Annotated in this window: 225 protein-coding genes, 2 tRNA genes, 1 pseudogene and 1 riboswitch (2 of these 229 only partly in view); of the genes and pseudogenes, 106 read left to right on the plus strand and 122 right to left on the minus strand. The window is 61.5% G+C overall.

Going from position 1 to position 220,057, the window contains the following annotated elements:
- Nucleotides 1-168: the end of an NUDIX hydrolase gene (locus tag ACNQ62_RS10515; RefSeq protein WP_009825059.1), read on the plus strand. 528 nt of this gene lie to the left of the window's left edge; 168 of the gene's 696 nt are visible here — the last part of the coding sequence; its start codon lies beyond the left edge, outside the window; the stop codon is at nucleotides 166-168.
- On the opposite strand, the gene ACNQ62_RS10520 is transcribed toward ACNQ62_RS10515, so the two are convergent.
- From ACNQ62_RS10520 to ACNQ62_RS10530, 3 genes are all read right to left on the minus strand, one after another.
- A complete protein-coding gene (locus ACNQ62_RS10520; RefSeq protein ID WP_418094843.1) occupies nucleotides 165-1,082 on the minus strand; it encodes an EamA/RhaT family transporter in 918 nt (305 codons plus the stop codon). The genes ACNQ62_RS10515 and ACNQ62_RS10520 overlap by 4 nt on opposite strands.
- Before the next feature lie 68 nt (nucleotides 1,083-1,150).
- Nucleotides 1,151-1,648 carry a lipocalin family protein gene (locus ACNQ62_RS10525; protein WP_418094844.1) on the minus strand — a complete coding sequence of 166 codons (498 nt, stop codon included), beginning with the start codon at nucleotides 1,646-1,648 and terminating at the stop codon, nucleotides 1,151-1,153.
- A gap of 158 nt (nucleotides 1,649-1,806) precedes the next feature.
- Nucleotides 1,807-2,847 carry an aldo/keto reductase gene (locus tag ACNQ62_RS10530; protein WP_418094845.1) on the minus strand — a complete coding sequence of 347 codons (1,041 nt, stop codon included), beginning with the start codon at nucleotides 2,845-2,847 and terminating at the stop codon, nucleotides 1,807-1,809.
- Nucleotides 2,848-3,013: 166 nt separating this feature from the next.
- On the opposite strand from ACNQ62_RS10530, the gene ACNQ62_RS10535 reads away from it, so the two are divergent.
- Both ACNQ62_RS10535 and metG read left to right on the plus strand, forming a co-directional pair.
- Nucleotides 3,014-4,243 (plus strand): MFS transporter, encoded by a 1,230-nt coding sequence (locus ACNQ62_RS10535; protein WP_005849273.1) that lies wholly within the window; start codon nucleotides 3,014-3,016, stop codon nucleotides 4,241-4,243.
- 55 nt (nucleotides 4,244-4,298) lie between these two features.
- A complete protein-coding gene (metG, locus tag ACNQ62_RS10540) occupies nucleotides 4,299-6,011 on the plus strand; it encodes a methionine--tRNA ligase (RefSeq protein ID WP_180827941.1) in 1,713 nt (570 codons plus the stop codon).
- A gap of 100 nt (nucleotides 6,012-6,111) precedes the next feature.
- On the opposite strand, the gene ACNQ62_RS10545 is transcribed toward metG, so the two are convergent.
- The 3 genes from ACNQ62_RS10545 to ACNQ62_RS10555 all read right to left on the minus strand — a co-directional run bounded on the left by ACNQ62_RS10545 (nucleotide 6,112) and on the right by ACNQ62_RS10555 (nucleotide 8,104).
- Nucleotides 6,112-7,347 (minus strand): GAF domain-containing sensor histidine kinase, encoded by a 1,236-nt coding sequence (locus ACNQ62_RS10545; protein WP_180827942.1) that lies wholly within the window; start codon nucleotides 7,345-7,347, stop codon nucleotides 6,112-6,114.
- 117 nt (nucleotides 7,348-7,464) lie between these two features.
- Nucleotides 7,465-7,551: transfer RNA gene (locus ACNQ62_RS10550), tRNA-Leu, on the minus strand.
- A gap of 97 nt (nucleotides 7,552-7,648) precedes the next feature.
- Nucleotides 7,649-8,104, minus strand: coding sequence for an Lrp/AsnC family transcriptional regulator (locus ACNQ62_RS10555; RefSeq protein WP_005849280.1), 456 nt, complete (start codon nucleotides 8,102-8,104; stop codon nucleotides 7,649-7,651).
- 128 nt (nucleotides 8,105-8,232) lie between these two features.
- Between ACNQ62_RS10555 and putA the strand changes: the two genes are divergently transcribed.
- From putA to ACNQ62_RS10570, 3 genes are all read left to right on the plus strand, one after another.
- Complete coding sequence (putA, locus tag ACNQ62_RS10560) at nucleotides 8,233-11,652, plus strand: bifunctional proline dehydrogenase/L-glutamate gamma-semialdehyde dehydrogenase PutA (RefSeq protein ID WP_353627972.1); 3,420 nt, start codon at nucleotides 8,233-8,235, stop codon at nucleotides 11,650-11,652.
- A gap of 69 nt (nucleotides 11,653-11,721) precedes the next feature.
- The gene (locus ACNQ62_RS10565; RefSeq protein WP_289081221.1) at nucleotides 11,722-12,465 is read left to right on the plus strand and encodes a rhomboid family intramembrane serine protease; all 744 of its coding nucleotides are present in this window, start codon (nucleotides 11,722-11,724) and stop codon (nucleotides 12,463-12,465) included.
- Entirely contained in the window at nucleotides 12,462-12,833 is a 372-nt protein-coding gene (locus tag ACNQ62_RS10570) for a GFA family protein (protein WP_005849286.1), read from the plus strand. Before ACNQ62_RS10565 ends, ACNQ62_RS10570 begins: the two co-directional genes overlap by 4 nt.
- Nucleotides 12,834-12,895: 62 nt before the next feature.
- Here the strand turns inward: ACNQ62_RS10570 and ACNQ62_RS10575 are convergent, their stop codons facing one another.
- Nucleotides 12,896-13,681: an inositol monophosphatase family protein gene (locus ACNQ62_RS10575; RefSeq protein WP_005849287.1), complete on the minus strand. Its 786-nt coding sequence runs from the start codon at nucleotides 13,679-13,681 to the stop codon at nucleotides 12,896-12,898.
- Between the two features lie 160 nt (nucleotides 13,682-13,841).
- Here ACNQ62_RS10575 and ACNQ62_RS10580 point away from each other — a divergent pair, with 160 nt between their 5' ends.
- The 3 genes from ACNQ62_RS10580 (at nucleotide 13,842) to ACNQ62_RS10590 (ending at nucleotide 16,011) form a co-directional block, all read left to right on the plus strand.
- Entirely contained in the window at nucleotides 13,842-14,882 is a 1,041-nt protein-coding gene (locus ACNQ62_RS10580; protein WP_340244114.1) for an NADP-dependent oxidoreductase, read from the plus strand.
- Nucleotides 14,883-15,010: 128 nt separating this feature from the next.
- Entirely contained in the window at nucleotides 15,011-15,517 is a 507-nt protein-coding gene (locus ACNQ62_RS10585; protein ID WP_005849294.1) for an antitoxin Xre/MbcA/ParS toxin-binding domain-containing protein, read from the plus strand.
- The gene (locus ACNQ62_RS10590) at nucleotides 15,514-16,011 is read left to right on the plus strand and encodes an RES family NAD+ phosphorylase (RefSeq protein ID WP_005849296.1); all 498 of its coding nucleotides are present in this window, start codon (nucleotides 15,514-15,516) and stop codon (nucleotides 16,009-16,011) included. Before ACNQ62_RS10585 ends, ACNQ62_RS10590 begins: the two co-directional genes overlap by 4 nt.
- Nucleotides 16,012-16,023: 12 nt before the next feature.
- On the opposite strand, the gene ACNQ62_RS10595 is transcribed toward ACNQ62_RS10590, so the two are convergent.
- On the minus strand, nucleotides 16,024-16,929 hold the full coding sequence (locus ACNQ62_RS10595; protein ID WP_037963802.1) for a LysR family transcriptional regulator: 906 nt from the start codon (nucleotides 16,927-16,929) through the stop codon (nucleotides 16,024-16,026).
- A gap of 96 nt (nucleotides 16,930-17,025) precedes the next feature.
- On the opposite strand from ACNQ62_RS10595, the gene metF reads away from it, so the two are divergent.
- Together metF and ACNQ62_RS10605 are read left to right on the plus strand one after the other, a co-directional pair.
- Nucleotides 17,026-17,892 (plus strand): methylenetetrahydrofolate reductase [NAD(P)H], encoded by an 867-nt coding sequence (gene metF / locus ACNQ62_RS10600; RefSeq protein WP_005849299.1) that lies wholly within the window; start codon nucleotides 17,026-17,028, stop codon nucleotides 17,890-17,892.
- A gap of 73 nt (nucleotides 17,893-17,965) precedes the next feature.
- On the plus strand, nucleotides 17,966-18,451 hold the full coding sequence (locus ACNQ62_RS10605; RefSeq protein ID WP_418094846.1) for a PaaI family thioesterase: 486 nt from the start codon (nucleotides 17,966-17,968) through the stop codon (nucleotides 18,449-18,451).
- Nucleotides 18,452-18,495: 44 nt separating this feature from the next.
- Here the strand turns inward: ACNQ62_RS10605 and ACNQ62_RS10610 are convergent, their stop codons facing one another.
- Nucleotides 18,496-20,793 (minus strand): xanthine dehydrogenase family protein molybdopterin-binding subunit, encoded by a 2,298-nt coding sequence (locus tag ACNQ62_RS10610; protein ID WP_418094847.1) that lies wholly within the window; start codon nucleotides 20,791-20,793, stop codon nucleotides 18,496-18,498.
- 194 nt (nucleotides 20,794-20,987) lie between these two features.
- Between ACNQ62_RS10610 and ACNQ62_RS10615 the strand changes: the two genes are divergently transcribed.
- A complete protein-coding gene (locus ACNQ62_RS10615) occupies nucleotides 20,988-23,924 on the plus strand; it encodes a valine--tRNA ligase (protein WP_418094848.1) in 2,937 nt (978 codons plus the stop codon).
- Nucleotides 23,925-24,132: 208 nt separating this feature from the next.
- On the opposite strand, the gene ACNQ62_RS10620 is transcribed toward ACNQ62_RS10615, so the two are convergent.
- On the minus strand, nucleotides 24,133-24,924 hold the full coding sequence (locus ACNQ62_RS10620; protein ID WP_418094849.1) for a crotonase/enoyl-CoA hydratase family protein: 792 nt from the start codon (nucleotides 24,922-24,924) through the stop codon (nucleotides 24,133-24,135).
- Between the two features lie 137 nt (nucleotides 24,925-25,061).
- On the opposite strand from ACNQ62_RS10620, the gene ACNQ62_RS10625 reads away from it, so the two are divergent.
- Complete coding sequence (locus tag ACNQ62_RS10625; protein ID WP_418094850.1) at nucleotides 25,062-26,165, plus strand: pyridoxal phosphate-dependent aminotransferase; 1,104 nt, start codon at nucleotides 25,062-25,064, stop codon at nucleotides 26,163-26,165.
- Between the two features lie 53 nt (nucleotides 26,166-26,218).
- The gene (locus ACNQ62_RS10630; RefSeq protein ID WP_418094851.1) at nucleotides 26,219-26,401 is read left to right on the plus strand and encodes a hypothetical protein; all 183 of its coding nucleotides are present in this window, start codon (nucleotides 26,219-26,221) and stop codon (nucleotides 26,399-26,401) included.
- Here ACNQ62_RS10630 and ACNQ62_RS10635 read toward each other — a convergent pair.
- Nucleotides 26,398-27,606 (minus strand): pyridoxal-phosphate-dependent aminotransferase family protein, encoded by a 1,209-nt coding sequence (locus ACNQ62_RS10635; RefSeq protein WP_418094852.1) that lies wholly within the window; start codon nucleotides 27,604-27,606, stop codon nucleotides 26,398-26,400. The genes ACNQ62_RS10630 and ACNQ62_RS10635 overlap by 4 nt on opposite strands.
- Nucleotides 27,607-27,755: 149 nt before the next feature.
- Between ACNQ62_RS10635 and ACNQ62_RS10640 the strand changes: the two genes are divergently transcribed.
- On the plus strand, nucleotides 27,756-29,615 hold the full coding sequence (locus tag ACNQ62_RS10640) for an ABC transporter ATP-binding protein (RefSeq protein WP_418094853.1): 1,860 nt from the start codon (nucleotides 27,756-27,758) through the stop codon (nucleotides 29,613-29,615).
- A 20-nt stretch (nucleotides 29,616-29,635) separates the two neighbouring features.
- Here the strand turns inward: ACNQ62_RS10640 and ACNQ62_RS10645 are convergent, their stop codons facing one another.
- The gene (locus ACNQ62_RS10645) at nucleotides 29,636-30,310 is read right to left on the minus strand and encodes a TIGR04283 family arsenosugar biosynthesis glycosyltransferase (RefSeq protein ID WP_418094854.1); all 675 of its coding nucleotides are present in this window, start codon (nucleotides 30,308-30,310) and stop codon (nucleotides 29,636-29,638) included.
- A 66-nt stretch (nucleotides 30,311-30,376) separates the two neighbouring features.
- Between ACNQ62_RS10645 and ACNQ62_RS10650 the strand changes: the two genes are divergently transcribed.
- Nucleotides 30,377-31,120, plus strand: a complete 744-nt coding sequence (locus ACNQ62_RS10650; RefSeq protein WP_064217069.1) for a YgfZ/GcvT domain-containing protein — start codon at nucleotides 30,377-30,379, stop codon at nucleotides 31,118-31,120.
- A gap of 215 nt (nucleotides 31,121-31,335) precedes the next feature.
- Here ACNQ62_RS10650 and efp read toward each other — a convergent pair whose 3' ends face one another.
- On the minus strand, nucleotides 31,336-31,899 hold the full coding sequence (gene efp, locus ACNQ62_RS10655) for an elongation factor P (RefSeq protein ID WP_009825091.1): 564 nt from the start codon (nucleotides 31,897-31,899) through the stop codon (nucleotides 31,336-31,338).
- 220 nt (nucleotides 31,900-32,119) lie between these two features.
- Here efp and ACNQ62_RS10660 point away from each other — a divergent pair, with 220 nt between their 5' ends.
- Nucleotides 32,120-32,440: a DUF6280 family protein gene (locus ACNQ62_RS10660; RefSeq protein WP_005849321.1), complete on the plus strand. Its 321-nt coding sequence runs from the start codon at nucleotides 32,120-32,122 to the stop codon at nucleotides 32,438-32,440.
- A gap of 298 nt (nucleotides 32,441-32,738) precedes the next feature.
- On the opposite strand, the gene ACNQ62_RS10665 is transcribed toward ACNQ62_RS10660, so the two are convergent.
- The 12 genes from ACNQ62_RS10665 to ACNQ62_RS10720 all read right to left on the minus strand — a co-directional run bounded on the left by ACNQ62_RS10665 (nucleotide 32,739) and on the right by ACNQ62_RS10720 (nucleotide 44,909).
- Nucleotides 32,739-33,074, minus strand: a complete 336-nt coding sequence (locus tag ACNQ62_RS10665) for a DUF1992 domain-containing protein (protein WP_039912143.1) — start codon at nucleotides 33,072-33,074, stop codon at nucleotides 32,739-32,741.
- A 159-nt stretch (nucleotides 33,075-33,233) separates the two neighbouring features.
- Entirely contained in the window at nucleotides 33,234-34,283 is a 1,050-nt protein-coding gene (locus tag ACNQ62_RS10670) for a hypothetical protein (RefSeq protein WP_418094855.1), read from the minus strand.
- Between the two features lie 74 nt (nucleotides 34,284-34,357).
- On the minus strand, nucleotides 34,358-35,797 hold the full coding sequence (locus ACNQ62_RS10675) for a TolC family outer membrane protein (protein WP_418094856.1): 1,440 nt from the start codon (nucleotides 35,795-35,797) through the stop codon (nucleotides 34,358-34,360).
- A 57-nt stretch (nucleotides 35,798-35,854) separates the two neighbouring features.
- Nucleotides 35,855-36,508, minus strand: a complete 654-nt coding sequence (locus ACNQ62_RS10680; protein WP_289080035.1) for a protein-L-isoaspartate O-methyltransferase family protein — start codon at nucleotides 36,506-36,508, stop codon at nucleotides 35,855-35,857.
- A 198-nt stretch (nucleotides 36,509-36,706) separates the two neighbouring features.
- Nucleotides 36,707-36,780 (minus strand) — tRNA-Cys (locus tag ACNQ62_RS10685).
- Nucleotides 36,781-36,917: 137 nt separating this feature from the next.
- On the minus strand, nucleotides 36,918-38,078 hold the full coding sequence (gene proB, locus ACNQ62_RS10690) for a glutamate 5-kinase (protein WP_005849359.1): 1,161 nt from the start codon (nucleotides 38,076-38,078) through the stop codon (nucleotides 36,918-36,920).
- Between the two features lie 157 nt (nucleotides 38,079-38,235).
- Entirely contained in the window at nucleotides 38,236-38,679 is a 444-nt protein-coding gene (locus tag ACNQ62_RS10695; RefSeq protein ID WP_037966265.1) for an acyl-CoA thioesterase, read from the minus strand.
- Nucleotides 38,679-39,839, minus strand: coding sequence for an iron-containing alcohol dehydrogenase (locus ACNQ62_RS10700; RefSeq protein ID WP_418094857.1), 1,161 nt, complete (start codon nucleotides 39,837-39,839; stop codon nucleotides 38,679-38,681). Before ACNQ62_RS10700 ends, ACNQ62_RS10695 begins: the two co-directional genes overlap by 1 nt.
- Before the next feature lie 257 nt (nucleotides 39,840-40,096).
- Complete coding sequence (gene ptsP / locus ACNQ62_RS10705; protein ID WP_418094858.1) at nucleotides 40,097-42,358, minus strand: phosphoenolpyruvate--protein phosphotransferase; 2,262 nt, start codon at nucleotides 42,356-42,358, stop codon at nucleotides 40,097-40,099.
- A 161-nt stretch (nucleotides 42,359-42,519) separates the two neighbouring features.
- Nucleotides 42,520-43,758 carry an aspartate kinase gene (locus ACNQ62_RS10710; RefSeq protein ID WP_005849367.1) on the minus strand — a complete coding sequence of 413 codons (1,239 nt, stop codon included), beginning with the start codon at nucleotides 43,756-43,758 and terminating at the stop codon, nucleotides 42,520-42,522.
- A 161-nt stretch (nucleotides 43,759-43,919) separates the two neighbouring features.
- Nucleotides 43,920-44,393 carry a DUF1178 family protein gene (locus ACNQ62_RS10715; RefSeq protein ID WP_418094859.1) on the minus strand — a complete coding sequence of 158 codons (474 nt, stop codon included), beginning with the start codon at nucleotides 44,391-44,393 and terminating at the stop codon, nucleotides 43,920-43,922.
- A gap of 57 nt (nucleotides 44,394-44,450) precedes the next feature.
- The gene (locus ACNQ62_RS10720) at nucleotides 44,451-44,909 is read right to left on the minus strand and encodes an NUDIX hydrolase (protein ID WP_005849371.1); all 459 of its coding nucleotides are present in this window, start codon (nucleotides 44,907-44,909) and stop codon (nucleotides 44,451-44,453) included.
- Between the two features lie 108 nt (nucleotides 44,910-45,017).
- On the opposite strand from ACNQ62_RS10720, the gene modA reads away from it, so the two are divergent.
- Genes modA through modC form a run of 3 tightly spaced genes read left to right on the plus strand, consistent with a single transcriptional unit; the run spans nucleotide 45,018 to nucleotide 47,517 of the window.
- Nucleotides 45,018-45,746, plus strand: coding sequence for a molybdate ABC transporter substrate-binding protein (modA, locus tag ACNQ62_RS10725; RefSeq protein WP_418094860.1), 729 nt, complete (start codon nucleotides 45,018-45,020; stop codon nucleotides 45,744-45,746).
- Nucleotides 45,743-46,432: a molybdate ABC transporter permease subunit gene (gene modB, locus ACNQ62_RS10730; RefSeq protein ID WP_418094861.1), complete on the plus strand. Its 690-nt coding sequence runs from the start codon at nucleotides 45,743-45,745 to the stop codon at nucleotides 46,430-46,432. The genes modA and modB overlap by 4 nt, the downstream gene beginning before the upstream one ends.
- Nucleotides 46,429-47,517 (plus strand): molybdenum ABC transporter ATP-binding protein, encoded by a 1,089-nt coding sequence (gene modC, locus ACNQ62_RS10735; RefSeq protein ID WP_386168280.1) that lies wholly within the window; start codon nucleotides 46,429-46,431, stop codon nucleotides 47,515-47,517. Before modB ends, modC begins: the two co-directional genes overlap by 4 nt.
- Here the strand turns inward: modC and ACNQ62_RS10740 are convergent.
- Nucleotides 47,514-48,278: an EcsC family protein gene (locus tag ACNQ62_RS10740; RefSeq protein ID WP_005849379.1), complete on the minus strand. Its 765-nt coding sequence runs from the start codon at nucleotides 48,276-48,278 to the stop codon at nucleotides 47,514-47,516. The genes modC and ACNQ62_RS10740 overlap by 4 nt on opposite strands.
- A gap of 53 nt (nucleotides 48,279-48,331) precedes the next feature.
- Nucleotides 48,332-48,865, minus strand: a complete 534-nt coding sequence (locus ACNQ62_RS10745; protein WP_009825105.1) for a GNAT family N-acetyltransferase — start codon at nucleotides 48,863-48,865, stop codon at nucleotides 48,332-48,334.
- Between the two features lie 37 nt (nucleotides 48,866-48,902).
- Here ACNQ62_RS10745 and ACNQ62_RS10750 point away from each other — a divergent pair, with 37 nt between their 5' ends.
- Entirely contained in the window at nucleotides 48,903-49,508 is a 606-nt protein-coding gene (locus ACNQ62_RS10750) for a flavin reductase family protein (protein WP_418094862.1), read from the plus strand.
- Between the two features lie 78 nt (nucleotides 49,509-49,586).
- On the opposite strand, the gene ACNQ62_RS10755 is transcribed toward ACNQ62_RS10750, so the two are convergent.
- The gene (locus ACNQ62_RS10755) at nucleotides 49,587-51,248 is read right to left on the minus strand and encodes a SulP family inorganic anion transporter (protein ID WP_005849385.1); all 1,662 of its coding nucleotides are present in this window, start codon (nucleotides 51,246-51,248) and stop codon (nucleotides 49,587-49,589) included.
- 168 nt (nucleotides 51,249-51,416) lie between these two features.
- On the opposite strand from ACNQ62_RS10755, the gene ACNQ62_RS10760 reads away from it, so the two are divergent.
- Complete coding sequence (locus tag ACNQ62_RS10760; protein WP_005849388.1) at nucleotides 51,417-52,289, plus strand: S-methyl-5'-thioadenosine phosphorylase; 873 nt, start codon at nucleotides 51,417-51,419, stop codon at nucleotides 52,287-52,289.
- Between the two features lie 214 nt (nucleotides 52,290-52,503).
- Entirely contained in the window at nucleotides 52,504-53,034 is a 531-nt protein-coding gene (locus ACNQ62_RS10765) for an adenine phosphoribosyltransferase (RefSeq protein WP_005849390.1), read from the plus strand.
- Between the two features lie 17 nt (nucleotides 53,035-53,051).
- Here ACNQ62_RS10765 and ACNQ62_RS10770 read toward each other — a convergent pair whose 3' ends face one another.
- The 3 genes from ACNQ62_RS10770 to ACNQ62_RS10780 are packed head-to-tail and all read right to left on the minus strand — an operon-like array spanning nucleotide 53,052 to nucleotide 55,890.
- A complete protein-coding gene (locus ACNQ62_RS10770) occupies nucleotides 53,052-54,473 on the minus strand; it encodes an FAD-binding oxidoreductase (protein ID WP_418094863.1) in 1,422 nt (473 codons plus the stop codon).
- A gap of 51 nt (nucleotides 54,474-54,524) precedes the next feature.
- Nucleotides 54,525-55,310, minus strand: a complete 786-nt coding sequence (locus ACNQ62_RS10775) for an SseB family protein (protein ID WP_005849394.1) — start codon at nucleotides 55,308-55,310, stop codon at nucleotides 54,525-54,527.
- Nucleotides 55,303-55,890, minus strand: coding sequence for a uracil-DNA glycosylase family protein (locus ACNQ62_RS10780; RefSeq protein ID WP_180827972.1), 588 nt, complete (start codon nucleotides 55,888-55,890; stop codon nucleotides 55,303-55,305). The genes ACNQ62_RS10775 and ACNQ62_RS10780 overlap by 8 nt, the downstream gene beginning before the upstream one ends.
- Nucleotides 55,891-56,016: 126 nt before the next feature.
- Here ACNQ62_RS10780 and ACNQ62_RS10785 point away from each other — a divergent pair, with 126 nt between their 5' ends.
- The 5 genes from ACNQ62_RS10785 (at nucleotide 56,017) to kdsA (ending at nucleotide 60,667) form a co-directional block, all read left to right on the plus strand.
- Nucleotides 56,017-56,361 (plus strand): ArsR/SmtB family transcription factor, encoded by a 345-nt coding sequence (locus ACNQ62_RS10785; RefSeq protein WP_304951706.1) that lies wholly within the window; start codon nucleotides 56,017-56,019, stop codon nucleotides 56,359-56,361.
- Between the two features lie 24 nt (nucleotides 56,362-56,385).
- Nucleotides 56,386-57,288 carry a cation diffusion facilitator family transporter gene (locus ACNQ62_RS10790; protein ID WP_418094864.1) on the plus strand — a complete coding sequence of 301 codons (903 nt, stop codon included), beginning with the start codon at nucleotides 56,386-56,388 and terminating at the stop codon, nucleotides 57,286-57,288.
- 202 nt (nucleotides 57,289-57,490) lie between these two features.
- Nucleotides 57,491-58,150 carry an ABC transporter ATP-binding protein gene (locus ACNQ62_RS10795; RefSeq protein ID WP_005849402.1) on the plus strand — a complete coding sequence of 220 codons (660 nt, stop codon included), beginning with the start codon at nucleotides 57,491-57,493 and terminating at the stop codon, nucleotides 58,148-58,150.
- Complete coding sequence (locus ACNQ62_RS10800; RefSeq protein WP_418094865.1) at nucleotides 58,128-59,837, plus strand: capsule biosynthesis protein; 1,710 nt, start codon at nucleotides 58,128-58,130, stop codon at nucleotides 59,835-59,837. Before ACNQ62_RS10795 ends, ACNQ62_RS10800 begins: the two co-directional genes overlap by 23 nt.
- Entirely contained in the window at nucleotides 59,834-60,667 is an 834-nt protein-coding gene (kdsA, locus tag ACNQ62_RS10805; protein ID WP_418094866.1) for a 3-deoxy-8-phosphooctulonate synthase, read from the plus strand. The genes ACNQ62_RS10800 and kdsA overlap by 4 nt, the downstream gene beginning before the upstream one ends.
- Before the next feature lie 18 nt (nucleotides 60,668-60,685).
- Here kdsA and ACNQ62_RS10810 read toward each other — a convergent pair whose 3' ends face one another.
- The 8 genes from ACNQ62_RS10810 to trmB form a co-directional block, all read right to left on the minus strand.
- Nucleotides 60,686-61,330 (minus strand): phosphoribosylanthranilate isomerase, encoded by a 645-nt coding sequence (locus tag ACNQ62_RS10810; protein WP_037966242.1) that lies wholly within the window; start codon nucleotides 61,328-61,330, stop codon nucleotides 60,686-60,688.
- Nucleotides 61,331-61,364: 34 nt separating this feature from the next.
- The gene (locus ACNQ62_RS10815) at nucleotides 61,365-61,715 is read right to left on the minus strand and encodes a LapA family protein (protein ID WP_289081202.1); all 351 of its coding nucleotides are present in this window, start codon (nucleotides 61,713-61,715) and stop codon (nucleotides 61,365-61,367) included.
- Nucleotides 61,715-61,999, minus strand: a complete 285-nt coding sequence (gene ihfB, locus ACNQ62_RS10820) for an integration host factor subunit beta (RefSeq protein ID WP_005849411.1) — start codon at nucleotides 61,997-61,999, stop codon at nucleotides 61,715-61,717. The genes ACNQ62_RS10815 and ihfB overlap by 1 nt, the downstream gene beginning before the upstream one ends.
- Nucleotides 62,000-62,274: 275 nt before the next feature.
- Nucleotides 62,275-63,951 (minus strand): 30S ribosomal protein S1, encoded by a 1,677-nt coding sequence (rpsA, locus tag ACNQ62_RS10825; RefSeq protein ID WP_235183804.1) that lies wholly within the window; start codon nucleotides 63,949-63,951, stop codon nucleotides 62,275-62,277.
- 305 nt (nucleotides 63,952-64,256) lie between these two features.
- Nucleotides 64,257-64,634: a rhodanese-like domain-containing protein gene (locus ACNQ62_RS10830; protein WP_418094867.1), complete on the minus strand. Its 378-nt coding sequence runs from the start codon at nucleotides 64,632-64,634 to the stop codon at nucleotides 64,257-64,259.
- Between the two features lie 92 nt (nucleotides 64,635-64,726).
- Nucleotides 64,727-65,341: a (d)CMP kinase gene (locus ACNQ62_RS10835; protein WP_037944691.1), complete on the minus strand. Its 615-nt coding sequence runs from the start codon at nucleotides 65,339-65,341 to the stop codon at nucleotides 64,727-64,729.
- A complete protein-coding gene (aroA, locus tag ACNQ62_RS10840) occupies nucleotides 65,341-66,693 on the minus strand; it encodes a 3-phosphoshikimate 1-carboxyvinyltransferase (RefSeq protein ID WP_418094868.1) in 1,353 nt (450 codons plus the stop codon). The genes ACNQ62_RS10835 and aroA overlap by 1 nt, the downstream gene beginning before the upstream one ends.
- Nucleotides 66,694-66,785: 92 nt before the next feature.
- Nucleotides 66,786-67,487, minus strand: a complete 702-nt coding sequence (gene trmB, locus ACNQ62_RS10845) for a tRNA (guanosine(46)-N7)-methyltransferase TrmB (RefSeq protein ID WP_235183805.1) — start codon at nucleotides 67,485-67,487, stop codon at nucleotides 66,786-66,788.
- Between trmB and ACNQ62_RS10850 the strand changes: the two genes are divergently transcribed.
- Nucleotides 67,486-67,632, plus strand: a complete 147-nt coding sequence (locus ACNQ62_RS10850) for a hypothetical protein (protein WP_340287813.1) — start codon at nucleotides 67,486-67,488, stop codon at nucleotides 67,630-67,632. The genes trmB and ACNQ62_RS10850 overlap by 2 nt on opposite strands.
- Before the next feature lie 55 nt (nucleotides 67,633-67,687).
- Nucleotides 67,688-69,298, plus strand: coding sequence for a BCCT family transporter (locus ACNQ62_RS10855; protein WP_418094869.1), 1,611 nt, complete (start codon nucleotides 67,688-67,690; stop codon nucleotides 69,296-69,298).
- Nucleotides 69,299-69,362: 64 nt separating this feature from the next.
- Here the strand turns inward: ACNQ62_RS10855 and metK are convergent, their stop codons facing one another.
- From metK to miaB, 8 genes are all read right to left on the minus strand, one after another.
- Nucleotides 69,363-70,547, minus strand: coding sequence for a methionine adenosyltransferase (metK, locus tag ACNQ62_RS10860; protein WP_005849425.1), 1,185 nt, complete (start codon nucleotides 70,545-70,547; stop codon nucleotides 69,363-69,365).
- Nucleotides 70,548-70,551: 4 nt separating this feature from the next.
- Nucleotides 70,552-70,599, minus strand: a riboswitch (SAM-SAH riboswitch).
- A gap of 8 nt (nucleotides 70,600-70,607) precedes the next feature.
- Entirely contained in the window at nucleotides 70,608-72,125 is a 1,518-nt protein-coding gene (lnt, locus tag ACNQ62_RS10865; RefSeq protein ID WP_418094870.1) for an apolipoprotein N-acyltransferase, read from the minus strand.
- Nucleotides 72,125-73,033 (minus strand): hemolysin family protein, encoded by a 909-nt coding sequence (locus ACNQ62_RS10870; RefSeq protein ID WP_064217086.1) that lies wholly within the window; start codon nucleotides 73,031-73,033, stop codon nucleotides 72,125-72,127. Before ACNQ62_RS10870 ends, lnt begins: the two co-directional genes overlap by 1 nt.
- A 20-nt stretch (nucleotides 73,034-73,053) precedes the next feature.
- Nucleotides 73,054-73,578: an rRNA maturation RNase YbeY gene (ybeY, locus tag ACNQ62_RS10875; RefSeq protein ID WP_005849428.1), complete on the minus strand. Its 525-nt coding sequence runs from the start codon at nucleotides 73,576-73,578 to the stop codon at nucleotides 73,054-73,056.
- Nucleotides 73,579-73,645: 67 nt separating this feature from the next.
- Complete coding sequence (locus ACNQ62_RS10880; protein ID WP_005849429.1) at nucleotides 73,646-74,635, minus strand: PhoH family protein; 990 nt, start codon at nucleotides 74,633-74,635, stop codon at nucleotides 73,646-73,648.
- A 154-nt stretch (nucleotides 74,636-74,789) separates the two neighbouring features.
- On the minus strand, nucleotides 74,790-75,101 hold the full coding sequence (locus tag ACNQ62_RS10885; protein ID WP_005849430.1) for a hypothetical protein: 312 nt from the start codon (nucleotides 75,099-75,101) through the stop codon (nucleotides 74,790-74,792).
- A gap of 15 nt (nucleotides 75,102-75,116) precedes the next feature.
- Nucleotides 75,117-75,692, minus strand: coding sequence for an OmpA family protein (locus ACNQ62_RS10890; RefSeq protein ID WP_005849431.1), 576 nt, complete (start codon nucleotides 75,690-75,692; stop codon nucleotides 75,117-75,119).
- 220 nt (nucleotides 75,693-75,912) lie between these two features.
- Nucleotides 75,913-77,232, minus strand: coding sequence for a tRNA (N6-isopentenyl adenosine(37)-C2)-methylthiotransferase MiaB (gene miaB, locus ACNQ62_RS10895; RefSeq protein WP_005849432.1), 1,320 nt, complete (start codon nucleotides 77,230-77,232; stop codon nucleotides 75,913-75,915).
- A gap of 114 nt (nucleotides 77,233-77,346) precedes the next feature.
- On the opposite strand from miaB, the gene ACNQ62_RS10900 reads away from it, so the two are divergent.
- Nucleotides 77,347-78,222, plus strand: a complete 876-nt coding sequence (locus ACNQ62_RS10900; protein WP_180827982.1) for a glycosyltransferase family 2 protein — start codon at nucleotides 77,347-77,349, stop codon at nucleotides 78,220-78,222.
- 42 nt (nucleotides 78,223-78,264) lie between these two features.
- On the opposite strand, the gene irrA is transcribed toward ACNQ62_RS10900, so the two are convergent.
- A complete protein-coding gene (gene irrA / locus ACNQ62_RS10905; protein ID WP_005849434.1) occupies nucleotides 78,265-78,684 on the minus strand; it encodes an iron response transcriptional regulator IrrA in 420 nt (139 codons plus the stop codon).
- A 193-nt stretch (nucleotides 78,685-78,877) separates the two neighbouring features.
- Here irrA and fabA point away from each other — a divergent pair, with 193 nt between their 5' ends.
- The 3 genes from fabA to ACNQ62_RS10920 all read left to right on the plus strand — a co-directional run bounded on the left by fabA (nucleotide 78,878) and on the right by ACNQ62_RS10920 (nucleotide 81,595).
- Nucleotides 78,878-79,387 (plus strand): bifunctional 3-hydroxydecanoyl-ACP dehydratase/trans-2-decenoyl-ACP isomerase, encoded by a 510-nt coding sequence (gene fabA, locus ACNQ62_RS10910; RefSeq protein ID WP_005849435.1) that lies wholly within the window; start codon nucleotides 78,878-78,880, stop codon nucleotides 79,385-79,387.
- 177 nt (nucleotides 79,388-79,564) lie between these two features.
- Nucleotides 79,565-80,794, plus strand: a complete 1,230-nt coding sequence (gene fabB / locus ACNQ62_RS10915; RefSeq protein WP_005849436.1) for a beta-ketoacyl-ACP synthase I — start codon at nucleotides 79,565-79,567, stop codon at nucleotides 80,792-80,794.
- Between the two features lie 9 nt (nucleotides 80,795-80,803).
- A complete protein-coding gene (locus tag ACNQ62_RS10920) occupies nucleotides 80,804-81,595 on the plus strand; it encodes an enoyl-ACP reductase FabI (protein WP_418094871.1) in 792 nt (263 codons plus the stop codon).
- A 116-nt stretch (nucleotides 81,596-81,711) separates the two neighbouring features.
- Here the strand turns inward: ACNQ62_RS10920 and ACNQ62_RS10925 are convergent, their stop codons facing one another.
- Together ACNQ62_RS10925 and ACNQ62_RS10930 are read right to left on the minus strand one after the other, a co-directional pair.
- Nucleotides 81,712-82,824 carry a THUMP domain-containing class I SAM-dependent RNA methyltransferase gene (locus ACNQ62_RS10925; protein WP_418094872.1) on the minus strand — a complete coding sequence of 371 codons (1,113 nt, stop codon included), beginning with the start codon at nucleotides 82,822-82,824 and terminating at the stop codon, nucleotides 81,712-81,714.
- Between the two features lie 96 nt (nucleotides 82,825-82,920).
- Nucleotides 82,921-83,349: an FKBP-type peptidyl-prolyl cis-trans isomerase gene (locus tag ACNQ62_RS10930; RefSeq protein WP_005849439.1), complete on the minus strand. Its 429-nt coding sequence runs from the start codon at nucleotides 83,347-83,349 to the stop codon at nucleotides 82,921-82,923.
- A gap of 183 nt (nucleotides 83,350-83,532) precedes the next feature.
- Here ACNQ62_RS10930 and ACNQ62_RS10935 point away from each other — a divergent pair, with 183 nt between their 5' ends.
- The 9 genes from ACNQ62_RS10935 to ACNQ62_RS10975 all read left to right on the plus strand — a co-directional run bounded on the left by ACNQ62_RS10935 (nucleotide 83,533) and on the right by ACNQ62_RS10975 (nucleotide 92,573).
- On the plus strand, nucleotides 83,533-84,219 hold the full coding sequence (locus ACNQ62_RS10935; protein WP_418094873.1) for a haloacid dehalogenase type II: 687 nt from the start codon (nucleotides 83,533-83,535) through the stop codon (nucleotides 84,217-84,219).
- On the plus strand, nucleotides 84,219-85,043 hold the full coding sequence (locus ACNQ62_RS10940; protein WP_418094874.1) for an alpha/beta fold hydrolase: 825 nt from the start codon (nucleotides 84,219-84,221) through the stop codon (nucleotides 85,041-85,043). The genes ACNQ62_RS10935 and ACNQ62_RS10940 overlap by 1 nt, the downstream gene beginning before the upstream one ends.
- A complete protein-coding gene (locus tag ACNQ62_RS10945; protein ID WP_418094875.1) occupies nucleotides 85,040-86,011 on the plus strand; it encodes a threonine ammonia-lyase in 972 nt (323 codons plus the stop codon). The genes ACNQ62_RS10940 and ACNQ62_RS10945 overlap by 4 nt, the downstream gene beginning before the upstream one ends.
- Nucleotides 86,012-86,032: 21 nt before the next feature.
- The gene (pcaD, locus tag ACNQ62_RS10950) at nucleotides 86,033-86,821 is read left to right on the plus strand and encodes a 3-oxoadipate enol-lactonase (RefSeq protein WP_289091129.1); all 789 of its coding nucleotides are present in this window, start codon (nucleotides 86,033-86,035) and stop codon (nucleotides 86,819-86,821) included.
- Nucleotides 86,814-87,524, plus strand: coding sequence for an alpha/beta fold hydrolase (locus ACNQ62_RS10955; RefSeq protein ID WP_418094876.1), 711 nt, complete (start codon nucleotides 86,814-86,816; stop codon nucleotides 87,522-87,524). The genes pcaD and ACNQ62_RS10955 overlap by 8 nt, the downstream gene beginning before the upstream one ends.
- Nucleotides 87,525-87,527: 3 nt before the next feature.
- The gene (locus ACNQ62_RS10960; RefSeq protein WP_418094877.1) at nucleotides 87,528-88,853 is read left to right on the plus strand and encodes a lyase family protein; all 1,326 of its coding nucleotides are present in this window, start codon (nucleotides 87,528-87,530) and stop codon (nucleotides 88,851-88,853) included.
- 25 nt (nucleotides 88,854-88,878) lie between these two features.
- Nucleotides 88,879-90,087: a TCR/Tet family MFS transporter gene (locus ACNQ62_RS10965; protein ID WP_418094878.1), complete on the plus strand. Its 1,209-nt coding sequence runs from the start codon at nucleotides 88,879-88,881 to the stop codon at nucleotides 90,085-90,087.
- 98 nt (nucleotides 90,088-90,185) lie between these two features.
- Nucleotides 90,186-91,277, plus strand: a complete 1,092-nt coding sequence (locus tag ACNQ62_RS10970) for a zinc-binding dehydrogenase (RefSeq protein ID WP_418094879.1) — start codon at nucleotides 90,186-90,188, stop codon at nucleotides 91,275-91,277.
- 63 nt (nucleotides 91,278-91,340) lie between these two features.
- Nucleotides 91,341-92,573, plus strand: coding sequence for a mandelate racemase/muconate lactonizing enzyme family protein (locus ACNQ62_RS10975; RefSeq protein WP_418094880.1), 1,233 nt, complete (start codon nucleotides 91,341-91,343; stop codon nucleotides 92,571-92,573).
- A gap of 45 nt (nucleotides 92,574-92,618) precedes the next feature.
- On the opposite strand, the gene ACNQ62_RS10980 is transcribed toward ACNQ62_RS10975, so the two are convergent.
- Nucleotides 92,619-93,842: an acyl-CoA dehydrogenase gene (locus tag ACNQ62_RS10980; RefSeq protein ID WP_005849449.1), complete on the minus strand. Its 1,224-nt coding sequence runs from the start codon at nucleotides 93,840-93,842 to the stop codon at nucleotides 92,619-92,621.
- Nucleotides 93,843-93,940: 98 nt separating this feature from the next.
- Here ACNQ62_RS10980 and ACNQ62_RS10985 point away from each other — a divergent pair, with 98 nt between their 5' ends.
- On the plus strand, nucleotides 93,941-94,834 hold the full coding sequence (locus ACNQ62_RS10985; protein WP_418094881.1) for a LysR substrate-binding domain-containing protein: 894 nt from the start codon (nucleotides 93,941-93,943) through the stop codon (nucleotides 94,832-94,834).
- Between the two features lie 109 nt (nucleotides 94,835-94,943).
- Entirely contained in the window at nucleotides 94,944-95,300 is a 357-nt protein-coding gene (locus ACNQ62_RS10990) for a cupredoxin domain-containing protein (protein ID WP_005849451.1), read from the plus strand.
- A 98-nt stretch (nucleotides 95,301-95,398) separates the two neighbouring features.
- On the opposite strand, the gene ACNQ62_RS10995 is transcribed toward ACNQ62_RS10990, so the two are convergent.
- Nucleotides 95,399-96,955 carry a bifunctional metallophosphatase/5'-nucleotidase gene (locus ACNQ62_RS10995; protein WP_037944716.1) on the minus strand — a complete coding sequence of 519 codons (1,557 nt, stop codon included), beginning with the start codon at nucleotides 96,953-96,955 and terminating at the stop codon, nucleotides 95,399-95,401.
- 168 nt (nucleotides 96,956-97,123) lie between these two features.
- Between ACNQ62_RS10995 and ACNQ62_RS11000 the strand changes: the two genes are divergently transcribed.
- The 3 genes from ACNQ62_RS11000 to ACNQ62_RS11010 are packed head-to-tail and all read left to right on the plus strand — an operon-like array spanning nucleotide 97,124 to nucleotide 98,942.
- Complete coding sequence (locus ACNQ62_RS11000; RefSeq protein WP_418094882.1) at nucleotides 97,124-97,471, plus strand: DUF952 domain-containing protein; 348 nt, start codon at nucleotides 97,124-97,126, stop codon at nucleotides 97,469-97,471.
- On the plus strand, nucleotides 97,471-97,902 hold the full coding sequence (locus ACNQ62_RS11005) for a DUF1330 domain-containing protein (RefSeq protein ID WP_418095012.1): 432 nt from the start codon (nucleotides 97,471-97,473) through the stop codon (nucleotides 97,900-97,902). Before ACNQ62_RS11000 ends, ACNQ62_RS11005 begins: the two co-directional genes overlap by 1 nt.
- Nucleotides 97,899-98,942 (plus strand): quinone-dependent dihydroorotate dehydrogenase, encoded by a 1,044-nt coding sequence (locus ACNQ62_RS11010; protein WP_418094883.1) that lies wholly within the window; start codon nucleotides 97,899-97,901, stop codon nucleotides 98,940-98,942. Before ACNQ62_RS11005 ends, ACNQ62_RS11010 begins: the two co-directional genes overlap by 4 nt.
- Before the next feature lie 67 nt (nucleotides 98,943-99,009).
- Here ACNQ62_RS11010 and ACNQ62_RS11015 read toward each other — a convergent pair whose 3' ends face one another.
- From ACNQ62_RS11015 to ACNQ62_RS11025, 3 genes are read right to left on the minus strand one after another with little or no spacing between them, the layout of a single operon-like run.
- Entirely contained in the window at nucleotides 99,010-100,374 is a 1,365-nt protein-coding gene (locus tag ACNQ62_RS11015; RefSeq protein WP_260003519.1) for an MATE family efflux transporter, read from the minus strand.
- Nucleotides 100,367-100,879, minus strand: a complete 513-nt coding sequence (locus ACNQ62_RS11020; protein ID WP_064217103.1) for a PaaI family thioesterase — start codon at nucleotides 100,877-100,879, stop codon at nucleotides 100,367-100,369. The genes ACNQ62_RS11015 and ACNQ62_RS11020 overlap by 8 nt, the downstream gene beginning before the upstream one ends.
- Complete coding sequence (locus ACNQ62_RS11025) at nucleotides 100,876-101,298, minus strand: PaaI family thioesterase (protein ID WP_005849458.1); 423 nt, start codon at nucleotides 101,296-101,298, stop codon at nucleotides 100,876-100,878. Before ACNQ62_RS11025 ends, ACNQ62_RS11020 begins: the two co-directional genes overlap by 4 nt.
- Before the next feature lie 114 nt (nucleotides 101,299-101,412).
- Here ACNQ62_RS11025 and ACNQ62_RS11030 point away from each other — a divergent pair, with 114 nt between their 5' ends.
- Nucleotides 101,413-101,790, plus strand: coding sequence for a MerR family transcriptional regulator (locus tag ACNQ62_RS11030; protein ID WP_005849459.1), 378 nt, complete (start codon nucleotides 101,413-101,415; stop codon nucleotides 101,788-101,790).
- A gap of 119 nt (nucleotides 101,791-101,909) precedes the next feature.
- Here the strand turns inward: ACNQ62_RS11030 and ACNQ62_RS11035 are convergent, their stop codons facing one another.
- Complete coding sequence (locus ACNQ62_RS11035; RefSeq protein ID WP_005849460.1) at nucleotides 101,910-102,155, minus strand: hypothetical protein; 246 nt, start codon at nucleotides 102,153-102,155, stop codon at nucleotides 101,910-101,912.
- A 98-nt stretch (nucleotides 102,156-102,253) separates the two neighbouring features.
- Nucleotides 102,254-103,000, minus strand: coding sequence for a helix-turn-helix transcriptional regulator (locus ACNQ62_RS11040; protein WP_418094884.1), 747 nt, complete (start codon nucleotides 102,998-103,000; stop codon nucleotides 102,254-102,256).
- Nucleotides 103,001-103,230: 230 nt separating this feature from the next.
- Between ACNQ62_RS11040 and ACNQ62_RS11045 the strand changes: the two genes are divergently transcribed.
- The 7 genes from ACNQ62_RS11045 (at nucleotide 103,231) to ACNQ62_RS11075 (ending at nucleotide 110,467) form a co-directional block, all read left to right on the plus strand.
- On the plus strand, nucleotides 103,231-103,632 hold the full coding sequence (locus tag ACNQ62_RS11045; protein WP_037944722.1) for a MerR family transcriptional regulator: 402 nt from the start codon (nucleotides 103,231-103,233) through the stop codon (nucleotides 103,630-103,632).
- 88 nt (nucleotides 103,633-103,720) lie between these two features.
- Nucleotides 103,721-105,502, plus strand: coding sequence for an acyl-CoA dehydrogenase C-terminal domain-containing protein (locus ACNQ62_RS11050; RefSeq protein ID WP_418094885.1), 1,782 nt, complete (start codon nucleotides 103,721-103,723; stop codon nucleotides 105,500-105,502).
- A gap of 54 nt (nucleotides 105,503-105,556) precedes the next feature.
- Nucleotides 105,557-105,769 (plus strand): hypothetical protein, encoded by a 213-nt coding sequence (locus ACNQ62_RS11055; RefSeq protein WP_005849464.1) that lies wholly within the window; start codon nucleotides 105,557-105,559, stop codon nucleotides 105,767-105,769.
- Between the two features lie 301 nt (nucleotides 105,770-106,070).
- Nucleotides 106,071-106,709, plus strand: a complete 639-nt coding sequence (locus tag ACNQ62_RS11060) for a glutathione S-transferase family protein (RefSeq protein ID WP_074634677.1) — start codon at nucleotides 106,071-106,073, stop codon at nucleotides 106,707-106,709.
- Between the two features lie 18 nt (nucleotides 106,710-106,727).
- A complete protein-coding gene (locus ACNQ62_RS11065; protein WP_353627989.1) occupies nucleotides 106,728-107,939 on the plus strand; it encodes an acetyl-CoA C-acetyltransferase in 1,212 nt (403 codons plus the stop codon).
- A complete protein-coding gene (locus ACNQ62_RS11070; RefSeq protein ID WP_317938505.1) occupies nucleotides 107,939-108,238 on the plus strand; it encodes an acetyl-CoA acetyltransferase in 300 nt (99 codons plus the stop codon). The genes ACNQ62_RS11065 and ACNQ62_RS11070 overlap by 1 nt, the downstream gene beginning before the upstream one ends.
- Before the next feature lie 27 nt (nucleotides 108,239-108,265).
- Nucleotides 108,266-110,467: a 3-hydroxyacyl-CoA dehydrogenase NAD-binding domain-containing protein gene (locus ACNQ62_RS11075; RefSeq protein WP_418094886.1), complete on the plus strand. Its 2,202-nt coding sequence runs from the start codon at nucleotides 108,266-108,268 to the stop codon at nucleotides 110,465-110,467.
- An 87-nt stretch (nucleotides 110,468-110,554) separates the two neighbouring features.
- Here ACNQ62_RS11075 and ACNQ62_RS11080 read toward each other — a convergent pair whose 3' ends face one another.
- Nucleotides 110,555-111,205, minus strand: coding sequence for a sulfotransferase family 2 domain-containing protein (locus tag ACNQ62_RS11080; protein ID WP_418094887.1), 651 nt, complete (start codon nucleotides 111,203-111,205; stop codon nucleotides 110,555-110,557).
- A gap of 140 nt (nucleotides 111,206-111,345) precedes the next feature.
- Between ACNQ62_RS11080 and ACNQ62_RS11085 the strand changes: the two genes are divergently transcribed.
- Nucleotides 111,346-112,971 carry an AMP-binding protein gene (locus tag ACNQ62_RS11085; RefSeq protein WP_418094888.1) on the plus strand — a complete coding sequence of 542 codons (1,626 nt, stop codon included), beginning with the start codon at nucleotides 111,346-111,348 and terminating at the stop codon, nucleotides 112,969-112,971.
- 6 nt (nucleotides 112,972-112,977) lie between these two features.
- Here ACNQ62_RS11085 and ACNQ62_RS11090 read toward each other — a convergent pair whose 3' ends face one another.
- Nucleotides 112,978-113,502, minus strand: a complete 525-nt coding sequence (locus ACNQ62_RS11090; RefSeq protein ID WP_243250610.1) for a GNAT family N-acetyltransferase — start codon at nucleotides 113,500-113,502, stop codon at nucleotides 112,978-112,980.
- A 105-nt stretch (nucleotides 113,503-113,607) separates the two neighbouring features.
- Between ACNQ62_RS11090 and ACNQ62_RS11095 the strand changes: the two genes are divergently transcribed.
- Complete coding sequence (locus ACNQ62_RS11095) at nucleotides 113,608-114,621, plus strand: hypothetical protein (protein ID WP_037966171.1); 1,014 nt, start codon at nucleotides 113,608-113,610, stop codon at nucleotides 114,619-114,621.
- An 87-nt stretch (nucleotides 114,622-114,708) separates the two neighbouring features.
- On the opposite strand, the gene ACNQ62_RS11100 is transcribed toward ACNQ62_RS11095, so the two are convergent.
- From ACNQ62_RS11100 to ACNQ62_RS11120, 5 genes are all read right to left on the minus strand, one after another.
- Nucleotides 114,709-116,034: an SPOR domain-containing protein gene (locus tag ACNQ62_RS11100; RefSeq protein WP_418094889.1), complete on the minus strand. Its 1,326-nt coding sequence runs from the start codon at nucleotides 116,032-116,034 to the stop codon at nucleotides 114,709-114,711.
- A gap of 90 nt (nucleotides 116,035-116,124) precedes the next feature.
- Nucleotides 116,125-116,766: a uracil phosphoribosyltransferase gene (upp, locus tag ACNQ62_RS11105; RefSeq protein ID WP_418094890.1), complete on the minus strand. Its 642-nt coding sequence runs from the start codon at nucleotides 116,764-116,766 to the stop codon at nucleotides 116,125-116,127.
- A 166-nt stretch (nucleotides 116,767-116,932) separates the two neighbouring features.
- Nucleotides 116,933-118,126, minus strand: a complete 1,194-nt coding sequence (locus ACNQ62_RS11110) for a phosphopentomutase (RefSeq protein WP_418094891.1) — start codon at nucleotides 118,124-118,126, stop codon at nucleotides 116,933-116,935.
- Nucleotides 118,126-119,430, minus strand: coding sequence for a thymidine phosphorylase (locus tag ACNQ62_RS11115; protein WP_037966163.1), 1,305 nt, complete (start codon nucleotides 119,428-119,430; stop codon nucleotides 118,126-118,128). Before ACNQ62_RS11115 ends, ACNQ62_RS11110 begins: the two co-directional genes overlap by 1 nt.
- A 3-nt stretch (nucleotides 119,431-119,433) precedes the next feature.
- Nucleotides 119,434-119,829 (minus strand): cytidine deaminase, encoded by a 396-nt coding sequence (locus ACNQ62_RS11120; protein ID WP_005849478.1) that lies wholly within the window; start codon nucleotides 119,827-119,829, stop codon nucleotides 119,434-119,436.
- A gap of 252 nt (nucleotides 119,830-120,081) precedes the next feature.
- Here ACNQ62_RS11120 and ACNQ62_RS11125 point away from each other — a divergent pair, with 252 nt between their 5' ends.
- Complete coding sequence (locus tag ACNQ62_RS11125; RefSeq protein ID WP_037944737.1) at nucleotides 120,082-122,355, plus strand: NADP-dependent malic enzyme; 2,274 nt, start codon at nucleotides 120,082-120,084, stop codon at nucleotides 122,353-122,355.
- Nucleotides 122,356-122,415: 60 nt separating this feature from the next.
- Here the strand turns inward: ACNQ62_RS11125 and ACNQ62_RS11130 are convergent, their stop codons facing one another.
- Nucleotides 122,416-122,544, minus strand: coding sequence for a hypothetical protein (locus ACNQ62_RS11130; RefSeq protein ID WP_005849481.1), 129 nt, complete (start codon nucleotides 122,542-122,544; stop codon nucleotides 122,416-122,418).
- Nucleotides 122,545-122,848: 304 nt separating this feature from the next.
- On the opposite strand from ACNQ62_RS11130, the gene ACNQ62_RS11135 reads away from it, so the two are divergent.
- A complete protein-coding gene (locus ACNQ62_RS11135) occupies nucleotides 122,849-124,744 on the plus strand; it encodes a propionyl-CoA synthetase (RefSeq protein ID WP_005849483.1) in 1,896 nt (631 codons plus the stop codon).
- Between the two features lie 71 nt (nucleotides 124,745-124,815).
- Here ACNQ62_RS11135 and ACNQ62_RS11140 read toward each other — a convergent pair whose 3' ends face one another.
- Both ACNQ62_RS11140 and ACNQ62_RS11145 read right to left on the minus strand, forming a co-directional pair.
- Nucleotides 124,816-125,013 carry a CsbD family protein gene (locus ACNQ62_RS11140; RefSeq protein WP_005849485.1) on the minus strand — a complete coding sequence of 66 codons (198 nt, stop codon included), beginning with the start codon at nucleotides 125,011-125,013 and terminating at the stop codon, nucleotides 124,816-124,818.
- Nucleotides 125,014-125,124: 111 nt separating this feature from the next.
- Nucleotides 125,125-125,880 (minus strand): NAD kinase, encoded by a 756-nt coding sequence (locus ACNQ62_RS11145; RefSeq protein WP_005849487.1) that lies wholly within the window; start codon nucleotides 125,878-125,880, stop codon nucleotides 125,125-125,127.
- A gap of 171 nt (nucleotides 125,881-126,051) precedes the next feature.
- Between ACNQ62_RS11145 and glyA the strand changes: the two genes are divergently transcribed.
- Complete coding sequence (gene glyA / locus ACNQ62_RS11150; protein ID WP_132997743.1) at nucleotides 126,052-127,329, plus strand: serine hydroxymethyltransferase; 1,278 nt, start codon at nucleotides 126,052-126,054, stop codon at nucleotides 127,327-127,329.
- A gap of 163 nt (nucleotides 127,330-127,492) precedes the next feature.
- On the opposite strand, the gene ACNQ62_RS11155 is transcribed toward glyA, so the two are convergent.
- Nucleotides 127,493-127,867: a hypothetical protein gene (locus tag ACNQ62_RS11155; protein ID WP_418094892.1), complete on the minus strand. Its 375-nt coding sequence runs from the start codon at nucleotides 127,865-127,867 to the stop codon at nucleotides 127,493-127,495.
- 54 nt (nucleotides 127,868-127,921) lie between these two features.
- On the opposite strand from ACNQ62_RS11155, the gene ACNQ62_RS11160 reads away from it, so the two are divergent.
- From ACNQ62_RS11160 to ACNQ62_RS11175, 4 genes are all read left to right on the plus strand, one after another.
- Nucleotides 127,922-128,686, plus strand: coding sequence for an alpha/beta fold hydrolase (locus ACNQ62_RS11160; protein ID WP_418095013.1), 765 nt, complete (start codon nucleotides 127,922-127,924; stop codon nucleotides 128,684-128,686).
- 148 nt (nucleotides 128,687-128,834) lie between these two features.
- Nucleotides 128,835-132,194, plus strand: a complete 3,360-nt coding sequence (carB, locus tag ACNQ62_RS11165; RefSeq protein WP_064217119.1) for a carbamoyl-phosphate synthase large subunit — start codon at nucleotides 128,835-128,837, stop codon at nucleotides 132,192-132,194.
- A gap of 161 nt (nucleotides 132,195-132,355) precedes the next feature.
- Nucleotides 132,356-133,480, plus strand: a complete 1,125-nt coding sequence (locus tag ACNQ62_RS11170; RefSeq protein WP_418094893.1) for a beta-ketoacyl-ACP synthase III — start codon at nucleotides 132,356-132,358, stop codon at nucleotides 133,478-133,480.
- Nucleotides 133,481-133,600: 120 nt separating this feature from the next.
- A complete protein-coding gene (locus tag ACNQ62_RS11175; protein WP_005849498.1) occupies nucleotides 133,601-134,179 on the plus strand; it encodes a thymidine kinase in 579 nt (192 codons plus the stop codon).
- On the opposite strand, the gene ACNQ62_RS11180 is transcribed toward ACNQ62_RS11175, so the two are convergent.
- The 5 genes from ACNQ62_RS11180 to ACNQ62_RS11200 all read right to left on the minus strand — a co-directional run bounded on the left by ACNQ62_RS11180 (nucleotide 134,176) and on the right by ACNQ62_RS11200 (nucleotide 137,378).
- The gene (locus ACNQ62_RS11180; RefSeq protein ID WP_260003562.1) at nucleotides 134,176-135,126 is read right to left on the minus strand and encodes a 2-hydroxyacid dehydrogenase; all 951 of its coding nucleotides are present in this window, start codon (nucleotides 135,124-135,126) and stop codon (nucleotides 134,176-134,178) included. The two genes, ACNQ62_RS11175 and ACNQ62_RS11180, sit on opposite strands and share 4 nt — an antisense overlap.
- Nucleotides 135,123-135,461 (minus strand): tRNA-binding protein, encoded by a 339-nt coding sequence (locus tag ACNQ62_RS11185; RefSeq protein WP_005849502.1) that lies wholly within the window; start codon nucleotides 135,459-135,461, stop codon nucleotides 135,123-135,125. Before ACNQ62_RS11185 ends, ACNQ62_RS11180 begins: the two co-directional genes overlap by 4 nt.
- The gene (gene proC, locus ACNQ62_RS11190) at nucleotides 135,454-136,269 is read right to left on the minus strand and encodes a pyrroline-5-carboxylate reductase (RefSeq protein WP_418094894.1); all 816 of its coding nucleotides are present in this window, start codon (nucleotides 136,267-136,269) and stop codon (nucleotides 135,454-135,456) included. Before proC ends, ACNQ62_RS11185 begins: the two co-directional genes overlap by 8 nt.
- A 34-nt stretch (nucleotides 136,270-136,303) precedes the next feature.
- Nucleotides 136,304-136,804: a YbjN domain-containing protein gene (locus ACNQ62_RS11195; protein WP_418094895.1), complete on the minus strand. Its 501-nt coding sequence runs from the start codon at nucleotides 136,802-136,804 to the stop codon at nucleotides 136,304-136,306.
- 331 nt (nucleotides 136,805-137,135) lie between these two features.
- Nucleotides 137,136-137,378 (minus strand): accessory factor UbiK family protein, encoded by a 243-nt coding sequence (locus ACNQ62_RS11200; protein ID WP_005849508.1) that lies wholly within the window; start codon nucleotides 137,376-137,378, stop codon nucleotides 137,136-137,138.
- A 96-nt stretch (nucleotides 137,379-137,474) separates the two neighbouring features.
- Here ACNQ62_RS11200 and lgt point away from each other — a divergent pair, with 96 nt between their 5' ends.
- The 5 genes from lgt (at nucleotide 137,475) to ACNQ62_RS11225 (ending at nucleotide 141,566) form a co-directional block, all read left to right on the plus strand.
- Entirely contained in the window at nucleotides 137,475-138,359 is an 885-nt protein-coding gene (gene lgt / locus ACNQ62_RS11205) for a prolipoprotein diacylglyceryl transferase (protein WP_418094896.1), read from the plus strand.
- Entirely contained in the window at nucleotides 138,356-139,420 is a 1,065-nt protein-coding gene (locus tag ACNQ62_RS11210) for a class I SAM-dependent methyltransferase (RefSeq protein WP_418094897.1), read from the plus strand. The genes lgt and ACNQ62_RS11210 overlap by 4 nt, the downstream gene beginning before the upstream one ends.
- Entirely contained in the window at nucleotides 139,417-140,172 is a 756-nt protein-coding gene (pgeF, locus tag ACNQ62_RS11215; protein WP_289080891.1) for a peptidoglycan editing factor PgeF, read from the plus strand. Before ACNQ62_RS11210 ends, pgeF begins: the two co-directional genes overlap by 4 nt.
- 267 nt (nucleotides 140,173-140,439) lie before the next feature.
- A complete protein-coding gene (locus ACNQ62_RS11220; RefSeq protein ID WP_005849514.1) occupies nucleotides 140,440-140,583 on the plus strand; it encodes a hypothetical protein in 144 nt (47 codons plus the stop codon).
- A 200-nt stretch (nucleotides 140,584-140,783) separates the two neighbouring features.
- Complete coding sequence (locus tag ACNQ62_RS11225; protein WP_418094898.1) at nucleotides 140,784-141,566, plus strand: Hint domain-containing protein; 783 nt, start codon at nucleotides 140,784-140,786, stop codon at nucleotides 141,564-141,566.
- Between the two features lie 3 nt (nucleotides 141,567-141,569).
- Here ACNQ62_RS11225 and ACNQ62_RS11230 read toward each other — a convergent pair whose 3' ends face one another.
- Nucleotides 141,570-142,070 carry an Lrp/AsnC family transcriptional regulator gene (locus ACNQ62_RS11230; protein ID WP_005849518.1) on the minus strand — a complete coding sequence of 167 codons (501 nt, stop codon included), beginning with the start codon at nucleotides 142,068-142,070 and terminating at the stop codon, nucleotides 141,570-141,572.
- A gap of 219 nt (nucleotides 142,071-142,289) precedes the next feature.
- Between ACNQ62_RS11230 and trxB the strand changes: the two genes are divergently transcribed.
- Nucleotides 142,290-143,294 carry a thioredoxin-disulfide reductase gene (gene trxB, locus ACNQ62_RS11235; protein ID WP_005849520.1) on the plus strand — a complete coding sequence of 335 codons (1,005 nt, stop codon included), beginning with the start codon at nucleotides 142,290-142,292 and terminating at the stop codon, nucleotides 143,292-143,294.
- A gap of 167 nt (nucleotides 143,295-143,461) precedes the next feature.
- Nucleotides 143,462-145,174, plus strand: a complete 1,713-nt coding sequence (locus ACNQ62_RS11240; protein WP_418094899.1) for a bifunctional sulfate adenylyltransferase/adenylylsulfate kinase — start codon at nucleotides 143,462-143,464, stop codon at nucleotides 145,172-145,174.
- Between the two features lie 133 nt (nucleotides 145,175-145,307).
- Here the strand turns inward: ACNQ62_RS11240 and ACNQ62_RS11245 are convergent, their stop codons facing one another.
- Entirely contained in the window at nucleotides 145,308-145,526 is a 219-nt protein-coding gene (locus ACNQ62_RS11245) for a DUF1150 family protein (RefSeq protein ID WP_009825186.1), read from the minus strand.
- 1 nt (nucleotide 145,527) lies between these two features.
- Nucleotides 145,528-145,944 carry an Hsp20 family protein gene (locus ACNQ62_RS11250; protein WP_005849527.1) on the minus strand — a complete coding sequence of 139 codons (417 nt, stop codon included), beginning with the start codon at nucleotides 145,942-145,944 and terminating at the stop codon, nucleotides 145,528-145,530.
- A 161-nt stretch (nucleotides 145,945-146,105) separates the two neighbouring features.
- Here ACNQ62_RS11250 and ACNQ62_RS11255 point away from each other — a divergent pair, with 161 nt between their 5' ends.
- The 3 genes from ACNQ62_RS11255 (at nucleotide 146,106) to ACNQ62_RS11265 (ending at nucleotide 147,967) form a co-directional block, all read left to right on the plus strand.
- Complete coding sequence (locus ACNQ62_RS11255; protein ID WP_005849528.1) at nucleotides 146,106-146,330, plus strand: YdcH family protein; 225 nt, start codon at nucleotides 146,106-146,108, stop codon at nucleotides 146,328-146,330.
- An 82-nt stretch (nucleotides 146,331-146,412) separates the two neighbouring features.
- Nucleotides 146,413-146,901 (plus strand): 5-(carboxyamino)imidazole ribonucleotide mutase, encoded by a 489-nt coding sequence (gene purE / locus ACNQ62_RS11260; protein ID WP_064217128.1) that lies wholly within the window; start codon nucleotides 146,413-146,415, stop codon nucleotides 146,899-146,901.
- The gene (locus ACNQ62_RS11265; protein WP_237279753.1) at nucleotides 146,894-147,967 is read left to right on the plus strand and encodes a 5-(carboxyamino)imidazole ribonucleotide synthase; all 1,074 of its coding nucleotides are present in this window, start codon (nucleotides 146,894-146,896) and stop codon (nucleotides 147,965-147,967) included. Before purE ends, ACNQ62_RS11265 begins: the two co-directional genes overlap by 8 nt.
- Before the next feature lie 18 nt (nucleotides 147,968-147,985).
- On the opposite strand, the gene ACNQ62_RS11270 is transcribed toward ACNQ62_RS11265, so the two are convergent.
- Together ACNQ62_RS11270 and ACNQ62_RS11275 are read right to left on the minus strand one after the other, a co-directional pair.
- Nucleotides 147,986-149,128 (minus strand): alpha-D-ribose 1-methylphosphonate 5-triphosphate diphosphatase, encoded by a 1,143-nt coding sequence (locus tag ACNQ62_RS11270; protein WP_418094900.1) that lies wholly within the window; start codon nucleotides 149,126-149,128, stop codon nucleotides 147,986-147,988.
- A complete protein-coding gene (locus ACNQ62_RS11275) occupies nucleotides 149,115-149,924 on the minus strand; it encodes an esterase/lipase family protein (RefSeq protein WP_418094901.1) in 810 nt (269 codons plus the stop codon). The genes ACNQ62_RS11270 and ACNQ62_RS11275 overlap by 14 nt, the downstream gene beginning before the upstream one ends.
- A gap of 49 nt (nucleotides 149,925-149,973) precedes the next feature.
- On the opposite strand from ACNQ62_RS11275, the gene ACNQ62_RS11280 reads away from it, so the two are divergent.
- A complete protein-coding gene (locus ACNQ62_RS11280) occupies nucleotides 149,974-150,450 on the plus strand; it encodes an NUDIX domain-containing protein (protein ID WP_418094902.1) in 477 nt (158 codons plus the stop codon).
- Here the strand turns inward: ACNQ62_RS11280 and ACNQ62_RS11285 are convergent.
- From ACNQ62_RS11285 to ACNQ62_RS11300, 4 genes are all read right to left on the minus strand, one after another.
- Nucleotides 150,416-151,264 (minus strand): DMT family transporter, encoded by an 849-nt coding sequence (locus tag ACNQ62_RS11285; protein ID WP_418094903.1) that lies wholly within the window; start codon nucleotides 151,262-151,264, stop codon nucleotides 150,416-150,418. The two genes, ACNQ62_RS11280 and ACNQ62_RS11285, sit on opposite strands and share 35 nt — an antisense overlap.
- Nucleotides 151,265-151,374: 110 nt before the next feature.
- Nucleotides 151,375-153,024 (minus strand): chaperonin GroEL, encoded by a 1,650-nt coding sequence (groL, locus tag ACNQ62_RS11290; RefSeq protein ID WP_005849541.1) that lies wholly within the window; start codon nucleotides 153,022-153,024, stop codon nucleotides 151,375-151,377.
- A gap of 73 nt (nucleotides 153,025-153,097) precedes the next feature.
- Complete coding sequence (locus ACNQ62_RS11295) at nucleotides 153,098-153,385, minus strand: co-chaperone GroES (protein ID WP_005849542.1); 288 nt, start codon at nucleotides 153,383-153,385, stop codon at nucleotides 153,098-153,100.
- Between the two features lie 178 nt (nucleotides 153,386-153,563).
- Nucleotides 153,564-154,244, minus strand: coding sequence for a DUF2161 domain-containing phosphodiesterase (locus ACNQ62_RS11300; protein ID WP_037944755.1), 681 nt, complete (start codon nucleotides 154,242-154,244; stop codon nucleotides 153,564-153,566).
- 132 nt (nucleotides 154,245-154,376) lie between these two features.
- On the opposite strand from ACNQ62_RS11300, the gene ACNQ62_RS11305 reads away from it, so the two are divergent.
- Nucleotides 154,377-155,297, plus strand: coding sequence for a manganese-dependent inorganic pyrophosphatase (locus ACNQ62_RS11305; RefSeq protein WP_418094904.1), 921 nt, complete (start codon nucleotides 154,377-154,379; stop codon nucleotides 155,295-155,297).
- Between the two features lie 104 nt (nucleotides 155,298-155,401).
- On the opposite strand, the gene ACNQ62_RS11310 is transcribed toward ACNQ62_RS11305, so the two are convergent.
- Complete coding sequence (locus ACNQ62_RS11310; RefSeq protein ID WP_005849548.1) at nucleotides 155,402-155,968, minus strand: carboxymuconolactone decarboxylase family protein; 567 nt, start codon at nucleotides 155,966-155,968, stop codon at nucleotides 155,402-155,404.
- Between the two features lie 99 nt (nucleotides 155,969-156,067).
- Here ACNQ62_RS11310 and ACNQ62_RS11315 point away from each other — a divergent pair, with 99 nt between their 5' ends.
- The 6 genes from ACNQ62_RS11315 (at nucleotide 156,068) to ACNQ62_RS11340 (ending at nucleotide 160,687) form a co-directional block, all read left to right on the plus strand.
- Nucleotides 156,068-156,640, plus strand: coding sequence for a TetR/AcrR family transcriptional regulator (locus ACNQ62_RS11315; protein WP_037944757.1), 573 nt, complete (start codon nucleotides 156,068-156,070; stop codon nucleotides 156,638-156,640).
- A gap of 98 nt (nucleotides 156,641-156,738) precedes the next feature.
- Nucleotides 156,739-157,611, plus strand: a complete 873-nt coding sequence (locus tag ACNQ62_RS11320; protein WP_418094905.1) for a TIGR01459 family HAD-type hydrolase — start codon at nucleotides 156,739-156,741, stop codon at nucleotides 157,609-157,611.
- A gap of 90 nt (nucleotides 157,612-157,701) precedes the next feature.
- A complete protein-coding gene (locus ACNQ62_RS11325; RefSeq protein WP_005849555.1) occupies nucleotides 157,702-158,145 on the plus strand; it encodes a MaoC family dehydratase in 444 nt (147 codons plus the stop codon).
- Between the two features lie 105 nt (nucleotides 158,146-158,250).
- A complete protein-coding gene (locus ACNQ62_RS11330) occupies nucleotides 158,251-159,183 on the plus strand; it encodes a bifunctional riboflavin kinase/FAD synthetase (protein WP_037944760.1) in 933 nt (310 codons plus the stop codon).
- The gene (locus ACNQ62_RS11335; protein ID WP_037944761.1) at nucleotides 159,180-159,650 is read left to right on the plus strand and encodes a YcgN family cysteine cluster protein; all 471 of its coding nucleotides are present in this window, start codon (nucleotides 159,180-159,182) and stop codon (nucleotides 159,648-159,650) included. The genes ACNQ62_RS11330 and ACNQ62_RS11335 overlap by 4 nt, the downstream gene beginning before the upstream one ends.
- The gene (locus tag ACNQ62_RS11340; RefSeq protein WP_418094906.1) at nucleotides 159,650-160,687 is read left to right on the plus strand and encodes a threonine aldolase family protein; all 1,038 of its coding nucleotides are present in this window, start codon (nucleotides 159,650-159,652) and stop codon (nucleotides 160,685-160,687) included. Before ACNQ62_RS11335 ends, ACNQ62_RS11340 begins: the two co-directional genes overlap by 1 nt.
- 3 nt (nucleotides 160,688-160,690) lie before the next feature.
- Here ACNQ62_RS11340 and ACNQ62_RS11345 read toward each other — a convergent pair whose 3' ends face one another.
- Both ACNQ62_RS11345 and ACNQ62_RS11350 read right to left on the minus strand, forming a co-directional pair.
- Nucleotides 160,691-161,479, minus strand: coding sequence for an alpha/beta fold hydrolase (locus ACNQ62_RS11345; RefSeq protein ID WP_418094907.1), 789 nt, complete (start codon nucleotides 161,477-161,479; stop codon nucleotides 160,691-160,693).
- On the minus strand, nucleotides 161,476-162,072 hold the full coding sequence (locus tag ACNQ62_RS11350; RefSeq protein WP_037966107.1) for a 2-hydroxychromene-2-carboxylate isomerase: 597 nt from the start codon (nucleotides 162,070-162,072) through the stop codon (nucleotides 161,476-161,478). The genes ACNQ62_RS11345 and ACNQ62_RS11350 overlap by 4 nt, the downstream gene beginning before the upstream one ends.
- Before the next feature lie 109 nt (nucleotides 162,073-162,181).
- On the opposite strand from ACNQ62_RS11350, the gene ACNQ62_RS11355 reads away from it, so the two are divergent.
- Nucleotides 162,182-163,201, plus strand: a complete 1,020-nt coding sequence (locus ACNQ62_RS11355; RefSeq protein WP_005849565.1) for a ribose-phosphate pyrophosphokinase — start codon at nucleotides 162,182-162,184, stop codon at nucleotides 163,199-163,201.
- Nucleotides 163,202-163,232: 31 nt separating this feature from the next.
- Here ACNQ62_RS11355 and ACNQ62_RS11360 read toward each other — a convergent pair whose 3' ends face one another.
- The 7 genes from ACNQ62_RS11360 to ACNQ62_RS11390 all read right to left on the minus strand — a co-directional run bounded on the left by ACNQ62_RS11360 (nucleotide 163,233) and on the right by ACNQ62_RS11390 (nucleotide 169,634).
- Nucleotides 163,233-163,571, minus strand: a complete 339-nt coding sequence (locus ACNQ62_RS11360) for an H-type lectin domain-containing protein (RefSeq protein WP_081858800.1) — start codon at nucleotides 163,569-163,571, stop codon at nucleotides 163,233-163,235.
- 127 nt (nucleotides 163,572-163,698) lie between these two features.
- Nucleotides 163,699-164,136 carry a F0F1 ATP synthase subunit epsilon gene (locus ACNQ62_RS11365; protein WP_005849569.1) on the minus strand — a complete coding sequence of 146 codons (438 nt, stop codon included), beginning with the start codon at nucleotides 164,134-164,136 and terminating at the stop codon, nucleotides 163,699-163,701.
- A gap of 12 nt (nucleotides 164,137-164,148) precedes the next feature.
- The gene (gene atpD / locus ACNQ62_RS11370; RefSeq protein WP_064217141.1) at nucleotides 164,149-165,573 is read right to left on the minus strand and encodes a F0F1 ATP synthase subunit beta; all 1,425 of its coding nucleotides are present in this window, start codon (nucleotides 165,571-165,573) and stop codon (nucleotides 164,149-164,151) included.
- Nucleotides 165,574-165,592: 19 nt separating this feature from the next.
- Nucleotides 165,593-166,471, minus strand: coding sequence for a F0F1 ATP synthase subunit gamma (locus ACNQ62_RS11375; RefSeq protein ID WP_009825207.1), 879 nt, complete (start codon nucleotides 166,469-166,471; stop codon nucleotides 165,593-165,595).
- 14 nt (nucleotides 166,472-166,485) lie between these two features.
- Nucleotides 166,486-168,024: a F0F1 ATP synthase subunit alpha gene (atpA, locus tag ACNQ62_RS11380; RefSeq protein ID WP_005849573.1), complete on the minus strand. Its 1,539-nt coding sequence runs from the start codon at nucleotides 168,022-168,024 to the stop codon at nucleotides 166,486-166,488.
- Nucleotides 168,025-168,585: a F0F1 ATP synthase subunit delta gene (locus ACNQ62_RS11385; RefSeq protein WP_174226613.1), complete on the minus strand. Its 561-nt coding sequence runs from the start codon at nucleotides 168,583-168,585 to the stop codon at nucleotides 168,025-168,027.
- 278 nt (nucleotides 168,586-168,863) lie between these two features.
- The gene (locus ACNQ62_RS11390) at nucleotides 168,864-169,634 is read right to left on the minus strand and encodes a methyltransferase domain-containing protein (protein WP_005849577.1); all 771 of its coding nucleotides are present in this window, start codon (nucleotides 169,632-169,634) and stop codon (nucleotides 168,864-168,866) included.
- A gap of 150 nt (nucleotides 169,635-169,784) precedes the next feature.
- Between ACNQ62_RS11390 and gloB the strand changes: the two genes are divergently transcribed.
- From gloB to ACNQ62_RS11405, 3 genes are all read left to right on the plus strand, one after another.
- Nucleotides 169,785-170,552 (plus strand): hydroxyacylglutathione hydrolase, encoded by a 768-nt coding sequence (gene gloB, locus ACNQ62_RS11395; protein ID WP_418094908.1) that lies wholly within the window; start codon nucleotides 169,785-169,787, stop codon nucleotides 170,550-170,552.
- Nucleotides 170,553-170,727: 175 nt separating this feature from the next.
- Nucleotides 170,728-173,049, plus strand: coding sequence for an ATP-dependent Clp protease ATP-binding subunit ClpA (clpA, locus tag ACNQ62_RS11400; RefSeq protein ID WP_005849580.1), 2,322 nt, complete (start codon nucleotides 170,728-170,730; stop codon nucleotides 173,047-173,049).
- Nucleotides 173,046-174,014: a M23 family metallopeptidase gene (locus tag ACNQ62_RS11405; RefSeq protein ID WP_418094909.1), complete on the plus strand. Its 969-nt coding sequence runs from the start codon at nucleotides 173,046-173,048 to the stop codon at nucleotides 174,012-174,014. Before clpA ends, ACNQ62_RS11405 begins: the two co-directional genes overlap by 4 nt.
- A 2-nt stretch (nucleotides 174,015-174,016) precedes the next feature.
- Here the strand turns inward: ACNQ62_RS11405 and ACNQ62_RS11410 are convergent, their stop codons facing one another.
- The 3 genes from ACNQ62_RS11410 to ACNQ62_RS11420 all read right to left on the minus strand — a co-directional run bounded on the left by ACNQ62_RS11410 (nucleotide 174,017) and on the right by ACNQ62_RS11420 (nucleotide 177,575).
- Nucleotides 174,017-175,765 (minus strand): peptidoglycan -binding protein, encoded by a 1,749-nt coding sequence (locus tag ACNQ62_RS11410; protein ID WP_418094910.1) that lies wholly within the window; start codon nucleotides 175,763-175,765, stop codon nucleotides 174,017-174,019.
- A gap of 2 nt (nucleotides 175,766-175,767) precedes the next feature.
- Nucleotides 175,768-176,970, minus strand: a complete 1,203-nt coding sequence (locus tag ACNQ62_RS11415) for a hypothetical protein (RefSeq protein ID WP_005849585.1) — start codon at nucleotides 176,968-176,970, stop codon at nucleotides 175,768-175,770.
- A gap of 74 nt (nucleotides 176,971-177,044) precedes the next feature.
- Nucleotides 177,045-177,575: a gamma-glutamylcyclotransferase gene (locus tag ACNQ62_RS11420; protein ID WP_005849587.1), complete on the minus strand. Its 531-nt coding sequence runs from the start codon at nucleotides 177,573-177,575 to the stop codon at nucleotides 177,045-177,047.
- 70 nt (nucleotides 177,576-177,645) lie between these two features.
- Here ACNQ62_RS11420 and ACNQ62_RS11425 point away from each other — a divergent pair, with 70 nt between their 5' ends.
- The gene (locus ACNQ62_RS11425; protein WP_418094911.1) at nucleotides 177,646-178,668 is read left to right on the plus strand and encodes a DUF2125 domain-containing protein; all 1,023 of its coding nucleotides are present in this window, start codon (nucleotides 177,646-177,648) and stop codon (nucleotides 178,666-178,668) included.
- An 11-nt stretch (nucleotides 178,669-178,679) separates the two neighbouring features.
- Here ACNQ62_RS11425 and ACNQ62_RS11430 read toward each other — a convergent pair whose 3' ends face one another.
- The 4 genes from ACNQ62_RS11430 to rpsD form a co-directional block, all read right to left on the minus strand.
- Complete coding sequence (locus ACNQ62_RS11430) at nucleotides 178,680-179,453, minus strand: extensin family protein (RefSeq protein ID WP_418094912.1); 774 nt, start codon at nucleotides 179,451-179,453, stop codon at nucleotides 178,680-178,682.
- Complete coding sequence (locus tag ACNQ62_RS11435; RefSeq protein WP_005849593.1) at nucleotides 179,450-180,370, minus strand: prephenate/arogenate dehydrogenase family protein; 921 nt, start codon at nucleotides 180,368-180,370, stop codon at nucleotides 179,450-179,452. Before ACNQ62_RS11435 ends, ACNQ62_RS11430 begins: the two co-directional genes overlap by 4 nt.
- A 1-nt stretch (nucleotide 180,371) precedes the next feature.
- Nucleotides 180,372-181,454: a histidinol-phosphate transaminase gene (gene hisC, locus ACNQ62_RS11440; RefSeq protein ID WP_005849595.1), complete on the minus strand. Its 1,083-nt coding sequence runs from the start codon at nucleotides 181,452-181,454 to the stop codon at nucleotides 180,372-180,374.
- Between the two features lie 167 nt (nucleotides 181,455-181,621).
- Complete coding sequence (gene rpsD, locus ACNQ62_RS11445) at nucleotides 181,622-182,242, minus strand: 30S ribosomal protein S4 (RefSeq protein WP_005849596.1); 621 nt, start codon at nucleotides 182,240-182,242, stop codon at nucleotides 181,622-181,624.
- 486 nt (nucleotides 182,243-182,728) lie between these two features.
- Between rpsD and ACNQ62_RS11450 the strand changes: the two genes are divergently transcribed.
- Nucleotides 182,729-183,652: a response regulator gene (locus ACNQ62_RS11450; RefSeq protein ID WP_418094913.1), complete on the plus strand. Its 924-nt coding sequence runs from the start codon at nucleotides 182,729-182,731 to the stop codon at nucleotides 183,650-183,652.
- 15 nt (nucleotides 183,653-183,667) lie between these two features.
- On the opposite strand, the gene ACNQ62_RS11455 is transcribed toward ACNQ62_RS11450, so the two are convergent.
- A complete protein-coding gene (locus ACNQ62_RS11455) occupies nucleotides 183,668-184,255 on the minus strand; it encodes a DNA-3-methyladenine glycosylase I (protein ID WP_418094914.1) in 588 nt (195 codons plus the stop codon).
- A 126-nt stretch (nucleotides 184,256-184,381) separates the two neighbouring features.
- Here ACNQ62_RS11455 and ACNQ62_RS11460 point away from each other — a divergent pair, with 126 nt between their 5' ends.
- The 3 genes from ACNQ62_RS11460 to phbB all read left to right on the plus strand — a co-directional run bounded on the left by ACNQ62_RS11460 (nucleotide 184,382) and on the right by phbB (nucleotide 187,427).
- Entirely contained in the window at nucleotides 184,382-185,224 is an 843-nt protein-coding gene (locus ACNQ62_RS11460; RefSeq protein ID WP_418094915.1) for an EAL domain-containing protein, read from the plus strand.
- A gap of 121 nt (nucleotides 185,225-185,345) precedes the next feature.
- A complete protein-coding gene (locus ACNQ62_RS11465; RefSeq protein WP_005849602.1) occupies nucleotides 185,346-186,521 on the plus strand; it encodes an acetyl-CoA C-acetyltransferase in 1,176 nt (391 codons plus the stop codon).
- Nucleotides 186,522-186,704: 183 nt separating this feature from the next.
- Complete coding sequence (phbB, locus tag ACNQ62_RS11470; RefSeq protein WP_005849603.1) at nucleotides 186,705-187,427, plus strand: acetoacetyl-CoA reductase; 723 nt, start codon at nucleotides 186,705-186,707, stop codon at nucleotides 187,425-187,427.
- A 92-nt stretch (nucleotides 187,428-187,519) separates the two neighbouring features.
- On the opposite strand, the gene ACNQ62_RS11475 is transcribed toward phbB, so the two are convergent.
- The 3 genes from ACNQ62_RS11475 to ACNQ62_RS11485 form a co-directional block, all read right to left on the minus strand.
- Nucleotides 187,520-187,684, minus strand: coding sequence for a YdcH family protein (locus tag ACNQ62_RS11475; protein ID WP_005849604.1), 165 nt, complete (start codon nucleotides 187,682-187,684; stop codon nucleotides 187,520-187,522).
- A 112-nt stretch (nucleotides 187,685-187,796) separates the two neighbouring features.
- The gene (locus tag ACNQ62_RS11480) at nucleotides 187,797-188,546 is read right to left on the minus strand and encodes a tRNA1(Val) (adenine(37)-N6)-methyltransferase (protein WP_009825220.1); all 750 of its coding nucleotides are present in this window, start codon (nucleotides 188,544-188,546) and stop codon (nucleotides 187,797-187,799) included.
- A 5-nt stretch (nucleotides 188,547-188,551) separates the two neighbouring features.
- Entirely contained in the window at nucleotides 188,552-188,773 is a 222-nt protein-coding gene (locus tag ACNQ62_RS11485; RefSeq protein ID WP_037944781.1) for a DUF2007 domain-containing protein, read from the minus strand.
- 59 nt (nucleotides 188,774-188,832) lie between these two features.
- Between ACNQ62_RS11485 and ACNQ62_RS11490 the strand changes: the two genes are divergently transcribed.
- A complete protein-coding gene (locus ACNQ62_RS11490) occupies nucleotides 188,833-189,831 on the plus strand; it encodes a polyprenyl synthetase family protein (protein ID WP_418094916.1) in 999 nt (332 codons plus the stop codon).
- Between the two features lie 28 nt (nucleotides 189,832-189,859).
- Here ACNQ62_RS11490 and ACNQ62_RS11495 read toward each other — a convergent pair whose 3' ends face one another.
- The 4 genes from ACNQ62_RS11495 to soxR form a co-directional block, all read right to left on the minus strand.
- Nucleotides 189,860-190,717 (minus strand): 4-(cytidine 5'-diphospho)-2-C-methyl-D-erythritol kinase, encoded by an 858-nt coding sequence (locus ACNQ62_RS11495; RefSeq protein WP_418094917.1) that lies wholly within the window; start codon nucleotides 190,715-190,717, stop codon nucleotides 189,860-189,862.
- Nucleotides 190,714-192,432 (minus strand): tetratricopeptide repeat protein, encoded by a 1,719-nt coding sequence (locus ACNQ62_RS11500; protein WP_037944784.1) that lies wholly within the window; start codon nucleotides 192,430-192,432, stop codon nucleotides 190,714-190,716. The genes ACNQ62_RS11495 and ACNQ62_RS11500 overlap by 4 nt, the downstream gene beginning before the upstream one ends.
- A gap of 217 nt (nucleotides 192,433-192,649) precedes the next feature.
- Complete coding sequence (locus tag ACNQ62_RS11505; protein WP_005849615.1) at nucleotides 192,650-194,299, minus strand: electron transfer flavoprotein-ubiquinone oxidoreductase; 1,650 nt, start codon at nucleotides 194,297-194,299, stop codon at nucleotides 192,650-192,652.
- Nucleotides 194,300-194,451: 152 nt separating this feature from the next.
- Nucleotides 194,452-194,904: a redox-sensitive transcriptional activator SoxR gene (gene soxR, locus ACNQ62_RS11510; protein WP_418095014.1), complete on the minus strand. Its 453-nt coding sequence runs from the start codon at nucleotides 194,902-194,904 to the stop codon at nucleotides 194,452-194,454.
- Nucleotides 194,905-194,997: 93 nt separating this feature from the next.
- On the opposite strand from soxR, the gene ACNQ62_RS11515 reads away from it, so the two are divergent.
- From ACNQ62_RS11515 to ACNQ62_RS11525, 3 genes are all read left to right on the plus strand, one after another.
- Nucleotides 194,998-195,381: a VOC family protein gene (locus ACNQ62_RS11515; protein WP_009825226.1), complete on the plus strand. Its 384-nt coding sequence runs from the start codon at nucleotides 194,998-195,000 to the stop codon at nucleotides 195,379-195,381.
- 138 nt (nucleotides 195,382-195,519) lie between these two features.
- Entirely contained in the window at nucleotides 195,520-195,990 is a 471-nt protein-coding gene (greA, locus tag ACNQ62_RS11520) for a transcription elongation factor GreA (RefSeq protein ID WP_005849618.1), read from the plus strand.
- A gap of 15 nt (nucleotides 195,991-196,005) precedes the next feature.
- Nucleotides 196,006-197,040, plus strand: coding sequence for a hypothetical protein (locus ACNQ62_RS11525; protein WP_005849620.1), 1,035 nt, complete (start codon nucleotides 196,006-196,008; stop codon nucleotides 197,038-197,040).
- A gap of 3 nt (nucleotides 197,041-197,043) precedes the next feature.
- On the opposite strand, the gene glp is transcribed toward ACNQ62_RS11525, so the two are convergent.
- From glp to ACNQ62_RS11545, 4 genes are read right to left on the minus strand one after another with little or no spacing between them, the layout of a single operon-like run.
- A complete protein-coding gene (glp, locus tag ACNQ62_RS11530; protein ID WP_418094918.1) occupies nucleotides 197,044-199,119 on the minus strand; it encodes a gephyrin-like molybdotransferase Glp in 2,076 nt (691 codons plus the stop codon).
- A complete protein-coding gene (mobB, locus tag ACNQ62_RS11535; protein ID WP_407473905.1) occupies nucleotides 199,116-199,607 on the minus strand; it encodes a molybdopterin-guanine dinucleotide biosynthesis protein B in 492 nt (163 codons plus the stop codon). The genes glp and mobB overlap by 4 nt, the downstream gene beginning before the upstream one ends.
- Nucleotides 199,604-200,206, minus strand: coding sequence for a molybdenum cofactor guanylyltransferase MobA (gene mobA / locus ACNQ62_RS11540; protein WP_386175535.1), 603 nt, complete (start codon nucleotides 200,204-200,206; stop codon nucleotides 199,604-199,606). The genes mobB and mobA overlap by 4 nt, the downstream gene beginning before the upstream one ends.
- Nucleotides 200,203-201,090, minus strand: a complete 888-nt coding sequence (locus tag ACNQ62_RS11545; RefSeq protein WP_418094919.1) for a formate dehydrogenase accessory sulfurtransferase FdhD — start codon at nucleotides 201,088-201,090, stop codon at nucleotides 200,203-200,205. The genes mobA and ACNQ62_RS11545 overlap by 4 nt, the downstream gene beginning before the upstream one ends.
- Before the next feature lie 48 nt (nucleotides 201,091-201,138).
- On the opposite strand from ACNQ62_RS11545, the gene ACNQ62_RS11550 reads away from it, so the two are divergent.
- Entirely contained in the window at nucleotides 201,139-201,873 is a 735-nt protein-coding gene (locus tag ACNQ62_RS11550; protein ID WP_260003649.1) for an AzlC family ABC transporter permease, read from the plus strand.
- Complete coding sequence (locus tag ACNQ62_RS11555; protein ID WP_005849632.1) at nucleotides 201,873-202,205, plus strand: AzlD domain-containing protein; 333 nt, start codon at nucleotides 201,873-201,875, stop codon at nucleotides 202,203-202,205. Before ACNQ62_RS11550 ends, ACNQ62_RS11555 begins: the two co-directional genes overlap by 1 nt.
- Here the strand turns inward: ACNQ62_RS11555 and ACNQ62_RS11560 are convergent.
- The 5 genes and pseudogenes from ACNQ62_RS11560 to ACNQ62_RS11580 form a co-directional block, all read right to left on the minus strand.
- Nucleotides 202,194-202,796 carry a hypothetical protein gene (locus ACNQ62_RS11560; RefSeq protein ID WP_037966046.1) on the minus strand — a complete coding sequence of 201 codons (603 nt, stop codon included), beginning with the start codon at nucleotides 202,794-202,796 and terminating at the stop codon, nucleotides 202,194-202,196. The genes ACNQ62_RS11555 and ACNQ62_RS11560 overlap by 12 nt on opposite strands.
- 31 nt (nucleotides 202,797-202,827) lie before the next feature.
- Nucleotides 202,828-202,962, minus strand: a complete 135-nt coding sequence (locus tag ACNQ62_RS11565; protein WP_005849635.1) for an aa3-type cytochrome c oxidase subunit IV — start codon at nucleotides 202,960-202,962, stop codon at nucleotides 202,828-202,830.
- An 89-nt stretch (nucleotides 202,963-203,051) separates the two neighbouring features.
- A pseudogene (locus ACNQ62_RS11570) lies at nucleotides 203,052-203,536 on the minus strand (DUF6173 family protein).
- A gap of 3 nt (nucleotides 203,537-203,539) precedes the next feature.
- Nucleotides 203,540-204,589 (minus strand): MBL fold metallo-hydrolase, encoded by a 1,050-nt coding sequence (locus tag ACNQ62_RS11575; protein ID WP_005849639.1) that lies wholly within the window; start codon nucleotides 204,587-204,589, stop codon nucleotides 203,540-203,542.
- On the minus strand, nucleotides 204,589-206,304 hold the full coding sequence (locus ACNQ62_RS11580) for an acyl-CoA dehydrogenase (RefSeq protein ID WP_005849641.1): 1,716 nt from the start codon (nucleotides 206,302-206,304) through the stop codon (nucleotides 204,589-204,591). Before ACNQ62_RS11580 ends, ACNQ62_RS11575 begins: the two co-directional genes overlap by 1 nt.
- A gap of 152 nt (nucleotides 206,305-206,456) precedes the next feature.
- Between ACNQ62_RS11580 and ACNQ62_RS11585 the strand changes: the two genes are divergently transcribed.
- Nucleotides 206,457-207,401, plus strand: coding sequence for an L-threonylcarbamoyladenylate synthase (locus ACNQ62_RS11585; protein WP_418094920.1), 945 nt, complete (start codon nucleotides 206,457-206,459; stop codon nucleotides 207,399-207,401).
- Nucleotides 207,402-207,428: 27 nt separating this feature from the next.
- Here ACNQ62_RS11585 and ACNQ62_RS11590 read toward each other — a convergent pair whose 3' ends face one another.
- Complete coding sequence (locus ACNQ62_RS11590) at nucleotides 207,429-207,989, minus strand: YqgE/AlgH family protein (protein ID WP_005849645.1); 561 nt, start codon at nucleotides 207,987-207,989, stop codon at nucleotides 207,429-207,431.
- A gap of 129 nt (nucleotides 207,990-208,118) precedes the next feature.
- Between ACNQ62_RS11590 and ACNQ62_RS11595 the strand changes: the two genes are divergently transcribed.
- Nucleotides 208,119-208,916 (plus strand): protein-disulfide reductase DsbD domain-containing protein, encoded by a 798-nt coding sequence (locus ACNQ62_RS11595; RefSeq protein WP_235183808.1) that lies wholly within the window; start codon nucleotides 208,119-208,121, stop codon nucleotides 208,914-208,916.
- Here ACNQ62_RS11595 and ACNQ62_RS11600 read toward each other — a convergent pair whose 3' ends face one another.
- From ACNQ62_RS11600 to ACNQ62_RS11620, 5 genes are all read right to left on the minus strand, one after another.
- A complete protein-coding gene (locus ACNQ62_RS11600; RefSeq protein ID WP_418094921.1) occupies nucleotides 208,917-212,318 on the minus strand; it encodes an efflux RND transporter permease subunit in 3,402 nt (1,133 codons plus the stop codon).
- Between the two features lie 4 nt (nucleotides 212,319-212,322).
- The gene (locus tag ACNQ62_RS11605; RefSeq protein WP_418094922.1) at nucleotides 212,323-213,783 is read right to left on the minus strand and encodes an efflux RND transporter periplasmic adaptor subunit; all 1,461 of its coding nucleotides are present in this window, start codon (nucleotides 213,781-213,783) and stop codon (nucleotides 212,323-212,325) included.
- 142 nt (nucleotides 213,784-213,925) lie between these two features.
- The gene (gene moaB, locus ACNQ62_RS11610) at nucleotides 213,926-214,468 is read right to left on the minus strand and encodes a molybdenum cofactor biosynthesis protein B (protein ID WP_418094923.1); all 543 of its coding nucleotides are present in this window, start codon (nucleotides 214,466-214,468) and stop codon (nucleotides 213,926-213,928) included.
- Complete coding sequence (locus tag ACNQ62_RS11615; RefSeq protein ID WP_418094924.1) at nucleotides 214,465-215,073, minus strand: LysE family translocator; 609 nt, start codon at nucleotides 215,071-215,073, stop codon at nucleotides 214,465-214,467. The genes moaB and ACNQ62_RS11615 overlap by 4 nt, the downstream gene beginning before the upstream one ends.
- Complete coding sequence (locus ACNQ62_RS11620) at nucleotides 215,066-215,839, minus strand: uracil-DNA glycosylase (protein WP_005849657.1); 774 nt, start codon at nucleotides 215,837-215,839, stop codon at nucleotides 215,066-215,068. Before ACNQ62_RS11620 ends, ACNQ62_RS11615 begins: the two co-directional genes overlap by 8 nt.
- A gap of 156 nt (nucleotides 215,840-215,995) precedes the next feature.
- Here ACNQ62_RS11620 and ACNQ62_RS11625 point away from each other — a divergent pair, with 156 nt between their 5' ends.
- The 6 genes from ACNQ62_RS11625 to plsY form a co-directional block, all read left to right on the plus strand.
- A complete protein-coding gene (locus ACNQ62_RS11625) occupies nucleotides 215,996-216,943 on the plus strand; it encodes an aspartate carbamoyltransferase catalytic subunit (RefSeq protein WP_009825243.1) in 948 nt (315 codons plus the stop codon).
- On the plus strand, nucleotides 216,940-217,380 hold the full coding sequence (locus tag ACNQ62_RS11630) for a hypothetical protein (protein WP_278375137.1): 441 nt from the start codon (nucleotides 216,940-216,942) through the stop codon (nucleotides 217,378-217,380). The genes ACNQ62_RS11625 and ACNQ62_RS11630 overlap by 4 nt, the downstream gene beginning before the upstream one ends.
- Nucleotides 217,377-217,892 carry a hypothetical protein gene (locus ACNQ62_RS11635; protein WP_418094925.1) on the plus strand — a complete coding sequence of 172 codons (516 nt, stop codon included), beginning with the start codon at nucleotides 217,377-217,379 and terminating at the stop codon, nucleotides 217,890-217,892. Before ACNQ62_RS11630 ends, ACNQ62_RS11635 begins: the two co-directional genes overlap by 4 nt.
- Entirely contained in the window at nucleotides 217,889-218,425 is a 537-nt protein-coding gene (locus ACNQ62_RS11640) for a hypothetical protein (RefSeq protein WP_037944808.1), read from the plus strand. Before ACNQ62_RS11635 ends, ACNQ62_RS11640 begins: the two co-directional genes overlap by 4 nt.
- Nucleotides 218,426-218,580: 155 nt before the next feature.
- The gene (gene pyrC, locus ACNQ62_RS11645; RefSeq protein WP_243250664.1) at nucleotides 218,581-219,861 is read left to right on the plus strand and encodes a dihydroorotase; all 1,281 of its coding nucleotides are present in this window, start codon (nucleotides 218,581-218,583) and stop codon (nucleotides 219,859-219,861) included.
- Between the two features lie 2 nt (nucleotides 219,862-219,863).
- Nucleotides 219,864-220,057 carry the 5' portion of a glycerol-3-phosphate 1-O-acyltransferase PlsY gene (gene plsY / locus ACNQ62_RS11650; RefSeq protein ID WP_005849669.1) on the plus strand. 418 nt of this gene lie beyond the right edge of the window, so only the first 194 of its 612 coding nucleotides appear in the window; the start codon lies at nucleotides 219,864-219,866; the stop codon falls past the right edge of the window.

The following is a 220,057-nucleotide window of genomic DNA, read 5'->3' on the forward strand; positions in this document are numbered from 1 at the left end:
CTGTCGGACGCGCGCAAATTCGACATGCCCTTCATCACCGAGGTGGTGCTGGCCGAAGTCGAGGCCCGCGCGCGGCAGCTTGACCCGCCCGCCTCGGTCCCGTTTTTCAAGAATAACGACGAAGAAAGCCTGTTCCTGCGTTTGCGCGGGCGCCCGATGCCAAGCTAGGCGACCATCACCAGCATCAGGATCGACGCGATCAGCACCGCCATGCCTGCCGCCTCTCGGGGGCTGATTTTCTCGCGGAAGAACAGGGTGGAGGCCGCGACGCTCAGGATCAGCTCTACCTGACCAAGGGCTTTGACATAGGCTGCGTTCTGCAAGGTGAAGGCGATGAACCAGCACAGCGATCCGCCCATCGAGGTCAGCCCGATCCAGACCGCGACCCGGCGCGCGCGCCAGACATCGCGGATCTGCCCCGGTTCGCGCAGCCGCAGGTACACCGCCATGATCAGCGATTGCATCGTCACCACCGCCGCAAGGGTCACGCCTGCGCGCAGCACCGGCAGATCGGTCTGCACCGCCAGCGACGCCCCGCGGTAGGACACGGCCGACACCGCGAAAAGCGCGCCTGACGCGATCCCCAGCCCCGCCGCGCGATTGCGCAGGTCGCGCAGGTGAAACCCCTTGGCCTCTGCCCCGCCGGACAGCAGAAACAACCCTACCACGCCAAGGGCAATCGCGGCGAAACCGGTGGCGCTGACGCCTTCGCCCAGAATGATCCAACCCACCAGCACCGTCAGGATGACTTCGGTCTTCTTGAAGGTGATGCCCACGGCAAAGTTGCGCTGTTTGAACAGTAGCACCACACAGACCGTCGCAAGTATCTGCGCCGTGCCGCCGACCAACCCATGCGCCCAGAACCCCGACCCAAGCGGCGGCAGTGGTGTCGCGCTGAGCGCCAGATAGGCCGCGAGCCCCAGTAGGATGAAGGGCGCGGAATACAGAAACCGCGAGAACGTCGCCCCCGCCGCCGACAGGGTCGCCGTGGCGAGGTATTTTTGCAGCATGAACCGCCCGGTCTGAAAGACCGCCGCGGCCAGCGTCACGAGGATCCACAGGTCCGGCAGCGTGTCAGCCATGGGCGCGGACCCCGATCACCGTGGCGCGCCCATCATGCGGTTCGATAACGTGACTTCTAAGTGCTTGGTCATTGTCGTATCCTCAGCTGGTCCGTGTCATAGCCGTTAAAGTCCAATATCTCGCGCGCTGCCGCGATCCGGTCCGCGCCGCCGCTGGCGCTGCGGTCAAGGATCCAGCCAAAGTCGCCAGCGGGATTGCCGACCACCGCGGTGCGGAACCCTTCGTCGACCCAAAGCACCCAAAGCGTGCGCGTGCTGCCATCGGGGCGCGACAGCGCATAGCGCCCCTGCCCCTGCTGCTGCGCCAGCCACAGCGTCCCGCCGTCGCCACAGCCGACCTGTGTGCACAGCTGGAACGCGGGGCCCTTCGTCGTCTCGACCAAGGCCACCTGCGCCACGCCGTCGCCAAAGCTGTCGCGGACCAGCCACGCCCCTTTGAAGCGCGCCGCGTCATAGCGGCTGGTCGCGCCAATCAGCGCTTTGCTATCCCGCAGGCCTTGTGCCGTTTCGGGTGCGGGTCCGGCGCATCCAGCCAAGACCGCCAGCCAAAATAGCGCGCGCTTCATGCCGCATCCCGTTTAGTCAAGACACACTGTGCTGGGGCGATGACCTGTGCGCCTATATTGCCGATTATCGTGACCGCACAGGTGATGAATACGTCCTTGTTCATGGTGAGAGGCATCAGAATCTCCTTGGGGTCAGGGCCGGCGTGGCGTTTGAAGGGTCAGAACGGCATCGGATGCGCTTTATGCGCGGCATCCAGATCTGCCATCACCTCGTCATCCAGATGCAGGTCGATCCCGCCGAGGATCACCTCGAGCTGGTCAAGCGAGGTCGCGCCGAAGATCACCGAGGTCATGAAGGGCCGCTGGCGCGTGAAGGCCAGGGACATCTGCACCGGATCCAGCCCGTGTTTCTGCGCGATCTGCAGATAGGCGTCCACCGCATCAAACACGCGGTCCGTCTTGCGCCCGCCCAGATCCTCGTTGATCGCCATGCGCGATCCTTCGGGTAACACGCCGTTCTGGTATTTGCCGGTCAGCAGCCCCGTAGCAAGCGGAGAATACGACAGCATCCCGATATCTTCGTTGTGGCATGTTTCGGCCACGTCGGTATCAGCGATGCGTGCCAGCAGCGAATATTCGTTCTGGACCGAAACGGCACGCGGGCCGCCCGTGCGTTCGGCGGCATTCACCCATTGGGTCAGCCCCCAAGCGCTTTCGTTGCTCAACCCGAAGGCACGGATGGTGCCGCGAGTCACCTCGTCTTGCAGCGCGCCAAGGCAGTCTTCCATATGCGCCATCGTCTCGGCACGGTTCTGCGACGAGGGGTCATACTCCCAGTTCTTGCGGAACATGTAGCTGCCGCGATTGGGCCAGTGGAACTGGTAGAGATCGACGTAATCGGTGTTGAGCCGCTTCAGCGATCCTTCAAGCGTGCTGCGGATCGTATCGGGCGAAATCCCCGCGCCGTCACGCACCGGAGCCCCGGCGCCTGAGTGCTTCGTCGCCAGCACAAAATCATCGCGCCGTCCGGTCTTGGCGATCCACTGACCGATGATCTCTTCAGTGCGGCCAATGGTTTCCGCCTTGATCGGGTTAACCGGATACATCTCGGCGGTGTCGATAAAGTTGATCCCCGCATCAAGGGCGCGTTCAATCTGCGCATGGCCTTCCTCTGGGGTGTTTTGCGTGCCCCAAGTCATTGAACCCAGACAGAAATCAGTCACTTCGATACCTGTGTGACCCAGCGTGTTCTTTTGCATTGGAATTCCTCGTTTAGATTTGCGCCTACCCTTTCTGTTCCGCCACGTCACCGCAAGCGCATTTTCCGGGCCGCCCCGCCGTGCAAAAGCCGAAGGGTGAAAATTTTCGCGTGACTGTCGCTTTGGCCATTGGTCTTGTCCGAAAATGGGCACAGAGTACCACGATATGCGCCTTCTCATTTCCTTCGCCGCCCTGTTTCTTTCCGTCATTCTGCTGCAACTGTCGTCAGGCGGTGTGGGGCCGTTGGACGTGCTGTCGGGCACGCAACTGGGGTTCACCAACCAGCAGATCGGTCTTTTGGGCTCGGCGCATTTCGTCGGCTTTTTTCTGGGCTGCTGGGGCGCGCCGCGCCTTTTGGGCACTGTCGGGCACAGCCGCGCCTTCGCCGCCTTTACCGCTGCGGGCGCGATTGGGCTGCTGTCGCATATGATGGTGCTGGACCCCTATGCCTGGGCGCTCATGCGGGTCGCGTCCGGGTTCTGCGTCGCCGGATGCTATACTGTGGTCGAAGCATGGTTGCAGGCCAAGGTCACGAACGAGACGCGGGGCCGCACCATGGGGGCCTACCGTGTGGTGGATACCAGCGGGTCATTGGCAGCGCAGATGATCATTGGCGTGCTCGCGCCTGCGTCCTACGTGTCCTACAACCTGTTGGCGATCCTGTGCTGTGCCGCGCTGATCCCGCTGGTGCTGACCCGCCTGCCCCAACCCGAAACCCCCGAAAAAGGGCGGCTGCGCCCCAAGCTCGCGATTGATAGATCCCCGCTGGCCGTCGCCGCCGTGGTTGTCGCGGCACTGTCCAGCGCGTCCTTCCGGATGGTCGGGCCGATCTATGGGCAAGAGGTCGGGCTGACCGCCGGTCAGATCGCATGGTTCCTGTCGGCTTTCGTACTGGGGGGCGCGCTGGCGCAGTTCCCCGTCGGCTGGCTGGCCGATAAATTCGACCGCCGCTGGGTGCTGATCTGGCTGTCGGCTGCATCAATGCTTAGCTGTGCGGTCACCGTGATGTCGGCGGGCATGGGTACGCAGGCGATCTTTCTTGCCGCGACCTTCTTTGGCCTCACGACCTTTCCGATCTATTCCGTCGCGGCGTCCCACGCCCATGACTTTGCCAGCAGCTCGGAACGGGTAGAGCTTTCGGCGGCGCTGATGTTCTGGTTCGCGGTCGGGGCGATCTTTGCCCCCTACATCGCCTCGGTGCTGATCGAAGGCTTTGGCCCCGCGGCGCTGTTTACCATGATCTCGGTCGGGCACGGGGTGCTGGTGCTTTTTGGACTAACGCGGATGCGCGCCCGCCCTACGGCTACAAAACGCACCCCCTATGTCTATGCGCCGCGCACATCCTTTACCATCGGTCGCCTGATGCGCCGCAGCCGCGAACGCGACGCCCCCTAGCCCTTGCCCCGCCGCTGCGCTAGAGACGTGCAAAAGCAGTTTCGGGGTCCAAGTCATGACGCGCCACCTTATCACCTCCGCCATTCCGTACATCAACGGGATCAAACATCTGGGCAACCTTGTTGGCAGCCAGCTGCCCGCCGATCTATACGCCCGCTATCAGCGCGGGCGCGGCCAGGAGGTGTTGTTTCTCTGCGCGACGGATGAACATGGTACGCCCGCTGAACTGGCTGCTGCCAAAGCAGGTAAACCGGTGGCGGAATACTGCGCCGAGATGCACGAGGTTCAGGCCCGCATCGCAGAAGGCTTCGGCCTGTCCTTCGATCACTTTGGCCGGTCCTCAAGTGCGCAGAACAAGGCGCTGACCCAACATTTTGCCGCAGCACTTTATGATCAGGGCCTGATCGAGGAAGTCGAACAGCGCCAGATCTATTCCGAGACCGACGGGCGGTTCCTGCCCGACCGCTATGTCGAAGGCACCTGCCCCAACTGCGGGTTCGAGGATGCCCGCGGCGACCAATGTGACAACTGCACCAAACAGCTAGACCCCGAAGACCTGATCAACCCGCGATCAACTGTTTCCGGTGCCACCGACCTCGAGATGCGCGCCACCAAGCATCTGTTCCTGCGTCAATCGCAGATGAAGGACAAGCTGGACGAATGGATCAACAGCAAGGCCGACTGGCCCGTGCTGACCACCTCTATCGCGAAGAAATGGCTGCATGACGGTGACGGGCTGCAGGACCGTGGTATCACGCGCGATCTGGACTGGGGTGTGCCTGTCAAACGCGGCGACGCCGATTGGCCGGGGATGGAGGGCAAGGTCTTTTATGTCTGGTTCGATGCCCCCATCGAATACATCGCCTGCGCGCAGGAATGGGTCGATGCGGGCAAAGGGTCGGATTGGGAAAGCTGGTGGCGCACCGACAAAGGCGCCGACGACGTGCGCTATACCCAGTTCATGGGCAAGGACAACGTCCCCTTCCACACGCTCAGCTTCCCTGCAACGATCATGGGTTCGCAAGAGCCGTGGAAGTTGGTCGATTACATCAAATCGTTCAACTATCTGAACTATGACGGCGGCCAGTTCTCGACCTCGCGCGGGCGTGGGGTGTTCATGGATCAGGCGCTGGAAATCCTGCCGGCGGACTACTGGCGCTGGTGGCTACTGTCCCATGCGCCCGAAACCTCGGATGCGGAGTTCACGTGGGAAAATTTCCAGTCCTCCGTGAACAAGGATCTGGCAGATGTCTTGGGCAACTTTATCAGCCGCATCACAAAATTCTGCCGCTCGAAATTCAGCGAAGACGTGCCAGCGGCGGGCGAATACGGGCCTGAAGAACACGCGCTGATCGCGGATCTGACTGAACGCGTAGCCCGCTATCAAACCGCGATGGAGGCGATGGAAGTCCGCAAATCCGCCGCCGAGCTGCGGGCGATCTGGGCTGCGGGGAACGAATACCTGCAAGCACAGGCCCCTTGGACGACCTTCAAGACAGACCCCGACAAAGCCGCGGCGCAGGTGCGTTTGGCGCTGAACCTGATCCCGCTTTACGCGGTCTTGTCTGCGCCATTCATCCCGACGGCCGCCGCCAGCATGCTTGACAGTATGAAGGTTGAAAACGCCGCATGGCCGGATGATGTGCCTGCCGCCTTGGCCCAACTGGCCCCCGGTCACACCTTCGAGGTGCCAGAGGTGCTGTTCGCGAAAATCACCGATGACCAGCGCGACGAATGGGCCGAAAAATTCGCAGGCGGGCGCAGCTGATCTGCCAAGGCTCCGCCGTCTGACCACACCGAAAACGATCAAAGGCCAGCGCACCGCGCTGGCCTTTGATTTAGCCCCACTAGATAACCCTGAACGGCGTTCAGGCCGCCAGCAACGGCAAACGGAACGCAAATGTGGTAAGACCGTCATCGCAGGTCACATCGATCTGACCGCTATGCGCCACCGCGATGGAAGATGCGATATGCAGGCCAAGCCCCAGCCCCTCGCCCTTGGTCTGGTCGCCACGTTGGTAGGGTTGGAACAGTTTCTGCTTCAGGCTCTCGGGAATTGGCGTGCCGCGGTTGGCGACTGAGATCACGGCCTCCGCCCCGCTGACGCGCCCGCGTACTGCGACCTCGCTGCCGTCATCGGCATAGCGCACCGCGTTCGATAACAGATTCGACACCGCTTGTGCCACGCGCGCGGCATCGCAGCTGACGGGGCGGTCAAAGTCCAGATCGACGGTGATCTTGTGATCGGGTGCTGCGGCGCGCACCTCTTCGACCACGTGGTTCAACGCATCCTCCAGCCCCGCGTCCGGCGTGGCCGAGATGCGGATACCGCCGCCCAACCGCGATTTAGCGTGCAGCATGATATTGTCGATAAGCTCGCTCATCCGGTGGATAGAGGTCCCCATCAGCGGCAGAATTTTCCGCGCCTTATCTGACAGCGGCTCCTTGTCGAGCTGGCGCACACCTGCGTTCAGCGCGGCGACCGAATTGCGCAGGTCGTGACCCAAGACGGCAACGAACTCCTCTTGCACCGCGGCCATCTGGCGTTCGTGCTCTACCAGTCGCTCCTGCGCCTCAAGCCGCTCTTCGGTTTCCAGACTGCGCCCGATGATATCGGCAAACATCTCGAGCATGGCCACAACGCGGGGGTGTTTGACGTCGCGCGGTTCGGTATCAATCGCGCAGAGGGTGCCAAAGAACGACCCGTTGCTGCGGAAGATCGGGATGGAGGCATAGCTGACGATGCCGAATTGAGCGGCAATCGGATGGTTCCGATAGACATCATCCGTGGCGACATCGTTGAACATCACCTTCTCGGAGGTCTCGCGCACCGATTGGCAGAAAGTCTGGTCGATCCCGATCTCGTCACCTTCAGACAAGCCAAAGTTCACCTCGTCCACCGTGCGACAGGCGACCCAGCGATCGGTCGTCACCCGCGCCACAGCAGCAAAGCGCATATCCGTGGCCAGCATTACCGTTTCCAGCAACGTCCCCACAGTTTCGCTTGCCGCGAGCATTTCGATATCTGACTGGAAATCATGCGCACCGGCCAGATAGGCCTCATGATCCTGAATGATCGCGCGCATATTTGTTTCGTCGTCCACCCGATATCCCCCATTTGTTTCGCATCCGCTACCATATGCACAGCCAAGAGCAACGACAATGCCGTGATTATCGCCCTGTCACGCTTTTCGGAGACTGAATTTAAGTGGAGGGATGAGTGGTGCGGGCGGTGGGACTCGAACCCACACGGGCACAAGGCCCAACAGATTTTAAGTCTGGTATGTCTACCATTCCATCACGCCCGCAGTGCCGCGCACAATAGCTAGGTTGCGGGCGGTGTAAATGGTCAGATGCAGGGCAGCCGGCATCAAAATCACGATTGGCCCCGCGCGCCTTCGCGGCTTACGCCATGTCCGCGAGCATGATTTCCTTGACCGCTTCCATCGCCACATAGGTAGAGGTGTTGGCGACATAAGGCAGCGTGGTCACCGTTTCGCCCAGAAAACGACGGTAGGCGGCCATGTCACGGGTGCGCACCTTAAGCAGGTAATCAAAGTTCCCTGCGATCATATGGGCCTGTTCAATTTCTGGCACACGGGACACGGCCTCGTTAAAGGCGCGCAGAGCGACCTCGCGGGTGTCTTCCAAACGGACCTCTACGAAAGCCACGTGATCCAGCCCCAGACGGATCGGGTCCAACAGGGCGCGATAGCCCAGAATGACGCCGCTATCCTCAAGCCGTCTTAGCCGCGCTTGGGTGGGGGATTTGGACAGCCCGATCCGTTTGGCGAGGTCAGTGATGCTGATGCGCCCGTCTTCGGCCAGTACCGTCAGAATCGCCGCATCGAAGCGGTCCATTTTAAAGTCGTCGTTTGTCACGCAAGAGGCCCAATAATAAAGCGGTTTACCCACCAAACTGGCCGGAATCAGGAACTAATACTACTATTCCCGAGCTATTCTAGCGCAATTATCAGTTGGAGTACCTCATGGCACGCGATTCTTCCCCTATTTTGCGCCACCAGATTGACGCAGGCACCTACACCGACCAAGACAACGTCTTGCGTGAACTGGTGCGCAATGCGCATCTGTCGCCAGAGGAACGGGTCAAGATCACGCAAGACGCGGCACAGATCGTGCGCGATATCCGCGGCCATACCTCCCCCGGTATCATGGAAGTGTTTCTGGCCGAATACGGTCTGTCCACCGACGAAGGTGTCGCGCTGATGTGCCTTGCCGAAGCGCTGCTGCGTGTGCCCGACGCCGAGACCATCGACGCGCTGATCGAGGACAAGATCGCGCCCTCTGACTGGGGCCGCCATATGGGGCACTCCACCTCGCCGTTGGTGAACGCGTCGACATGGGCTCTGATGCTGACCGGTCGCGTGTTGGACGATGACCAACCCGGCCCCGTGCGCCACCTGCGCGCAGCCATCAAACGTCTGGGCGAACCGGTGATCCGCACCGCCGTCAGCCGCGCGATGAAGGAAATGGGCCGCCAGTTTGTTCTGGGCGAGAACATCAACGCCGCGATGGAACGCGCCAAGGGCATGGAGAAGAAGGGCTATACCTATAGCTATGACATGCTGGGCGAAGCCGCGCGCACCGAAAGCGACGCCAAACGCTATCACCTGAGCTACAGCCGCGCGATCTCTGCCATCGCGACGGCCTGCGTGCACAAGGACAGCCGCAAGAACCCCGGCATCTCGGTCAAGCTGTCGGCCCTGCATCCGCGTTATGAGGTCGCGCAAGAAGCATCCGTCATGCGTGATCTGGTGCCGCGTCTGCGGGCGCTTGCCTTGCTGGCGAAATCCGCCGGCATGGGGCTGAACGTCGACGCCGAGGAAGCCGACCGTCTGGGCCTGTCGTTGGATGTGATCGAAAAAGTGCTCTCCGAACCTGCGCTGTCCGGTTGGGATGGTTTCGGCATCGTGGTGCAGGCCTATGGCCCCCGCGCTGGTGTGGTGATCGATGCGCTGTATGACATGGCGATCCGTCATGATCGCAAGATAATGGTCCGCTTGGTGAAAGGCGCCTACTGGGACACCGAGATCAAACGCGCACAGGTCAAAGGTGTCGAAGGTTTCCCCGTCTTCACCCAAAAAGCCGCGACCGATGTGTCCTATATCGCCAACGCGCGCAAACTGCTGAACATGACCGACCGGATCTATCCGCAGTTCGCCACACATAACGCGCATACGGTCGCCGCCGTACTGCATATGGCCGAGGATAAAGAGAAGTTCGAATTCCAACGTCTGCACGGCATGGGCGAAACTCTTCATAACATCGTGATGGACAAGCATGGCACCCATTGTCGCGTCTACGCCCCCGTGGGCGCACATGCCGATCTGCTGGCCTATCTTGTGCGACGCCTGTTGGAAAACGGCGCAAACTCAAGCTTTGTGAACCAGATCGTCGACGAAGACGTCGCCCCCGAGGTCGTCGCTGCCGACCCCTTCGACAGCCTCGCGGAAAGCGGTTTGCACATCCCCACCGGGCCCGAGCTTTATGCCCCTGCGCGCGTGAACTCGATGGGATTCGATCTGATGCATACGCCGACGCTGGACGTGATCGAATCCGCCCGCGCGCCGTGGAAAGCCCACCGTTGGGCCGCCGTGCCCCTGTTGAACGGCGAGGCAAAGCCCAAGAAATCGGCACGCCTGATGAACCCTGCTGCCTCTGGCCGCAGCCCCGGCACCGTGCGCAACGCGTCCGAGGCTGACGTCGCCAAAGCGTTGGACAATGCCGCCGTCTGGGACGCCCCGCTAGAGGAACGCCGCGAGGTCCTGTTGCGCGCAGCCGATATGCTGGAATCGCACTACGGCGAGATTTTCGCCCTGCTGTCGCGCGAGGCCGGCAAAGGCCTGCCCGACTGCGTCGCAGAACTGCGCGAGGCGGTGGATTTCCTGCGCTACTACGCACAGCAGGCGACCAACACGCCCCCCGCCGGCATTTTCACCTGCATCTCGCCGTGGAACTTCCCGCTGGCGATTTTCTGCGGGCAGGTTAGCGCGGCACTGGCTGCGGGCAATGCGGTGCTGGCCAAGCCGGCGGAACAGACCCCGCTGATCGCTTTCCTTGCCGTGACCTTGCTGCATGATGCCGGCGTGCCCCGTCACGCCTTGCAACTGCTGCCCGGCGGTGGCGAGGTCGGCGCGGCGCTGACCTCGGACAAACGGATCAACGGTGTGGCCTTCACCGGATCTACCGCCACAGCGCTGCGCATCCGGTCCGCGATGGCTGAACATTGTGACCCCGGTGCGATCCTGATCGCGGAAACGGGGGGGCTGAACGCCATGATCGTCGACAGCACCGCCCTGCCCGAACAGGCCGTGCAATCGGTTGTCGAAAGCGCGTTCCAATCTGCCGGGCAACGCTGCTCTGCCCTGCGCTGCCTCTATATCCAGGAAGACATCGCCGAAGATGTGATCGAGATGCTGGAAGGCGCGATGGACGCGCTGGTCATGGGCAACCCTTGGGACATCTCGACCGACGTGGGCCCCGTGATCGACGAGACCGCGCAAAAAGGCATCGCCGAGCATATCGAGACCGCCCGCGCCGAGGGCCGGATCATCGCCGAGCTGACCGCCCCCACCGTCGGCACTTTCATCGCGCCGACAATGATCCGCGTGAACGGGATCGCGGATCTGGAGCGCGAGATTTTCGGCCCCGTCCTACACATCGCCACGTTCAAGGCGACCGAGCTCGACAAGGTCATCGACGCGATCAATGCCACGGGCTACGGGCTGACCTTCGGGCTGCACACCCGCATCGATGACCGGGTGCAGCATGTCTCTGAACGGATCGAGGCGGGCAATATATACGTCAACCGCAACCAGATCGGCGCGATCGTCGGCAGCCAGCCCTTCGGCGGCGAAGGCCTGTCAGGTACAGGTCCGAAAGCGGGCGGTCCGAACTACCTCCCCCGTTTCAGCGCGCCTGACCTCAAGGTGGTGGAGGACACATGGGACAGCACGCAGAAAGACCTGCCCAAGCTGCCCGGCCACAGTGGGGCCTTCCTTGAAACCATCACGCTGCCGGGGCCTACGGGCGAATCCAACCGGCTCAGCACCCTGCCGCGTCCGGCGCTCTTGTGCATGGGGCCGGGCAAGGACACCGCAGCCGAGCAAGCCCGCGCGGTCACGGCCCTTGGCGGGAATGCGGTGGAGCTGTCGGGCAGCATCGACGCGACCGCGCTGACCGATGGGCCAGCCTATGGTGGTGTGCTCTGGTGGGGTGACGAGGCGACCGCGCGCAAACTGGAACAAGCCCTGTCTGAACGCGACGGGCCGATCATCCCGCTGCTGCGCGGGCTTCCAGATACCGCCCGCGTCCGCGCCGAACGCCATGTCTGCGTCGACACCACCGCCTCTGGCGGGAACGCGCAGCTGTTGGGGGCTGCCGGCTGATCTGCCACATGGGCGGGCGTTCCGACGCCCGCCCTTGACCACACCCGCGCAATGGCTAAGGGTCAGCCCATGTTCCCCATTCGCGATCACAACCCGTCCGGCCGCACGCCCTATGTCACCTATCTGCTGATGGCGGTGAACATCGGCGTTTTCCTCAGCTATGTCGGGCTTTTCAGCGACGACCGCGCGCTCAATATCTTCTTCTTCGACTGGGCGCTCATCCCCGGCCGCGTCACCACGGGGGATGGCTATACCGGCATCCTCACCTCGATGTTCCTGCATGGCGGCTGGATGCATCTCGCGGGTAACATGCTGTTTCTCTACATCTTTGGCGACAATATAGAGGACGAGATGGGCCACGGCTGCTATCTGCTGTTCTATCTCGCCTGCGGGCTGCTCTCGGCGCTCGCCCATGTGATCTCTGCCCCCTATTCGCCGGTCCCGACAGTCGGGGCATCGGGCGCGATTGCGGGGGTGATGGGCGGCTATCTGTTGCTTTATCCCAAAGCCAAGGTCGACATCCTGATCATCTTTATCGTGTTCTTCCGCATCTTCCCGATCCCCGCATGGATCATGCTGGGCTTGTGGCTGGGGATGCAGTTTATCGGTGGCGTCGGGGCGGACCCGACCGTGGGCGGTGTCGCCTATTGGGCGCACGCGGGCGGGTTTATCGTGGGGATGGTGCTGACCATTCCACTGTGGTTGCGCTTGGGCGGGCCGCGCTTCTGGTCGGCCACGGACGGCCACCCGCCGCACCCGCAAGCGACCTACCCCACCTCCGCCAGCCGGATCCCGAAAGTGAAACGAAAATGACCGCCAGCACCCATAGCGCGACCTGTCACTGCGGCAGCGTCACCTTGACCGCCACCCTGCCGGAAGGGCTCTCCTCTGCCACACGCTGCACCTGTTCCTTTTGCCGCCGCCGCGCGGCACCGGCGGTGACGGCGCTCACCAGCACGCTCAAGGTGACCAAAGGGGCCGAGCATCTGACGCTCTACACCTGGGGCACCCATACGGCCAAACATTATTTCTGCAAGATCTGTGGCATCTACATGTACCACCAGCGTCGTTCAGACCCCGCGCAATGCGGCGTCAATCTGGGGTGTATCGACGGGGCCGCGCCCTGGACGCAGGAACCGATCCCCTACACCGACGGTATCAACCACCCGTCAGACAAATAGCCGACGGGCGCTTCCAAATGGTTTAAATCCTCGCCGAAGGCATCCCGCCCTCGGCCACAGGATCACCCGCGTGCGATTTTTGAAAATCCGCTGAACAACGCCTCATTGGCGCAGACGATCTCACCATCGTCCAGGATGTTGCCTTCGGGGTTCAGTGGCTCGACCATGCCGCCTGCTTCGCGCACGATCAACATGCCCGCCGCCAGATCCCATTTGTTCAACCGGCGCTCCCAGTAGCCATCATAGCGACCGGCGGCCACATAGGCCAGATCCAGCGCGGCAGAGCCCCAGCGGCGCACACCGGCGCAGACCGGCAGGATGCGGCCCAGATCACGCAGGGTGTCCGGCAAATCTCCGCGACCGCCAAAGGGCAGACCGGTGGCAAAAACCGATTCAATCATCCGCGAACGGCCCGAGACACGCAAACGGCCTTCGTTCATCCAGGCACCGGTGCCTTTTTCGGCAAAGAACATCTCGTCCTTGGCGGGGTCAAAGACGACTCCCGCAACGATCTGGCCTTTATGCTCCAGCGCGATGGAAACCGCCCAATGGGGCAGACCGTGCAAAAAGTTCGTTGTCCCGTCCAGCGGATCGACGATCCAGCGGCGTGTGGGGTCTTGGCCCTCTTCCTCGCCACCCTCTTCGGCCAGCCAGCCATAGGTCGGGCGTGCGCCCATCAGCTCGGCCTTGAGCGTCTTTTCCGCCTGAATATCGGCGCGGCTGACAAAGTCGCCGGCCCCCTTCATGGACACCTGAAGGTTCTCGACCTCACGGAAATCCTTGACCAACCCGCGCCCCGCCCGGCGGGCCGCCTTGATCATGATGTTTAGATTTGCACTGCCAACCATATTTCCGTGTCCTTTGATGGATCAGGCCGTGCGTATAAGCCCCCATGCCGCATTTGCCAAGGGGGCAGCGGCATCTGACGCAACGTGGCGCGCGCGGTTGCCTTGCTTGCCTTCGATTTCCATATAACGTGCCAGAAACATTGCTAAGGAGGAAAGCAAAATGTCCGACCAGATGAAACGAATTGTGCTTGCGTCGCGCCCTGACGGGGCCCCGACCGCCGATAACTTCCGCCTTGAAGAAGGGCCCGTGCCCACCCCTGGCGACGGCGAAGTGCTGGTCCGCGTGAAATACATGTCGCTTGACCCCTATATGCGTGGCCGCATGGACGACGCGAAATCCTATGCGGCCCCGGTGCCTGTCGGCGGCACGATGGAGGGCGGTTCGGTCGGGGAGGTCATCGCCTCCAACAGCCCCGACTTCAAACCCGGCGATCATGCCTTCGGGATGTTGGGCTGGGCCACACATGGCGTGCTGCCAGCGAACCAACTGCGCAAGGTCGATCCGGATCAGGTGTCGATCACCACGTCGCTTGGTGTTCTGGGCATGCCCGGATTTACCGGCTGGCAAGGTTTGATGGAATATGGTCGCCCGAAGGAGGGTGAAACACTCGTCGTCGCAGCGGCAACGGGTCCGGTCGGGTCGATGGTCGGCCAGATCGCCAAGTCGCACGGGTTGCGCGTCGTGGGCATTGCGGGCGGCACGGACAAATGCGCCATGGCCAAGGACCACTTTGGCTTTGACGAATGCATCGACCACCGCGCTTATGACGACGCGAAATCCCTGCGCGCCGCGTTGAAAGACGCCTGCCCCAAGGGGATCGACATTTATTTTGAAAACGTCGGTGGCAAAGTGCTTGAGGCCGTTATCCCGATGATGAACCCGCATGGGCGTATCCCGATCTGCGGTATGATCGCGTGGTATAACGCCGGTGGTCTGGGCGCTGGTGCCGCCGAAGAGGCGCTGACTGCGCCGAAATTGTGGCGCACGATCCTTGTGAACTTCCTTAGCGTGAACGGCTTCATCATCTCGAACCACTGGAACAACTTCCCCAAGTTCCTCAAGGAAGTCGCCCCCAAGGTCGCCGACGGCACCATTGCGGTGAAAGAGGACATTACCGAGGGTCTGGAAAACGCGCCACAAGCGTTCATGGACCTGCTGACCGGTGGCAACCAAGGCAAGGCCATCGTCAAGGTTGGCTAACACCCTACCGGCGGGGGCGTCCGCGCCCCTGCCCTTCATCGCATGAATGCGAGCCCCCCCCGCCCCCTTGAAAAACACCGCGACACGTGTCATATATTTTACGACACATGACGAAAAGGAGTTCAGCCATGGGTGCGACGGCCTTTCAATCCGACAGCAGTGCAATCCCCCTGATCGACGTGGATGCAGATGACGCCGTGCGTGCCTTTCATCTGCTGGGCGGGCGCAAGGTGATCAACCAGACGGTGCGCAACTCGCTTGATGCGCATGATGTGATCGTCAAAGGCATCTCCTCCAAAGCGCTGCTGCATCTGGTCGATACCGTGTCGGTGTTGTCCTCGGGCGATGCGCTGAACAAGGCGATCGGGATGAGCCTGCGCACGCTTCAGCGCAAGAAAGCCGACAAGGGCAAGGACCGTCTGTCCCCCGAACAAAGCAGCCGCGCGTGGCGCTTTGCCGAGCTGCTGGCGCAGGCGACGGACGTCTTGGGCGATCAGGACGCGGCAGAGGCATGGATGCTGGCCCCTGCCATCGGCCTTGATAACCGCCGCCCGATTGACCTGCTGTCGTCGGCAGCGGGGGCGGAAGCCGTTGAAAACGCGCTCACCCGGATGGAGTACGGGGTCTACGCTTGACCCCTTTGCCCCCGCCGCTTGGGACGGGCGAGCTGCGTTTTTGGCGGCTGGATCAAAGGCAGCATGCGCCCACATGGCACAGCGGCGAAGGGGCTTACCGCGTCGGTGGACGCTGGAACAGCAGCGGTGTGCGGGCGGTCTATACCGCGCTCGACCCTGCCACCGCGATCCTCGAGGTTGCGGTGCACAAGGGGTTCAAGGCGCTGGACACCGCGCATCACGTGCTGACATCGGGCCGTGTGATCGACCCGACGACGGTGCATATGGTGCAAGCCGCGGATGTCCCCAACCCGAACTGGCTGGTGCCCGGTGCCCATGGTGCGGGGCAAAAGGGGTTTGGCGACGCGCTGCTGCGCGATCACCTGTTTGTGCTGATCCCGTCAACGGTATCGCGGCACAGCTGGAACCTGATCTTTGACGCCCAAAAGGCAGCCGATCACTACGACGATGTGGTACAGGAAGACTTCGCGCTCGACCCGCGGCTGCACCGCTAAGGGCATCAGCGATCAGGCCCGCTGCAGTTTGCGCGCCTCTTCCCCTGCCAACCCCAAGAGCTTGGTCATAAACGGTTTCTCCAGATCATCCTCGCGCACCGCCGCATAAAGCCTGCGGGTGATGCCGTTCTCGGTCAGCGGACGGGTGACGTAATCATTGCTGTATTTCACCTCGCGCACGACCCAATCGGGCAGCACCGACACGCCCCTGTTCGACGCGACCAGCAGCAGGATCACCGCCGTCAGCTCCACCTGCCGGATCGCAAGCGGTTCGACCTTGGCGGGGATCAAGAGCTGACTGAACACATCCAGACGGGTCCGTTCCACCGGATAGGTGATCAGCGTCTCGCCCCGGAAATCCGCCGCTTCAACAAAGGGCTTCTGCGCCAAAGGATGCGTGCTGGAGGCGACAAAGACCGCCTTGTAATCAAACAGCTCGACGAATTTCACGCCCGGCAGCTCTTCGGGGTCGGAAGACACCACCAGATCGACCTCTTCGCGCAGCAAGGCAGGCAAGGCGTCGAACGCGAGACCGGGGCGGATATCCACATCCACATCGGGCCAGCTTTTGCGGAATTGTTCGAGCACGGGGAACAGCCATTCGAAACAGGCGTGACATTCGATCGCGATATGCATGCGCCCTGTGCTGCCCGCGCGCAGACCCATGAATTCGGCCTGCGCTGCTTCAAGCTGCGGCAAGACCTGCTGCGCCAGCTTGAGCAGCCGCAAGCCTGCGGGCGACAGCTTCAGCGGTTTGGACCGGCGCACGAACAGTTCCACGCCAGCCTGATCCTCCAACCCCTTTACCTGATGGGACAGGGCTGATTGGGTGATGTTCATCGTCTCTGCCGCGCGGGCCAGCCCGCCTGCTTCGTGAATCGCCTGAATGGTGCGCAGGTGACGGAACTCGATATGCATATGAGGCGTTCCTCATGTTGAAAATGAAAGTTATGAGTTTGTTTCACAACCGCATCTGTGCGACAAGAGATGAAAGCTAAAAACAGGATCGTAAAAATGACCAGTCCCGCCGTTTCATTCGAAGTCTTTCCGCCCAAATCCGTGGACGCGTCGTTCCGTCTTTGGGACACGGCGCAGGCCCTGGCACCGCTGGCCCCACGTTTCTTTTCCGTGACCTACGGCGCGGGCGGGTCTACCCGCGACCTGACCCATGATTCTGCCCATGTGCTGCGCCGCACCTCTGGCCTGCCCGTTGCCGCGCATCTGACCTGCGTGGGGGCCAGCAAGGCCGAGACGCTTGAGGTCGCCGACAGCTTTGCCGAGATCGGCGTGACCGATATTGTCGCCCTGCGCGGGGATCCCGAAAACGGTGCACCGACCTTCACGCCCCACGCGGACGGCTTTGCCGACAGTGTCGAGCTGATCGAGGCGCTGGCAAAGACCGGCAAGTTCACCCTGCGCGTCGGGGCCTACCCCGAACCGCACCCCGAATCCCATGATCAGGCGCAGAACGTCGAATGGCTGAAGCGCAAATTCGACGCTGGCGCGGACGAGGCGATCACCCAGTTCTTCTTCGAGACCGAAACATTCCTGCGCTTCCGCGACGCCTGTGCCGCGGCGGGGATCACCAAGACGATCACCCCGGGCATCATGCCGGTGACAAACTGGAAATCGGCGCGCAACTTTGCCACCCGCTGTGGGGCCAGCGTGCCAGCAGCACTGGACGAAGCCTATGCCGCCGCGATCCGCGATGACCGCCACGATCTGCTGTCCACCGCGCTCTGCACCGAAATGTGCAGCGAACTGGTGTCGGAAGGTGTCGAGAACCTGCACTTCTACACGCTCAACCGGCCCGAGCTGACCCGCGCCGTCTGTCGTGCCCTTGGGGTGACGGCGCAAACATCGCTGTCCGACGTGGCGTAAAACCACCGCACAACTTGCCCTTGGGTCAAGAACAGAACAGTCTTCTCCGGCATTCAACTGCCGGAGATTTTTTATGCCACGCCTCGCCGAAACACCCGAAGATTTGCTGAGCCAATCCGAAGCGCTCTCTCTCAGCGGGTTGGAATTCATGCAGAAGATCCTGGACGGCACCAACCCCGGCCCGCCCATTGGCGGCACCTTGGGCTATGCGCTGCATGACGTGGCCGAGGGCCGCGCGGTATTTCGCGGCACGCCCGAGTTCAACGTGACCAACCCGATGGGGACTGTCCATGGGGGCTGGTACGGCACCTTGCTCGATTCCGCGATGGCCTGCGCCGTGATGACCAAAGTCCCGCGCGGGTCGGTTTATACGACCCTGGAATACAAGATTAACATTCTGCGTTCGATCCCCTTGGGCATGCAGATCGACTGCATCGGCACGACCGATCACGTGGGTCGTTCTACCGGTGTCGCACATGGCGAGATTCGCGGGGTCGAGGATGGCAAGCTGTATGCCACCGGCTCAACCACCTGCATCGTGATGAAGATCACGGGCTAAACCGCAGTCTCGGGGCGGGTGATGCGCCCCGAGACAAGCCAAGCTCACTCTGCCGCGATGGCGCTGTCGTTCAGCAAGGCCCAGACTTTATGCGGTGTGAACGGCATGTCGGCCTGACGCACGCCACGCTCCCACAGGGCATCCTGTACCGCGTTCGACACGGCCGCCAATGCACCCACGGTCCCCGCCTCGCCACAGCCCTTCATCCCCATCAGGTTCGCCGTAGATGGCACGGGTTCGGAGTTGAAGGACACGAACGGCACATCCGCCGCGCGCGGGATCGCGTAATCCATGAAAGAGGCCGTCAGCAGTTGGCCGTCTTCGTCATAGACCACATGCTCCTGAATAGCTTGGCCGATGCCCTGCACCACCCCGCCATGCACCTGACCTTCGGCCAGCATCGGGTTGATCAGATTTCCAAAATCATCCACCACCGTATAGCGGTCAACGGTCACAACGCCTGTTTCGGGGTCGATCACCACCTCGGACACATGCGCCCCGTTGGGATAGCTGCGCCCCGGCAAGGTCGCCCGTTCGTGGTGCACCAGCAGATCGTCGCGGCCTTTCTGGCGGGCCATCTCGGCGACCTCCAGCATGGTGGGGGTCATGTTCGACCCATCCGCGCGGAAGCGTTCGTCGTCAAAGCTGATCTGCGCCGCGGGCACGCCCATTTCGTCGGACAGAAAGGCGGTGAACGCTTCGGTCATCTTGGCCACCGTCGCCAGCGTTGCCGTGCTTTGCGTGGTGACAGAGCGCGAGCCGCCAGTCCCGCCGCCCTGTTTGATCAGATCGCTATCGCCTTGAATGACGTGGATCAGTTCAGCCGGTATCCCGGTCTGATCCGACAGGAATTGCGCATAGACGGTTTCATGCCCCTGTCCGTTCGATTGAGTGCCAACATAGATGAACACGGTGCCGTCTTCGTTGAACTCGACCTTGGCCCCCTCTGCCGGATCGCCAAGGATGCTTTCGATGTAATAGCAAAGCCCCTGCCCGCGCAGCAGCCCCTTGGCCGCATCCGCCGCCTTGCGCGCTGCAAAGCCATCATGATCCGCCTCGACGGCGACGCGGGACAGCAAGCGGTTGAATTCGCCCACATCGTAAAGCTCGCCCGTGGCAGAGGTATAGGGAAACTGCTCGGGCTTGATAAAGTTGATCCGGCGCAGTTCCCACGGGTCGACGCCCAACTCGCGCGCGGCGCGGTCCATCAAGCGCTCCAGCACATAGATCGCCTCGGGTCGGCCGGCACCACGATAGGCATCGGTCTGCACCGTGTTGGTGTAGTAGCCTTCGACCTGCAGCCATGTGGTCTGCACATCATAGACACCCATCAAGACCTTGCTGAACAGCAGCGCCTGAATGGGCTGGCCGAACTGGCTGTTATAGGCCCCGAGGTTGCATTTGGTGCGGACGCGGTAGGCCGTGATCTTGTTGTTTTCGTCAAAGGCGAATTCCGCAAGCGACGTCAGATCGCGCCCGCCATTGTCGCTGAGCATGGCTTCGGTCCGGTCCGACATCCAGCGCACCGGACGCCCCAGGGCCCGCGCCGCCTGCGCGACCGAGAAATATTCGGGATAGGCCGCTGCCTTCATGCCGAAACCGCCGCCTGTGTCGGGGTTTGTGACCTGCACATGGTCATCATCCAGCCCGAAAACGCGCTTGAGGTTGCCCTTGTGCACCCAGACGCCCTGCCCGTTGTTCGCAAGATGCACCTTGCCGTCGTTCCATTCCGCATAGCAGCCGCGCGGCTCCATCGCGTTGACGATGATACGGTTGTCGCCCACGTTCAGGCTGACGGTTTTCTCAGCGGCATCAAATGCCTTTTGCGTCGCCGCCTCGTCGCCCATGCCCCAGTCAAAAGCCATGTTGTCCGGCGCTTCGGGGTGCAGCATCTCTCCGCCCCGTTCCAACGTCATATGGGTGGGCAGATCGTCAACGTCGAATGCGATCAGCTCCGCCGCGTCGCGCGCCTGGTTCAATGTCTCGGCAATCACCACCGCGACGGGCTCCCCTACGAAGCGCACGCGCCCCTTGGCGAGCATCGGGCGCAAGGGCTTGGCCCCTTCCGTGCCATCGCGGTTCTGCAACACGGTCGCCGCCATAGAGATATCCATCCCCGCCGCTTCCAGATCCTCGATCGTGAGCACCGCATGCACGCCCTCTGCCTCGGCCGCATCTGTGACATCCAGCGTCGTGATCACCCCATGTGCGACGGGCGAGCGGAAGAAATAGGCATGCAGCGCGTCGGTTGGCGCGATGTCATCCACATAGCGCCCCTCGCCGGTCAGAAACCGCACATCCTCGACCCGTTTGACCGGTTGGCTTTTCCCGAATTTTTCCATCTGGCGGCATCCTTTGATCATCATCTTGGTGTTGCGCCCGACCTTAAGCGCCAAACCGGCGATGTCCATACGACGCGGGGCGAAAGCTGGGGCTGCTACGCCAAGTTTTCGGCCCCCCAGCCTTCCCCTTTACGCCCCGCTCGGCTAGATCATCCCAAAGCTCAAAGCGCTACGTGAATAGAAGGACGCTGATCATGGCCCTCGACAAGAATTTTGACGCCGCCCAGGCCGAAGCCCGCCTCTATGCCGCATGGGAAGAGTCCGGTGCCTTCAAAGCCGGTGCCAATGCCTCGCGCAAGGAAACCTTTTCGGTCATGATCCCGCCGCCCAACGTGACAGGATCGCTGCACATGGGCCACGCGTTCAACAATACATTGCAGGATATTCTGGTGCGTTGGCACCGGATGCGCGGCTTTGACACGCTCTGGCAGCCCGGTCAGGACCACGCCGGTATCGCAACGCAAATGGTGGTGGAACGCGAACTTGCCAAAGACGGCAAACGCCGCACCGATTTCACCCGCGAGGATTTCACCGCCAAAGTGTGGGAGCAAAAGCAGAAGTCCGGCGGCACGATCATCGGCCAGCTCAAACGTCTGGGCACCTCGCTTGATTGGTCACGCAACGCCTTCACCATGTCCGGTGCCCCCGGTGCCCCCGCGGGCGAGGAAGGCAACTTCCACGACGCCGTGATCAAGGTCTTCGTGGATATGTATAACAAGGGCCTGATCTATCGCGGCAAGCGTCTGGTCAACTGGGACCCGCATTTCGAGACCGCGATTTCCGACCTCGAAGTCGAATCCACCGAAGTCGACGGCCACATGTGGCACTTCAAATACCCGCTGGCCGATGGCGCGACCTACACGTACGTCGAGAAAGACGAAGACGGTAACGTGACGCTTTCCGAGGAACGCGACTATATCTCTATCGCGACGACCCGCCCCGAAACGATGCTGGGCGATGGCGCGGTCGCGGTTCACACCTCTGACGAGCGCTATGCGCCGATCGTTGGCAAGCTGTGTGAAATCCCCGTCGGCCCCAAGGCGCAGCGCCGCCGCATCCCGATCATCACCGACGAATACCCCGACAAGAATTTCGGCTCGGGCGCGGTCAAGATCACCGGCGCGCATGACTTCAACGACTACGGCGTCGCCAAACGTAATAATATCCCGCTCTACGCGCTGATGGACACCCGCGGTGCCATGCGCGCCGACGGCCTGCCCTATGACGCCGCCGCCGCACGCGCGGCCGCCATCGCTGAAGGCCGCGAAGACGCGCCCGCGGACGCGACAGAAATCAACCTCGTCCCCGAAGAATACCGCGGCCTCGACCGGTTCGAGGCGCGCACCAAGGTCATTGCCGACATCACCGCCGAAGGATTGGCCGTCATGGTGCCGCCAACCGATCCACGCCTTGGCAAACCCGTCAAAGCCCCCCTCGCCCCCGAAGAAGGCGGCGAAGAGCGGGACGAGACGCTGGTCCCACTGGTCGAGCCCAAAAAGATCATGCAACCTTTCGGCGACCGGTCGAAAGTGGTGATCGAACCGATGCTGACCGATCAATGGTTTGTCGAGACCTCGAAGATCGTGCAACCCGCCATCGACGCCGTGCGCAACGGCGAGGTACAGATCCTGCCCGAACAGGACCGCAAGGTGTATTTCAACTGGCTGGAAAACATCGAACCCTGGTGCATCTCGCGCCAATTGTGGTGGGGGCACCAGATCCCTGTGTGGTTCGACGACGAGGGCAAGGAATACTGCGCGGCGACCGAAGCCGACGCACAGGCAATGGCCCCAGGCAAGACGCTCACCCGCGACCCTGATGTTCTCGACACGTGGTTCTCCTCGGGCCTCTGGCCCATCGGCACGCTCGGCTGGCCCGAACAGACGGATGAGCTGGCGAAATACTTCCCCACCTCGGTGCTGATCACCGGCTTTGACATCATCTTTTTCTGGGTCGCCCGGATGATGATGATGCAATACGCCGTGGTCGATCAAAAGCCGTTTGATACCGTCTATGTCCACGCGCTGGTGCGCGACGAGAAGGGCAAGAAGATGTCCAAATCGCTTGGCAACGTGCTGGACCCACTGGACCTGATCGACGAATACGGCGCGGATGCGGTGCGCTTTACCCTGACGGCGATGGCCGCCATGGGGCGCGACCTGAAACTGTCCACCGCACGCATCGCGGGCTACCGCAACTTCGGCACCAAACTGTGGAACGCCCACCGTTTCGCCGAGATGAACGGCGTGTTCGAGGACAGCGTCGAGACAGTGACCTACACCAGCCACACCCAGGTCGATCACACGCTGAACAAATGGATCATCGGCGAAACCGCCCGCGTCCGCGAAGAGGTCGACGCCGCACTGGACAACTACCGTTTCAACGACGCGGCCAATGCGCTCTATGCCTTTGTCTGGGGCAAGGTCTGCGACTGGTACGTTGAACTCTCCAAACCCCTGCTGCAAGACGACGCGCCAGAGGCCGCCGAGACTCGCCAGACGCTGAAATGGGTGCTGGATCAATGCCTTGTACTGCTCCACCCGATCATGCCCTACATCACCGAGGAACTGTGGCAGACCACGGCGACCCGTCCCAAGATGCTGGTGCATGGCGACTGGCCGACCTACAGCACCGCCGAGATGCTGGACGCCGACGCCGACCGCGAACTCAACTGGGTGATCGGCCTGATCGAATCCATCCGTTCGGCGCGCGCACAGATGCATGTGCCTGCGGGGCTCAAAGTGCCCATGCTCTATACCGATATGGACGACGCCGGCCAAACCGCATGGGACCGCAACGAGGCGATGATCAAACGTCTGGCGCGGGTCGAAACCCTTGAGAAGACAGAGAGCTTCCCCAAAGGCACCGTCTCCATCGCCGCACCGGGCGCGAGCTTTGGCCTCCCGCTTGCGGGACTGATCGACATCGACGCGGAAAAAGCCCGTCTGCAAAAGTCGCTCGACAAGCTGGGTAAAGAAATCGGTGGTCTGAAGGGGCGTCTGAACAACCCCAAATTCGCCGCCTCCGCCCCGGCGGAGGTCGTCGCAGAAGCCCAAAGCAACCTTGATGCGCGTCAGGAAGAAGCAGACCAGCTTCAGGCCGCTCTGAACCGTTTGGCCGAGCTGGGATAATCAGCACCGCTTCCAAATGGCATTAAATCCTCGCCGAAGGCAAAAATCTCTTTTGACGCTCCAAAAGATGCCTTCGGCGAGGATTTTTTTTACCATTTGGAAACGAATACCGGTGCAAGATACGCCTGCGGTCCTCGCTGGGAAGCAAAGATCGTCCATTTGGAAGGCCCCGTCTGAGCGATCAGGCGGGGCTGACTTTTTTGCGGCGCTAGTCTTTGAAGACCGCGGGGCGTTTGCCGAACTCGGCGGCGATGACTTCCATTTGGTGCGGGCGTCCCAGCAGCGCCGCCTGTTCACGGGATTCCGCGCGCAAAACCTCTGTTGCGGTTCCCGTCTCTGCCAAGGCGGTCAGACGTTTGGCGGCCTTGATCGCGCTTGGACTTTTGCCCGCGATGGTGGTGGCAAGCGCCATCGCGGCGGCCAGCGGGTCTTCGGCGATCTGGGTGATGAGCCCCCAGCGTTCGGCTTGCTCTGCCCCGATGGGTTGCGCGGTATAGGTCATCAGGCGCAGCACGTCGCCGCGCACCAGTTTGGGCAGCAGGACCATGCCGCCCATGTCCGGGACGATGCCCCATTTCATCTCCATTACCGCCATTTCGGTATCAGGGGCCGCGATGCGGATATCGGCCCCGAGCGCGACTTGCAGGCCCGCGCCGTAGGTCTTGCCATGCAGCGCCGCGATCACCGGCACGCCGACGCGGGTCCAGACCATCGCGACCTCTTGCCACTGGTTGGTGGTGCCGTCGCCATGGGTGCGCGTCATCATCCGTTCCGTCGGGTCGCCGCCCGCCAGCGCCCCCATATTGCCGATGTCGATGCCTGCGCAGAACGCCCGGCCCTCGCCCGAGATCACGACGGCACGCGCGTTCGATGTAGCGACCTCGTTCCCGGCGGCGATGACGGCGTCGATCATATCCTGATCAACGGCATTCATTTTATCGGCGCGGGTCAGGCGCACATGGGCGATGTGATTGTCATAGGTAACGGAAACGCGGCTCATTGGGTCCTCCTTGAATTTTCGTGAGTTTGGGCATGAAGCCTGCGTGTTGCAAAGCGAAACGCTACGGCACCCAAAACCACACGCGGGCATGCTGATGTCACTTGCCCGAAGCATGGCAGATGCAGTAGCTGATCCCCATGACACAGTATCGCCTCACCCCGCTTGCCGACGCCCTGCCCTCTACCGTGCCCTTTGTCGGCCCCGAAACGCAGGAGCGCGCCATGGGGCGCGCCTTTGATGCGCGGTTGGGGGCGAACGAGAACGTCTTTGGCCCCTCTCCCCGCGCGATAGAGGCGATGGCGCAGGCCCAGCAGTGGATGTACGGCGATCCGGAAAGCCACGACCTGCGCGCAGCACTTGCGGCGCATCATGGTATCTCGCCCGCCAACATCATCGTGGGCGAAGGGATCGACGGGTTGCTGGGCTATCTGGTGCGGCTCATGGTGACGGAGGGGGACGCGGTCGTGACCTCGGACGGGGCCTATCCGACATTCAATTATCACGTGGCAGGCTTTGGCGGTGTGCTGCATAAGGTGCCCTATGCCGGTGATCACGAGGATCCTGCGGCCCTATTTGCCAAAGCTGCCGAGGTAGATGCCAAGCTGGTCTATCTGGCGAATCCCGACAACCCTATGGGCAGCTGGCATGAAGGGCCCGTCATTTCCAGCGCGCTAGAGGCATTGCCGAAGGGCTGTCTGCTGGTGCTGGACGAGGCCTATATCGATTGCGCCCCCGAGGGCACCGCCCCCGATCTTGTCGCCGATGACCCGCGTCTGATCCGGATGAGGACCTTCTCCAAGGCCCATGGTCTGGCGGGGGCGCGGGTTGGCTATGCCATCGGTGCACCGGATCTGATCACAGCCTTTGGGAAGGTGCGCAACCATTTCGGGATGAACCGCGCGGCACAGGCCGGGGCGCTTGCGGCCTTGCAGGACAGCGACTGGCTGGCCCATGTGCAGGCTCGAATCGCTGAGGCGCGGGACCGGATTGCGCAGATCGCTGCGGATAACGGGTTGGTTGCCCTTCCCTCTGCCGCGAATTTCGTGGCGATTGATTGCGGAGCGGACGGCCGCTTTGCCAAGGCGGTGCTGGACGGTTTGGTGGCGCGCGGCGTCTTTGTGCGCATGCCCTTTGCGGCGCCGCAGAACCGCTGTATTCGGGTCAGCTGCGGCACGCCAGAAAACCTTGATGCCTTTGCCGCGGCGTTGCCGGGTGCCCTTGAGGATGCGAAAAAAGGCTGACGTAGCGCATATCCCGCCTATGCTGAGCCATGATCCAGTTGCGAGGTGGCATCATGCGCTCTTCCGACCGCGGCCAATCGGCCCCTAACTATACCAGCGCCTGCGTCGTGATGTTCGGCGTCAATATCCTGTGGCTATTCGTTGTGATCTGGGCGCTGTGGGGCTTGCTGGCGGTGGCGCTGTCGGGCTGGGCCGTCAATGCCATGATCGATCGTATAGCCGCGCGACAGGGCTAGGCCCCGCCGATCACCTTCGCCGCGGCCTCTAGCGCGCCGGAGCCGCGTTTGATCCCGAGTGCGGACATCCCGGCCTCTATCCCGCCGAGCATCCCCATGATCATCTGTCCGTTCACGTGCCCCATGTGGCCCAGACGGAAGAAACCGTGGCTTTCGGGGCTGCCCTTGGGGGCCATGCCCAGACCGATGCCGAGGGTCAGGCCGATGTTGCCTTCGACCCAGTCGCGCAGCTCTGTCGCTTGGGGGGCCTTGAGCCGTAGCGCTGTCACCGCATGGCTGCGCAAAGCGCGATCGGCGATGTTCAGGGAAAGGTCGCCATCTGCCCCCCACGCGTCACAGGCCGCCCACACCGCGCGCGCCAAGGTCTCGTGACGCTGCCAGACGGCTTCCAGCCCCTCGCCGTGGATCATATCCAGCGCCGCGCGCAGGCCGTAGATATGGTGCGTGGGGGCTGTGCCGCAGTGGTACTGGTAGAACTCCTCGGGATTGGCGCGCGGGGTCCAATCCCAGAAACGGCTGACCCGTGGCATCGCATCGCGCACCGCAGCCGCACGGTCGTTGAAAAAGACGAAGCTCACCCCGGGCGGGACCATCAGCCCCTTCTGGCAGGCGGTGACCATGACATCAGCCCCCCAATTGTCCATCTCGAAGCGGTCGCACGCGAAGGACGCGATACAGTCCACCATCAGCAGCGCGGGGTGATCTGCCGCATCCAGTGCCGCGCGCAGACCGGCGATGTCATTGACCACCGAGGTCGAGGTATCCACATGCACGGCCAGCACGGCTTTGATCTCGTGGTTGGTGTCCGCCTCAAGACGATCGGCGATCTGGTCGATGTCCATAGTGGATTGCAGGCCGAAATCCATCACCTCGACGTCTGCCCCGATGCCTGTGGCGGCATCGCCCCAGCCGTGACCGAACCGCCCTGTCGCGGGCACCAGCACCTTGTCACCGGGGGCTACGACATTGCTAAGCGATGCCTCCCAGGCGGCGTGGCCGTTGCCAATATACATCGCCACATGATGCTGCGTGACCGCGATACGGCGCAGATCTTCCATCAACGGCGGCATCATATCGACGATCTCACCGGCATAGATATTGGGGGCCGGACGGTGCATCGCGTTCAACACAGCCTCGGGCATGACCGACGGACCGGGGATCGCGAGGTAGCCGCGCCCTTGGGACAGGTTGGAAAGTTTCGGCATGACACGGGGGCCCTTCAGCAGGAAAAATCTCTTGCAACTTATCCGCAGCCAGCGCCGCGTCAATCACACAAAGCGCGCAGGCAGCTTGCCCTGCCCCTAAGGGCTGCGTAAACCCGTAACTGTATATGCCCAAAGGAACCGGCCTTTATATGAGTGATGTGACCTATACCTCGCGCGAACTGCTGACCTGGCTTTGGCGCGACTATCTGAAAAAGCATATGTGGGTGCTGCTTGTCGCGATCATCTTCATGTCGATCGAGGCCTCGACCATGGGCGGGTTGGCAAAGCTGATGCAGCCGATGTTCGATCAGGTGTTCGTTGCTGGTGAGAAAGGCGCATTGCTGTGGGTTGGTCTGATGCTGGTGGGCATTTTCGTCCTGCGCGCCGTGTCGGGTGTGGTGCAAAAGGTGCTGCTGACACGCATCAAGCAGAAGTCGGCGGCTGATATGCGGATCGATCTGCTGGACCGGATGATGGTGCAGGACGGGGCCTTTCACCAACAGAACCCCCCGGGTTTTCTGATCCAGCGCGTGCAATCGGATGTGAATGCCATCGGGTCGGTCTGGCAGGCGGTGATCACCGGTGCCGGTCGCGACTTGATCGGGCTCATCGTGTTGCTCGGCGTCGCGATCTCTATCGACCCGGTCTGGGCGCTACTGGCCTGCATCGGCTTGCCGCTGATGGTGATGCCCGCAGCATTGGCGCAGCGCTTCGTGCGCGCGCGGTCGCGCGAGGCACGGGATCTGGGCGCGACCCTGTCGACACGGCTGGACGAGGTTTTCCACGGCATCGTGCAAATCAAGCTCAACGCGCTCGAGAAGTATCAGGCCAAGCAATACCGCGACCTGACCAGAACTTATATCCGCACCGAGGTACGTGCCTCTTTCGGGAACTCGGCCATTCCGGGGATGATCGACATCATCTCGGGCCTCGGGTTCATGGCCGTGATCCTTTATGGCGGCAACGAAATCATCGAGGGCGAGAAAACCATCGGTCAGTTCATGACCTTCTTTACCGCGATGGGGTTCACCTTTAACCCGCTGCGCCGGCTGGGGGCGATCAGCGGGTTGTGGCAGACGGCTGCTGCCGCGCTGGAACGTCTGAAAGAGCTGATGGACGAGCCGGTACACCTCACCTCGCCCGCCAAACCCACGCCTGTGCCCACCACCCCACCGCATATCGCGCTGGAAGGGGTGAGCCTGTCTTACGGGGATGCCAAGGTGCTGGACAATCTCACGCTGCATGCGGCGGCAGGCGAGACGACGGCGCTCGTCGGCGCATCTGGCGCGGGGAAATCGACGATATTCAACCTGCTGACCCGTCTGATCGACCCGCAAGAGGGCAACGTCAGCATCGCGGGCGTCCCCCTGACAGAGATGGACATCCCCGCGCTGCGCGGCTTGTTCTCTGTCGTGACGCAAGAGGCGCTTTTGTTTGATGAAACCCTGCGCGAGAATATCGTATTGGGCCGCGAGAATGTATCTGACGAAGAGCTGCAGCGCGCGCTGGATGCGGCGCATGTGTCGGACTTTTTGCCCAAACTTGAACACGGGCTTGAAACCCGCGTCGGCCCGCGCGGCTCTGCCCTGTCGGGGGGGCAGCGCCAACGTGTCGTGATCGCCCGCGCCCTGCTGCGCAACACGCCGATCCTGCTGTTGGACGAAGCCACCAGCGCGCTGGACGCGCAGTCAGAAAAAGTCGTGCAGCAAGCGCTGGACCGTCTCTCGCAGGGGCGCACCACCTTGGTCATCGCCCACCGTCTGTCTACCATCCGCGGCGCGGATAAGATCGTTGTGATGGACCGTGGCCGCGTCATGGACGAAGGCAAACACGAAGACCTTCTGGCCCGTGGCGGCATCTATGCCGATCTCTATCGGCTTCAGTTCGAGGATGGAAAAACCGTCAGCGACGGGCGCAATCTAGCGGCGATGCGGCGCATGGAACGCGGCCTCAAACCTGTCGAGCCGAACCTGCTGCAACGTATCGGGCTCCGGCTGTTCGGCAACTAGGCCACCCCCCGGCACGCGGGTCACTTGGCATAGCCCTCGGCCAGCTTGGCCGGGGCGACCCCCGCGAAATAGCGGATCAATGTCCATAGGTTACGCGCCCCGCGACGCAACCAGCCCTGCCGCGCGTATTTGTCGGCGGACGTCACCGCGGTGACCTCCAGCCCCAGCAGATGGCCACGCAGGGCACGGGCCAGCGCCACATCCTCCATCAGCGGCTGATCAGGATACCCACCAACCGATTGATAAAGCGCACGTGGCAGCAGCAGCCCCTGATCCCCATAGGGAAGCCCCAAACGGCTACGCAGGTTCGCCCAAGCGGCCACCGCTTTGCCGGCCATGCCGCCCTGATCGAATTGAAGCTGGCACCAGCCCGCTTTATGCCCCCGCAGATGCGCGGTGACGGGCCCCGTCCACCCCGGTGCCAGCCGCGTATCGGCGTGTAACACCAGCAGCCAGTCGGATTGCGCTTTCGCACAGCCGCGCCGCAACTGTCCGCCCCGCGATGCCGGACCGCTGACGATCTCTGCGCCCCACGCTTCTGCCATTGTCAGGGTCATGTCGGTTGATCCCCCGTCGCTGATGATCAGCTCGCGGATCAGCTCCGCCTCCAGCCCCTCCATCAGGGCGGTCAGGCAGCCGGTCAGGGGCGCTTCGGCATTCAAGGTCGGAATGACAACAGATATAGGCGCGCGCATGGTTGCCCCTTTCAGCTTCGAACTGCGCTGCTATATGTCATGTTAACCATTGAAAGGACAAGCGATATGACCAGCCGCCGCATCCTGAGACTGTCAGGCCCCGACACCCGCGAGTTTCTGCAGGGCCTTGTGACCAACGATATCCGCAAGCTGGATCAGGCCCCGATCTATGCCGCGATCCTGACGCCCCAAGGCAAATTCATCACCGATTTCTTCCTGTCCGCCGACGGGGACAGCGTTTTGCTGGACGTGGCCGAGGCAGATGCCGACGCGCTGGTGCAACGTCTGACCATGTACAAGCTGCGGGCTGATGTCACCATAGACGCGACCGGCCTGCATCTGCACCGCGGGCTAGAGAACGCACCGGATGATGCCTATAGCGACCCCCGCGATGCCCGCATGGGCTGGCGCGCCTATCGCGACACACCGCAAACCGATGACACCACGGATTGGGACGCGCTGCGGGTGACCTATATGATCCCTGAAACCGGGGCAGAGCTTACCTCGGACAGCTTTATCCTCGAAATGGGGTTCGAGCGGCTGAACGGCGTGGATTTTCGCAAGGGCTGCTATGTCGGACAAGAGGTAACGGCCCGCATGAAACACAAGACCGAGCTGCGCAAAGGCTTGGCCCAGGTCGAGATCAGCGCGCCGGTAGAACCCGGCACGGACATCACCGCCGAGGGCAAACCTGCTGGTACGATCTTTACCCGCACCGGCACCCACGCGCTGGCCTATCTGCGGTATGACCGCGCCAAGGCGGCGATGCAGGCGGGGGATGCCACGGTGACGATGGTGACGGACGGCTAAGGCCCCGCAACGGCCCTGCGCAAATATTAGGCAGGCCAAGATGACAGCGTGCGCAGCCCGCCGGAAAAGTTGCATATAAGCAACAAACACCCGCGATTGGGGAGATCCGAGGCTCCCAAATCCAATACCCCGCCTGCCCCGCAACGCAAAAGAGCCCCGGCATTCACCGGGGCTCTGCACTGCAGCGAAGCTATGACGTAGCGTCACACCACAGCTTACGCGCGTTCGGAATATTCCATCGTTTCGGTGTTCACGATGATCTCTTCATCCTGTCCGACGAAGGGCGGCACCATCACTTTGACGCCGTTATCAAGCACCGCTGGCTTGAAGGAATTCGCCGCTGTCTGGCCTTTGACGACCGGTTCAGTTTCGACAATTTTACAGGTTACTTTTTGTGGCAAGGACGCGTTCAGCGCCTCTTCCTCGTGATACTCGACCACGACCATCATACCGTCCTGCAAGAAGGGGCGACGCTCTCCCAGAAGCTCGGCTGAAAGCTGCACTTGCTCGTATGTTTCGGTGTCCATCAGAACCAGCATACCTGCGTCTTCATACAGGAATTGTTGGTCTTTTTGCTCTAGCCGGACCTTTTCAACCTTGTCGGCGCTGCGGAAGCGTTCGTTCAGTTTCGACCCGTTGCGCAGGTTGCGCATTTCGACCTGAGCAAAGGCACCGCCCTTGCCCGGTTTGACATGATCGACCTTGACCGCTGCCCAGAGACCACCGTTATGCTCGAGCACATTTCCTGGCCGAATTTCGTTCCCGTTAATCTTTGGCATGTATCAGCACCATAGCAATGAAGTTGAAGAGAGATTGGACCGACCTATATATATCAACGTCGACCCCCGCAAGACAGCGCACCCGATGCTGCAACCGCGAAAGCCATGCAGTAAATGCATGAGTGTTATGCAATAAAGGTGTATCCGAATCGAGCTCTTTCGGTCATAAGGAACCCCACGCCTAAATGACAAGAGCAAGAATAATAGAAAGGACGACGAGATGAAAGATTTCGTTGATGGCACTGCCTTTAACAATGAACAAGGTAACCGTGCCCGCAAACTTTTCGCAGCTGTGGTACTGGCTGCATTGGACGATGCGATTGCCGATGACAAGAAATACGGCAACGGTCCTGAACAGATTGCCCGTTGGGCTCGCTCCCGCGATGGCCGCGAAGTATTGAGCTGCGCGGGCATCGACCCCAACGAGCGTGTTGTCGAAGGTCTGATGGACTTCGTTGGCAAGGGTGTCCGTACCTCTGTCGCCCTGTCCCGCGAAGAGTCCGAGCGTCGCCACGCTGCACAACAGGCTGAAGCTGCCTGAAGACTGCCAAAAGTTTGAACAAAAAGACGCGGCTCACGGGCCGCGTTTTTTTTGGCTAAATGCGATTGTGCTATGCCGGAAAGCGTCGCGCCCGCCTGATGCGCAAAAGGGCAAGGTGTGACGCCCTGCCGCTTACCTGATGCGTTGCGCCGAAACGGTAAAGCCCCGATAGTGGCGGATTTCTGCGAGAGCGCTGGGGTCTTGAATCTAGGCTGTACGGACGAAGCTGGCGTTCGCTGAGGCAGCGCGATCAGGAAAAGTGCTCGCGCTGCTTTCCGAAAAAGATGGGGAGTAGAATTTATCTGCGCATGAACTTCTGGCGAGCTTCACGAGCGATATTGTATCGCAGTTCAAGGCGAGCGAGTTCAGCCATCGCTTCCTTCCGTTCAGGCCCGTTCGCAAGCGTGGCAAGATGGCTCTGATGCGCAGCCATCTTCTTTTTGAGTTCGATTTCTTCGGGCACGACACCGGCTTGAGCCATAATCCGGAACCCCGCAGCTTCTCCCGCATCCACAAAAGCATCCGCTGAGCGATCAGGCAGTGGTTTGCCCTCGCCTTCAAGACCTTCAAGCTGACCTTGTAGCTTCGCCTTCTGTATCTGGCGCTCGATGAGTCTCTGAAGATTTCGGATCATGCTGACCAATAGCACAGTGTTAAGGTAACGGATACTACGGGCTCGAAGCGGACGTTGCGGCGGCGGCGTCTTGGCCTGAGCTGCAAAACATCTGGCAAGGGGCTTGCGTGACGCCCTGCCCCTTTATCCACTAAGATGCGCCTTCGCGCTAAAGGTTCTTTATTCCAGATCTTGCGACGTCAGGGCGCGGTGAATTTCACGGCGCACCAGTTTGCGGACGTTGCGGGTGATCCGTTCACCCAAGGCCCCCTGCAGCTCTGTGCGGACGATTTCGGACACCAGATCACGCAACATCTCTTCGTCCAGATATTCATCCGGCCCGAAACCGTGCGTCGCATCATCATCCTGCGCCGTTTCGACCTGCGCGTCGGTGGTATCGGTCACAGTCGCATCTGCTGCGGTCACACGGGTGGCAAAGGGGCCGTCCACAACACGATCTTGGGGTTCGGTACGCTCTTGGGATGCATGGGGCTCGACAGCATCGTGCCACCCCATATCCTTGTCCAGCAGAGCCTCTTCCGCATCCTTTGGGGCGACATCGGACACAGGCGCGCCGGTGGCGTCGAATTCGACGTCGTCTTCCCAGGCCATCGCGGGGTCTTCGCTGCCGGAATAATCGCTTTTGCCGGGCTCGTCAGGTTCCCAGTTTTCGGGAATGCGGCTGATCGCTGTTTCGAGGGCAGCGATTTTCGCGCTCAACCGGTCCGGCGTCGGTGGCACGTCATCGACCAGCTCGGATGAGCCAAGGTTGAGCATATCGGTGGAGTATGCCGCGGCACGTGGCGCGCTAAAGGCCAACTTGCGCGGCGGCTCGGCCGTATCCTGCGGCTTGCCATCCCCTGCGGGCGTGGCGAACTGGGCGCGAAAACGCGGTTCGCGGCCGGAAATAAACTTAAAATCTTCGGCAACTTGATTGCGATCCGAGGCGGACAAATCCGCCGCCTCGTCCGCCTCAACGTCCGCATCCATGTCCTGCATCGCATCCTGATAGGACGCCGACCGGGGCTGAACCGCCTCTGGCTTCGCCTCTTTCCGAGGGGCGGCCACAGGCGCGTCATTGGACACGCGCAAAGACGGCGTCAGCACAAGTTTCTCTTCAATCGCGGGCGCTTCCGACGGCTTCTGCGCCGGTTTGCGATCTTCTGAGACCAGACGGCGGATCGAAGACAGCACGTCTTCGACCTCTGCATTTGTGACGGTTTCGGACATATTTAATCACCACTCGTTCTTCGCGAATAGTCTAACCCGAAGGTTGGCTTCTCACAATGGGGGTGGTGAAAATGTCAGTCTTTTTGCAGCGCCTTCAGCACACGATCCAACTGCTTCCCCTCTTTGGAGTATTTTGTCGGGCCGTCCTTAACCATATTATAATAGGCGGATGGATCATAGATTTGCACCGGCAGTTTCAGGTCCTGCGCGGTCAGCTGACCCGTCGCGGAGAGCACGGAATAGGCCGCAACATAAAGCTGCGATTGCGCTGATACACGGGCAGAACGGGCGTCGAGCAAGGATTGCTCTGCGTCCAGCACATCAAGTGTGGTGCGCGCGCCCAAGCTGGCTTCCTCGCGGATACCGTCAAAGGCGATCTGTGCGGCGCGGACCTGACGCTGGGAGGCTTCGATCTGCGCCCGGGCAGAGGCAAGCCCCGCATAGGCATCGCTGACCGCACGTTCCACGTCTTTTACCACCACATGCAGATTGCCGCGCTGTGCGTCGCGCTGCGCCTGGCTCTTGCGAACACCGGCCGACAAGGCACCGCCTTGATAGATCGTTTGCCCGACCTGAAAGCCGATCGACCCGCTGCGTGTCGAGGCTTGGGAATCAAACGTTTCGGTCAGACCGTAAGACCCCTGCACCGAGACATTGGGCTTCAGCGCGGTTTCGTTGCTGCGTACCAGCAGATCGGCAGCCGCGACCTGGTGCTGGACGGTCAGGATATCGGGGTGCTGACGCACCGCCAGCGCCTTGGCCGTCGCGATGCTGTTGGACAGTTTCGGCAGGCTTGGTGGCGGGCTTAGACGACCGGGCTCGCGCCCCACGGCTACCTTGTAATAGGCTTTCGCGCTGATGAAATCGCCCTGCGCACCGGCAAGATTGCTGCGTGCGGCGGCCAGCTCTGCTTCAGCCAGCGATACGTCGGTGCGGGTCACCTCCCCCACTTCGAAACGGTCACGGGCAGCCCGCAATTCCTGCGTCAGAACCCGCACGTTATTCTCGGCCAGAGAGACAAGCTGCTGCGTCTGGATCACGGTCATATAGGCATCAACCGCGCGCAGCAGAATCTGCTGTTCGGCGCTGACCAGCGTTTCGCGCGTGGCAAGCACGGTTTCTTTTGCCGCCTCGATCGAATAGCGCGACGACCCGAAGTCATAGACCAGCAGCGACGCCACAAGGTTCACCGATGTCGTCAGTGAATCGGTAGAGCTTCTGAAACCCGCCGGGATATTGCTGGTGCCCCCGCTAACCGACCGGTTATAGGATTGTGTCAGGTTTCCCGTCCACTGTAGCACCGGCTTGAGCGCGGATTTCGCGATCGCCACATCTTCGTCTGCGGCGCGCAACACGGCGCGGTTCTGGTCCAGCAGGCCCGAGTTGTTATAGGCCCCGACCAGCGCATCGGCCAATGTCTCTGCCTGTGTGTCCATCGGTGCCAGCAGCCCCAAACCGACGCAGGACGCCGCGATCATGCTGCGGACGGACCGCATCTTGCCCGTATTCATCATATTTCACACTCCATCGGTGTCACTGCATCTGCCGTCATCTGCAGCAGTTCTGATAGCTTAAAGCTGGAATTCTTTCGCGCGGGTAAACCCGTCCAGGACAGGGGCGGCGGCGTTGAAACTTTTGCGCCAGCTGATGCCACGTTCGCTTTTGTAGCCCAATCGCACCTCGCCCAGGGGGCCGTCCATGAACAGGCAAGCGATCCGCCCGCCGTCCTTGAGCTGCGCCAACAGCGCTTCGGGCACGTCAGCCACGCCGCCTTGCACGATAACTACATCATAGGGCCCATGTTGCTGTGCCCCATCAGCCAGCGGGCCGTGGTGTACGATGACATTGTCGATATCCGCGTTGATCAGGGTTTCCTGCGCTTCTTTCGCCATCTGCTCGTCATCCTCGACGGCGACGACCGCTTCGGCCATATGTGCGATCACGGCAGAGGAATAGCCGTAGCCACAGCCGATATCGAGCACCAGCTCGTCATTCTCGACCCCAAGATCGTCCAGCATCTTGGCCAGCGTCCGTGGCTCAAGCAGCACGCGTCCTTCGCCCAAGCTGATGTTTTCGCCCAGATAAGCTGCCTCGCGGCGGGCCACCGGCACAAAATCCTCGCGCGCCACCTTGAGCATCGCATCAATGATCGGGAACTTGGTAACATCCGAAGGGCGCACCTGAGTATCAACCATCATGGTGCGGCGGGCTGTGAAATCTGTCATCAGCTAAACTCTTTCGTTCAGTTATTTGTCTCGTGAGATGCCACATCACCGCCCGCCGGGCAACGGCCAGTCGGGTCAATAGGCGCAATTTTCCGTGTTTGGCGGATAATACGGTTAAAACATAGAGGATGCCATAGCCACGACGCATGGCGCGCGCGGTCAGCCTGTGAGAAACGTAATTTAGAGAGGGAAATATAGTGGAGGCGAGTAGGAGAATCGAACTCCTGTACACGGATTTGCAATCCGCTGCGTAACCACTCCGCCAACTCGCCTCGGCCGCGATGACGCGGCTGGCACATGGGCCGCTGGCCCCTATGCGTTTGGCGCTTATCCCGATTTTCTGGGGAAATGTCTAGCCCAGTTTAAAGCAAAACGGCGGGAAAAATATCTCCCGCCGTGAAATGGTCAATTACAGGGAAATGACGGGCTTGTCGTCTTCTTCGGGCGCGTCGAGCTGCAGGTGGTGATCTTCGAGGATCAGGATGTTTTCCGCCCCCACAACCGCGCTTTTGGTTTTGTAGCCGATGACGTCTTCGATCTCCATCTCGGGGTTACGCGCCATCAGGATCGTCTCTTCGGACGAGAAGTTGGTCAGCCCGCGGGCGAACTCGTTCCCCTGCTCGTCATAGACGTGCAGCACGTCACCTTTGGAGAATTCGCCCTGAATCGATACCAGATCATCACGCTGCAAGCCGCGTTCCTTGGCGGTGATCGCGCGGACAGCCTCGTCCGTGACGACCAGCGTTCCGGCAACCTGCAAACGGTTGCTTAGCCAGATCATCAGCGGCGACGCGGCCTTGGCCGACGCCAGACAACGGGTGTGGCGGCGTTCGTTGTTCAGTACCGAGGAAATCGGGCGCTCGATGATACCGTCGGCGATGATCGTCTCGACACCGGCGTTCTGTGCCATATTGGCCGCCAGCATCTTGGTCAGCATGCCGCCGCTGCCCAATTCGCTGATGCTTTTGGTGGATTCGAGGTGTTCGGACACATCTTCGATTTCCTCGATGAACTGGGCACCGGGTTCGGAGGGGTCACGGTCATACAGGCCTTCGACGCTGGTCAGGATGATCAGGTGATCGGCCTCGACCATCTGGGCCACCTTGGCGGAGAGACGGTCATTGTCGCCCACTTTCAGGTCGCGTGTGGCGATGGAATCGTTCTCATTAATGATGGGCAAGATCTGGTTTTCAAACAGCCGCAGCATGGTGTTCTTGATGTTCAGAAAGCGGCGACGCTCTTCCATGTCTTCGACGGTCACCAGCATCTGCGCCACGTCAAAATTGTATTCATTCGCAACCTGACGGTAGGCGTTCATCAGCAGGGGCTGACCACAGGCGGCCGCCGCTTGCTTGTCCAGAATACCGGCCTCTTCGGGGCGTTTCCCGATCATGTTCAGGCCAAGCGCGACCGAGCCTGACGAGGTCAGGATGATCTCGTATCCCTGGTCCTGAAGGTCCCCCAAATCCGCCATGAGACCGTTCATGAAAGCATAGCGCAATGTCAGCTTTTCTTCATTGGCCAACAGGCTGGATCCGATTTTAACGACGATACGTTTCTTCTTGGACACGGGGAGATTTCTCCGGTTTATTGTTAAATTTCAACGCGTCATCCCGCGCGACACAGAATGCCGCAACGCAGAAAAACGCTGTGATTCGGGGATGTATAACATGTGGACACCAAGCATTTGCAACCGCCAAGCTAGGGCGCGCGGGATTACGCCACGCTCAGCCCGTGGTTTTCAGCCCTTCTAGCGCGGTACGGGTCGCGGCGGGAATCTCGGTCGGGCGGTGGTCGTCGCGGTTCACATAGACATGCACAAAGAACCCTTCGGCAGAGGCGTTTTCCTCGTCGTTCCGGAACAGGCCCAGCTCCATCCGGACGGAGCTTTTGCCAAGCTGCGCCACCCGCAGCCCCGCTGTCACGCGGTCGGGGAAGGCCATCTCTCCGAAATAGCGGCAACCGGTTTCCACGACGAGCCCGAAGGCGGGGCTGGTCTGCGGGTCCAGCAGGCCCCGTTCGATCAGCCAGCCGTTTACGGCCGTGTCAAACAGCGCATAGTGCACGACGTTGTTCATATGCCCATAGGTGTCATTGTCGTTCCATCGCGTCTGCAATGGATAGAAATCCGCGAAATCGGCACGGGTGGCAGCGGGTGCGCGGGCGGCCATTACCAAGCCGCCTCGTAGATCGCCTGAGCATCGGCCTGTGTCACCTCGCGCGGGTTATTCACAAGCAGACGGGCCTGCACCATCGCGTCTTCGGCCATCTTGGGGATCGCGGACCGGGGGATATCGACATCGCGCAAGCGCGGCGGCAGCCCAAGCCGCTTGGACAGATCCGTCAGCGCATCAACGAAGGCGGCGGTGCGGGCCTGACCGCCTTCGACCTCTGCCAGGTCGGGGAAGGCATCGGCAGCGATCTCGGCATAGACACTGCCCGCTTGGGGCGCGTTGAAGCGCAGCACGTGGGGCAGCACCAGCGCGTTGGACAGCCCGTGCGGGATATGGAAGGTGCCACCGATGGGATAGGCCAGCGCGTGTACCGCCGCGACGGGCGCATTGGCAAAGGCTTGCCCTGCCAGCATCGACCCGAGCAACATCGCGCCGCGGGCCTCTAGATTGCTGCCATCTGCGACAACGGTTTCGATATTGGCCCCCAGCAGGCGCAGCGCCTCGCGGGCAAGTAGCTTGGACACAGGGTTGTTGTTGGCATTGACCGAAGCATAGGATTCGATCGCGTGCACCATCGCGTCAACGCCTGTGGCCGCGGTGATCGACGCGGGCAGACCGACGGTCAGGGAGGCGTCCAGAATGGCCATGTCTGGCAGGATCACGGGCGAGGAGACACCGCGCTTTTCCTCTGCCCCGACGGTGATGATCGACACAGGCGTGACCTCTGACCCGGTGCCAGCGGTGGTGGGAACCAATACCAGCGGCAGGCGCGGCCCCTTGGCCTGCCCTACCCCCCAAGCGGCATCCAGATCCTCGTCAGAGCCAAGCAAAAGCGCCACAAGCTTGGCCACATCCTGCGAAGACCCACCGCCAAAGCCGATGACTCCGGTCGCACCCGCGCTGCGCCCTGCCTCTACCGCGCGCATCAATGTCTCGCGCGAGGGGTCGGCCTCTACATCATCAAAGACGGTGACCTGATGACCGGCTTTCTCAAGCGCATCGATGCAAGAGTCGCACAGGCCAAGTTTGCGCAAACCTGGGTCGGTGATCAACAGGCACGTCTTGCCCAGCAACCCGCCTGCCAGCGCGGCGATACGCACGGCGGCCCCGTTTTCGAATACGACGGATTTTGTGGTGTTGAATACAAAAGGGTTCATATGCCCGCGCCTCTCCCATAGCTGGCTGCAGCGTTCCTCCGCGCTGCGACTTGGGGGCATTAAAGGGAATTATCCTGCACGCGCATAGCCGTTATTTCGGTTACTTTTTTCGCTCTGCGAAACTGAGGTAAGAGCTTGGCCCGCTACGCAACCTATGTGGATAACCGCCCTGCGCGATTGGGTTTTTCGACGCGGCAACCAGTGCCTGCGTGGATAACTCGGGCGCGTTTGACAAATCAGACAAGCCGTCGGGCCCTTCAGGGCAAGCGGCGGACTTCGTTGGTCTGGCTGCGCAGATACTCCATCACCGCGGGACGTACCGATTGATCCCCGCGATCACGTGAGGCGTGGATCACCTCGCGGATTTCCCCCAGATCAGAGCGGTGCAACATGCTTTTGACCGGCCCGATGGACGCGGGACGCATGGACAGCGTTGTGATCCCGATGGCAGCAAAGCACAGGGCCTCTATCGGGCGGCCCGCGTCCTCGCCACAGAACGACAGTGGCGTACCGGTTTCGCGACAACGGTCTACGATGTTCTCTAGGAAGGTCAGGAAACTGACGTTCAACGTGTCATAGCGACGGCGCACCAGCTCGTTCTCGCGGTCGGCGGCAAAGAAGAACTGCTTCAGATCGTTGCCCCCGATCGACAGGAATTCGACCTCTTCGAAGAACTTCGTCGGGGCAAAGGCCAGCGACGGGGTCTCCAGCATCGCGCCCACTTCGATTTGCGACGGCAGCACATGGCCCAAGCGCGCCTCGCGGGCGAGCGTCTTGTCCATCTCGGCACGGGCGGCGCGGTATTCTTCGAACTGCGCGACAAAGGGGAACATCACCGACAAGGGGCGCCCGTTCGCCGCACGGATCAACGCCTGCAATTGCATCCGCATCATGCCCGGTTTGTCCAGCCCGACACGGATCGCACGCCAGCCCAAAGCGGGGTTCGGTTCGTCGTTGGGCTTCATATAGGGCAGCACCTTGTCCGACCCGATATCCAACGTCCGGAACACCACACGTTTACCCGACGCGGCATCCAACACACGGCTATAAAGTGCGGACAGCTCCGACCGTTTCGGCATTTGGCTGCGCACAAGGAACTGAAGCTCCGTGCGGAACAGCCCCACCCCTTCGGCCCCAGACCCGTCAAGCGAGGGAAGATCCGCCATGAGACCCGCGTTCATATGCAGCCCGACCCGCGTGCCGCATTTGGTGATCGCCGGTTTGTCGCGGATCGACGCATAGCGTTCCTGCGCCTCGGCCTGCATCGCGATTTTGTCGCGGAAGGCAGAGGCAACGGTTTCCTCGGGGCGCAGATGCACCACGCCCTGTTCGCCGTCCACCATGATCCGGTCGCCGTTCAGCGCATCATTGGTCACGCGGCTGGCATGGACGATCAGCGGGATCGCCAGCGCCCGTGCGACAATCGCGGCATGGCTGCCAACCGATCCGCCCTCCAGCACGATACCGCGCAGAGAGCGGCCGTATTCCAACAGCTCAGCCGGTCCGATGTTGCGCGCCACCAGAATAGGGTCGGTGGGCATCTCGGCGCCCGTGTTCGACCCCTGCCCTGTCAGGATGCGCAGCAAGCGATTGCTGAGGTCATCCAGATCGGACAGACGTTCGCGCAGATAGGCGTCGGCGGCCTGCCCCATACGGGCGCGCGCCAGAGATTGCTCTTTCTCGACAGCCGCTTCGGCAGACAGGCCACGGCCGATGTCTTCCTCCATCCGGCGCAACCAGCCTTTGGAGTTGGCGAACATCCGATAGGCTTCAAGCACCTGTTGCTGGTCCTTGTCTCCCCCCGCCATCGCCATCATCTGATCCACGCTGACGCGCAAATCATCGACCGCCTCGTTCAGGCGTGCGGTTTCACTTGCAGGGTCATCGGCCACAAGCTTTGACACAACAACGCGCGGCTCGTGCAGCCAGACGTGGCCCTCGGCCACGCCCTCTTGCGCTACGGTGCCGCGGATCAGAACCGCCTGACTGTGCCGCGCCGACATCGCGGCCCCCTCACCGACAAAGGCCCCCAGCTCGGTCATTTCGGCCAGTACCATGGCGACCACTTCCAGCGCATAAACCTCGTCAGCCGAGAATTCCCGCGCGGCCTTGGATTGCACCACCAGAACGCCCAGCATCTCTCCCAAGCGCTGCACCGGTATACCCAGAAAGCTTGAATACAGTTCTTCGCCCGTTTCCGGCATAAAGCGGAAACCGGGGGCCTGCGGGGCATTTGGCGTGTTGATAATACGTTTGCGTTTGGCGACGCGGCCGACCAGCCCCTCGCCCATCTTCATGCGCGTCTCGTGGACCGCATCGGCCTTCAGCCCCTCGGTCGCGCAAAGCTCTAGCGTGTCTTCATCGCGGAACAGGTAGATAGAGCAGACCTCGCAGCCCATAGAGGACGCGATCAGATGCGTGATCTTGTCCAGCCGCGCCTGCCCTGCATCATCACTGGCCATGGCATCGCGTAAGCGACCCAACAGCTTGCGGCTTTCTGTCTCTATCCCATCAGCCATGTGATCATTTCCCCCCGGCGATGCCAGCTTAGATCACAGGCGTCCCAAAATTGAAACGCCTGATATCATTGACATCTATCATCTGCTCCCCGAGGCCGGAAGATGCGTTTTCCCCTGTTGCGGGAAAACGCTGTGATCTTCGCAGATGGGGTGCCCGGGAATTAGGCGCGTTTGTCCAGCTCGAACGCGTCATGCAGCGCCTGAACGGCCAGCTCCATGTATTTGCGGTCGATCAGAACAGAGATTTTGATCTCGGAGGTGGTGATGACCTTGATGTTCACACCCTCGTTCGACAACACCTGAAACATCTTCGCCGCAACGCCGGTGTGGCTGCGCATGCCGATCCCCACGACCGACACTTTCGCCACATCGGTATCCGCGATCAGATCGTCGAAATTCAGCTCGCCCGATTTTTTCGCGGCATCAATCGCGACTTCCGCGCGTTTGATCTGATCGACGGGGCAGGACCACGTCATATCGGTGCGCCCCTCTTCCGAGATGTTCTGAACGATCATATCGACGTTCACGCCACCATCGCTGAGCGCGGTGAAGATCGCGGCGGCAATGCCGGGGCGATCCGCGACCGATACCAGCGTCATCTTTGCTTCGTCACGCGAAAACGCGATACCGGATACTACATTGCTTTCCATAATTTCCTCCTCGGCGCAGACCAGCGTTCCAGCCTCGTCTGATTGTTCCTCAAAACTGCTCAGCACGCGCAGCTTGACCTTGTACCGCATGGCCAGTTCGACCGACCGGGTTTGCAAGACCTTGGCCCCCAGCGACGCCAGTTCCAGCATCTCTTCAAAGGCGATCTTGTCGAGCTTGCGCGCCTTGGCGCTCACCCGCGGGTCGGTGGTGTAGACCCCGTCCACATCAGTGTAGATATCGCAACGCTCTGCATCAAAGGCGGCGGCAAAGGCGACGGCGGTGGTGTCCGACCCGCCACGCCCCAGCGTGGTGATCCGGCCCTCGGGGGAGACGCCCTGAAAGCCCGCGACAACCGCGACGCGCATGCCTTCGCCGAATTTCGCCATGATGTTTGCAGGCGGAATTTCTTCGATCCGGGCCGAGGAATGCGCGGAGGTCGTCTTGACTGGCACTTGCCAGCCTTGCCAACTGCGCGCCGGTACGTCCATTTCCTGCAAGGTCAGCGCCATCAGACCCGCGGTGACATTCTCCCCCGAGGAGACGACAGCGTCATATTCGCGCGCGTCATATAGCGGAGAGGTTTCGTTCACCCAGCCGACCAGCTCGTTCGTCTTTCCCGACATGGCGGAAACGATGACGATCACGTCATAGCCCTTGGCCACTTCAACGCCCACGCGTTTGGCCGCGCGGCGGATACGGTCCAAGGTGGCCACCGACGTGCCACCAAACTTCATCACCAGAACAGGCATATGTCCCCCGTTGCAAAACTCCGGCGCGGTGTACGCGCAAGCGCCGCCCTTAGCAAGCCCGCAGGCCGCTGTCGTAACGCAGGGAAATTATGTGTGAACCGTAAGTTGCAAGGTGACGCGGCGGGGTATCCGCCCGCCAAAGGTCGCCTGCGACCCGCCGTCTATGACGTGGTGCGCTTGGCCCGAAACGGCAGCGGCGTCAGCGGGATACCCTCTTCGATCAGCGCGACGGCTTCGTCCAAACGCGCCTCGCCATAGATCGAGCGGTCGGGCGCATCCCCGATGTGGATGGCACGGACTTCACGCACGAAATCATCGCCCACATATTCCGAGGAGGTTTCGACCTCTTTGCGCAGCGCCTTCAGCGCCTCTTCCAACGCGCTTTGAGGTTTCGATAGCACCGGCACTGCGGCGTCCGGCTTTTGACCATCCTCACCGCGGTTCTCGCGGCGCTCGCCGGTTGTGACACGGGGGGCCATCATGCCCTTGGTCACCTTGGTCGACCCACACAGCGCGCAGGTCAGATGCCCCGCCTGCGCCAGCGCATCAAAGGCGGCGGCAGATTTGAACCAGCTTTCAAACTGGTGGTCCTGATCACATTTCAGCGAAAACTTGATCATCGCGCCCGCAGGCATCCTCTCGTCGTTAAGATATTTTAAAAATGGGGGCGCAAGCCGGTCCCGTCAAGCGGCTCAACTCCGCCCGCGCGGATCGAAGTCCCGGATCATGCGCGCCAGCTCGGGCTCTGACACCATTTTGGCGGCCTTCTTGCGCGACATCCACTTGCGCCGGCGCTGGCCGGCTTCGGGGTATTTATCGGCGGTGATCTTGACCTCTACGGGATAGAGCATGGCCACCACCGGCAACATCTCTCCGTCGTCCATTTCCTTTGTGTAGGAATAGACGCCAAGGCAGCCGCCCGTGACCCGCCCGCGCACGCCCGCTTCTTCCCATGCCTCGCGCGCGGCGGCGGCACCGGGGGTTTTGGCATCCATCGGCCAGCCTTTCGGCACAATCCAGCGTTTCGCCCCCCGAGACGTGATCAACAGCACCTGCACCTTGCCTTGGCGCACGCGGTAACACAGCGCGGCGAACTGTGTTCGCACCTCTCCCTTGCGGGCACCTTGCAGTGATATGGGCAGCTGTTTCATGCGGGGCATTCTGTCTCCGGGGTGGTACGACAACAAAAGCCTACCCGTGCCGTGATGACAAGACCAGTCGCCCTTGCACGCCCCTACGGCATGGCGGATACTGCGGGAATGAAACGTTTTTTGCCGCTCATTTTTGCAGCGCTGCTGCCCACCCTCGCGCAGGCAGAGCAGCCTTCGGTGACGGTCTTTGCGGCCGCCAGCCTGCGCGGTGCCCTAGACGAGGTCGCGCGCGGCTATGACGGCGATGTGGCGCTGTCTTTTGGCGGGTCCGGCACGATGGCACGGCAGATCGATGCGGGTGCCCCTGCCGATGTGGTCTTGCTGGCCGCACCGGTCTGGATGACATGGCTGCGGGATCGCGGCGCGGTCAAGGCTGACGCGGTGATTGATCTGCTGGGCAATTCGCTTGTGCTGATCGCCCCCGCAGACAGCGATGTCGCGCCGGACCCCACCGATCTGGCGGGTGCCCTTGGCGATGCGCGGTTAGCGATGGGTCAACGGGACGCCGTGCCCGCCGGTATCTACGCGCGCGAATGGCTTGAGGCGACCGCACAATGGGAGGCGATCGCCCCGCATCTGGCAGAAACGGATAACGTGCGCAGCGCACTGGCTTTGGTCGCGCGGGCAGAGACGCCTTTGGGCGTGGTCTACCGCACCGATGCTTTGGCCGAACCGCAGGTCCGCATCCTTTACGATATACCGCAGGACACACACAGCCCGATCACCTACCCCGCCGCCGCGCTTACTGACAGCGGCGCGGCCTTCATGGCGCATCTGCAGTCCGACGACGCCCGCGCGGTCTTTGCCCGCCACGGTTTCAAGCCGCTGCCCGAATGACCGCAGACGCCGCCGCCTGGGACGCGCTGCGTCTGTCGCTTTGGGTTGCAGTTTGGGCGACGCTGCTGGCAATCCCGCTGGCGCTTTGGGTGGCGTGGCTGCTGGCGCGGCGGGATTTCTGGGGCAAGGCGCTGCTGAATGCCGCCGTGCATCTGCCGCTGGTTTTGCCGCCAGTGGTCACGGGATATCTGCTGCTGATGGCATTCGGGCGGAACGCGCCCTTGGGCCGTGCACTGGACACCATCGGATTGCAACTGGCGTTCCACTGGTCCGGCGCGGTGCTGGCGGCGATCATCATGGGGTTCCCCTTGATGGTCCGTGCCATGCGGCTGGCGATAGAGGCGGTGGATCCCAAGCTTGAAGACGCCGCCGCAACCTTGGGTGCCCCCCGCGTAGCGGTTTTCGCCCGTGTCACGCTGCCCCTCATTTTGCCGGGTGTGCTGGCGGGGACCGTGATGGGCTTTGCCAAAGCCATGGGCGAATTTGGCGCCACGATCACCTTTGTCGCCAATATCCCCGGCCAGACGCAAACCCTGCCAAGCGCCATCTGGGCCGCCTTGCAGATACCCGGCGGCGAGGGTCAGGCGGTGGCGATGGTGCTTATGTCTTCGGCCATCGCGGTCAGCGCCGTGCTTCTGTCCGAGTTGCTCGCCCGCCGCGTTGCCAAAAGGATCGCGGGCACATGACGCTTTCACTGTCCCTGTCGCACCGCTTTGACGGCTTCGCGCTGGACCTCGCGCTTGAGGCCGGGCCGGGCATCACCGCGCTGTTTGGCCGGTCGGGGGCCGGAAAATCCACCGTGATCAACGCCGTTGGCGGCTTGCTCCACCCCGACCGCGGGCGCGTCGTGATCGAGGACGAGGTGCTGCTGGACACCGAGGGCGGCATCTATGTCCCGCCACATAAGCGCCGCCTTGGCACCGTGTTTCAGGACGCCCGGCTGTTCCCGCATCTCAGCGTGGCGCAAAACCTGATGTTCGGTGCCCGCTATGCGCCGCGGGGCAGCAGCGGCCCGTCTCAACGCGACGTGGTGGCACTGCTTGGGCTAGAGACATTGCTCGACCGCGCGCCTGCCACGCTATCAGGCGGCCAAAAGCAGCGCGTCGCCTTGGGCCGCGCCTTGCTGAGCCACCCGCGCATGTTGCTGATGGATGAACCGCTCGCCAGTCTGGACGGGCCCCGCAAGCAAGAGATTTTGCCTTTTCTCGAACGGCTGCGCGACGGGCCGCTGGGGCTGCCGATCCTGTATGTCAGCCACGCAGTGGACGAGATCGCGCGGCTGGCCGATACGCTGGTACTGATCCAGAACGGACAGGTCCAGGCGCAAGGCCCGCTGTTCGATGTCATGGCCGATCCCGCCGCCGTGCCCCTGCTTGGTGTCCGCGAGGCGGGTGCCGTGATCGAGGCGGATGTCCTTGAGCATGGCAATGACGGGATCACGACCCTGCGGATCAGCGCCGGAGAGCTTGAGCTGCCCGGCGTGCATGCCGATGCCGGTGCCCGCGTGCGTCTGCGGGTGCTGGCCCAAGACGTGATCCTGTCCCTGACCCGCCCCGAGGGGCTGAGCTCGGTCAACGTGCTGCCCGTCACGGTCGAGGCGGTTCACCCGGGCGACGGTCCGGGTGCGGCCATTGCCCTGCGTGCGGGGCGTGACCGGTTGCTCAGCCGTGTGACGGCCCGCGCTGTCGCCGAGCTTGGCCTGACACCGGGCATGACCTGCTATGCGATCCTCAAGGCCACCACGGTCGCGCCGGGCAGTATCGGGCGCTAGGCGATCTTGCGCAGCCCGACCTTGGCGCGCAGCCGTTCGACCAGTTCTTCGTGGGGGACATCCGCATCAATCGCCAGCTTGCGTAGCCCGAAATGCACATGGGCCATATCTTCGTAATAGCTGGTATAGGCATAGTTGGTCGCCGCACCGGCCACCGCCCCCAGCACCGGCACCGCCTGCGCGGCCAGCTTCTGCCCCAAGACCAGCGCCAGACGCGGAGCCACTTTGGCAATCACCGCCTGCATGGCGCGCCCGCTTAACGCGACCCGTGCAGATAGGAACGCCAGATCGGCGCCGTCATCCTCGGACAAGGGCCCCGCGGCGCTGAACACCTGCACGCAATCGAACTGCACATTCTCGGCATGGGCATCAAAGCCGTGCTCCACCGCCACCCCCTGAATAACGCGGAGCAGCAAGGTCGTCGTCACCGGCAGTTCTGCCAGTGCCGTGGGCAGGCCACCTGCGCCGCCCGCCGCCCCCATCGCCGCGCTGACCGCCTGGTTCAGCCAGCTTTTCTGGTCCGGCACCATCGACCGCGTCGACGTCGCTGCCTTCATCGCCTGGCCCAATGCCTTGACGGTGGCGCTTTCGAGGTTGCGGCGCACGGGCGAGGGAAGCTTGTCGATCAGCCCCTCGGCGCTGCCGCCGATGACGTTCAACACATTGATACCCACGCCGCCCGCGCTTTTGTAGCGCTTGGCGATCTGGTCCAGCCGTGCCTCTACGTCAATGGTGCTGGGTAGGTTGCTTTCAATCTGCATGGGGTGGGGCCTCCGCCTGTTTGGCTAGAATGTGGGCCATCCCGCCGCCGCTTTCAATGTGGCCAAGCGGTGACATCGCCCGCGATGCCCTCCCACGCGCCATCGACCAGCGCACGGCCCAACACCCGTTCAGGGTTCGTTGGCGGCGGCATCACCACATCGGTCAGCAAGGTAAAGCCGAAGCGGTTATAGTAAGGCGCATCCCCCACCAGCATCACGCGCGACCACCCCAACGGGGCCGCTTGCGCCAGACTGCCCTCGATCAGCAAGGCACCCAAGCCTTCGCCCTGCCGCGTCGGGTGCACGGCAACGGGGCCCAACAACAGCGCGGCATGGGCACCGATACAGATCGGCCAATAGCGTATGGCCCCGGCAAGGATACCGCCCGCGTCACGTGCCACATGGTTCAGCCCCGCCACCGGCGGCACCCCGTCGCGCAGGCGATAGGACGACAACGCCTCGCGTCCCGGCGCAAAGCAGGTGTCGTACAACGCTTCGACTTCCCAGTGATCGGCAGCCGTCTCGGGGGTAATATGATACAAGGCGTGGCCCTCTGGACGGTTTTCCTGTGGCGCTGCCTTTATCATGGCGCTAGCCATAGGTGCAAACCATGAGGAGAGTTTGATGTTCTACCGCCCGCAAGACGGCCACCCCCTGCCCCATAACCCGTTCAACGCGATCGTCACCCCACGCCCGATCGGATGGATCTCCACCCGCGATGCAGACGGGAACGACAATCTGGCCCCCTATTCGTTTTTCAACGGGGTCGCCTATACGCCGCCGCAGGTGATGTTTGCCTCTACCGGGACCAAAGCCGATGTGGACGGGACCAAGGACAGCATGGCCAACATCCGCGAGACCGGCGTCTTCTGCGTGAACATTGTCGAATACGCGATGCGCGACGCGATGAACGCCTCCTCTGCGACGCTGCCCCATGGCGCGGATGAATTCGGCCACGCTGGCATCGAAAAGGCGAGCTGCGACCAGATCAACTGCGCCCGTGTGGCGACCGCCCCTGCCAGCCTGGAATGCCGCATGACCCAGATGGTCAAGATCGAGGGAGAGAATAACTTTGTCGTCTTCGGCGAGGTCGTCGGCGTCCATATGCGCGACGATTGCATCAAGGACGGGCGCTTCGACGTGACGACCTACCAAGCGCTGTCCCGCTTGGGCTACCGCGATTATGCCCGCGTGACCGACGTGTTCGAGATCATCCGCCCCGACGATTGATCCCGCCACATCCCGAAAAGCGAAAAGCCCCCGATGCGGACTGCATCGGGGGCTTTTTGTTTCCCTCGGTCGGGCGGTTTAGTGACCGCCGAGAATGCCGGTACGGACCTGATAGTTCGCCGCGATCTCGTAGTCGGGATCATCGTCGCTATCGATCATCAGGTGCCCGGCCTTCTTCAGCAAACGGTGACAATCGCGGCTGAGGTGGCGCAGCTGGATGCGCTTGCCCGCGCCTTCGTATTTCGCGGCAATCGTCTCGATCGCTTGCAGGGCGGATTGATCCACAACGCGGCTGTCTTCGAAATCGACGATCACCTCGCTGGGGTCGGCCTTGACGTTAAAGAGCTCAGCGAAACCTTCGGACGACCCAAAGAACAGCGGCCCCTGAATCTGGTAGACCTTGGCCCCTTCAGGTGTGGTGTATGTCTTGGCGTGGATGCGACGCGCATTGTTCCACGCATAGGCCAGCGCCGACACGATCACACCGACGACCACCGCGACCGCAAGGTCTTCGTAGACGGTGACGACGGTGACCAGCAGGATCACGAAGGCATCGGTCAGGGGCACTTTGCGCAGGATCCCAAAGGAGTTCCACGCGAAGGTGCCGATCACGACCATGAACATCACCCCGACCAGTGCTGCCAGCGGGATCTGTTCGATCAGTGGCGCGCCGACCAGAATGAACAGCAGCAAAAAGACCGCAGCCGCAATCCCCGCAACCCGCGTGCGCCCGCCGGATTTCACGTTGATCATGGACTGACCGATCATGGCGCAGCCGCCCATACCGCCGAAGAAGCCGGTCACGGTATTGGCCACGCCCTGCGCGATACATTCCTGGCTGGCTCCGCCACGGGTGTTGGTCAGGTCGCTGACAAGGTTCAACGTCAGCAGCGATTCAATCAGGCCGATGGCCGCAAGGATCACCGCATAGGGCAGGATGATATACAGCGTCTCGAGCGTGAAGGGTGCCAAGGCGGTGCCGTACAGGCCGACACCTTCGCCAAACGGCATGTGGAACGTCGGAAAGCCGCCCTCGATCGAGGCCAGATCGCCGACCCGTGGCACATCCATGCCTGTCGCGATCACCAGAATGGCGATGATGCCGATGCCTGCCAGCGGTGCGGGGATCAGCTTGGTGATGCGCGGCATGACCCAGATGATCGCCATCGTCGCGGCTACCAGCGCCAGCATCAGGTAAAGCGGCCCACCCGACAGCCATTCGCCACCCGACATGCCGTGACCTGTATCAACCATCGTGCCCGGCACTTTGAACTGGCCCATCTGGGCAAGGAAGATCACGATGGCCAGACCGTTCACAAACCCCAGCATAACAGGGTGCGGCACCAGCCGCATGAACTTGCCCCATTGCATGACACCCGCGAAGATCTGGATCAGCCCCATCAGCACGACCGTGGCGAAAAGATATTCAACACCGTGCTGGGCGACCAATGCGACCATCACAACCGCCAAAGCCCCCGTCGCCCCCGAGATCATCCCCGGACGCCCGCCGATCAACGCGGTGATCAACCCCACCAGGAAGGCCGCATAGAGGCCCACCAACGGGTGGACCCCCGCGACAAAGGCAAAGGCAACCGCTTCGGGCACAAGGGCCAGGGCGACGGTCAGCCCCGACAGCAATTCGATGCGCAGCCGCGACGGAGAGAACCCCTCTCCCGGCATCCATCTCAGGTCGGTCACATCAAGATTTTTGGTAAAACTACGGAACGTGGTACGCGCCATCGGGCATCCTTCGGGTCAAATCGCATCAATAAGTCGGAAAGGTCTTTGCGGCCTCCTAGCTGAAACGTGAACAAAATGGAAGCCACGCGACGGCGCGGGCCGGATTTGAGGCTTTCCCTACGGGCCAAGCTTGATACTCTGCCCGCAACTCAATCCAAGGGCGACTTCATGACACAGACGAAAATTGCCGTGATCGGCGGCTCCGGCATCTATGACATCAACGGGCTGGAGGGGGCCGAATGGCTTACCGTGGAAAGCCCCTGGGGCCCGCCCTCCGATGCGATCCTGACCGGGACGCTCGACGGGGTAGAGATGGCCTTTCTGCCGCGCCACGGACGCGGACATGTGCATGCGCCCTCTACCGTTCCCTACCGTGCCAACATTGATGCGCTGAAACGGCTCGGCTGCACGGATGTGATCAGCGTCTCGGCCTGCGGGTCGTTCCGTGATGAAATGGCACCGGGGGATTTTGTGATCGTGGACCAGTTCATCGACCGCACCATCGCGCGGGAGAAATCTTTCTTCGGCACCGGTTGCGTGGCCCATGTCAGCGTAGCGCACCCCACCTGCCCGCGTTTGGGCGACGCCTGCGAAACCGCCGCGCGCGACGCGGGCATCAACGTGCACCGCGGCGGCACCTACCTTGCGATGGAGGGGCCGCAGTTCAGCACATTGGCGGAATCCAAGATGTACCGCGAAAGCTGGGGCGCGGATGTGATCGGCATGACCAATATGCCCGAAGCGAAATTGGCCCGCGAGGCAGAGCTTTGCTATGCCTCGGTCGCGATGATCACGGATTACGACAGCTGGCATCCGGACCACGGCGAGGTCGATGTGACCAAGATCATCGAGACCTTGATGGGCAATGCCGACAAGGGCCGTCAACTGGTCGCGCGCCTGCCCAAACTGCTAGGAGCCGACCGCGTCCCCTGCCCGCATGGCTGCGACCGCGCGTTGGAATATGCGATCATGACCCAGCCAGAAATGCGCGACGCGGCACTGGTGGCCAAGCTGGATGCCGTCGCGGGCCGCGTGCTTTAGGCGCACTGCAAACGCCGTCGCAGCGCCCGTGGCGGGTGCTGTGGCAGGTGAGTTTATTTGGCAAAATGAAGCGGGGCCTTGCGGCTTTGACGTGATGTCCCGCGGGGCCGCGCTGTGGAAGATGCTTGCTGACAGGGGGCGGGTCGCTTAACGCTGTGGCGCGGTTGTTGCGCTGGTGTGGCGACCGACCAAAGCCCAACGACCGGAGCACTGCATGAAACAGGTTCAAGATTACATCCGTACCATTGTCGATTTCCCTCACGAAGGGATCATGTTTCGCGATGTGACCACGCTTTTCGCCGACCCGCGCGGGTTCCGTATGGCCATCGACCAGATGCTGCACCCCTATGCCGGTATCGACATCGACAAGGTCGTCGGGCTTGAGGCGCGCGGCTTTATTCTGGGGGGCGCGATTGCGCATCAGCTGTCCGTCGGCTTTGTGCCGATCCGCAAGAAGGGCAAGCTGCCTGGTCGCACCATCTCTCAGGATTACAAGCTGGAATACGGCGAGGCGATTGTGGAGCTGCACGACGACGCGATCAAACCCGGTGAGAAGGTGTTGGTTGTCGACGATCTACTGGCCACCGGTGGCACCGCCGAGGCGGGGATCAAGCTGATCCAGCGTTTGGGCGGCGAGATCGTGTCCTGCGCCTTTATCATCGACCTGCCGGAACTTGGCGGGCGCAAGCGGCTGGAAGCGATGGGGATGGAGGTCAACGCGCTCTGTGCCTTTGAAGGCGCGTAAACCGCGTTGCCGAGACTTTATTCCGGCGCGGGGAACATCGCGCCGGGGTTCATGATCCCGTTCGGGTCCAGCGCCGCCTTGATCGCGCGCAACGCAGCGAGCTTCGCCGGATCGCTATAACGTTCGAGGTCTTTGACCTTGAGCCGCCCGATCCCGTGCTCCGCACTGACAGAGCCGCCGAGCTCGTGCACCAGATCATGGATCGCCGTCTTGATGGGCAAGCGATCATCCAGATGATCCTCGCGGCTTCGGCCCTGCACCGGGAAAACATTGTAGTGCAGGTTGCCGTCGCCCACATGGCCGAAACAATTGATCCTGAAATCGCCCAGCGCGCCGATCTTTTCCCCCGCGCGGATGATAAATTCGGGCAGCGCGCCCAAGGGGACCGAGATATCGTGGCTGGAGATCGAACCGATCTGGCGGTTGGCGTGGGGCATCATCTCGCGGACGGCCCAGAAATCTTCGGACTGCTGCTGACTTTGCGCGATAAGCCCGTCTGCCACCAGCTCCGCCTCGAAGGCGGCGGCAAACAGCGTCTCGAGCGCCGCCATCGGTTCCAGATCACCGCTGAGGCCCAATTCGATCAGCACGCTCCATTCTGGCGGGGTGTCGAAGGGCTGGCGGAGTTCGGGCATCTTTTCGGTGAGGAAATCCAGCCCGACGCCGTTCATGATCTCGAACGCGCTGATCATCTCGCCCAACTGACTGCGCGCGAGCGAAAGCAGCTTGAGCGCCGCCGCCGGAGAGTTCACGACCAGCAGCGCGGTCCCCGTCTTGGCGTGCCGCGGGAAGAGTTTGAGCGCAGCGGCGGTGATGACGCCAAGCGTGCCCTCGGCGCCAACCAGCAGGTGACGCAGATCATAGCCGGTGTTGTTCTTGCGCAGCCGTGTCAGGCCGTTCCATATCTGGCCATCGGGCAGCACAGCCTCTAGCCCCAGACAGAGATCACGGGCGTTGCCATAGCGCAGCACGCCGGTGCCACCCGCATTTGTCGCCAGATTACCCCCAATGCGGGCAGAGCCCTGAGCCGCGAGGGTCAGGGGAAACAGGCGATCCGCGGCTTCGGCGGCGTCTTGCACGTCAGACAGGATCATCCCCGCCTCTGCCACCAACACGTTTTCGTCCGGGTAGACAGCGCGAAGTTTGTTCATGCGTTCCAGCGACAGGATCAGTGGGGCGGGACCAGAGTCTGCCACCTGGCCGCCCACAAGTCCGGTACCTCCGCCATAGGGGATCACGCCGACCCGTGCTGCATTGGCATGGCGGATCAGAGTCGCGACCTCTTCTACCGTGCGTGGCAGGGCCAGCACGGCCGATTTTCCGGCATACAGCCCGCGGGGTTCTTCCAGATAGCGGGGTTCGACCGCACGGAAGACGTCGGGCGACAGATCGGCACGCAGCGCGGCCTCGAATGCGGGATCGGCGGGGTTCAATGTCATGGCCTATTGATCGCGCCAAGCGGGGCGGGATGCAAGCGGCTTTGGTCCTCGCTAATGCAGGATCGGCGGCTTTGACGGGTCAGAGCCGGGGGCCTCCATCCGCGGGGTTTTTTCCAGCGGGTCCATCTGGGGCAGATCAAAACGCAGCCCGACTTTCGACAGTTTTTCAACCGTCGGATCAGAGGGCGCGAAGAAGCCCACATCCATCGCCCCCGCATCGATACCCGAGAATGTCAGCGCCTCGGAGGCGGCACGAACCAGCGCGTCTTGCGCGCGCGGGATGGCCCCGACAAAGCCCAGCAGATGCCCGCGCCCGCCGCCGGTGTATTCAACCCCGACCAGCCACGCCCCTGCCGCCATGCCTGTGGCGGTCGCCAGCTTGGCATCAATCGCGGCAATCAGCGTTTCGGGCAGGCCCTTGGGCGGCAGAACACGGTCGATGCGCGCCTCGACCTCTCCGGCTTCATGGGCGAGTGTGTCGCGCAGCCAAGCCACGGCGCTGTCGGGCAGCAGGATCGCCGAAGGGGCGACATCCAGGTTCACCGCCATGCCAAGCGGTTGGCCATCCAGCATCCCCGCAATCGCGCGCCCCGACAGCGCCACATAGGGCGCGGGCTGCCCGACATAGGCCGCAAGCCGTTCGATCCGGTCAAAAACCAGCACATAGGCGTCCTCAAGCAGGACAGGGCTGACCTGATCGGCGTCCGGTTCGGCTTCGAGCAGCAGGAAAAGCTCCACATCGGCCATGCGTTCATAGAACCGCAGGCGGGCAGCGTCATCGCTTTCATCGGCCATCATGGCGGCATGGGCGATGTCCAGGGGCGTCGCTTCAGTCATCCAGTACATTCCTTACAGCAGCGCGGAGCCGGGGAAGCACGTCCTCCTCGAACCACGGATTTTTCTTGAGCCAACCGGTATTGCGCCACGAGGGATGAGGCAAGGCAAAGACGCCCTTCGGGTGGTTTTGCCAATCGGCGACGGCGCGGGTGACTGTGGTGAACCCGGGCAGGTGATAGCGCATGGCATAGGCCCCGATCAACACGGTCAGCCGGACATCGGGCACAGTATCCAGTGCCCGGGCCCGCCATGTTTTCGCACAGATCGGCGGAGGCGGCAGATCGCTGCCCTTGGCGTCATAGCCCGGAAAGCAAAAGGCCATGGGGATGATCGCCACGCGGCTGCGGTCATAAAAGGTCGTCTCGTCCACGCCCAGCCAGTCGCGCAGCCGCTTGCCAGAGGCATCCCAGAAGGGGGTGTTTGCCTCGTGCACTTTCAACCCCGGCGCTTGCGAGGCGATCAGCAGCCGCGCGCCCGGTTGGAACCAGACCACCGGATTGGGCCGGTGCCCCGTCGCCGTAGCCGCAAAGCGGTCGGCGCAGAGGGTGCATTGGCTGAGTTCAGGGCGGATGTCGGTCATGGGGGTAGACCTAAGCGGTGGCGCGCCGGTTTCAAAGGGGGCGGTGACGCGGTGGTGTCCAGCACTCATTTCGAGACATTTCGAAATGAGCTTGACGCGGCCAATCATTTCTATATTTCTAAAAACATGAAAATGAATCCCGCCTCCCCCCATGACCTTGCCTTGGCCGCTGCGCGCTTTGCCGCGCTCGGGTCAGAGCAACGGTTGCAAGTTCTCCGTTTGCTGGTGCGCGCAGGCCCTGACGGGCTGACCATCGGCACGCTGGGTGATCGCGCGGGCATCACCGGGTCGACGCTGACCCATCATCTGAAACTGCTTGTAGCCGCGGGGCTGGTGCGCCAGCAGCGGCAGGGGCGCAGCATCATCTGCGCGGCGGTATCCCATGATGCGGTACAGGATCTGTCCGAGTTCCTGATGACAGAGTGTTGCGCCGACGCGGCAGTACCCTGCCCTGATCATCCCCACGGTTAACACCACAGATAGCGAAAGCCCCCCATGTCACACGGTCACCACCATCACGTCGATCCCGACAGCGGCGACGGCAAGATTGCCCTCGCGGTGGCGATCAACCTCGGCCTCACGGTCGCGCAGGTCATCGGCGGGGTCGTCGCGGGCAGTCTGTCGCTGATCGCCGATGCGCTGCATAACTTCAGCGACGCCATCGCGCTGATCATCGCCTTTGCCGCGCGCAAGATCGCCCGCCGTCCAGCCAATGCAGATATGACCTTTGGCTACGGCCGGATCGAGGCGGTCGCGGCGCTGATCAACTATACCACGTTGATCGTGATCGGCCTGTATCTGGTCTATGAGGCCGCGATGCGCTTTGCCAATCCCGAACCCGTGGCGGGCTGGATCGTGGTGATCGTCGCCGGCATCGCCTTGCTGGTGGATCTGGGCACCGCCGCGTTGACCTTTCGCGCATCCAAATCCAGCGTGAACATCCGCGCGGCCTTTTTGCACAATGTGGCCGATGCCTTGGGGTCGGTTGCCGTGATCGTGGCGGGGACACTGATGATCCTGTTCGGCTGGGCTTGGGTGGACCCATTGGCCACGCTGCTGATTGCAGGATACATCCTTTGGCAATCCGCGACCGAACTGCCGCAGGTGGCGCGGATCTTGATGCTTGCCTCGCCCGATGCGCTGCGTACCGAAGACGTGATCGCGGCACTGCGCGACCAGCCCGGTGTTGCAGACGTCCACCATGTGCACCTGTGGCTGATGGAAGAACACGGCGCGGCCTTTGACGCCCATATCGTCGCCGAACAAGGCACCGACCCAAGCGCCCTGCGCCAAGCCTTGAAATCCTACCTGAAATCCGAGTTCGATCTGAACCACGTCACGCTGGAGCTTGAGACCCAGGATGCCCGTTGCCACGACGCCAAGGTGATCGGTCACTAACACCCGCACCCCTCGACCTTTCGTATAGCGCGCCCTGCAAACCATCGCCGATGGCACCGCCTTCGGGCGCGTGGGTCGTTTTGGCTCCTTGTAAATTCGGCCTCAACTACGACATAATATAGTCAAAATAGAGGGCTAGACACCGCCCATGGCTCGGGAAACAGGGCGCGACATACCCGCAACAGCACCAATCGGAGCAGGCATGCTGGAATTCGACAACGTCTCCAAGTCCTTTTGGACTGGCACGCAACACAAGGTCATTCTCGACCATGTGTCATTTCGTGTGGATTTGGGGCATTCCCTTGGCATCCTCGCCCCGAACGGCACCGGCAAGACGACCCTTATCAATATGATGGCGGGGCTGGAAAAGCCGGACGAAGGCGAGATCCGGCGCGGCTGCAACATCAGCTTCCCGCTGGGGTTCATGGGCGGTGTCGTCAACAAGGTTTCCGCGGTAGAGAATGCCCGCTATATTGCCCGTCTCTATGGGCTGGACCCTGACTACGTCGAAAGCTTTTGTCGCTGGCTGTGTGGGTTGGGGGAATATTTTGACCAGCCCGTCGGGACATATTCGGCCGGGATGAAATCACGGTTTTCGTTTTCACTGCTGCTTGCGCTTGATTTCGACATCTATTTGATCGACGAAGGCATGCCGAGCACCACAGATGTGGAGTTCAACCGCAAGGCGGGCGAAATTCTGCAAGAACGGCTGCGCACGACGACGATCATCATCGTTTCGCACCAAGCCGAGACGTTGGAACAATTCGCGCGGTCCGCTGCTGTCCTGCTTGGCGGAAAGCTACATATCTTCGACACCTTGGAAGAGGCCAAACAGCTTTATGACTACGAAACCCAAGGCTAGAAAATTCCGCATCAAACGTGCGACCCCTGCTGCGGCCCCAAAAGGAACCGACGCGGTCGAACGCGATGCCCCCGCGGCAGCCCCGCCAAAGCCGCAGGCCCCTGACGCGCCACGCGCTGCGGCTGCATCGCGCGGCGAAGCACCGAAAGCTGCAGCGCCCAGCCAAGCTGCCGCAGACTCCGCTGCGCGCCCGACCCCACCCACCGACGCCCGCAGCGGCGAGGTGTCATCAGCGACCGAAGTCAGCGGAGAGCAGGACATCGACGCGATCCGCCGCGAAGGGCTGACCGGCCGCCAGCTGCGTATGGCCCGTCGCGTGGCGCAAAAACACGGGCTTGCCCCGACCTCTGACTTCGATGCGGTGCGGTTGCTGCGCGCCGAAGGGATCGACCCGTTCCAACGCTCCAACATGCTGGAACTGGTCGTTCCTCAGGACAAGCAATCCACCGGCACGGCACTGCAAAAAGGGCGCATCCAGCTTCCCCAGACAGTCCCTGCCGGGGGGCGCAACCTGCCCTCGACCGACGTTAATCCGATGGAACGCCGCATGCGCGAGATCTCGGACATCCAGCGTGACATCACCAAGCGCCGCCGTCGCAAGATGGGGCTGCTTATGGTGCGTCTGGCGTTCTTTGTCGGGCTGCCCACAATCATGGGCGGGTATTATTTCTACAACATCGCCACGCCGATGTATGCGACAGACAGCCAGTTCCTGATTATCCAGAACGAAGGCACGGGCGGGCTTGGCCCCCTTGGCGGGCTGCTGCCGACGCAGTTTGCCAACTCCGCCGATAGTATCGCGACACAAAGCTACCTGCAGTCAAAAGACGCGATGCTGCGGCTGGACCGTGATGTCGGCTTCATGAAGCATTTCTCGGACCCCGCGATCGACCCGATCCAGCGGATGAGCCCCGATGCGTCGAACGAGGAAGCGTATAAACACTATAAGGACAACGTCAAAATCGGCTACGACCCGACCGAAGGCATGATCCGGATGGAGGTGATTGCCGCAGATCCCGAGGTCGCGAAAGACTTTTCCGAACACCTGCTGGAATATGCCGAAGAACGCGTAAACGCCCTGTCGCAGCAAAAGCGCGAAGATGGCATGCGCGACGCCCGCGAAGCCTATGAGCAGACGGTCGCCAAACGCCGCGAGGCGCAGGAAGCGCTGATCAAGCTGCAGGTCGATAACGGGGTGGACCCGCAGGCGGTGATCGCGTCGATCCGCGGGCAGATCACCAATTATGAAACCTTGCTGCTGGAAAAAGAGCTTGAGCTTGCCGCCCTGCTCGACAACCCGCGCCCGAACCGCGCCAAGGTGGACGGTGCCCAAGGCGACGTGCGCCGGCTGAGTGCGCAATTGGACAAGCTGAACGAACGCATGAACAGCGCGACCGAGGGCACCAACTCGCTTGCACAACAAGCGGTCAGCTTGCAACTGGCGCAGGCCGATCTGGCCGCGGCAGATGCCGCCTTGCAGGCGTCCCAGACCCAGATGGAACAAGCCCGAACAGAGGCCAGCCGTCAGGTCCGATATCTGACCGTCGCGGTGCGTCCGGTGGCGTCGCAAAGCGCCTCATACCCGCGCAAGTTCGAGAACACGATTTTGACATTCCTGATCTTTGCGGGCATCTACCTCATGCTATCGCTGACCTCCTCCATTCTGAAAGAACAGGTAACAAAATGACCCAAGTCACCGTTGGAAATGTCGTCATCGGGAATGATCGCCCGCTGACGGTGATCGCAGGCCCCTGCCAGCTGGAAAGCGAAACCCACGCACAGATGATCGCCGGCCAGATGAAAGAGGCATGCGGTGCCGTGGGCGCGCAGTTCGTGTTCAAGGCGAGCTATGACAAAGCCAACCGCACCTCCCTTGGTGGCAAACGCGGGCTTGGCATCGACGAAGGTCTGGCTGTGCTGCAATCGGTGGGCAAATCCATCGGCGTGCCCGTCCTGACGGACGTGCATACCGAAGCGCAATGCGCCATCGCGGCCGAGGCTGTCGACATCCTGCAAATCCCCGCCTTCCTGTGCCGCCAGACCGATATGCTGCTGGCCGCGGGCAATACGGGCAAAGTTGTGAACGTCAAAAAGGGTCAGTTTCTGGCCCCATGGGATATGCCCAATGTCGTCGCCAAGATCGAATCCACCGGCAACAAACGTATCCTGCTGACCGAACGCGGCACCTCCTTTGGCTACAACACGCTGGTCGCTGACATGCGCAGCCTGCCGCAGATGGCGCAAACCGGATACCCTGTCGTAATGGACGCGACGCATTCGGTCCAGCAGCCCGGCGGGCAAGGTGGCTCCAGCGGCGGACAGCGCGAGTTCGCCCCCGTCATGGCGCGCGCAGCGGTCGCGATTGGCGTGGGCGCGGTCTTTATCGAGACCCACGAAGACCCGGACAACGCACCGTCGGACGGGCCGAACATGATCTATCTGGATCAGATGCCAGCACTGGTTGCGTCGTTGATGAAATTCGACGCGCTGGCCAAGGAATACCCCCTCACCTTCTAAGGGGCCATTCTGCCAATACTAGACCTTCGCGGCGTTTCCGAATGCCGCGATCAGCCCCGCGTCCTTTACACCCGGCGCGCTTTCCACACCGGAAGAGACATCTACCTGACGTGCCCCGGTCATACGGGCGGCCTGAGCCACATTGTCAGGGGTCAGCCCCCCTGCCAGCATCCACGGCTTGTCCCATGTGCGATCTGCGATCAGACGCCAGTCAAAGGACAATCCATTGCCACCGGGCAGCGCTGCCCCTTTGGGCGGCTTCGCGTCGATCAGGATCTGGTCCGCCACGGCCATATAGGCATCAATCTGTGGCAGGTCATCTGCATCGGCCACACCGACCGCCTTCATCACCGGCAGCCCATAGCGCGCCTTGACCTCGGCGACACGCTCGGGCGTTTCCTTGCCGTGTAGCTGCAGCATATCAATAGGCACAGCCGCCGTCAGCGCATCCAGAAAGGCGTCATCCGCGTTGACCGTCAACGCGACCTTACACAGCCCCATTGGCACCTCTATGGCCAGTTCAGCGGCTTGATCAATCGTGACGTGCCGGGGAGATTTTTCAAAGAAAACAAAGCCGACATAGCGCGCGCCAGCGGCAGCCGCCGCCGCAATATCCTGCGTGCTGCGCAAGCCGCAGAATTTCACGTGCAAATTTTGGGTCATCGGATACTTCCTGCGCTAAGGGGCGTAGGCCCGCTTAGCTTGCTTGATCCAGCAGCGCCAGAACCTCGTCCTGGTCCTGATATTTCTCGCCCTTCAGGCGTGCGACTTCACGTTCCAGACGGCGCATTTCGCGGGCCTGACGTGCGGCTTCGGCACGCTGGCCGTATTCGCGGATCCATTCCCAGACGAAACCCACCAGCAGACCGGCGATGATGCTACCCAGAATAACAAGGAACAGCGGCACCTGAATTTCAGGGTTCAACGCGAACCAGCCAGATACCTCGGTCGGTAGCAACTTCAGCGACACCATAGACCGGTTGGCCAAGGCAACCGAGATCAGTGCAATGGCGAAGATTGCGATGCAGAGGTAGCGAACATAACGCATTAGGAATTCCCGTTTAAACGATCTCTAAGCAGTTTACCGGTCTTGAAGAACGGCACGTGCTTTTCTTCTACATGAACCGTTTCCCCAGTGCGAGGGTTCCGGCCCACACGGGCGTCACGTTTTTTCACTGAAAAGGCACCAAAGCCGCGCAGCTCTACCCGATCACCGTCGGACATCGCGCCGGTGATCTCTTCGAAGATGGTATTTACGATCCGTTCCACGTCGCGCTGATAGAGATGGGGATTGTCGTCGGCAATCTTCTGGATCAGTTCTGACCGGATCATTTAACGTCCTCCGAGGTGCGCAATTAATGTCTTAACTAGATGGGACTATAGCAAACCAAACGCGTTCGTGAAGTCATGCATATTTCTATTATTGCGATTAAGTAGCGGGAAGTCGCTGTTTTCCAGTCATTTTTTAGTCACATTTCATGCAGCCACCCGGAATAGCGCTGCCAGCCGCCCTTCCTTGCCCCTCGCCACAGATTGCGATTCGCAACGAAAAAGGGCCCCGCAGTCTGCACTGCGAGGCCCCTGATCTGTGCAACAAGCGCTAAGGCTTATTCGTCGCCTTTCAGAGCGGCACCCAGGATATCACCCAAGGATGCGCCGGAGTCAGAGGAGCCATACTGCTCGACTGCTTCTTTCTCTTCTGCGATTTCACGTGCTTTGATCGACACGCCCAGACGGTGCGCTTTCGCGTCAACGTTGGTGATGCGGACGTCAACCTTGTCACCAACCGAGAAACGCTCGGGGCGTTGTTCGGCACGGTCACGCGACAGATCGGAGCGACGGATGAAGGCTTTCATGCCTTCGTATTCGACTTCGATGCCACCGTCTTCGATGGAGGTCACGGTCACAGTCACAACGGAACCGCGCTTCACGCCGCCCACTGCTTCTGCGAACTTGTCGCCGCCCACACCTTTGATCGACAGGCTGATGCGTTCTTTTTCCACGTCAACTTCGGAAACAACGGCCTGAACCGTGTCACCTTTGCGGTAGTCTTGGATCGCTTCTTCGCCGCGCTGGTCCCAGCTCAGGTCAGAGAGGTGAACCATGCCGTCGATGTCGCCTGGCAGGCCAACAAACAGACCGAATTCGGTGATGTTTTTGACTTCGCCTTCAACTTCGGTGCCTTCTGGGTGTGTTTCAGCAAACACTTCCCATGGGTTGCGCATGGTCTGTTTCAGACCAAGGGAAACGCGACGCTTGGCGCCATCGATTTCCAGAACCATGACTTCGACTTCTTGGCTGGTGGAAACGATCTTGCCGGGGTGTACGTTCTTCTTTGTCCAGGACATTTCGGAAACGTGAACCAGACCTTCAACGCCTGGCTCCAGCTCAACAAATGCACCGTAATCGGTGATGTTGGTGACGCGGCCAGTGTGCGTGGATTCCAGCGGGTACTTGGCTTGAACCAGATCCCATGGATCTTCTTGCAGCTGTTTCATACCCAAGGAGATGCGGTGCGTCTCTTTGTTGATCTTAATGACCTGAACCTTGATGGTTTCGCCGATCGACAGGATCTCGGATGGGTGGTTCACACGGCGCCATGCCATGTCTGTGACGTGCAGCAGGCCGTCAACACCGCCCAGATCAACGAAGGCACCGTATTCGGTGATGTTCTTGACCACACCGTCAACTTCCTGACCTTCGGTCAGGTTGCCGATAACTTCGGCACGCTGTTCGGCACGGGATTCTTCAAGGATTGCACGACGCGAAACAACGATGTTGCCACGACGACGGTCCATTTTCAGAACTTGGAACGGCTGCTTCAGACCCATCAGAGGGCCGGCATCGCGCACGGGGCGCACGTCAACTTGGGAACCGGGAAGGAAGGCAACTGCGCCGCCCAGATCAACGGTAAAGCCACCTTTAACGCGGCCAAAGATCGCGCCTTCAACGCGCTCTTCTGCGGCATAGGCTTTTTCCAGACGGTCCCAGGCTTCTTCGCGACGGGCCATCTCGCGCGAGATGACAGCTTCACCACGGGAGTTTTCTACCTGACGCAGGAATACTTCGACTTCGTCGCCGACTTCCACTTTGGGTGCTTCGCCAGGCTCGGCAAATTCTTTCAGTTCAACGCGGCCTTCCATCTTGTAGCCTACGTCGATAATAGCTTGGCCCGCTTCGATCGCGATAACCTTGCCTTTGACAACAGAGCCCTCTTCGGGCGTGTCCATTTCAAAGCTTTCTTCCAAAAGTGCTTCGAAGTCTTCCATTGAGTTCATAGCCATGTAGCTTGATTTTCCTTTAGCATTTGGTTTCTGGCCGCGCGGTTGTCTCCGCCGGTCTGTGATTAAAATTGTCATCCGCGATGGGATTCGATCCGCAAAACAAAGAGGGCCGGATGAAACCGACCCTGCCTGATATCTCGCGCCCGAAACGTGTATCCGCCCCTTAGACAGTCGCGCGTATAGCCCTGTTTCGGGGCAAAGGCAAGGGCTGGCACGGGTGATCCCCTGTTCGTACGGGGCGATGTCAGCAAAAAGGGCAGACCGTAGTCTGCCCTTGTCCATTCCGTCATCCGCGCAATGTGGTATCAGCTTTCGGTAGGGCCGCCCGCGTCTTTCCAGCCGGGGAAACCGCCGATGTTGGTGACATTGGTATAGCCCATATCGTGCAGCGTCTTACCCGACAGCGCGGCCTGACCGCCCGCGCCGCAGATCAGATAGATTTCCGCGTCTTTTTTGAAGATCGGGTTATACATTTCTTCCTTGTTGGGGTCGGCGCGGAATTCGATCATGCCGCGCGGCACACGATGCGCGCCCTTGATGGTCCCGCTTTTGGCGATGTCGCCTGAATCGCGCACGTCGATAAAGACGCCCTTGCCTTCGGCATGTTTCGCAATCGCGTCCTTGGCGTCCATCTTGGGGACAACGGCATTCGCATCGTCGAGATAGTCTTGAGCGGTCTTCATAGTCAGCACCTCTTTTTTATTCCTATCGTGCCCAGCCTATCGCCAGGCACGTCTTAGTCCAACGTCAGGCACCGACATTCGTTCCGCCGCGTTTAGTCACCTCTACGTGCGGCCACCAGTTCGATGGCGCGGGCCACGGCTGTTTCGATATCCATGGTCGAGGTATCCATCAGCTCTGCATCCTCGGCTGGCTTCAGCGGTGCCTCGGCGCGGGTGCTGTCGCGGGCATCGCGGGCCTGCACATCGGCCAGCACCCCTTCCAGGGTGACCTCGGCGCCCTTGGCGCTAAGCTCGGCAAAGCGGCGCTGTGCACGGACCTCGGGCGTGGCGGTAATGAACAGCTTGACCGGCGCATCGGGGCAGATCACCGTGCCAATGTCGCGCCCGTCCAGCACCGCGCCCCCTGCCCGCATGGCAAAGCTGCGCTGGAAATCGACCAAGGCGGCCCGCACAGCGGGGATCGCAGCGGCGCGGCTCGCGGCCTCTGCCACGGCATTGGTGCGCAGCTGGTCATTCTCAAGATCATCGGCTTGCAGGGTCAAGGCGGCCTCTTCGGCGGTCATGCCCTCCAGCACTTTCGCCCCTACGGCGCGATACAGCAGGCCGGTGTCCAGATGCGCAAAACCGAAATGCGCCGCAACAGCGCGCCCGACGGTGCCCTTGCCCGCCGCAGCCGGCCCGTCAATCGCAACGGTAAAGCCCAGCATCACGCATCCCCCCGCGCCACATCCGCGCCAAGGCGTTTCATCAGCGGCTCGAAGATGGGGAAAGACGTGGTGATTGGCGACCCGTCGTCCACACTGACAGGCGAGGTTGCGGCCATGCCGAGGATCATAAAGGACATCGCGATGCGGTGGTCCAGCTGGCTGGCGCAGGTGGCCCCGCCCGGCACGTTCCCGTGCCCCCGTCCGGTGACCGCCCACCAATCGGGGCCCTCGTCCACTTCGATCCCATTGGCGCGCAGCCCCTTGGCCATCGCGTCGATCCGGTCGCTTTCCTTGACCCGCAGCTCTTTCACGCCGCGCATCATGGTCTGGCCCTGCGCAAAGGCGGCCACGACAGAAAGCACCGGATATTCGTCGATCATCGACGCCGCACGCGCCGGCGGCACCTCGATCCCTTTGAGGCCGGGCGAGAACTTGGCGCGCAGGTCGGCGACAGGCTCGCCGCCCTCGGTCCGCTCGTTCTCGTAGGTCAAATCGGCCCCCATCTCGCGCAGCGTGGTGAACAGCCCTGCCCGTGTCGGGTTCAGCCCGATCCCCGGCACCAGCACGTCGGATCCCGGCACGATCAAGGCAGCACAGACCGGAAACGCAGCCGAGGACGGATCGCGCGGCACATCCACATGCTGGGCCTGTAGCTCCGGCTGGCCGGTCAGAGTGATCACACGGCCCTCATCCGTGTCTTCCACCGAGATCTCGGCACCGAAGCCCGCCAACATCCGCTCCGTATGGTCGCGCGTGGCCTCGGCCTCGATCACGACGGTCTTGCCGGGCGCGTTCAGCCCTGCCAGCAAGACGGCGGATTTCACCTGCGCGGACGGCACTGGCACGGTGTAGCGCACGGGCACAGGGTCAGCCGCCCCCACGATGGTCATCGGCAGGCGTCCGCCCTTGCGCCCGACAGATTGCGTGCCGAACAAGGCCAGCGGATCGGTGACCCGCGCCATGGGGCGGCCGTTCAGGCTGGCGTCGCCGGTGAATGTCGCGGTGATGGGGGAGGTCGCCATCGACCCCATGATCAAGCGCACCCCCGTGCCCGAGTTTCCGCAGTCGATCACCCCGTCCGGTTCTGCGAAACCGCCCACGCCCACACCGCGCACAGACCAGTTGCCGCCGCCCATATTGGTGACTTCCGCGCCAAAGGCCTGCATCGCCTTGGCCGTGTCCAGCACGTCGTCGCCTTCAAGCAATCCGCTGATGGTGGTTTCGCCGATGCACATCGCGCCCAAAATCAAGGACCGGTGCGAGATCGACTTGTCCCCCGGCACCTCGGCCACGCCGGACAGCGGGCCGCAAGCGGTAGAGGTCATCGGGACGGGCGTGGCGTGGCTGGACATGGATAACCCTCAAAAAAACTTCCTGAAAGCCCGTCTTAAACCAGCGATCCCGCCCCGTCCATTGCCAGCGTTCTTGGCCCGCGCCCGCCCGCTCAGGTCTTGCGGAAAGTCAGGTAGTGCGGCACGCGCCCCTCGCGCAGCGCTTTTTGTTCGTAGCGCGTGGAAATCCAGTCGCCCCACGGCTCTTTCCAGTCGCCGGGGCGTTCCGCCAGCCATTCGAACCCGTGGCGCGGCACCTGCTCAAGCGTCTGGCGCACATAGTCTTCGATGTCCGTGGCAACGCGAAAGATCGCGCCGGGCTTGAGCACCTTGGCCAGCGGCTCAAGGTGTTCCGGCGTCACAAAGCGACGACGGTGGTGGCGCGTTTTCGGCCACGGATCGGGGTACAGCAGGAAAGCGCGGTCAATCGACGCCTCTGGCAGCACGTCAAAGATATCGCGTGCATCGCCCGGATGGATCGCCACGTTATCGACACCCGCACGGCGGATCTTGCCCAACAGCATCGCGACCCCGTTGATGTAAGGTTCGCAGCCGATGATGCCTACGTCAGGGTTTTGCGCCGCCTGATGCACCATATGTTCGCCGCCGCCAAAACCGACCTCCAGCCAGACGGGCTTGCCGCCAAACAGCGTCGGCAGGTCCAGCGGTGTACGGTCGGGGTTCGCGTCCCAATCGACAGGACCGGGCGACAGCGCCTCTAGATCCTCTTCGATATAGCCTTTCTGGCTTTGCTTAAGCGATTTGCCTTTAAGGCGACCGTAGAAATTGCGGCGGGGGCGTTCAGGATGTGTCATGGCGCTGGCTTTAGCCTGCGCGGGGGACGGGCGCAACATTTCGCGTAAGCCCGCGCTGCAAAAGCCCACGCGCCCCATGCGCAACGGCGGTGCCGCCCCTGTGAAGCGCAGCAAAACCGGAACGATCACGGGGACTTTACGTTGAGCCACAGGGTTCTACCTGACCAAGAACCGATAATAATGCAGCGGAGGACATGCGAATGCGGGAACTGGCAAGCCGACTAGGACTACGAACGGACCCTACGATATTCTTTGTTTCCGCCCTGTGTACCGCCCTATTTGTACTGGCTCTTGTACTTGCCCCTGAACCGATCGGAAATGCTTTCGCCGCAGGCCGCGCCTGGATCGTATCGCATCTGGGGTGGTTCTTTATTCTTGGCGTCAACGTCTGGCTGGGCTTTCTGATCTGGGCCGCGATGAGCCGTCACGGCCATATCCGCCTTGGCCCGCGCGACAGCCGTCCCGAGTATACAAACCTGTCGTGGTTCACCATGCTTTTCGCGGGCGGCATCGGCACCGTGCTGATGTTCTGGGGCGTGGCAGAGCCGATCAGCCATTTTTCGGACCCGCCCCTGCCCGGCGTTGAACCTTTCACGGAACAGGCCGCACAAGACGCCATCTCTATCGCCACATACCACCTTGCGCTGCACACCTGGACGATCTTCGCGCTACCCGGTCTGGCCTTTGCCTATTTCATCAACCGCTATGATCTACCCGTGCGGGTCAGTTCGGTCTTCTACCCGCTGTTGAAAGAGCGCATCCACGGCCCTTGGGGCAAGGCGATCGACATTGCGTCGATCCTCGGCACGCTGTTCGGTGTCGCGGTCTCGCTTGGGCTGGGGTCATCGCAGATCGCAGCGGGTCTGTCGGCGCTGTTTGGGTGGAACGACGGCGTGCCCCTGCAGGTCGGCATCCTGACCGCGCTGACCGCCGTTGCCGTGGTGTCTATCGTGGCGGGGCTCGATAAGGGGGTAAAGCTGCTGTCCAACCTCAATATCGGCATGGCCGTGGCGTTGATGGTCTTTGTGCTGGTGACCGGTTCGACCCTGTTCCTGCTGCGCGGCATGGTCGAGACCTTTGGCCTGTACCTAAGCAACCTGCCACGGCTCGCCTTCTGGAATGATATGCTTGCCGATACCAACCCCTCGAATGGGGATTGGGGCTGGCAGGGCAGCTGGACGGTGTTCTACTGGGCCTGGACGGTCACATGGTCGCCCTTCATCGGGCTTTTCGTCGCGCGGATTTCGCGGGGGCGCACGATACGGGAGTTCGTCTTTGGCGTGCTACTGGCGCCGTCCCTGTTCACGCTGATCTGGTTCTCTATCTTCGGCTGGCAAGCGATGGAGATTGACGGCATCGGCACCGCCGCGCGCACGGCTCTTGGCGCGCAGGCCGGTTCGCTGAGCGCCGCAGTGGCTGACTCAGTCCCGCTTGCCATGTTCGCGTTTTTCGAAAGCTTCCCTTTCGCCGATATTGTGCAGGGTATCGCCGTGCTGGTGGTGGCGATCTTCTTTGCAACATCCTCGGATTCCGCGTCGCTGGTTGTCGACATGCTGTGCACCGGTTCGCCCGAACCCGGCCCCACCCGCCAGCGGGTGTTCTGGGGCGTGTCAGAAGGGCTGGTCGCCGCGATGCTGCTGATCCTTGCAGGCGATTTGGGGCTGACCGCCTTGCAACAGGTGATCACGGTCGTCGGCTTGCCGATCTTCCTGCTGGTCTTTGCGATGATCCCTTCGCTGATCAAGGGGTTCCGGACCGAAGATATCGACCACGTCTCTATCGGCAAACGCCCCGGCCTGGCAGAGCTGTAACACCCCCACCAACGCAAAAGGGCAGCCCATTGGGGCTGCCCTTTGTTGTACCAAGAAGCAGTGTTTACAGCGCGGCCTTCAGCGCATCGACCAGATCGGTCTTTTCCCAGCTAAAGCCGCCATCCGCTTCGGGCGCGCGTCCAAAGTGGCCGTAGGCCGCGGTGCGTTCAAAGATGGGGCGGTTCAACTGCAGATGCTCGCGGATGCCGCGCGGTGTCAGGTCGATGATCTGGCGGATCGCCTTTTCAATCGCCGCATCCGTAACATCCGCGTCGCCACCATAGGTATCGCAGTAGATCGACAGTGGCTTGGACACGCCGATGGCATAGCTCAGCTGGATCGTACACTTTTCGGCCAGACCGGCAGCCACGACGTTTTTCGCCAGATAGCGCGCCACATAGGCGGCAGAGCGGTCAACCTTCGTCGGGTCTTTCCCCGAGAACGCGCCGCCCCCATGAGGTGCCGCACCGCCATAAGTATCCACAATGATCTTGCGCCCGGTCAGGCCCGCGTCGCCGTCAGGGCCGCCGATGACAAAGGTCCCCGTCGGGTTCACCCACCATTCGGTGTCGGGCGTGATCCAGCCTTCAGGCAGAACCTGGGTGATATAGGGTTCGACGATGTCGCGGATGTCGGCACTGGTCTGGCCTGCATCGGCGTGCTGCGTCGACAACACGATAGAGGACACGCCAACAGGCTTGCCGTCTTCATAGCGCACGGAAAGCTGGCTTTTGGCGTCGGGGCGCAATGTCGGCTCTGTCCCGTCTTTGCGCACTTCGGCCAGACGGCGCAGGATGGCATGGGCATAGTGGATCGGCGCCGGCATCAGCTCTGGCGTCTCGTTGGTGGCGAAACCGAACATGATGCCCTGATCGCCCGCGCCTTCTTCCTTGTCGCCTGAGGCATCCACGCCTTGCGCGATATGCGCCGACTGCGGGTGCAGCAAGTTGGTGATCTCGCAGGTGGCGTGGTGGAATTCATCCTGCTCGTAGCCGATGTCCTTGATGCAGGCGCGGGCGATGCCGTCGATCTTGCCAAGGTATTCATCCAGCTTGTCCTTGTTCGACAGGCCAACCTCGCCGCCGATGACCACGCGATTGGTGGTGGCAAAGGTCTCCGCTGCGACACGCGCTTCGGGTTCTTCGGTCAGAAAGGCATCAAGTACGGCGTCGGAAATCCGGTCGCAGACCTTATCCGGGTGGCCCTCGGAAACGGATTCCGAAGTGAACGTGTAGTTTTTGCGGGACATTTAGTGCTCCAATAGATTTCTTAGCCACGTCAGGAAGCCGTTGTGGCCGATTAACGGGGCTTAGCTTTGCCTGCCCCTTTGGTCAAACTTTAAGTTGCGTCGTCGGCGCAGGATCACAAGGGCAAACCCCGCCAAAGTGATGAAAAGAAACGGCCATTCGCCCCATCTGCTATAGGGTGTCGCAGGGCGTGGGGCGGGCAGAGGGGCATCCAGAAAGCCTGCCTCGTTCATGGCCAAACTCTTTGTGATGCGGCCCCAGGGGTCAATCATCGCCGAAACGCCCGTGTTGGCGACGCGTGCCATGGGCAGACCTTGCTCTATCGCGCGCATCCGGGCCTGAGCCAGATGCTGCAAAGGTCCCTGCCCCTTGCCGAACCACGCATCATTCGTGAGCTGCATCAAGAACGCAGGCCGCGCCGGTGCGGCGTTAACGTCCCGCGCAAAGACGGCCTCGTAGCAGATCAGGGGCAGCGCCTGGCCCAAGGGCCCCAGATCCATCAGATCTGCCCCCGGACCCGAGGAAAACCCGCTGCCAAACTGCGCCGCCATGCCGCGCAGACCGATACGGCCCAACAGGTCGCCAAAGGGGATGTATTCGCCAAAGGGCACGAGGTGGTGCTTGTCATAGGTCTGCACAACCTCGGCGTCTGGCCCCAGCAACACGGCCGAGTTGTAATAGGCCATGTCGTCGCGCCGCTGCACCCCCAGCACCACAGGCGTACCGGCGGCGGCTTCGCTGATATAGGTCAGCGCGCCATGGGCCAAATCAAGTGGCCACGCGATGGCGGTTTCGGACCAGAGGATCAGATCAGGCGCCGCATCCCCATGCGCAGGCGGTGCAGCGGTCAGCGCCAGCTGACGATCAAAGAATTCGGGGATTTTGACGGGGTCCCATTTGTCTTTCTGCGCCGCGTTCGGCTGCACCATACGGATCATATGGTCGGTAACCGGAGCGTCGCGCCCTCCAAAGGACACCGTCAACGCCGCCACGCCCAAGATCCGCGCGCCCCAGACAGCGCCCTGCCGCAGCAATGTGCCCCGCGCGCGCTGTACCACCGCCACAGCCAGCGCGACAAAGGCAAGGGTCATGCCGTAGGGCCCCACCAGCGCAAGCCCCTGCCCCGGCCAATGGTTGACCAAAGACTGAGAGAACATCCCCCAAGGGAAGCCGGTGAACAGATAACCGCGCAGCATTTCGGCGGCGGGCAGGACGAAGATCAGCGGCCAGACCTGTGCCGACAACCGGCGGGACACGTAGAACGCCAAAGCCCAATACAACGCCAAACCGCCCGTCAGCCCCGCCACAGCAAAAGGTGCCATCCAGGCATAGCGTTCAGGGTCGACCATGAAGGGCGATATCAGCCACGACCATCCATGCAAGAAATAGCCAAAGCCAAAGCCCCACCCGAGCGCTGCGGCCTGCCGGGGCGTTGCAGCAGCACGGTAGATCAACAGAACAGCCGCAAATGCGGCCAGCAAGACTAGCGGCAAATCATAGGGTGCCTGCCCAAAGGCCGCGACACCGCCCGCAAGCACCGCGGCACCGAACCGCATCCAAGCGGCACTGCGCAAAGTCATCAGTGAGTTCCGGCCATACGCACGCGCAAACGCTTGATCCGGCGCGGATCGGCGTCGATCACCTCGAACTCGGGGCCATCGGGATGCACGACCACTTCGCCACGCGCCGGCACCCGTCCCGACAGCATGAAGACCAACCCGCCAAGGGTGTCGATCTCTTCTTCGTCAACATCATCGTGATCGGTCAGCGAATGGCCAATCTCGGCCTCGAAATCATCCAGAGGCGTCTTGGCCAGCGCAAGGTAGCAGCCGGGCTTTTCGACCGTCCAATATTTGCCTTCGTCCACGTCGTGCTCGTCTTCGATCTCGCCGATGACCTGTTCGATCAGATCCTCGATCGTGACCAGCCCGTCGACGCCGCCGTATTCGTCAATCACCAGCGCCATGTGGCGCCGTTCGGCCTGCATCTTGGTCAGCAAGACGCCAATGGTCATGGACGGCGGCACGAACAGCAAGGGACGCAGCATCGCCTGAAGGTCAAATTCGGTGTTTCGGCCATTAAATCCGTGGGTCAGCGCCAGATCCTTGAGGTGGGCCATGCCAACGGGGGTATCGAGCGTGCCGTCATACACCGGCAGGCGCGTCAGACCGCTGTCCTTGAACACGCCGACCAGTTCATCCAGCGTCGAGGTCACCGGCACCGCGGTGATATCCGCCTTGGGCACCGCCACATCATCCACCCGCATCCGGCGCAGGTTCATCATGCCGCGGGTCGACAGCCTGTCGGTCTGTGCCGCGGTGATCTCCTCCTCTTCCTCGTTGTCTGACGCGCTAAGTGCGCCCATGACCCGGGAAAAGAAGCCACCGGATTTCGGAGTGTCTTCGGTTTCTTCGGCCTCGGAGGCCGGTATGATGTCTTCCAACTGCGCGCTCTGCGCCGCCTCAGATGATCCGTCTGTGTCGCCCATCGGGTCCTGTCTTTATGTGTTTAGGCAGGCGGTTGCACTGCGTCGTCTCTATATGGGTCATCCAACCCCAATTTGCCAAGTATTTCTACCTCTAACCGTTCCATCAGGGTCGCATCCCCGTCCCGTTCGTGGTCATACCCCAACAGGTGAAGCAGCCCGTGCACGATCAAATGGGTCACGTGATCGGCCATCGGGCGGCCTGCGGCCTCTGCCTCGGCGTGGCAGGTGTCATATGAAATCGCGATGTCGCCCAGTTCCAGCATATTGTCGAACCCCGGCGTGACCGGTAGCGGAAGTTCGCCGTCGCGCGCGGCTCCGCGTTCCTCGGCCGGCCAGCTGAGCACATTTGTCGGCGTGGGCTTGTCGCGGAAATCTGCGTTCAACGTGGCGATATGTGCATCGTCGCAGGCCAGCACCGTCACCTCGGCGGTGTCGGCATCCAGCGACAGATGCGCCAATGTGGCGCGCATCGCGCGGGGGCATAGGGTATCAAGGTCCAGACCGGCCCAACGGGGGTCTTCCTCTATCACGTCAAGCGCCTGCATCAGCGCCCCACCGGGGGCCAGCCCCCGGCCCCCCGGAGTTTATCTGGCAAAATGAAGCAGCCGGCCATCACGCGTGGCCTGCATCTGCTTCATAGGCTTCGATGATCGCGGCCACGAGCGGGTGGCGCACCACGTCTTTCGAGGTGAAGTAGTTGAAGCTGATCTTGGGGATCGTCTTGAGCAGCCGTTCCGCGTCTTGCAAGCCCGATGGCACGCCGCGTGGCAAGTCGATCTGGGTCCGGTCACCGGTGATCACCATCCGCGAGCCTTCGCCCAAACGGGTCAGGAACATCTTCATCTGCATCGAGGTCGCGTTCTGCGCCTCGTCCAGCACAACAAAGGCGTTGGACAGGGTCCGCCCGCGCATGAAGGCCAGCGGCGCGATCTCGATCTTTTTCTCTTCGATCAGCTTGGCCAGTTGTTTACCGGGCAAGAAGTCATTCAGCGCGTCATAAAGGGGCTGCATGTAGGGATCGACCTTGTCTTTCATGTCACCGGGCAGGTAGCCCAGCTTCTCCCCCGCCTCCACGGCAGGGCGCGACAGGATGATACGGTCCACATGGCCACCAATGAACATCGACACGCCGACGGCCACCGCAAGATAGGTTTTACCCGTACCGGCAGGGCCGATGCCGAAGGCCAGTTCGTTGTCGAACAGTGATTGCACATAGGCTTTCTGCGCAGCCGTGCGGGGTTCGACGCGTTTCTTGCGGGTCTGGATTTCGACGCCGCCCAAATTCGGCATCTCGATCTGGTCGCCTGGGCGCACCCCCGTCCCAGCGGCGGAATCGCCCATGCGTAGCAAACTGGTGACATCGGCGGGCTCCACACTGCGCCCGCCTTCCAGTCGGGCGTAAAGCCCTTCGAGCACTGAGGCCGCGCGGCTGGTCGCGTCTTCCTCTCCCATCACCGACAGGTGGTTGCCCCGACGCACGATCTGGACCTCAAGCGCCGTCTCTACGGCGGTCAGGTTGGCGTCATAGGGGCCGCAGAGATCAATCAGAAGCCGGTTGTCCGGAAATTCAAGCTGCTGCGCGTGAGAAGCGGGAGGCGTCATTGTGTCACTAGATGGCAAAGCGTTTTCCTAATTGGAGGTGTCTTTGGATTAATATGGGTCCCATATTCAAACTATGTACCCCTTTGAGCCGACAAAAAAGGGCCGGAGCGTAAAACGCGCCGGCCCGATCCTATGTGCAGGAGTGGTCGCAAGATCAGTTGGGATCTCGGACGCGCGAGCCGCCTTTGAAGTCGCCCGCCGTATATGTGGGCTGGGCCACGCCAGAGCAGACCGGCTTGCCGTATTTGTCCAGTCGCTGGCTCAGGTAGCCTTCGACGCCGTCGTCGATGATCCAGTGGTCGCAGCCATTGGGATCGACCCAGATGCCGGCCTGAAGCTGGCTCAGGTGCTTTTTGTCAAAGCCACGGTCGACGGTTTTATCGGCGGGATAGCCCCGGCCTTCGTAGTCAGCGCAGGCACCCAGTGTCAGGGCGCAGGCGGTGACCATCATAATCTTAGCTTTCATCACGTTACTGTCCCCTTAGCGAATGCAGATGATTTCGACGCGGCGGTTCTTGGCCATACCGCCCGCTGTGCCATTGGACGCCGCTGGCATCCGTTCGCCATAGCCGCGGACATCCGCAATGCGGGCCCCCGATTGCTGGGCGATGCTGGCAACCGCATTGGCACGGTTCAGCGACAGCTTCATGTTATAGGCATCCGACGCGCGGCTGTCTGTGTGCCCGCTGATGATATAGGACACGGCACCCGTAGTCTTGAAGAATTCAGCCAGACGGGCGCGGCCCTGCGGGTGCACACGGTAGCTGTCGGTGTTGAAAAACTGGTCCGTATTCATCACGCCGCAGACGTTACCCCGGCGGCAGACCGGAATACCCTGACGGGTGACATGCGGTGTCATATAGCCTTCGGCACCGTCATCCATGACCCAATGTTCACACCCATCGGGGTCGACCCAGATCGTTGGAATATACTGGCCCTTGTCGCGGCCCTGTTGAGATCTTGTTTGTGCATCGGCAGCAGATGCCTGAAGCACGAATGTTGCGGCAATCATCGTGCCCGCAAACAGCCGTAGCCCCTTGGAAATTGTATTAAACACAGCCCTCGTCCTTTTCTTACTGTCCCCCAGTCGGAAGACCCACAGATACCCCAGGCACCACGGTCGTCCGCTATATGTTGTGAGATTAAGAGGTAAACGCGCTTCTGTGAAGCGCGAATGCGGCCATATTTACTATATTACTGCCACACTTACGCCATTTTCCGGCCATTGCAGTCGTTTTGGTCTACAATCATTGCGGGCAAATCGCGAGCGGTGACACCTAAATCTGACGTGCCGTCAGCGAATTGGTTTTGGCATCAACGATTCTGACGCGGACAACGTCGCCAATTTCGGCCTGCGCCTCGTCGATATGCACAGAGTGGAGGTATTCGGATTTCCCCACCATCTGCCCCGCCTCGCGGCCCGCTTTTTCGACAAGAACAGAAACATCGCGCCCCACCATGCTGTTCTGGATCTCGCGCTGTTGACCGGTGATCAGCCCTTGCAAGCGCTGGAGGCGTTCGTCGGCTATGGCGGGTTCTACCTGCGGGCGTTCGGCGGCGGGAGTGCCGGGACGGGTCGAGTATTTGAACGAATAGGCGTAGCCGTATTTCACCTCGCGGACGAGCTCCATCGTGGCTTCGAAATCCGCGTCGGTTTCTTCGGGGAAGCCGACGATGAAATCGCCCGACATCACGATATCGGGGCGCGCGGCGCGGATGCGTTCGATCAGCCGCAGATAGCTTTCGGCGGTGTGGCTGCGGTTCATCCGCTTGAGGATACGGTCCGAGCCGGATTGCACGGGCAGGTGCAGATAGGGCATCAGCTTGTCGATCTCGCCATGGGCGGCGATCAGCGCGTCGTCCATATCGTTGGGGTGGCTGGTGGTGTAGCGGATACGCTCCAGCCCGTCGATCTTGGCCAACTCCTTGATCAGGCGGGCAAGCGTGTAATCCGCCCCCTCTTCCCCCACGCCGTGATAGGCATTGACGTTCTGACCCAGCAGGGTGACTTCGCGCACGCCGCGTTCTACCAGTTCGCGCGCTTCGGTCAGCACGCGGGTCGCGGGGCGCGAGACTTCGGCCCCGCGGGTATAGGGCACCACGCAGAAGGCGCAGAATTTGTCGCAGCCTTCCTGCACGGTCAGAAACGCAGAAGGCGCACGCGTCGCTTTGCCGCGACCTTTCAGCTTTTCGAATTTATCCTCTTCGGGGAAATCCGTATCAAGCGCGGTTTTGCCAGAGCGCACGCGCGCCTCCATCGCGGGAAGGCGGTGATAGGATTGCGGCCCCACAACCAGATCAACGGCCGGCTGACGGCGCATGATCTCTGCCCCTTCGGCCTGCGCCACGCAGCCTGCGACGCCAATCTTCAGATCGGGGTTCAGTTCCTTAAGAGGCTTCAGGCGGCCCAGTTCGGAATAGACTTTTTCTGCTGCCTTTTCACGGATGTGACAGGTGTTCAGCAGGATCATATCAGCGTCAGCTGCGGTCTTTGTCTCGACGTAGTTATCGCCCAGAGACTCGGCCATACGTTCACTATCGTAGACATTCATCTGGCAGCCGTAGGTCTTGATGAACAGCTTTTTTGGCGCGGTCATGGCAGGGTCCGTTGATCAAAGGTGCAAAAGCGCGGTCTAACAGCGCCAGCGTTCTCTTGCAATGCGTCCCGATTTGACAGATTTAGGGCACAGTACAAATAGAGCCGGGGTGTCATGCAGTACCGCAGTCTTGACCATTTTATCAGTGACAGCAAAGCGGTGCTGAGCAAGGGGCCCATTGCCCTCATCATGGTCGAGGACGCGATAGAGATCGAGACGACGCTGCGCCATCACCAGCAGCTTGGCTTTGCCACCGTTGTCGCCTTTATGCCCGCCAGCTTCGCGCTGGCCCGTGATGTCGCCGAAAGCAAAGGCGTGCTGCGCGTGGACTACGACATGGACCGCGAGGACGCGCTGGAAAATGCCGTAAACGCCGTGATCGAGGCCGCACCGGGGCAATGGCTTTATACCTGCTACAACGCCGAATATCTGTTCTACCCTTTCTGCGAGACGCGCACCGTGGGGGAGTTGCTGGCCTTTCACACGGAAGAGCGCCGCGACGCAATGCTCACCTATGTCGTTGATCTTTATGCAGATGATCTAGGTGCCGCCCCGAACGCGGTATCGCTGGACAACGCCTTTCTGGACCGGTCCGGCTATTACGCGCTGGCGCGGCCTGACGGCACGCCGGACAACCACCCCAAGGAACGGCAGCTTGATTTCTTTGGCGGATTGCGTTGGCGGTTCGAGGAACATGTGCCCGCCGCGCGGCGCAAGATCGACCGTATCTCGCTGTTCCGCGCCAAGCCTGGCTTGCGGATGCGGGACGATCACACCTTCACGGATGAAGAATACAACACCTACGCCTGCCCGTGGCACCACAATATCACGGCGTCGATCTGTTCTTTCCGCACGGCCAAGGCGCTCAAGTCCAACCCGGGCAGCAGGGATCGTATCGCCAGCTTTAAATGGCACAACTCCGCGCCGTTTGAATGGCATTCTCGCCAATTGCTGGATCTGGGATTGATGGAACCGGGGCAGTGGTTCTGAACGCAGGGGACCGGTAAAAACCGAGCCCTAGACCGAACGGCCCTAGCCCTTGCGGCGCAGACGGATCACCACATCGACCGAGGCGATCTCGGCCCCTTCTGGTGCGTCGGGCAACTGCGCGATCACCAATTGGTCAGAGGGCGCATCGGACAGGCGTGCCTCGTCCTCCCAGAAAAAGTGGGGGTGATCATGCGTGTTGGTATCGAAATAGCTTTTGGACCCGTCAACCGTGACTTCCTGCATCAGCCCCGCGTCGCAAAAGGCGCGCAGGGTGTTGTAGACCGTCGCCAGCGACACGGCATCGCCCTGCCCCTTGGCCGCGTCAAACAGGCTTTCGGCGGTGACATGGCGGTGCTGACCGTCGCCCACCAACAGATGCGCCAGCGTCATGCGCTGCCGCGTGGGGCGCAGGCCCGCCTTGGCAAGCCACTCAGAACTGATCTGCTGTGTTGTTTGGGTCATTGGCTATAAGTACCTCTCATGTGCTATATATAAGGGGCAATGGGGGCGGTTTTCAAACGGAAATCCGGAAACTCTTGCCAGCGCCGCCTTTCGCCGTCGCGTAAATGCGGTGTGCCTGCGCCCTTGCGGGCCTGCGGCGCGCAATGCTAAACCTGCCGGGATTTGAAATTCAGCCCTCAGGAGCCGCGATAATATGGCCGACTACCCCACCAGCTTTGACAAAGAAGCCCTGCTCAAATGCGCCCGTGGCGAGCTTTTCGGCGAAGGCAACGCGCAGCTGCCCGCCCCGCCGATGCTGATGATGGACCGGATCACAGACGTCTCGGCTGACGGCGGTGCCCATGGCAAAGGCCACATCACGGCGGAATTCGACATCACGCCCGACCTGTGGTTCTTTGACTGCCACTTCCCCGGCAACCCGATCATGCCCGGCTGCCTTGGCCTGGATGGTCTGTGGCAGCTGACCGGCTTTAACCTGGGCTGGCGCGGCTGGCAGGGGCGCGGCTATGCGCTTGGCGTGGGCGAAGTGAAGCTGACCGGCATGGTACGCCCTGACCGCAAGATGCTGACCTACAAGATCGACTTTACCAAAGCGATCCAGACCCGCCGCCTGACCATGGGCGTTGCCGATGGCATCGTCGAAGCCGACGGCGAAGTGATCTATCAGGTCAAGGACATGAAGGTCGCGCTGAGCGAGAGCTAAGCCCACCCGTCAGATCATCGCTCGGATCACCTTGCTGGTCTTCCAGACAGACTGATGACTTGATTTGTCGCCCCATAGGCGGCAAACGGGAAACGAACGTGCGGCCCCGCGACAAGCGTGCGGGCCGCGCAGCATCAAGAGGGCACCCGCCCCACACAGATCAAGGGAGTGCAGCCCATGCGCCGCGTCGTCGTCACAGGATTGGGAATTGTCTCGTCCATCGGAAACAATGCAGAAGAAGTTCTGGCATCGCTGAAAGACGGGACAAGCGGCATCGTCGCCAGCCCCGAAATGACAGAGCACGGCTTTCGCAGCCGCGTTGCAGGGACGCTCAAGATTGATGTGGCCGACCACATCGATAAACGCGCGCTGCGTTTCATGGGCGGCGGTGCGGCTTATGCCTATATCGCCATGCAGCAGGCCATCGCGGATGCGGGCCTGAGCGAAGACCAGATCAGCAACCCGCGCACCGGCCTTGTGGCGGGCTCCGGCGGGCCATCGACATCGGCGCTGTTCACCGCGCATAACGTGGTGCGCGACACCGGCGCGACCAAGCGTATCGGGCCGTTTGCCGTGCCGAAATGCATGTCGTCCACGGTCAGCGCGAACCTGTCCACCGCCTTCAAGATCAAGGGCATCAACTACTCCATCACCTCGGCCTGCTCTACCTCGCTGCATTGCATTGGCAACGCGGCGGAACAGATCATGCTGGGCAAGCAGGACGTGATGTTCGCGGGCGGCGGCGAAGAGCTTGACTGGACGCTGTCCTGCCTGTTCGACGCCATGGGCGCGATGAGCAGTAAATATAACGACGCCCCCGAAACCGCGAGCCGCGCCTTTGACGCCAACCGCGACGGGTTCGTCATCTCGGGCGGCGGCGGCATGCTGGTGCTCGAAGAGCTTGAGCACGCCAAGGCGCGCGGTGCCACGATCTATGCCGAAGTCACTGGCTATGCGGCGACATCCGATGGTCACGACATGGTGGCCCCGTCCGGCGAGGGCGGCGAACGCGCCATGCGCTTGGCGCTGGAAACCCTGCCCGAGGGCCGCAAGGTCGGCTATATCAACGCGCATGGTACCTCCACACCTGTCGGCGACGTGGGCGAGATCGAAGCGGTCCGTCGTGTCTTCGGCCAAGGCAGCACGCCTCCCGTCAGCTCGACCAAGTCGATGACCGGCCACGCCCAAGGCGCTGCCGGCGCGCTCGAGGCGATCTTCTGCCTGCTGATGCTCAAGAATGACTTTATCGCCAAATCCATCAACGTCGTTGATCTGGACCCGAAACTGGACCCGTCCGAAATCGCGCTGGAGCGTGTGGACAATGCCGGTCTGGATTCGGTGATGACCAACTCCTTCGGGTTCGGCGGCACCAACGGATCGATGATCCTTTCCAAATTCCAAGAGTAAGGGCAGCAGATGTCAGACATGCTTAAAGGAAAACGCGGCCTGATCATGGGTGTAGCGAACGAACGCTCCATCGCTTGGGGCATTGCCAAGGCGATGGCGGAAGCCGGTGCGGAACTGGCGTTCACCTATCAGGGCGATGCCTTTGGGAAGCGTCTCGAACCTCTGGCGCAGAGTGTAGGGTCGGACTTCATGGTCGATGTCGATGTCACCGACGACGCCTCGCTTGATGCCGCGTTTGACCAATTGGGCGCGCGTTGGCCCACGATCGATTTCGTCGTCCACGCCATCGCCTTTTCCGACAAGTCCGAGCTGACTGGCCGTTTCCTGAACACCAGCCGCGCGAACTTTAAGAACTCGATGGATATCTCAGCCTACTCCTTCATCGAGATCGCCCGCCGTGCGCATCCGTTGATGGTCGAGAATGGCGGCACCCTGTTGACGCTGACCTATATGGGATCAAACCGCGTGACGCCCAACTACAACGTTATGGGCGTGGCCAAGGCCGCGCTGGAAAGCGCCACGCGCTATCTGGCGAATGATCTGGGCCCCGAAGGCATCCGCGTCAACGCGATCAGCCCCGGCCCGATGAAAACGCTTGCCGGTGCCGCGATTGGCGGGGCGCGCAAGACCTATAAACACACCGACACAAACGCCCCCATGCGCGCCAATGCGACGTTGGAAGCGGTTGGCGGGACCGCGGTCTATCTGGCCTCAGATGCCGGTGCTTGCACAACGGGCGAGATTATCCGCGTGGATGGCGGGTTCCATGTGCTGGGGATGCCGCAGGCGGAGAACCTTTAAAGGTACTGGCGGACCGGGGCGCTGCCACAAAGTTCTATTTACGGGGCTCTGCCCCGGCCCCCGGGATTTCAGACCATTTGGAAATGGCGCGGCGCGTCTGAAAAGGACCGTCGCGTTTAGCGCAGGGGCGGGGTTTGGTAGAGCCAGACCTTCATACCGCCGTGGGCGATAGCAGGGCCTTGGGGTTTCCACGGCAGGCCGGTGGCTTTGGCCAAGGGCGGCTCGGACGTGACAAGGCCGACGCGCCAGCCTTTAAAGCGGGTCAGCAGCGTTTGGCCGAGCGTGCCATAAAGCGGATAAAGCAGTTTCTTGTTGCCGATGCGCCCGCCGTAGGGCGGGTTCACCATGACAAGGCCGGGGGGGCCATCGGGCGGGGACAGCTCCCCCGCGGCGTGGTTTTCGAAGGTTACGGCATCGGCCACCCCTGCCCGTTCGGCATTCATACGGCTCATCCGGACGGCACCCGCGTCACGGTCAGAACCATAGAAACGGAGCGGCGTGGATGTGGTGGGGGTGTCGCGCATGGCACCCCATTGGGCAGCGTCAAAGCTCGCGAGGTCTTCGAAAGCGAAAGGGCGCGAGCGGCCGGGGTTGAGGCCCATGGCGATCTCGGCCGCCTCGATCACGAAGGTCCCTGAGCCGCACATGGGATCGACCACCGTCTCGGTGCCCGTGTACCCCGCCTGACGCAGCATCAGATAGGCCAGATTTTCGCGCATCGGCGCTTTGCCCACGGCTTCCTTGTGGCCGCGTTTGTGCAGCGCATCGCCCGAGGTATCGAGGCTGATGGTCACCACATTGTCGTCGATCCGGACCTTGAGCACGAGAGCCGCCTCGGGCGAGATCGTGACCCCGAGGCTTTCGCGCAAGGCGGTTTCAATCCGCTGGGTCGCGGCACCGGCGTGATAGATTTTAGAGGCTTTCGTGGTCACCTGCACCCGCAGCGGCACATCGGCGCGCAGCACATCGCCCCAGGGGAACTTGCGCGCGCGTTTGTCCAGCTGCGCCAGATGGAACGCCATGAAGGACCCGATCCGCGCCAGCACGCGCGAGGCACCGCGCAGTTGCAGATTCGCGCGCCAGACCTCGGGCCAGCCGCCCAGCACCGTGATCCCGCCGGGCGAGGCCACAGGATCGGCAAAGCCTTTCTCTGTCACCTCGGCGAGAAGCATGTCTTCCAGACCGGGGGTGGCCACGATAAAAATGTCGAAGGTGTTTTGACTGTCCATAACCGCTGCTTACTGCGCGGCGCGCGAGGTTTCGAGCGGTTTCTTGGAGCAAGACAGTCCGGCGCGATCAAAAGCGCCGGACTGTATGGGCCTGGTTCAGGCGATTTTTACCAGTTCGATGTCGAACTGCAGGTCTTTGCCCGCCAGCGGGTGGTTGGCGTCAAGGGTCACAGTGGCGTCGTCAACCTCGACAACCATCACCGGCATCGCCTGCCCGTCCGGGGTTTGCATCTGCAGCTGCGTGCCAATTTCCAGCGGGATATCCGCAGGGATGCCTTCGCGTGGCACGGCCTGACGCATCTCGGGGTTCACATCGCCGTAGGCCTCTGCGCTGCCGATCTTGACGACTTTCTTGTCGCCGACTTCCATGCCGGGCATCGCGCTGTCGAGGCCGGGGATGATCTGGCCGGACCCGACCGTGAACTCCAAAGGCTCGCGCCCTTCCGAGCTGTCGAAGGTGCTGCCGTCAAGCAGGGTACCAGTGTAGTGAATAGCAACAGTATCGCCGGATTTAACCTGCGTCATAGAAAGCTCCGATCCATAAAGGGAAAATACAGGAGGCCGCGTATCTGCGCGGGTGCTCCGGGTTCGGCGCGCAGTGTTTCAAGCCTGCGTCCTGTCGTAAACCCCCATGAGGCCAGTTTTTCGGCCTTTTCTGTCGTGACGGGTCGTGACAGTCTTGCGGAAGAAATATTCAGGGGGAAAATCATGGCGATTACAACATGCGTGTTCGACGCATATGGCACCTTGTTCGATGTGGCCGCAGCCGCACGACAAGCCGCGTCAGAGCCGGATTTTGCAGCGATAAAAGACAGCTGGCCGCAGGTCGCCGAACATTGGCGGCAAAAGCAGCTTGGCTATTCCTGGCTGCGCGCTGTCACCGGGGCCCACGACGATTTCTGGCAGGTCACCCAAGAGGGGCTGGACTGGGCTTTGGCCAAGACCGGCCACGACAACGACCCCGCCCTGCGCGAACGCCTGCTGGCACTTTACTGGGAGCTTCAGGCCTTCCCCGAAGTACCCAAGATGCTGAAAACGCTGAAGGAAGCTGGGTTGAATACCGCGATCTTGTCGAACGGATCACCAGCCATGCTGGACGGTGCGGTTTCTTCCGCCGGTCTGGATGACACGCTGGATGCGGTGCTGTCGGTGGAAAGCGTCGGCGTCTTCAAACCACATGCGAAAGTCTATGAACTGGTCGGTCAGCGCTTTGGCTGCGCGACCGCCGAGGTGTTGTTTGTCTCGTCCAACGGATGGGATGCGGCGGCGGCGACAGGCTTTGGCTTTACCACCGCCTGGGTCAACCGCGCGGGAGAGCCGATGGACCGGCTGCCGTGGCAACCGGCCCATGTGCTGCAGGACCTCAACGGCATCCCAGAACTGGCAGGCGTATAATGGCTCATTTCACCACATCCGACGGGCTATCGCTCTATTTCACCGACGAAGGGGCGGGTCTGCCGATTCTCTGTCTTGCAGGATTGACGCGGACCACAGCGGATTTCGACTATGTCACCCCCCATCTGAAGGGCGTGCGGCTGATCAAGATGGACTATCGCGGGCGCGGGCGCTCTGACTTCGACCCTGACTGGTCACACTATTCCCCCCCGGTTGAATGCCATGATGCGCTGGAGCTGCTGGATCATCTTGGCATCGACAAGGCCGCCGTGCTTGGCACCTCGCGCGGGGGGCTGAATGCATTGGGGCTGGCCAAGGGAGCCAAGGGTAGGTTGCTGGGCGTGGCCTTTAACGACGTTGGCCCGTATATTGACCCGCAGGGGCTGGATTTCATCATGGGCTATATCGGCCGCAACCCTGCTGCCAAGACCCATGCCGAAGCCGCCGCCGCCATGCCGCGTGTGTTTCCCGAATTTGACGACGTGCCCGACAGCCGGTGGATGGAAGAGGCGCAAAAGCATTACACCCAGACCGAAAGCGGCTTGCAGATCACTTATGACAAGCACCTGCGCGATGCGGTGGCCAAGGCGTTCTCTGCCCCCTCCCCCGACCTGTGGCCGTTCTTTGACGCGCTTGACGGGCTGCCGATTGCCTGCATCCGTGGCATGGCGTCCAATCTGCTGAGCGAGGAAACCTTGCAAGAGATGGAACGCCGCCGCCCCGATATGGTGGTCGCGCGGGTGCCGGGACGTGGGCATATTCCGTTTCTGGACGAACCAGAGGCGGTTGCGGCCTTGAACGAATGGATCGGGAAGATGCAATGAATATCGACATGATCCGCGCGGCAGCGCGGCGGCTGGAGGGGCACGTGCGGCGCACGCCTTTGCTGAACTCTCCGTTTCTGGATGACATCGCGGGGCGGCGCGTTTGGGTCAAGCCCGAGTGCCTGCAACACACCGGCAGCTTCAAATTTCGCGGCGGCTGGTCGGCGGTGTCAGCACTGGAGCCCTCCGTGCGCGCCAAGGGGGTCATCGCCTTTTCCAGTGGCAACCACGCCCAAGGAGTCGCCTATGCGGCCAAGCTGCACGGGGTGCCTGCGGTCATCATCATGCCCGCCGACGCCCCCCGTCTGAAGATCGCTAACACCCGCGCGCTTGGGGCCGAGGTCGTACTATATGACCGCATGACGGAGGACCGCGACGCCATCGGCGCGGCTATGGCGGAGGAACGCGAATTGACATTGATCAAGCCTTTTGACGATCCGCTGGTGATTGCCGGTCAGGGGACAACGGGGCTCGAGATCGCGCAGCAGGCCGCCGACGCGGGGATCGCCCGCGCCGATGTGATTGCCTGCTGTGGTGGCGGGGGGCTGACCTCTGGCATCGCGCTGGCGCTTGAAGCCGAGGCACCGGGGCTGCGCGCGCGCACCGCCGAGCCCGAAGGCTTTGACGATGCCGCGCGGTCGCTCGCCGCAGGAGAGATCACGCGCAACGCCGCCCTTGGCGGGTCGATCTGCGATGCCATCGTTACGCCGCAACCGGGCGATCTGACCTTTCCGATCCTCAAGCGGCTTTGCGGCCCCGGCCTTGTGGTCAGCGACAACGAAGCGCTGCAGGCGATTGGCCATGCGTTCAACCGTCTCAAACTTGTGGCCGAACCCGGCGGGGCTGTGGCCCTCGCCGCCGCGCTGTTCCGGCAAGACGAGATCGACGGCGACGATGTGATCGTCACCATCTCGGGCGGGAATGTAGACAGTGATATTTTCTCGCGGGCGCTTGCCACGCTTGACTGACGCCCCACAGGAGGTTCTGACATGAAGATTTTTGATACTGGCGACGTGCGTCTGCACTACCGTGTGGATGGCCCCGAGGATGGTGCGCCTGTGGTCTTTGCCAACTCACTGGGGACTGATCTGCGCCTGTGGGATCCGATCCTGCCGCTGCTGCCCGAGGGTCTGCGCATCATCCGCTTTGACAAACGCGGGCATGGGCTGTCGTCCTGCCCGCCTGCGCCCTATGCGATGGGGGCGCTGATTGGCGACACGGAAAAGCTGCTGGATCATCTGGGCGTAAAGGGCTGCGTCTTTGTCGGGCTGTCGATCGGCGGGATGATCGCCCAAGGGCTCGCCACCAAGCGGCTGGACCTGATCCGCGCCATGGTGCTGTCCAATACCGCCGCCAAGATCGGCACCAAGGATATGTGGGCAGACCGCGTGCGCGCCGTGCAAGACAGCGGGATCGAACCGATGGCAGACACCATCATGGAACGCTGGTTCGCCGCCCCCTTCCGCGCCACGCCCGAGCTTGAGCTTTGGCGCAATATGGTCGTACGCCAACCGGCCGAAGGCTATGCTGGTTGCTCTGCCGCCATTTCGGGAACCGATTTCTACACGCCAACGGCGGCGCTGCGCCTGCCGGTGCTGGGAATCGCGGGCTCCGAAGACGGGTCCACCCCCCCTGATCTGGTACGCGAGACCATCGAGCTGATCCCGGGATCCAAGTTCAAGATCATCCGCAAGGCCGGCCACCTGCCCTGCGTCGAACACCCGCAAGAATATGCAGCGCTGCTGACCGAATTTTTGCAAAGCGTTGGCCATGTCTGACATCCTTTTGGTCCATGGCTCGTGCCACGGCGCGTGGTGCTGGCGTGATCTGATCCCTGCGTTGCAAGAATTGGGCCACAGCCCCCGTGCGATTGATCTGCCCAGCCACGGCGACGACAGGACGCCGGTCAACGCGGTCACGCTCGACAGCTATGCCGATGCGGTGCTTGCGGCCTCTACCCCCGATACGGTGGTGGTGGGTCATTCGATGGGCGGTTTCGCCATCGGGGCGGCGGCACAGAAAAATCCAAGCGCCATGGCGCGGCTGATCTATCTATGTGCCTACGTCCCTGCGGCGGGGCTGTCGCTGGCCGAGATGCGCAAACAGGCCCCGTCACAACCGCTGATGCCCGCTGTGCGCCTCGCCCCCGACGGCAAAAGCTTTACCCTTGATCCCGCGATGACAGAGGCGCTGTTCTATCACGACTGCCCGCCGGATGTCGCAGGTTTTGCCGCACCGCGCCTCTGCGCGCAGGCCGTGGCCCCGACGATCAAGCCTCTGGCGGATACTGCCCGTGCGGACGCCACGCCACGCAGCTATATCCGCTGTATGGACGACCGCACCATCCCGCCCGCCTATCAGGTCACGATGACGAAAGACTGGCCAAGCGCGGATGTTCATGAGATGGCCTGCGGGCATTCACCGTTCTTTACCGATCCCGCCGGTCTGGCGCGGATCATTGACGACATTATCCCGAGGTAACCCATGGCCGCCAGCGTCTTTGACAGCCCCCTGTTCGCACAGCTTTTCAACACCGGTGACGCAGGCCGCCTGTTCTCGGACAGCGCTGCGATCCGCGCGATGCTGCTGGTCGAAGGGGCGCTGGCCAAGGTGCAGGGCAGCCTTGGTATCATCCCCGAGATGAGCGCCGCCGCGATCCACCGCGCCTCTCTCGAGATTCAGGTCGACCCCGGGGCGATTGCCGCCTCTACCGGAGAAAACGGCGTGTCCGTGCCGGGGCTTCTGGCGCAGTTCCGCGCCGAGATGCAGGCACCGGAATTTGCCCAGCACGTCCATTGGGGCGCGACCAGTCAGGACATCATCGATACCGCGCTGATGCTGCGCCTGCGTCAGGCGCTCAAGCTGGCGGAAACCGATCTGCGCGAGATCATCGCGGCCCTTGCAGCAGGTGCCGAACAGCACCAATCCCTGCCGATGCCTGCCCGCACCTATGGCCAGCACGCCACCCCCACCAGCTGGGGCGCGGTGCTGGCGGAATGGGGCATGCCGCTGTGTGATGCGCTCGACCAGCTTGAGGCGCTGCGCGAAGGGGCGCTGTTCGTGTCCCTGTCGGGGGCGGCGGGGACGGGCTCTGCCCTTGGTCCCAAGGCTGCCGAGACCCGCGCGCAGCTGGCCCAAGCGCTTGGGCTGCAAGACCCCGGGCGCAGCTGGCATGTGGACCGCGGCCCCGTGCTGCGCATCGCGGATTGGCAGGGCCGCGTGATGGCAGCGCTGGCGCATATCGCGCAAAGCACGCTGGCGCTGACCATGACCGAAACCGCCGAGCTTGCCCTTGGGGCGGCAGGCGCGTCGTCGACCATGCCGCAAAAACAGAACCCCGTGGGGCCCTCGGCGATTGTCGCCCTCGGGCACCAGTTCACCGGCCAGCGCGCCACGCTACAGGCCGCCGCGGCGCATCAGCATCAGCGTGATGGCGGCGCGTGGTTCGCGGAATGGATGGCCGTGCCTCAGCTGGCACTGAGCCTTGCCGCCGCGCTGAACCACACGAAAAGCCTTGTCGCGGGGCTGACGCCGCACCCTGTGAAAATGCACAGCGCGCTAACGGATGGGCTGGGCCTGATCCACGCCGAAGCGCTGAGTTTTGCCCTGGCTAAGACGATGCCCCGCCCCGCGGCCCAGAAGATCACCAAACAGCTTTGTCAGGATGCGCTGGCCAAACAGGTGCCGCTGGCCGATCTGGTCCACGCGGATTACCCCGACGTGGCCGAGACCCTCTTTGACCCGTCAACCCAGATGGGACAGGCCCCCGCAGATGCAGCCGCCTTCGTGGCCCGCGCGCGTGCGCTGTAACCACCCGACCGGCGCGCGATAGCCCATGCGTCCCGCCGTCATATTTATCATCCTGACCGTCATGATCGATGCCATGGGCATTGGTCTGATCATCCCTGTGATGCCGGACCTGATCGCGCAGGTCCAATCCGCCGATCTGTCACGCGCCGCGCTGTGGGGCGGTGTGTTGGCGACGACATTCGCGGTGATGCAATTCCTGTTCAGCCCGCTGGTGGGCAGCCTGTCCGACCGCTTCGGGCGCAGGCCGGTGCTGCTGACCTCGCTGAGTGTGATGGCGCTGGACTATGTTCTGATGGCGCTGGCGGGGTCGATCTGGCTGCTGCTTTTGGGGCGGGTGATCGGTGGTATCTCGGCAGCCACGGGGGCCACAGCCAGCGCCTATATGGCCGACATCACCAGACCCGAGAAACGCGCCGCCGCCTTCGGCATGATCGGCGCGGGTTTCGGGGCCGGGTTCGTGCTGGGCCCTGTAGCAGGCGGTTTTTTGGCCGAGTTTGGCACACGTGCCCCCTTCTGGGCGGCGGCGGTGCTGGCGGCGGGTAATGTGATCTTTGGCTGGATCGTCCTGCGCGAAACCGTAAATACCCGCAGCGCTGCGCCCCTGTCATGGCGGCGCGCGAACCCCTTGGGGGCGCTGCGGGCCTTGGGCGATCTGCCCGGGGTGTCGCGCCTGCTGCTTGTCTATTTCCTCTATCACCTTGCCTTTGCCGTCTACCCGTCGGTCTGGAGCTATTTCGGCAAGGCGCAATTCGGCTGGTCCCCTGCGATGATTGGCGGGTCGCTGGCATTGTTCGGCGCGGCGATGGCCGTGGTTCAGGGGGGGCTGATCCGGCCCGTGCTGCACCGCTTTGCCGAACGCGGCACCGTGCTGATCGGCTTTGCCTGCTCCATCACCACTTTCGGGCTGATCGCAACAGTCACATGGGGCAGCGCGATCCTGATCCTGACCCCGCTTGCCGCACTCGCGGGCGTGATCCCGCCTGCGCTACAGGCACTGATGTCAGCCCGCGTCACCCCCGAGCGGCAAGGCGCGTTGCAAGGGCTGCTCACCTCGGCATCGGCGCTGGCGATGGTGGTCGCCCCCTTGGTTATGACATCCGTCTTTGCCGCCTTCACCAGCGCTTCGACCCCTGTCTATTTTGCGGGCGCGCCTTTTGTGCTGTCGATGATCCTGTCGGTGGTCGCCTTGGTGGTCTTCCGGCGCGTGCGTATAAATCCCGCGCATGTGGACTGACATAACGTAAGCCTGACGCAGCGCGGCGCATATAGGCTTGCGGGAGGGGGCAGAGCTTGCCACCCTTCCCTAAACTCACGCGCCCGGAAGGACCCGTTATGCCGTTGATCAAAGCCGCCGTTTGCCATGAATTTGGTGCTCCTCTGAAAATCGAAGACGTAGAACTCCGCGCCCCGGAGGGGGCCGAGGTCGAGGTGACGCTGGATGCCGTAGCGATCTGCCATTCGGACATCTCTTTTGCCAGTGGGGGCTGGGGCGGATCGCTGCCCGCGGTCTATGGTCACGAGGCCGCGGGACGGGTGACCGCTGTGGGCGACAGGGTAAGCGGCGTCTCGGTCGGGGATAGCGTCGTGGTCACGCTGATCCGCGCCTGCGGCAGCTGCCCCAACTGCGCTAGCGGTCGTCCTGTGATCTGCGAAACCCCCTATGACGGCGACACCGGCCCGCTGAAAACCAAGGACGGCGGCAAGCTGCATCAGGCCATGGCATCGGGTGCCTTTGCCGAAAAAGTCGTTGTGGATCAGGCGCAGGTCGTCAGGATCAGCGCCGATATTCCCAAGGATGCCGCCAGCCTGATCGCCTGCGGGGTGATCACCGGCGTCGGTGCCGTGGTCAATGCTGCGCAATTGCGGGCCGGTCAGGACGTCGTGGTCATCGGTGCCGGTGGCGTCGGGCTGAACGCCATTCAGGGCGCGCGCATCGCCGGGGCCCGCCGCATCGTCGCCGTGGATATGAGCGCCGAGAAGCTGGAGATCGCCAAGGAGTTCGGGGCCACGGATGGTATCCTTGGCACCGAAGACAAACCCTGGGGGCAGTTGGAACAGGCGATTGGCCGCAAGGGCGTGGATGCGGTGATCGTGACCGTTGGGGCGATCCCTGCCTATAACGACGCGCCGAAATACCTTGCCGCGGGGGGGCGTGTGGTCATGGTCGGCATGCCTCATATCGGCGACAGCGCGACCTATGATCCCGGCACATTCGCCGCAATGGGTCAGGGCACGGTCGGCTCCAAAATGGGCGACGTGGTGATCCAGCGCGATATTCCGTGGATGGTCGATCTATATGCCCAAGGACGGCTGAAACTGGACGAGCTGATCTCGGGGCGGTGGTCGCTGGAGCAGATTAACGACGCGATCGAGGATACCAAGACCGGTGCCGCGCGGCGCAATGTCATCCTGTTTGACCGCTAGCGCCACGGGGGCCAGCCCCCGTACCCCCGGGATTTTGAACCATTTGGAAAAGAGGATCACGCGATGAAATTGCAAGATCTTGAGATTATCGTCACAGCGCCCCCTGCCCCCGGTTGGGGCGGGCGCTATTGGATATTGGTCAAGCTGACCACGGATACCGGCATTGTGGGCTGGGGCGAATGCTATGCGGCGTCGGTTGGGCCGCAGGCCATGCGCGCGGTGATCGAGGATCTTTTTGCACGTCACATGCAGGGCGAGAATCCCGAAAATATCGAACTGATGTACCGCCGCGCCTATTCATCAGGCTTTACGCAGCGACCCGACCTGACCGTCATGGGCGCATTTTCGGGTCTGGAAATCGCCTGCTGGGATATTCTGGGCAAGGATCGGGATCGTCCGGTCTATGCCTTGATCGGCGGCAGGATGAACGAACGCGTGCGGGGCTATACCTATCTTTATCCGCTGCCGCATCACGATATGACCGCCTTCTGGACCTCGCCCGAGATGGCGGCGGAATCGGCGCTGGACTGTGTGGCGCGGGGCTATACCGCGATCAAGTTCGATCCGGCGGGGCCCTATACCATGCGCGGCGGGCATATGCCGGCGATGACCGACATCTCGCAATCTGTCGCCTTTTGCAAAGCGATCCGCGCGGCCGTTGGCGACAAGGCCGATCTGCTGTTCGGCACCCACGGGCAATTCACCACCGCAGGCGCAATCCGGCTGGGACAGGCCATCGCGCCCTATAGCCCGCTCTGGTACGAAGAGCCGATCCCGCCAGATGCGGTGGAGCAGATGGCCGCCGTGGCGCGTGCCGTGCCGATCCCTGTCGCGACCGGAGAGCGGCTGACCACCAAGGCCGAGTTCGCGCCGGTGCTGCGGTCCGGGGCGGCGGCGATCCTGCAGCCTGCCTTGGGGCGTGTCGGTGGTATCTGGGAGGCCAAGAAGATCGCCGCCATGGCAGAGGTCTATAACGCGCAAATTGCGCCGCATCTTTATGCGGGCCCGGTGGAATGGGCGGCCAACATCCATCTGGCCACGTCGATCCCCAATATCCTGATGTGCGAATGTATCGAGACGCCCTTCCACGACCAGTTGATCAAGAGCACGATCAAGGTGGAGGACGGGTTTATCACAGCCCCCACCGCAGCCGGTTTGGGGCTAGAGGTGGACGAGGCATTGGCCCGCGCGCACCCGTACACCGGTAACGGGCTGCACCTGGAAATGCAGGAAGCGCCTTGTGATTACGTCAACGGGAATGCGTTTGAAGGGGGGGCACCGTCGGTCAAATCCTGACGGGTCCGGTGGTATGAGGGGGCCGAAGCCCCCTCTGCCAGAGATTTAGAAGAACGCCTGCAGGCCGGTCTGGGCGCGGCCCAGGATCAGCGCGTGCACGTCGTGCGTGCCTTCATAGGTGTTCACCGTCTCAAGGTTCATCATGTGGCGGATCACCTGGAATTCGCCGCTGATGCCGTTGCCGCCGTGCATGTCGCGGGACATGCGGGCGATGTCCAGCGCCTTGCCGCAGTTGTTGCGCTTGACGATAGAGATCATTTCCGGCGCGGCGTTGGCATTGTCCATCAGACGGCCCACTTGCAACGAGGCTTGCAGGCCAAGCGCGATTTCGGTCTGCATGTCGGCCAGCTTTTTCTGGAACAGCTGTGTCTGCGCCAGCGGTTTGTTGAACTGTTTGCGGTCCAGCCCGTATTGACGCGAGGCGTGCCAGCAGAATTCAGCGGCCCCCAGTGCGCCCCAGCTGATGCCATAGCGGGCGCGGTTAAGACAGCCGAACGGGCCTTTCAGACCTTCGACATGGGGCAGCAGGGCATCTTCGCCGACTTCGACGTTGTCCATCACGATCTCGCCTGTGATCGAGGCACGCAGCGACAGTTTGTTGCCGATCTTGGGCGCGGACAGACCCTTCATGCCTTTTTCAAGGATGAAGCCGCGGATCTTGCCGCCGTGCTCTTCAGACTTGGCCCAGACCACGAAGACATCCGCGATCGGCGCGTTCGAGATCCACATTTTAGAGCCGGTCAGCTTGTAGCCGTTGGCGGTTTTCACCGCACGGGTTTTCATGCCCGCAGGATCAGAGCCCGCATCAGGTTCTGTCAGGCCAAAGCAGCCGATGAATTCGCCGCTGGACAGTTTGGGCAGATACTTCATGCGCTGCTCTTCCGAGCCATAGGCGTAGATCGGATACATGACGAGGCTGGATTGCACGGACATCATCGACCGATAGCCGCTGTCCACACGTTCCACTTCGCGCGCGACCAGACCGTAGGAGACATAATTGCCGCCCAAGCCGCCGTATTGTTCGGGCACGGTGACACCCAGAAGGCCCATGTCGCCCATCTCGCGGAAGATCGCGGGGTCGGTGGTTTCATTGGCGAAAGCGTCGATCACGCGGGGCTGCAGCTTTTCCTGCGCATAGGCGCGCGCGCTCTCCTGGATCATGCGTTCGTCTTCGGTCAGCTGTTCGTTCAGGCGGAACGCATCCGCCCAATCAAAGCTACCCATGTCGGGGGCGTCTTTGGCTTTCAATACGGGCAATTCGGTGCTCATGGTATGTCCTCCTCGGGGTTCGGATTTGGGCGCAGTATTGCAAAGCTCGGCGGCAATGACTATCGCTGGTTACTCCTGAACCTATGAGTCAAAGTCATATGATTGCCCCGCGTCGCTTCCTTCCGTCGGTCAACGCCCTGCTCGCATTCGAGGCAGTGGCACGCTTGGGCAGCGCCACATTGGCGGCGCAGGAACTGTCCCTGACGCAAAGCGCGATCAGCCGGCAGCTCAAGACGCTCGAGGCGCAGTTGAATGTGGCGCTGCTGGATCGCCAGGGGCGTCAGCTGGTACTGACAGAGGCGGGAAAAAGCTATGTAATTCAGGTGCGTGACGTGTTGAACAGGCTGGCTCAGGCCTCCATCACCGCGCGCACCAACCCGATTGCGGGGGCGCTGAACCTTGCTATTCTGCCGGGGTTCGGCATGCATTGGCTGGCCCCGCGGCTGCGCGACTTTGCCCAGTCCCACCCGGAGGTGACGGTGAACCTCAGCACGCGGCTACATCCGTTTTCCTTCCAGAACAGCCCCTATGACGCTGCAATACATTTTGGCAAGGAAGACTGGCCCGGCGTGCGCTATTTGCCGCTGATGCCCGAGACGGTGGTCCCCGTCTGCGCGCCCGAGCTGCTAACCGAACCGCTGGAGGATCCCAGCCAGATCCTGCGCTATGCGCTGCTGCATCTGGATACCCGCCCGCGCGGCTGGTCGCGGTGGCTGAGCGCCCTTGGTGTCACGCAAGAACCCCCTGCCGGCATGATGTTCGACCAGTTCTCAACCATGGCGCAGGCGGCGGTGCACGGGTTGGGCGTGGCGCTGCTTCCTACCTTTTCCGCCGAGCCCTATCTGCGCGACGGGCAGCTTGTGCTGGCATCAACGCAGACGACACAGAGCATCGGGAATTACTACCTCGTCTGGCCCGAGGACCGTGCCGAAACCGCGGCCTTGCAGTCGTTCAAGACGTGGCTCGACGGGCAAACGGGTCAGGTTCTTTAGCATAGGCCAAGGTTCTGAGGCATATCCGCCCTATTTCCGCCGCAATCCTGCATTAGCACACCCTTCATCAGTTTTAGGGGGGGGGCCCCTTTTGAAAGGGAGCATCGATATGCCAATTTCACTTACCAAACTCATTTCTGCTGGCGCGACAGCGGTCACACTTGCGGCTGCCACCGCAGCGACCGCGCAAACCCATGACGTCGTGATCTTTGACGACGCCTTCTTTCCTGCCGTGATCTATGTCGACGCCGGGGACGAGCTGCGTTTTGTCAACAACGCCAGCGCCGCGCGCAACGTCAGCGCGGGTGACGGGTCGTGGTCATCCGGCACGCTGGAAACCGGCAGCAGCTTTAGCCAAACGGTAGAGGCAAACAGCCAAGTGACCTTTATCGGCACGTCGCTTGGGGAAAACCCCAAAAGCTACTCCGGCGAGATCAGCTTTGACCCCGCACCGCTGAGCGAGTGATCGGGTCCATCCCTGCGCTTGTCGCAGGTGCTTGAAATAAAAACGGCGCGCCCCTGTTTCCAGCGGCGCGCCGTTTCGCGTTGATATGGCGATGTGGCTTACTTCACCGTGATGCGGCCATCGGTATAGGGCGTATAGGCCCCGTTGGCGGCGATGAATTCAGCCGTCACATCCGCCAGATCGGGACCGTAATCATAGGCGTTCTGCGCAGAGGTAAACGGCGCATAGCCGTCGCCGCCATTGCGCACATAGTTGTTGGACACGACCCCATAGGTCTTTTCGGGATCAAGCGGCATGCCGGATACGGTGACATCGCTGATGCGGCTGCCCGGCTCGGCGCTGGTGTCCACGGTAAAGGTCATGCCCGCCACTTGCGGGAAACGACCTGCGACCTCTTCGATCTGGCTCACGCCATTTTCCAGCGCCTCTACCAGTGCCGCACCGGTGACCTGAAAGGTCGACAGGGTGTTCTGGAACGGCAGCACCGCCAGCACTTCGCCCATGGTCACCTCTCCGGCGTCGATGGAAGAGCGCAAGCCGCCGCTGTTCTGGATCGCGACCTCGATCCCCTGATCCGCCACACGGGCCAGCATCGCATCGGCGACGAGATTGCCCATCTGACATTCCTGCACGCGGCAGACCGACCGGTCGCCCTCGATCGGCTCGGTCGTTTCGGCGACGACCTTGCTGCGCAGTTCTTCCAACGGTTGGGCCAGCTCGCCGATACGGGCGACGGTGGTCTCGTCCTCTGCGACGCCTGCGTCGATCAGGATCGGATCGCCCGAGGCTTCCTTGATCTTACCCTCGTCATCGAAGGTCACGTTCAGCTCGCCCAGATATTTACCGTAGGCATAGGCCTGCACAATCGCCGTATCCTTGACCATCGTCGGATAGGCCCCTTCGGCTTTTTCATCGGTATTGGACAGCAGCGTATTGGTGTGCCCGCCGACGATCACATCAACACCTGTGGTATTCTCGGCGACCATCTGGTCAACCCCATAGCCCGAGTGGCTGAGCACGATGATCTTGTTGATACCCTGCGCGGTCAGCAGATCGACCTCGCCCTGCACGGCAGCCACGGAATCGGTAAAGACGACGTTGTCTCCGGGGCTCGACAGTTCGTGGGTGTCTTCGGTGGTCAGTCCGATCAGGCCGATCTTTTCACCGCCACGCTCGATCACGGCAGATTTCGCCAGCTTGTCCGCCAGCAGCGGTTCGGCAGAGACATCGGCATTCGACATCAGGATGGGAAAGTCGATCGCCTCCATGAAACCGGCAAGCACTTCGGGGCCATCGTCGAATTCGTGGTTGCCCACAGTCATGCCGTCATAGCCCAGCATGTTCATCATCTCGGCTGCCATCTTGCCCTTGTAGTGGGTGTAGAACAGCGAGCCCTGAAACTGGTCCCCGCCGTCGACCAGCACATAGTTGTTGGTGCGCGCCTTGGCGTCCTTGATCGCGTTGACCAGCCGTGCCGTCCCGCCAAAACATTCACCGGCGGTATTGTCCTCGGCGGAACAAGGGCCATCGTATTTGCTGATCGGTTCAAACCGCGCGTGGAAATCATTGGTGTGCAGGATGGTCAGACTATAATCCGCCGCTGCCATGCCCGAGGTCAGCGCAAGCGCTGCCGTGGCTGTCAGGAATCGTTTCATGATGGGTCCCCCTTTGGGTTGAATTATGCACCTATGGTGACCCCCAGTTTGCCCCCTTGTCAAAGACCATCTGAGCGCAAACCCGCCCTTCCCCAAGGTCACCGCCCTGCGCTGCGGCAAAGCGCACAGCCCTTGACCGTTTGCACCGACCAAGGCATCACAGCGGCTATGTTGATTTACAAAATTTTCCGCTCCGATGAATGGCACGCCCTGCGCCGCGACGGCTCTACCACGGGCGCGCCGGTTGATGTCGCCGATGGCTATGTGCATTTCTCGACCTCTGAACAAGCGGCTGAAACCGCTGCGAAACACTTTGCCGGTGAGGCAGACCTGTTTCTTCTGGCCGTAGAGACCGACCGCCTTGGCGATGCGCTGAAATGGGAGGTGTCGCGCGGCGGTGCCGAGTTCCCGCATCTGTACCGCATGCTCATGCTAGAGGATGTGGTTTGGGCCCAGCCCCTGCCCTTGCTGAACGGGGCGCATGAATTTCCCGCTGGCTTTAAGGAAGCTGAATGATGACAGGATATATCGACCCGGATCGCGCACAGTTCGACGCCTTCAAGGGGCTGGACCGCGACACGCCGCTGAATATGGTGAACCTTGTCAAACTGCGCGACAAGGCAGCCTACCCCGACGATCACGCGCTGGCCGCCAAGGCGCTGACAGGGGCCGAGGCCTATAAAAATTACGGCGCGGAAAGTGGGCCGGTGCTGGCGGATGTCGGCGGATCGATCCTGTGGCGCGGCCAGTTCGAGGTGACGCTGATCGGCCCCTCGGACGAGGATTGGGATGTGATGTTCATCGCACAATACCCCAACGCCCATGCCTTTTTGCAGATGATCTCGGACCCGCGGTACAAACAGGCGGTGGTTCACCGTCAGGCCGCGGTTGTGACATCGCGCCTGATCCGCAGCGCACCGCTGCCCCTGACGGATGAATTTGCATGAAGCGCATGGCCGAGCAGCTGGGGCTGCGCGCCCTGCATCAGGTTGACCCCGAAACGGCCCATGGTCTGGCGATCACTGCGCTGCGGCTTGGCTTGGCCCCGACACCCGGTCCGGTCACATCGAAACGGCTGAAAACCTCGCTTGCCGGGATGAGCTTGCCCAACCCTGTCGGCCTTGCCGCGGGGTTTGACAAGAACGCCACCGCCGTCGCGCCGCTGTCCAACGCGGGTTTCGGCTTTATCGAGGTCGGGGCCGCCACGCCCCTGCCCCAACCCGGCAACGACAAACCCCGACTGTTCCGCCTGACCGAGGACCGCGCGGCGATCAACCGCTTTGGCTTTAACAACGAAGGCATGCAGGCGATCTGCACGCGACTGGCGCGCCGCGGCGCGGGCGTGCCCGTGGGGCTCAACCTTGGGGCCAACAAGACCAGCACCGACCGCGCCGCCGATTTCGCCCGCGTGATGGAGCTTGCCCGCGATCACGTGGATTTTGCCACGGTCAATGTATCCTCGCCCAATACCGAAAAGCTGCGTGACCTGCAGGGCAAGGCCGCCCTCGCAGCACTTCTGGCCGGCGTGATGGAGGTGCGCGGCGATACGCCCGTGTTCCTGAAAATCGCCCCCGACCTCACCGAGGCGGAGATCGCCGATGTGGCCGAGGTCGCCAATGACGCAGATGTTGCCGCGATCATTGCCACGAATACAACGCTGGACCGCACCGGCCTGAAGAACGCGCAGCGTGACCAGATGGGCGGGCTGTCGGGCGCGCCCCTGTTCGAAAAATCCACACGCGTGCTGGCGCGACTGTCGACGCTTACCGATATTCCGCTGGTGGGCGTCGGGGGCATCAGCTCGGCCGAGGATGCCTATGCCAAAATCTGCGCAGGCGCTTCGGCGGTTCAGCTTTATACGGCGCTCGTCTATAGCGGGCTGTCACTGGCGGCGGATATCGCCAAGGGGCTCGACAAACTGCTGAAGCAGGACGGCTTCGATACCGTGGCCGATGCCGTGGGCAGCAACCGCAGCGCTTGGCTTTGACAGGACGCACAGGCGGAGATCGGGGCGCTATCCGCGCGACTTCGCCCCGACCCTGCGCGGGCGGGGCCTATCCCGCCGCACGCTCCAACGCGGGGTAGCGCAGCGCCAGCGTGACCCCTCGCGCGACAAAGGACACCAGCAGCGAAATCCACAGCCCGTGGTTGCCCAGCCACGGCACCAGCAGCGCCGCACTTGCACAGTAGATCACAAAAGACACCGCCATCATGTTGCGCATGTCCCGCGACCGCGTGGCCCCGATAAAGATCCCGTCCAGCATCCATGACGCCCACCCCAGCAGCGGGGCCGCGACCATATAGGGCAAGAACACCCGCGCCTCTGCGCGCACAAGCGGGGCCGTGGTCATGAGGTCGATGATCATGCCCCCGCCCCATGCGAAGCCCACGGTCATCAAGGCACAGGCCAGCAGACCCCAGCCGCTGGTCAGCACCGCGCCCCGTCGCAGGACATCACGCTGCTTGCCGCCCATGGCCCGCCCGACCAGCGCCTCGGCCGCAAACGCGAAACCATCGAGCGCAAAGGCCGTGATCATCAGGAATTGCAATAGCACCTGGTTGGCGGCGAGCTTTACATCCCCCAACCCCGATCCCAGAAACAGGAACGAGACGAACACCGCCTGCAACAGAAGCGACCGCACAAGGATGTCGCCGTTGACCTTCATCATGTTGATCCAGCGCGGCCCGTCGAACACCTGCGCCCAGTCCCGCCATGCGGGCACTCCAAAAGCCGCACGGCAGAACCACAGCCCAAGCGCCGCACCCGACCATTCCGCCAGAAAGGTCGCGATGGCGACGCCCTGGATCCCCCAGCCGAGCCCCAGCACGAACCACAGGTCCAGCGCGATATTCAGCCCGTTCATCCACAGTTGCACCACCAGCACGGCACGGGTGCGTTCCTGCGCGATCAGCCAGCCGGTGATCGCGTATATCGCAATAGCCGCCGGGGCGGACCAGACGCGGATCCCCATATAGGACCGGGCGAGGTTTTCGACCTCTGCGCTGGCCGGAGAAACCTGAAACGCCGCCCAGAACAGCGGTATCTGCAGCATCACCAGCGCAAGGCCCGCCAGCCCGCCGATCAGCAGCCCGCGTGTCAGCAGTGCCGCAACCTCTGCCGCGTCGTTGTTGCCTGCCGCCTGCGCGGTCAGCCCGACGGTGCCCATCCGCAGAAATCCGAATACCCAGTAGAGCGATGACAGGATGATCGCGCCGATGCCCACGGCTCCGATAGGGGCCGCCAACCCGATCTGCCCGACGACGCCAGTATCCACCGCGCCCAAGATGGGCACGGTGGCGTTGGAGATAACAATCGGGATGGCGATATTCAGCACGCGGCGGTGGGTCACCACGTCTTTCGCGGATAGTTTGCCTTGGGCGACGGCGCTGACTTCGCCCTTGGGAATCGCGTCAGTCACGGCGTTGGGGCATCAGGAAATGGCCCGTTGCCTGCGCGAAAAGCTTGCTGCGGTTGTCCTGCCATGCCTCGACATGCACCGAGGCATAGCGCCGCCCCGACCGGTTGATCCGCGCGCGCGCATAAGCATCGCGCGGCAGGCCCGAGCGCAGGTAATCGACGGTAAAGTCGATGGTCTTGGGCAGTCGTGGCAAATGCGTTGCATCCATCTTGTCGACGGCCAGCGCACCGGATTCAAGATCCTCCCACAGGTATTCCCAGCTGAGCGTGATGATCGACGTGACCTCAAGGAACGAGGCCGTGACCCCACCGTGCAGCGCCTGCAACAGCGGATTGCCGATCAGCTTGTCGGAAAACGGCAGAACGCCGGTCAGCTCGTCGCCGCGGCGGTCGAACTCGATCCCCAGAAAGCTGATGTAGGGCACGCCGTCGACCAGCGCGCGCAGTGCCGCATCGCGACGCTTTTTGACGACCTGTACCGCCTCTGGTTTGCTCCGTGTGCTCATCGTTTGCCCTCCACCGTGAAACTGCCGGTGGCGGTGGCGACCGGGCTGCCGTCTTCTTCGTCCTGTGCCGTGGCGCGCACAAAGGCGACATTCCGCGTCACGTGATAACATTCCGCCCGCGCCGTGATCCGTTGGCCGGGCACAGCCGCGCGCAGATATTCGATGCGCAAATCAATCGTCGCCGTCCCGCCGGGATTGCTGGGGTGGCTCATCACCGCGGCCCCGCAGCAGGTATCCATCAACGCCGACACGGCCCCGCCATGCAAGACACCTGTGCGCGGATCGCCGATCAGCCGTTCATCATAGGGCATGTCGATCACGGCGACGCCACCGTCCAGCTCTTGTAGCTCCATCCCCAGGGCACCGCTGTAAGGCAGCGCCGCGATGAACTGCTTGGCGATGCGAAGTTTGTCTGACATTTTTTACTTCCTTGGCGTTATTCCCCCCATATCAACCGAGCGGCCAAGCAAGAGCAACCCCAGTGTTGCGCTTGGAAAGTGAACCGCATAGTTTCCGAACTTGAGGAGACCAAGATGACAGACAAACGCCTGAACTTTAAAGAAATGTGTGCGGAGTTTGACGTCACGCCGCGCACGTTGCGCTATTACGAGTACATTGAACTGCTCCACCCCGAGCGCGAAGGCCGGTCGCGCAGCTATGGCGCGCGGGAAATCGCCCGCATGAAGCTGATCATGCGGGGACGCAAGTTCGGGTATTCGCTGGAAGGCATCCGCCAGTGGCTGCTGATCTATGAAAACGAAGGCACCGAAGCGCAAATGCGGGCGTGGGTCGTGAGCGCGGACCGCCAGTTGGGAGAGCTGGCAGAACAGCGCAAGCAGTTGGACGAAGCCATCGAAGAGCTGCAAAAATCGCGCGACGATACAGAGGCCGCATTGGCCAAGCGCGACTGATATTTGTGTAGCGCCTTGGGTTTACGGGGCGCTACCATATCTGACAGCCGCTGGCTGGAGGGTGCCGTCGTTGGCAGCATCAAGCTATGGTATGAGAAATCGATGCGATGCGGGCTGGCTTACGCCTGTCGCGCGGCCATCCGACCCATCACATCGGAAAGACGGGTCAGGTCTGCGGCTGTCACAATCAGCTCCGACAGTGAATCAGCGTCGAGACAGGCAGCAAATTCATACGCCACGTCTTCAACAAGCTTGGCCGCATCCTTGAGCCCCCGCGATGCAGAAGACGCGGAAATCACCGGCCCTTGTGCAAGATCATAGGTATTCGGTGTTGTTGAGGGTTTCGGGGGTTTGTTCTGCGCCACGGCCTGTCCACTTACAGTTGAGAATTCGCCACGACTATGCGTCCGACAGGTGATGCGCACGTCCCGTAAGTGCGCGACATCCGGTCACGCTCCCTGCATTACGAAAGGTTATCCAGCGACGGGTCGATCAGGCCAAAGGCCAGCCCCCGCACCGCCGCGCGAGTCCGGTCGGTCACATCCAGTTTGCCAAACAGACGCCGCATGATCGTATCGACCGTGTGTCGCGACACCCCCATGATCTGCGCGATCGAGGTGTTGCTCTTGCCGCGCGCGATCCAACGGAGCAATTCCAGCTCGCGCGGGGACAAGCGCCGATTGGGTGCAGCAGGGCCTGCCACAAGCGCGCAAAACCGCATATGGGCAAACTGGCTGGCGACGTGCAGGTCCAGAACCTCTGCATCAGTCGGGCGCGGCCTGTCGGGGTGAAAGCCGATACTGACCAAAGCATTGCGCGCCTGTGGCCCAAAGACCTGACAGACCAGCCCATCGGCAAAGCCAAATTCTCTCGCTCTGTTCATGTAGGCTTTCTGCTTTTCGGTCAAGGTGGTCAGCTGCGGCAGGTCACGCCAGAAGAACGGGGTGATCTGTGAGGCCGCGAAGGAGGGAAAAGGATCGTCCAGATACAGGTGCTCTTCGGTATACATCCGGTGAAACTCTGCCGGGATACCGATCGCGACAGCCCCAAAGCTAGAGTCCCCAAGCGATTGCACATCAATACTGTGATAGGTGACCGTGCGAAAATCCTGCGCTTTGGCAAAGCGTTGCACCAGCAGCCATAGCGCCGAAACGCTGCTGACCTCGCGCAGACACTCTGTGAATAATCGCGGATCCATATCCTCGGACATATCGCCCCCCCGGCCGATAAAACTTGCTCCCCCACACCACTTAGTCGGCGCGAGATACCTATCAATGACTGCCTCGGGAAAATCCTCGCCGGGTTACGCAGATTTACTCAACGTAAAGCAAATGTTTGACGTAGCGTCCAAGTTACGTAAGCTTGTTTCTGGGTTATACCGCTCCCAGTTTAGGTGAAGTTGACCGTTCTACAGCAGTGATAGAATAGCGAGTAACTGATATGTCCAACACTACTATGACCATCCGCGAGATGTGCACCGCCTTCGATGTGACCCCGCGCACCTTGCGGTTCTACGAAGCGAAAGAACTGCTTTTCCCCGAACGTCAGGGACAAAAGCGCCTGTTTACCAAACGGGACCGTGCGCGGCTGAAACTGATCCTGCGTGGCAAGCGCTTTGGCTTCAGCCTCGAAGAAATCCGCCAGTTGCTGGACCTGTACCACATGGGCGACCAGCAACAGACCCAATTGGCGCGCACCTATGACATCGCGCGCGAACGTCTGGCCGACCTCGAAGCACAGCGCGAGGATCTGAACAACGCCATCGACGACCTGCAGAACCAGTTGAAATGGGGGGAGAAAATGATCGCCTCCATCAACAGCGCCCGCAACGCGGCAGAATAGGCCCGCAGTCCGGCGCACCCGAACACCTGATACACCGACCTAGATATACTGACCAAACGACGGCCAGATGGCCAAGGGAGAACACCACATGCCGAGCTACACCGCCCCGATCAAGGATATGCAATTCGTCCTGCACGACGTGCTGAACGTCACCGCGTCGTCCACCCCCGGTTACGACGAGCTTGAGGCGGATTTCACCTCTGCCATTCTGGAAGAAGCAGGCAAGCTGACCTCCGAAGTCCTCGCTCCGCTGAACGTGGTGGGTGATCAGGAAGGCTGCCGTCTGGAGAACGGCGTCGTCTACACCCCCAAAGGGTTCAAGGACGCCTTTGCGAAGGTCAAGGAAGGCGGCTGGACCGGTCTGGACATGCCAGAGCAATACGGCGGCCAGAACATGCCCTATATCCTCGGCACCGCCGTGGGCGAGATGTTCTCGGCGTCCAACCAGGCGTTCACCATGTATCAGGGCCTGACCCACGGTGCGGCCTCGGCGATCCTCGCCCACGGCTCTGACGCACAAAAAGATACATATCTGCCCAACATGGTGTCCTGCGAATGGACCGGCACCATGAACCTGACAGAGCCCCACTGCGGCACCGATCTGGGCCTGATGCGCACCAAGGCAGCGCCACAGGAAGACGGCAGCTATAAGATCACCGGCCAGAAGATCTTTATCTCGTCCGGTGAACATGACATGGCCGATAACATCATCCATCTGGTGCTGGCCAAGATCGAAGGCGGCCCCGAAGGTATCAAGGGCGTATCGCTCTTCATCGTGCCCAAGTTCATGGTCAAGGAAGACGGCTCGCTTGGCGAACGCAACGCGGTGTCCGTCGGCTCCATCGAAGAGAAGATGGGCATCCACGGCAACTCTACCTGTGTGATGAACTATGACGGCGCGGTCGGCTACCTGCTGGGTGACGAACACAAAGGCATGCGCGCGATGTTCACCATGATGAACGAAGCCCGCGTGGGCGTCGGCATGCAAGGTCTGGCGCAGGCCGATGTGGCCTATCAGAACGCACTGGCCTACGCCAAGGACCGCCTGCAAGGCCGTGCCGTCACCGGGACAGAGCACCCCGACAAGCCTGCCGATCCGTTGATCGTCCACCCCGATATCCGTCGCAGCCTGATGGAGCAGAAATCCTTTGTCGAAGGGGCGCGGGCGTTCATCCTCTGGGGGGCCAGCCTGATCGACGCGGCGCACCGCGCCGATGACAAGGATGCCGACGGGCTTGTCTCGCTGATGACCCCCGTCATCAAAGGCTTCCTGACCGACATCGGCTATGACATGACGGTCAAGGCGCAGCAGGTCTATGGCGGCCACGGCTATATCGAGGAGTGGGGCATGTCCCAGTTCACCCGCGACGCCCGTATCGCCATGATCTACGAAGGGGCCAATGGCGTTCAGGCGCTGGACCTCGTGGGCCGCAAGCTGGCGCAGGACGGTGGCAAACACGTCATGGCCTTCTTTGATATGGTCAAGACCTTCATCAAGGAAAACGCGGGCCAGGACGCCGAGTTCGACGCCAGCTTTATGGAGCCGCTGAAGGCGGCCAGCAAAGACCTTCAGTCGGCGGGCATGTACTTCATGCAGAACGGCATGAAGAACCCCAACAACGCGCTCTCGGGGTCGAATGACTTCATGCATATGTTCGGGCATGTCTGTCTGGGCCTGATGTGGGCGAAAATGGGTCTGGCCGCAAAGAAAGCGCTGAAAGATGGCACCGGCGACGCGTCCTTCTACGAGACCAAGCTGGCAACCGGCCGTTTCTACATGGCCCGTCAACTGCCCGCGACTTCGCTGCACCTCAAGCGGATCGAAACCGGCGCGGATACTGTGATGGCGCTGGACGCGGCAAACTTCTAGGTTGCACCGGGGTGGGGACATCCCCCACCCCGATGCTGACTGAAAGGACGCCCGATGCCCAAACGTTTCCGCCTGACCCGCCGCTTCCCTGTCGCCATGACCGAAGACGGCTACCGCCGCCTGAAGAAATTCGCGGCAGAGGCCGGATTGGATGAAGGCGAAGCGCTGTCGTTTCTCTTCGAGAACTTCAACAGCGTGATCGACGAAGAGAACCTGACCGCGCGACTGCGGCTGTTCAACGCGGAACTGGACGGACGAAAGAGGTAGCACAGCACCACACCCCGAACGCCCTGCCGAACCCGACCCTTCGGGGAGAGTTTAAGGGGCAAAATGAAGCGCAAACACCCTGCCCTGATCCTGCGATCAGCACGACCAAAGCAGGGCTTCACTTTGCACGCGGCTCAGCTCTCCAGCCTGCCGCGCGGGGGTTGAATACGACAGGATGATTAGTAACTGATTAACGCAAACCCGCGCATCTTCATTTTGCCGGATAAACTCCACGGGGGTGTGGGGGTGTGAAACCCCCCCGGGACGACCATCGACACACAGGACTTGAGGGAGGGTTCAGATGACCATCAAACTGCATTGCTTCGGCGAAAGCGGAAACGCCTATAAGGCGGCGCTTGCGCTGCAGCTGTCGGGGCTCGACTGGGAGCCGGTGAAAGTTGATTTCTTCGGCGGCGAAACCCGCACGCAGGATTACCGCACGACGATCAATAACATGGGCGAAGCGCCGGTGATGATTGATGGTGACATCCGTCTGACCCAATCCGGCGTGATCCAGGATTATGTCTCGGAACAATCCGGCAAATTCGGCGGGGGCAATCCCGAAGAGCGCCGAGAGATCCTGCGGTGGGTGCTGTGGGACAACCACAAGCTCAGCTCGAACGCCGGTATGACGCGTTTTTTGATGAACTTCCTGCCCGAAGACAAGCAGCCCAAAGAAGTCATCGGCTTTATGCAGGGGCGTTTGTCTGCTGCCTATGCCGTGCTGAACGACCATCTGAACGGCCGCGACTGGATTGTCGGCGACGGGATCACCAACGCCGATCTGAGTTGCTGCGGCTATCTGTATTACCCCGAGCCTTTCGGCTTTGTCCGCAAGGACTGGCCCCATATCGACGCGTGGCTCACGCGTCTGAGCGACACACCGGGCTGGAAAGCCCCCTACGACCTGATGCCCGGCAGCCCTGCTGACCGCGCCTGACCCAAAGGGAGACACCACATGACCGAAGCATATATCTACGACGCCCTGCGCACCCCGCGTGGCAAGGGCCGCAAAGACGGCGCCCTGCACGAGCTGACTTCGTTGCGCCTGTCCGCGCTGACGCTCAATGCGATGAAAGAGCGCAACAACCTTGAAGGCCACGCCGTCGAGGACGTGATCTGGGGGAACGTGACCCAGGTGATGGAACAGGGCGGCTGTCTGGCGCGCTCTGCCGTGCTGGCATCCGATCTGGATGAGCGCATCCCCGGCCTTGCCATCAACCGTTTCTGCGCCTCTGGCATGGAAGCTGTGAACCTTGCCGCCAACCAAGTGCGCGGCGGCGCGGGCATGGGCTATATCGCCGGTGGCGTTGAAATGATGGGCCGCGTGGCCATGGGCAGCGACGGTGCTGCGATTGCCGTTGACCCTTCGCTCGCGATGGAGCGGTATTTCGTGCCGCAGGGTATCTCGGCTGACATCATCGCGACCGAATACGGCTTTACCCGTGACGAGGCCGACAAGTTGGCGATGCAGTCGCAGCAGCGTGCCAAGAAAGCCTGGGACGAAGGGCGCTTTGATAAATCCGTGATCGAGATCAAGGACCAGAACGGTCTGTCGATCCTCAGCCATGACGAATACATGCGCCCCCAGACCGACATGCAGTCGCTTGGGTCGCTGACCCCTGCGTTCCAGCAAATGGGCGAGGTCATGCCGGGTTTTGATAAGGTCGCGCTGATGAAATATCCGCACCTCGAGAAGATCAACCACATCCACCACGCGGGGAACTCCTCGGGCATCGTGGACGGTGCGGCGGCTGTCCTTATCGGGAACAAGGAATTCGGCGAGAAATACGGTCTCAAGCCACGCGCGCGCATCCGTGCCACCGCCAAGATCGGAACCGACCCGACCATCATGCTGACCGGCCCTGTTCCTGTGACCGAAAAGATCCTTGCCGACAATGGCATGAACATCAACGACATCGATCTGTTCGAGGTCAACGAGGCCTTTGCCGCTGTGGTCATGCGCTTCATGCAGGCGTTCGACGTCGATGAAAGCAAGGTCAACGTGAACGGCGGGTCGATCGCCATGGGTCACCCCTTGGGGGCCACCGGCGCGATGATCATCGGCACGCTGCTGGACGAGCTTGAGCGTTCGGACAAGGAAGTCGGGATGGCCACGCTTTGTATCGCCTCCGGCATGGGCGCCGCCACCATCATCGAGCGCGTTTGATGGGCGACCAGCCGCATCCTTTCCACGCCGTGGCCGAACTGGCAGCGCGGCGTGGGCTGAGGGACCTTAAGCTCGCAGAAGAACGCGGGGGGCAATATGTGCGCCTGTATCAGGCCACGCCGCCGCTGTTCTTCAAGCATCGCAACGATCCAAGCGACAGCTATGACCGCGAGCGCTTTAAGGACTTCAAACGGATACTGCTAAGCGAGGAAGACTGCGACAAAGGCCCCGAAGCCACCATCGCCTTGATCCGCTCACTGCTTGAAAAATTCGCTGACTATACGCCTCAGCGCTCGTAACACACTCCAAATCAGGGAGAGATTTAAATGACCGATTTCACCATGAAGACAGACGCCGACGGCGTCGCCATCATCACCTGGGACGTGCCCGGAAAATCCATGAACGTCATGTCGATCGAGGGCCTGTCCGAGCTGGACAGCATCATCGACACGGTCCTGTCCGACGACGCCATCAAGGGGGCCGTGATCACCTCTGGCAAGGACGGGTCCTTTGCCGGTGGTATGGACCTGAACCTGCTCGCCAAGATGCGCGAAGACGCAGGGGACGACCCCGCACAGGGGCTGTTTGACGGCACGATGAAAATGCATGCCCTGCTGCGCAAGATCGAACGCGCGGGCATGGACGCCAAGACCAACAAGGGCGGCAAGCCGATTGCCTCTGCCCTTCCCGGCACTGCCGCGGGCATCGGGCTTGAACTGCCGCTGGCCACGCACCGCATCTTTGTCGCCGACAACCCCAAGGCGCGTATCGGTCTGCCCGAGATCATGGTCGGTATCTTCCCTGGCGCGGGCGGCACCACCCGTCTGGCGCGCAAACTCGGCGCGATGGCCGCATCGCCCTTCTTGCTGGAAGGCAAGATGGTTGCCCCTGCCGCCGCGAAATCTGCCGGTCTGATCGACGAAGTTGTCGCTGATCCGGTAGCCGCCGCGAAAGAATGGGTGCTGAATGCCAAGGATGCGGACATTCTGAAACCCTGGGACGCCAAGGGATACAAGATGCCCGGTGGTGCCCCCTATCACCCTGCAGGCTTCATGACCTTTGTCGGGGCCAATGCGATGGTCAACGGCAAGACCCAAGGTGCCCTCCCTGCGGCCAAGGCCCTGCTGAGCGCCGTATACGAAGGCTCGCTAGTGCCGTTTGATACCGCGCTGAAGATCGAGGCGCGATGGTTCACCAACATCCTGCTGAACCCGTCCTCCTCTGCCATGATCCGGTCGCTGTTCCTGAACAAGGAAGCGCTGGAAAAAGGCGCGGTACGTCCCGAAGGTGTTGCCGATCAGCGCGTCAAGAAACTGGGCGTTCTGGGGGCTGGCATGATGGGTGCGGGCATCACGCTTGTGTCCGTGCAAGCCGGGATCGAGGTCGTGTTGATCGACCAGACCCAAGAAGCCGCCGACAAGGGCAAAGCCTATTCCGCCAGCTTCTTTGACAAGGGCATCGCGCGCAAGAAATCCACCGAGGAAAAGAAAGCCGCCGCCCTTGATCTGATCACCGCGACCACCGATCTGGACGCGCTGAAAGGCTGTGACCTGATCATCGAAGCCGTCTTCGAAGACCCTGCCGTCAAAGCCGAGATGACCAAAAAGGTCGAAGCCGTGATCCCCGAGGATTGCATCTTTGCCTCCAACACCTCGACCTTGCCGATCACCGAGCTGGCCAAAGCGTCCAGCCGCGCGGATCAGTTCATCGGCATCCACTTCTTCTCGCCCGTCGAGAAAATGGCACTGGTAGAGATCATCAAGGGGGCCGAAACTGGCGACCGCGCGGTGGCCAAATCGCTCGACTATGTGCGTCAGATCCGCAAGACGCCGATCGTGGTCAACGACGCGCGGTTCTTCTATGCCAACCGCTGCATCATCCCCTATGCCAACGAAGGCGCGCGGATGATCACCGAAGGGGCGGCACCGCAACTCGTCGATCACGCGGCACAGCTTCTGGGCTTCCCTGTGGGGCCGGTGCAGCTGACCGATGAGACCTCGATCGATCTGGGGGCCAAGATTGCCCGCGCGACCAAGGCGGCCATGGGCAATGCCTATCCTGCCAGCCAAGCGGATGATCTGATTTTCTGGATGGAAGATCTGGGTCGTCTGGGCCGCAAGGCGAACGCGGGCTTCTTTGACTATGATGAAAAGGGCAAGCGTCAGGGCTATTGGAAGGGGATGCACGACAAGTTCCCGCTGGCCGAGGAACAGCCAGACCTGCGCGATGTGCAGGACCGACTGATGTTCGTTCAGGTGCTCGAAGCTGTACGTGCGCTGGAAGAAGGCGTGCTGGAAGACATCCGCGAAGGCGATGTGGGTGCGATCCTTGGCTGGGGCTTTGCGCCTTGGTCCGGCGGCCCGTTCAGCTGGCTCGACATCATCGGCACGCCCTATGCCGCGGAACGTTGTGACCAGCTGGAAGCGCAGTTCGGCGAGCGGTTCAAATGCCCTGACCTGCTGCGTGAAATGGCCGAGAAGAACCAGACCTTCTATGGTCGCTTCGGGCCGGACGCCAAAGCCGCCTGAGACGGCAACGCCCGATAGAGAAAACGGAAACGGCCAGCAGATCTTGCTGGCCGTTTTGCTTTGCTGGGTGATGTACCGCCCGCGCTCTCAGCCGTCGAAACTGTAGCCGAAACGCGCGATATCCTCGGCGCAGGTCGTGGCGATCAGGTCGCGGGTTTGAGGGGTGTAGTAGTCCCCATAGTCCGCCGCGCGGTCCGACGCATTCGCATGCGGCAACGTCAGATCAAAGCCCAGATGGTCGAACAGCGGCTGTGCGTCCTGCGCGAAATGCTCGATCCGGATGAACAGGTTGCTTTGATCCTCGCCTGCCCCGTCACGCAGATATGACCCGTAGGGAGAGGCCAGAAGGCTGCCCTGCACGGTAGGCGTCTGCACGAAGGCGTCAAACGCCAGCGACTTGGCAAGCCCCACGGCGGGATGATCGAACCCCTGCGCGCGCAGCCAATGGTAATAGCTGACCATCCGGTCCCACGGGTTACGCACCAGCGCAAAGGTGAACATCCGGGCAATCTCTTGGCGGGTGACCACGCCTTCGATATCGGCGAGGGTCGCGTGTTTCCAAAGCCGTCCTGCCGACGCCGCCCCTGCCAGACGCTTGCGCCGCTTGACCGCCTTGGGCGTGTCGCCCAGCATCAGATCCTCTTTCATCGCCCGTGCTTCCAGCGCGAGCGCAAGGGACGTACCTCCGGTCTTGGGGATATGCACGAAGATATAATTGCGCCCGCGGCTGATGATCATGACCGCCCCGCCGCATCTGTGATTGGCCGCTTTACGCTCGTGCCCATATCCTGCCTCTGCCCTGCTTTTATCATCCTTCCCAAAACGGGGGATGCTGCGCAATAGTAACCGGGACAAAGCGAAAAAAGACAGGGTGCGCCATGGGCTGGATGACGAACGAAGACGGGTTGGACAAATGCGCCGCGAATTACGTGCCGCTCACGCCGCTATCGCACCTGAAACGCGCGGCCCATGTCTTTGCCGATGTGACGGCGGTGATCTACGGCGCGCATCGGGTGACCTATGCGCAGTACCATGCGCGCTGTTCGCAGCTTGCTTCGGCCTTGGCGGCGGCGGGGGTTGAACCGGGTCAGGTTGTGGCGACGATCCTGCCCAATATCCCCGCGCAGGCAGAGGCGCATTTCGGCGTGCCCGCCTGCGGTGCCGTGCTTAACACCATCAACACGCGGCTGGATGTGGATACTGTGGGCTACATCCTCGACCACGGCGAAGCGCGGGTGCTGCTGGTCGATACGCAGTTCGTCGATCTGGCAGAGGCGGCCTGTGCAACGCTCGACGGCCCACCGCCGCTGTTGATCGAAGTGACTGACCCCGCGGCGGGGTTTCCGGCAACGGGTCGCCACACCACATACGATGATTTCATCGCCACCGGCGACCCTGCGTTCAACTGGATCATGCCGCAGGACGAATGGGAAAGCCTTGCGCTCAACTATACCTCTGGCACGACGGGGCGGCCCAAGGGCGTGGTCTATCACCATCGCGGGGCCTATCTGATGACCATGGGCACGGTGGTCAGCTGGCGTATGGTGATGCGGCCCGTGTTCATGCAGATCGTACCGCTGTTTCACTGCAACGGCTGGAACCACACGTGGATGATGCCCCTCTTGGGGGGTACACTGGTCTGCTGCCGCGACATCACTGCCGCTGCGATCTATGACGCCATCGCCGACGAAGGCGTGACCCATTTTGGCGGTGCCCCCATCGTGCTGAACATGATGGTGAACGCGACGGAAGACGAACGCCGCGCCTTTGATCATCAGGTGGAGGTCTTCACCGCCGGTGCGCCCCCTGCCCCTGCCACCCTGTCCAAGATCGAAGCTTTGGGGTTCAACGTCACGCAGGTCTACGGGCTGACCGAGACCTACGGCCATGTCACTGAATGTCTGTGGGACCCCGCATGGGACAGCGCCCAAGGGGCCGAGCGCGCCGCGATCAAGGCCCGTCAGGGCGTCGCCATGCCGATGATGGAAGAGATCACCGTCATGGACAGCGAAATGGCCCAAGTCCCGCTGGACGCTGCCACACAGGGAGAGATCATGATCCGCGGCAATTCGGTGATGAAAGGGTATTTCAAGAACCCCGCCGCCACGCGCGCGGCCTTTGCGGGCGGGTATTTCCATTCGGGCGATCTGGCGGTGCAGCATCCAAACGGACATATGCAGATCGCCGACCGCGCCAAGGACATCATCATCTCGGGCGGCGAGAACATCTCGTCCGTCGAGGTCGAAGGCGTATTGATGGGCCATCCGGATGTGAACCTCGCCGCCGTTGTCGCGCAGCCGGACGAGAAATGGGGCGAAGTGCCCTGTGCTTTTGTCGAGCTCAAACCGGGCCGGCGCGGAGACGAAGCCGCCCTGATCGCCTTTGCGCGCGACACGCTTGCGGGGTTCAAAGCACCCAAACGCGTGGTGTTTCAAGAGCTGCCGAAAACCTCGACCGGGAAGATCCAGAAATTCGAACTGCGCGCGCAGGCCGCCAGGCTTTAGTGCGGTCTACATCGCGCGCTGTGTGACGACCGGATCGGCGACGATCACCGCCTCTGCCTGCTCTTGCGGGCCGAGCCGTTTTTCATACCGCCAGACGTCGATCTGCAACGGCCCCTCGCCGGTTTCGACCTCGTAAGGGATCGTGCCCGCCTGCACCCAGCCGCAGGCCTCATAGAACCGCGCGGCACGGGTGTTGCCAACCGAACAGGCCAGCCATTTCAGCCCATGCCCTAGTTCTGCTTCGGTCGCCGCCATCATCTGCTGCGCCAGACCGCTGCCCTGAAAGGCATCACTGACGTAGAACTGGTAGATCTCGTCATGGTCCACCATGAAGAACCCCGCGATCTGCCCTTCGACCCAGACCACCTGCGTATGCTTAAGGTGCACACGCATCCGCATCGTGAACTCTTCGAAACTGCGCAGGGCGGTCAAAGCGGGGGGCACGACATCGGCATGGGCCTGATGCCAACCATGATACCAGATCTCGACAAGTCTGGCGGCATCATCGGGATGTGCGGGCTTGATCTGCATGGGACGCTCCTTTCGAATTCTCCTATGCTGTCTTAAGTCCACCCATTGCTCAACCCGTGTCAGGTGGTAAACTATCCAAAACAGTTAGGCACTATACTTCAGGATATGACAGCCCTTTCCAAATACGCCCGGTTGGAAGCAACCGGACTATGGCGTTCGGCCCCCGATGCCCAACGTCGTGAAGTCATCGTGTCGATCGGCGATGCGACACTGGTGATTTCCGACCTCAAGGATCAGGCGCTGACCCATTGGTCACTGGCGGCTTTGGCGCGGTCAAACCCTGGCACCCGCCCTGCGATTTTCCACCCCGACGGCGACCCCAGTGAAACGCTGGAAATCCCCGACAGCGAGGGAGAGATGATCGACGCCATCGAAACCCTGCGCCGCGTGGTCGAACGCCGTCGCCCCCGCCCGGGGCGGCTGCGCTTTGCCGGGGTGCTGACCTCGGCGCTGGTGGTGGCGGCGGTGGCGCTGTTCTGGCTGCCGGGCGCGCTGCAAGATCACACGCTGCGGGTGGTGCCCAAGGTCAAACGCGCCTCCATCGGGGCGGCGCTGCTGAAAAAGATCGAACGGGTGTCCGGCCCCGCCTGTACCAACGCCCGCGGGCGCACGGCGCTGGCAAAGCTCGGCGCGCGGCTGTCGTCTGATCCGATGGTGGTGCTGCCCGCCATGACCCGCCCCAGCCTGCACCTGCCCGGCGGGCTGATCGTGCTGAACAAGACCCTGTTCGAGGATTACGAGTCCCCAGATATCGCGGGCGGCTATATTCTGGCAGAACAGGCGAAACGCGCCGTCACAGACCCGCTTGAACATATGCTCGCCACCATCGGCATCCGCGAAAACTTCCGCCTGCTGACCACCGGCGATGTGTCGGATGCGGCCCTCACACGCTACGCCGAACATCTGATGGCCGAACCCGCGCCGGAACCGCCCGTTGACGCCCTGCTTGCCCGTTTCGAAAAACAGCGCCTGCATAGCACTCCTTACGCGCAAGCCCGTGACATCACCGGAGAGACGGTGCTGCCCCTGATCGAAGGCGATCCGATGAACGGCAAGGAAACCGACCCTCTGCTGAATGATGCCGACTGGCTACGGCTGCAAAATATCTGCGGCGGCTAAGGCAGAGATACACACTCCGACCTTCAACGCAAAAGGCCAGCCGGATCGCCCCGACTGGCCTTTTATCTGCACTGTCGTGCGGATGCGTCAGCGGATGTAGGCATCGCCGTAACCGGCACCGCGCAACTTACCCAAAGCCGCCGGGGCCGCGGACGCGCCAAAGGGCCCCGCCTGCACCGACAGATAGGTCTTGCCGCCGCGGATGGACTTACCGATGCGCGCGCCCATACCCATCCGCGCGATACGTTGTGCCGCACGCTGCGCGTTCGCGCTGTCCCCATAGACGCCGATCTGCACATAGGTCTTACCTGCGGCACGCGGGGTCGCTGGGGCTGTGGTGACTGGCTTGGGGGTCGAACGGCTGGAGTAGACCGGCTTGCGCGCGGCAGGCGCTGCATTCTTGTTACGGACGATACGTTTGACCAGTTGGCCGTTGCGCTTGGCAAAGCTCACCTCGCCCAACTCGCGGCGCTGCTGCTCGACCGAGGTATAGGGGTAGACCAGCGGCAAACGCGCGGTCATGTCCCGCCCTGTGCTTTGGTTGACCAGACGACGCGGCACAGTGTTGGTCCAGATCAACAACATCTTGGACCGCCCCTCAAGGTTCTGTTCGGCCCGCTTGGGGTTCAGACGGTCGTCTTCCCACACGGGGCGATATCCTTTGGGCACCGAGACGTTGGCATAGGTGTTCTGGCGGTTGATCGCGACATGTTTCGGCACGATCCGCGTATGCGCATGCGCCGCTGCGGGTCTCGCCGTGGTTGTGACGCTGCCTGTGGTTGCCCCATAGGACGACGCAGTTGCCACGGCCCCGACCTGCGCGGTGGAGGGCAGGATCGGCGCGGTTTGCGGGCCGCAACGCACGGCGAGCCCCTTGGTCCGCGACCCGGAATATTGCTGGCTGATGGCAGAGCGTCCGGCACAGGTGGTCGGCACCTGCGCCACCGCCACCGGCGCTTGCGCGCGCGGTGCGGCCGGCACGTCGACCGAGCGTGGCACCGGCTGGCGCACCGGCTTGGGTGCTTTCTGGCGTACAACAACCGGCTTGGCCTTGCGCTGTGGCAGAGGGCGTGCCGCAACCGTGGGCTGTTTGGCCGCGGCGGGCGCGTTGTTTACGGTGATCTGCACCGGCGCATCAGCACCACCGGCAGGCGCGCTGGCCGCTGTCTGCACATTGGTCGGCTTGAAGCCGCAGACACCCTGACGCTTGCGCGACACGCGCGGCACCCAGGTCACATTGCCGTCGATACCGGCCCGAATAAACACACAGCCTTTGCTGTCGACATATTGCTTGCCCTTATACGAGGCCGATGGGAATTCCGCCGGTTGATCGCGAAAGCTTTGCGCTTGGGAAATACCTGCCCCAAACGTCGTCATCAATGCCGCAACTGCCACAATACTAGTAAATTTCATCTGCGCCCCCACACAATGTAGTAAATAAACCATGCGCGATCCCGGTTTCAGAGTAAAGCACCCTGATCACCGGATCGCCCATTTTGCGCCTTACTTGGTCCCGAACATCCGGTCACCGGCGTCACCAAGCCCGGGAATGATATACCCCTGCTCGTTCAGCTTCTCGTCGACCGCCGCGGTGACGATCGGCACATCGGGATGCGCCTCTTTCATGCGGGCCACGCCTTCGGGGGCCGCCAGCAGACACAGGAAGCGGATATTGGTCGCACCGGCTTTCTTCAGCATGTCGATCGCAGCCACGGATGAATTACCAGTGGCGAGCATCGGGTCCACGGCGATCACCAGACGGTCGTCCATACCCTCGGGCACCTTGAAATAGTATTCCACCGGCTGCAATGTTTCCTCGTCACGATACAGGCCGACAAAGCCTACCCGTGCCGACGGGATCAGCTCAAGCACGCCATCCATCAACCCGTTGCCCGCCCGCAGGATAGAGATCAGCGCCAGCTTCTTGCCGTCCAGCGTGGGTGCATCCATCGGCTGCATCGGCGTGTCGATCCGCTTGGTCGTCATCGGCAGGCCGCGGGTCACCTCATAGGCCAGAAGCTGGCTGATCTCGCGCAGCAACTGGCGGAACGCCGCGGTCGATGTGGCTTTATCCCGCATGATTGTCAGCTTGTGCTGCACCAGCGGATGATTAACGACGGTCAGGTGTTCAACGATATCGGACATCGGGGCGCTCTCCATATTACTTGGCTGAACTCATGCCCCGAAAAGCCGTGCCCCGCAACCATCGCATCTTCGCCAGCTTCATTTTGCCAGTCAAACTCCGGGGGGATCGCGGCCCCGCCGCGATGGGGGCTGGCCCCCACCCGACCGATACGCCGCCGAACAGAGTTTAGTCGGGCACCGTAACCCCAAGATGCCGCGCCACCAGCCCAGCGACATCGCGAAAACCGATCTGCCCCAAGCTGCCAGCGCCCTGCCCTGCCACCAGAACCGGAGCCCGTTCGCGGGTGTGGTCGGTGCCCACCCATGTCGGGTCGTTCCCGTGATCTGCAGTCAGCACCAGCAGATCCCCGTCCCGCAGTTGCCCCAGCAGCTTACCAATCTCGGCATCAAACCACTCAAGCGCGCGGGCATAGCCCGACACATCGCGCCGATGCCCATAAAGACTGTCAAACTCCACAAAATTCGCAAACGTCAGGCTGCCGTCTTCGGCGCTCTCGACCAGATCGCCAAGATGGCCCATCAACGTCTCGTCAGACCCTTTGCGCACCTCGTCAAAACCGGTCATCGAAAAAATGTCACCGATCTTTCCAACGGCATAAACACGGGCACCACTGTCCTGCACCCAGTTGCTCAGCACCGGCGCGGGTGGCTTGATCGCAAAATCACGACGGTTGGTGGTGCGGGTAAAACCGCTTTGAGCATCCCCGACGAAGGGACGCGCGATCACCCGTCCGACTTTCAACTCATGCGCGATCGGGGCCATGTTTTCGCATAGGTCCAACAGCCGTTGCAGGCCGAAACTCTCTTCATGCGCGGCGATCTGTAACACGCTGTCAGCCGAGGTATAGCAGATCGGGAAACCGGTCTTGATATGCTGCGCGCCGAACTCCTCGATAATGGCGGTGCCAGGGGCGTGGCAATTCCCCAAAATCTCATCCGTGCCGGCAAAGGCCGCAAGCTGCGCGACCAGCGCGGGCGGAAAGGACTTCGACACATCGGGAAAGTAATGCCACTCCCACGGGACCGGCAAACCGGCCAATTCCCAATGGCCCGAGGGCGTATCCTTGCCGCGCGAAATTTCTGTCGCCGCGCCCCATGTGCCGCTGACGGCGTCATCAAGGCTTGCGATATGCAGCCCGCTGGCCAGTTCGATCGCAGGGCCAAGCCCCAGCGACGCCATATGCGGCACGTTCAAAGGGCCGCTGCGCCCGTCTTCTGCACGGCCCTCCGCACAGGCCTGCGCGATATGACCAAGGGTATTCGCGCCGGTGTCCGGCACACGCCCGTTAAAGAAGGTGTCCGCATCAGGGGCACCGCCGATACCGACGGAATCCATCACAACCAGAAAAGCACGCGCCATCAGCCGACCCTCTCTACAATCAAATCCGGCACGGCGACCGGCTTCGGGCCGATGGTGATCGCACCGCGCACCGCCTGTGCGGCCCGCTCTGCGTCACCGGCGCGGGCGGCATGAACCACCGCCAGTGGCCCCTTAGACGATACTTTCGCGCCTAGGCGGACGACATCCGAAATCCCCACGGCCGGGTTGATCTGGTCCGTCTCGACCGCGCGCCCGCCGCCCAAAGCGACAACGGCAAGGCCCAAGGCCTCGCCATCAATCGCGGTAACATATCCGGTTTTCGGTGCGGGGACCTCGCCGATGATCGTCGCCTCGGGCAGGAACCGCGTCCAGTTTTCGACAAACTTCGCAGGCCCGCCCATGGCCGCGATCATCACGCCAAAGCGTTCCGCCGCGCGGCCCGACCGGATCGCCTGCACGATCATATCCGCCCCGACCTGCACATCGCCCGCCAGCCCTGCATTGGCCAGCAACACCCCCCCAAGAGCCGCACAGACCGAGACAATCGGCCCCTTGTTGTGCCCCGTCAGCACGCGCATCACCTCGGCCACTTCCAGCGCGTTCCCAAGGCTCGGCACCAGGGGCTGGCTCATATCGCTGATAACCGCCGTCGTCCGGCATCCACTCGCATTCGCAGTCTTGGTCAACGCCGTCGCCAGCGCCTGCGCCTGCGCCAGATCTTTCATGAAGGCACCGCTGCCGACCTTGACGTCCAAGACCAGACCATCCAGCCCCGCTGCCAGCTTCTTCGACAGGATCGACGCGGTGATCAGATCGAGGCTGTCCACGGTCGAGGACACATCGCGCACTGCATAAAGCCGCTTGTCTGCGGGGGCGATACCGTCGGTCGCACTAACAATCGCACAGCCTGCCTTGGCCACCACGGCGCGAAACTGCGCCTCGTCCAATGTGGTATTCACACCCGGAATGGCCTCGAGCTTGTCCAGCGTCCCGCCGGTATGCCCCAGCCCACGCCCCGAGATCATCGGCACATAGGCCCCGCAGGCGGCCAAGGCAGGGGCCAGCACAAGGCTAACGCAATCGCCCACACCGCCCGTCGAATGTTTATCCAGCACCGGCCCGTTCAGATCCCAGTCGAACACCCGCCCGCTGTCGCGCATGGCGAGCGTCAGGGCCACGCGGCCCACATCGCTCAGCCCGACCTGACAGACCCCCATCGCAAAGGCCCCCGCCTGCGCATCACTGACCCGCCCATCGGCAAGGGCCATCGCGAACCAGACAAGCTCTTCTCGGTTCAGCGACCGCCGGTGTCGCAGTTTGGACAGGATCGCGCGGGCATCCATGGCTTAGCCCTCCATATGCGCGCGGCCAAAGGCACCGGGCAACAGCTCGGCCATGGTCATCACCTCTTCCACGCCCGACAGGGTCGCCATGGTCACTCGCGCATCCCCCTGACCGAATTCCGCCAGTTTCTGACGGCAGCCGCCACAGGGCGTGACAGGCGTGGGGCTGCCCGCAATCACATAGGCCTCGACAAAAGCCGTCTCGCCCGCCGCGATCATGGCGGCGATGGCACCGGCTTCGGCACAGGTGCCTTCCGGGTAAGCGACGTTTTCCACGTTGCAGCCTACAAACACCGCGCCCGAGGCCGTGCGCAACGCGGCCCCCACCTTGAAATTGGAATAGGGCGCATAGGCATTTTCCTGCACGGCGCTGGCGTGCTGTCGCAAATCACTGGTCATAATTCCCCCAAGTTTCACAAAACTATAAAAACCTTTCGCCAAAGTTGCGATGCCAAAAGCGGAAAAATGCCATGCTTCATTTTGCCAGACAAACTCCGGGGGAATCGTGGCCTGCCACGATGGGGGCTGGCCCCCTTCCCGCCCCATGATCTGCGCCGCATGGGCGGTGACACGCCCCGCTCCAAAAGTCGTGTTGGCGCGGCTGGCAAAATAGTTTAACGCTAAACTACTCTCTTAAAGGACCGCCAAAACATGACCGATGCGCCCAATCTGCGCCAAGCCGCACTTGACTATCACGCTTTCCCCAAGCCCGGAAAACTCGAAGTGCGCGCGACCAAACCACTGGCGAACGGCCGCGATCTGGCGCGCGCCTATTCCCCCGGCGTGGCCGAAGCCTGCCTTGAGATCAAGGCCGACCCGACCACAGCCGCGCATTACACCACCCGCGCGAACCTTGTGGGTGTGGTGACCAATGGCACGGCGGTTCTGGGGCTTGGCAACATCGGCGCGCTGGCCTCCAAACCAGTGATGGAGGGCAAGGCCGTCCTTTTCAAGAAATTCGCCAATATCGATTGCTTCGACATCGAGCTGGACCAGAACGACCCCGAAAAGCTCGCCGAACTGGTCTGCGCGCTAGAGCCGACCTTCGGCGCGATCAACCTCGAAGACATCAAGGCCCCCGATTGCTTTACCGTCGAACGCATCTGCCGCGAGCGGATGAACATTCCGGTTTTCCACGACGACCAGCACGGCACCGCGATTGTCGTTGGGGCCGCCGTGAAGAACGCGCTTTTCGTGGCGGGCAAGAAGTTCGAGGACATCAAGATCGTATCCACAGGCGGCGGCGCGGCGGGCATCGCTTGTCTGAACATGCTGCTGAAACTCGGCGTGAAGCGCGAGAACGTCTGGCTTTGTGACATTCACGGTCTGGTCTACGAGGGCCGCGAGATCGACATGAACCCGATCAAATCGGAATACGCGCAGAAATCCGACCTGCGTGATCTGGCCGACGTGATCCATGATGCCGATCTGTTCCTCGGCCTCTCTGGTCCCGGTGTCCTGAGCCCCGAAATGGTGCAGAAAATGGCCCCGCAGCCGATCATCTTTGCGCTGGCCAACCCCACGCCGGAAATCATGCCCGATCTGGCCCGTGCGGTGGCCCCTGATGCGATTATCGCAACGGGCCGGTCGGATTTTCCCAATCAGGTCAACAACGTATTGTGCTTTCCCTTTATCTTCCGCGGTGCGCTGGATGTGGGGGCAACCACCATCAATGACGAGATGAAGATCGCCTGTATCGACGGGATTGCAGCGCTTGCCCGTGCCACCACCTCCGCCGAGGCTGCCGCCGCCTATCAGGGCGAACAGTTGACCTTTGGCCCCGACTACCTGATCCCCAAACCCTTTGACCCGCGCCTGATCGGGGTCGTCTCTACCGCCGTCGCGAAAGCCGCGATGGACACCGGCGTCGCCACCCGCCCGATCGAGGATCTGGGCGCCTATCGCCACAAGCTGGACAGCTCGGTCTTCAAATCGTCCATGCTTATGCGCCCCGTGTTCGAGGCCGCGCGCGTGGCCCCGCGCCGGATCGTCTTTGCCGAAGGCGAAGACGAACGCGTGCTGCGCGCCGCCCAAGCCATGGTTGAGGAAACCAAGGAACGCCCGATCCTGATCGGCCGCCCCGAGGTGATCGAACGGCGCATCGAAAAGGCAGGTCTGACCATCAAGCTGGGCGAGACGGTGGATCTGGTGAACCCCGAAAACGACCCGCGCTACCGCGACTATTGGGAGACCTATCACAACCTGATGGCCCGCCGCGGCGTGTCGCCCGATATCGCGCGCGCCATCATGCGCACCAATACCACCGCCATCGGCGCGGTGATGGTGCACCGCGAAGAGGCCGACAGTCTGATCTGCGGCACCTTCGGGGAATTCCGCTGGCATATGAATTATATCGAACAGGTTCTCGGTCGCGACGGGCGGCGCCCCCACGGGGCCCTGTCGCTGATGATCCTGGAAGATGGGCCGCTGTTTATCGCGGATACGCAGGTGCATCTGCACCCCACCCCCGAACAGATCGCCGAAATCGCCATCGGCGCTGCACGTCACGTGCAACGTTTCGGCATCGAACCCAAGATCGCCCTGTGTTCGCAAAGCCAGTTCGGCAATCAGGGCGAAGGGTCGGGCAAACGTCTGCGCGCGGCGCTGCGGCTGCTGGATGCGGGCAACCATGATTTCTGCTATGAGGGCGAGATGAACATCGATGCCGCACTCGACCCCGAGCTGCGCAGCCGCCTGCTGCCCTCGAACCGGATGGAAGGTGCTGCGAATGTTCTTGTCTTTGCCCATGCGGATGCGGCATCGGGCGTGCGCAATATTCTGAAGATGAAGGGAGGCGGGCTTGAGGTTGGGCCGATCCTGATGGGGATGGGCAACCGTGCTCATATCGTCTCTCCGTCGATCACCGCGCGCGGGCTGCTGAACGTCGGTGCTATCGCCGGTACGCCGGTCGCCGAATACGGCTGACACCCCGGGTGAAAACGCCGCCCTTATGCGGGGCGGCGCATGGACCGGAACCGGCCGGAATTACTTGGCCGGTTTGGTGCCCTTGGCCGCAAAGGGTGCCTTGATGTCAGACACGCTGCTTGGCATCGGCTTGGCAGGCCGTGCGTCTGCTTTGGCCTTTTTCTTCTTGTTGGCGAGCTTATCACCCATTGTTCTGAACCTTTGTTCAAAGACGAAGGGCGGCGACATGCCGTCCCTATCCGTGATGCTGCGCCCCTTTGCGCGATTGATCTGATCCAAATTCGACGCGGTGGGTCATATTCGACATGCGCTGCGCGAAAATCTGTGCGCTACCGGACACCGGCCGAAACGCGCTTGTAAATTTTGACACCGCGCGCGGGGGAGCGGCTGTAAACTTTGTTGCCGGATGGCCGCGATATAGGCGCAAGCTCTTGCTCTTTCCCGCGGCCGTGGCCTACCAAATGGTATTCGCGTTCACGGGAGGGAACCGCATATGGGATATCACGACATTTACAAAAGCTGTCAGGACAACCCTGAAGCCTACTGGCTAGAGCAGTCCAAAGCCATCGATTGGGAGGAAGCGCCCCGTCAGGCTTTGTTCGACAAGGGCAATGATCTGTACGAATGGTTCGCCGACGCCAAAGTAAATGCGTGCTATAATGCCGTTGACCGCCATGTGGAAAACGGCCGTGCCGATCAGGTGGCGATCATCCATGACAGCCCGATCACCGGCACCCAGACCAAGATCACCTTTGCCGAGCTGCAAACCCGCGTCGCCGCTGTCGCCGGTGCGCTACAGGCCAATGGCGTGGGCAAAGGCGACCGCGTGATCATCTATATGCCGATGGTCCCCGAAGCGCTTGAGGCGATGCTCGCCTGCGCGCGGATCGGGGCGGTACATTCGGTCGTGTTCGGCGGCTTTGCCTCGAACGAACTGGCCGTGCGGATCAACGACTGCACCCCCAAAGCGATCATCGCCGCATCCTGCGGGTTGGAACCGGCACGTGTGGTGGCCTATAAGCCGCTGCTTGACGGGGCCATTGAACAGGCCGACCACAAACCCGATTTCTGCCTGATCCTGCAACGCGAACAGGCCCCCTGCGATCTGACACCGGGGCGCGATCTGGATTGGCACGCCGCGCAAAAAGGCACCACCCCCGCGCCCTGCGTCGCGGTGGAGGGAAACCACCCCGCCTATATTCTTTACACCTCGGGCACGACCGGCGCGCCCAAGGGCGTGGTGCGCCAAACCGCGGGGCATCTGGTGGCGCTGAACTGGACGATGAAGAACATCTACAACGTCGATCCGGGCGATGTCTTCTGGGCCGCCTCCGATGTGGGCTGGGTCGTGGGGCACAGCTACATTTGCTATGGCCCGCTGGTGCATGGCAACACCACCGTTGTGTTCGAAGGCAAGCCCGTGGGCACACCCGATGCGGGCACCTTCTGGCGCGTCATTTCCGAACACAATGTCCGCAGCTTCTTTACCGCCCCCACCGCGATCCGCGCCGTCAAACGCGAAGATCCCAAGGGCGAGGAGATTGGCAAATACGACATTTCCTGCCTGCGCGCGCTGTATCTGGCGGGCGAGCGTGCCGACCCAGACACCGTGATCTGGGCGCAGGAAAAGCTGGGCATACCCGTCTATGACCATTGGTGGCAGACCGAAACCGGCTATACCATCGTCGGCAACCCCGCCGGACTGGAGGCGCTGCCGGTCAAGGTCGGCTCCCCTACGGTGCCGATGCCGGGTTATGACGTGCAAATCCTGAACGAGGCGGGCGAGCCGCAACCCGCTGGCACTTTGGGGTCTATCGCGATCAAGCTGCCCCTGCCTCCCGGCACGCTGCCAACCCTGTGGAATGCCGAAGATCGCTTCCGCAAAAGTTACCTCACGACCTATCCCGGATACTACGAAACGGGGGATGCGGGCAGGATCGACGAGGATGGATATCTTTATATCATGGCGCGCACCGATGACGTGATCAACGTCGCCGGTCACCGCTTGTCCACCGGCGCGATGGAGGAGGTTCTGGCCGGCCACCCCGATGTGGCTGAATGTGCCGTGATCGGCGTCAGCGATCCGCTGAAAGGGCAGGCTCCGATGGGGTTTGTGTGCCTGTCCAAAGGGGTCGACCGCCCCCATGCCGAGATTGCAGCCGAATGCCAGCAACGGGTGCGTGACCAGATCGGGCCAGTGGCAGCCTATAAGATGACGCTGGTGGTGGATCGTTTGCCCAAGACGCGTTCAGGCAAGATCCTGCGGGCGACGATGGTCAAACTGGCGGATGCAGAGCCGTTCAAATTGCCTGCAACGATCGACGATCCGGCCATTCTGGACGAGATCAAGTCGGCACTGCAAACCATCGGCTACGCCAAGGATACCTGATAGATCCGGCACCCCAGAACGCGAAAAAGGCGGCTGTAACAGCCGCCTTTTCTATTCGATATCTAGACCAGTTAGTGTTTGGCCACGAAGCTGTCTACCTGACGCTCAGCCTCGTCTTTGGCAACGCCGTAGCGCGCCTGAATCTTGCCGACCAGCTGGTCGCGTTCGCCGGCGGCTTCTGTCAGGTCATCGTCGGTCAGATCACCCCATTCTTCTTTGACCTTACCGGTCATCTGGCTCCAGTTACCTTTGATTGTATCCCAATTCATGTCAGGTCTCCTTTTGCTATAATTCCAAACGATGAAAGCACCTGAATGGCCTCTCATGCGTCTCGGAATATCAACGCGCCAAAGGCACCGCGGTTCCGTCTGAAACGCGGATTAGTTGAACTGCTCGCTGATCAGCCGTTCTTCCAGACCGTGGCCCGGATCGAACAGGATACGGTGCTTGATCAACGGGTCCGAGGTGATCTCGACCGCGACGACATCGCGGTAGGAATTCCCGTCGGCGTCGGCCATCACAGGGCGTTTGGCGGGCTCTAACACATCAAAGCGCACGGTCACCGTTTTCGGCAGTAAGGCCCCGCGCCAGCGCCGTGGCCGAAACGCCGCCATCGCCGTCAGGGCCAGCACATCCGCGCCAATCGGCAGGATCGGGCCGTGCGCGGAGTAATTATAGGCGGTGGACCCGGCAGGCGTCGCCACCAGTGCGCCATCGCAGACCAGCTCCTCCATCCGCACGCGCCCGTCGACGCTGATCCGCAGCTTGGCGGCCTGCGGTCCTTCGCGCAGCAAGGCGACCTCGTTCAAGGCCAGCGCCTTGGAGGTCTCGCCATTCGCATGTGTGGCGACCATCACCAGCGGGTTGATCACCGCCTCTTCTGCTGCGCGCAGACGATCCACCAGATCCTCTTCGGCATAGGCGTTCATCAAGAACCCGATGGTGCCGCGGTTCATGCCATAGACCGGCGTCGACAGCTCTTGCGAGTCGTGCAGCGCCTGCAGCATGAACCCGTCCCCCCCGAGGGCGACGATGACCTCTGCCTCCTCGCGCGTGACATTGCCGTATCGTGCGCTCAGCGCCGTCAACGCATCCTGTGCAACATCAGAGCGGCTGGCGATAAAAGCGATCTTCATGGGCGGATGTTTCCAATGAGGGATATTCACAGTCAAAAGAACCACATATCGCGCCGACCTACCAGCTTTGCCGCATATGACGGTGCGACCGGCGCATTACGACCTTCACCCCCGTGCCGGATTAAGCTAGATAGCCCGCAACCCGCACACGTAGTCAAAGGAACCACGCCCATGTCCGGTTTTTTCACCACCCCCCTGTCCGAAGCCGATCCCGAAATCTTTGGGTCCATCACAGACGAGCTGGGTCGCCAGCGTAACGAGATCGAACTGATCGCCTCCGAAAACATCGTGTCTGCGGCTGTCATGGCGGCGCAGGGGTCGGTGATGACCAACAAATATGCCGAAGGCTACCCGGGCCGCCGCTATTATGGCGGGTGTGATTTTGTCGATGTGGCGGAAAACCTGGCGATTGAACGCGCGTGCAAATTGTTCAACTGCGACTTCGCCAACGTGCAGCCGAATTCGGGCAGCCAAGCCAACCAGGGCGTGTTCACCGCGCTGCTGCAACCCGGTGACACCATTCTGGGCATGAGCCTCGACGCGGGCGGCCACCTGACCCACGGGGCCAAGCCGAACCAATCCGGCAAATGGTTCAACGCCATCCAGTACGGCGTGCGCAAACAAGACAACCAGCTTGACTATGACCAGGTCGAAGCGCTCGCGAAAGAGCACCAGCCCAAGCTGATCATCGCCGGTGGCTCCGCCATTCCGCGCCAGATCGACTTCAAGCGGATGCGCGAGATTGCGGATATGGTTGGTGCCTACCTGCAGGTGGACATGGCCCATTTTGCCGGTCTGGTCGCTGCGGGCGAACACCCCTCCCCCTTCCCCCATGCGCATGTGGCGACAACCACCACACATAAAACCCTGCGCGGTCCGCGCGGCGGCATGATCCTGACCAACGACGAAGCGCTGGCGAAAAAGTTCAACTCGGCCATCTTCCCCGGTATTCAGGGGGGCCCGCTGATGCATGTGATCGCGGCCAAGGCCGTGGCCTTTGGTGAAGCGCTCAAGCCCGAGTTCAAGACCTACATCCAACAGGTCATCAAGAACGCCCAAGCACTCAGCGACCAGCTGATCAAAGGCGGGCTCGACACGATCACCCATGGCACCGACACCCACCTGCTGCTGGTCGACCTGCGCCCCAAAGGCGTTAAAGGGAACGACACCGAAAAGGCCCTGGGCCGCGCGCATATCACCTGCAACAAGAACGGTGTGCCGTTTGACCCTGAAAAGCCCATGGTCACCTCCGGAATCCGTTTGGGCTCGCCTGCGGCGACAACACGCGGGTTTGGTGAGGATGAATTCCGTCAGATCGCCGACTGGATCATCGAGGTTGTCGACGGGCTGGCCGCCAATGGGGCCGATGGCAACGCCGAGGTCGAAGCCAAGGTCAAAGCCGAAGTCGAAGCGCTCTGCGCCCGCTTCCCGATCTATCCCGACCTCTAAAGCCCCAACCTCTAAAGCGATGTGCCCCGGGCCCTTCCAAATGGATTAAATCCCGGGGGGCCCGCAAGGGCGGGGCAGCGCCCCAAACCACGCTTCAAAACAAAGCCCCGCTTGCAGGTCCGCAGCGGGGCTTTTGCGTATTTGATCGTAACAGCAGCGCCCGTCAGACGTAGCCGCGCCACCACAGAAATGTGATGAACGCCACCGCCACGCACATCAGGTTGAACGCCACGCTGGCCGCAAGACCAAGCCAGCGGTCCTTGCGCCGTTCGGCCACGTCGATCCCGGCAAGATGCTCCATCACGCGGTCATAGGCGGACTGCACCGTCGCGCCCTCGAGCCTGCGTGCCATCTTGGGGTTGCGCGCCATAAAAGCCGCCTGTGCAAAGACCCTGCCCTCACGCCGCACCCGCGCGGGCAGACGTCGCCCTGCGCGCGCCAACGCATGAGAGACATCGCGCCCCTGCACACCCAGCTTTGCCTGCAAGCCGCGCTGCATTTCACGTGCCTTGGTCTCTAGGTCTTTTTGATCCAGCATGTTTCAACCCTAAACGGTCTGGCACATCGGCTGCAATGGCCCTACATCTTGGGCATGTTGAATTACACTGAATATGGCACCACAGGCGACGCCCCTGCCCTGCTGATCGTGCATGGTCTTTTCGGGTCAGGCCGCAATTGGGGCGTGATCGCCAAACGGATGTCCGACCAGCGCCGCGTGGTGACCCTCGACATGCGCAACCACGGGGACAGCCCGCGCGCGCAGACGCAAAGCTACCCCGAGATGGCCGCCGATCTGGCAGAGGTCATCACCCATCTTGGCGCGCCAATGGACGTCTGCGGGCATTCGATGGGCGGTAAGGCGGCCATGATGCTGGCGCTGAACCATCCCGAACTGGTGAACCGTCTGGTGGTCGCCGATATCGCGCCTGTCGCTTATGGCCACAGCCAGCAAGAGTTTATCGATGCGATGCGCACGGTCGATCTGGGCACGCTCACCCGCCGCTCCGACGCCTCTGACCAATTGGCGGCTGCGGGGGTCGAGCCCGCATTGCAAAGCTTTTTCACCCAGTCGCTGGATGTGCCCAACAAGACGTGGAAGCTGAACCTTGATGTGCTTGAGGCAGAGATGTCCAAGATCGTCGGCTGGCCCGATGGGGTCGATGGACAATACGAAGGGGAGGTGCTGTTCCTGTCCGGCGGCAACTCCACCTATGTCAAACCCGAAGACCGCCCCGTGATCAAGGCGCTGTTCCCGCAAGCGCGCTTTGCCAAGCTGCCGGACACGGGCCATTGGCTGCACGCAGAAAAGCCGCGCGACTTCGAGGCGTCTTTGCGGGCCTTCCTGACGCTGGGGTGAGGCAAAGGGGCACCGTATCGGGCGGTGCTGCGCCCCTGCCACATGGGTGTTGCCTGAAAACACGCCCCATATCCCGAGATGCCCCCTTGCACCTCTCCCCCCAAAGCCTATAACGCGGAGAATTTGCAAACATCCGGGGGCCTGAGCCATGCCAAAAAGAACCGATATCCAGTCGATCATGATCATTGGAGCGGGGCCCATTGTCATCGGTCAGGCGTGCGAGTTCGACTACTCCGGCGCGCAGGCCTGTAAGGCCCTGAAAGAGGAAGGCTACCGCGTCATCCTCGTGAACTCCAACCCTGCGACGATCATGACCGATCCGGGGCTGGCGGATGCCACCTACATCGAACCCATCACCCCTGAAATCGTCGCCAAGATCATCGAGAAAGAACGCCCCGACGCGCTGCTGCCAACGATGGGCGGTCAGACCGGGCTGAACACCTCGCTCGCGCTCGAAGAGATGGGCGTGCTCGAGAAATTCAACGTCGAGATGATCGGCGCGAAACGCGAAGCCATTGAAATGGCAGAGGATCGTAAGCTCTTCCGCGAGGCGATGGACCGTTTGGGCATCGAAAACCCCAAGGCGACCATCGTCACCGCGCCCGTTGCCGCCAGCGGTAAAAAAGACCTTGCGGCGGGCGTTCAGCTTGCGCTCGACGCGCTGGAATATGTCGGCCTGCCCGCCATCATCCGCCCTGCCTTCACAATGGGTGGCACCGGCGGCGGCGTGGCCTATAACCGCGACGATTACGAATTCTACTGCCGCTCGGGGATGGACGCGTCGCCGATGGGTCAGATCCTGATTGATGAGAGCCTGCTTGGCTGGAAAGAATACGAGATGGAAGTGGTGCGCGACACCGCTGACAACGCGATCATCGTCTGCTCGATCGAGAACGTCGACCCGATGGGCGTGCACACAGGCGATTCGATCACCGTGGCCCCTGCCCTGACGCTGACCGACAAAGAATACCAGATCATGCGTAACCACTCGATCGCCGTGCTGCGCGAAATCGGCGTGGAAACAGGCGGATCGAACGTGCAGTGGGCCGTGAACCCCGAAGATGGCCGCATGGTCGTGATCGAGATGAACCCGCGTGTATCGCGCTCTTCTGCGCTGGCGTCCAAGGCGACGGGTTTCCCCATCGCCAAGATCGCGGCCAAGCTGGCGGTGGGCTTTACCCTAGACGAGCTGGACAACGACATCACCGGCGTGACGCCTGCCTCCTTCGAGCCGACAATCGATTATGTCGTCACCAAGATCCCGAAATTCGCGTTCGAGAAATTTCCCGGCTCCGAACCCTATCTGACGACCGCGATGAAGTCTGTCGGAGAAGCGATGGCGATTGGCCGCACGATCCACGAGTCGCTGCAAAAGGCGCTGGCGTCGATGGAATCCGGGCTGACCGGTTTTGACGAAATCGACATCCCCGGTCTGGACAGTGACCTGCCCGCCGACGCACCACAGAACGAAGCCGCGCTGATTGCCGCGATCAGCAAGCAGACCCCCGACCGGATGCGCACCATTGCTCAGGCGATGCGTCACGGTATGTCCGACGTGGATATCCACGGTGTGACCATGTTCGACCCGTGGTTCCTTGCCCGCATCCGCGAGATCGTCGACGCCGAGGCGCAGGTCCGCAAAGACGGGCTACCGCTGACCGAAGACGGGATGCGCAAGCTCAAGATGATGGGCTTTACCGATGCGCGCCTTGGCACGCTGACCGGTCGCGACGAAGACAACGTGCGCCGCGCGCGTCTGAACCTTGGCGTCAAGGCCGTGTTCAAACGGATCGACACCTGCGCCGCCGAATTCGAAGCGCAAACGCCCTACATGTATTCTACCTACGAGGCACCCGCCTTTGACGAGGTCGAATGCGAAGCCCGCCCCAGCGACCGTCAGAAAGTCGTCATTCTGGGCGGCGGCCCGAACCGGATCGGCCAAGGGATCGAGTTCGACTATTGCTGTTGTCACGCCTGCTATGCGCTGACCGACGCGGGCTACGAGACGATCATGGTCAACTGTAACCCCGAAACCGTCTCGACCGACTATGACACTTCGGACCGGCTGTATTTCGAACCCGTCACCTTTGAACACGTGATGGAAATCCTGCGGGTCGAACAGGAAAACGGCACGCTGCACGGCGTCATCGTGCAGTTCGGCGGCCAGACACCGCTGAAGATCGCGCAAGCGCTGCAAGAGGCGGGCATCCCGATCCTTGGCACCACGCCCGACATGATCGACCTTGCCGAAGACCGCGAACGGTTCCAGCAGCTGGTGCAATCGCTGGGCCTGAAGCAGCCGCATAACGGTATCGCCCACTCCGACGCCGAAGCGCTTGAGATCGCAGCAGACATCGGCTTTCCGCTGGTGATCCGCCCGTCTTACGTTCTGGGCGGCCGCGCGATGGAGATTGTGCGCGATCAGGCCAGCCTTGAACGCTATATCCGCGACGCGGTGGTCGTATCGGGCAAAAGCCCCGTGCTGTTGGATCACTATCTCTCGGGCGCGGTAGAGCTGGACGTCGACGCGCTGTCAGACGGCACGGATGTCCACGTTGCGGGCATCATGCAGCACATCGAAGAGGCCGGCGTTCATTCGGGCGATAGCGCCTGTTCGCTGCCCCCCTATTCGCTGAGCCGCGAGATCATTGCCGAGGTTGAAAAACAGACCAAGGCGCTGGCGCTGGCGTTGAATGTAGTGGGCCTGATGAACATCCAGTTCGCGGTCAAGGACGGCGAGATCTACCTGATCGAAGTCAACCCCCGCGCCTCGCGCACCGTGCCCTTTGTCGCCAAAGCGACGGACAGCGCGATTGCGTCAATCGCCGCGCGGATCATGGCGGGCGAAAAGTTGTCGGCCTTCCCGCAACGCGCGCCCTACCGTGACGATGCCGCCTATGACGACGTGCTGCCTTTGGGTGATCCAATGACACTGGCGGACCCGAACATGCCTTGGTTCTCGGTCAAGGAAGCCGTGCTGCCCTTCGCCCGCTTCCCCGGTGTCGACACGCTGCTTGGGCCGGAAATGCGGTCAACGGGCGAGGTTATGGGCTGGGACCGCGACTTCCCCCGTGCCTTCCTCAAGGCGCAGATGGGCGCGGGCAACCCGCTGCCGCGCAAGGGCTGTGTGTTCTTCTCGATCAAGGATATGGACAAGTCGGACGACATGCTGACCGCCGCGCGTATCCTGCTTGAGCAAGGGTTCACCCTGCGCGCCACCCGTGGCACCGCCGCCTGGCTGACAGAGCATGACATCGCCTGCGAGATCGTGAACAAGGTCTACGAGGGTCGCCCGAACATCACTGACATGATGAAGGACGAAGCGATCCAACTGGTGATGAACACCACCGAAGGCGCGCAGGCGGTCGAGGACAGCAAATCCATCCGCTCTATCGCGCTGTATGACAAGATCCCGTATTTCACCACGGCCGCCGGTGCCTATGCCGCAGCGCTGGCCATCAAGGCACAAGCCGAAGACGAGATCGGCGTTAAATCGCTTCAGGGCTAACCTGCCCTTTCTGACCTGCGCCGCGTCTTTGATGCGTGGCGCAGGTCTTTCCCCTTTCCTCCCCCTCTCATTGTCCGTCGCCCTTGCATGCCAGCCCCCGCTGGACTTGACCCCGCAGCCGTTTCTTGGCCTACTCGGACAACGCTGAAAAAGGTTTACCCATGTACACACCCGCCATTACTGGTAGCGGCATCTTTACGCCGGAACAGGTCATCACCAACGCCGAGCTGGTCAAGGCGTTCAACGCCTATGCCGATCTGTACAATGTCGAACACGCCGCTGAGATCGACGCCGGAGAGTTGCCCGCCAAGGAACACTCGTCAGAGGAGTTCATCGTCAAGGCGTCGGGGATCGAACAGCGCTATGTCATGGATAAGACGGGTATTTTGGACCCCAAGGTGATGCACCCCCTGCTGCGCCAACGGTCCGACGACGAACCCGGCCTGATGGCCGAGATCGCGCTGGATGCGGCGCAAAAGGCGTTGCAGGCGGCGGGGAAAACCGCGGCTGATGTTGATGCCGTCATCTGCGCGGCGTCGAACCTTGAACGCGCCTATCCGGCGGTAGCGATCGAAATCCAGCAGTTGCTGGATATCAACGGCTTTGCCTTCGATATGAACGTCGCCTGTTCGTCCGCGACCTTCGGCATCCAAGCGGCGGCGGATATGATCCGCTCCGGCTCGATCCGCTCTGCGCTGGTGGTCTGCCCCGAGATATGCTCGGCCCATCTGGAGTGGCGCGACCGTGACTGCCACTTTATCTTTGGGGACGTGGCCACCGCCGTGCTGATCGAACGCGCCGAAGACGCAGCCTGTGCTTATTTCGAGATCAAATCGACCCGTTGCGCGACCGAGTTCTCGAACAACATCCGCAACAACAATGGCTTTTTACGCCGGTCCCGCCCCGATGGCGTCGCGGACCGCCGCGACATGCAGTTCATGCAGAACGGGCGCAAGGTGTTCAAGGAAGTGCTGCCGATGGTTGCCGAACACATCGCGGGCCACATGGCTGACGAAGGCGTTGAGGCCGCTGATCTAAAGCGTCTGTGGCTGCATCAGGCGAATAAATCGATGAATGACTTCATCGGTCGCAAAGTGCTGGGTCGCGCGCCCGAAGCGGGCGAGCAGCCGAACATCCTGCAAGACTACGCCAACACCTCCTCTGCCGGGTCGATCATCGCGTTTTCAAAATACTCCGACGATCTGACCGATGGGGACACTGGGCTGATCTGTTCCTTCGGGGCCGGATATTCCGTGGGGTCTGTGCTGGTGCAGCGCCACGGCTAAGCCCGGCGGCACAGGGCCACTTCAACACCTGTGACATGTGGGGCGCGGTCTGCGACAGACGCGCCCCCGCTGCCCTCCCCCCACCTTGAACGCCAAGGTCGCCTGACGCTAAAGAGGGCCATGGCAAAGCTTTACTTTCATTATTCAACCATGAACGCGGGCAAATCGACCGTGCTTCTGCAGGCGGCTCATAACTATGTCGAACGCGGCATGGTCCCCTATCTGATGACCGCGAAATTCGACCACCGCGCCGGACACGGGCGGATCGCATCGCGTATCGGGATCGGGCACGAGGCCGACACTTTCGAGACAGACGAAGACCTTCTGGCGAAGATCGAAAAGCGTTTGGCTGAAGGCCCTTGCGCCTGCATCTTCATCGACGAGGCGCAGTTCCTCAGCCCTGATCAGGTCTGGCAATTGGCGCGTGCGGTGGATGACCTGCGGGTGCCTATCATGTGCTACGGGCTGCGCGTGGACTTCCGGGGTCTGCTCTTCCCTGGGTCTGCGACGCTGCTCGCCCTTGCCGATGAAATGCGCGAGGTGCGCACGATCTGCCACTGCGGCAAGAAAGCGACGATGGTGGTGCGGCAGGATGCCGAAGGCAAAGCGATCCGCGAAGGGGCGCAGGTGCAGATCGGCGGCAACGAGACCTATATCTCATTATGCCGCCGACATTGGCGCGAGGCCGTGGGCCGTTAAACGAGGTTCGGTGGCGTTTCGCCCGCGACGCCCGCTTTCAAATTCTCAACCGCCATCATCCACATATCCACACGCACCTCCCGGGAGGACGTGCCTAGATGCGGTAATAGCACCACGTTATCCAGATCCCGCAGGGCTTGCGGCACCTCTGGTTCGAACTCATACACATCCAGCCCTGCGCCGCCGATGGTGCCCGCTTGCAGCGCCTCGATCAAAGCGGCTTCCTCGACGATATTGCCGCGCGCGATGTTGATCAGGAAGGCATGGGGCTGCATCGCCGCCAGCACATCCGCATTGATCAGATGCTGCGTGTCATCCCCGCCCGGCACGGCGATAACGACCACATCAACAGCGGCGACCAACTGTTTGAGATCACTGATATGTTCCGCCGGATAGGCGACGCTTTTCGCGCTGCGGCTAAAGTATTTCACATCCATCGAAAAGCCGTAGTGACAGCGCCGCGCGACGGCTTGACCAATACGCCCCATCCCGACGATCCCGACAGTCTTGCCCGTCAGATGCATGCCCAAAAGCTGCGAAGGCTCCCATCCGGACCATTGCCCTGACCGCACCAGCCGCTCGCCTTCTCCCGCACGCCGTGCGGCCATCAGCATCAGCGTCATGGCGATATCGGCGGTGGCATCGGTCACAGCACCGGGCGTGTTAGAGACCTGAAGCCCCGCCGCCTTTGCCGCCTCGACATCGATGTGGTTATAGCCCACCCCGAAATTGGCGAGCATCTTGCACCGTGGCATGCCGACCTTGCCAAAGACATCCGCGGTAAAGCGGTCGCCCAAGGTGGCCAGCACCCCGTCATAGTCGCGCAGGGCGTCCTGCATCTCGTCCTCGGACAAGGGCGCGCTGTCCTCGCGATAGGTCACGTCAAAGCCTTGCAGGGCCTCGTGCACTTCGGGGGGCGCAGGGCGGGCGATCAGTAGTTTCGTCAATGCAGACGTCCTCCGTTCGGGGTGGGTTGCGTGGGGCGCATCAGCACAATCGCCCCGTCCTCGTCCGGCACCCCAAGCACCAAAACTTCGGACATGAACGGCCCGATCTGACGCGGCGGGAAGTTGACCACCCCCATCACCTGCGTGCCGATCAGCGTCTCGGGCGTGTAATGCACCGTCACCTGGGCCGAGGTTTTACGCTCTCCGATATCGGGACCAAAGTCGATCCACATCTTGATCGCGGGCTTGCGCGCCTCGGGGAAGGGTTCGGCACGGGTGACCGTCCCGACCCTGATGTCGACTTTCATGAAGTCGTCAAAGCTGATCTCAGCCATTCGAAAGCTCACGCGAACGATCGGCGGCCGCCGCCACAGCGCGTTTGAGCAGGACCGGAAAGCCGTCTTGCTCGCTCATCAGCACGTCCAGCGCGGCCTGTGTGGTGCCGTTGGGGCTGGTCACGTTGATGCGCAGCTGGTCCGGACCTTCGTCGGCGGATTTCGCCAGCGCCCCGGCCCCTGCCACCGTCGCCGTGGCGAGCTTTAGCGCGAGCTCGGGGCTGAGCCCCTGCGCGATCCCGCCCGCGGCCATGGTTTCGATCATGTGGAAGACATAGGCCGGACCCGAGCCGCTGACCCCAGTGACTGCGTCGATCTGGGCTTCCTCCTCCAGCCGGACAACGTCGCCCACGGCCGACAGCAGCTCTTCGGCTTCATCCATACCCTTGGCGTCGACGTGGGCGTTGCCGACGATGGCGGTGATACCTTGGCTGATGGCGGCGGGTGTGTTGGGCATGGCGCGCACGATCGGCGTCTGTGCCCCCAGCGTTTTCTCAAACGTCGCGATGGTGGTGCCGGCGGCGACGCTGACAAACACCGTCTTGCCGTTGCCCATGGCCTGCAACGTGGGCAGCGCGTCACCCATCATCTGCGGCTTCACCGCCACAAGAACCACAGCGGGCTCCTTGGGCAGATCGACGTTCAACTGCACGCCCTGCTCTTTCAACCAATCAGAGGGTTTCGGATCGATGACATATACCGAAGATGTCGGAAGCCCGCGTGCCAGCCAGCCCGCCAGCATCGCGGATCCCATCTTGCCACAGCCCAGTAGAACCAAACCGTCTTTGGCGATGCGCGTATCTTTCATATCTGTACCCCTAAATTAACATTCGGGGATACACCTATGCGTGGCCGTACGCCTCTGCAATGGCAACCTGAAGGGCTTGTCGGGGCGTCTGGTCGCCCCAAACCGCCAGTTGCACCGCGGGATAATACCGCTCTGCGTTGCTCACGGCGGCGTTGATCATGGTATCAATCTGCTGCGCAGAGGCATCCTGCCCCCCGGCAAGAACCAGCCCATAGCGATAAACCATCAGCTTTTGTTCCGGCCAATAGGTGAAAGCACCGGTCCAGCATTGATCGTTCACATCGTTGAGCAAGTGATAGAGCACCGGCAGTTTTTCCGCGGGCGGATCCATTTCGAAGGTGCAGACAAGGCGCAGGGTTTCGTCAAAGGGCGACCACGCGAGGGTGATGGAATAGGTCCGCCACTGCCGTTCGACGGCCATCGCGATCTGTTCGTCCGATATACGGTCGAAGTCCCAGTCGTGATACGCCGCGAGATTTTCTACGATGTCGATGGGGTGAATGTCTTCTTCAAGATACTGCTCTGTCAGGGCCATGTGGTCACCTCTTTGGATCCGGGTATTCATATGCGCAGGCACATCAATACATGGGTGCATCTACCATAAATCGCCGAAGCTCTTAGCGACCTATACAAAATATGGTGCGCGCAACGCGGCCCTGAGGCAAGTCTTTTTCTGGGGGTAACCACGAAAGATAGGGGATAACCTCAGTATCTTGTGGATAAAAGCAGCATAACCCCCAATCTATAGGGCGCTGACCCCGACAGACAGCATTCGAAGCGAAGGTGACACCCCAAAAACGAACACACCCGCCAAAAGGCGGGTGCGGATCACATCGTACAAAGTTGGCCGAGGATGAGCGCGGCGATCAGCCCTTGCTGTCCATCGCATCAAGCCGCGCCTTCAGCGCTTCATTCTCTTCGCGGGCTTTTTGCGCCATGGCGCGCACCGCATCGAATTCTTCGCGTGTCACAAAATCACGGTCTGCCAGCCAACGGTCCAGCATTCCCTTCATCGCGGTCTCTGCTTCGGTCTTGGCCCCTTGGGCCACGCCCATGGCATTGGTCATCATCTGCGAGATGTCGTCGAAAATCTTGTTGCGCGTTTGCATGGTCATTCTCTCCTGATCGGCTGTTGCTCACTATATGGTGTGCAAAGCGGGTTCTCGCAAGGTTGACTTCCGTTTACGGTCAGGCTCAATCAGCGCATGAATGCAATGCTCCCCTTCCCCGACCTATCGCCCGAGATTTTCTCGTTCACGTTATTTGGCATGACCGTCGCCCTGCGCTGGTATGCGCTGGCCTATATCGCCGGTATCCTCGTCGGCTGGCGCATCGTTGTGCGCGCTGTTGAACGGCCCCGGCTTTGGGCGGGCAATACCCCCGTCATGACCAAACAGCAGGTCGAGGATCTGCTTTTCTGGGTCATTCTGGGCGTCATTCTGGGCGGGCGTCTGGGATATGTACTATTCTATCAACCGGGCTACTACCTCAGCAATCCCGCGCAGATCCTGCGGATCTGGGAGGGGGGCATGTCGTTCCACGGCGGCGCGCTTGGAGTGATCTTTGCGGGCGTCGCCTATACCAAACGTCACGGCATCAGCACGATCTCTACCGGTGATGTCGTCTGTCTGGGGCTGGCACCCGGCCTGTTTCTGGGGCGTCTGGCGAATTTCATCAACGCAGAGCTTTGGGGCCGCCCCACCGATCTGCCCTGGGGCGTGGCCTTTCCCACGGTGGCCGCACAGGACTGCCCGGACATTGCGACAATCTGTGCACGGCACCCCTCGCAGCTATATGAGGCGCTGCTTGAAGGGCTGATCCTTGGGGCCCTGCTGATCTATCTGGCATGGCGCCGCGGCGGGCTGAAATCGGAGGGGCTGATCGGCGGCGTCTTTCTGGCCGGCTACGGGGCCGCGCGTTTCATCGTCGAATTCGTACGCCAACCGGATGCGCAATTTGTCAGCGCCAACAACCCGCTGGGGCTGGCGTGGCATGTAAACGGCTGGGGGCTGACCATGGGCCAACTGCTGAGCCTGCCGATGATTGCCATCGGGGTGTTCCTGATCTTGCGGGCGACGCGCAAGGCATGACCACACTGCGCGACATTCTACACAGCCGCATCGCGTCCAACGGGCCGATGCGGATCGACGAATATATGGCCACCTGCCTGCTGCATCCGACGCAGGGCTATTATACCACCCGTGACCCCTTTGGCACCCAAGGCGATTTCACCACTGCCCCCGAGATCAGCCAGATGTTCGGAGAGCTGTTGGGCCTGTGTCTCGCGCAGAGCTGGATCGCCCAAGACGCGCCCTCGGCCTTCACCTTGGCCGAGCTTGGCCCCGGCCGCGGCACGCTGATGGCCGATATCCTGCGTGCGACCCGCAATGTGCCCGGCTTTATCGAGGCGGCGCAAATTACGCTGGTAGAGGCGTCCCCGACGCTGCGCGATGTGCAGGCCAAGACCCTTGCGGGGCATCAGGTGATCTGGGCCGACAGGACCGACGCGCTGCCCGATCAGCCGCTTTTTCTGGTGGCGAATGAATTTTTCGACGCGCTGCCGATCCGCCAGTTCGTCCGTGGCGAAACATCGTGGCACGAACGGCAGGTTGGGCTGGCGGACGGCGCGTTGAGCTTTGGGCTGGGGCCCGAACTGCCGCAACCCGCGCTGGCCGACCGGCTGGCCGATACCACGCCTGGCGATCTGGTCGAGGATTGCACGCAGCTTGCGCCGATCCTCCACCCCGTGTCGGAACGGATCGCCACCCACGGCGGCGCCGCGCTGATCGTGGATTATGGCGACTGGCACAGTCTGGGCGATACCTTGCAGGCGCTGCGGGGGCATGAAAAAGCCGATCCGCTGGCCGCTCCCGGCCAAGCCGATTTGACAGCACACGTCGATTTTGAAAAGCTTGCCCTCGCAGCCGCACCGGCCAGCCACACCCGCATCACCCCGCAGGGCGTCTTTCTTGAACGCCTCGGGATCACACAACGCGCACAGACCCTTGCCAAGGGCATGACCGACGACGCGCTGAACGCCCATGTCGCCGCACATAGACGCTTGACGCATCCGTCAGAAATGGGAAATTTGTTTAAAGTGATGGGGATTTATCCTCCGCACCACAACCCGCCCCCAGGATTGGAACCATGACGCTGGAAATACTCACCTCCGATAGTCTTGGCGACGTGCGCCACGGGTTCTTTACGCGCCGCGGCGGTGCCTCCTCTGGCGTGTTTGCCGGGCTGAATTGCGGGGTTGGCAGTTCCGACCAGCGCGAGGTCGTAGAGATCAATCGTGCCCGTGTCGCCGATGCAATGGACGTGGCACCGGACCATCTGGTTGGCGTGCACCAAATCCATTCCGCCACCGTCATTAACGTCGATGGCCCCCTGAACGAGAAGCCCCGCGCCGATGCGCTGGTCACCGCGACACCGGGGCTGGCCTTGTCGATCCTGACCGCTGATTGCCAGCCTGTGCTGTTCCACGACGCCGAGGCCGGCGTGATCGGGGCGGCGCATGCCGGTTGGCGCGGCGCGCTTGACGGGGTGCTGACTGCCACGGTCGAGGCGATGGAAGACCTTGGGGCCACGCGCGATAATATCACAGCGGTGATCGGCCCCTGCATCAGCCAGCGCGCCTATGAGGTCGGGCCAGAGTTCATCGATGCCTTCCTAGCAGAAGATCCGACATTCGCCCGCTATTTTGCAAATGGTGCCGATGACCGGATGCAATTCGACCTTGCGGGCTTTGGCCTGAACCGACTGCGCGCGGCAGGTGTGGGCCATGCGGAATGGACGCGCCACTGCACCTATAGCGATGCGGATCGTTTCTATAGCTACCGTCGCAGCACCCACGCGAAAGAGGCTGACTATGGCCGGCTGATCGCTGCGATTGTGCTGTAGCAGCGTGAATTTAGGCAGCAATGCGACAGGTACCTGCCCAAATTTCGCCCCATAGCCAGCCAGCAGCCTGTTTGAATAGCGGCGCATTTTCTACCACAGGTCATAAATTCAAGGGTGTTTCGCGCTTTTGAGGTCGTGCCACAAACCGCGCCCAGGTTTGCTCGAATTATCTGAATTTTTTCGCGAAATGCCCCATCGGTGCCCGAAAGCATTTGCATAGTGATCCTCGACGAAAGGGCATTGCCCATAGACAATAGGATACAGAGCATGAAAACCAACGCACGCTTCATCAAATCGGTTATCGACGCTTCCAACAAGGAAGGCGTGAACCTGCCTTGGTCCCGTGGCACACGCCGCGCCGCGTTTATCGCGAAACGCGCTGCCCTGACGTCCCAGCAAAAAGCCGCCTGAACAGGGTCGGCTTACGGCCCGGGGGTTCTCGGGCCAGCCGATGACCCTGCGCGCGACGGGCGGGTGCCTGTCCGAACAGATGGTTTGAGACCGTTCACAAACATTCTCTGCGCGCGGGCCTCTCTCGCGCGGATTAATCCGGATCGCAGGTGTTTCAGCGGGGGCTAGGCATGTGGGATCGACCATATAAAGGTCACGTTATGACATTGCATACTGCCCCTGATTTCATCCCCTCCCCTACACATACGGCGCAATCAGCAGCCTCGCGTTCGGTTCTGCGGGAAGCGCGTGCCAGATCTACCGGACGCACCCGCGCGTATGAGATTGCGGTGCTGCGTCAGGACGGCTCCGTCTTTGTGACCGAAGGCTACGCCCCTGCCACACCGTTGTTCGAAGAACCGTTTTCCGCTTTCGCCCATGGCACGTTGATCCGCACGACCCAGGGGGAAATCCCGGTCGAAGACCTTTGCCCGGGTGACCGGATCGTACAGGCCGACGGGCTGCACGCCCCGCTTCTTTGGGTTGGATCAAGCAAGTTCGTCCCTGCGGATATCGGCCATCGCACGCCGCTTGTACGGGTCATGGCGGACAGTCTGGGGCTGGCGCGCCCCTCTGGTTTCCTGACCTTCGGCCCCGCTGCGCGCATCCTGCATACGCCACAAAGTCTTCGCGGCGCAGAGCAGACGCGCAAGGTCTTTACCCTGATGCGAGATCTGGTGGACGGGGTGAATATAATCGAAATTCAGCCTCCGACGCCGGTACGGCTGTATCACTTGGGCCTTGCCCGTCATGCCGCGATCAGCGTCAGCGGTCTGGAGATGGAGACATTTCACCCCGGCCCGTCGACAATCGCAGCCCTGCCGCTGCATCAACGTGACGCGTTTTTATCAATGTTTCCGCATATCAGTGGCGCCAAAGATTTTGGCCCGCTGTGTCACCCCCGCGCGTCAGAACGGTCAGACCCGATCTACGCTGCGCAATAGCCCTTAGGGTTCGCTTTTCAGACGGCTTTCCAGCACATCAAAAGGCACGCCCGGTTCGTCTTTGGCCGGGCGGATCACAAGGCTGGTTTTGACGCTTTCCACATTGGGCGTCGTCAGCAATTGTCCGGTCAGAAAGCTCTGGAAGCTGGACAGATCGGGGGCGACGCATTTCAGCAGGAAATCCACCTCGCCGTTGAGCATGTGACATTCGCGGACCAGCGGCCAGTTGCGGCACTTCTCTTCAAAGGCGGTGAGATCGGATTCAGCCTGGCTGGCTAGACCGACCATTGCAAAAACCTGTACCTCGAACCCCAGCTCACGCGCGTTAACATTCGCGTGGTAGCCGCGGATATACCCGCTTTCCTCAAGGGTCCGGACCCGGCGCAGGCACGGCGGTGCAGAGATGCCTACCCGTTTGGCCAACTCAACGTTGGTCATGCGCCCGTCCGCCTGCAATTCGGCTAAAATTTTCCGATCAATCGGATCAAGCCGCGTCCCTGCCATAATACCCCCATAGGATTTTCAATTGTTATAGCACCAACATCGTTGGACGCAATAATCTTTCGCCGGTGCGCAATGTTCTGAATTCAAGCAAAAATCAACCGCATTTTCGATGACGGCGATCTTTGCAGGGCGGATATGCAAACTTGGGGTTTAAGGCAACCCGAGGGGCGTCTATATCGGTTGGAACGCAACAAATGATACATTCTGGGGTTCTTTATCATGGCCGAAACTCGCGAAACCAAGCTTTTGATCATCGGCTCCGGCCCTGCCGGATATACTGCCGGTGTCTATGCCAGCCGCGCGATGCTGAACCCGATCCTTGTACAAGGCATCGAACCGGGCGGGCAGTTGACCACCACGACCGAGGTTGAAAACTGGCCCGGCGACAGCGAGGTCCAGGGCCCCGATCTGATGATCCGTATGCAGGACCACGCCAAGGCGATGGGGACCGAGATCATCGGCGACATCATCACCGATCTGGACCTGTCCAGCCGCCCCTTCCACGCCAAGGGTGACAGCGGCACGACCTATGTGGCCGACGCCGTGATCCTCGCAACAGGCGCGCGGGCAAAATGGCTGGGGCTTGAGACCGAAGAGAAGTTCAAAGGCTTCGGCGTTTCGGCCTGCGCCACCTGCGACGGCTTCTTCTACCGCAATCAGGAAATCGTGGTCATCGGGGGTGGCAACACCGCCGTGGAAGAAGCGCTGTTCCTGACCAACTTCGCCTCCAAGGTCACTTTGATCCACCGCCGGGACGAGCTGCGCGCCGAGAAGATCCTGATCGACCGGCTGATGAAAAATCCAAAGATCGAGCCGCTGTGGTTTCACCAACTGGATGAAGTCTATGGGACCGATGCGCCGCTTGGTGTCGAAGGGGTCAAGGTCAAGCACGTCGAAACCGGCGAGATCACCGATATTCCGTGCAAAGGTGTTTTCGTCGCCATCGGCCACGCGCCCGCAAATGAATTGGTCAAGGATACGCTGGAAACGCATATGGGCGGCTATGTCGTCACCAAGCCGGACAGCACCGAAACCTCTGTCCCCGGTGTATTCGCGGCGGGCGACCTGACCGACCACAAATACCGTCAGGCCGTGACCAGCGCCGGCATGGGCTGTATGGCCGCGCTGGAGGCTGAACGATTCCTTGCAGAAGTTGGCGATGATGAAGGCAAAGACACATCGCTGCCGCTTGGCTATGGAGCCGAGGTAAAAGACGACGCATAACGTTCGCCTAGGATGGCATTTGCTGGGATAAGATTGCCTTTTCCCAGCAAAAAACACGTCGCTGTCCGTAATTCGCCGCAAAGCGGCTACAAAGGTTGCCTAGCCCAATCGGTGCGGTCTATCAGCCCGAATATTCGAATTTGAACCTAAAATATTGCGAGACGCCCATGCAAACGCCCAACCTTGCTCCGATCCCTGAACTCTATGTCTCTTACGACTCGGCGCAGAAGCTGAAGGTGGAAGCTGGCGATCTGGTCAGCCATGACCTGACGCCGCGCCAGATCTGCGATCTAGAGCTGCTGATGAACGGTGGCTTCAACCCTCTTAAGGGTTTCTTGACCGAAGAAGACTATGACGGTGTTGTCGAAAACATGCGTCTGGCAGATGGGTCGCTGTGGCCGATGCCGATCAACCTTGATGTGTCGGAAAAATTCGCCGAAGGACTCGAGCTTGGGCAGGACATTGCCCTGCGTGATCAGGAAGGCGTGATTTTGGCGGTCATGACCGTCACCGACCGTTGGGTTCCAAACAAGGCCCGCGAGGCAGAGAAAGTCTTTGGCGCGGATGACAGCGCGCATCCGGCGGTGAACTATCTGCACAACACCGCGGGCAACGTCTATCTGGGCGGCCCTGTGACCGGCATCCAGCAGCCCGTCCACTATGATTTCAAAGCGCGTCGCGACACGCCGAACGAGCTGCGGGCCTATTTCCGCAAGATGGGCTGGCGCAAGGTTGTGGCCTTCCAGACCCGCAACCCCCTGCACCGCGCGCACCAGGAACTGACCTTCCGTGCCGCGCGTGAAGCGCAGGCGAACCTGTTGATCCACCCCGTTGTCGGCCTGACCAAGCCCGGCGATGTGGACCACTTTACCCGCGTGCGCTGCTACGAGGCCGTGCTGAACAAATACCCCGCCGCCACCACCGCGATGAGCCTGCTGAACCTCGCCATGCGCATGGCCGGCCCCCGCGAGGCCGTCTGGCACGGTCTGATCCGCAAGAACCACGGCTGCACCCATTTCATCGTGGGCCGCGACCATGCGGGCCCCGGCAAGAACTCTGCCGGTGAGGATTTCTATGGCCCCTATGACGCGCAGGATCTGTTCCGCGCCCATGAGGAAGAAATGGGCATCGAAATGGTCGACTTCAAACATATGGTTTGGGTCGCCGAGCGCGCACAATACGAGGCGATTGACGAGATCGAAGACAAGGATGACATCACCATCCTCAACATCTCGGGCACCGAGTTGCGTCGCCGTCTGCAGGAAGGGCTGGAAATCCCCGAATGGTTCTCCTTCCCCGAGGTGGTTGAAGAGCTGCGCCGCACCAAGCCGCCGCGCAACAAGCAGGGCTTTACCGTCTTCTTCACAGGTTTCTCCGGCTCGGGGAAATCGACAATCGCCAATGCTTTGATGGTCAAACTGATGGAGATGGGGGGCCGTCCCGTCACGCTTCTGGATGGCGATATCGTCCGCAAGAACCTGTCATCGGAATTGGGCTTTAGCAAAGAACACCGCGATCTGAACATCCGCCGCATCGGCTATGTCGCGTCCGAGATCACCAAGAACGGCGGCATCGCCATCTGCGCGCCGATTGCGCCTTACGCCACCACCCGCCGCGCTGTGCGCGAAGACGTGGAAAGCTTTGGTGCCTTCGTCGAGGTCCATGTCGCCACCTCCATCGAGGAATGCGAACGCCGCGACCGCAAGGGGCTGTACAAGCTGGCCCGTGAAGGCAAGATCAAGGAATTCACAGGGATCTCAGACCCCTATGACGTTCCCGAAACCCCCGAACTGCGCGTCGAGACAGAGAATGTCGACGTCGACAACTGCGCCCATCAGGTGCTGCTCAAGCTGGAAAGCATGGGGCTGATAAAGGGGTAACCCTTTCGACAAGTCGAACACAGAAAGGTCAGCCTTCATAGGCTGGCCTTTTTCATGCGTGCTGTTGGACGCCGTGCACAAAAAAAGGGCCGCAACACAGCGACCCTTTTCATTTAATTTTCGATGTTAAGACTTAATGCACCATCACGGGCGCATAGTCATGATCGCGCGCGAGGCTAAAGGCGAGCTTGCGGTCACCGACCAGTGCCAGCTGCTGCCCTTCGGCGTCATGCACGGCGTATAGCTGTTTTAGCCCTTCCGCCTGCTCGCGCACTTCGAGGGGAAGGTCGGACACGGCAATCATCTTGACGTAGACGGTACGGTCCTGAACATGCGTTTCTTCGTTATGCATTTTATTCCCCTTTTCTGATCTTGATGGTCTGAACGACCTTTTCGGGCTTCGCGCGGGTGAGATCGACGTGTAGTAGGCCGTTTTCAATCAGCGCTTCGCCAACGTCTACACCGTCGGCCAGTACGAAGGATCGTTGGAACTGGCGTGCGGCGATCCCGCGGTGCAAAAAGATTCGGTCTTCTTGCGTGTCGACCTGACGGCCACGGATCACAAGTTGTCTATCCTCAACGGTTATAGAGAGATCTTGTTCCGCAAAACCCGCAACCGCAAGCGTAATGCGGTAGCTATAGTCCGATGTTTGTTCAATGTTGAACGGTGGATAGCCTTCGTTTCCGGCCTTCGCCGTACGTTCCATCACCCGTTCCAACTGCTCGAAACCCAGCATATGCGGGTAGGAAGCCAGCGTTAATTTCGTCATAAGACACGTCCTTTAAGATAAGCGACAGTCAGTCATCCGGCCCCGTATTCGGCGACCTGCATCAAATATGGGGGCCATGGGGGCAGGACGCAAGGGCTATGCCTTTGAATTGCAACCGCCTATATTCGCAGGCCTAGATATAGCAAGAATCAGCCAAACCTATGAATCCTCCCTCCGACCTGTCGATGAAGAATGACGATGTCCTGCGTGTCGAGCTTGAGGTGTTTCGCCGCGAGCATCGCGATCTGGACGATGCCATTCAGGCGCTGGTCGACAAGGGGACGGGCGATCAGCTGACGCTGCAGCGGCTGAAAAAACGCAAGCTGCGCCTGAAAGACCTGATTGCCCAGATCGAAGACCGGCTGACCCCCGATATTACCGCCTGACAGCGCCCGCCAGCGGATTGCCACGCGGGCGATCATGGCTATAGTGCGCGCTTCTTATACGCTCTAGCAAAGGCCCTTTTTCATGGAAAATCCACCTGTCGGCATCATCATGGGCTCGCAGTCCGATTGGGCCACGATGCGCGAGGCAGCGACGCTGCTGGATGAACTTGGTATCGCTTACGAGGCCAAGATCGTATCGGCACACCGCACCCCCGACCGGTTGTGGAGCTATGGGAAAACCGCCGCCGACCGTGGCCTGCAGGTGATCATCGCCGGTGCGGGCGGTGCTGCGCATTTGCCCGGCATGATGGCGTCCAAGACCCGCGTGCCGGTGATCGGCGTGCCGGTGCAGACCAAGGCGCTGTCGGGTGTGGATTCGCTTTATTCTATTGTGCAGATGCCCCGGGGCTTTCCGGTCGCGACGATGGCGATCGGTGCGGCAGGTGCTGCGAATGCCGCGTTGATGGCGGCGGGCATTCTGGCCCTCCAAGACCCTACCCTTGCCACCCGTCTTGACGCTTGGCGCGATGCGCTCAGCGCCTCCATCCCAGAGGAGCCTTCGGATGACTGAAGCATTGAAGACCGGGGCCACCATCGGGATTTTGGGCGGCGGGCAATTGGGGCGCATGCTGGCCGTTGCCGCCGCACGTCTGGGGTTTCGCACGCATATCTTTGAACCCGGTGCCAACCCGCCTGCAGGTGATGTCGCCCATGCGCTGACCACCGCTGGCTATGATGACGTCGACGCGCTGACCGCCTTTGCCAAATCGGTTGATATTGTCACCTTCGAGTTTGAAAACATCCCGACAGATGCGCTGGATGTGATCGAAAACATCACCCCCATCCGTCCCAACCGCGAGGCGCTGCGCACCAGTCAGGACCGTCTGGTGGAGAAACAGTTCCTCGAAGGTTTGGGCCTGACTGTCGCGCCCTTTGCCGATATCGCCAATGCCGCCGATCTGGAGGCCGCGATGACGACCATCGGCGCGCCGTCGATCCTGAAAACCCGTCGCTTCGGCTATGACGGCAAGGGCCAGTCGCGTCTGCGCAGTGCGGATGATGCGGCGGGGGCCTTGGCGGATATGGCTGGCAATCCTGCGGTCCTGGAAGGCTTTGTGAACTTCACCGCCGAAGTGTCCGTGATCGCCGCGCGCAGCCCCTCGGGCGAGGTTGCCTGTTTCGATCCCGGTGAGAATGTGCACCGCGATGGCATCCTGCACACCACCACCGTCCCTGCCCGGCTCAGCGCCGCACAGCGCATGGATGCGGTCCTGCTGGCCGCCAAGATCCTGAATGCGCTGGATTATGTCGGCGTACTGGGGGTCGAGCTTTTCGTCACGCCGCAAGGTTTCATCGTGAACGAGATCGCGCCACGGGTGCATAACTCGGGTCATTGGACGCAGAACGGCTGTGCGGTGGACCAGTTCGAACAGCACATCCGTGCCGTGGCGGGATGGCCCTTGGGCGACGGCAGCCGCTATGCAGATGTGGTGATGGAGAACTTGATCGGCGACGATATGGACCGCGTGCCCGAGCTGGCAAAACAGCGCGACACGGCGCTGCATCTGTACGGCAAGGCCGAAGTCAAACCGGGCCGTAAGATGGGCCATGTGAACATCGTCAAACGGCCCAGCTAGGGCACTATCCGCGCGAGCCTAGCGAAGGAACCGCGCGGCAATCTCACCGGACATATAGCTGACGCGCCCGCCCGACATCGTCAGGGCCACACGGCGCGTCTGCGCGTCGAGCACCAGTAGATCAGCCCGCTTTCCGGTGGCGATCACACCCCGATCCGACAGCCCCAGCACCGTCGCGGGCCCTGCCGATACCAAGTGCCACGCCTGCGCCAAGGGCAATACGCCACGATCCGCCAGCATGAAGGCCGCGCGTCGTGGCGACGGGTAATGGTAGTCAGAGGCAAGCGCCCCGCCGATCCCCATCGAAATCAGGTCAAGCGCGGAAACATTGCCGTTGTGCGACCCGCCGCGCACCACATTGGGCGACCCCAGCACCACCTGATCCCCCGCCGCCGCTGCGGCTTCGGCTGCCTCCTGCGTCTCGGGAAACTCGGCGACGCGCACGCCACGCTTGCGCCATAGGGCGCGCCCTTCGGCGGTGGTGTCATCATGGCTGCCCATCTGGATACCCCGCGCCGCCAGCACCTTGCACAGCCAGTCCAGCGCCCCGGGGACATCTGCGCTTTGGGCGTGCAGGTCTTGCATCATCCGCAGATGGTCGTCCGGGTTGCGCCCTGCCTTCAGCGCTTGCCCTACCATGCGTTTGGGCACCTGCCCTTTCGCCAGCCGGTCGTGCGGCAGATGGTCGTTGAACACGACATAGGACAGCCCCCAGTCCTGCATGCGCTGCGGCAGATCGGCGTAGAGGTCCAGCAGATGCGTCTCGAGCCGGAGCTGTCCGCGCAGGTCTGTAACCAACGTATCCGACACCTGCTGGATCGCGCCAAAGACCTGTTCGGCAAATTCATAGCCGCGCAAGCCGCCTTCCCAACTGATGAACTGCGCCAGCACGGCGGTGGTGATGCCATTGGCGGCCAGCTCTGCCTCGGCGGCGACCAGACCCTCTTGCATGGTTTTCATCGCACCGCGACGGGGGGCGAGGTGCCGTTCGAACCCGTCCCCATGCACATCGACGATCCCCGGGACGATCATGTAGCCGTCAAGATCAACGCGCGTGGTTTGCGCCACATCGGTAATCAGCCCCTGCGCAACCGCCAGCGGGCGGGGCTCAAGCGCATCCGCACCCAAGACTTGCGCCCCCGTAAATTCAACGTTCAGCATCGTTAGCCTTTTGTCCCGGCAAGCAGGCCCCATCGGGGCAGCCGATTGAATCAAGCACTGCGTCCACGAACCCCAGCGACCGGTCGAATTTCCCTGTGTCCAGATAGGTCATCGTCTGCGCAATCACCGTCGGGTTCATCATCATGAACGTATGCGTCACCGGCAGCATCAAAAAATCTCGCATCCCGTCGACCCGCGCGGATTGGACGGACACTTTGCCATCATCGCGCCCTGGCAGCAGCGACGAGAAATAGGGATTCAGCGATTGCGTCCCTGCGATCACGCCCAGATCAAAGGTAACCGGAGGCAACCGCAGGGGAAGAGAGTTTTCACCCGTCCCCATCTGCGCCCCTGCGGGACCGTTCAACCAGTCAAAGGCGGCAAGATCACCCAGCGTGTCCACGACCTCGCTGCCGTGATTGGGCGGGGCCAGCATGACGACGCGGCCGATACGCGAATCTCCCGTCTCGGCAACCCATTGCCGCAGAAGGATACCGCCCATGGAATGGGTCACAAAATCAACCTTTTGCGTCCCGCATGCCGCGACTGCGTCGGGCAAGGTGCGGCGGGTCAGCTCTTCGACGGGGGCGGTGGTTGACGGGTAACCGGGGCGCACCACGGTGTAGCCCTCGGTCTCGAGCGCGGCCTCCATCACGGCAAAGGAGGTCTCTGTCCGGGCGAGCCCGTGCAACAGCACCACGCAGCGCCCCTCTCCGGCTATGGAAAGTGGCGCTTGCGCCTGTGCTACACCCGACAGCACGCCAAGCGAGAAAGTGATTGTGACCAGTGTTTTCATAGCTAGGGTCAAATAGACTGAAAACGCCGCATGTGAAATGCTTTGACGCATGCGCCGCGAGATTGAGGGTAAGATGGCGGAAAATAGCCCGCGTTTGGCAGTTCGTGCCGTGTTGGTCCATGAAGGCCGCTTGCTGCTGGTCAACGCCTATCCCGATGGCAAAAGCGACCTGATGTGCGCGCCCGGCGGCGGGGTAGAACGCGGCAGCGCCCTGCCCGACAATCTGATCCGCGAGGTGTTTGAGGAAACCGGCCTGCAGATCGCCGTGGGGGTGCCCTGCTTGGTGAATGAATTCCACGACCCCGAGGGGGATTTCCATCAGGTGGATATCTACTTTCGCTGCACGGTGACCGGCTCTGCCGATGTGGACCCCGCGTGGCAGGACGCCGAAAGGATCGTGACCGACCGCCGCTGGGTCACCCCCGACGAGATGCGCGGTCTGCGGGTCAAGCCGGACAGTCTGGCGCAGGTCGCCTTTGGCGACGACCCGATCAGCTACGACCCGTTGGAGCCGATCGTGCGCTGACCGCCAGCCCGATTCCGCCAAGCACCAACGCGGTGGAAATGATCACCTTTGCGCCCAAAGGCTCTGCCAGCAAAAGCGCACCGGCAAGGATCGCGATGACCGGCACCGACAGTTGCACCACCGCCGCCGTCGCCTGCGCCAGCCTTGGCAGCACCGCATACCACAGCGCGTATCCGAGGCCCGAGGTGACGGCCCCGCAGACCACGCCAAGAGCGATGCCCGTGGGGGTGTAGAATGTCGGCTGCACCAGAAGCAGGATAGCGACCAAGGGCGTACAGATCACAAAGTTCCCCGCGCTGCCTGCCAGCGGGTCAGACGCACCGCGGCCAATGATCGTATAGGCGGCCCAGCCGAGCCCTGCGGCGATCATCAACACGGCGCCCAATGGGTCAACCGCCACGCCTTGCGACGGCCAGAGCACCAGCACCAATCCGGCAAAGGCCACCCCCGCCCCTAACAGCTTGCGCGGTGTCGGTGTCACGCCGAACAGCGCACCGTGGGCGAACATGGCGATCTGAACCACACCGAACAGGATCAGCGCGCCCAACCCTGCGTCCAGCGTGAGATAGGCGAGCGAGAAACCGATGATATAGATGGCCAGCGTGACCGCCCCCAGCCCCTGTTGACGTCGCAGCAAGGGCACCCGCCCGCCGCGCAGCACGACCAGCAGCGCCAAGAGCACCGCCCCTGACAACACCCGCACAACGGCAAATCCGGTGGGGTCAATATGCCCACCGGCAATGGCAAAGCGGGTCAGGACAGAGTTGGCCGCGAAGGCGACCATCACAAGGGCGGTGAGCAAGAAGATACGCATGGCGACTGCTTAGGCTACCGACGCGCGACGTACCACGAAAAAGGGGCGCATCTGGTGATGCGCCCCTTCATTCTGTCAGCACAAGGGCGTGATCGCCCCCGCGGCGTGATTTACATCATGCCGCCCATGCCGCCCATGCCGCCCATGTCGGGCATGCCGCCGGCTGCGCCGCCGTCTTTCGACGGTTTGTCGGCAACCATGGCTTCGGTTGTGATCAGCAGACCAGCAACGGATGCCGCGTCTTGCAGCGCTGTACGCACAACTTTGGCAGGGTCGATAACACCGAATTTGAACATGTCGCCATATTCTTCGGTCTGAGCGTTGAAGCCGAACTTCAGGTCGTCGCTTTCGCGGATTTTGCCGGCCACTACGGAACCGTCAACACCAGCGTTTTCAGCGATCTGACGCAGAGGCGCTTCGAGCGCTTTGCGGACGATGCCGATACCAACGTTCTGGTCTGCGTTGTCGCCTGTCAGCCCTTCGAGCTTTTTGCCCGCTTGAACCAGTGCAACACCACCACCAACAACGATACCTTCTTGAACAGCGGCACGTGTCGCGTTCAGGGCATCATCAACGCGGTCTTTGCGCTCTTTGACTTCAACTTCGGACATGCCGCCAACGCGGATCACGGCAACACCGCCTGCCAGTTTGGCAACGCGTTCTTGCAGCTTCTCTTTGTCGTAGTCGGATGTGGTTTCTTCGATCTGGTTACGGATCTGAGCAACACGTGCTTCGATCTCGGCCTTCTCGCCAGCGCCGTCAACGATTGTTGTTTCGTCTTTGGTGATGGTGACTTTCTTGGCCGAACCCAGCATGTCCATTGTAACGGACTCGAGCTTCATGCCCAGATCTTCGGAGATCACTTGACCGCCTGTCAGGATTGCAAGGTCTTGCAGCATGGCTTTGCGGCGATCGCCGAAACCAGGTGCTTTGACCGCTGCGATTTTCAGGCCGCCGCGCAGTTTGTTGACAACCAGAGTTGCCAGCGCTTCGCCTTCAACATCTTCGGAGATGATCAGCAATGGTTTTTGCGACTGGATCACTTGCTCAAGCAGGGGAACCATTGGCTGCAGCGAGGACAGTTTTTTCTCGTGCAGCAGGATGATCGCGTCTTCCAGCTCGACAGTCATCTTGTCGGAGTTGGTCACGAAGTAAGGGGACAGGTAACCGCGGTCGAACTGCATGCCTTCAACAACATCGGTCTCTGTTTCCAGACCTTTGTTCTCTTCGACGGTGATCACACCTTCGTTGCCGACTTTCTGCATCGCGTCCGCGATCTGACGGCCGATTTCTTTCTCGCCGTTTGCAGAGATGGTGCCGACTTGGGCAACTTCGTCGCTGTCGTTGACAGGGCGCGCTGCTGCTTTGATCGCTTCGACGACAGTGGTGGTCGCCATGTCGATGCCGCGCTTCAGGTCCATCGGGTTCATGCCAGCGGCAACCGATTTCATGCCTTCTTTAACGATGGCTTGGGCCAGAACGGTTGCGGTTGTTGTACCGTCACCCGCTTCGTCGTTGGTCCGGGAAGCAACTTCCTTGACCATCTGTGCGCCCATGTTTTCGAACTTGTCTTCCAGTTCGATTTCTTTCGCTACGGATACACCGTCTTTGGTGATGCGAGGCGCGCCAAAGGATTTGTCCAGCACAACGTTACGGCCTTTGGGGCCCAGTGTGACTTTGACGGCATCGGCAAGGATGTTCACACCCTTAAGCATCTTGTTACGGGCGTCGGTCCCGAATTTTACGTCCTTAGCAGACATAGTGTCTCTCCTAAATTCTTGGGTTGATGTCAGCGTATCTTGGGTGAGGCGCTAGGCCCCGGCCTGCCTGAGCTCAGGACAGGATCCCCATGATGTCGCTTTCTTTCATCATCAGCAGTTCTTCGCCGTCCAGGGTGACTTCTGTGCCGGACCATTTGCCGAACAGAACCTTGTCGCCGGCTTTTACAGCCATTGCGATCAGCTCACCGCTGTCCTTGCGCGCGCCTTCGCCACAAGAAACAACTTCACCCTCGGAGGGTTTTTCTTTTGCGGAATCAGGGATGATCAAGCCACCCTTGGTTTTTTCTTCGCTTTCGGTGCGGCGCACCAGCACACGGTCATGCAGCGGTTTAAATGCCATCTTTCAGCTCCTTAAGGCTCAAAGTTATTCTCCCAAGCCGCCCCTCCGGTCGAGGGGTGCAGCCATTAGCACTCAGCCCTTGCGAGTGCTAACGAGGGATAGCTAAGGATGTGCACGGCCCTAGTCAACCACGGTAATTTGAAAAATTTTAGCCAACTTGCCCCGTGGCCCGCGCAGGCTAGTCCGACCCAAGCACCCGCCCCGCGGCGGAAACGGCTTCGGCACCTGTCGGGGTCAGGCCGTATATGCCTGTCTCGATCTTTTCAAACCATCCGTAGTGATTGTCGCGCATCATGGCGGTTGCCCGCTGAACCTGGGTTTCGCGCGCGACATGGGCACCTTTGCTGGCCCCTGCCTCGAACAGGTACATCGCGAGCTTCAGCGCATCCTGCCGATAGGCGGTGACCAGCCCTGCCCGCGTCTGCCCGCCGTCATTCGGGTCGCCCTGACGCCGTGCGAATTCGCGCAGCAGCCGCGCCTGCCGCTTGGCGCTTTTGCGCGGCGCATAGGGGCCCGGGTCGCAATGCACCTCGACCAGACCATCCTTCAGCCGCACGGTGATCAACCCCAACCCCAAACGCCGCGCCAGTGCCGTGTTGTCCTTGACCGCCTTGGCAAAACGTTTGCCCGGCTGACGGGCGACCGCCAGGTAGACATCATCGCTGACCGACAGACGCGCGATACATTGATGAAACAGCGCGAGGCTAAAGCCCAGCTTCAGCTCGACCACCACCGGCGGCTCTGCCCCGCGAACGGCCACGACATCGGCAGCCCCCACCTCTGACTTCACGACATAGCCCTGATCCTCGAGAAAGGATTTGATCGGCGGGTAAAGGTCGGTTTCGCGCGGGTTTGTCATGGGTGCAGTGCTACCAGCTTTGCCCCGCTGCTGAGAACCCCAAAGCCGCGGCTATCAGGCAGGTGGTGACAACTGCGCCAACCAACCATATAAGGCGCGCAAATCAACACTCTCCCACTGCAGGACATTCCTATGACAACGCTTGTTTTTGGCCATAAATCCCCCGACACAGACAGCACCGGCAGCCCGATCATCTGGGCATGGTACCTGAATGAAATCAAAGGCGTCGACGCCGCCCCCGCCCTGCTGGGCGAGCCCAACACCGAAGCGCTGTTCATGCTGGACCACTGGAAGCTGGACAAGCCACAGATCATCGACGACGTGCAAGCCGACCAGCCCGTTGTGATCGTTGATACCAACAACCCTGCCGAGCTGCCCGCCAGCATCAATGACGCGGACATCACCGCCATCATCGACCACCACCGTCTGGTGGGCGGGCTTGAAACCAAAGGCCCCGTCAACATCGTGATGGAGACGCTCGCCTGCACCGCGACGATCATGTACAAGATGATCGGTGATGACATGGCGCAGATGCCCACCAATATCAAAGGCGCGATGCTGACCTGCATCCTGTCCGACACGCTGGAATTCCGCAGCCCGACCACAACGCAAGAAGACACCGCCATCGCCCACTCGCTGGCCAAGGATCTGGGTATCGACATCGCTGAATATGCGGCGCAGATGTTTGCGGCGAAATCCGACGTCTCGTCCTTCTCCGAAGCAGAGCTGCTGCGCATGGATTCGAAAGAATACGAAGTCGACGGCAAGAAATTCCGCGTCTCCGTTCTGGAAACCACATCGCCCGCAGCCGTGCTGAGCCGCAAAGACGCGCTGATGGCCGCAATGCCCGGCGTTGCCACGGAAGACGGGGCCGATCAGGTATTGCTCTTCGTTGTCGACATCCTGAACGAAGAAGCCACCATGCTGATCCCCAACGACTTTACCAAGTCTGTGGCTGAGAAAAGCTTTGGCGCGACCGTCACCGGTGACAGCGTTGTCCTGCCCGGTGTGATGAGCCGTAAGAAGCAGATCATCCCGAACATCAAAGTCTAAACGGACCTATCCGGCTCCCTGCTTGGCGGGGGCACAAACGCAAAAGCCCCCCTGAGATCAGGGGGGCTTTTGTCATTTCAGCGCCGCGCCGGAGCGCGAGGGGCTTATACCTTCAAAGGGGTATCGCCGCGTTCCCATGCCAGCGGCTTGAACACGTCGTCGACGGGTGTCTGCGCGACGTGGTTCACGTAGTTGGAGATGGTTTTCTGCGCCATCCCAAGGATCACATCCAGCACCGCGCGGTGGCCATAGCCCGCGTCAAAGAACGCTTTCATCTGATCGTCAGACACGTTGCCGCGCTGGCGGAACATCTGGACGGTAAAAGTGCGCAGCGCTTCCAGCTTGGGTGTCGGCAGCGCGGTTTCATTGCGCAGCGCGTCAGAGATTTCGTCCGATACCTTCATCATCTTGGCGATACCTGTGTGCGCGGGGACGCAGTAGTGGCATTCGTTCTCGACGTTGATCGCCTGCCAGACCACAGTCAGCTCTTCCGCATCAAAATCGGTTTCGGTGAACAGCTTGTGCAGCACCTGATAGCCTTCGTAAGCCTGTGGGCTTTCGGCCAGAACCTTGTGCAAACCGGGCAAACGGCCAAAGGCTTTTTGCGACTGCTCAAGCAGCGGCTTGGAGGCTTCGGGTGCGGTATCAAGATCGTGAGAGGGGAAGGACATGGAAAAGCTCCTGTAAATGTTTCGCTAAAGTACATTTAGGGTTTATTGAGCGATCACTCAAGTATATAATTGAGCAATCATTCAAGAAAAGGTGATCCCATGCCCCGCAAACCCAGCTATGACCGTGAAGATCTGATCGAACGCGCCCGCGATCTGTTCTGGCAACGCGGTTGGGCGGGCACGTCGCTGAAGGACCTTGAGGCGAGCCTCAAGATGAAGCCGGGCAGCTTCTATGCAGCGTTCGGGTCAAAGGATGCGCTGTTCGAACTGGCGCTGGATCGCTACGCCGCTGACGGGTCAGAGCGGATGAAGACGCTTGCCCGTAACGAAGGCCCCCTGCCCGCGCTACAAAAATTTCCCCGCATGGTGATTTCGAATGACACCGCACCGGCCAAAGCCTGCATGTTGTCGAAAACCCTGCTTGAACTGCAAGCCCACCGTCATCCGCTGGCGCAAAAGGCAAACGCCCATCTGCTGAAGATGGAGCAGATGTTCGCAGAGCTGTTTTCCCAAGCCCAAGCCGCCGGTGATATCAGCACTGATCACGATCCGCGCAGTCTGGCGCGGCGCTACCAGTCCGATGTGCTGGGGCTGCGCGTCTCGGCGGAACGTGAGGGGGTGGATGCCGCCGCCATCGCGGGCGAAATCGCGGACGGCTTGGCGCGGCTCTGACACGCATCAGGGCGCGGGCCTGTTGCGCTGCCCAGTTGCCCCGCGGGGGGATGTGTGCTTTCTGCGGTGCAAAGCTCTTGCAGATTGGAAAGCGGCCCATGACCCAGATTATCAATAACCTTTTCGAAATCTCTGACCGCTATGACGCCTTGTTCGTCGACCTTTGGGGCTGCGTCCACGACGGGGTCAAGGCGCTGCCGGATGCGGTCACCGCACTGCAAGCCTATCGCAACGGCGGCGGCAAGGTGGTGCTGGTCACAAACTCCCCCCGCCCCCGCGACGGCGTGATCAAACAGCTGGCGCATTTCGGCGTACCGGATGATGCGTGGGACGATATTGCCACCTCGGGCGATTCTGCGCGCACGGCGATGTATCGCGGCATGGTGGGCACGCAGGTCTGGCACCTCGGCCCGCCCACGGACAAACACTTCTTTGATCCCAGCGACGTGGTTGATGATCCTGTCGATATCCAGCGCGTTGATCTGGAAGACGCCGAAGGCATCGTTTGCACCGGCCCTTTCGATCCGTCCGAAGACCCCTCCGTGCTGCGCCCGCAACTTCTTTATGCCAAGCAAAAGGGGCTCAAGCTGCTTTGCGCGAACCCCGATATCGTGGTGGACCGTGGCGATGTGCGCGAATGGTGCGCCGGTGCTGTCGCGGCGCTTTATACCGAGATGGGTGGGGAAAGCCTGTATTTCGGCAAACCGCACCCGCCAATTTATGACCTGGCCCGCCGCAAGCTCTACGCATTGGACAAGGACATCACCGACAATGGCATTCTCGCCATCGGCGACGGCATCCATACCGATGTCAAAGGGGCCATGGGCGAGGATATCGATTCGCTTTTCATCTCTGGCGGTCTGGCCGCGCGGGAAACCGAAACACAGACCCAGCCCGATCCCGAGGCGCTAACCCGTTATCTGGAAAAGGAAACATCGGCTCCGACCTACACAATTGGGCACCTACGCTGACCTACTTTTTCCTTGCGTTTCTGCGCCTGCAAAGTAATTAAGTTTCACACCGGATAAAACTGGCGTCACTTTATTACTGAAAGGGCTGGCATGTTGGATAATCTGCCCCGTGGAACGATCTGTATTGAAGATATCGAAATCGGCATGACGCGCTATCTGCGCAAGGTCATCACCGACGAAGACATCGAGATGTTCGCGCAAGTGTCCACTGATCGTAATCCGGTACATCTGGACGACGCCTATGCGCAGGACACGATCTTTGAGGGGCGGATCGCCCACGGCATGCTGACTGCGGGCCTGATCTCTGCCGTGATCGGAGAGCAGTTGCCGGGGCATGGCACCGTCTACATGGCGCAGTCGCTCAAGTTTCTGGCCCCCGTGCGCCCCGGCGATCTGGTCTATGCCGAGGTGAAGGTCACCAATATCGAATTCGACAAGCGCCGTGTGAAACTGGATTGCCACTGTGCGATTGACGGCAAAAAGGTCCTGATTGGCGAAGCAACCGTTCTGGCCCCGTCGCGCAAGTTCGACTGACGCTAGCCCTCCCGCCAGCGCCCGTCCCACAACGCTGCGGTTTTTCGGTACCGTGACCCGCCCCGCTGCTTGTCAGCACCGGCAGAGGGGGCTACCACCAAGCGCATGGAAATCATTCGCGACTATCAATTTGTATCCGCTTCCGATCAGGGGGCGACCGCCGCTATTGGCAATTTCGACGGGGTGCATCTGGGGCATCGGTCGGTCATCGATATGGCCCGCGCCGCCCTGCCCGACGCGCCCTTGGGCGTGGTCACATTCGAGCCACACCCCCGCGAATATTTCGCCCCCGACGCCCCGCCCTTCCGGCTGATGGGCGCAGAGGCGCGGGCGCACCAGTTGCAAAAGATCGGCGTCGACAAGCTGTATGAGCTGGGGTTCGATGCTGCTCTATCCGGCCTCAGCCCCCGCGCCTTTGCGCAGGAGGTGATCGTTGATGGGCTGGGCCTACGCCATGTGGTCGTGGGCGCGGACTTCCGCTTTGGCAAGGCGCGCGCGGGCACCGCTGAACAGCTGCAGGCCTTCGGTGCCGAGATGGGGTTCGGCGTGACCATCGCGCCGCTGATGGCGAAGGGCCCTGATACCGTGTCTTCGACCGCGATCCGCAACGCGCTGACAGAGGCACGCCCCCGCGACGCCGCCGCGATGCTGGGCCATTGGCACCGCGTTGAAGGCCCGATCCTGCACGGTGAAAAGCGCGGGCGCGAACTGGGCTACCCGACGGCGAATATGTCGATCGACGGGCTGCACCCGCCAGCCTTTGGTGTCTATGCGGTGCTTGTCGATGTGCTTGAAGGGCCGCAGGCAGGGCGCTACCACGGCGTTGCCAGCCTTGGCGTGCGCCCCATGTTCGGCGAGAACAAGGCCAACCTCGAGACATTCATCTTCGACTTCAAAGGCGATCTCTACGGCAAGCATGTCTCGGTCGCGCTGGTCGACCACCTGCGCGGCGAGGAAAAATTCGACAGTCTTGACGCCCTGATCACCCAGATGGACGCCGACAGCGCGCAGGCCCGCAGCATTCTGGCCGCGCTATGACCGATCCGATTGCCGCCAAAGGTCTTGCCAAACGGTTCTGGGAAAAGAAGCCGCTCACCAAGATGTCGCAAGACGAATGGGAAGCGCTGTGTGACGGTTGCGGGAAATGCTGCCTGAACAAGCTTGAAGACGAAGACACCGAAGAAGTCGCCCTGACCCGCGTGGCCTGCCGCCTGTTGGATGATGCGACCTGCCGGTGCAGCCACTACGAGAACCGGCACCAGTTTGTACCCGACTGCATCGTTCTGAAGCCCGACAATCTGGATACCCACGCCTATTGGATGCCGCTCACCTGCGCCTATCGGCTGCTGTGGCAGGGCAAGCCGCTGTATGACTGGCACCCGCTGATCAGCGGTGACCCTGATAGCGTGCATCGCGCGGGGATCTCGGTGCAGCATAACACCGTCTCGGAATTCGACACCCCGTTCGAGGAATGGGAAGACCACATTATCGAGGAGCCAACCTGATGTTTTTTGCCTCTGACAACGCGGGCCCTGTTCACCCCCAGATCATGAACCGTCTGGCACAGGCAAACACCGGACACGCGATGCCCTATGGCAACGATCCCATCATGGACGAAGTCCGCGACGCGATCCGCACCGCGTTCGAGGCACCGGAGGCTGCGGTCTATCTGGTCGCAACCGGCACCGCTGCCAATGCGCTCGCGCTGGCGTGCTACACCCAGCCATGGCAGACGATCTTTTGCTCCGTCACCTCGCATATCCACGAAGACGAATGTAACGCGCCCGAGTTCTATGCCGGTGCAGCAAAGCTGACCGTGGTGGAAACCGACGACAAGATGACACCCGAGGCGCTGACAAAGGCGATCGAGAAACACCCCGATGGCAATGTACATGGCGCGCAGCGCGGGCCGGTGTCGATCACGCAGGTGACCGAACGGGGCTCGGTCCACACGCTGGAAGAGCTGAACGCCCTCACCGCTGTTGCCAAAAGCTATGACCTGCCCGTGCATCTGGACGGGGCGCGCTTTGCCAATGCGCTGGCTGCCCTGGGCTGCACACCGGCAGAGATGACGTGGAAAGCGGGCGTCGATGTCGTCAGCTTTGGCGGCACCAAGAACGGTTGCATGGGTGTCGAGGCGGTGATCTTCTTCGACCCCACCAAGGCCTGGGAGTTCGAGCTGCGGCGCAAACGCGGGGCGCATCTGTTTTCCAAGCACCGGTTCCTATCTGCGCAGATGGCGGGCTACATGCAGGATGATTTATGGAAAACGACCGCCGCCTTGGCCAATGACAACGCGCGCCATCTGGCCGACGGTTTGCGCGCCGCAGGGGCAACGCTGCTGCATAAACCCGACGCCAATATGATCTTTGCCAAATGGCCCCGCCGCATCCACCAGAAGCTGCATGATGCGGGGGCGAAATACTATGTCATGGATGGCCCGTTAGAGGGCGACGACCCGAATGAGCCCTTATCGGCGCGGCTGGTCTGTGACTGGTCGATCGGCACAGAGGCGATCGACCAGTTCCTATCGTATTTCTGACGGCTATACCGTTTCGAGAAAGCTGCGGATTTCAGCGGCGACGGCCTGCGGGTGCGTGATCGGGGCCATGTGCCCCGCCCCTTCGATCGCCTTGCGTGTTACATTCGGCAAACGGCGGGCGATGGACGTGCTGATCGCATCTACCATATCCGCCGATGTGCCCCCGTCCATCAACAGCACCGGCATCGCGGCGCGTGCGAACTTGCCCGGCTCTAGCAGCCCGGCATTGTCGTCCCGCAAGAACGGCTGGCTGGCGGGCACATAATGGATACGGTCAGCCATATACTGGCGCAGCTTTTCCGGCGTCTGTTCCCATCCGCTGCCGTCGCCCCAGCCTGTGTTGAAGATGCGCGCGGCCTCCATCCGGTCGCCCGCGTCATAAGCCGCATCGAACCCACCGGAGTTGCGATCCGCGGCCGCCACCCGTGCCGGATCGTCAGCCAGAGCCGCCGCGAAATAGACCGGTTCGATCATCGTCAGGCTGCGCACCAGTTCGGGGGTCTCGATGGCAATCCGCAAGCCGATCGTCGCGCCAAAAGAATGGCCGATAATATCAATCGGTTCGGTCACCAGTTCCCGCACCAGATCGGTCGCCCGGGCATGGATATCCCCCTGCCCGTCCCAATCGGCGGATTTCCCGTGGGAGGGCAGATCGGGGCACAGCAACGTCAGTTCATCCGCCAACGCCTCACCCACGCCGCGCCACGCGCCGGAATGGGCAAGCGTGCAGTGAACAGCCAGCGCGTGCCGCGGACCGTGTCCGAATTGCCGTGTAAATAAACCTGAACTCACAGTTTACCTGCCATCACGAGGTCAAGATCTTCAAGCCGGTCCTGGCCCCAGAACTTGTGGGCGTCGTCCAGAATATAGAATGGCGCTCCAAAGACGCCCTTTTCGACCGCCTCTTCCAGATTGCGCGCGTAGGTATCAGCCCCCTGCAGCAAGCCTTTGTCGGCCAGCGCGGGGTCAAAACCCGCTTTTTCAAGACAGTCGCGCACGACCGCATCTTCGGCAATATCGCGTTCCTCGGCCCAGACGGCGGTCATGATCAGCTGGCACAGCTTGCCTACGTCGCCGCCTTCGTTCTGCGCTGCGATAATGGCGTAAGAAGACGGCGCGCCGTTGGTGGGCCAATGCGCGGGTTTGAGGTTGAACGGCATCCCCAGCTTCTTGGCCTGACGCGGCAGTTCAATCGCGCGATACTCTTGCCGCGACGGATGCCGATCTTTCGGGGGCTGCCCGCCCGTGCGCCCGAAAGCGGTAATCAGATCGAAAGGTTTATAGGTGATCGTCGCCCCGTGTTTGGCGGCGATTTCCTCAAGCCGGTTTCCCGCCAGATAGGCATATGGTGAAAGTGTCGCAAAAAAATAGTCGATATGGGGCATTTGGGGTCTCCGATCAGGGCTGTGCAGCTTTGCCAGACCGTAAGGCCATGCTAAGCGGTGTCAACGTCACGATTCTGTCACATGTTCTGCATCCAGGGACCCTTTGCACATGGCTCAAACCACCGAACCCAAACTGATCTCAGGTAACGCGAACATGCCGTTGGCCAAAGCCATCGCACGGCGGATGTCGCTGCATCGGGGGGTCAACGTAGGGCTGGTCGACGCACGGGTCGAACGGTTCAATGACGGCGAAATCTTTGTGGAGGTTTACGAGAATGTCCGCGGCGAGGATATGTTCATCATCCAGCCAACGTCGAACCCCGCCAATGACAACCTGATGGAACTGCTGGTCATGGCCGACGCGCTGCGCCGGTCCTCTGCGGCGCGTGTCACGGCTGTTCTGCCCTATTTCGGCTATGCCCGTCAGGACCGCCGCACCAAGGCACGCACGCCGATCACCGCCAAGATGGTCGCGAATATGATGGTCGGCAGCGGCATCGAGCGTATCCTGACGATGGACCTGCACGCCGCTCAGATCCAGGGTTTCTTCGATATCCCTGTCGACAACCTCTATGCCTCCCCCGTTTTCGCGCTGGACATCCAGAACGAATTCAAGGGCCGCATGGACGAGCTGATGGTCATCTCGCCGGATGTGGGCGGCGTGGCCCGCGCACGGGAACTGGCGAAGCGCATCAACTCCCCCCTCGCCATCGTGGACAAGCGCCGCGAAAAACCCGGCGAGATTGCAGAGATGACCGTGATCGGCGATGTGACCGACAAAGTCTGCCTGATCGTGGACGACATCTGTGACACCGCCGGCACCCTGTGCAAAGCGGCCGAAGTGCTGATGGAAAACGGCGCGAAGGAAGTCCACTCCTACATCAGCCACGGCGTTATGTCCGGCCCTGCGGTCGAACGCGTTAGCAATTCGGTGATGAAATCGCTGGTCATCACGGACAGCATCGCGCCGACGCCCGCCGTCAAGCAAGCAACAAACATCCGGATCGTGCCTACAGCGCCGATCTTTGCGCAGGCGATCCTGAACATCTGGAACGGCACTTCGGTCTCGTCCCTGTTCGACGCCGACACGCTAGAGCCGATCTACGACGGCATGTACAAACCCGGCTAAGCGCCCCTGAAACAATGGCTGGGGGCGCTGCTTAAAGCTCCCAGTCGTCTTGCTGCGGCAACGGCCCGATGGCCATCCAAGACGCCCTGACGCGCGCGATACGCGTATCGCCCCAGGTGCGGAACACCAGTTCAAAACCTTCCTTCGTCACATTCTCCGATCGCAGATCCGCGCGCATGACCGTGGCGTTATCCACGTCCCACAGCGCAAGCGAGGCGTGTACCGTGGGGATATCGCGGTACGGCGTGGAAAAGGTGATATGGTTGCGCCGCTCGCGCTGGCCCTTCCCCGTCCACATCTCGCCACCATCCTGAAAATCGGAGAACAACACCGTCTCTCCGCTATCGATACCAACGCTGCTTGCGTTCATTCTTTTCATCGTGATGGCCTGCCCCAACTCGTCCTACCCCTACAATCCGACAACCATAAGTTAAGGTTAACAAATAGAAAAGGCCCCGCGGATGCAGGGCCTTTTCATCAAAACGGGCAAGGAAACGTCAGAGGCTGGGTTGCTTGCTCGACAAGCCGATTTCGTCCCCCATGGCAACCATGTCGGACAGCAGCTTGGCTGCGTCGTCTACGGGGCCAGGTTCATTCACGAAACCCTCTTTTGCCGTTGTGTACATGGCTTTGGCTTCGGCGATCATTTCGTCCAGATGCTCTTGGGTCATATCACCCTTGGACACCGCGCGTTCGGCCAGAACCGATACGCCTTCGGAAGAAATCTCGGCAAAGCCGCCGGTTACCACATACTCAGCAGTGCCTTCCGGGCCTTCAACACGCAGCACACCGGGGCGCAGCGTGGTGATGGTGGGGGCATGATCAGGCATTGCTGTCATGTCCCCGTCCGCACCCGGAATCTGAACGGCCGTCACCTGCATCGAGGCCAGCCGCCGCTCGGGCGAAACGAGGTCGAATTGCATTGTGTCTGCCATTTTCAGCGCTCCTTAAGCGGCGTCTGCCGCCATTTTTTCAGCTTTCGCTTTCACTTCTTCGATGCCGCCAACCATGTAGAAGGCACCTTCGGGCAGGTGATCGTATTCACCTGCAACAACCGCCTTGAAGGAGGTGATTGTCTCTTCCAGTGGAACCTGCTTACCGTCGGAGCCGGTGAACACTTTCGCAACGTCGAAAGGCTGGCTCAGGAAGCGTTCGATCTTACGCGCACGGGCAACGGTCAGTTTGTCGTCTTCCGACAGTTCGTCCATGCCGAGAATCGCGATGATGTCCTGCAGCGACTTGTAGCGTTGCAGGATACCCTGAACGTCACGTGCCACGTTGTAGTGCTCTTCGCCAACGATGGATGGGTCCATCAGACGCGATGTGGAGCCGAGCGGATCAACAGCAGGGTAGATACCCTTTTCCGAGATCGAACGGTCCAGAACGGTTGTCGCGTCAAGGTGCGCAAAGGATGTCGCGGGCGCAGGGTCGGTAAGGTCATCCGCAGGAACGTAAACGGCCTGAACCGATGTAATCGAACCGGATTTGGTCGATGTAATACGTTCTTGCATCGCACCCATGTCGGTCGCCAGTGTTGGCTGGTAGCCCACGGCCGAAGGAATACGACCCAGCAGAGCCGAAACCTCGGAACCGGCTTGGGTAAAGCGGAAGATGTTGTCGACGAAGAACAGAACGTCGGTACCGGATTGGTCGCGGAACTGTTCGGCCAGTGTCAGACCGGTCAGAGCAACACGCATACGCGCTCCGGGAGGCTCGTTCATCTGGCCGTACACCAGCGCAACCTGCGATTTTTCCAGATCATCAGGGTTGATAACGTTGGATTCGATCATCTCGTGGTACAGGTCGTTCCCTTCACGGGTACGTTCACCAACGCCCGCGAAAACCGAATAACCGGAGTGCACTTTGGCGATGTTGTTGATCAGTTCCATGATCAGAACGGTTTTACCAACACCGGCACCACCGAACAGACCGATTTTACCACCCTTGGCGTAAGGCGCCAGAAGGTCGATAACCTTGATGCCCGTTTCCAGCACTTCGGATGTGGTCGACTGTTCCGCGAATTCGGGCGCGTCCGCATGGATCGAGCGACGCTCGCCCGATTGGATGTCGCCTTTTTCGTCGATGGCTTCGCCAACAACGTTCATGATGCGGCCCAATGTGGCGTTACCCACTGGGATCGAGATGGGCGCGCCTGTGTCTTCGACGCGCTGGCCGCGCACCAGACCTTCGGTCGCGTCCATCGCGATGGTACGCACGGTGTTTTCGCCAAGGTGCTGAGCCACTTCGAGGATCAGTTTCTTGCCGTGGTTTTCAGTTACAACAGCGTTGAGGATCTCTGGCAGGTGATCCTCGAACTGCACATCGACGACGGCGCCGATGACTTGTGTGATTTTGCCGACTGCATTTGCCATGTCGTTTCTCCGATTTGTCCTACAGCGCTTCCGCGCCGGAAATGATTTCGATCAGCTCGTTGGTGATGACGGCCTGACGCGAACGGTTATACTCGATGGTCAGATCTTCGATCATGTCACCGGCGTTCCGTGTCGCGTTGTCCATTGCCGACATCCGGGCACCCTGTTCAGAGGCCGCGTTTTCCAGCAGAGCCGAGAAGATCGCCGTTGCAACGCCGCGCGGCAGCAGGTCGGCCAGAATGGCCTCTTCGCTGGGCTCGTAGTCGAACAGTGTCGTCGCCTCGTCCGCGCCTTCGGTCTCTTCGAAGGTCGCCGGGATGATCTGCTGTGCCGTCGGGATCTGGCTGACGACGTTCACGAACTTCGAATAGAAGATCGTGGCGATGTCATATTCACCCGCGTCAAAACGGCCAAGTACGTCCTTGGCGATCCCCTGCGCATCGGCATAGCCAAGGCGCTTGACGTCGCTGAGGTCAACGTGACCGACCAAAAGGTCGCCAAAGTCACGACGGATGCTGTCGCGGCCTTTCTTGCCAACGGTCAAAATCTTGACCTCCTTACCCTTGGCGATAAGGCCACGGGCATGGGCTTTGGCAAGCTTGGCGATGTTGGCGTTAAAGCCACCGCACAGGCCACGTTCAGCGGTCATGACAACCAACAGGTGAACCTGATCCGACCCCGTGCCGCTCAGCAGCTTGGGGGCGGTGTCAGACCCACCTACCGATGCAGCCAACCGCGACATCACAGCGTTAAAACGCTCTGTGTAGGGGCGGGACTGCTCGGCAGCTTCCTGCGCGCGGCGAAGCTTCGCCGCGGCAACCATTTGCATGGCTTTCGTGATCTTGCGGGTCGATTTGACCGACGCGATCCGGTTTTTTAGGTCCTTGAGGTTTGGCATGTGCCCTCCCTCCCTTAAGCGAAGTCAGCGGCGAAAGAATCGATGGCAGCTTTGATCTTGTCTTCCAGCTCACCCTTCACCTTGCGGTCGTTGTTGGTGATGTCAGCCATCAGGTCGGCGTGCTTGCTGCGCAAGTGCGCCAGCAGGCCCGCTTCAAAGCGGCCGACTTCTTTGACGTCGATCTTGTCGAGGTAGCCGTTTGTACCCGCATAGATCACGCAGACGATTTCCGCGTTGGTCAGAGGGGAGTACTGAGGCTGCTTCATCAGCTCGGTCAGGCGCGCACCACGGTTCAGCAGCTGCTGAGTGGAGGCATCAAGGTCGGAACCGAACTGAGCAAAGGCCGCCATTTCGCGGTACTGAGCCAAGGACAGTTTAACCGGACCAGCAACAGAAGACATCGCTTTGGTCTGAGCCGAGGACCCAACGCGCGAAACCGACAGACCGGTGTTCACAGCAGGACGGATACCTTGGTAGAACAATTCCGTTTCCAGGAAGATCTGACCGTCGGTGATCGAGATCACGTTGGTTGGAATAAACGCGGAAACGTCACCACCTTGGGTTTCGATGATCGGCAGAGCTGTCAAAGAGCCGTTGCCTGCGTCATCACCCAATTTCGCCGAACGCTCGAGCAGACGGGAGTGGAGATAGAAAACGTCACCTGGGTAAGCTTCACGCCCGGGCGGACGACGCAGCAGTAGGGACATCTGGCGGTAGGACACGGCTTGCTTGGAAAGGTCATCATAGATGATCAGCGCGTGACGGCCGTTGTCGCGGAAGAATTCCGCCATAGCTGTTGCGGAGTATGGTGCGAGGTACTGCATTGGTGCAGGCTCGGACGCGGTGGCGGCAACAACGATGGAATAGTCAATCGCGCCTGTTTCTTCGAGCTTTTTAACCAGCTGGGCAACAGTCGAACGTTTTTGGCCGATCGCAACGTACACGCAGTACATTTTCTTGCTCTCGTCGTCGCCTGCGGCGTCGTTGATCTGCTGTTGGTTCAGGATCGCGTCCAGAGCAACGGCGGTTTTACCGGTCTGACGGTCACCAATGATCAGCTCGCGCTGGCCACGGCCAACGGGGATCATCGCGTCAACGGATTTCAGGCCAGTCGCCATTGGCTCGTGCACCGATTTCCGTGGGATAATGCCGGGGGCTTTAACGTCCGCGAGGCCACGCTCGGTGGATTCGATGGGGCCTTTGCCGTCGATGGGGTTACCCAGGCCGTCAACAACACGACCCAGCAGACCGTTGCCGATTGGCACGTCCACGATGGAGTTGGTGCGCTTGACGGTATCGCCTTCTTTGATGTCGCGGTCGGAACCGAAGATAACAACACCGACGTTGTCTGTCTCGAGGTTCAGGGCCATGCCCATGATGCCGCCGGGGAATTCGACCATCTCGCCAGCCTGGACGTTGTCCAGACCATACACGCGAGCGATACCATCACCAACGGACAGAACGCGGCCAACTTCGGCAACTTCTGCTTCTTGACCAAAGTTCTTGATCTGGTCCTTCAGGATCGCAGAAATCTCTGCAGCTTGGATACCCATTTATCCGACCTCTTTCATTACATTCTGGAGGGAATTGAGCTTTGCGCGGATCGACGTGTCGATCATCTTAGAGCCCACTTTTACGATAAGACCGCCAATGAGGGAGTCATCAACGGTCGCATTCAACGTTACTTTTTTGCCTGTGGTCGCGGCGAGCGACTTGGACAGCTTTTCGGACTGCGCTTTGGTCAGCGCCTTGGCCGAAATCACATCAGCAGTCACTTCGCCTTTTTCAACGGCGATGATGTCACGCAAGTTCTGGACCAGCTGCGGCAGGACGAACAGACGGCGCTTGTTGGCCATCAGTTCCAGCGTGCTGGCGAGCGTCTGGGACAGGTCCATCTTTTTGGCGATGGCACTGATCGACGCGGCTTGCTGTTCGCGCGTGTAGATCGGCGAATTGATCAGATCGCGGAAATCTTCGCTTTCGGCCAATGCGGCTTGCAGCGCATCAAGATCTTTCTCGATCTGGGGAAGGGCTTTGGCCTCTTGGGCCAGCTCGTACACGGCGGTCGCATAGCGTTGTGCGATACCTGTAGAGATTGATGCTGTTTCGGACACGTCCATCCTCTCATACGTCAGGGCCGGATAAGCGAATACATCGCGTCACCGGGGTGTTGGCGCGACTTGAAATTACCCAAGACGTCTAAATCAGGGCGGATGTAGCAGACGGACCCGCATCCCGCAACACAGTATAGTGAGGTTGCCACAGGAAAGCGCCCCTTATTCTTAGCGCAATGCACCCCTGCGACGCTTTGACCTGATCAACCTGCCTAAAAATCAATAGACATCCGGCAATTTCGGGTGTGGCAGCGATTCTTGCCGCCGTGGCGCGGGGGTCACATAGGCTGTGGCAGGACCGCCTGAACTGCCGAAGGTGTCACCGCGCCGACCCCTTCCAGAACGCGGATCGACCGGCGCGCTGGCGTGCGTGCAACCTTGCCCTTGGGCGGGTACACCAGCTTGGTCACCTCGACCATAAACGCCCCGCCCGCCATGATCGTCGGCATGTGCCGCCCGACCTTTTCAAACAGCGGCCCCGCGCGCCGGAACGTCCGTCTGGTCGAGGGCATCAGATACAGCGCACCCAACTGGCGCTCTGGCAGGAACTGGTGTTTGCGCAGTTGCGTTTCGAGCTGCCCCAGCGAATAGGGCCGCCCGTATCCGAAGGGCGTGATATCGCTACGCGCCCAGAACCCTGCACGGTTGGGCACGATGAACAGCGCCCTGCCCCCCGGCCCCAACACGCGCCAGCATTCCTCTAGCAGGTCGCCCTGCCGGTCAGACGTTTCAAGCCCGTGCATCAGAACCAGCCGGTCGACATGTCCGGTTTCGATCGGCCAGAGCGTTTCTTCGGTCAGCACAGAGGTATTGGGCATGCCCGCGGGCCAAGGCATGACCCCCTGTGGCCCCGGCATCAGCGTCATCACCCGCCGCGCATCCGCCAGATAGGGGCGCAGCAAGGGGGCCGCGAAACCAAAGCCCACAACGGTCTGCCCCTTGGCCTCGGGCCAAAGCTCAAGCATGCGGGTACGCAAGGAATGCTGCGCCGCGCGGCCAAGGGCACTGCGATAGTAAAAGTTGCGCAGGTCTTGGACATCAAGGTGCATGGCAAAGGGCCTTGTTGGGTGGATCGCCCCGACCCTAGACCAAAGCCACGCGCCGCAAAAGAGCGGACTGCGCGAAACCCGTTTGCAGCACCGCCCTGCCCGCGCTAGCGTGGTGATCCGCACCCCGAAACCCCGACCGGAGCCGCTGCCATGTCCTTTGATCTTGTGACCATCCCCTGCCTGTCCGACAACTACGCATTCCTGCTGCGCGACCAGACCAGCGGCAAGGTCGCCTTGATCGACGTGCCCGAGGCCGCGCCGATCGCTGCCAAGCTGGACGAGTTGGGCTGGACCCTCACGGAGATCTGGCTGACCCATCACCACCCCGACCACATTCAGGGCGTGCCCGCGCTGATTGCCGACCACCCTGCCCGCGTGATCGGTGCCAAGGCTGATGCCGAACGCCTGCCCCCGCTGGACGCGGCCTATGACGACGGGCAATCCTTCACCTTCGGCGCGCATACGGTCGATGTGATTGATGTGTCGGGCCATACGGTCGGACATATCGCCTTTCACGTCCCCGCGGCCAAATGCGTCTTTACCGCCGATAGCCTGATGGCGCTTGGTTGTGGTCGTTTGTTCGAAGGCACGCCCGCGCAGATGTGGGACAGCTTGCAAAAGCTGATGCGCCTGCCCGCCGATACCACCGTATGTTCGGGTCACGAATACACGCAGTCGAACGCAAAATTCGCCCTGACGGTTGATCCGGAAAACGCGGCACTTATATCTCGTTCAAGAGAGATCGATCAGGCCCGTGCTGATGGCGAGCCGACAGTTCCCTCGACGCTTTCAACGGAACTTGAAACCAACCCCTTTCTGCGCCCGTCCGATCCGGGCATCCGTGCGCAACTGGGGATGGTCAACGCCACCGACACCGATGTGTTTGCCGAAATTCGCGCGCGCAAAGACCGTTTCTGACCGCCGCAATCATGGTCTAAAATCGACGTTCACGATAAATGTGACAGCGATATTGCAGAAAAACCTTGAAGCTGCGCCGTGATCAACCAAACTCTAATACTATGAGGCCATGCTCGGTTGCGGCGCGTCCTGTTTCTGACGCCCCCTCCGACACAGATCGAAAAGGAGCACGCCTGTGCCTTCATTCTCGTCTACCCTAGAACAAGCCATTCACGCGGCGCTGGCCCTTGCCAATGCGCGCAAACATGAATTCGCTACGCTTGAACATCTTCTTTTGGCCCTGATCGACGAACCCGACGCCGTGCAGGTGATGAAAGCTTGTTCCGTCGATATGACCGAACTGCGCGAAACGCTGGTCGAATTTGTCGATGAAGACCTGAACAATCTGGTCACCGATGTTGACGGCTCCGAAGCGGTGCCAACGGCAGCGTTCCAGCGGGTGATCCAGCGCGCGGCGATCCATGTGCAATCCTCTGGCCGGACCGAAGTGACCGGCGCGAACGTGCTGGTCGCGATCTTTGCAGAACGCGAAAGCAACGCCGCCTACTTCCTGCAAGAACAGGATATGACGCGCTATGATGCGGTCAATTACATCGCGCATGGCGTCGCCAAAGATCCGGCTTTCGGTGAACCACGCCCCGTTTCCGGTGCGCCGGATCACGAGGAAGAAGCCCAAGGTGTCACCGATGGCGACAAGAAAGAATCCGCGCTGGCGAAATACACCGTTGATCTGAACGCGAAATCCCGCGAAGGCGACGTTGATCCGCTGATCGGCCGGTCGGACGAGGTGGAACGCTGCATTCAGGTGCTGTGCCGCCGCCGCAAGAACAACCCGCTGCTGGTGGGCGACCCCGGCGTCGGGAAAACCGCCATCGCCGAAGGGCTGGCGCGCAAGATCGTTGCCGGTGAAACGCCCGAGGTCTTGGCCGAAACCACGATCTATTCGCTCGACATGGGCGCGTTGCTGGCCGGCACCCGCTACCGCGGTGATTTCGAAGAACGCCTGAAAGCCGTCGTGACCGAGCTGGAAGAACATGACAACGCCGTCTTGTTCATCGACGAGATCCACACCGTTATCGGTGCCGGTGCCACATCCGGCGGCGCGATGGATGCCTCCAACCTGCTGAAACCCGCGCTTGCGGGCGGCAAGCTGCGCACCATGGGGTCGACCACCTACAAGGAATTCCGCCAGCATTTCGAAAAAGACCGTGCCCTTGCGCGTCGTTTCCAAAAGATCGATGTGAACGAGCCTTCGGTCGAGGATGCGGTGAAAATCCTGCGGGGCATCAAACCCTATTTCGAGGATCACCACTCGGTCAAATATACCTCTGACGCGATCCGGACCTCGGTTGAACTGGCGCACCGCTATATCAACGACCGCAAACTGCCTGACTCCGCCATCGATGTGATCGACGAAGCGGGCGCGGCGCAGCATCTGCTGGCGGCCTCGAAACGGCGCAAGACCATCGGCACCAAAGAAGTCGAAGCCGTGGTCGCCAAGATCGCGCGCATCCCGCCCAAGAACGTGTCCAAGGATGATGTGATTGTGCTCAAGGATCTTGAGGCATCGCTGAAACGCGTTGTCTTCGGTCAGGACAAGGCGATCGAAGCCCTGTCTTCCGCGATCAAACTGGCCCGTGCCGGCCTGCGCGAGCCCGAAAAACCCATCGGCAACTACCTGTTCGCAGGACCGACAGGTGTGGGCAAGACCGAGGTGGCGAAACAGCTGGCCGACACGCTTGGTGTGGAACTGCTGCGTTTCGACATGTCTGAATACATGGAGAAACACGCCGTTTCCCGCCTGATCGGTGCCCCTCCCGGCTATGTCGGGTTTGATCAGGGCGGCATGTTGACCGATGGCGTTGACCAGCACCCGCACTGCGTACTGCTGCTCGACGAGATGGAGAAAGCCCACCCGGACGTCTACAATATCCTGTTGCAGGTGATGGATCATGGCAAACTGACGGACCATAATGGCCGGACAGTGGATTTCCGCAATGTCGTGCTGATCATGACGTCGAACGCAGGCGCGTCCGAGCAGGCGAAAGAAGCCATCGGCTTTGGCCGTGACCGTCGCACCGGCGAGGATACCGCCGCGATCGAACGGACCTTCACGCCCGAATTCCGCAACCGTCTGGACGCGGTGATCAGCTTTGCGCCGCTTCCGAAAGACGTGATCTTGCGGGTGGTCGAGAAGTTCGTGCTGCAGCTTGAAGCTCAGCTGATGGACCGCAACGTGACGATTGAACTGTCCACCAAAGCCGCCGAATGGCTGGGCGACAAAGGCTATGATGCACGAATGGGTGCGCGCCCCCTTGGACGCGTCATCCAAGAGCACATCAAAAAGCCCCTCGCCGAAGAGCTGCTGTTCGGCAAGCTGGCGAAAGGTGGTGTGGTCAAGGTCAACGTCAAGAAGGGCGAGCTGGACCTGACGATCCTCGGGTCGGAAAACCCCAAGCTGACAGGCAACAAGCCACCGTTGCTGACAGCTGAATGACACCACGCAGCGCCGTATTTGCGCTTGCCCTGCCCTTTGCCAGCCCCGTGCTGGCAGAGGGTTTTCTTATCTCCCCTCCCCTTGACTGCGACCTTGGCACAGACTGCTTCATCCAGCAGTATGTCGATAGCGACCCGTCGTCTGATGCGATGGATTTCACCTGTGCGGCGTTAAGCTATGACGGGCACAAAGGCACGGATTTCGCACTGTCCAGCCGGGCCCGTATCGCCGACAACATCCCCGTCCTTGCCAGCGCCGCAGGCCGTGTCACCGGTATGCGCGACGGTATGGCTGACAGCGGTTATACCAGCGAAAACGCCGCCGGTATTGATGGTAAGGAATGTGGCAACGGCGTCGTGCTTGACCACGGGAACGGTTGGGAAACCCAGTACTGCCACCTCAAACAAGGCTCCGTCAGCGTTACCACGGGGCAAGAGGTCGCTTCGGGCGACACCATCGGCTTTGTCGGGCAGTCGGGAAAGGCCGCCTTCCCCCATGTGCATCTGTCGGTGCGCAAAGACGGAGCGGTCGTTGATCCCTTCGATCCCGATGGGACCACCACCTGCGACGCGCCCGGTGACAGCAACCTTTGGGCTGAACGGCCCGACTACCGCGCCGGTGGGCTGATCAGCATTGGTTTTGCCGATGCGGTCCCCGCCTATGACGCCATCAAACAAGGCGAGGCAGCGACGGCGTCCTTGCCCGTGGATGCGGATGCGCTGGTGATCTGGGGCTACATGTTTGGCACGCGGGCGGATGACATCGTGAACCTGTCCATCACCGGCCCTGACGGCATGGTGATCGCGGATGATGTGACGCTGACCAAAACCCAGGCCCAAGCCTTTCGCGCCATCGGCAAACGTGGCCGCGTGGACTGGCCGGCGGGCACCTATACCGGCACGGTGACGATGATCCGCGGCCTGCAGATCATCAGCCAACGCAGCACGGAAATCGAGGTTAAGTAGCGCTACCTCTCGGTCAGCTTCAGCTCGATACGGCGGTTTTGCGCGCGGGCGGCTTCGGTGTTGCCACGGGCCACGGGCTGATATTGGCCAAAGCCGTTCGCGGCCAGCCGTTCCGGTGCAATCCCGAGGAAGTTGATCATATATTTGACCACTGACAGGGCGCGCGCCTGACTAAGCTCCCAGTTATCCGCAAATTCGCCCAACCCCGACAGCGGCTGGTTGTCGGTATGCCCGTCTACGCGAATGACCCAGTCGATTTCAGGCGGGATATCGGCCGCGATGTTGCGTAGGATACCGGCGACCTTGGCGATCTCTCCGCGACCATCGGCGGACAGCGTGGCGGCCCCCGGGGGGAACAACACCTCGGAAGAGAAGACGAAACGGTCCCCCTCGATGCGCACACCCTCCTGATTGCCCAGAAGCGCGCGCAGACGGCCAAAGAACTCGGACCGGTATTGTTCGAGGTTCTTCGTCTCGGCCTCAAGCCGCGCACGTTCAGCCGCTTCAAGCTCGGCGCGGCGGCGTTCTTCGGCGGCGACCCGTGCGAGGGCGGTGTTCAGATCTGACCCCAACGATTGCAACTGCACCTCTTTCGCGGCATCGCGTGCGACGGCATCATCCAGCAGGGATTGCAGCTCCCCCAACTGGCCGCGCAGGGCGGCAACCTGCTGGTTCAACAACTCTGTCTGGCGTTGTGCCGCGGCAGTCGCCGCTTCTTCCTGCGCCAGCTCGGACCGGGCAGCATCCAGCAAAGCGGCCTGCTTCTCTGCATCCGACAGCTCTGCCTCGGCGCGGTTCTCAGCGGCAAGCTTTGCAGCAAGCGCATCCGCCAGTTTGGCGCGCAGCTCTGCCCGATCGGCCTGTGTTGCCTCGAGATTTTCGGTTTCCGCCAGCGCAGCGGCAAGTTCTGCATCCAGCGTTTCCTTGGCAGCGCGGGCGGCAGCGAGCAGGGTCAGCGTATCCTCGGCCTCTTTGCGCTGCCTCTCTAGCGCCAGCGTCATTGCGGTCAGCTCTGCATCGGCATTTTCCAGCTTTTCACGCAAGCGTTCGGCGGCAGCGGCTTCGGCCAGACGGGCGGCTTCGGCCTCTGACAGCGCCGCGGCATTCTGCGCGGCGGCGGTTTCCAAAGCGGCCTGCGCATCCTGATTTTGCGCCCGCAGATCATCCACCAGCGCCGTCAGCGCATCACGGCGGGCGGCGGCAAGGCGGGCGGCTTCGGCCTGGGCATCCGTTTCTGACCGCGCCTGCGCCAAGGCAAGGTTCAACGCCTCTTGCGCGCTCAGCAGTTCTTCTTGTCGTGTTTCAAGCGCCTCTCCACGGGCGACCGCCGCATCCCGCTGGGACAACAGACTTGCCACCTGAGCTTCGAAGCCGGTGATCTTGGCCTCTGCCGCGTCAAGCTGTGCGGCCTGCGCATCGCGTGTCGCGGTCAAGGAGGCGATCATCGCCGCCTGCTCTGCCGCCTGATCGCGTGCCGCGGTGAGGGATGTGTTCAGCGTCCCCAGTTCTGCCTCAAGCTCGGCCGTGGTTTGCCGTTCCATCCCAAGCGCTTGAGCCAGCGCCGCGACTTCGCCCGACAGCGAATTCAGCTCGTTCTCTTGCCCGTTGATCCGCTGGGTCTGTACGGCTTGCAGCACCATAAAGATGGTCAACACGAACATCAGCACCAGCAAAAGACCCGTCATCGCATCCACGAATCCCGGCCAGATCGAGCCCTGAAACCGTGCCCCAGTGCGTCGGGAAAGCGCCATGATCAGCTGCCCTCGGTGTCGGTGCGGTCAGGGGTGCGCAAGCGGCGCGGCTCAGCGCCACGCGGAGCCGACAGCGCCTTGGCCAGCAAGGATATATCCTTGCGCAACTCGGCCATCGTCTCCTGCCGTCCGGCTGAAATCTCTTCGAGAATACGCAGCATCTGCACGTCGATCGACCGCAGGCGCATCCGGCTTTCCGCATCCGCGCGTTCGTGTTCACCCTGCCCTTCAAGCACGGCCACCATGCGCTCCTGCCCTTTGGCGATCCGGTCAAGGCTTTCAGCCGGCGTATCGGTCTGTGCGGCCCGCGCCGACAGTTCCTCCATCGTGGCGGCCAGCGCACCGATCTTGCTGTTCAGCGCGGTCTGGCTTTCCGCCGATTGTCCGATCAACTGACGCAGGCTGTCCATCTGTTCGGCCATGTGATCCAGCACACCAGCCACCGCGTTCTGATCCGACGCCCCGTCCTCGCCCGAGGAAAAACCAACGCGGGTGATCGAGCTGAGCCAATCTTCAAGCTCTTGATAAAAGCGGTTCTGCCCGTGACCGGCAAAGAGTTCAAGCAAGCCAACCACCAGCGATCCCGCCAGCCCCAAAAGGGACGACCCGAACGCCACCCCCATACCGCCAAGCTGCGATTCCAGCCCTGTCATCAGGCGCGCGAACATATCGGTGCTGCCGTCCCCTTCTTGCGGGGCGAGGCTGCGGATGGTTTCAACCACCGCCGGTACGGTCGTCGCCAAGCCGTAGAACGTGCCCAGAAGCCCGAGGAAGATCAGCATGTTGACGATATAACGCGTGATCTCGCGCGCTTCGTCGATGCGGGTGGCGACGGAATCCAGGATAGATCGGGTAGAGGTCGCGTTCACCTGCATCCGCGCGCCGCGTGTGCGCAGCAGCGATGCCAGCGGTGCCAGCAGCTGCGGGGCGACGGCATCGGCATTGGGCGCGTCAGAGGCAAAATTCTCGATCCAGCGGACAGAGCCGATCAGCTGCACCACCTGATAAAAGCAGGCGATCACACCGATGAAGAAAACGACAATAATGACCCCGTTCAAATAGGGGTTCGCCGCAAAAATAGGCAAAACGCTTGGCAGCGCTAGAAAAGCCCCGATGCAAGTCAGCCCGAGGGCGATCAGCATCAGCGTGATCTGCCGCACCGGCTGGGAAAACTGTGGTTTGGATTCGCGATCTGACTGCGCCATGCCTCGTGGCTCCTGACACTTTTGTGCTTCTGTTGCCGCAGCCTACACTTAATCCCGACGGTTATGCCACGGATTTATGCGCATAAAGTCTTTACGCGGTCGTGCAGCCACGCCAGCGACGGATCATGCAGCCCGATCTGCGTCAGATGCGCTGCGGTGTTGAACAAATATTCGGTATTCGGCCCCATGCCGCCAACCGCGCCCGAGATGATCTGCGCCTGCTCTTCCAGCGGCAAGCCGCCGCAGTATTGGTCATGTTCTGCGTCAATCACATAGACCAAAGCCGCAACCGTGCGCCCGTCCTCTAGCTGCACATCCAGCGTTTTCTCTACATAAGCCGACGAGACAAGCTCGCGTTCGCGCAAATAGGCCAGCGTCGCCTCTTCGGTGCCCGGTGCCACGCGCAGCGCCATGCCATCGCAGGCCGTGCCGGTATCCGCATCCAGCGCCAGCACAAGTCCCGGACGTTCGACCGAGCCACGGTGGTGGATGGAGCGCATGCAGAAAGACCGCGCATACCCGGGCAACCGCCCGATCACGCTTTCCGCGACGTCAAACCCCGGTTTCCACAATAAGCTGCCGTAACCGAACACCCACATTGCCATGTCTCTGGTCCTTTATCATTGGCTTGTTTAAAGCTGCGCTATCGCAGGCGTTAATAAGGTGTTGGGTAAAATGGGCAAGGTCGTGTTGGTTATTGTCGTTCTGGCGGCGGTTTGGTGCGGATGGTGGGTCGCTGCCTCGTCCGGATTGCAGCGGGGCATCGCGAAACTGATCGAAACGCGCCGCGCAGCCGGGTGGCAGGCAGACGTGGGCGAAATGAAAAAGCAGGGCTTCCCCACGCGGTTGCACACCCGTCTGACCGATGTGACCCTGACCCCGCCGTCCCAAAGTGCCGGGCGCGGGATCGCCAGTGCCGTCGCGGCAAAGCGCATCGACATCTCTACCCCCGCATACTGGCCCGGATATGTCACCGTTGCCTCGCCCTATATCGAACTTGGCTTGTCCGGCCCCAACCTGCGCGCCATGTTGTCGGCCGAGGACGTGACCACCGATCTGCGCCTGCGCCCCAGTGTTTCAGGCCAGCTGGACCGGTTGACGCTGGACGGCGGTGCCTGGGTGCTTGACCTACCCGTCACCGGCCCTGTCGAGGGGCGCGGTCTGAACGTCAGCGCTGTGCAACAAACCGTCGGCCAGCCGATCTACGATCTGGCGCTGGACGCGCAGAACGTCACCCCCAGTGCCGCACTGCGCGGCCTATTCGGCCTGCCCGACGATTGGGCAGAGGCGTTTGACACCGTCACCGCCAAAGCGACCATCACCTTTGACCGGCTGTGGGACCGCAAGGCCCTTGGCCGGACCCGCCCCCAGCCCCGCGTGATCGACCTGCGTCACGCCGAGCTTGCCTGGGGCGACATTGCCCTGTCCCTGCGCGGTACAATTGCGGTCGCCGAAGACGGTCTGGCAACAGGGACATTGTCGGTCGCGGCACAAGATTGGCCGACGATGCTGACCATGGTTGAGAGCGCGGGATACATTCCCCCCAACTTCCGCCCCCAAGCGGAACAAATGCTGAAGGGGTTGGCGCAAATGTCGGGGAACACCGATGCGCTGGATCTGGACATCACCGTGAAGGACGGAAAGATGTCTATGGGTTTCATCCCCTTGGGCCGAGCACCCAAGATTATCCTGCGCTGAATTGCGTTAAATCAACGGCAATAGGTCCCCTTGCGATACCGCGCCGTGTCGAAATGAAAGTGATCCAGATGGAAACGGTTCGCTTTCGGGCCAAGCACGGTACCAAACGGCCCGCAGGCCCCCTTGTGCACCCGACGCATGGCCTTACGGCTGGCGGGGGCATTCCAGCCCTTTAACACACTGACCTCGGCTCCGCTGTGCATCTGGAAACCCGAGATATCGATCGCCCGCCCGCGCCCGTGTTCTGATATCTTGCCACCCGGCTGGTTGTTGCGCGTCCGGCAGGCGTAATGGGCGGCGACACGCAGCCCGCGCAGGCCACCCTGACCGGCAAAAGCGGGCTTTGCCGATTGATCAATCCATGTTTTCAATGCTTTGGCAGTCTTGCAGTCCATCACTGCCGCTTGGCTCAACCGTACGCCCGACACCGACTGGATCTGCACCGCATCGCTGACACCGCAGCCCTTGAGCTTGGGTTGCACGCGCCCGATCGCCTTGCCCTGAATGGAAATATCCCCGCATACCGCGCCCTTGGCCAGCAGGCGGCGTTTGGCCTTGGCCGCTTGTTCTAGCTTACGGCTGCGCTGGCTAGGCCGTAGCGAGGAGGCGATCCCGCCCGTGGCCGCTATCGCGCGTTTGGCACCCACATTGCGCGGTGGCGTGGCAATCGACCCTTGGGGTGTCAGCGCAGCACCCCCGGCCACGGCCGGCGGGCGCAAAGAGGTATCGGGGCCGGCCAGTGCGGCACCGGAAAGCAGCGCGTATATCAGCGCTGCCCGGATCATTTATTGCCGGGTTGGCGACCAAAGTTCGGCGCGTCCGTGTCCTGCCCCGCTTCGATAATACCGCGACGGATCGCGCGGGTACGGGTGAAGTAATCATGTAGATGATCGCCATCCCCCATACGGATCGCGCGCTGCAATGCGAAAAGCTCTTCCGTAAAGCGGCCCAAAATCTCGAGCGTGGCCTCCTTGTTGGTCAGGAAAACATCGCGCCACATGGTCGGATCGCTTGCCGCGATGCGGGTAAAGTCGCGAAAACCCGCGGCGGAATATTTGATCACTTCGCTATCGGTCACACGGCGCAGATCATCGGCCACGCCCACCATCGTATACGCGATCAAATGCGGCGCATGGCTGGTCACCGCAAGCACCAGATCGTGATGCTCCGCATCCATTTCCTCGACATTGGCACCCATACCATCCCAGAGGTTCCGCAACCGCGAGATCGCATTGGCGTTGGTGTCGGGCACAGGCACCAGCAGGCACCAGCGGTTGTCAAAAAGCTCTGCAAAGCCGCTGCGTGGGCCGGAGTGTTCGGTCCCCGCCAAAGGGTGTGCGGGGATGAAATGCACCCCGTCGGGCAGCAGTGGGCCCACTTGCGCGATCACATCCGCCTTGACCGACCCCACATCCGTCACCGTGCAGCCGGGCTTGAGATGCCCGGCCATCTCGGCCGCGACCGACCCCATGACGCCAACGGGTACACAAAGCACCACCAGATCCGCGTCTTTCACCGTCTTGGCAATGGAATCGCAGACCTCGTCGCACAGGCCAATCTCGCGGGCGGTGTCGCGGGTTTCGGCGCTGCGTGCAAAGCCCGACACATGGCCCGCAAGCCCGCCGCGCTTCATCGCCCAGAACATCGAAGAGGCGATCAGCCCCAAGCCGATCAGCGCGACTTTCTCATAAATTACGGGCATATCAGTCGCCTTTAAACTGTCGGATCGCATGCACCACGCGACGGCATGCGCTTTCATCGCCCACGGTGATCCGCAAGCAGGTCGGCAGCTGGTAGCCCGCCACGCGCCGCACGATCAACCCTTGGGTCTTGAGGTATTCATCACAGGCCTCGGCCTCGTCCTGCGACTTGAACCGCGCGAGGATGAAGTTCGCGCAAGACACATCAGACGGCACGCCGATCTCTGCCAGCGCATCAGCCATCCAACTGCGCCATTTGGCGTTCTCGCTCCGGCAATGGGCGGCGTAGCCGGTATCCTTGATCGCCGCCGTCGCCGCATTCAGCGCGGCTTGCGACAGGTTGAACGGCCCGCGCACACGATTCAGCACGTCGATAATATGCGCCGGTGCATAGCCCCAACCGATCCGCAGCCCGCCCAGACCGTAAAGCTTGGAGAACGTCCGCGTCATCACGATATTATCGTGGCTATCGACCAAAGCCGCGCCGCCGTCATAGCCTTCGACATATTCGGCATAGGCCCCGTCGAGCACCAGAATTGCCTGTTTGGGGATACCGGCGGCCAGACGTTCAATCTCGCTCAGCCCGATCATGGTGCCGGTGGGGTTGTTCGGGTTCGCAATGAACACCAGCCGCGTTTTGTCGGTGCACCCCGCGAGCAGCGCGTCCACATCCGTGACCCGTTCGTTTTCGGGCACCTCGACCGGGGTCGCCCCGTTGGCCAGCGCGGAGATCCGGTACATGCCAAAGCCGTGCACCGTGTGCAGCACCTCTGTCCCCTCGCCCGAGAACGCTTGGCACAAAAAGGCGATGATCTCGTCCGAGCCGGCCCCGCAAATGATGCGGTCAGCGTCCAGCCCGTGCACCTGCGCGATCGCCTGACGCAGCGCGGTATGATCAGAGGACGGATAGCGATGCAGATCATAGGACGCATCGCGGAACGCTTTGACGGCCGCGTCGGACGGGCCAAGCGGGTTCTCGTTCGAGCTGAGCTTGATCACGTTATCAAGCCCCGCCACATGGGACGCCCCGCCTTGATACAGCGCGATGTCCATAATGCCGGGTTGCGGGCGAATAGCGGTTGTCATCTGTCATGTCTCCTGTCGGGCGGACCATAAACGCGCGCCGTCGCCAGCGCCACTACGATCTTGTCCCAGCGTCATATGGCCCCGCGCTAAAGGCGCGTCACCAAACGCAAAAAGGGCCACGCCGGTCTTTCCAGCGTGGCCCCTTCGGCATTGATATGCGAGGAACCTTAGTTCTTCGCGTAGAATTCGACCACGAGGTTCGGTTCCATCATGACAGGGTATGGCACGTCGCCCAAAGCGGGGGTGCGCACGAATGTCGCTGTCATCTTGGAGTGATCTGCCTCGATGTAGTCAGGCACGTCACGCTCTGCCAGTTGCGTCGCTTCGAGCAGGGCAACCATTTGCTTGGAACGGTCACGCACTTCGATCACGTCGCCTTCTTTGACGCGGTAGGAAGGAATGTTAACCTTCTTGCCGTTCACTTTGACGTGGCCGTGGTTCACGAACTGGCGCGCAGCGAAAACGGTCGCGACAAATTTGGCGCGGTATACAACGGCGTCCAGGCGACGCTCCAGCAGACCGATCAGGTTTTCACCTGTGTCACCTTTTACACGCTCGGCTTCGCCGTAGATGCGGCGGAATTGCTTTTCGGTCAGATCGCCGTAGTAGCCTTTCAGCTTCTGCTTGGCGCGCAGCTGAATGCCGAAGTCGGACATTTTGCCCTTGCGGCGCTGACCGTGCTGGCCGGGGCCGTATTCACGACGGTTCACTGGGGACTTAGGACGGCCCCAGATGTTTTCGCCCATACGGCGGTCAATTTTGTGCTTGGCAGCTGTACGCTTAGTCACGGCTGTTCTCCTTTTTGAGGCCCCCGCAGGATTGCGACGGGCGGTAAAGGGCGTTGTCCTCTGGCCGAAGCCTGACAGGGTTCCCCTTGCGGGGTCCACCAACACCAATCAAGCGGCGCTTATACGGTGCTGCGGGATGGAGTCAATGCACGAACTTGGCCGAATTAGCCTCAAATCGTAGCTTATTAGGCAGTAGCGGCCGGGAAGTCCGTGAAAATGCGCATTTCGATGAACGCTCCGCCGCCCTACGTCATGTGACCCGCTGAACGTTGCCTTAAAATCGCCAAAATCGTTAACAAAAGGTTAAAGCGAGCACTATTAAGTTGAAAAGTTAACGATTGTCACGCAGCATCAAGGTGTTGAACGGTTTGAGGGGGCTAGTGTGACGCATAACATGGGCTATCGCGGCGGATACCGTTGGCATCCAATGCACTTCATCGGAACTCGTAATGCAGTTGTGGTGCGTAGCCTTCAAAGGCCACACGCATGAGAATCTTGGCCGTCGAGGACAACCAAGATCTGCGCAATTTGCTAGAAGAATATCTTCGGACGCAAGATCACGAATATGTCCGCACGGCCGCCTCCGGCAAGGAGGCGCTTGAAGTCATCCATAGCGCGCCGGTTATTTTCGACTGCCTACTGCTCGACATCCAGATGCCGGAAATGTCCGGCGTAGAGCTGATCCCCCACATCCGACAAATCGACGGGTACGAATTTGTGCCCATCATCATGCTCACCGGCGTGAAGAACAGCGAAAGCATCGCGAAATCCTTCGTGGCGGGCGCGTGGGACTATATCATCAAGCCGTTCGAGTTCTTCGACCTTGAGGCACGCATTCATGGTGCAGAAATGCGCAACGCCGAATTTGTCCGGCACCTGAAACGCCCGCATGAATCCCCCAACCAAGAGAATTTCGACGTTCTGAAAGAGCTCGCGCTCGACCGTCCGATGTCGCCCTCCGAGCTTTCCGAGAGCGGCCTTGTCCCGCAGGACGCCTTTGAAAACTGCATTATGCGCATGCAATCCGAGTTTGGTGGCGGCATGCAGATCGCTGTGATCGTGCTGCAGAACTTTGCGGATGTGCTTTCGCAGGTTCCGCAAGACCAGCGCGTCGAGTTTTCCGTCGGATTGGCACGCAGATTGACCGATGCGCTCAGCAGCCTGAACCTGATCGTGACATATCGATCAAACGGCATCTTCGCCGCGCTCTCGCCCGCGCTTAAAACGCAATCCACGCTCAATATTGCTGACGTGGTGAAGAACGCGGTCCAGACCTCGCCAGAGGCAGGATGTCATCGCGATATCGTGGTCAACGTCGACTACTGCCGCACCAAGGCATTCTCGACCAGCGGCGACACGATTGTGATGCTTGACCAACTCGCAAAGCGCCTAAGTACCGTTACCGCCTAACACGGCCACAGTGGCCTAGCCAGCGTCCCAGTCATGTTTGGGCATTTGCGCCACAGCCTGATGACGGGGACAGCACGTCAAATGGTCATTCACCATGCCCACAGCCTCCATGAACGCATAGACGATTGTCGGGCCGCAGAACTTAAACCCCCGTTTTTTCAAGTCAGCCGATATCTGCTTTGAAAGCGGCGTCCATGCGGGAACATCCGACTGACGCTCAAACCGGTTTTGCAGTGGCTCGAATCCCACGTATTTCCATAAATACCGATCAAATCCCTCCTTCTTTTCAATCTCTTGCCAAACGCGTGCATTTGTAATCGCCGCCTCTATCTTTCCGCGGTGGCGGATAATGCCGGGGTTGGCGAGCAAGCGTTCAACCTCGGCTTCGCCCCATATGGCGATGACGTTAGGGTCAAAACCGGCAAAAGCCTCGCGGAAATTCTCTCGCTTTTTAAGTATCGTGATCCAACTCAGCCCTGCCTGAAAGCCATCGAGGATCAGTTTTTCCCAAAGCGCGCGGCTGTCATACTCCGGCACACCCCAGTCAGTGTCATGATAATCCAGATAAATTTGCTCTGGCCCAGCCCAGTCACACCGCTGCATCCGCATCCCCTTCTCCGACGGATCTGGCCGGATGGCTAAAATTTGTACTGCATTGCCGCATTAACCCGGCGTTGCAAGTTTCCGCGCCAAGGTGACATGAGTACAGCGATAAATGGAAGCGCCACTTTGGAAGATATATCACCACACCCGCTCGCCGAGCTGCCCGAGGGGACGAAAAACCCGCTCGACTACGCGCTGACCCAACGCGACGGCAGCACGCTGGCCATGGTCAGGGCTGCTGTCGCGCATAATCAGACATTGATGGCTTACCAGCCCGTCATGCGGGACGCGGACGACCCCAAAATCGCCTTTTACGAGGGGTTTATTCGCATTCTGGATCCCACCGGTCGCGTCATCCCCGCCCGCGAATTCATGCCCGTGGTAGAGAAGACCCAGCTTGGCCGCGAGATTGATGTGCTGTCGCTCCATGCGGGGCTTGCCGCGCTGAGCGACAACAAAGGGTTACGCCTTTCAATCAACATGTCCGCGCGCTCTATCGGGTATGCGGGATGGACGACCCTTTTGAACCGGTGGCTGTCGCGCGACGGCACCATTGGCGAACGTCTCATCCTGGAAATTAGCGAAAAATCGGCGATGCAAATGCCCGAACTCGTCGCCAGCTTTATGGACCAGCTCCAGACACGGGGCGTTTGCTTTGCATTGGATAACTTTGGCTCTGACTACATCGCCATCCGTTATTTGAAAGAGATGTTCTTTGACATTCTGAAGATCGACGGGCAGTTCGCCCGCGGCGTAAGCGACCACCCCGACAATCGTGCAATCGTGTCGATCATGGTGTCGATCGCGCGCAACTTCGACATGATAACCGTCGCTGAACAGGTGGAAAATCAAGACGATGCATCCCTGCTTCTCGCGCTTGGGGTCGATTGCCAACAGGGCTTTCTGTATGGCGCACCAACCACCCAACCCTACTGGCAGAGCACGCCGGAAGAGCGCAAAAATGCGTAAGCGAACATGGCGCGATTGCCGCATGTGCAGCAATGGGATATGTCCAAACCATAGAAGACGGGGGAACGGGGAAACGCCGTATTATATTACCCCACGTCAGTAGTTCAGGGGAAGAACACATATGACCAACGTTGTCATCGCATCCGCAGCGCGCACGCCTGTAGGCAGCTTCAGCGGATCCTTTGCAAATACACCCGCGCACGATCTGGGCGCCGCGGTGCTGAAAGAGATCGTCGCCCGCGCAGGCATCGACCCTTCCGAGGTCAATGAAACAATTCTGGGTCAGGTTCTGACCGCCGCTCAGGGGCAAAACCCTGCCCGTCAGGCCCATGTGAATGCGGGTCTGCCCATCGAAAGTGCTGCATGGTCGATCAACCAGGTCTGCGGCTCCGGTCTGCGCGCGGTCGCTTTGGCAGCGCAGCACATCCAATTGGGCGACGCCGATATTGTGGCAGCCGGTGGTCAGGAAAACATGTCGATGAGCCCCCACGCACAAAATCTGCGTCCGGGTCAGAAAATGGGCGACATGCAACTTATCGATACGATGATCCGCGACGGCCTGTGGGATGCGTTCCACGGTTATCATATGGGTCAAACAGCTGAAAACGTTGCCGCTAAATGGGACATCAGCCGCGACGCCCAAGACGCATTCGCGGTGGCCTCGCAGAACAAAGCCGAAGCCGCCCAGAAGGCCGGTAAATTCCAGGACGAAATCGTGCCTTTCACCGTCAAAACCCGCAAGGGCGAGGTGGTTGTCGATCAAGATGAATACATCCGCCACGGTGCCACGATGGAAGCGATGCAGAAACTGCGCCCCGCCTTCACCAAAGACGGTTCCGTCACCGCAGCCAATGCGTCCGGGCTGAACGACGGGGCCGCTGGCGCATTGCTGATGTCCGCAGACAACGCCGAAAAGCGCGGCATCACACCTTTGGCGCGCATCGCGTCCTATGCGACCGTTGGCCTGGACCCGACGATCATGGGTGCTGGCCCGATCTATGCATCGCGTAAAGCGCTTGAGAAAGCGGGTTGGAAGGCCGAGGATCTGGACCTTGTCGAAGCCAACGAAGCGTTCGCGGCGCAGGCCTGCGCGGTCAACAAGGACATGGGGTGGGATCCATCGATCGTGAACGTAAACGGCGGTGCCATCGCAATCGGCCACCCCATCGGTGCCTCCGGCGCCCGCATCCTGAACACGCTTTTGTTCGAGATGCAGCGACGCGGCGCGAAAAAAGGCCTCGCGACCCTGTGCATCGGCGGTGGCATGGGCGTGGCCATGTGTCTTGAGCGCCCATAACGCTGTATAATCGATCAAGCCTGGCGCGTGTTCGGCAAGAACGCGCGCCACGCGAAAAACATCTGCTTTTTCCCTGCGTAAACTGTTGCAATGAATTTCAAGCCTGACTACAAATCCTCCACGTAATTAAATTACGAAATTAATAAGGCAAACGAAACAACATTGCCTTAAGGGGAGAGATTTATGTCACGTGTTGCACTTGTAACAGGGGGAAGCCGCGGGATCGGGGCGGCTATTTCCACAGCTTTGAAAGACGCCGGATACACCGTCGCGGCAACATATGCCGGGAACGACGAGGCAGCCGCGCAGTTTACAGAAACCACGGGCATCAAAACCTACAAGTGGAACGTCGCCGACTATGACGACTCCAAAGCCGGGATTGCAAAAGTCGAAGAAGACTTAGGCCCGATTGACGTGGTCGTAGCAAACGCAGGTATCACCCGCGACGCCCCTTTCCACAAGATGACGCCCGACCAGTGGAACGAAGTGGTTGGCACCAATTTGACGGGTGTTTTCAATACGATCCACCCGGTTTGGCCTGGCATGCGCGAACGCAAGTTTGGTCGGATCGTCGTCATCAGCTCGATCAACGGGCAGAAAGGTCAGTTCGCCCAGGTGAACTATGCCGCGACCAAAGCAGGCGATCTGGGCATTGTGAAGTCACTCGCGCAGGAAGGCGCGCGTGCCAATATTACCGCGAATGCGATCTGCCCCGGCTATATTGCGACGGATATGGTGATGGCGGTGCCCGAGAAGGTGCGCGACTCTATCGTGGCGCAAATCCCGACCGGCCGCTTGGGCGAACCCGAAGAAATCGCCCGCGCGGTTGTATTCCTAGTCAGTGATGACGCGGGCTTTATCAACGGGTCCACGATCACCGCGAATGGTGCACAGCATCTGGTCTAAACGGCCTACCTGAACGCAAAAGGCCAGCGCATTTCGCGCTGGCCTTTTTGTCGGCGGCCCACCAATGGGCACGCCAACGGAATTGAAATCTATCAGGCGGAAAGCCGGGTAATTTCCTCTTTCAAGCGCAGCTTTTCCTTCTTCATATTCGCAACCTTTAGCCCGTCCATACTCGGCGATCGTTGGGCCTGTTCTACAGCGTCACTCATTGCCAAATGCTTCCGTTTCAGAGCATCCAGATGTGCGTCAAAAGCCATGTAACTCTCCTTAGGTTATGTTGCGTAGAATGATTGAAGCACGAAATATTCCACCTGTCACGCGGCAGCGCAGCAAAACTATCGACAAGTTGAGATATCGGCGAGAGGCTGCTTAGAATGGCAGCGCTGCGCCCTCGCGCAGGACCGCTCGTATTTCGGGCACATAGCTGTCGCCGTCGCTTAAATGTTGTGCGCCTTCGTGCATGATAAGGGGCGCGTTCAAGCGAAACGCCCCCCGCCCGCTTTTGCGCGCACGCAGGATGACCAGTTCAGCCATGCGACCGATGCGCGGTGCGATCGGCAGCACCTCTATGCTGCCCATATCATGGGGTAGCGCGCGGATCAGATCGGGCAGGCGTTCCGCTCGATGGATAAAATGCGCCTGCCCTTTCGGGGCAAGGCGTTTGGCCGCGATCTTGACCCAGGTTTCCAACGGGGTCGCTTCACCCAAGGCGGTTTCACGACCGCTATTTGTCGCAGCGACAGAGGCATGCCGATCAAAATACGGCGGGTTGGCAAGAACGTGGTCAAATTGTCGCTGCCGCAGGGCCAGCGGCATGGCATCAATGTCGGCCTCGACCACTTCAAATGCTGGATTATTACGCCGTGCAAGCGCGGCATAGGCAGGCTGGATCTCGACCCCCGTCAGCTGCAAGCCCGGCACCCGCGCGCCCAGACAAAGCGACGCCGCCCCGACCCCGCAGCCCAGCTCTAGCACGCGCTGACCGGCCTGCGCCGGAACCGTTGCAGCCAATAAAACAGGGTCGACGCCCGCACGGTAGCCTTTACGCGGCTGCCACAAATGCAGTTTGCCGCCCAGAAACGCATCCCGCGTGAGCGCGTCGGGGTCAAAGACGTCCACAGCGGTTACTTGGGCAACCCGGTGGGGATGTCGTTGTCACGCAACACCCGCGTTGCGGCGGTGTGATCGTCGTCGTGCACCATCAAGCGGCGGGGGAAAATGCCGATCCCGCCTTCAAGCACGCTCATGTTTACGTCCAGCGGAAAGCAGTCTATATCCTCGCCCTGAAGAAGGGCGCTGGCAAAGGCGATTATTGTCGGATCGGTTGTGCGCAAAAGTTCCTTCATAACAGAGATGTAAGGGCAATCGACGTTGATTGTCGAGCCTTCCAATTAAGGTCGTGTAAATGACGAGCGAAAACACCCAGAAACCACATGACCGGATGGCGGCCTATCTTAACGTGGATATGACCGCGGTGAACGATCTGATCCGCGACCGCATGGCGTCAGAACATGCGCCGCGCATCCCCGAGGTCACGGCCCATCTGGTAGAGGCAGGCGGCAAGCGGCTGCGCCCGATGCTGACCCTCGCTGCGGCGCGTCTGTGCGGCTATGACGGCCCCTACCACGTGCACCTTGCCGCCACGGTAGAATTCATTCACACCGCGACCCTGCTGCACGACGATGTGGTCGATGAAAGCGCGCAGCGTCGCGGGCGGCCGACGGCCAACTTGCTGTGGGATAACAAATCTTCGGTGCTGGTGGGCGATTACCTTTTCGCGCGCAGCTTCCAGCTGATGACCGAGACGAATAACATGCGCGTGCTGGCGATCCTTGCCAATGCCTCCGCTACGATTGCCGAGGGCGAGGTGCTGCAACTGACCGCCGCGCAGAATCTGGCCACGGATGAAGGCATCTACCTACAGGTCGTGCGCGGGAAGACGGCGGCGCTGTTTTCGGCGGCGACGCAGGTGGGCGGGGTGATTGCCACGGCCCCTGACGCACAGGTTCAGGCACTGTTTGATTATGGTGATGCCTTGGGGATCGCGTTCCAGATTGTCGACGATCTGCTGGACTACCAAGGCGACCCGAATGCCACCGGCAAGAACATCGGTGATGACTTCCGCGAGCGTAAGCTGACCCTGCCCGTGATCAAGGCGATCGCCAAAGGCGACGCGACCGGACGTGCCTTCTGGACCCGCACCATCGAGAAGGGCAAGCAGGAGGACGGCGATCTTGAACACGCTCTGTCGCTGCTGAATGCACATGGCACTCTGGATGAAACCAAGGCAGAGGCGCTGGCATGGGCGGAACAGGCCAAGACTGCGCTGAACTCCCTGCCGGACCACGAGCTGACGCAGATGCTGCGCGATCTGGCCGACTACGTCGTTGCGCGTATTAGCTAATCGCCCCCCCCATTGGGGCGCGTCGAAGCTACCCCAGCATCGGTGCGGCGGTGACCCACCATCCGGGCTGTGCCGCCGCAATACGCATGACGGCGCGCTGCGCCAGTGCTTCGGTCTCGTAAAGGCCAAAGCAGGTCGCACCAGAGCCCGACATACGCGCCAGCAGCGCGTCCTGTAGGCTGCCCAGACACTCTGCCACCTCTGGCACCACCTGGATCGCCGGTGCCTCCAGATCGTTGCGCTGTGTGGCCAGCCAGGCGGCGAACGCAGGCGCGCTGGTGAATGCGGGCAGCTCTTTGGGCATGGGCGCGTTGGCGCGGGATTCGAGCCTTGAGAAGACCTCGGGCGTGGCGGCGGATTTATTCGGGTTGATCAGCACCAGCCAGCAGGGCGGCAGCTTGGGCGCGGGCGTCAAACGCTCGCCGATCCCCTCCATCCGCTGCGGGGTGTCATGCAGGCAAACCGGAACATCGGCTCCCAGTCGCGCCACATCCTCGGGCACCGGCAGCCCCCAATGCGCCGAGAGCAAGCGCAGCGCCGTGGCCGCATCCGCTGATCCTCCGCCGATCCCTGCCGCGGCGGGGAGGTTTTTCGTCAGATGCAACCGCGCCCCCCTGCCCGCGCCCGCGTCCAGCAGCCTTGCCGCACGCACCACGAGGTTGCGGTCATCATGGGGGGCGGCACCGCCATAGGGACCATCGAGAAACAGCTCAAGCTGGTCAGAGGGAGATACCGCGATCCGGTCGCCCACGCCGGCGCGCACCACAAGACTATCCAGCAGATGGTAGCCATCGCTGCGCTGCCCAGTGACATGCAGGGTCAGGTTCACCTTGGCCCAGGCGAAACCCGCGTTGGCAACCCCGAGGGCAGCGGCTTGGGTCGTCATTTCTCGGCAGAGGCTTTGCTGAGCGGCTCGGCCCCTTCTTCGGCCAATACCGCGTCCAGTCCCACCTCGAGTTTGCGGCGCATGCGGTCGGGATCGGCCTCGCTGTCTTTGTCTTCTGGATCCACAAACGATAGCGCCCGACGCCATTGGAATTCAGCCTCGCGTTGACGGCCAACGGACCAGTAAACGTCGCCCAGATGGTCGTTGACCACCGGATCAACGGCGACCAGTTCAACGGCCCTTTCCATCTGGTCGACGGCCTCTTCGTAGCGGCCCAAACGATACAAGACCCAGCCCAGTGAATCGACGATATAGCCTGATTCAGGGCTCGCTGCGACGGCGCGTTCGATCATGTTCAACGCTTCGTCCAGATTGCGCCCCTGTTCCACCAGCGAATAGCCGAGGTAGTTCAGCACCTGAGGCTGATCGGGGTTGATCTTGAGAGCGGCGCGAAAATCGCGTTCGGATGCCTCGCCATTGCCAGAGCGTTCTTCGGCAATGCCGCGGGCGTAATACAGCACCCAGCGTTGCGGATTGCTGTCGGGTGTCAGCTCTATCGCGCGGTCATAGGATTTAATTGCGGCCTTGAAGTTGTCCTGCGCCCGCAACGCATCGCCCAAGGCGGAATGGACCGACGGCAATGTGCCGTGGCTGCGGGTCAACTGTTGCAGAACCTCGATCGCCTGTTCCGGTTTGTTCGACCGTCGCAGCGCCGCCGCACGCCCGAGTTCGGCTGCGTGATAGGCGGGGTTGTCGGCGGGTACGTCCTGCAGCTCCTCGATCGCAAGCTCGTACTGGCCGATGTTTTCCAGCAGATCCGCGGTCAGTAGCAGATCGTCGATATGATCGGGTCGCAGGTAACGCGCGATGCGCGAATAAAGCAGCACATAGTAGTCACCGGCACTTTCATTGCGCAGCACGGCCGCGAAGGTAAAGAAGACTTCGGCAATGCCTGCCTTGGCATCGGGGATCTGGGTAAAGGCGACCTGCCCTTCCCCCTGTAAGGCGGCGACCAACCCGTCAAGTTCGGGGTCGCTGCTGGCCCCGAAACTATCTGTCAGCAGCGCAAGCGCCTGTTCATTTCGCCCGAGCTGGCCAAGGATTTCCGCCCGCGCGATCACACCGCGCCGTGTCTGCCCTGCCGATCCCGCCTGGTTCGAAGCAAAGATCGCCTCCGCCCCTTCGTAATCGCCGACCGACGCCAGTGCCAAAGCCTTGTGATACAGCACGAACCCCTGCATGCCGGCTTCTTTGCTCAGATCGTCGAACTGGGTGATGGCGGCGGTCATGTCGCCCACGCCCACATGCGCCCAGGCCTTGACCAAACCGTCCACCCAAGGGCCGATCCCGCCCTCGTCTGCGGATTGTTCGATCAGGCCCGCATAGTTTTCTTCCTGCGCCATGCCAGCGGTTGTCACGAGATAGGCGATCTGCCCGGGCTGGTCCGACGCGGCCATAATGCGCGCCAAAGGCAGGGCGCGGTCGATATCCCCTAGCGAGAGCAGCGCCAGAACCGTGCTTTCAAGGAATTCGGGGTTCTTGGGATCAAGCGCCAGCGCCTCGCCATAATACTTGGCGGATTCCGCAAAATCACTGCGCACCGCAGCATGCCGACCGGCAAGATAGGCCCCCGCCGCCGATTGCGCCTGTACGGGCATTGCAACGGCTCCGGTCAGCGCCAAAACGCTTGCGGTCAACAGAAGGTTACGGATCATACTGGCACGCCTCATTTGTATTTGGCGCAAGGCTAACAGGTTCACGACCAAGCGCAATGCCGCCTATCCAAAGGGACATCCCGCTTATCCTCTATCGGCGGAACCTTGCATGAAAAAAGGCGCGCCGCAGCACGCCTTTGATCGATTTCATCCAGTAAGTGATGCTTACACCTTAGGCCCGCAAGCGACGCTTACATATTAGGCCCGTAAGCGACGCTTACATATTAGGATAGTTCGGGCCATCCCCACCCTGCGGCGTGGTCCAGACGATATTCTGCGTCGGATCCTTGATGTCGCAGGTCTTGCAGTGCACGCAGTTCTGGAAGTTGATGACAAAGCGCGGGTCCTTGCCGTCTTCCTCGACGAATTCATACACGCCGGCCGGGCAATACCGCGCCGAGGGGCCAGCGTATTCCGGCAGGTTGATGTTCACCGGCACCGACGGATCCTTCAGCGTCAAATGCGCGGGCTGGCTTTCGTCGTGGTTGGTGAATGAAAACGCCACGTTGGTCAGACGGTCAAAGCTGAGCTTGCCATCGGGCTTGGGGTAGTCGATCTTCTTGTGCTTGTCAGCCTTTTCGGTCGCTTCAGCATCGGATTTACCATGCCCCAGCGTCCCCAGCAGCGAGAAGCCGAAGGTATTGGTCCACATGTCGAACCCACCCACGGCGAGCGAGGTCACAAGGCCGTACTTGCTCCACAACGGTTTGACGTTGCGCACTTTTTTCAGGTCTTTGCCGATCTCGCCGCTGCGGACATCTTCCTCGTAGGCGGTCAGCTCGTCACCGGCGCGGCCCGCCTGGATCGCGTCATAGGCCGCTTCGGCGGCAGCTTTGCCCGACAGCATCGCGTTGTGGTTGCCCTTGATGCGCGGCACGTTGACCATGCCCACCGAACAGCCCAGCAACGCCACACCGGGTGCGACCATCTTGGGCATCGACTGGTAGCCGCCTTCGGTGATGGCGCGTGCGCCGTAGGCCACACGCTTGCCGCCTTTCAGCAGCTCGGCCACCATCGGGTGGTGCTTGAAGCGCTGGAATTCCATGTAGGGGAAGACATGCGGGTTTTTGTAGCCAAGGTGGACAACGAAACCGACGTACACCTGGTTGTTTTCGATGTGATAGATGAACGACCCGCCGCCCGCGTTGCTGTTCAAAGGCCAGCCCATCGTGTGGGTCACGGTGCCCTCTTTGTGCTTGGCGGGGTCGATCTCCCAGATTTCTTTCATGCCAAGGCCGTATTTCTGCGGCTCTTTTCCGGCGTCCAGATCGTATTTCGCAATCACCTGCTTGGACAGGCTGCCGCGCACGCCTTCGGACAGGAAGACGTATTTGCCGTGCAGTTCCATACCGGGCTCATAGCCGTCGCCCTTGGTGCCATCGGCGCTGATGCCGAATTCACCGGCCACAACGCCTTTGATCTCGCCATTGTCGCCATAGACCAGTTCGGAGCACGCCATACCGGGGAAAATCTCGACCCCCAGCTCTTCGGCCTGTTCTGCCATCCAGCGGCAGACATTGGCCATGGAAACGATGTAGTTCCCGTGGTTGTTCATCAGCGGTGGCATGGGGAAGTTCGGCACCCGGATTTTACCCGCCTCGCCCAGCATGTAAAAGTTGTCTTCCTCGACCTTGGTCTTGATCGGCGCGCCTTTTTCCTTCCAGTCGGGCATCAGGGCGTCCAGACCGATCGGGTCCAGAACCGCACCCGACAGGATATGCGCCCCCACCTCAGAGCCCTTTTCCAGCACGACCACATTGCAGTCGGCGTCGAGTTGTTTCAGACGGATCGCGGCGGACAGACCGGCAGGGCCCGCACCGACGATAACGACGTCATATTCCATTGCTTCGCGTTCAACTTCGGCCATTTGGGGCTCCTCTTCGGGCAGAAAACGGTTTGGATTTCGCTAAACCAGCACGGTCGCTATTGCAATCGCAACACAGCGTAAATTAGCGCACCCACGACAGTTTGCATCTTAAATGTTGCAGGTGCAGCAATATTGTTTCGCATCGCAAAATGCTAGCCGCGCCGATCTCCCATTAGATAGCGCGGCCCCTGCCCTTTCTCTCCCGCACGGTCTTGAGGGTTATAAAGCGCACAGGCCTGTAGGCTCAGGCAACCGCATCCGATACATCCATCTAGGTCGTCACGCAGGCGGGTCAACGTCGCGATCCGGTCGTCCAGCGTTGTACGAAACGCCTGGCTGATACGCGCCCAGTCCTCTTTGGTGGGGGTGCGCCCATCTGGCAGGCGGTCCAGCTCTTGCTTGATCTGCGGCAAGGTAAAGCCGAATTGCTGCGCGATCATCACAAAGCTCAGCCGCCTCAGATCGGCACGCTCGAACCGCCGCTGCCCGCCGCTGTTGCGCCACGGTTTGATCAACCCTTGCGCCTCGTAATAGCGGATGGCGGACACCGCCAAGCCTGTGCGCCGCGCCAATGCGCCAATCGACAACCCGTCATTCACCGCCATAGACATTCCCCGAAATAATCCTTGACCTAAAGTTAGGTTTAGAAATTACACACCATAGGGTCAACGTCAGAAACACGAAAGGAAGACCCGACAATGCCAGCACAATTGGAACATGCCAACATCACCGTAACCGACCCGCAAGCCACCGCCGCCTGGATGGCGCAGATCTTTGGCTGGCGCATTCGCTGGCAAGGCGATGCTATAGCGGGCGGACATACTATTCACATCGGAACCGACAGTTCATACGTGGCGCTTTACACACCGGAAAAGACGCCGGCCACGGGCACCAGCAGCTATGACACCACCGGCGCGCTGAACCATATCGGGGTGACCGTCGATGATCTGGACGCCGCCGAAACCTTGGTCAAAGCGCAGGGGTTCACGCCGGTGAACCACGCCGATTACGAACCCGGGCGGCGCTTTTATTTTCGCGATCACGACGGTGTCGAATACGAGCTGGTCCAATACGATGACTAAGCGCGGATTGCCGCGGACGGGCTGACTCTGCTCTTGCAATCGCGGCGCAGTTTGGGTCAGGTAAGGATCAATTCAAATCGGTTGCACCCTCGGACGACAGTTCGGGGGCTGTGACCCTCATTGCGTGGACGCCCCCTGATGGAAAAAATCCCCATGACCCGCGCCGGTCACACGGCTTTAGAAACCGAACTCAAGCATCTGAAGTCGGTTGAACGCCCTGCCATCATCAAAGCCATCGCCGAAGCCCGCGAACACGGTGACCTGTCCGAGAACGCCGAATACCATTCCGCCAAGGAAAAGCAGTCCTTCATCGAAGGCCGCATCAAAGAGCTTGAAGGCGTGATCTCCCTTGCGGATGTGATTGACCCGGCCAAGATGTCCGGCGCGATCAAGTTCGGCGCGACCGTGACCCTCGTGGACGAGGACACCGACGAAGAGAAGACCTATCAGATCGTTGGTGAATACGAGGCCAACATCGAAAAAGGTCTGCTGAACATCAAATCCCCTATCGCCCGCGCCCTGATCGGCAAGGAAGAAGGCGACAGCGTCGAGGTGCGGACACCCGGGGGGGACAAATCCTATGAGGTTCTCAAAATCGTCTACGCATAAGCCGGGGACAAAGAGATGACCGACAAACCGCAGCTGACACCGAACGCGCCGCGCCAATCCGCGCGGTCGACCCCCTTCGGCGTCTATTCGCGCCCGAACGACGGCGGGATCTCGAACATTGAACTCATCGCCGCAGCGCTAAGCGCTGTTTGGTTGCTGGGATCCGCGATCTTTTTCTTGATGCTGCCGTCGGATCAGCAACCCGATACGGGCGGCGCCGGTTTGCGGTTCCTGATGACGATGCTGGCGATCTTCATGCCCGTTGGCATGATCTGGGTCGCCGCCACAGCGGCCCGCGCCAGCCGTGTCATGCGCGAGGAAAGCAAACGCTTGCAGGCCGCGATCGACGCGATCCGGCAGGCCTATATCGCGCAACAGCAAGGGCAGAACCTTGGCGCAGACGCGACCGTCGCGCGCAAGCTGGATGAAATCGCCGCCGCCGCCCGCAAGACCGAAAGCACGCTGGCCACCTTCCAAAGCCGCCGCGACGCCAGCACCCGCCTGGCGCCTCTCAAGCCTGCGGTGGTCGATGACCAGCCCGCGCTGGCGCTTGGCACCTCGGCCGCGGATATGACCCCGCCGCTGTCGCATGAAGATTTCATTCGCGCGTTGAATTTCCCCGAAACCGCCGAGGATACCGAAGGCTTTTCGGCGCTGCGCAAGGCGTTGAAAGACCGCAATGCGTCCCAGCTGGTGCAGGCGTCGCAGGACGTGCTGACGCTGCTTAGTCAGGACGGTATCTATATGGATGACCTGCGCCCCGACCGTGCACGCCCCGAAATCTGGCGCCAATTCGCCCAAGGGGCCCGAGGCCGTCCGATCGCAGCTTTGGGCGGTATCCGTGACCGGTCCTCGCTGGCGCTGACCAGTGCCCGCATGAAGCAAGACCCGATCTTCCGCGATGCCGCGCATCACTTCCTGCGCCGTTTCGACCGCGCCTTTGCCGCCTTTGAAGCCGAGGCCTCTGACGCCGACATCTCGGCACTGACCGACACGCGCACCGTGCGGGCCTTCATGTTGCTGGGCCGCGTGGCGGGGACGTTCGACTAGCGGTCAGGTGATCCCGAAAGACCCATAGGGAATATAGCGCACCAGATCGCCCGGCTGGATGTCGGCCGCGGCGTCCGGGAGTTCGACCAATCCTTCGGCCCAAGCCAGCCCGCTGATCCGCCCCGACCCCTCCGATGCAAAGACCTGCACCTGCCCGTCTCGCATCCGCGCGCGCAGATACTCGCGCCGCCCCGGTTTCTTGCGTTTGCTGAAATCTGCGGGCACGTCGAACCCCTGCGGTACAGGCCAGTCCTGCCCCGCCAGCCGCGCTAACGCGGGGCGCGCGAAAATCAGGGTGCAGACCATAGCCGCCACGGGGTTGCCCGGCAGACCAAAAACCGGCGCGCCTTGCCACATGCCAAGCGCTAAGGGCCGCCCCGGTTTGACCGCAATGCGCCACAGGTCAAGCGCCCCCGCCTCGGACAAAAGGGCCGATACGTGGTCTTCATCCCCCGCCGACGCACCACCGCTGGTCAGGATCGCGTCGACACGGCCCTGCGTCTCATCCAGCCGCCTGCGCAAAGCTGCGCGGTCGTCACCCACATGCCCCAGATCCACGCCCTGATGGCCGAACTGCGATACCAACCCCAGCAGCATTGGGCGGTTCGCATCGAATATCTGCCCGTCGACCGCGGTCCGACCGGCCTCGACGATCTCGTCCCCTGTCGATAGCACGCCGACGCGCAGCGACCGATGGGTCGACACAGACGCCGCCCCCGTGGCTGCGAGCAAGGCGATATCCGCCGCTGTGATCCGTCGTCCCGCACGCAGGGTCACGGCACCCGCTGTCACGTCCTCCCCCGCTTTGCGGGTATTGGCACCCTGTTTCACCGGACCGTTGAACCGCAGGGTGCGCCCGTCGATGGTCACGTCTTCTTGTAGCACCACGGTATCGACGCCTTCTGGCAGCGCGGCCCCCGTCAGCACGCGCATCGCCTGCCCTTCGGCAAGCGCCCCCGGCGCGTCGCCTGCCGCCGCGCGTCCCTCGGCCAGCGGCATCGCATGGGCCCCGGCCGCGCGCCCGCCCGCAAAGCCATAGCCATCAACAGCCGTATTTGGCAGCGGCGGATTGGCGCGGCGTGCCAGCACATCCGCCGCGGCGATGCGCCCCAAGGTGGCAGCCAAAGCCACGTCTTCGACAGGGGTCACCGGATGCAGCCGTGCCCGCAACTGCGCCAGCGCCTCGTCCACCGGCGTCCAATGCACGCCCGGCGGCAGGGCAAAACAGTCGTTGCGCAGGGGGGGCGGGGCCTTGAGCAGATGTTCGAACCCCAGACCGAAAATCCACCCCTCTTCCGCTGCCTCAACATCCAGCATCTGCGCCAGATCGACGGCAGGGACGGCGGCCAGCTGCCGCGCCAGTTCCTGCACCTGCCACGCATCCTTGACCCTGTTGTCAGGGGCGGGCCCCACGGTAAGCGACGGCCAGATCTCGGTAAAGACCACCTGCGCATCCGGCCTTTCAAACGGCCAGACCGCGACATGATCGGCAAAACGAGCACGCAGGCGTGACAGCACAGGCAGCCCCATGACCACCTGCGACCCGACAGCCCCTGCCCCCGCCATTTGCCAGCAGGTGAAACTGCCCTTGGCACGCTGTTCCGCCGCGCGCTTGTCGGGAAACGGGTTGGCGTAGCCCGTCTTGGTGCGCGGCAGCCCTGCGATATCGCGGTTGGGCAGGCCGTTGGCCCAGAATGGGCCGCTGCCATCGCCCAGACCCAGATTGATCTCTGCCACCAGATCGAAACGGTTGTTACGGTCTGGCGCGTCTTCGACCCGCGCCTCGAACCACTCCCACAGGGCGAAGGGATCGTCGCTGCCCGTCAGGGCCTCGGCAAAACCGATAGGGTAGGCAAAGGGGAAATCGAAGCCGATGAACAGACGGCGACCCTGCGCCAGCTCTGCTTCGATCAGCGCGGCGATCCAAGCTTCTGCCTCGGACCGGTTGCGCAGATAGGCAGGCGGGTCCGAGATGCCCCCCCGCGACACGCCCGCCCAAATCGCATCTTTGCGCGGGGTTGGTCCGGTGTCATTACCGCCGGACCAATCGACCACAACAAACGTGTCGAAAGGGCTCACAAGCCCACCTCGGCCAGAATGAAATCGGCGATGGCGCTGGTATCATTCAGATCGAATACGGGGCGATCCAGCGTCATGGGTGTGTCGCTGGCAATCGCCTTGATCGTCGGATCCTCCGGCGCGATCAGCGCGTTGCCGGTTTCGGCCCGATGCGCTTCGACCTTGGCGTGACCGTCGCGTTTGTAGCCTTCGACCAGCACCAAATCGACGGGGGCAAGCTTGGCCAGCAGCGCGTCGAGCGTCGGTTCATCCTCGCCCTGCAGCTCATGCATCAGGGCAAACCGGTTGCGCGAGGCCAACAGCACCTCGCGCGCGCCAGCGACGCGGTGGCGGTGGCTGTCCTTGCCCGGATGATCCACGTCAAAACTGTGGTGCGCATGTTTCACGGTAGACACTGAAAACCCGCGGCCCGTGATTTCGGTCACAAGGCGTTCCATCAGCCCCGTTTTGCCTGCGTTTTTCCAGCCGACAACGCCGTAAACTCTCATATCATCTCCTGTGCGCGGGCCAGATCTTGGGGGGTGTTGATGTTAAAGAACGCGTCCTCATGGGGGAACAGCGCTTCGCGCCCCTCATGCGTTTGGGTCCACATCACGACCTTGCGCAGCCCCCCCTGCAAGGCGGCGCGAAGATCGTCGCGCAGTGCCACGGGCCAGAGGCCAAAGGTCGGATGCCGCGCGGTGCCGCGTTTGGCATCAGGCGTGGCGGCAAGCACCAGCGGATGGGTCATCCCCTCGCTTGCCAGCAACAGTTGCGGCACCAGATCACCGGGGAAGAACGGCGTGTCTGCCGCCGCCGTGACGATGGTATCCGCGCCTTGTTCAGCGGCCCAATCCAGCCCGGCCAGCACGCCCGCAAGGGGACCGGCGAACCCGTCGATACTATCGGGCAACACCGGCAACTTCAGCCCCGCAAACCGCGCGGCATCACCATTGGCATTCAACGCGACGCGATCCACCTGCGGGGTCAGCCGTTCAATCACATGACCCAGCACGCTTTGACCGCCAAGCTGCAACAGCCCCTTGTCGCCGCCGCCCATCCGCGTCGCCTGCCCGCCGGCAAGGATCACCCCAAGTGGCTGTTTCATGCGCTGCCCTTTCGCCCAGATCGTTTCGGTTCATCCGCGATTCCGTCGGGGTCCGCGTCACGGATCAACCGGTCCTCGCCCGCCAGACAGATAAAGCGTTTGCCCTTCATCCGGCCGATCAGCGTCAGCCCGACCTGCTGCGCGATCTCTACCCCCCAGGCGGTAAAGCCGGAGCGCGAGACCAGCGCGGGGATGCCCATCATCGCGGTCTTGATCACCATCTCGGAGGTTAACCGCCCCGTGGTATAGAGGATCTTATCCTCGGCCGAGACTTTTTCAGAAAGCATCCAGCCCGCGATCTTATCCACCGCGTTGTGGCGACCCACGTCTTCCATATAGACCAGCGGGCGATTGCCCTGACACAGCACCGTGCCGTGAATCGCCCCGGCTTCCAGGTACAGGCTCGGCGTGCGGTTGATCTGCGCGCTAAGGTCATACAGCCACGAGGTCCGCAGCGGGGTCGTGGGCAGAGACACATCCTCTAGCCCCTCCATCATATCGCCGAAAACCGTACCGACCGCACAGCCGGAGGTACGGGTCTTTTTGCGCATCTTGTCTTCGTAATCGGTTTTGCGGGCGGTGCGGACCACGACGACCTCAAGCTCTTCGTCATAGTCGACGCCAGTGATATCCTCACCGTCGCGCAGCATGCCCTGATTGCGCAAGAACCCAAGCGCGAGGTATTCGGGGTAATCGCCGATCGTCATCGCGGTGACGATTTCCTGCGCGTTCAGATATATCGTCAGCGGGCGTTCCTCGACCACATTGATCGTTGTTTCTGCCCCTGTTTGGTCGCGCCCGGTCACAGCACGGGTCAGCCGCGCCAAACCCGGTTGCGGTGCGATCAAATAAGCATCGGTGTCTGTCTTGACGGACAATTGCATCCCCCCAAAGCGGCAGTTAAGCATGTCCCGGCAATCTAGGGGGAACGCATGGCCATCACCACCACGAAATCGGCCTTTCGAAAAGGTCTTACCGACGCCGCACCCTTTGTTCTGGTGATCATCCCCTTTGCGTCGCTGTTTGGCATCCTCGCCACCGAGGCGGGATTGAACGTATTCGAAACGCTCGCCTTTTCGGTTGTGGTCATTGCGGGGGCAGCACAGTTCACCGCGTTGCAACTGATGCAGGAACATGCCCCGACGGCGATCGTGCTGGCCTCTGCGCTGGCGGTGAACTTGCGGATGGCGATGTATTCCGCGTCGCTGACCCCTTACATCGGCTCCGCCCCGCTGTGGCAGCGCGCGCTGGCGGCCTATCTGACGGTCGATCAATCCTATGTCTGCGCGATGGCGCAGTACGAAAAACAGCCCGATATGACGATCCCGCAGCGGATGGCGTATTTCTTTGGCTGTGTGACCCCGATTGTGCCGCTGTGGTATTTGTTCACGCTGGTGGGGGCGATGGTGGGCGCGCAGATCCCCGAAAGCTGGGCGCTGGACTTTGCGCTGCCGATCACCTTTCTGGCCATGATCGCGCCGATGTTCCGCACGCCGGCCCATGTGGTCGCGGCGCTGGTCGCCTCTGTCGCGGGGCTGCTGACGGCGGGAGTGCCCTATTCGCTGGGGCTGATCATCGCGGGGCTTGCGGGGATGATGGCCGGTGCGCAGACAGAGCTTTGGCTGGAACGGCGCCAGCCCCAACACCCTGAACAGGATGCGGTATAATGGATCATATCAACACCGGCACACTTTGGTTCGTGATCATCGCCCTTGGCCTTGGCAGCTTCGGGCTGCGCTTTGTCTTTACCGGATTGGTTGGCGACCGCGAGATGCCCGCATGGCTGCTGCGGCACCTGCGCTATACGGCGGTGGCGATCCTGCCCGCGCTGGTGGCCCCGCAGGTGATCTGGCCCGCAGCCACGGACGGGCAGCTTGATCTGCCGCGCATGGCGGCAGCGGCTGCGGCCCTGACAATCGGGGTGATCACCAAAAACGTGCTGCTCGCCATCATCAGCGGTGCAGCAACGCTTTACAGTCTGCTTTGGTTACTGGGCTAGAAGCGACGCCTGCACCGCGTCGATCACATCGCCTTCGTCATTCTCGTAGTATTTTGTCGTCGTGACACCGGGCAAGCTGGCGAACTGTTCGCTGAGCTTGGCCGGATAGAAGGTCTTGGAGATGCTCTCAAACCCCTGCACCTGCGACAGAATGCCCGAGGTCGCATTGGCGCAGAACGCCCCTGCTACCGTGCCGTTCGACATCACAAGCTGCAAGATCTGTTCCGCCTGCGCGTCCGTCACCTGAAGTTCCTGGCTGACAACATGGTAGGTGCTGCGTGCGTGCGAGGATTTGTAGCCCTGAATCCACTTGGGCGTCATACCGTAAAGCACGTCGCCGCGTTCGATCACGCGCGGATCGCGGAAGGAACCGGCGGGGTCAAAGATCACCTGCTGCGAGCCATTGACCACCAGCGCCGTATGGCCGCCGCTGCCGGTGCGGTTGTTGATCATCGTCATCAACGTGATGGATCGCGGCCCCGGTGCCACATAGGCGGCCGCCGCGACTTCTGCCGGTGTGTTATCAATCCCGGTATCATTCGCACAGGCCGCAAGCAGCCCGACGCAGGCCAAAGCCATCCAAACACGCATAGAAATATCCCGTCGGTTAGGTTTGCCCGCCTTAGCGCGCGAAGATCGCCATAAAGACCAGAATGGCAATAATCACGATGCACGACCATTTGACGAAGTTCATGAAGCTGTCAAAAGTCTTCTCGTGCGTGCTGGTGTCCATCGAGCCGTGTTCATGTTTGGCCATTTGCGCGATCCTTGTCTTAACGTGCGTATGATTTGAACTGGGGAATACTGTATTCATCTGCCTATGTCACGGCATCAAAATGCGCGGGATCAGGTGTTTTCGTCTGTCTGTGCCGGCTCTTGCGTCTCGAGGTCTTGCGCCAAGCGGAAACCGATACGATTCGCGGGGGCTTCCTGCACCGCTTTGGGCAGCGCACGCAGGGCGACATTCAACTGGGTGACATGCTGCACCAGCTGCATCCGTGCCCCCGCGTTGTCCTTGCCGTAAAAGGTCACGATGTCCGGGTCGAAATAGCCCATACCCTCGATCCGCAGCACACCGGCGTCACCGCCTGCGAACCCCATCGCGACCTCATGATCGCCATCCAGCTGCTCTTCGAAATTTCTAAGTAAAGCACGACCCGCTCGTAGGCCCATTGCGCCGGTGATTTCTGCGCGGCGGGCTTTTGGCTCATCCCCTTTGGCACCGGCTGGTCAGAGGCATTGCGTCTGTCGGGGTCCGAATGCACCTCGTAGAGGCGCGGCAGCGCGTCGGCCTCGATCGCTTCGGCCGCTGTCTTGATCTCGTTATCCATCGGTCAGCCCTTTGATTGATACACCCAAGCCCCGTCCAGCGCCCGCAAACTGCGTGTGGCACGGCCCGTTTGGTAAAGATGGCTGAGATGGGCGACCGCTTCAACCAGCGCCAGACCGTATTCGCCTTCGCCAATGTTGCGCTTGAACAGGGTCGAGAAACATTCAGACGCCGACTTCGGCTCTGCAATCGCCTTTTCCAGACGGCGCAGGGCGCTGTGGTGATTCTCTATCAACTGGCGCATGCGGGTGGGCAGACCGGTGAAGGGCAGCTTGTGCCCGCCAAGCACCAGATGATCCTCGCGCGCCAGCAACGACAGACGGTCACAGGCCTCGATCCATTCGCCAATAGGGTCGGCCATGGGTTCGGTGGCATAGACCCCGACGTTAGGGCTGATGGACGACAGGATCTGATCGCCTGCAATCACCAGATTGTCATCACGGCTCCAGAAGGTGGCGTGTTCGGGGGCGTGCCCATTGCCCATATGCACGTCAAACACGCGTCCCCCGATGGTGATCTCGTCGCCCTGTTTGATCCGCGTAAAGCCAAGCGGCAGAGGCGAGACGATGTCGGCAAAGTTGAATGGCCGCTCGGAGGCGCGTTTCTCGTACAGCGCGGCATCCATCCCCGAAAGTTTGTAGAAAGCCAGCGTCTCGGCTGGCGGTGCTTCTTGCGGGTCAAGGGTCAGCATCCGCGCGGTCAACCACGCGGTGCGCGTCGTCACCAGCTCTGCCCCGTGTTCGGTCTGGAACCAGCCCGCCAGACCGATGTGATCGGGGTGGTGGTGGGTCACGATCACCCGCGACACCGGCTTGCCGCCCAAGGGCCCCGCGATCAGGTCCGTCCACAGCGCCTTGGACTTTTTCGACGCGAACCCCGTGTCGATGATCGTCCAGCTGTCGCCTTCGTCAAAGGCATAGACGTTGACGTGATCCAGCTTCATCGGCAGCGGCAGACGCAGCCAAAGCACGCCGGGGGCGACCTCTATCGCCGCATCATGGGCGGGCGGCGTCTCCCAGGGGAAACGCAAACCGGTGGGTGCGGTATCAGGCATCAGGCGGCCAGTTCGTCAGCGGAAAGCGCGAAAAGATCAGCCTCGCCCGCTTGGGCATGGGCCAGCAGGCCAACGTGTTCCGGCAGCAAGCGCAGGATGTAGAACCGCGCCAGCTTTTCGCGCGGCCCGCCCTTGTCGGCCAGCGCCGCCTTGAGGTGCATATGCGCGCCAAGCACCCGTGCAAAGGCCCGCAGATACGGCACCGCTCCGGCAAAACGCGTGTCCATGTTCGATTGCTCGGTCAGCCAGTCGGTCGCCTCGCGCAGGGTTTCCGATGCTTGCCACAGGGCATCCGTCATATTCGGAAAAACGTCGCGGGCGGCTTCGGCGTCTGCCTCGATCTCGTCCAGCAAACGGTTCGCGGCCTCGCCCCCGTCCATCATCTTGCGCGCGACCAGATCCATCGCCTGAATGCCATTAGTGCCTTCGTAAATGGCGGTCACACGCACGTCGCGGCTGTACTGCGCGGCACCGGTTTCTTCGATAAAGCCCATACCACCGTGGACCTGAACGCCCATTTCAGCGACGGCCATGCCGGTGTCGGTGCCAAAAGCCTTGGCGATCGGGGTCAGGAAGGCCGCGCGGGCTTTCCATTCGGCCTGACCGGTGGCGTTTGTCATGTCGATGGCCTTGGCACAGCACAGCGCGATGGCGCGGGCGGCAAAGGTTTCGGCCTTCATCGTCATCAGCATGCGGCGCACATCGGCGTGGTCCACGATGGTGCCGGTGCCGTCAGGGCGCGATGTCTTGCCCTGTTTACGGTCCAGCGCATAGGCCAGCGCGTGCTGATAGGCCGCTTCGGCGATGCCGATGCCCTGCCCGCCGACGCCAAGCCGCGCGTTGTTCATCATTGTGAACATCGCCGCCATGCCGCCTTGCTCGGGCCCCACCAGCCAGCCGGTCGCCTTGTCGTATTGCATCACGCATGTCGGAGACCCGTGAATCCCCAGCTTGTGCTCAAGGCTCACCACCTTGAGGCTATTGGCATTGCCAAGGCTGCCGTCGTCATTGGGCAGGTATTTCGGCACAAGGAACAGGCTGATGCCTTTGGTGCCCGCAGGCGCACCGGGCAGACGCGCCAGGACAAGGTGGCAGATGTTGCCGCCAAAGTCGTTGTCGCCCCAGGTGATATAGACCTTCTGACCCGAGATCGCATAGGTGCCGTCGCCATTGTCTTCGGCCTTGGTCGCCAGTGCCCCCACGTCCGACCCCGCTTGCGGTTCGGTCAGGTTCATCGTGCCGGTCCATTCGCCGCTGATCAGCTTGGGCAGGTACAGCTCCTTGATCGCGTCGCTGGCGTGATGCTCAAGCGCTTCGATCTGGCCCTGGCTCATCAAGGGGGCAAGTTGCAGCGACAGGCAGGCGCCGCTCATCATTTCGTTAACGGCGGTCGTCAGGGTCATTGGCAAGCCCATACCGCCGAATTCGGGGTCGGCGGACATGCCGATCCAGCCGCCTTCGGCCACGGCCTTGAACCCGTCCGCGAAACCGGGCGAGGTACGCACGACGCCGTTTTCAAGCTTGGCGGGGGTCTGGTCGCCGGCGCGTTGCAGCGGGGCCAGAACGTCATTGGTCATCTTACCCGCCTCTTCGAGGATCGCGCGGGTGACGTCTTCGCTGGCGTCCTCAAAGCGTTCGGTCTGACGCACAGCGTCCAGCCCTACGACATGATCAAACAGAAAGGCAAAATCTTCGACAGGGGCGCGATAGGGCATAGTTTTCCTCCATTAACGCGTTCGTCTGCTTGGCAAACCGAACAGCGACCTGATAAGCCCAAGGCGATACTCCGGGCTGTTGCGGCGAGAATGTCGCTCAAGCCTGCACACCGCAACCCAAAACGCGGCGTCATCCCCCGTGAGAGAAGCCAATGACCGAGATTCTTCCAGCCGACCCTTCCGGTATTTCCCGCGCCGCCACCCTGCTGCAGCAAGGCGCATTGGTCGCGCTACCGACTGAAACGGTCTATGGTCTGGGGGCGGATGCGCGCAACGGGACGGCAGTGGCGGGCATCTACGAGGCCAAGGGCCGGCCCAGCTTCAACCCGCTGATCATCCATGTCGCCGATGTGGACCAAGCACGGCGTTACGGCCGCTGGTCCGACACCGCCGAGATTTTGGCAAGCGCCTTCTGGCCCGGTCCGATGACACTCGTGCTGCCTCTGGCCGACGGGCACGGGCTATCGTCGCTGGTGACGGCGGGGCTGGACAGCGTCGGCATCCGCGTGCCCGCGCACCCCACGGCCCGCGCCATTCTGCGTGCGCTTGGCGGTCCGGTGGCGGCCCCCTCGGCCAACCCCTCGGGCAAGATCAGCGCCACGACGGCGCAACATGTTCTGTCGGGGCTGGAAGGGCGGATCGCCGCTGTGGTTGATGACGGCCCCTGCACGGTGGGCCTGGAAAGCACCATCATCGGCCTGAACCAGCCCCGTCCGACGTTGTTGCGCGCAGGCGGGCTGCCGTCGGAGGCGATAGAGGCCGCTCTTGGCGCACCGCTGGATGTGGCCGACGGGGCAGAGATTATCGCCCCCGGTCAGCTCGCCTCTCACTACGCGCCCCATGCCAGCGTGCGTCTGAACGCCCAAGCGGCGACGGATGAAGAGGTTTACCTTGGCTTTGGCGCGGCAAGCGGGCGCGGGCCGGATGACCTGACCCTATCGGCCAGTGGCGATCTGGTGGAAGCGGCGGCGCATCTGTTTGACCGACTGCACGCGCTTGACCGGCTGCGCAAACCGATTGCGGTGGCCCCGATCCCTGAAACCGGTCTGGGCCGTGCCATCAATGACCGTTTGCGCCGTGCGGCGGCACCACGCTAACGCTTTTGCCCCGCAGATCGTCGCAGGTCAGGCGCGCCCTGCTGTCGCGCTGAGCCCTAAAGGGTCCACGCCGATAGAGGTCAGCGCCGCTTCCCATTTGCGCGCATCGGGCAGGTCGAACAGGATAGCGCTATCGCCTTGGCAGGTCAGCCAGCCGTTCTGGGCAATCTCAGCCTCTAGCTGGCCCGCGGCCCAACCAGCATAGCCCAGCATCAACATCGCCCGACGCGGCCCCTTGCCGCGGGCGATGTCTTCGAGAATGTCCAGCGTCGCTGTCATCGCCACCCCGTCCGCGATATCCGTCGTCTGCATCACGGACCGGTATTCGGCGCTGTGCAGGACAAAGCCGCGCTCTGTCTCGACGGGGCCACCCACATGCACCCCTAGACCGGACACATCGTCCATATCCACATCGCTAAGCCGGTCAAGCACATCGCCAAGCTTCAGATCAGCGGCGGGTTTATTGACGATCAACCCCATCGCGCCTTCGTCATCATGCGAGCAGATAAAGATCACCGAATGATCAAACCGAGGATCCCCCATGCCGGGCATCGCCACCAAAAGCTGGCCGGTCAGATCCATTTTCATGCTGTCGTCCTTATGCGTCATCGCAATAGCATGACCTGCGCCCCTGCGGCTTTCAACCCCCGCGACTGCAACACATCATAATGCAAACGTGACTTGGCAAACCGGGGGCAGATGGCCCATGAAAGCGCCATGACCAGAAAAATTCTTGGCCTGATGGCCGCTGCCCTTATCGCCCCGCTGCCCGCTTCTGCGATGGACGTGATCCACGGGGAAATCCTGCAAGGCTGGGTGCTGCCCGATGGCAACCGTATGGCCGCGATCCGCATGACGGTGGAGCCGGGCTGGAAGACCTACTGGCGCGCGCCCGGTGACATGGGTATCCCGCCCAGCTTCGACTGGTCCGGCTCGCGCAACCTGTCGGCGGTGGCCGTGGAATGGCCTGCGCCCACGGTGTTCCGCGAACCCAACCTGACCACCATCGGGTATAAGGATCAGGTCGTGTTGCCGCTGCGGATCAGCGTGCCCGACAAAGGGGCCCCCGTCACGGTCCAGACCACCATTGATCTGGGCGTGTGCAGCGACATCTGCGTGCCCGCCTCGCTTGAGCTGAGCGGCGTGATCGACACCACCACAACCCGCGCCGATCCAGCGATTGCCGCCTCATTGGCGCAGCGCCCGTTTTCGGCGAAAGAGGCCCGTGTGAAAGACGTGACCTGCACCATCGGTATGGCAGGCGCGGACCTGACCCTGGACGCCGCGATCACCCTCCCCCCCGCGGGCGGGCAAGAGCTGGTGGTGATCGAAACCGGCAACCCGGATCTTTGGGTCAGCGAGGCAGATACCACCCGCAAGGGCAACGTCCTACATGCGCGGGTGGACGTGGGTCACGTCAGCGGCGGCCCCGTGGCACTGAACCGGTCGCACATCCGCATGACGGTATTGGGCAGCAAGCAGGCCGTCGATATTGTAGGATGCAACGCGGGCTGATCATACGGCCCGTTTGCGACGCGACAGCAGCAACGCCACCGCGCCAACGATATAGCCCACCAGCGCGATCAAAGCCGCCCCGACCAGGAACAGCAGCAGCGCCGCGCTGCGCGGGGCCATCGCCCCGAGCTCAGGCAGCAGCTCGATCAGTGCGGGATGCAAGCCGCCCGTCACCGCGATCCACCCCAGCGTGGCCCCGCCCCACAGCACCACCAGCGCCCAAAGCGCCAGAATGCCGAGGCGCAGCCCCCCTGCCCGTGCCCGCATGGCCCGACGCATCGCCCGGATCTGGCGACCGATATCATGCTGCGCCGCGACCAGCGCAGGCACGACCAGCAACACCAGAAACATGCCAAAACCCAAACCATAGACCAGCGTGATCACCGTGGGCTTAAGGAACTGCGCCTGCTGGCTTTGCTCATAAAGCAGCGGCGCCATGCCAAGGACCGTTGTCAGCGTGGTCAGCATTACCGGCCGTAACCGGTCCGCCGCGCCATCGATGATCGATGGGATCACCCCGCGGGTGGCGCCGTATTCGTCAATCGTGCCCACCAGAACAATGGAATCGTTGATGATGATCCCTGTCATCCCCAACAGGCCCACGACCGTGAACATGCTCAGCGGCACCTCCCACAGGGCGTGCCCGTAGATTGTGCCGACCAGACCAAAGGGGATCACCGCCATCACCACCATGGGCCGCGTCCAACTGCCAAAAACCCAGGCGAGAACAAGGTAGATGCCCGTCAGCACAAGGATCAGGCCGGTCAGCGCATCCGACAGGAACGTGCCTTCCTGCTCGCTCAACCCGCCGATGCGGAAATCCACCTGCCGTTCAGAGGCGATGCGCGGCAGGATATCCTCGCGCAGGGCCGTCGTGATCTCACTCGCGCGGGCGGGGTCATCCTCTGATATGTCGCCCGTGACCGAAATCAGACGGATGCCATTCTCGCGACGGACCGTGCTGAAGCCGGTGCGCCGGTCCACGCTGACGATATCGGCCAACGGCACATATTGCCCGTCCGGCGTGCGCATCTGGGTCCGTTCAAGGAAATCCGCGGTGAGCTCTCCCTCGGGCAGTTCAACCCGGATTGTCGCCGATCGTGGGCCCTCGGGATAGGTCGCCGCCTCGATCCCGCCCAGACGGTGGCGCAGCACCCGCCCCAAGGTATCAATCGTGAACCCAAGCGCCTGTCCTTGCGGCGTCAGATCAACGATCAACTCTTCCTTGTCGTAGGCCAGGTTATCCTGCACCGCGCTGACTTCGGGATATTGCCGCAGGGCATCCTGCAGGTCCTGCGATGCGGCTTTCAACACCTGCGTGTCAGCGCCGTAGAACTGCACATCCAGCGCGTCCCCCCCGGGACCCGACCGCCAGCCGCGAAAGCTGACGGTTTCGGCAAGGGGATGATTGACCACCGCGTCTTGCAGTTCGGCGACAAAGGCGAAGCTGGAATAGGGGCGCAGGTCGGCGTCGATCAGCTCGATCGAGATGCCGCCCAGCAGATCGGCGTCCTTGCTGTCGGCCCCGTCCAGACCACGCCCCGCATTGCCCCCGATCTGCGCGATCACATAGTCGATGGGGTTGGTGCCGTATTCCTCGGCGTATTGCGCGCCCAGCGCTTCTGTCGCGCGTTGCATTTCGCGCATCATCGCCAGCGTATCGGCGCGGGTGGCCCCTTCGGCCATGGCAAAATTCCCGGTCACCGACCCGCGTTCAGGCGCATTGAAGAACCGCCATTGCACGTCACCCTGGATGAACAGCGCCACCTGCGAGGCCAGCACAGCGACCACACCGGCAAGCACCACATAGCGCGCGCGGATCACCCCCGCCATGAAGGGGCGGAACAGCCGTTCGCGCACCCAGAGAAACCCGCGATTGACCACTCGGCTGGGCAGGTCATACCACCGTTGCTTGGCCCCTGCTGCCATCGCATGGGCCATATGGTTCGGCAGGATCAGAAAACATTCAACCAGTGACGCGGCCAGCACGGCAATCACTGTAAGGGGGATATCCGCGATCAGACTGCCAAAGCGCCCGTCCACGGCAAGCAGACCGAAAAAAGCAATTATCGTTGTCATCGTTGCGGCAAAGACCGGCATCGCCATCCGCCGCGCCGCATTCTCTGCCGCTTGCATGGGGGGCTCGCCCAGCTCTTTGTGGCGATAGTCCGCGTGTTCGCCCACAACGATCGCATCATCAACCACGATGCCAAGCGTGATGATCAACCCGAACAAAGAGATCATATTGATCGTGATCCCCCCCGCATACATCAGCGCAATCGCCGCGGCCATCGACGCAGGTATGCCCGCGGCCACCCAAAAGGCCGTGCGTGCGTTAAGAAAGAGGAACAGCAACCCCACCACCAGTGCGAGCCCCATCAGCCCGTTATCAATCAGCAGGTCCAACCGCCCGGTGATCGCCTCGGCCCGCGTGCGGATCAGCTCTATCGTCACGCCTCTGGGCAGCATCACAGACATATCCGCCGCGACGCTTTCGACGCTATGCTGGATACCGATGGCATCCCCCCCGTCAGAGCGGTCAATACGCACAGAGATCGCGGGATCATCCCCCACGAAATACCCTACCTCGCGGTCGGAGCCCTGCTCGATCACCCGTGCCACGTCCCCGACCAGCAATGACGACCCGTCCGCATTGCTGCGCAACACCACACGCGACAGGGCGTCCGCGCTACGCTTCGCGGTGCCAGTGCGCACGCGCGCATTGGCACCCGTCACATCACCGGCGGGGTTGGCGTCCACCTCGGCCGCGATCACAGCGGCGATTTCGGCCATGGTGATGTCGTGGCGGATCAGTCTGGTCGACGGCACCTCGATCAGGGTTTGCGGCGCCGCGACCCCTTGAATGGTGCTGCGCGTTACACCCGCCGCGAACAGCCGCGTGACGAATTCATCCGCGAAACGCCCCAGCTGTTCCGCGCTGATCGGGCCGGTGATCACCACATCGGTCACACGGTCGCGCCAGATACCACGCCGGACCACCGGATCTTCGGCATCTTCTGGCAGTGTGGTGACCGAATCCACCGCCGTTTGCACATCCGTCGCGGCGCGGGCCATGTCCCAATTGGGCTCGAACTCTAGCGAGACGGTCCCGCTGCCCTCGCGCGAGGCAGCGGTGGAGCTTTCGACCCCTTCGACCGCCAGCAAGACCGGTTCAAGCACCTGCACGATAGCGCTGTCCACATCGTCGGCCCCCGCACCCTCCCAAACGGTAGTGACCGACACGCTGTCGATGATCACATCAGGAAAGAACTGCGCCCGCATATTCGGCGCAGCGGCCGCCCCGCAGACCAGCAGCACCACAAGCAGCAGGTTGGCTGCCGTCCGGTGACGGGTTAAATACGACAGGATTCCCCCTGCACGACCGGACATGCTGCGCGCCATCTCCCTAGCCTCCCATCCGGCTTTCAAGGCGTTCGATCATGCGCGCCGGCACCTGCGGCTCGGCCAGCTGCGCCAGCACGCGCGCCTTCGCCTCTTGGGGCATGCGGCTGTTCCCCTCGATAAAGGCCACAAGCTTTGCGCGACGCTCCTCTGTCAGGGCGATCATGCTGGGGACATCTCCCTGCGCGGTCTCATCCGCCCCCGGACGCAACGGCTTTACCGCAATACCGGCCCCCAGCAGGGGCGACCGCGCCTCGACCACGTCGCGACCTTCGACCGGACCACGGACCAACACGTCGTCGCCCACGCGGCGCAGAACAGAGACCTGAATGCTTTCCAATCGGTTCTCCGGATCCAGCACCAACACCGCTCCCGTGGCATCAAGGGCAGAACTCGGCAGGCGGATCACATCGTCCAGCGCAGGTTCACGCACATGTACCGTCGCGAAATCCCCCGGTTTGAACCCCGGTGCCTGCGTCAACGAGGCAAAGATCAGACGCCCGCTGGCCCCCTCGCCCGCAGCGGCCCCCGCGCGGGTGATCTGGCCGCGGGCCTCAAGATCCACGCCCGCGACATCAAGGCGCGCGGTGATCTCTGCCTTGATCAACCGGCCCTGCGCATCCAGCAGCCGCGCGTATTGCGCGGTCGAGATGCGGAAGGAAATCTCAAGATCATCTGGCGCGATCAGCTCTGCCAGCCTCTCGTTCGCAGAGACCAAGCGCCCCTCGACGACCGAGGTTTCGCTTAGCGCCCCATCGAACGGCGCGGTGATCGTGGTTTCCTTTAGCGCGCGCTGCGCATCCTCCAAAGCAATTTGAGCGTTGGACAACAAGCGCACCGCGTTATCCACGCGCGCTTCTGTCTGGGTCACCACCTGTCGACGTGCAAGAACGGCCTGTCGCGCGCTTGAGGCAGCGAGCTCTGCCGTTTCTGTCGCCGTCGCGGTGCCGACACCGCGTTCGCCCAGATCACGCTGGCGGTCAAACGCGCGGGTGCGCAGCGCGGCCTGCTCTTCGGCGGCGGCAAGCTCGTCCAGTCCCAATGCCAGCGCGCGGTCCGCATCGCGCCCCTCTGCCTCTGCATCGCGTACGGCACTTTGCGCCCGCGCGACCTCGGCCAAAGCATCCGACCGGTCAAGGCGCACCAGAACCTGACCCGCTGTGACCTGCCCGCCCTCTTCGAATTCCGGTCCCAGCTCGACCACGCGCCCGCCCACGGCCGCACGCAGCTCTAGCGTGCGGCGGCTTTGCACCGCGCCAAAACTTTGCAGCACCGGCACTTCGGTCCCAGACTGCGCACGCACCACATTGACCGAGAATACCCGCTCACGCGGGGCGCGCTCGGGCGGCGTGTCGGTCAGACGCTGCTGAACCGCCCCGCCAATGAGGTCCGCCGCAAGCACCAGAAACCCCAATGTCGCCGCTGCCAGAAACAACCCGATCATGCTTTGCCGTAGAAAACGCATCTTGCCCCGATCCTATTTCGTCCGTGCCAGCTTACCCCGCTGCCCTGCAGAACAAAATCACAGTTGTGACAGCCGCGCACGGCTTATCAGGCGCATCGCAAAGCAGCGCGGGAAAATTGGGTTAAATTCATCGCCCCAGCCGCTATTTCCGGCGTTGGTGTTCATCCAGACGCGGCATGATCTCAACGAAGTTGCAAGGCTTGTGCCGATAGTCGAGCTGTTTGATCAAAATCTCGTCCCACGCATCCTTGCACGCCCCCGGAGACCCGGGCAGCGCAAAGAGATACGTCCCCTGGGCGACGCCAGCGGTGGCCCGGCTTTGCACCGCCGAGGTGCCGATCTTCTGCATGGATACGATCGTGAACACGGTTCCAAAGGCATCGATCTCTTTCTCGTAGACATCGCGATGTGCCTCGACCGTAACATCGCGCCCCGTCAGCCCTGTGCCCCCCGTGCTGATTACCACGTCAATCTCAGGGTCGGTACACCAGTCGCGCAACTGGTCGGCAATCTCGCCCCGCTCATCGCGGATGATGCTGCGTGCCGCGAGGAAATGCCCCGCTTCAGCGATGCGCGCGACCAAGACATCGCCTGACCTGTCTTCGGCCAAACCTCGGGTATCGGATACCGTCAGCACCGCGATACGCACGGGGATAAAGTCAATCGTCTCGTCAATCCGGCTCATGTCCGCTCCAATACTGCAAGGCGTGCGGCGAGGGCCACGAAAATACCGCTGCTGATCCAGCGCAGCGCCTGCCCGCCCCCGACCATCCGGCGGCCCAGGCCACTGGCAAACACACCAACCAAGGCGTTGATAATCAAACCGCCAAGCGACAGCACCGACCCCAGCATCAGAAACTGCAGCAAAACCGGCCCCGCGTCTGGCACGACGAACTGCGGGACAAAGGCCAGCACGAAAAGGATCACCTTTGGGTTCGTCAGGTTCACAATCAAACCGCTGCGAAACGCGGATTTCGGGGCGGGTACGGGTGTTGTAGCCGCCCCGCTGCTACGCCAGGTCAGCACGGCCAGCCACAAAAGATAGCCAACCCCGATCCAGCGGATCACATCAAAGGCCCACGGCAGGGCCGCCACCACCGCACCAAGGCCAAGCCCCGCCAAGGTCACATGCACCATACCGCCGAGGGCGACCCCCGCACTGGCCGCAACCGAGGCGCGCGGACCAAAGCGCATGCCCTGCCCCAGACAAAACATCATATCCGCGCCCGGTGTCAGGTTCAGCGCCAGGGCGGCGGGCACAAAGGCCAGCAATGTGAGGGGATCAACCATGCGTCAATTTCGCTTTCAGTGAGAGTAAATCGGCCCAGGCCTCGCGTTTGAACTCGGGGCTGCGCAGCAGATAGGCGGGGTGGAACATGGGCAACGCGGGCAACCCCTCGGCTTGCGTCCACTGACCGCGCAAGCGGGTGATGCCGCGTTTGCCCAGCAACGCCTGCGCGGACCAATTGCCAACGATGACCAACACCTCGGGCTTGGCCAAAGCGATATGCCGCGCCAGAAATGGCTTCATCATCGCGATTTCATCCGGCTTCGGATCGCGGTTCTGCGGCGGCCGCCAGGGCAAGACATTGGTGATATAGACAGGCGACGTCTGATGATGACGCCCCATGTCGATGGCCGCGAGCATTTTGTCCAGCAACACGCCAGCACGCCCGACAAAGGGCCGGCCCTCGCGGTCTTCGTCCCGCCCTGGTGCCTCGCCCACGATCATCACCCGTGCCCCCGGCGTCCCGTCCGAGAACACCATTTTGCGCGCGCCGCGCTTCAGCTCGCAATGCTCGAAGGCGGCCATGGCGGCACGCAATTCATCCAGCGTCGCAGCCCCAGCCGCGGCCTGTGTCGCCTCTGCCACCACGTCCGGCCCTTGGGCAGCCAAAGGCACCGGTCCGCTCTTGCCCTTTTGCGCCTTCGGCTTCTCGACCGCGGCGGGCACCTCGTAGCGGTTCACCGGCGCATCGCAAATCGCCTCGGTCGCGCCAAGTTCGATCTGCCAATGCAAAAGCGCAAGCGCCTGATGATAGTCCACTGATTCCATGCGCCCAACTTACGCGCTGGTGTCGGCAATAAAAATGCCAACTTCCAAATGGTCTTAAATCCAATGCGGCCCCCACGGCCGGATGCCCCCGCCCGACGACTTGCCCCGCCCTGCGCCGCCGCCTATAACGCCAAAAATAACGTGGGGTCCCCCGTCATGAGTTTCGCACACCGCCATCTTCTGGGCATTGAACACCTGTCCCAGGACGACATCACCACCCTGCTTGATCTGGCCGACAGCTATGCCGATCTGAACCGCCAGCCCCATAAGCACAGCGACGCGCTGAGCGGGCTGACACAGATCAATATGTTCTTCGAAAACTCCACCCGGACGCAGGCGAGCTTCGAGATCGCGGGCAAGCGATTGGGGGCGGATGTGATGAATATGGCGATGCAGGCGTCCTCGATCAAAAAGGGCGAAACCCTGATTGATACGGCGATGACCTTGAACGCCATGCACCCCGATCTGCTGGTGGTCCGCCATCCACAATCCGGTGCCGTCGATCTGCTGGCGCAGAAGGTGAACTGTGCGGTGCTCAATGCGGGCGACGGGCGGCATGAACACCCTACGCAAGCGCTGCTGGACGCGCTGACGATCCGTCGCGCCAAGGGTCGCTTGCATCGCCTGTCCATCGCCATCTGCGGCGACATTGCCCATAGTCGCGTGGCACGGTCCAACATCATGCTGCTTGGCAAGATGGAGAACCGCATCCGCCTTATCGCGCCGCCGACGCTGATGCCCGCGCAAATCGGTGAATTCGGTGTCGAAGTCTTCGATGACATGGAAGAAGGGCTGAAGGACGTTGATGTTGTGATGATGCTCCGCTTGCAAAAAGAACGCATGGATGGCGGCTTTATCCCCAGCGAACGCGAGTATTATCACAGATATGGGCTGGACGCCGAAAAACTGGCCCATGCCAAGCCCGATGCTATCGTGATGCACCCCGGCCCGATGAACCGCGGGGTAGAGATCGACGGAACGCTTGCCGATGACATCAACCGCAGCGTCATTCAGGATCAGGTAGAGATGGGCGTCGCCGTGCGCATGGCCGCGATGGACCTGCTGGCGCGGAACCTTGTCGACAGCCGCAAGGCCACCGCATGACCGCAGCCCCGCCCGAAGAACATGACCTGCTGCACTGGCGTATCTCGCCGCGGGCGTTCTTTTGGCGGTGCGTGGCGCTGGCGGTGCTGACCATGTTGTTCACGCTGCCCTTGCTCATCTGGCTGGACCCGATCACCTGGCTGCTGGCCTCGGTCCTGATTGCGGTCTTCTACATGTGGGTGTTTGAGGAATTCCAGATCTGGTTCAGCAACCGCAATACCGTCTGGCGGCTGACCAACCGTGCGCTCTATATCAACGCCCCCGACACGGCAGAGCCGCTTGTCCTGCCGTTGACCGACATCCGGTCAATCGGGAAACTGTCCTTGTGGTCGATCAGCCTTGGCCTGCCCGACGGCCAGCGGATCACCTTGCCGCTGGTGCCGAACCGGGCAGAGACCAAGGCCCGCCTTGCCCAAGCGATAGAGGCGGCATCATGAGCGATCGTTTTTGGCAAGACCTGCTTGAACCCGAGGAAGAGCTGCTCTGGACGGGGCGCCCCCGCCCCAAGCTGTCGCTGCGCAATTTTCAGCTGTTCGGCCCCTTTGTCGGGGCCATTGGCACCGTGATCGCGGGGGCATTTGTGCTGCGGGGCAACACCCTGCCCGTATCGCAATCGGTGGTGGTGGCGGTGATCGTCGCGCTGGTGGCGCTATCGTTGCTGCGCGGGATGAAACGCCTGACCGACCTGCACCGCACCCGCTATGCGCTGACCAACCACCGCGCCCTGTTTTTCAAACTGACCCGCGACGGCACCCGTGCCAAAGCTTTCCCCCGCAGCGCCGAGACGAAACCCGATCTGCGCCCGACCAGCCCGCCGTCGGTTTTCTTTATCCGGCATGAACAGCCGGGCAATCCGGCACGCGCCGCGCATCTAGGATTTGAATATGTCGAAGACAGCGACAGATTAAGTGCATTGATGGTAACCCCGTACAAAGGTGCAACACGATGACACAACTCGAAATCCCCAAGGGCGAGATCGGCCAGATCCGCCTGTTTGCCGTGAACCGCCCGATTGACGAATTGGCCCGCGACCTGCGCAACGACAGTAAAGAGGCGCTGATTGCTGATCTGCTGGGCCGCCCTATGCCCGAAGGCGCGGCCGAACTGTTCCCCGTGTCCGATCTGACCGGCGTGGGTCTCGCCTCCTATCTGGGTGATGGCTATGCGGTGCCGCGTGAACAGATCAGCCGCGACCGCGCGCGATTGGATGCGCTGGACGGCTATGTATTGCTACTGTTCTCCTCGGCCTTTGACGGGCAGGAAGCGACGCTGGACCTTGGCCCCGAACTGACGATGATCGGCACCTATGGCGAGGCGCAGCCCGATATGTCCGTCACCCCGCTTGAGGCTGACTCCGCGCAGCCCTACACCGGTGCCGCGGATATGACCCCGAAATCCCCGCCCAAGGGCGGTGCCGGCGGTATGATCGTGCTTTTGGCGGTGATCGTGCTGATCGGTCTTATTCTATGGTGGCTGCTGTGAAAGAACCCAAACCCGATCCCAAGATGTCCGGCCGTATCGCCATGATTGCCCTGCTTGTCGCCTTTGGCGTGGCGGGCATGATGGTGTGGATCGGGTCCTGACCTTTCTGACCGCCCCCGCGGCACCCCTGTTTTCCTAACGACGAAGGCCCCTCCATGACCCTGCATTTTATAAACGCGCAGCTGATCGACCCCGAAGCAGGCACCGTCACCCGCGGCACGATTCGGGTGGAGGATGGCAAGATCGCGGCGGTACTGGACGATACCGCACCGATCCCCGGGGATGCGCAGGTCGTGGATTGCCGTGGGAAATACCTGGCCCCCGGTATCGTCGATCTGGGCGTCAAGGTTTGTGAACCCGGGGAGCGGCACAAGGAAAGCTTCCGCTCTGCGGGGCTGGCAGCGGCTGCGGGTGGGGTCACGACAATGGTCACCCGCCCCGACACCGACCCCACCATCGACAGCCCCGAAGTGCTTGAATTCGTCACCCGCCGTGCGAACGAGGCCGCGCCGGTCAACGTCGTGCCCATGGCTGCGCTGACCAAGGGCCGCGAAGGCCGCGAGATGACAGAGATCGGGTTTCTCATGGATGCCGGTGCCGTGGGCTTTACCGATTGTGATCGCGTGGTGACGGATACCAAAGTGTTCTCCCGCGCGCTGACCTATGCCCGTAGCCTTGGCGCGCTTGTCATCGCTCACCCGCAGGAACCCATCCTGAGCAAGGGGGCGGCGGTGACCTCTGGTAAATTCGCGTCGCTGCGCGGGCTCCCTGCCGTCTCGCCCATGGCGGAACGCATGGGGCTGGACCGCGACATCGCCCTGATCGAAATGACGGGTGCCCGCTATCACGCCGATCAGATCACCACCGCCCGCGCCCTGCCCGCGCTGGAGCGTGCAAAGAAGAACGGTCTAGATATCACCGCCGGGGTCGGCATCCACCACCTGACGCTGAACGCGCTGGATGTGGCCGACTATCGCACCTTCTTCAAGCTCAAGCCCCCCCTGCGCGACGAAGAGGATCGCATCGCCGTGATAGAGGCCGTGGCCTCTGGCCTGATCGATATCATTTGTTCCATGCACACCCCGCAGGACGAGGAATCCAAACGGCTCCCGTTCGAGGAAGCCGCATCGGGGGCCGTCGCATTGGAAACCCTGCTGCCCGCAGCCTTGCGACTGGTCCACTCCGAGATGATCGACATCGCCACATTGTGGCGTGCGCTGTCGTTCAACCCTGCGAAACGTCTGGGGCTGCCCGGGGGGCGGATGTCCGTCGGTGCCCCCGCCGATCTGGTGCTGTTTGATGATGGCGCGCCTTTCGTGATGAACCGCGAGGTTTTGCGGTCGAAATCGCGCAACACCCCCTTTGACGGGATGCGCATGCAAGGTAAGGTCTTGGAAACTTACGTTTCCGGCACCTGCATCTATAAGGCCTCCTGAATATGCCCCTGATCGACTCTTCCCTATTCGTGCTCTTGTTCTGGGCCGTTGCGGCCTATCTGATCGGGTCGGTCCCCTTTGGCATGGTGCTAACCCGCGCGATGAATCTGGGCGATCTGCGCAGCATCGGGTCGGGCAATATCGGTGCCACCAATGTGCTGCGCACTGGTTCCAAAAAAGCGGCGGCACTGACGTT

Source organism: Sulfitobacter sp. SBS6, assembly GCF_048285585.1.
GTDB classification, from domain to species: domain Bacteria; phylum Pseudomonadota; class Alphaproteobacteria; order Rhodobacterales; family Rhodobacteraceae; genus Sulfitobacter; species Sulfitobacter pontiacus.

Excerpts from the sequence above, each read along its gene's own strand:
- ACNQ62_RS10520 (WP_418094843.1), bottom strand. The coding sequence starts at position 1,082 with ATGGCTGACACGCTGCCGGACCTGTGGATCCTCGTGACGCTGGCCGCG.
- ACNQ62_RS10525 (WP_418094844.1), bottom strand. The coding sequence starts at position 1,648 with ATGAAGCGCGCGCTATTTTGGCTGGCGGTCTTGGCTGGATGCGCCGGA.
- ACNQ62_RS10530 (WP_418094845.1), bottom strand. The coding sequence starts at position 2,847 with ATGCAAAAGAACACGCTGGGTCACACAGGTATCGAAGTGACTGATTTC.
- ACNQ62_RS10535 (WP_005849273.1), top strand. The coding sequence starts at position 3,014 with ATGCGCCTTCTCATTTCCTTCGCCGCCCTGTTTCTTTCCGTCATTCTG.
- metG (WP_180827941.1), top strand. The coding sequence starts at position 4,299 with ATGACGCGCCACCTTATCACCTCCGCCATTCCGTACATCAACGGGATC.
- ACNQ62_RS10555 (WP_005849280.1), bottom strand. The coding sequence starts at position 8,104 with ATGGACCGCTTCGATGCGGCGATTCTGACGGTACTGGCCGAAGACGGG.
- putA (WP_353627972.1), top strand. The coding sequence starts at position 8,233 with ATGGCACGCGATTCTTCCCCTATTTTGCGCCACCAGATTGACGCAGGC.
- ACNQ62_RS10565 (WP_289081221.1), top strand. The coding sequence starts at position 11,722 with ATGTTCCCCATTCGCGATCACAACCCGTCCGGCCGCACGCCCTATGTC.
- ACNQ62_RS10570 (WP_005849286.1), top strand. The coding sequence starts at position 12,462 with ATGACCGCCAGCACCCATAGCGCGACCTGTCACTGCGGCAGCGTCACC.
- ACNQ62_RS10575 (WP_005849287.1), bottom strand. The coding sequence starts at position 13,681 with ATGGTTGGCAGTGCAAATCTAAACATCATGATCAAGGCGGCCCGCCGG.
- ACNQ62_RS10580 (WP_340244114.1), top strand. The coding sequence starts at position 13,842 with ATGTCCGACCAGATGAAACGAATTGTGCTTGCGTCGCGCCCTGACGGG.
- ACNQ62_RS10585 (WP_005849294.1), top strand. The coding sequence starts at position 15,011 with ATGGGTGCGACGGCCTTTCAATCCGACAGCAGTGCAATCCCCCTGATC.
- ACNQ62_RS10595 (WP_037963802.1), bottom strand. The coding sequence starts at position 16,929 with ATGCATATCGAGTTCCGTCACCTGCGCACCATTCAGGCGATTCACGAA.
- metF (WP_005849299.1), top strand. The coding sequence starts at position 17,026 with ATGACCAGTCCCGCCGTTTCATTCGAAGTCTTTCCGCCCAAATCCGTG.
- ACNQ62_RS10605 (WP_418094846.1), top strand. The coding sequence starts at position 17,966 with ATGCCACGCCTCGCCGAAACACCCGAAGATTTGCTGAGCCAATCCGAA.
- ACNQ62_RS10610 (WP_418094847.1), bottom strand. The coding sequence starts at position 20,793 with ATGGAAAAATTCGGGAAAAGCCAACCGGTCAAACGGGTCGAGGATGTG.
- ACNQ62_RS10615 (WP_418094848.1), top strand. The coding sequence starts at position 20,988 with ATGGCCCTCGACAAGAATTTTGACGCCGCCCAGGCCGAAGCCCGCCTC.
- ACNQ62_RS10620 (WP_418094849.1), bottom strand. The coding sequence starts at position 24,924 with ATGAGCCGCGTTTCCGTTACCTATGACAATCACATCGCCCATGTGCGC.
- ACNQ62_RS10625 (WP_418094850.1), top strand. The coding sequence starts at position 25,062 with ATGACACAGTATCGCCTCACCCCGCTTGCCGACGCCCTGCCCTCTACC.
- ACNQ62_RS10630 (WP_418094851.1), top strand. The coding sequence starts at position 26,219 with ATGCGCTCTTCCGACCGCGGCCAATCGGCCCCTAACTATACCAGCGCC.
- ACNQ62_RS10635 (WP_418094852.1), bottom strand. The coding sequence starts at position 27,606 with ATGCCGAAACTTTCCAACCTGTCCCAAGGGCGCGGCTACCTCGCGATC.
- ACNQ62_RS10640 (WP_418094853.1), top strand. The coding sequence starts at position 27,756 with ATGAGTGATGTGACCTATACCTCGCGCGAACTGCTGACCTGGCTTTGG.
- ACNQ62_RS10645 (WP_418094854.1), bottom strand. The coding sequence starts at position 30,310 with ATGCGCGCGCCTATATCTGTTGTCATTCCGACCTTGAATGCCGAAGCG.
- ACNQ62_RS10650 (WP_064217069.1), top strand. The coding sequence starts at position 30,377 with ATGACCAGCCGCCGCATCCTGAGACTGTCAGGCCCCGACACCCGCGAG.
- efp (WP_009825091.1), bottom strand. The coding sequence starts at position 31,899 with ATGCCAAAGATTAACGGGAACGAAATTCGGCCAGGAAATGTGCTCGAG.
- ACNQ62_RS10660 (WP_005849321.1), top strand. The coding sequence starts at position 32,120 with ATGAAAGATTTCGTTGATGGCACTGCCTTTAACAATGAACAAGGTAAC.
- ACNQ62_RS10665 (WP_039912143.1), bottom strand. The coding sequence starts at position 33,074 with ATGATCCGAAATCTTCAGAGACTCATCGAGCGCCAGATACAGAAGGCG.
- ACNQ62_RS10670 (WP_418094855.1), bottom strand. The coding sequence starts at position 34,283 with ATGTCCGAAACCGTCACAAATGCAGAGGTCGAAGACGTGCTGTCTTCG.
- ACNQ62_RS10675 (WP_418094856.1), bottom strand. The coding sequence starts at position 35,797 with ATGATGAATACGGGCAAGATGCGGTCCGTCCGCAGCATGATCGCGGCG.
- ACNQ62_RS10680 (WP_289080035.1), bottom strand. The coding sequence starts at position 36,508 with ATGACAGATTTCACAGCCCGCCGCACCATGATGGTTGATACTCAGGTG.
- ACNQ62_RS10695 (WP_037966265.1), bottom strand. The coding sequence starts at position 38,679 with ATGGCCGCCCGCGCACCCGCTGCCACCCGTGCCGATTTCGCGGATTTC.
- ACNQ62_RS10700 (WP_418094857.1), bottom strand. The coding sequence starts at position 39,839 with ATGAACCCTTTTGTATTCAACACCACAAAATCCGTCGTATTCGAAAAC.
- ptsP (WP_418094858.1), bottom strand. The coding sequence starts at position 42,358 with ATGGCTGATGGGATAGAGACAGAAAGCCGCAAGCTGTTGGGTCGCTTA.
- ACNQ62_RS10710 (WP_005849367.1), bottom strand. The coding sequence starts at position 43,758 with ATGCCTGTTCTGGTGATGAAGTTTGGTGGCACGTCGGTGGCCACCTTG.
- ACNQ62_RS10715 (WP_418094859.1), bottom strand. The coding sequence starts at position 44,393 with ATGCCTGCGGGCGCGATGATCAAGTTTTCGCTGAAATGTGATCAGGAC.
- ACNQ62_RS10720 (WP_005849371.1), bottom strand. The coding sequence starts at position 44,909 with ATGAAACAGCTGCCCATATCACTGCAAGGTGCCCGCAAGGGAGAGGTG.
- modA (WP_418094860.1), top strand. The coding sequence starts at position 45,018 with ATGAAACGTTTTTTGCCGCTCATTTTTGCAGCGCTGCTGCCCACCCTC.
- modB (WP_418094861.1), top strand. The coding sequence starts at position 45,743 with ATGACCGCAGACGCCGCCGCCTGGGACGCGCTGCGTCTGTCGCTTTGG.
- modC (WP_386168280.1), top strand. The coding sequence starts at position 46,429 with ATGACGCTTTCACTGTCCCTGTCGCACCGCTTTGACGGCTTCGCGCTG.
- ACNQ62_RS10740 (WP_005849379.1), bottom strand. The coding sequence starts at position 48,278 with ATGCAGATTGAAAGCAACCTACCCAGCACCATTGACGTAGAGGCACGG.
- ACNQ62_RS10745 (WP_009825105.1), bottom strand. The coding sequence starts at position 48,865 with ATGATAAAGGCAGCGCCACAGGAAAACCGTCCAGAGGGCCACGCCTTG.
- ACNQ62_RS10750 (WP_418094862.1), top strand. The coding sequence starts at position 48,903 with ATGTTCTACCGCCCGCAAGACGGCCACCCCCTGCCCCATAACCCGTTC.
- ACNQ62_RS10755 (WP_005849385.1), bottom strand. The coding sequence starts at position 51,248 with ATGGCGCGTACCACGTTCCGTAGTTTTACCAAAAATCTTGATGTGACC.
- ACNQ62_RS10760 (WP_005849388.1), top strand. The coding sequence starts at position 51,417 with ATGACACAGACGAAAATTGCCGTGATCGGCGGCTCCGGCATCTATGAC.
- ACNQ62_RS10765 (WP_005849390.1), top strand. The coding sequence starts at position 52,504 with ATGAAACAGGTTCAAGATTACATCCGTACCATTGTCGATTTCCCTCAC.
- ACNQ62_RS10770 (WP_418094863.1), bottom strand. The coding sequence starts at position 54,473 with ATGACATTGAACCCCGCCGATCCCGCATTCGAGGCCGCGCTGCGTGCC.
- ACNQ62_RS10775 (WP_005849394.1), bottom strand. The coding sequence starts at position 55,310 with ATGACTGAAGCGACGCCCCTGGACATCGCCCATGCCGCCATGATGGCC.
- ACNQ62_RS10780 (WP_180827972.1), bottom strand. The coding sequence starts at position 55,890 with ATGACCGACATCCGCCCTGAACTCAGCCAATGCACCCTCTGCGCCGAC.
- ACNQ62_RS10785 (WP_304951706.1), top strand. The coding sequence starts at position 56,017 with ATGAAAATGAATCCCGCCTCCCCCCATGACCTTGCCTTGGCCGCTGCG.
- ACNQ62_RS10790 (WP_418094864.1), top strand. The coding sequence starts at position 56,386 with ATGTCACACGGTCACCACCATCACGTCGATCCCGACAGCGGCGACGGC.
- ACNQ62_RS10795 (WP_005849402.1), top strand. The coding sequence starts at position 57,491 with ATGCTGGAATTCGACAACGTCTCCAAGTCCTTTTGGACTGGCACGCAA.
- ACNQ62_RS10800 (WP_418094865.1), top strand. The coding sequence starts at position 58,128 with ATGACTACGAAACCCAAGGCTAGAAAATTCCGCATCAAACGTGCGACC.
- kdsA (WP_418094866.1), top strand. The coding sequence starts at position 59,834 with ATGACCCAAGTCACCGTTGGAAATGTCGTCATCGGGAATGATCGCCCG.
- ACNQ62_RS10810 (WP_037966242.1), bottom strand. The coding sequence starts at position 61,330 with ATGACCCAAAATTTGCACGTGAAATTCTGCGGCTTGCGCAGCACGCAG.
- ACNQ62_RS10815 (WP_289081202.1), bottom strand. The coding sequence starts at position 61,715 with ATGCGTTATGTTCGCTACCTCTGCATCGCAATCTTCGCCATTGCACTG.
- ihfB (WP_005849411.1), bottom strand. The coding sequence starts at position 61,999 with ATGATCCGGTCAGAACTGATCCAGAAGATTGCCGACGACAATCCCCAT.
- rpsA (WP_235183804.1), bottom strand. The coding sequence starts at position 63,951 with ATGGCTATGAACTCAATGGAAGACTTCGAAGCACTTTTGGAAGAAAGC.
- ACNQ62_RS10830 (WP_418094867.1), bottom strand. The coding sequence starts at position 64,634 with ATGAAGACCGCTCAAGACTATCTCGACGATGCGAATGCCGTTGTCCCC.
- ACNQ62_RS10835 (WP_037944691.1), bottom strand. The coding sequence starts at position 65,341 with ATGCTGGGCTTTACCGTTGCGATTGACGGGCCGGCTGCGGCGGGCAAG.
- aroA (WP_418094868.1), bottom strand. The coding sequence starts at position 66,693 with ATGTCCAGCCACGCCACGCCCGTCCCGATGACCTCTACCGCTTGCGGC.
- ACNQ62_RS10850 (WP_340287813.1), top strand. The coding sequence starts at position 67,486 with ATGGCGCTGGCTTTAGCCTGCGCGGGGGACGGGCGCAACATTTCGCGT.
- trmB (WP_235183805.1), bottom strand. The coding sequence starts at position 67,487 with ATGACACATCCTGAACGCCCCCGCCGCAATTTCTACGGTCGCCTTAAA.
- ACNQ62_RS10855 (WP_418094869.1), top strand. The coding sequence starts at position 67,688 with ATGCGGGAACTGGCAAGCCGACTAGGACTACGAACGGACCCTACGATA.
- metK (WP_005849425.1), bottom strand. The coding sequence starts at position 70,547 with ATGTCCCGCAAAAACTACACGTTCACTTCGGAATCCGTTTCCGAGGGC.
- lnt (WP_418094870.1), bottom strand. The coding sequence starts at position 72,125 with ATGACTTTGCGCAGTGCCGCTTGGATGCGGTTCGGTGCCGCGGTGCTT.
- ACNQ62_RS10870 (WP_064217086.1), bottom strand. The coding sequence starts at position 73,033 with ATGGGCGACACAGACGGATCATCTGAGGCGGCGCAGAGCGCGCAGTTG.
- ybeY (WP_005849428.1), bottom strand. The coding sequence starts at position 73,578 with ATGCAGGCGCTTGACGTGATAGAGGAAGACCCCCGTTGGGCCGGTCTG.
- ACNQ62_RS10880 (WP_005849429.1), bottom strand. The coding sequence starts at position 74,635 with ATGACGCCTCCCGCTTCTCACGCGCAGCAGCTTGAATTTCCGGACAAC.
- ACNQ62_RS10885 (WP_005849430.1), bottom strand. The coding sequence starts at position 75,101 with ATGAAAGCTAAGATTATGATGGTCACCGCCTGCGCCCTGACACTGGGT.
- miaB (WP_005849432.1), bottom strand. The coding sequence starts at position 77,232 with ATGACCGCGCCAAAAAAGCTGTTCATCAAGACCTACGGCTGCCAGATG.
- ACNQ62_RS10900 (WP_180827982.1), top strand. The coding sequence starts at position 77,347 with ATGCAGTACCGCAGTCTTGACCATTTTATCAGTGACAGCAAAGCGGTG.
- irrA (WP_005849434.1), bottom strand. The coding sequence starts at position 78,684 with ATGACCCAAACAACACAGCAGATCAGTTCTGAGTGGCTTGCCAAGGCG.
- fabA (WP_005849435.1), top strand. The coding sequence starts at position 78,878 with ATGGCCGACTACCCCACCAGCTTTGACAAAGAAGCCCTGCTCAAATGC.
- fabB (WP_005849436.1), top strand. The coding sequence starts at position 79,565 with ATGCGCCGCGTCGTCGTCACAGGATTGGGAATTGTCTCGTCCATCGGA.
- ACNQ62_RS10920 (WP_418094871.1), top strand. The coding sequence starts at position 80,804 with ATGTCAGACATGCTTAAAGGAAAACGCGGCCTGATCATGGGTGTAGCG.
- ACNQ62_RS10925 (WP_418094872.1), bottom strand. The coding sequence starts at position 82,824 with ATGGACAGTCAAAACACCTTCGACATTTTTATCGTGGCCACCCCCGGT.
- ACNQ62_RS10930 (WP_005849439.1), bottom strand. The coding sequence starts at position 83,349 with ATGACGCAGGTTAAATCCGGCGATACTGTTGCTATTCACTACACTGGT.
- ACNQ62_RS10935 (WP_418094873.1), top strand. The coding sequence starts at position 83,533 with ATGGCGATTACAACATGCGTGTTCGACGCATATGGCACCTTGTTCGAT.
- ACNQ62_RS10940 (WP_418094874.1), top strand. The coding sequence starts at position 84,219 with ATGGCTCATTTCACCACATCCGACGGGCTATCGCTCTATTTCACCGAC.
- ACNQ62_RS10945 (WP_418094875.1), top strand. The coding sequence starts at position 85,040 with ATGAATATCGACATGATCCGCGCGGCAGCGCGGCGGCTGGAGGGGCAC.
- pcaD (WP_289091129.1), top strand. The coding sequence starts at position 86,033 with ATGAAGATTTTTGATACTGGCGACGTGCGTCTGCACTACCGTGTGGAT.
- ACNQ62_RS10955 (WP_418094876.1), top strand. The coding sequence starts at position 86,814 with ATGTCTGACATCCTTTTGGTCCATGGCTCGTGCCACGGCGCGTGGTGC.
- ACNQ62_RS10960 (WP_418094877.1), top strand. The coding sequence starts at position 87,528 with ATGGCCGCCAGCGTCTTTGACAGCCCCCTGTTCGCACAGCTTTTCAAC.
- ACNQ62_RS10965 (WP_418094878.1), top strand. The coding sequence starts at position 88,879 with ATGCGTCCCGCCGTCATATTTATCATCCTGACCGTCATGATCGATGCC.
- ACNQ62_RS10970 (WP_418094879.1), top strand. The coding sequence starts at position 90,186 with ATGCCGTTGATCAAAGCCGCCGTTTGCCATGAATTTGGTGCTCCTCTG.
- ACNQ62_RS10975 (WP_418094880.1), top strand. The coding sequence starts at position 91,341 with ATGAAATTGCAAGATCTTGAGATTATCGTCACAGCGCCCCCTGCCCCC.
- ACNQ62_RS10980 (WP_005849449.1), bottom strand. The coding sequence starts at position 93,842 with ATGAGCACCGAATTGCCCGTATTGAAAGCCAAAGACGCCCCCGACATG.
- ACNQ62_RS10985 (WP_418094881.1), top strand. The coding sequence starts at position 93,941 with ATGATTGCCCCGCGTCGCTTCCTTCCGTCGGTCAACGCCCTGCTCGCA.
- ACNQ62_RS10990 (WP_005849451.1), top strand. The coding sequence starts at position 94,944 with ATGCCAATTTCACTTACCAAACTCATTTCTGCTGGCGCGACAGCGGTC.
- ACNQ62_RS10995 (WP_037944716.1), bottom strand. The coding sequence starts at position 96,955 with ATGAAACGATTCCTGACAGCCACGGCAGCGCTTGCGCTGACCTCGGGC.
- ACNQ62_RS11000 (WP_418094882.1), top strand. The coding sequence starts at position 97,124 with ATGTTGATTTACAAAATTTTCCGCTCCGATGAATGGCACGCCCTGCGC.
- ACNQ62_RS11005 (WP_418095012.1), top strand. The coding sequence starts at position 97,471 with ATGACAGGATATATCGACCCGGATCGCGCACAGTTCGACGCCTTCAAG.
- ACNQ62_RS11010 (WP_418094883.1), top strand. The coding sequence starts at position 97,899 with ATGAAGCGCATGGCCGAGCAGCTGGGGCTGCGCGCCCTGCATCAGGTT.
- ACNQ62_RS11020 (WP_064217103.1), bottom strand. The coding sequence starts at position 100,879 with ATGAGCACACGGAGCAAACCAGAGGCGGTACAGGTCGTCAAAAAGCGT.
- ACNQ62_RS11025 (WP_005849458.1), bottom strand. The coding sequence starts at position 101,298 with ATGTCAGACAAACTTCGCATCGCCAAGCAGTTCATCGCGGCGCTGCCT.
- ACNQ62_RS11030 (WP_005849459.1), top strand. The coding sequence starts at position 101,413 with ATGACAGACAAACGCCTGAACTTTAAAGAAATGTGTGCGGAGTTTGAC.
- ACNQ62_RS11040 (WP_418094884.1), bottom strand. The coding sequence starts at position 103,000 with ATGTCCGAGGATATGGATCCGCGATTATTCACAGAGTGTCTGCGCGAG.
- ACNQ62_RS11045 (WP_037944722.1), top strand. The coding sequence starts at position 103,231 with ATGTCCAACACTACTATGACCATCCGCGAGATGTGCACCGCCTTCGAT.
- ACNQ62_RS11050 (WP_418094885.1), top strand. The coding sequence starts at position 103,721 with ATGCCGAGCTACACCGCCCCGATCAAGGATATGCAATTCGTCCTGCAC.
- ACNQ62_RS11055 (WP_005849464.1), top strand. The coding sequence starts at position 105,557 with ATGCCCAAACGTTTCCGCCTGACCCGCCGCTTCCCTGTCGCCATGACC.
- ACNQ62_RS11060 (WP_074634677.1), top strand. The coding sequence starts at position 106,071 with ATGACCATCAAACTGCATTGCTTCGGCGAAAGCGGAAACGCCTATAAG.
- ACNQ62_RS11065 (WP_353627989.1), top strand. The coding sequence starts at position 106,728 with ATGACCGAAGCATATATCTACGACGCCCTGCGCACCCCGCGTGGCAAG.
- ACNQ62_RS11070 (WP_317938505.1), top strand. The coding sequence starts at position 107,939 with ATGGGCGACCAGCCGCATCCTTTCCACGCCGTGGCCGAACTGGCAGCG.
- ACNQ62_RS11075 (WP_418094886.1), top strand. The coding sequence starts at position 108,266 with ATGACCGATTTCACCATGAAGACAGACGCCGACGGCGTCGCCATCATC.
- ACNQ62_RS11080 (WP_418094887.1), bottom strand. The coding sequence starts at position 111,205 with ATGATCATCAGCCGCGGGCGCAATTATATCTTCGTGCATATCCCCAAG.
- ACNQ62_RS11085 (WP_418094888.1), top strand. The coding sequence starts at position 111,346 with ATGGGCTGGATGACGAACGAAGACGGGTTGGACAAATGCGCCGCGAAT.
- ACNQ62_RS11090 (WP_243250610.1), bottom strand. The coding sequence starts at position 113,502 with ATGCAGATCAAGCCCGCACATCCCGATGATGCCGCCAGACTTGTCGAG.
- ACNQ62_RS11095 (WP_037966171.1), top strand. The coding sequence starts at position 113,608 with ATGACAGCCCTTTCCAAATACGCCCGGTTGGAAGCAACCGGACTATGG.
- ACNQ62_RS11100 (WP_418094889.1), bottom strand. The coding sequence starts at position 116,034 with ATGAAATTTACTAGTATTGTGGCAGTTGCGGCATTGATGACGACGTTT.
- upp (WP_418094890.1), bottom strand. The coding sequence starts at position 116,766 with ATGTCCGATATCGTTGAACACCTGACCGTCGTTAATCATCCGCTGGTG.
- ACNQ62_RS11110 (WP_418094891.1), bottom strand. The coding sequence starts at position 118,126 with ATGGCGCGTGCTTTTCTGGTTGTGATGGATTCCGTCGGTATCGGCGGT.
- ACNQ62_RS11115 (WP_037966163.1), bottom strand. The coding sequence starts at position 119,430 with ATGGATGCCCGCGCGATCCTGTCCAAACTGCGACACCGGCGGTCGCTG.
- ACNQ62_RS11120 (WP_005849478.1), bottom strand. The coding sequence starts at position 119,829 with ATGACCAGTGATTTGCGACAGCACGCCAGCGCCGTGCAGGAAAATGCC.
- ACNQ62_RS11125 (WP_037944737.1), top strand. The coding sequence starts at position 120,082 with ATGACCGATGCGCCCAATCTGCGCCAAGCCGCACTTGACTATCACGCT.
- ACNQ62_RS11130 (WP_005849481.1), bottom strand. The coding sequence starts at position 122,544 with ATGGGTGATAAGCTCGCCAACAAGAAGAAAAAGGCCAAAGCAGACGCA.
- ACNQ62_RS11135 (WP_005849483.1), top strand. The coding sequence starts at position 122,849 with ATGGGATATCACGACATTTACAAAAGCTGTCAGGACAACCCTGAAGCC.
- ACNQ62_RS11140 (WP_005849485.1), bottom strand. The coding sequence starts at position 125,013 with ATGAATTGGGATACAATCAAAGGTAACTGGAGCCAGATGACCGGTAAG.
- ACNQ62_RS11145 (WP_005849487.1), bottom strand. The coding sequence starts at position 125,880 with ATGAAGATCGCTTTTATCGCCAGCCGCTCTGATGTTGCACAGGATGCG.
- glyA (WP_132997743.1), top strand. The coding sequence starts at position 126,052 with ATGTCCGGTTTTTTCACCACCCCCCTGTCCGAAGCCGATCCCGAAATC.
- ACNQ62_RS11155 (WP_418094892.1), bottom strand. The coding sequence starts at position 127,867 with ATGCTGGATCAAAAAGACCTAGAGACCAAGGCACGTGAAATGCAGCGC.
- ACNQ62_RS11160 (WP_418095013.1), top strand. The coding sequence starts at position 127,922 with ATGTTGAATTACACTGAATATGGCACCACAGGCGACGCCCCTGCCCTG.
- carB (WP_064217119.1), top strand. The coding sequence starts at position 128,835 with ATGCCAAAAAGAACCGATATCCAGTCGATCATGATCATTGGAGCGGGG.
- ACNQ62_RS11170 (WP_418094893.1), top strand. The coding sequence starts at position 132,356 with ATGTACACACCCGCCATTACTGGTAGCGGCATCTTTACGCCGGAACAG.
- ACNQ62_RS11175 (WP_005849498.1), top strand. The coding sequence starts at position 133,601 with ATGGCAAAGCTTTACTTTCATTATTCAACCATGAACGCGGGCAAATCG.
- ACNQ62_RS11185 (WP_005849502.1), bottom strand. The coding sequence starts at position 135,461 with ATGGCTGAGATCAGCTTTGACGACTTCATGAAAGTCGACATCAGGGTC.
- proC (WP_418094894.1), bottom strand. The coding sequence starts at position 136,269 with ATGAAAGATACGCGCATCGCCAAAGACGGTTTGGTTCTACTGGGCTGT.
- ACNQ62_RS11195 (WP_418094895.1), bottom strand. The coding sequence starts at position 136,804 with ATGGCCCTGACAGAGCAGTATCTTGAAGAAGACATTCACCCCATCGAC.
- ACNQ62_RS11200 (WP_005849508.1), bottom strand. The coding sequence starts at position 137,378 with ATGCAAACGCGCAACAAGATTTTCGACGACATCTCGCAGATGATGACC.
- lgt (WP_418094896.1), top strand. The coding sequence starts at position 137,475 with ATGAATGCAATGCTCCCCTTCCCCGACCTATCGCCCGAGATTTTCTCG.
- ACNQ62_RS11210 (WP_418094897.1), top strand. The coding sequence starts at position 138,356 with ATGACCACACTGCGCGACATTCTACACAGCCGCATCGCGTCCAACGGG.
- pgeF (WP_289080891.1), top strand. The coding sequence starts at position 139,417 with ATGACGCTGGAAATACTCACCTCCGATAGTCTTGGCGACGTGCGCCAC.
- ACNQ62_RS11220 (WP_005849514.1), top strand. The coding sequence starts at position 140,440 with ATGAAAACCAACGCACGCTTCATCAAATCGGTTATCGACGCTTCCAAC.
- ACNQ62_RS11225 (WP_418094898.1), top strand. The coding sequence starts at position 140,784 with ATGACATTGCATACTGCCCCTGATTTCATCCCCTCCCCTACACATACG.
- ACNQ62_RS11230 (WP_005849518.1), bottom strand. The coding sequence starts at position 142,070 with ATGGCAGGGACGCGGCTTGATCCGATTGATCGGAAAATTTTAGCCGAA.
- trxB (WP_005849520.1), top strand. The coding sequence starts at position 142,290 with ATGGCCGAAACTCGCGAAACCAAGCTTTTGATCATCGGCTCCGGCCCT.
- ACNQ62_RS11240 (WP_418094899.1), top strand. The coding sequence starts at position 143,462 with ATGCAAACGCCCAACCTTGCTCCGATCCCTGAACTCTATGTCTCTTAC.
- ACNQ62_RS11245 (WP_009825186.1), bottom strand. The coding sequence starts at position 145,526 with ATGCATAACGAAGAAACGCATGTTCAGGACCGTACCGTCTACGTCAAG.
- ACNQ62_RS11250 (WP_005849527.1), bottom strand. The coding sequence starts at position 145,944 with ATGACGAAATTAACGCTGGCTTCCTACCCGCATATGCTGGGTTTCGAG.
- ACNQ62_RS11255 (WP_005849528.1), top strand. The coding sequence starts at position 146,106 with ATGAATCCTCCCTCCGACCTGTCGATGAAGAATGACGATGTCCTGCGT.
- purE (WP_064217128.1), top strand. The coding sequence starts at position 146,413 with ATGGAAAATCCACCTGTCGGCATCATCATGGGCTCGCAGTCCGATTGG.
- ACNQ62_RS11265 (WP_237279753.1), top strand. The coding sequence starts at position 146,894 with ATGACTGAAGCATTGAAGACCGGGGCCACCATCGGGATTTTGGGCGGC.
- ACNQ62_RS11270 (WP_418094900.1), bottom strand. The coding sequence starts at position 149,128 with ATGCTGAACGTTGAATTTACGGGGGCGCAAGTCTTGGGTGCGGATGCG.
- ACNQ62_RS11275 (WP_418094901.1), bottom strand. The coding sequence starts at position 149,924 with ATGAAAACACTGGTCACAATCACTTTCTCGCTTGGCGTGCTGTCGGGT.
- ACNQ62_RS11280 (WP_418094902.1), top strand. The coding sequence starts at position 149,974 with ATGCGCCGCGAGATTGAGGGTAAGATGGCGGAAAATAGCCCGCGTTTG.
- ACNQ62_RS11285 (WP_418094903.1), bottom strand. The coding sequence starts at position 151,264 with ATGCGTATCTTCTTGCTCACCGCCCTTGTGATGGTCGCCTTCGCGGCC.
- groL (WP_005849541.1), bottom strand. The coding sequence starts at position 153,024 with ATGTCTGCTAAGGACGTAAAATTCGGGACCGACGCCCGTAACAAGATG.
- ACNQ62_RS11295 (WP_005849542.1), bottom strand. The coding sequence starts at position 153,385 with ATGGCATTTAAACCGCTGCATGACCGTGTGCTGGTGCGCCGCACCGAA.
- ACNQ62_RS11300 (WP_037944755.1), bottom strand. The coding sequence starts at position 154,244 with ATGACAAACCCGCGCGAAACCGACCTTTACCCGCCGATCAAATCCTTT.
- ACNQ62_RS11305 (WP_418094904.1), top strand. The coding sequence starts at position 154,377 with ATGACAACGCTTGTTTTTGGCCATAAATCCCCCGACACAGACAGCACC.
- ACNQ62_RS11310 (WP_005849548.1), bottom strand. The coding sequence starts at position 155,968 with ATGTCCTTCCCCTCTCACGATCTTGATACCGCACCCGAAGCCTCCAAG.
- ACNQ62_RS11315 (WP_037944757.1), top strand. The coding sequence starts at position 156,068 with ATGCCCCGCAAACCCAGCTATGACCGTGAAGATCTGATCGAACGCGCC.
- ACNQ62_RS11320 (WP_418094905.1), top strand. The coding sequence starts at position 156,739 with ATGACCCAGATTATCAATAACCTTTTCGAAATCTCTGACCGCTATGAC.
- ACNQ62_RS11325 (WP_005849555.1), top strand. The coding sequence starts at position 157,702 with ATGTTGGATAATCTGCCCCGTGGAACGATCTGTATTGAAGATATCGAA.
- ACNQ62_RS11330 (WP_037944760.1), top strand. The coding sequence starts at position 158,251 with ATGGAAATCATTCGCGACTATCAATTTGTATCCGCTTCCGATCAGGGG.
- ACNQ62_RS11335 (WP_037944761.1), top strand. The coding sequence starts at position 159,180 with ATGACCGATCCGATTGCCGCCAAAGGTCTTGCCAAACGGTTCTGGGAA.
- ACNQ62_RS11340 (WP_418094906.1), top strand. The coding sequence starts at position 159,650 with ATGTTTTTTGCCTCTGACAACGCGGGCCCTGTTCACCCCCAGATCATG.
- ACNQ62_RS11350 (WP_037966107.1), bottom strand. The coding sequence starts at position 162,072 with ATGCCCCATATCGACTATTTTTTTGCGACACTTTCACCATATGCCTAT.
- ACNQ62_RS11355 (WP_005849565.1), top strand. The coding sequence starts at position 162,182 with ATGGCTCAAACCACCGAACCCAAACTGATCTCAGGTAACGCGAACATG.
- ACNQ62_RS11360 (WP_081858800.1), bottom strand. The coding sequence starts at position 163,571 with ATGAACGCAAGCAGCGTTGGTATCGATAGCGGAGAGACGGTGTTGTTC.
- ACNQ62_RS11365 (WP_005849569.1), bottom strand. The coding sequence starts at position 164,136 with ATGGCAGACACAATGCAATTCGACCTCGTTTCGCCCGAGCGGCGGCTG.
- atpD (WP_064217141.1), bottom strand. The coding sequence starts at position 165,573 with ATGGCAAATGCAGTCGGCAAAATCACACAAGTCATCGGCGCCGTCGTC.
- ACNQ62_RS11375 (WP_009825207.1), bottom strand. The coding sequence starts at position 166,471 with ATGCCAAACCTCAAGGACCTAAAAAACCGGATCGCGTCGGTCAAATCG.
- atpA (WP_005849573.1), bottom strand. The coding sequence starts at position 168,024 with ATGGGTATCCAAGCTGCAGAGATTTCTGCGATCCTGAAGGACCAGATC.
- ACNQ62_RS11390 (WP_005849577.1), bottom strand. The coding sequence starts at position 169,634 with ATGCACCTTGATGTCCAAGACCTGCGCAACTTTTACTATCGCAGTGCC.
- gloB (WP_418094908.1), top strand. The coding sequence starts at position 169,785 with ATGTCCTTTGATCTTGTGACCATCCCCTGCCTGTCCGACAACTACGCA.
- ACNQ62_RS11405 (WP_418094909.1), top strand. The coding sequence starts at position 173,046 with ATGACACCACGCAGCGCCGTATTTGCGCTTGCCCTGCCCTTTGCCAGC.
- ACNQ62_RS11410 (WP_418094910.1), bottom strand. The coding sequence starts at position 175,765 with ATGGCGCTTTCCCGACGCACTGGGGCACGGTTTCAGGGCTCGATCTGG.
- ACNQ62_RS11415 (WP_005849585.1), bottom strand. The coding sequence starts at position 176,970 with ATGGCGCAGTCAGATCGCGAATCCAAACCACAGTTTTCCCAGCCGGTG.
- ACNQ62_RS11420 (WP_005849587.1), bottom strand. The coding sequence starts at position 177,575 with ATGGCAATGTGGGTGTTCGGTTACGGCAGCTTATTGTGGAAACCGGGG.
- ACNQ62_RS11425 (WP_418094911.1), top strand. The coding sequence starts at position 177,646 with ATGGGCAAGGTCGTGTTGGTTATTGTCGTTCTGGCGGCGGTTTGGTGC.
- ACNQ62_RS11430 (WP_418094912.1), bottom strand. The coding sequence starts at position 179,453 with ATGATCCGGGCAGCGCTGATATACGCGCTGCTTTCCGGTGCCGCACTG.
- ACNQ62_RS11435 (WP_005849593.1), bottom strand. The coding sequence starts at position 180,370 with ATGCCCGTAATTTATGAGAAAGTCGCGCTGATCGGCTTGGGGCTGATC.
- hisC (WP_005849595.1), bottom strand. The coding sequence starts at position 181,454 with ATGACAACCGCTATTCGCCCGCAACCCGGCATTATGGACATCGCGCTG.
- ACNQ62_RS11450 (WP_418094913.1), top strand. The coding sequence starts at position 182,729 with ATGAGAATCTTGGCCGTCGAGGACAACCAAGATCTGCGCAATTTGCTA.
- ACNQ62_RS11455 (WP_418094914.1), bottom strand. The coding sequence starts at position 184,255 with ATGCAGCGGTGTGACTGGGCTGGGCCAGAGCAAATTTATCTGGATTAT.
- ACNQ62_RS11465 (WP_005849602.1), top strand. The coding sequence starts at position 185,346 with ATGACCAACGTTGTCATCGCATCCGCAGCGCGCACGCCTGTAGGCAGC.
- phbB (WP_005849603.1), top strand. The coding sequence starts at position 186,705 with ATGTCACGTGTTGCACTTGTAACAGGGGGAAGCCGCGGGATCGGGGCG.
- ACNQ62_RS11475 (WP_005849604.1), bottom strand. The coding sequence starts at position 187,684 with ATGGCTTTTGACGCACATCTGGATGCTCTGAAACGGAAGCATTTGGCA.
- ACNQ62_RS11485 (WP_037944781.1), bottom strand. The coding sequence starts at position 188,773 with ATGAAGGAACTTTTGCGCACAACCGATCCGACAATAATCGCCTTTGCC.
- ACNQ62_RS11490 (WP_418094916.1), top strand. The coding sequence starts at position 188,833 with ATGACGAGCGAAAACACCCAGAAACCACATGACCGGATGGCGGCCTAT.
- ACNQ62_RS11495 (WP_418094917.1), bottom strand. The coding sequence starts at position 190,717 with ATGACGACCCAAGCCGCTGCCCTCGGGGTTGCCAACGCGGGTTTCGCC.
- ACNQ62_RS11500 (WP_037944784.1), bottom strand. The coding sequence starts at position 192,432 with ATGATCCGTAACCTTCTGTTGACCGCAAGCGTTTTGGCGCTGACCGGA.
- ACNQ62_RS11505 (WP_005849615.1), bottom strand. The coding sequence starts at position 194,299 with ATGGCCGAAGTTGAACGCGAAGCAATGGAATATGACGTCGTTATCGTC.
- soxR (WP_418095014.1), bottom strand. The coding sequence starts at position 194,904 with ATGGCGGTGAATGACGGGTTGTCGATTGGCGCATTGGCGCGGCGCACA.
- ACNQ62_RS11515 (WP_009825226.1), top strand. The coding sequence starts at position 194,998 with ATGCCAGCACAATTGGAACATGCCAACATCACCGTAACCGACCCGCAA.
- greA (WP_005849618.1), top strand. The coding sequence starts at position 195,520 with ATGGAAAAAATCCCCATGACCCGCGCCGGTCACACGGCTTTAGAAACC.
- ACNQ62_RS11525 (WP_005849620.1), top strand. The coding sequence starts at position 196,006 with ATGACCGACAAACCGCAGCTGACACCGAACGCGCCGCGCCAATCCGCG.
- mobB (WP_407473905.1), bottom strand. The coding sequence starts at position 199,607 with ATGAGAGTTTACGGCGTTGTCGGCTGGAAAAACGCAGGCAAAACGGGG.
- mobA (WP_386175535.1), bottom strand. The coding sequence starts at position 200,206 with ATGAAACAGCCACTTGGGGTGATCCTTGCCGGCGGGCAGGCGACGCGG.
- ACNQ62_RS11545 (WP_418094919.1), bottom strand. The coding sequence starts at position 201,090 with ATGCAATTGTCCGTCAAGACAGACACCGATGCTTATTTGATCGCACCG.
- ACNQ62_RS11550 (WP_260003649.1), top strand. The coding sequence starts at position 201,139 with ATGGCCATCACCACCACGAAATCGGCCTTTCGAAAAGGTCTTACCGAC.
- ACNQ62_RS11555 (WP_005849632.1), top strand. The coding sequence starts at position 201,873 with ATGGATCATATCAACACCGGCACACTTTGGTTCGTGATCATCGCCCTT.
- ACNQ62_RS11560 (WP_037966046.1), bottom strand. The coding sequence starts at position 202,796 with ATGCGTGTTTGGATGGCTTTGGCCTGCGTCGGGCTGCTTGCGGCCTGT.
- ACNQ62_RS11565 (WP_005849635.1), bottom strand. The coding sequence starts at position 202,962 with ATGGCCAAACATGAACACGGCTCGATGGACACCAGCACGCACGAGAAG.
- ACNQ62_RS11575 (WP_005849639.1), bottom strand. The coding sequence starts at position 204,589 with ATGCCTGATACCGCACCCACCGGTTTGCGTTTCCCCTGGGAGACGCCG.
- ACNQ62_RS11580 (WP_005849641.1), bottom strand. The coding sequence starts at position 206,304 with ATGCCCTATCGCGCCCCTGTCGAAGATTTTGCCTTTCTGTTTGATCAT.
- ACNQ62_RS11585 (WP_418094920.1), top strand. The coding sequence starts at position 206,457 with ATGACCGAGATTCTTCCAGCCGACCCTTCCGGTATTTCCCGCGCCGCC.
- ACNQ62_RS11590 (WP_005849645.1), bottom strand. The coding sequence starts at position 207,989 with ATGAAAATGGATCTGACCGGCCAGCTTTTGGTGGCGATGCCCGGCATG.
- ACNQ62_RS11595 (WP_235183808.1), top strand. The coding sequence starts at position 208,119 with ATGACCAGAAAAATTCTTGGCCTGATGGCCGCTGCCCTTATCGCCCCG.
- ACNQ62_RS11600 (WP_418094921.1), bottom strand. The coding sequence starts at position 212,318 with ATGGCGCGCAGCATGTCCGGTCGTGCAGGGGGAATCCTGTCGTATTTA.
- ACNQ62_RS11605 (WP_418094922.1), bottom strand. The coding sequence starts at position 213,783 with ATGCGTTTTCTACGGCAAAGCATGATCGGGTTGTTTCTGGCAGCGGCG.
- moaB (WP_418094923.1), bottom strand. The coding sequence starts at position 214,468 with ATGAGCCGGATTGACGAGACGATTGACTTTATCCCCGTGCGTATCGCG.
- ACNQ62_RS11615 (WP_418094924.1), bottom strand. The coding sequence starts at position 215,073 with ATGGTTGATCCCCTCACATTGCTGGCCTTTGTGCCCGCCGCCCTGGCG.
- ACNQ62_RS11620 (WP_005849657.1), bottom strand. The coding sequence starts at position 215,839 with ATGGAATCAGTGGACTATCATCAGGCGCTTGCGCTTTTGCATTGGCAG.
- ACNQ62_RS11625 (WP_009825243.1), top strand. The coding sequence starts at position 215,996 with ATGAGTTTCGCACACCGCCATCTTCTGGGCATTGAACACCTGTCCCAG.
- ACNQ62_RS11630 (WP_278375137.1), top strand. The coding sequence starts at position 216,940 with ATGACCGCAGCCCCGCCCGAAGAACATGACCTGCTGCACTGGCGTATC.
- ACNQ62_RS11635 (WP_418094925.1), top strand. The coding sequence starts at position 217,377 with ATGAGCGATCGTTTTTGGCAAGACCTGCTTGAACCCGAGGAAGAGCTG.
- ACNQ62_RS11640 (WP_037944808.1), top strand. The coding sequence starts at position 217,889 with ATGACACAACTCGAAATCCCCAAGGGCGAGATCGGCCAGATCCGCCTG.
- pyrC (WP_243250664.1), top strand. The coding sequence starts at position 218,581 with ATGACCCTGCATTTTATAAACGCGCAGCTGATCGACCCCGAAGCAGGC.